General features: G+C 74.7%; 182 protein-coding genes and 1 pseudogene (1 of these 183 running past the window's edge). 106 read left to right on the top strand and 77 right to left on the bottom strand.

The genetic code is table 11. The features are described 5' to 3' along the window. The first annotated feature begins 103 nt into the window (after positions 1-103). Positions 104-418, top strand: coding sequence for a hypothetical protein (locus BM093_RS07775; protein WP_093339315.1), 315 nt, complete (start codon positions 104-106; stop codon positions 416-418). Positions 419-495: 77 nt separating this feature from the next. Here the strand turns inward: BM093_RS07775 and BM093_RS07770 are convergent, their stop codons facing one another. Then, on the bottom strand, positions 496-1,893 hold the full coding sequence (locus BM093_RS07770; protein WP_093339312.1) for an MFS transporter: 1,398 nt from the start codon (positions 1,891-1,893) through the stop codon (positions 496-498). After that, a complete protein-coding gene (locus BM093_RS07765) occupies positions 1,893-2,432 on the bottom strand; it encodes a VOC family protein (RefSeq protein ID WP_218162695.1) in 540 nt (179 codons plus the stop codon). Before BM093_RS07765 ends, BM093_RS07770 begins: the two co-directional genes overlap by 1 nt. Positions 2,433-2,537: 105 nt before the next feature. Between BM093_RS07765 and BM093_RS07760 the strand changes: the two genes are divergently transcribed. The 4 genes from BM093_RS07760 to BM093_RS07745 all read left to right on the top strand — a co-directional run bounded on the left by BM093_RS07760 (position 2,538) and on the right by BM093_RS07745 (position 6,561). Continuing rightward, the gene (locus BM093_RS07760) at positions 2,538-2,963 is read left to right on the top strand and encodes a Fur family transcriptional regulator (protein WP_093339309.1); all 426 of its coding nucleotides are present in this window, start codon (positions 2,538-2,540) and stop codon (positions 2,961-2,963) included. A 40-nt stretch (positions 2,964-3,003) separates the two neighbouring features. Further along, a complete protein-coding gene (locus BM093_RS07755) occupies positions 3,004-4,467 on the top strand; it encodes a catalase (RefSeq protein WP_093339306.1) in 1,464 nt (487 codons plus the stop codon). Between the two features lie 109 nt (positions 4,468-4,576). Beyond that, positions 4,577-4,963, top strand: coding sequence for an ankyrin repeat domain-containing protein (locus BM093_RS07750; RefSeq protein ID WP_177238320.1), 387 nt, complete (start codon positions 4,577-4,579; stop codon positions 4,961-4,963). A gap of 167 nt (positions 4,964-5,130) precedes the next feature. Beyond that, a complete protein-coding gene (locus BM093_RS07745) occupies positions 5,131-6,561 on the top strand; it encodes a SulP family inorganic anion transporter (protein ID WP_425439118.1) in 1,431 nt (476 codons plus the stop codon). Positions 6,562-6,855: 294 nt separating this feature from the next. Here BM093_RS07745 and BM093_RS35810 read toward each other — a convergent pair whose 3' ends face one another. Then, positions 6,856-7,542 carry a putative immunity protein gene (locus tag BM093_RS35810; protein WP_177238319.1) on the bottom strand — a complete coding sequence of 229 codons (687 nt, stop codon included), beginning with the start codon at positions 7,540-7,542 and terminating at the stop codon, positions 6,856-6,858. A gap of 209 nt (positions 7,543-7,751) precedes the next feature. Here BM093_RS35810 and BM093_RS07735 point away from each other — a divergent pair, with 209 nt between their 5' ends. Further along, positions 7,752-8,288 carry an Rv1352/Rv1906c domain-containing protein gene (locus BM093_RS07735; RefSeq protein WP_093339300.1) on the top strand — a complete coding sequence of 179 codons (537 nt, stop codon included), beginning with the start codon at positions 7,752-7,754 and terminating at the stop codon, positions 8,286-8,288. Positions 8,289-8,298: 10 nt separating this feature from the next. On the opposite strand, the gene BM093_RS07730 is transcribed toward BM093_RS07735, so the two are convergent. Together BM093_RS07730 and BM093_RS07725 are read right to left on the bottom strand one after the other, a co-directional pair. Then, entirely contained in the window at positions 8,299-9,012 is a 714-nt protein-coding gene (locus BM093_RS07730) for a formylglycine-generating enzyme family protein (RefSeq protein ID WP_218162694.1), read from the bottom strand. Positions 9,013-9,032: 20 nt separating this feature from the next. Further along, positions 9,033-10,319, bottom strand: a complete 1,287-nt coding sequence (locus tag BM093_RS07725; protein ID WP_093339297.1) for a multidrug effflux MFS transporter — start codon at positions 10,317-10,319, stop codon at positions 9,033-9,035. 46 nt (positions 10,320-10,365) lie between these two features. On the opposite strand from BM093_RS07725, the gene BM093_RS07720 reads away from it, so the two are divergent. Further along, entirely contained in the window at positions 10,366-10,887 is a 522-nt protein-coding gene (locus tag BM093_RS07720) for a MarR family winged helix-turn-helix transcriptional regulator (RefSeq protein ID WP_093339294.1), read from the top strand. A 54-nt stretch (positions 10,888-10,941) separates the two neighbouring features. Next, positions 10,942-11,484, top strand: coding sequence for an RDD family protein (locus BM093_RS07715; RefSeq protein ID WP_093339292.1), 543 nt, complete (start codon positions 10,942-10,944; stop codon positions 11,482-11,484). Between the two features lie 134 nt (positions 11,485-11,618). Here BM093_RS07715 and BM093_RS07710 read toward each other — a convergent pair whose 3' ends face one another. From BM093_RS07710 to BM093_RS07685, 6 genes are all read right to left on the bottom strand, one after another. Next, positions 11,619-12,698 carry a permease gene (locus BM093_RS07710; protein ID WP_093339289.1) on the bottom strand — a complete coding sequence of 360 codons (1,080 nt, stop codon included), beginning with the start codon at positions 12,696-12,698 and terminating at the stop codon, positions 11,619-11,621. Between the two features lie 30 nt (positions 12,699-12,728). Beyond that, on the bottom strand, positions 12,729-13,670 hold the full coding sequence (locus BM093_RS07705) for a quinone oxidoreductase family protein (RefSeq protein ID WP_093339287.1): 942 nt from the start codon (positions 13,668-13,670) through the stop codon (positions 12,729-12,731). Beyond that, entirely contained in the window at positions 13,667-14,533 is an 867-nt protein-coding gene (locus tag BM093_RS07700) for a dioxygenase family protein (RefSeq protein ID WP_093339284.1), read from the bottom strand. Before BM093_RS07700 ends, BM093_RS07705 begins: the two co-directional genes overlap by 4 nt. 14 nt (positions 14,534-14,547) lie before the next feature. Next, on the bottom strand, positions 14,548-15,339 hold the full coding sequence (locus BM093_RS07695; protein WP_093339280.1) for a citryl-CoA lyase: 792 nt from the start codon (positions 15,337-15,339) through the stop codon (positions 14,548-14,550). Further along, on the bottom strand, positions 15,332-16,501 hold the full coding sequence (locus BM093_RS07690) for a CaiB/BaiF CoA transferase family protein (RefSeq protein WP_093339277.1): 1,170 nt from the start codon (positions 16,499-16,501) through the stop codon (positions 15,332-15,334). Before BM093_RS07690 ends, BM093_RS07695 begins: the two co-directional genes overlap by 8 nt. 72 nt (positions 16,502-16,573) lie before the next feature. Next, positions 16,574-17,386: an IclR family transcriptional regulator domain-containing protein gene (locus BM093_RS07685; RefSeq protein WP_093339275.1), complete on the bottom strand. Its 813-nt coding sequence runs from the start codon at positions 17,384-17,386 to the stop codon at positions 16,574-16,576. Between the two features lie 215 nt (positions 17,387-17,601). Between BM093_RS07685 and BM093_RS07680 the strand changes: the two genes are divergently transcribed. Then, positions 17,602-19,029 carry an amidohydrolase family protein gene (locus BM093_RS07680; RefSeq protein WP_093339273.1) on the top strand — a complete coding sequence of 476 codons (1,428 nt, stop codon included), beginning with the start codon at positions 17,602-17,604 and terminating at the stop codon, positions 19,027-19,029. 172 nt (positions 19,030-19,201) lie between these two features. Then, positions 19,202-19,771: a dihydrofolate reductase family protein gene (locus BM093_RS07675; RefSeq protein ID WP_093339271.1), complete on the top strand. Its 570-nt coding sequence runs from the start codon at positions 19,202-19,204 to the stop codon at positions 19,769-19,771. Here the strand turns inward: BM093_RS07675 and BM093_RS07670 are convergent. The 3 genes from BM093_RS07670 to BM093_RS07660 are packed head-to-tail and all read right to left on the bottom strand — an operon-like array spanning position 19,756 to position 21,666. After that, positions 19,756-20,250, bottom strand: coding sequence for a hypothetical protein (locus BM093_RS07670; RefSeq protein ID WP_093339269.1), 495 nt, complete (start codon positions 20,248-20,250; stop codon positions 19,756-19,758). The genes BM093_RS07675 and BM093_RS07670 overlap by 16 nt on opposite strands. Before the next feature lie 25 nt (positions 20,251-20,275). Next, positions 20,276-21,034 (bottom strand): class I SAM-dependent DNA methyltransferase, encoded by a 759-nt coding sequence (locus BM093_RS07665; RefSeq protein WP_218162693.1) that lies wholly within the window; start codon positions 21,032-21,034, stop codon positions 20,276-20,278. Between the two features lie 20 nt (positions 21,035-21,054). Further along, positions 21,055-21,666: a TetR/AcrR family transcriptional regulator gene (locus tag BM093_RS07660; RefSeq protein WP_093339267.1), complete on the bottom strand. Its 612-nt coding sequence runs from the start codon at positions 21,664-21,666 to the stop codon at positions 21,055-21,057. An 86-nt stretch (positions 21,667-21,752) separates the two neighbouring features. Between BM093_RS07660 and BM093_RS07655 the strand changes: the two genes are divergently transcribed. Next, positions 21,753-21,962 (top strand): hypothetical protein, encoded by a 210-nt coding sequence (locus BM093_RS07655; protein ID WP_093339265.1) that lies wholly within the window; start codon positions 21,753-21,755, stop codon positions 21,960-21,962. A 21-nt stretch (positions 21,963-21,983) separates the two neighbouring features. On the opposite strand, the gene prcB is transcribed toward BM093_RS07655, so the two are convergent. Then, positions 21,984-22,775 carry a proteasome subunit beta gene (prcB, locus tag BM093_RS07650; RefSeq protein WP_093339262.1) on the bottom strand — a complete coding sequence of 264 codons (792 nt, stop codon included), beginning with the start codon at positions 22,773-22,775 and terminating at the stop codon, positions 21,984-21,986. Between the two features lie 96 nt (positions 22,776-22,871). Here prcB and BM093_RS07645 point away from each other — a divergent pair, with 96 nt between their 5' ends. Beyond that, a complete protein-coding gene (locus BM093_RS07645; protein ID WP_093339260.1) occupies positions 22,872-23,921 on the top strand; it encodes an NAD(P)H-dependent flavin oxidoreductase in 1,050 nt (349 codons plus the stop codon). A gap of 75 nt (positions 23,922-23,996) precedes the next feature. On the opposite strand, the gene BM093_RS07640 is transcribed toward BM093_RS07645, so the two are convergent. Beyond that, a complete protein-coding gene (locus BM093_RS07640; RefSeq protein ID WP_093339258.1) occupies positions 23,997-24,245 on the bottom strand; it encodes a DUF397 domain-containing protein in 249 nt (82 codons plus the stop codon). A 244-nt stretch (positions 24,246-24,489) separates the two neighbouring features. On the opposite strand from BM093_RS07640, the gene BM093_RS07635 reads away from it, so the two are divergent. Further along, positions 24,490-24,717 carry a hypothetical protein gene (locus BM093_RS07635; protein ID WP_143105291.1) on the top strand — a complete coding sequence of 76 codons (228 nt, stop codon included), beginning with the start codon at positions 24,490-24,492 and terminating at the stop codon, positions 24,715-24,717. Positions 24,718-24,761: 44 nt separating this feature from the next. Here the strand turns inward: BM093_RS07635 and BM093_RS07630 are convergent, their stop codons facing one another. Further along, positions 24,762-24,998 (bottom strand): hypothetical protein, encoded by a 237-nt coding sequence (locus BM093_RS07630; RefSeq protein ID WP_143105290.1) that lies wholly within the window; start codon positions 24,996-24,998, stop codon positions 24,762-24,764. A 178-nt stretch (positions 24,999-25,176) separates the two neighbouring features. On the opposite strand from BM093_RS07630, the gene BM093_RS07625 reads away from it, so the two are divergent. The 3 genes from BM093_RS07625 to BM093_RS07615 all read left to right on the top strand — a co-directional run bounded on the left by BM093_RS07625 (position 25,177) and on the right by BM093_RS07615 (position 27,098). Continuing rightward, entirely contained in the window at positions 25,177-25,503 is a 327-nt protein-coding gene (locus BM093_RS07625; RefSeq protein ID WP_093339250.1) for a hypothetical protein, read from the top strand. A gap of 157 nt (positions 25,504-25,660) precedes the next feature. Beyond that, complete coding sequence (locus BM093_RS07620) at positions 25,661-26,461, top strand: Bax inhibitor-1/YccA family protein (protein WP_093339247.1); 801 nt, start codon at positions 25,661-25,663, stop codon at positions 26,459-26,461. A gap of 178 nt (positions 26,462-26,639) precedes the next feature. After that, entirely contained in the window at positions 26,640-27,098 is a 459-nt protein-coding gene (locus tag BM093_RS07615; protein ID WP_093339244.1) for a hypothetical protein, read from the top strand. A gap of 40 nt (positions 27,099-27,138) precedes the next feature. Here the strand turns inward: BM093_RS07615 and BM093_RS07610 are convergent, their stop codons facing one another. Further along, positions 27,139-28,359, bottom strand: coding sequence for an acetyl-CoA C-acetyltransferase (locus BM093_RS07610; protein WP_093339242.1), 1,221 nt, complete (start codon positions 28,357-28,359; stop codon positions 27,139-27,141). Between the two features lie 107 nt (positions 28,360-28,466). Between BM093_RS07610 and BM093_RS07605 the strand changes: the two genes are divergently transcribed. From BM093_RS07605 to BM093_RS07595, 3 genes are all read left to right on the top strand, one after another. Continuing rightward, positions 28,467-28,928 (top strand): pyridoxamine 5'-phosphate oxidase family protein, encoded by a 462-nt coding sequence (locus BM093_RS07605; protein WP_093339239.1) that lies wholly within the window; start codon positions 28,467-28,469, stop codon positions 28,926-28,928. Between the two features lie 20 nt (positions 28,929-28,948). Further along, positions 28,949-30,316, top strand: a complete 1,368-nt coding sequence (locus tag BM093_RS07600) for a cystathionine beta-synthase (RefSeq protein WP_093339237.1) — start codon at positions 28,949-28,951, stop codon at positions 30,314-30,316. 77 nt (positions 30,317-30,393) lie between these two features. Further along, positions 30,394-31,539: a cystathionine gamma-synthase gene (locus BM093_RS07595; protein ID WP_093339450.1), complete on the top strand. Its 1,146-nt coding sequence runs from the start codon at positions 30,394-30,396 to the stop codon at positions 31,537-31,539. A gap of 96 nt (positions 31,540-31,635) precedes the next feature. Here BM093_RS07595 and BM093_RS07590 read toward each other — a convergent pair whose 3' ends face one another. Continuing rightward, positions 31,636-31,860 carry a hypothetical protein gene (locus BM093_RS07590; RefSeq protein WP_093339234.1) on the bottom strand — a complete coding sequence of 75 codons (225 nt, stop codon included), beginning with the start codon at positions 31,858-31,860 and terminating at the stop codon, positions 31,636-31,638. A 98-nt stretch (positions 31,861-31,958) separates the two neighbouring features. Here BM093_RS07590 and ilvA point away from each other — a divergent pair, with 98 nt between their 5' ends. After that, positions 31,959-33,197: a threonine ammonia-lyase gene (gene ilvA / locus BM093_RS07585; RefSeq protein ID WP_093339232.1), complete on the top strand. Its 1,239-nt coding sequence runs from the start codon at positions 31,959-31,961 to the stop codon at positions 33,195-33,197. Positions 33,198-33,296: 99 nt separating this feature from the next. Here the strand turns inward: ilvA and greA are convergent, their stop codons facing one another. After that, the gene (gene greA / locus BM093_RS07580; protein ID WP_177238324.1) at positions 33,297-33,785 is read right to left on the bottom strand and encodes a transcription elongation factor GreA; all 489 of its coding nucleotides are present in this window, start codon (positions 33,783-33,785) and stop codon (positions 33,297-33,299) included. Positions 33,786-34,270: 485 nt separating this feature from the next. Here greA and mca point away from each other — a divergent pair, with 485 nt between their 5' ends. The 4 genes from mca to BM093_RS07560 all read left to right on the top strand — a co-directional run bounded on the left by mca (position 34,271) and on the right by BM093_RS07560 (position 38,318). Beyond that, positions 34,271-35,209, top strand: a complete 939-nt coding sequence (gene mca, locus BM093_RS07575) for a mycothiol conjugate amidase Mca (protein WP_093339445.1) — start codon at positions 34,271-34,273, stop codon at positions 35,207-35,209. Between the two features lie 88 nt (positions 35,210-35,297). Continuing rightward, positions 35,298-35,654, top strand: a complete 357-nt coding sequence (locus BM093_RS07570; RefSeq protein WP_143105289.1) for a hypothetical protein — start codon at positions 35,298-35,300, stop codon at positions 35,652-35,654. Between the two features lie 24 nt (positions 35,655-35,678). Beyond that, positions 35,679-37,694 carry a thioredoxin domain-containing protein gene (locus BM093_RS07565; RefSeq protein WP_093339226.1) on the top strand — a complete coding sequence of 672 codons (2,016 nt, stop codon included), beginning with the start codon at positions 35,679-35,681 and terminating at the stop codon, positions 37,692-37,694. 45 nt (positions 37,695-37,739) lie between these two features. Next, positions 37,740-38,318 (top strand): hypothetical protein, encoded by a 579-nt coding sequence (locus BM093_RS07560; RefSeq protein WP_093339224.1) that lies wholly within the window; start codon positions 37,740-37,742, stop codon positions 38,316-38,318. Between the two features lie 33 nt (positions 38,319-38,351). On the opposite strand, the gene trhA is transcribed toward BM093_RS07560, so the two are convergent. After that, positions 38,352-38,978, bottom strand: a complete 627-nt coding sequence (gene trhA, locus BM093_RS07555; protein WP_093339442.1) for a PAQR family membrane homeostasis protein TrhA — start codon at positions 38,976-38,978, stop codon at positions 38,352-38,354. Positions 38,979-39,110: 132 nt separating this feature from the next. Between trhA and BM093_RS07550 the strand changes: the two genes are divergently transcribed. After that, positions 39,111-39,881: an isoprenyl transferase gene (locus BM093_RS07550; RefSeq protein ID WP_093339222.1), complete on the top strand. Its 771-nt coding sequence runs from the start codon at positions 39,111-39,113 to the stop codon at positions 39,879-39,881. A gap of 134 nt (positions 39,882-40,015) precedes the next feature. Here the strand turns inward: BM093_RS07550 and BM093_RS07545 are convergent, their stop codons facing one another. Together BM093_RS07545 and BM093_RS07540 are read right to left on the bottom strand one after the other, a co-directional pair. Then, on the bottom strand, positions 40,016-40,450 hold the full coding sequence (locus BM093_RS07545; RefSeq protein ID WP_093339219.1) for a hypothetical protein: 435 nt from the start codon (positions 40,448-40,450) through the stop codon (positions 40,016-40,018). A 1,378-nt stretch (positions 40,451-41,828) separates the two neighbouring features. Continuing rightward, positions 41,829-42,218, bottom strand: coding sequence for a hypothetical protein (locus tag BM093_RS07540; RefSeq protein ID WP_093339216.1), 390 nt, complete (start codon positions 42,216-42,218; stop codon positions 41,829-41,831). Positions 42,219-42,531: 313 nt separating this feature from the next. Between BM093_RS07540 and BM093_RS07535 the strand changes: the two genes are divergently transcribed. From BM093_RS07535 to BM093_RS07525, 3 genes are all read left to right on the top strand, one after another. Next, a complete protein-coding gene (locus BM093_RS07535; protein ID WP_093339214.1) occupies positions 42,532-43,791 on the top strand; it encodes a hypothetical protein in 1,260 nt (419 codons plus the stop codon). A 461-nt stretch (positions 43,792-44,252) separates the two neighbouring features. Beyond that, positions 44,253-45,551: an RNA 5'-3' helicase PhoH2 gene (phoH2, locus tag BM093_RS07530; RefSeq protein ID WP_093339437.1), complete on the top strand. Its 1,299-nt coding sequence runs from the start codon at positions 44,253-44,255 to the stop codon at positions 45,549-45,551. Positions 45,552-45,663: 112 nt separating this feature from the next. After that, positions 45,664-46,086, top strand: a complete 423-nt coding sequence (locus BM093_RS07525; RefSeq protein WP_177238318.1) for a nuclear transport factor 2 family protein — start codon at positions 45,664-45,666, stop codon at positions 46,084-46,086. A 12-nt stretch (positions 46,087-46,098) separates the two neighbouring features. Here BM093_RS07525 and BM093_RS07520 read toward each other — a convergent pair whose 3' ends face one another. The 5 genes from BM093_RS07520 to glpX all read right to left on the bottom strand — a co-directional run bounded on the left by BM093_RS07520 (position 46,099) and on the right by glpX (position 53,813). After that, a complete protein-coding gene (locus BM093_RS07520) occupies positions 46,099-47,553 on the bottom strand; it encodes a GuaB1 family IMP dehydrogenase-related protein (protein ID WP_093339209.1) in 1,455 nt (484 codons plus the stop codon). A 63-nt stretch (positions 47,554-47,616) separates the two neighbouring features. Continuing rightward, the gene (locus BM093_RS07515) at positions 47,617-49,149 is read right to left on the bottom strand and encodes an ATP-dependent DNA ligase (protein WP_093339431.1); all 1,533 of its coding nucleotides are present in this window, start codon (positions 49,147-49,149) and stop codon (positions 47,617-47,619) included. A gap of 98 nt (positions 49,150-49,247) precedes the next feature. Further along, complete coding sequence (locus tag BM093_RS37870; RefSeq protein WP_093339206.1) at positions 49,248-51,233, bottom strand: EAL domain-containing protein; 1,986 nt, start codon at positions 51,231-51,233, stop codon at positions 49,248-49,250. Between the two features lie 140 nt (positions 51,234-51,373). Beyond that, positions 51,374-52,780 carry a class II fumarate hydratase gene (locus BM093_RS07505; protein ID WP_093339203.1) on the bottom strand — a complete coding sequence of 469 codons (1,407 nt, stop codon included), beginning with the start codon at positions 52,778-52,780 and terminating at the stop codon, positions 51,374-51,376. Positions 52,781-52,826: 46 nt separating this feature from the next. Next, a complete protein-coding gene (gene glpX, locus BM093_RS07500; RefSeq protein ID WP_245773362.1) occupies positions 52,827-53,813 on the bottom strand; it encodes a class II fructose-bisphosphatase in 987 nt (328 codons plus the stop codon). A gap of 190 nt (positions 53,814-54,003) precedes the next feature. On the opposite strand from glpX, the gene BM093_RS07495 reads away from it, so the two are divergent. Further along, positions 54,004-54,819, top strand: coding sequence for a DUF4245 domain-containing protein (locus tag BM093_RS07495; protein ID WP_143105288.1), 816 nt, complete (start codon positions 54,004-54,006; stop codon positions 54,817-54,819). 154 nt (positions 54,820-54,973) lie between these two features. Here the strand turns inward: BM093_RS07495 and BM093_RS07490 are convergent, their stop codons facing one another. From BM093_RS07490 to BM093_RS07480, 3 genes and pseudogenes are all read right to left on the bottom strand, one after another. After that, positions 54,974-55,192, bottom strand: coding sequence for an exodeoxyribonuclease VII small subunit (locus BM093_RS07490; protein WP_093339194.1), 219 nt, complete (start codon positions 55,190-55,192; stop codon positions 54,974-54,976). A 299-nt stretch (positions 55,193-55,491) separates the two neighbouring features. Then, positions 55,492-56,652 (bottom strand): annotated as a pseudogene (xseA, locus tag BM093_RS07485) (exodeoxyribonuclease VII large subunit); the annotation flags it as partial. A gap of 149 nt (positions 56,653-56,801) precedes the next feature. Next, positions 56,802-57,407: a lipid droplet-associated protein gene (locus BM093_RS07480; protein ID WP_093339191.1), complete on the bottom strand. Its 606-nt coding sequence runs from the start codon at positions 57,405-57,407 to the stop codon at positions 56,802-56,804. Between the two features lie 102 nt (positions 57,408-57,509). Between BM093_RS07480 and BM093_RS07475 the strand changes: the two genes are divergently transcribed. After that, on the top strand, positions 57,510-58,475 hold the full coding sequence (locus BM093_RS07475; protein ID WP_093339189.1) for a 4-hydroxy-3-methylbut-2-enyl diphosphate reductase: 966 nt from the start codon (positions 57,510-57,512) through the stop codon (positions 58,473-58,475). Between the two features lie 92 nt (positions 58,476-58,567). Here the strand turns inward: BM093_RS07475 and BM093_RS07470 are convergent, their stop codons facing one another. The 3 genes from BM093_RS07470 to BM093_RS07460 form a co-directional block, all read right to left on the bottom strand. After that, positions 58,568-59,110, bottom strand: a complete 543-nt coding sequence (locus BM093_RS07470; RefSeq protein WP_093339186.1) for a L,D-transpeptidase — start codon at positions 59,108-59,110, stop codon at positions 58,568-58,570. Positions 59,111-59,326: 216 nt separating this feature from the next. Further along, complete coding sequence (locus tag BM093_RS07465) at positions 59,327-60,457, bottom strand: DUF6542 domain-containing protein (protein ID WP_093339183.1); 1,131 nt, start codon at positions 60,455-60,457, stop codon at positions 59,327-59,329. A gap of 4 nt (positions 60,458-60,461) precedes the next feature. Further along, positions 60,462-62,036 (bottom strand): DNA recombination protein RmuC, encoded by a 1,575-nt coding sequence (locus tag BM093_RS07460; protein ID WP_245773356.1) that lies wholly within the window; start codon positions 62,034-62,036, stop codon positions 60,462-60,464. A 239-nt stretch (positions 62,037-62,275) separates the two neighbouring features. Here BM093_RS07460 and BM093_RS07455 point away from each other — a divergent pair, with 239 nt between their 5' ends. Next, a complete protein-coding gene (locus BM093_RS07455; RefSeq protein ID WP_093339178.1) occupies positions 62,276-62,806 on the top strand; it encodes a hypothetical protein in 531 nt (176 codons plus the stop codon). Positions 62,807-62,813: 7 nt separating this feature from the next. Here the strand turns inward: BM093_RS07455 and BM093_RS07450 are convergent, their stop codons facing one another. From BM093_RS07450 to BM093_RS35805, 3 genes are all read right to left on the bottom strand, one after another. Beyond that, a complete protein-coding gene (locus BM093_RS07450) occupies positions 62,814-63,326 on the bottom strand; it encodes a methylated-DNA--[protein]-cysteine S-methyltransferase (RefSeq protein ID WP_093339174.1) in 513 nt (170 codons plus the stop codon). After that, positions 63,323-64,822, bottom strand: a complete 1,500-nt coding sequence (locus tag BM093_RS07445; RefSeq protein WP_093339172.1) for an AlkA N-terminal domain-containing protein — start codon at positions 64,820-64,822, stop codon at positions 63,323-63,325. Before BM093_RS07445 ends, BM093_RS07450 begins: the two co-directional genes overlap by 4 nt. Before the next feature lie 83 nt (positions 64,823-64,905). Next, positions 64,906-65,469 (bottom strand): hypothetical protein, encoded by a 564-nt coding sequence (locus BM093_RS35805; RefSeq protein WP_093339170.1) that lies wholly within the window; start codon positions 65,467-65,469, stop codon positions 64,906-64,908. A 259-nt stretch (positions 65,470-65,728) separates the two neighbouring features. On the opposite strand from BM093_RS35805, the gene ychF reads away from it, so the two are divergent. Together ychF and BM093_RS07430 are read left to right on the top strand one after the other, a co-directional pair. After that, positions 65,729-66,802, top strand: a complete 1,074-nt coding sequence (gene ychF, locus BM093_RS07435) for a redox-regulated ATPase YchF (RefSeq protein ID WP_093339426.1) — start codon at positions 65,729-65,731, stop codon at positions 66,800-66,802. Between the two features lie 40 nt (positions 66,803-66,842). After that, positions 66,843-67,073, top strand: coding sequence for a hypothetical protein (locus BM093_RS07430; RefSeq protein ID WP_093339167.1), 231 nt, complete (start codon positions 66,843-66,845; stop codon positions 67,071-67,073). Positions 67,074-67,174: 101 nt separating this feature from the next. On the opposite strand, the gene BM093_RS07425 is transcribed toward BM093_RS07430, so the two are convergent. Beyond that, the gene (locus BM093_RS07425) at positions 67,175-67,657 is read right to left on the bottom strand and encodes a DUF2000 domain-containing protein (RefSeq protein ID WP_093339164.1); all 483 of its coding nucleotides are present in this window, start codon (positions 67,655-67,657) and stop codon (positions 67,175-67,177) included. A gap of 70 nt (positions 67,658-67,727) precedes the next feature. Here BM093_RS07425 and BM093_RS07420 point away from each other — a divergent pair, with 70 nt between their 5' ends. Further along, complete coding sequence (locus tag BM093_RS07420) at positions 67,728-68,210, top strand: Lrp/AsnC family transcriptional regulator (protein ID WP_093339162.1); 483 nt, start codon at positions 67,728-67,730, stop codon at positions 68,208-68,210. A gap of 402 nt (positions 68,211-68,612) precedes the next feature. Here the strand turns inward: BM093_RS07420 and BM093_RS35800 are convergent, their stop codons facing one another. Beyond that, positions 68,613-68,759: a hypothetical protein gene (locus tag BM093_RS35800; RefSeq protein ID WP_177238316.1), complete on the bottom strand. Its 147-nt coding sequence runs from the start codon at positions 68,757-68,759 to the stop codon at positions 68,613-68,615. 403 nt (positions 68,760-69,162) lie between these two features. Here BM093_RS35800 and BM093_RS07415 point away from each other — a divergent pair, with 403 nt between their 5' ends. Continuing rightward, complete coding sequence (locus BM093_RS07415; protein WP_093339159.1) at positions 69,163-69,795, top strand: hypothetical protein; 633 nt, start codon at positions 69,163-69,165, stop codon at positions 69,793-69,795. 85 nt (positions 69,796-69,880) lie between these two features. Here the strand turns inward: BM093_RS07415 and BM093_RS07410 are convergent, their stop codons facing one another. Next, complete coding sequence (locus tag BM093_RS07410; protein ID WP_093339156.1) at positions 69,881-70,438, bottom strand: TetR/AcrR family transcriptional regulator; 558 nt, start codon at positions 70,436-70,438, stop codon at positions 69,881-69,883. A gap of 391 nt (positions 70,439-70,829) precedes the next feature. On the opposite strand from BM093_RS07410, the gene BM093_RS07405 reads away from it, so the two are divergent. Then, positions 70,830-71,291, top strand: a complete 462-nt coding sequence (locus tag BM093_RS07405; protein ID WP_218162691.1) for a GNAT family N-acetyltransferase — start codon at positions 70,830-70,832, stop codon at positions 71,289-71,291. 76 nt (positions 71,292-71,367) lie between these two features. Here BM093_RS07405 and mscL read toward each other — a convergent pair whose 3' ends face one another. Together mscL and BM093_RS07395 are read right to left on the bottom strand one after the other, a co-directional pair. After that, on the bottom strand, positions 71,368-71,790 hold the full coding sequence (gene mscL, locus BM093_RS07400) for a large conductance mechanosensitive channel protein MscL (RefSeq protein ID WP_093339152.1): 423 nt from the start codon (positions 71,788-71,790) through the stop codon (positions 71,368-71,370). A 129-nt stretch (positions 71,791-71,919) separates the two neighbouring features. Further along, positions 71,920-72,990 carry a 3-deoxy-7-phosphoheptulonate synthase gene (locus BM093_RS07395; protein WP_093339151.1) on the bottom strand — a complete coding sequence of 357 codons (1,071 nt, stop codon included), beginning with the start codon at positions 72,988-72,990 and terminating at the stop codon, positions 71,920-71,922. Positions 72,991-73,216: 226 nt separating this feature from the next. On the opposite strand from BM093_RS07395, the gene BM093_RS07390 reads away from it, so the two are divergent. Next, positions 73,217-74,029, top strand: coding sequence for a carbon-nitrogen hydrolase family protein (locus BM093_RS07390; RefSeq protein ID WP_093339148.1), 813 nt, complete (start codon positions 73,217-73,219; stop codon positions 74,027-74,029). A 15-nt stretch (positions 74,030-74,044) separates the two neighbouring features. Here BM093_RS07390 and BM093_RS07385 read toward each other — a convergent pair whose 3' ends face one another. The 3 genes from BM093_RS07385 to BM093_RS07375 all read right to left on the bottom strand — a co-directional run bounded on the left by BM093_RS07385 (position 74,045) and on the right by BM093_RS07375 (position 76,375). After that, a complete protein-coding gene (locus tag BM093_RS07385; protein WP_093339146.1) occupies positions 74,045-74,344 on the bottom strand; it encodes a 4a-hydroxytetrahydrobiopterin dehydratase in 300 nt (99 codons plus the stop codon). Between the two features lie 160 nt (positions 74,345-74,504). Next, positions 74,505-75,233 (bottom strand): ABC transporter permease, encoded by a 729-nt coding sequence (locus tag BM093_RS35795; protein WP_177238315.1) that lies wholly within the window; start codon positions 75,231-75,233, stop codon positions 74,505-74,507. Positions 75,234-75,343: 110 nt separating this feature from the next. Next, positions 75,344-76,375, bottom strand: coding sequence for an ABC transporter ATP-binding protein (locus tag BM093_RS07375; protein ID WP_177238314.1), 1,032 nt, complete (start codon positions 76,373-76,375; stop codon positions 75,344-75,346). A gap of 106 nt (positions 76,376-76,481) precedes the next feature. Here BM093_RS07375 and BM093_RS37865 point away from each other — a divergent pair, with 106 nt between their 5' ends. Then, positions 76,482-77,360: a (deoxy)nucleoside triphosphate pyrophosphohydrolase gene (locus BM093_RS37865; RefSeq protein WP_281248694.1), complete on the top strand. Its 879-nt coding sequence runs from the start codon at positions 76,482-76,484 to the stop codon at positions 77,358-77,360. A gap of 310 nt (positions 77,361-77,670) precedes the next feature. Further along, on the top strand, positions 77,671-78,936 hold the full coding sequence (locus BM093_RS07365; protein ID WP_143105287.1) for a type IV toxin-antitoxin system AbiEi family antitoxin domain-containing protein: 1,266 nt from the start codon (positions 77,671-77,673) through the stop codon (positions 78,934-78,936). Positions 78,937-79,125: 189 nt separating this feature from the next. Here BM093_RS07365 and BM093_RS35790 read toward each other — a convergent pair whose 3' ends face one another. Next, positions 79,126-79,275, bottom strand: coding sequence for a hypothetical protein (locus tag BM093_RS35790; protein WP_177238313.1), 150 nt, complete (start codon positions 79,273-79,275; stop codon positions 79,126-79,128). A 109-nt stretch (positions 79,276-79,384) separates the two neighbouring features. Here BM093_RS35790 and typA point away from each other — a divergent pair, with 109 nt between their 5' ends. The 11 genes from typA (at position 79,385) to BM093_RS07310 (ending at position 92,658) form a co-directional block, all read left to right on the top strand. Beyond that, on the top strand, positions 79,385-81,307 hold the full coding sequence (typA, locus tag BM093_RS07360; protein WP_093339414.1) for a translational GTPase TypA: 1,923 nt from the start codon (positions 79,385-79,387) through the stop codon (positions 81,305-81,307). 44 nt (positions 81,308-81,351) lie between these two features. Continuing rightward, positions 81,352-83,223 carry an ABC transporter family substrate-binding protein gene (locus BM093_RS07355; protein WP_093339140.1) on the top strand — a complete coding sequence of 624 codons (1,872 nt, stop codon included), beginning with the start codon at positions 81,352-81,354 and terminating at the stop codon, positions 83,221-83,223. A 323-nt stretch (positions 83,224-83,546) separates the two neighbouring features. Beyond that, positions 83,547-85,280: an ABC transporter family substrate-binding protein gene (locus BM093_RS07350; protein WP_093339138.1), complete on the top strand. Its 1,734-nt coding sequence runs from the start codon at positions 83,547-83,549 to the stop codon at positions 85,278-85,280. Between the two features lie 76 nt (positions 85,281-85,356). Next, on the top strand, positions 85,357-86,337 hold the full coding sequence (locus tag BM093_RS07345; protein ID WP_093339136.1) for an ABC transporter permease: 981 nt from the start codon (positions 85,357-85,359) through the stop codon (positions 86,335-86,337). Then, positions 86,330-87,253: an ABC transporter permease gene (locus tag BM093_RS07340; RefSeq protein WP_093339133.1), complete on the top strand. Its 924-nt coding sequence runs from the start codon at positions 86,330-86,332 to the stop codon at positions 87,251-87,253. The genes BM093_RS07345 and BM093_RS07340 overlap by 8 nt, the downstream gene beginning before the upstream one ends. Further along, on the top strand, positions 87,250-88,362 hold the full coding sequence (locus BM093_RS07335; RefSeq protein ID WP_093339130.1) for an ABC transporter ATP-binding protein: 1,113 nt from the start codon (positions 87,250-87,252) through the stop codon (positions 88,360-88,362). Before BM093_RS07340 ends, BM093_RS07335 begins: the two co-directional genes overlap by 4 nt. Further along, entirely contained in the window at positions 88,359-89,408 is a 1,050-nt protein-coding gene (locus BM093_RS07330) for an ABC transporter ATP-binding protein (protein WP_093339127.1), read from the top strand. The genes BM093_RS07335 and BM093_RS07330 overlap by 4 nt, the downstream gene beginning before the upstream one ends. Positions 89,409-89,431: 23 nt before the next feature. Next, entirely contained in the window at positions 89,432-90,559 is a 1,128-nt protein-coding gene (gene tsaD, locus BM093_RS07325; protein WP_093339124.1) for a tRNA (adenosine(37)-N6)-threonylcarbamoyltransferase complex transferase subunit TsaD, read from the top strand. Between the two features lie 9 nt (positions 90,560-90,568). After that, positions 90,569-91,474, top strand: a complete 906-nt coding sequence (gene mshB / locus BM093_RS07320) for an N-acetyl-1-D-myo-inositol-2-amino-2-deoxy-alpha-D-glucopyranoside deacetylase (RefSeq protein ID WP_093339121.1) — start codon at positions 90,569-90,571, stop codon at positions 91,472-91,474. Further along, complete coding sequence (locus BM093_RS07315) at positions 91,471-91,857, top strand: hypothetical protein (RefSeq protein WP_093339117.1); 387 nt, start codon at positions 91,471-91,473, stop codon at positions 91,855-91,857. The genes mshB and BM093_RS07315 overlap by 4 nt, the downstream gene beginning before the upstream one ends. After that, complete coding sequence (locus BM093_RS07310) at positions 91,858-92,658, top strand: hypothetical protein (RefSeq protein ID WP_177238312.1); 801 nt, start codon at positions 91,858-91,860, stop codon at positions 92,656-92,658. A gap of 18 nt (positions 92,659-92,676) precedes the next feature. On the opposite strand, the gene BM093_RS07305 is transcribed toward BM093_RS07310, so the two are convergent. Next, positions 92,677-93,762: a GNAT family N-acetyltransferase gene (locus BM093_RS07305; RefSeq protein WP_093339114.1), complete on the bottom strand. Its 1,086-nt coding sequence runs from the start codon at positions 93,760-93,762 to the stop codon at positions 92,677-92,679. Between the two features lie 127 nt (positions 93,763-93,889). On the opposite strand from BM093_RS07305, the gene fdxA reads away from it, so the two are divergent. The 3 genes from fdxA (at position 93,890) to BM093_RS07290 (ending at position 96,635) form a co-directional block, all read left to right on the top strand. Next, a complete protein-coding gene (gene fdxA / locus BM093_RS07300) occupies positions 93,890-94,216 on the top strand; it encodes a ferredoxin (RefSeq protein ID WP_085911644.1) in 327 nt (108 codons plus the stop codon). Then, positions 94,213-95,316 carry a succinyldiaminopimelate transaminase gene (dapC, locus tag BM093_RS07295; protein ID WP_093339111.1) on the top strand — a complete coding sequence of 368 codons (1,104 nt, stop codon included), beginning with the start codon at positions 94,213-94,215 and terminating at the stop codon, positions 95,314-95,316. The genes fdxA and dapC overlap by 4 nt, the downstream gene beginning before the upstream one ends. Positions 95,317-95,423: 107 nt before the next feature. Further along, a complete protein-coding gene (locus tag BM093_RS07290) occupies positions 95,424-96,635 on the top strand; it encodes an MFS transporter (protein ID WP_093339108.1) in 1,212 nt (403 codons plus the stop codon). Position 96,636: 1 nt separating this feature from the next. Here BM093_RS07290 and BM093_RS07285 read toward each other — a convergent pair whose 3' ends face one another. Genes BM093_RS07285 through BM093_RS07275 form a run of 3 tightly spaced genes read right to left on the bottom strand, consistent with a single transcriptional unit; the run spans position 96,637 to position 99,271 of the window. Beyond that, a complete protein-coding gene (locus BM093_RS07285) occupies positions 96,637-97,605 on the bottom strand; it encodes a CHAD domain-containing protein (protein ID WP_093339105.1) in 969 nt (322 codons plus the stop codon). Between the two features lie 8 nt (positions 97,606-97,613). After that, positions 97,614-98,552: a 2,3,4,5-tetrahydropyridine-2,6-dicarboxylate N-succinyltransferase gene (dapD, locus tag BM093_RS07280; protein ID WP_093339102.1), complete on the bottom strand. Its 939-nt coding sequence runs from the start codon at positions 98,550-98,552 to the stop codon at positions 97,614-97,616. An 11-nt stretch (positions 98,553-98,563) separates the two neighbouring features. Next, positions 98,564-99,271 carry a helix-turn-helix transcriptional regulator gene (locus BM093_RS07275; RefSeq protein ID WP_093339099.1) on the bottom strand — a complete coding sequence of 236 codons (708 nt, stop codon included), beginning with the start codon at positions 99,269-99,271 and terminating at the stop codon, positions 98,564-98,566. 512 nt (positions 99,272-99,783) lie between these two features. Here BM093_RS07275 and dapE point away from each other — a divergent pair. The 7 genes from dapE to BM093_RS07240 all read left to right on the top strand — a co-directional run bounded on the left by dapE (position 99,784) and on the right by BM093_RS07240 (position 104,329). Beyond that, positions 99,784-100,848, top strand: a complete 1,065-nt coding sequence (gene dapE, locus BM093_RS07270) for a succinyl-diaminopimelate desuccinylase (RefSeq protein ID WP_177238323.1) — start codon at positions 99,784-99,786, stop codon at positions 100,846-100,848. Positions 100,849-100,895: 47 nt separating this feature from the next. Further along, the gene (locus BM093_RS07265; RefSeq protein WP_093339096.1) at positions 100,896-101,666 is read left to right on the top strand and encodes an LOG family protein; all 771 of its coding nucleotides are present in this window, start codon (positions 100,896-100,898) and stop codon (positions 101,664-101,666) included. Next, positions 101,666-102,241: an LOG family protein gene (locus BM093_RS07260; RefSeq protein ID WP_093339093.1), complete on the top strand. Its 576-nt coding sequence runs from the start codon at positions 101,666-101,668 to the stop codon at positions 102,239-102,241. The genes BM093_RS07265 and BM093_RS07260 overlap by 1 nt, the downstream gene beginning before the upstream one ends. Before the next feature lie 155 nt (positions 102,242-102,396). Continuing rightward, entirely contained in the window at positions 102,397-102,759 is a 363-nt protein-coding gene (locus BM093_RS07255; protein ID WP_093339091.1) for a DivIVA domain-containing protein, read from the top strand. Further along, the gene (locus tag BM093_RS07250) at positions 102,734-103,339 is read left to right on the top strand and encodes an SRPBCC family protein (protein ID WP_425439113.1); all 606 of its coding nucleotides are present in this window, start codon (positions 102,734-102,736) and stop codon (positions 103,337-103,339) included. Before BM093_RS07255 ends, BM093_RS07250 begins: the two co-directional genes overlap by 26 nt. 14 nt (positions 103,340-103,353) lie before the next feature. Further along, the gene (locus tag BM093_RS07245) at positions 103,354-103,962 is read left to right on the top strand and encodes a DNA-3-methyladenine glycosylase I (RefSeq protein WP_281248693.1); all 609 of its coding nucleotides are present in this window, start codon (positions 103,354-103,356) and stop codon (positions 103,960-103,962) included. A gap of 199 nt (positions 103,963-104,161) precedes the next feature. Beyond that, entirely contained in the window at positions 104,162-104,329 is a 168-nt protein-coding gene (locus BM093_RS07240; RefSeq protein ID WP_093339088.1) for a DUF3117 domain-containing protein, read from the top strand. Between the two features lie 102 nt (positions 104,330-104,431). On the opposite strand, the gene glgA is transcribed toward BM093_RS07240, so the two are convergent. Beyond that, positions 104,432-105,595: a glycogen synthase gene (gene glgA, locus BM093_RS07235; RefSeq protein WP_093339086.1), complete on the bottom strand. Its 1,164-nt coding sequence runs from the start codon at positions 105,593-105,595 to the stop codon at positions 104,432-104,434. Between the two features lie 95 nt (positions 105,596-105,690). Here glgA and glgC point away from each other — a divergent pair, with 95 nt between their 5' ends. Further along, positions 105,691-106,926 (top strand): glucose-1-phosphate adenylyltransferase, encoded by a 1,236-nt coding sequence (glgC, locus tag BM093_RS07230; protein WP_093339084.1) that lies wholly within the window; start codon positions 105,691-105,693, stop codon positions 106,924-106,926. Positions 106,927-106,930: 4 nt separating this feature from the next. On the opposite strand, the gene BM093_RS07225 is transcribed toward glgC, so the two are convergent. Next, the gene (locus BM093_RS07225) at positions 106,931-107,575 is read right to left on the bottom strand and encodes an O-methyltransferase (protein WP_093339081.1); all 645 of its coding nucleotides are present in this window, start codon (positions 107,573-107,575) and stop codon (positions 106,931-106,933) included. A gap of 154 nt (positions 107,576-107,729) precedes the next feature. Here BM093_RS07225 and sigE point away from each other — a divergent pair, with 154 nt between their 5' ends. From sigE to tatB, 4 genes are all read left to right on the top strand, one after another. Continuing rightward, on the top strand, positions 107,730-108,368 hold the full coding sequence (gene sigE / locus BM093_RS07220) for an RNA polymerase sigma factor SigE (protein ID WP_093339078.1): 639 nt from the start codon (positions 107,730-107,732) through the stop codon (positions 108,366-108,368). Then, positions 108,365-109,024 (top strand): zf-HC2 domain-containing protein, encoded by a 660-nt coding sequence (locus tag BM093_RS07215; protein WP_093339076.1) that lies wholly within the window; start codon positions 108,365-108,367, stop codon positions 109,022-109,024. Before sigE ends, BM093_RS07215 begins: the two co-directional genes overlap by 4 nt. 75 nt (positions 109,025-109,099) lie before the next feature. Next, positions 109,100-110,734, top strand: coding sequence for a S1C family serine protease (locus tag BM093_RS07210; RefSeq protein WP_093339073.1), 1,635 nt, complete (start codon positions 109,100-109,102; stop codon positions 110,732-110,734). Positions 110,735-110,803: 69 nt separating this feature from the next. Continuing rightward, a complete protein-coding gene (gene tatB / locus BM093_RS07205; protein ID WP_093339392.1) occupies positions 110,804-111,307 on the top strand; it encodes a Sec-independent protein translocase protein TatB in 504 nt (167 codons plus the stop codon). A gap of 36 nt (positions 111,308-111,343) precedes the next feature. On the opposite strand, the gene BM093_RS07200 is transcribed toward tatB, so the two are convergent. Then, complete coding sequence (locus BM093_RS07200) at positions 111,344-112,771, bottom strand: amidase (RefSeq protein ID WP_093339071.1); 1,428 nt, start codon at positions 112,769-112,771, stop codon at positions 111,344-111,346. Beyond that, positions 112,768-113,754, bottom strand: coding sequence for a D-2-hydroxyacid dehydrogenase (locus BM093_RS07195; RefSeq protein WP_093339069.1), 987 nt, complete (start codon positions 113,752-113,754; stop codon positions 112,768-112,770). Before BM093_RS07195 ends, BM093_RS07200 begins: the two co-directional genes overlap by 4 nt. A 129-nt stretch (positions 113,755-113,883) precedes the next feature. Here BM093_RS07195 and BM093_RS07190 point away from each other — a divergent pair, with 129 nt between their 5' ends. The 5 genes from BM093_RS07190 to BM093_RS07170 all read left to right on the top strand — a co-directional run bounded on the left by BM093_RS07190 (position 113,884) and on the right by BM093_RS07170 (position 118,449). Beyond that, positions 113,884-114,384, top strand: coding sequence for a DUF3830 family protein (locus BM093_RS07190; protein ID WP_218162690.1), 501 nt, complete (start codon positions 113,884-113,886; stop codon positions 114,382-114,384). A gap of 47 nt (positions 114,385-114,431) precedes the next feature. Continuing rightward, positions 114,432-115,160 carry a maleate cis-trans isomerase family protein gene (locus tag BM093_RS07185; protein WP_093339066.1) on the top strand — a complete coding sequence of 243 codons (729 nt, stop codon included), beginning with the start codon at positions 114,432-114,434 and terminating at the stop codon, positions 115,158-115,160. 11 nt (positions 115,161-115,171) lie between these two features. Continuing rightward, the gene (locus BM093_RS07180) at positions 115,172-115,843 is read left to right on the top strand and encodes a GntR family transcriptional regulator (protein WP_218162697.1); all 672 of its coding nucleotides are present in this window, start codon (positions 115,172-115,174) and stop codon (positions 115,841-115,843) included. A 64-nt stretch (positions 115,844-115,907) separates the two neighbouring features. After that, a complete protein-coding gene (locus BM093_RS07175; RefSeq protein WP_093339063.1) occupies positions 115,908-116,837 on the top strand; it encodes an AEC family transporter in 930 nt (309 codons plus the stop codon). Positions 116,838-117,192: 355 nt separating this feature from the next. Continuing rightward, positions 117,193-118,449: an aspartate aminotransferase family protein gene (locus tag BM093_RS07170; protein WP_093339060.1), complete on the top strand. Its 1,257-nt coding sequence runs from the start codon at positions 117,193-117,195 to the stop codon at positions 118,447-118,449. 78 nt (positions 118,450-118,527) lie between these two features. On the opposite strand, the gene BM093_RS07165 is transcribed toward BM093_RS07170, so the two are convergent. After that, positions 118,528-119,676 (bottom strand): Mrp/NBP35 family ATP-binding protein, encoded by a 1,149-nt coding sequence (locus BM093_RS07165; protein WP_093339057.1) that lies wholly within the window; start codon positions 119,674-119,676, stop codon positions 118,528-118,530. A gap of 155 nt (positions 119,677-119,831) precedes the next feature. Between BM093_RS07165 and BM093_RS07160 the strand changes: the two genes are divergently transcribed. Next, positions 119,832-120,314 carry a MarR family winged helix-turn-helix transcriptional regulator gene (locus BM093_RS07160; RefSeq protein ID WP_093339054.1) on the top strand — a complete coding sequence of 161 codons (483 nt, stop codon included), beginning with the start codon at positions 119,832-119,834 and terminating at the stop codon, positions 120,312-120,314. Here the strand turns inward: BM093_RS07160 and BM093_RS07155 are convergent. Together BM093_RS07155 and BM093_RS07150 are read right to left on the bottom strand one after the other, a co-directional pair. Beyond that, entirely contained in the window at positions 120,304-120,852 is a 549-nt protein-coding gene (locus tag BM093_RS07155) for a DUF1003 domain-containing protein (protein WP_093339052.1), read from the bottom strand. The two genes, BM093_RS07160 and BM093_RS07155, sit on opposite strands and share 11 nt — an antisense overlap. Beyond that, entirely contained in the window at positions 120,845-122,143 is a 1,299-nt protein-coding gene (locus BM093_RS07150; RefSeq protein ID WP_093339049.1) for a magnesium transporter MgtE N-terminal domain-containing protein, read from the bottom strand. Before BM093_RS07150 ends, BM093_RS07155 begins: the two co-directional genes overlap by 8 nt. A gap of 73 nt (positions 122,144-122,216) precedes the next feature. Between BM093_RS07150 and BM093_RS07145 the strand changes: the two genes are divergently transcribed. From BM093_RS07145 to BM093_RS07125, 5 genes are all read left to right on the top strand, one after another. After that, positions 122,217-123,170, top strand: coding sequence for a PhzF family phenazine biosynthesis protein (locus tag BM093_RS07145; RefSeq protein WP_093339046.1), 954 nt, complete (start codon positions 122,217-122,219; stop codon positions 123,168-123,170). A 150-nt stretch (positions 123,171-123,320) separates the two neighbouring features. After that, positions 123,321-124,280, top strand: coding sequence for an HpcH/HpaI aldolase/citrate lyase family protein (locus BM093_RS07140; protein ID WP_093339042.1), 960 nt, complete (start codon positions 123,321-123,323; stop codon positions 124,278-124,280). Between the two features lie 54 nt (positions 124,281-124,334). Further along, positions 124,335-125,528, top strand: coding sequence for an acyl-CoA dehydrogenase family protein (locus tag BM093_RS07135; RefSeq protein ID WP_093339039.1), 1,194 nt, complete (start codon positions 124,335-124,337; stop codon positions 125,526-125,528). 246 nt (positions 125,529-125,774) lie between these two features. Further along, positions 125,775-126,296: a general stress protein gene (locus tag BM093_RS07130; protein WP_093339035.1), complete on the top strand. Its 522-nt coding sequence runs from the start codon at positions 125,775-125,777 to the stop codon at positions 126,294-126,296. Between the two features lie 56 nt (positions 126,297-126,352). Continuing rightward, a complete protein-coding gene (locus BM093_RS07125; protein WP_245773355.1) occupies positions 126,353-127,387 on the top strand; it encodes a methyltransferase domain-containing protein in 1,035 nt (344 codons plus the stop codon). 26 nt (positions 127,388-127,413) lie between these two features. On the opposite strand, the gene corA is transcribed toward BM093_RS07125, so the two are convergent. Further along, on the bottom strand, positions 127,414-128,523 hold the full coding sequence (corA, locus tag BM093_RS07120; RefSeq protein ID WP_093339032.1) for a magnesium/cobalt transporter CorA: 1,110 nt from the start codon (positions 128,521-128,523) through the stop codon (positions 127,414-127,416). Positions 128,524-128,969: 446 nt separating this feature from the next. Between corA and BM093_RS07115 the strand changes: the two genes are divergently transcribed. Then, positions 128,970-129,473, top strand: coding sequence for a MaoC family dehydratase (locus BM093_RS07115; protein ID WP_093339029.1), 504 nt, complete (start codon positions 128,970-128,972; stop codon positions 129,471-129,473). A gap of 166 nt (positions 129,474-129,639) precedes the next feature. Here the strand turns inward: BM093_RS07115 and BM093_RS07110 are convergent, their stop codons facing one another. Further along, positions 129,640-130,047, bottom strand: a complete 408-nt coding sequence (locus BM093_RS07110; RefSeq protein WP_093339026.1) for an NUDIX hydrolase — start codon at positions 130,045-130,047, stop codon at positions 129,640-129,642. A gap of 260 nt (positions 130,048-130,307) precedes the next feature. Between BM093_RS07110 and BM093_RS07105 the strand changes: the two genes are divergently transcribed. From BM093_RS07105 to BM093_RS07095, 3 genes are read left to right on the top strand one after another with little or no spacing between them, the layout of a single operon-like run. After that, positions 130,308-130,862, top strand: coding sequence for a PH domain-containing protein (locus BM093_RS07105; protein WP_093339023.1), 555 nt, complete (start codon positions 130,308-130,310; stop codon positions 130,860-130,862). Positions 130,863-130,905: 43 nt separating this feature from the next. Then, complete coding sequence (locus BM093_RS07100) at positions 130,906-131,799, top strand: PHP domain-containing protein (protein ID WP_093339021.1); 894 nt, start codon at positions 130,906-130,908, stop codon at positions 131,797-131,799. Between the two features lie 45 nt (positions 131,800-131,844). Next, positions 131,845-132,774 carry a RecB family exonuclease gene (locus tag BM093_RS07095; protein WP_093339018.1) on the top strand — a complete coding sequence of 310 codons (930 nt, stop codon included), beginning with the start codon at positions 131,845-131,847 and terminating at the stop codon, positions 132,772-132,774. Positions 132,775-133,298: 524 nt separating this feature from the next. On the opposite strand, the gene BM093_RS07090 is transcribed toward BM093_RS07095, so the two are convergent. Beyond that, a complete protein-coding gene (locus tag BM093_RS07090) occupies positions 133,299-133,505 on the bottom strand; it encodes a hypothetical protein (protein ID WP_143105286.1) in 207 nt (68 codons plus the stop codon). A gap of 102 nt (positions 133,506-133,607) precedes the next feature. On the opposite strand from BM093_RS07090, the gene BM093_RS07085 reads away from it, so the two are divergent. Further along, the gene (locus BM093_RS07085) at positions 133,608-133,868 is read left to right on the top strand and encodes a hypothetical protein (RefSeq protein WP_093339013.1); all 261 of its coding nucleotides are present in this window, start codon (positions 133,608-133,610) and stop codon (positions 133,866-133,868) included. Here the strand turns inward: BM093_RS07085 and BM093_RS07080 are convergent, their stop codons facing one another. From BM093_RS07080 to BM093_RS07065, 4 genes are all read right to left on the bottom strand, one after another. After that, positions 133,869-135,221: an FAD-dependent oxidoreductase gene (locus BM093_RS07080; protein WP_093339011.1), complete on the bottom strand. Its 1,353-nt coding sequence runs from the start codon at positions 135,219-135,221 to the stop codon at positions 133,869-133,871. An 83-nt stretch (positions 135,222-135,304) separates the two neighbouring features. Further along, positions 135,305-135,910 carry a PadR family transcriptional regulator gene (locus BM093_RS07075; protein WP_093339007.1) on the bottom strand — a complete coding sequence of 202 codons (606 nt, stop codon included), beginning with the start codon at positions 135,908-135,910 and terminating at the stop codon, positions 135,305-135,307. 80 nt (positions 135,911-135,990) lie between these two features. Beyond that, the gene (locus tag BM093_RS07070; RefSeq protein ID WP_177238311.1) at positions 135,991-137,256 is read right to left on the bottom strand and encodes an Rv3212 family protein; all 1,266 of its coding nucleotides are present in this window, start codon (positions 137,254-137,256) and stop codon (positions 135,991-135,993) included. 14 nt (positions 137,257-137,270) lie between these two features. Next, positions 137,271-139,067: a DEAD/DEAH box helicase gene (locus BM093_RS07065; protein WP_425439111.1), complete on the bottom strand. Its 1,797-nt coding sequence runs from the start codon at positions 139,065-139,067 to the stop codon at positions 137,271-137,273. 313 nt (positions 139,068-139,380) lie between these two features. Between BM093_RS07065 and BM093_RS07060 the strand changes: the two genes are divergently transcribed. Next, a complete protein-coding gene (locus BM093_RS07060; protein ID WP_093338997.1) occupies positions 139,381-140,037 on the top strand; it encodes a ferritin-like fold-containing protein in 657 nt (218 codons plus the stop codon). A gap of 62 nt (positions 140,038-140,099) precedes the next feature. Beyond that, the gene (locus BM093_RS07055) at positions 140,100-140,330 is read left to right on the top strand and encodes a DUF3107 domain-containing protein (RefSeq protein WP_093338994.1); all 231 of its coding nucleotides are present in this window, start codon (positions 140,100-140,102) and stop codon (positions 140,328-140,330) included. A gap of 83 nt (positions 140,331-140,413) precedes the next feature. Here BM093_RS07055 and BM093_RS07050 read toward each other — a convergent pair whose 3' ends face one another. Further along, on the bottom strand, positions 140,414-141,115 hold the full coding sequence (locus BM093_RS07050) for a TetR family transcriptional regulator (protein ID WP_093338992.1): 702 nt from the start codon (positions 141,113-141,115) through the stop codon (positions 140,414-140,416). A gap of 55 nt (positions 141,116-141,170) precedes the next feature. Between BM093_RS07050 and BM093_RS07045 the strand changes: the two genes are divergently transcribed. Further along, positions 141,171-142,109, top strand: a complete 939-nt coding sequence (locus BM093_RS07045) for an alpha/beta fold hydrolase (protein ID WP_245773353.1) — start codon at positions 141,171-141,173, stop codon at positions 142,107-142,109. A 58-nt stretch (positions 142,110-142,167) separates the two neighbouring features. On the opposite strand, the gene BM093_RS07040 is transcribed toward BM093_RS07045, so the two are convergent. The 3 genes from BM093_RS07040 to BM093_RS07030 form a co-directional block, all read right to left on the bottom strand. Next, positions 142,168-142,830: a TetR/AcrR family transcriptional regulator gene (locus tag BM093_RS07040; RefSeq protein WP_093338989.1), complete on the bottom strand. Its 663-nt coding sequence runs from the start codon at positions 142,828-142,830 to the stop codon at positions 142,168-142,170. Positions 142,831-142,943: 113 nt separating this feature from the next. Then, on the bottom strand, positions 142,944-145,193 hold the full coding sequence (locus tag BM093_RS37860; RefSeq protein WP_093338986.1) for an HAD family hydrolase: 2,250 nt from the start codon (positions 145,191-145,193) through the stop codon (positions 142,944-142,946). 4 nt (positions 145,194-145,197) lie between these two features. Beyond that, positions 145,198-146,115 carry a glycoside hydrolase family protein gene (locus BM093_RS07030; protein ID WP_093338983.1) on the bottom strand — a complete coding sequence of 306 codons (918 nt, stop codon included), beginning with the start codon at positions 146,113-146,115 and terminating at the stop codon, positions 145,198-145,200. 176 nt (positions 146,116-146,291) lie between these two features. On the opposite strand from BM093_RS07030, the gene BM093_RS07025 reads away from it, so the two are divergent. From BM093_RS07025 to BM093_RS07015, 3 genes are all read left to right on the top strand, one after another. After that, positions 146,292-147,302 (top strand): alpha/beta fold hydrolase, encoded by a 1,011-nt coding sequence (locus BM093_RS07025; RefSeq protein ID WP_093338980.1) that lies wholly within the window; start codon positions 146,292-146,294, stop codon positions 147,300-147,302. A 127-nt stretch (positions 147,303-147,429) separates the two neighbouring features. Then, entirely contained in the window at positions 147,430-148,602 is a 1,173-nt protein-coding gene (gene moeZ, locus BM093_RS07020) for an adenylyltransferase/sulfurtransferase MoeZ (RefSeq protein ID WP_093339370.1), read from the top strand. Between the two features lie 241 nt (positions 148,603-148,843). Then, complete coding sequence (locus BM093_RS07015; protein WP_093338977.1) at positions 148,844-152,512, top strand: hypothetical protein; 3,669 nt, start codon at positions 148,844-148,846, stop codon at positions 152,510-152,512. A 114-nt stretch (positions 152,513-152,626) separates the two neighbouring features. Here BM093_RS07015 and BM093_RS07010 read toward each other — a convergent pair whose 3' ends face one another. Further along, positions 152,627-153,439 (bottom strand): UPF0158 family protein, encoded by an 813-nt coding sequence (locus tag BM093_RS07010; protein WP_218162689.1) that lies wholly within the window; start codon positions 153,437-153,439, stop codon positions 152,627-152,629. Between the two features lie 145 nt (positions 153,440-153,584). Between BM093_RS07010 and BM093_RS07005 the strand changes: the two genes are divergently transcribed. The 10 genes from BM093_RS07005 to BM093_RS06960 all read left to right on the top strand — a co-directional run bounded on the left by BM093_RS07005 (position 153,585) and on the right by BM093_RS06960 (position 165,975). Beyond that, complete coding sequence (locus BM093_RS07005) at positions 153,585-154,412, top strand: TIGR02569 family protein (protein WP_093338974.1); 828 nt, start codon at positions 153,585-153,587, stop codon at positions 154,410-154,412. A gap of 204 nt (positions 154,413-154,616) precedes the next feature. Next, the gene (locus BM093_RS07000) at positions 154,617-156,017 is read left to right on the top strand and encodes a nitrate/nitrite transporter (RefSeq protein WP_093338970.1); all 1,401 of its coding nucleotides are present in this window, start codon (positions 154,617-154,619) and stop codon (positions 156,015-156,017) included. Between the two features lie 2 nt (positions 156,018-156,019). Further along, on the top strand, positions 156,020-158,119 hold the full coding sequence (locus BM093_RS06995) for a molybdopterin oxidoreductase family protein (protein WP_093339363.1): 2,100 nt from the start codon (positions 156,020-156,022) through the stop codon (positions 158,117-158,119). Positions 158,120-158,179: 60 nt separating this feature from the next. Beyond that, positions 158,180-158,578 (top strand): hypothetical protein, encoded by a 399-nt coding sequence (locus tag BM093_RS06990; RefSeq protein ID WP_093338967.1) that lies wholly within the window; start codon positions 158,180-158,182, stop codon positions 158,576-158,578. Between the two features lie 115 nt (positions 158,579-158,693). Further along, entirely contained in the window at positions 158,694-160,169 is a 1,476-nt protein-coding gene (locus tag BM093_RS06985) for an FAD-dependent oxidoreductase (RefSeq protein WP_093338964.1), read from the top strand. Continuing rightward, positions 160,166-162,739: a nitrite reductase large subunit NirB gene (nirB, locus tag BM093_RS06980; protein WP_093338961.1), complete on the top strand. Its 2,574-nt coding sequence runs from the start codon at positions 160,166-160,168 to the stop codon at positions 162,737-162,739. Before BM093_RS06985 ends, nirB begins: the two co-directional genes overlap by 4 nt. Further along, positions 162,736-163,116: a nitrite reductase small subunit NirD gene (gene nirD, locus BM093_RS06975; RefSeq protein WP_093338958.1), complete on the top strand. Its 381-nt coding sequence runs from the start codon at positions 162,736-162,738 to the stop codon at positions 163,114-163,116. The genes nirB and nirD overlap by 4 nt, the downstream gene beginning before the upstream one ends. A 77-nt stretch (positions 163,117-163,193) precedes the next feature. Further along, positions 163,194-164,405 carry a uroporphyrinogen-III synthase gene (locus BM093_RS06970; protein ID WP_093338955.1) on the top strand — a complete coding sequence of 404 codons (1,212 nt, stop codon included), beginning with the start codon at positions 163,194-163,196 and terminating at the stop codon, positions 164,403-164,405. After that, positions 164,402-165,112: a sirohydrochlorin chelatase gene (locus tag BM093_RS06965; protein WP_093338952.1), complete on the top strand. Its 711-nt coding sequence runs from the start codon at positions 164,402-164,404 to the stop codon at positions 165,110-165,112. The genes BM093_RS06970 and BM093_RS06965 overlap by 4 nt, the downstream gene beginning before the upstream one ends. Positions 165,113-165,195: 83 nt before the next feature. After that, positions 165,196-165,975, top strand: coding sequence for a putative protein N(5)-glutamine methyltransferase (locus tag BM093_RS06960; RefSeq protein WP_093338949.1), 780 nt, complete (start codon positions 165,196-165,198; stop codon positions 165,973-165,975). A gap of 213 nt (positions 165,976-166,188) precedes the next feature. On the opposite strand, the gene BM093_RS06955 is transcribed toward BM093_RS06960, so the two are convergent. After that, positions 166,189-166,470 carry an MGMT family protein gene (locus BM093_RS06955; RefSeq protein WP_093338945.1) on the bottom strand — a complete coding sequence of 94 codons (282 nt, stop codon included), beginning with the start codon at positions 166,468-166,470 and terminating at the stop codon, positions 166,189-166,191. 64 nt (positions 166,471-166,534) lie between these two features. On the opposite strand from BM093_RS06955, the gene BM093_RS37090 reads away from it, so the two are divergent. Beyond that, the gene (locus tag BM093_RS37090; RefSeq protein ID WP_245773352.1) at positions 166,535-170,260 is read left to right on the top strand and encodes an ATP-dependent helicase; all 3,726 of its coding nucleotides are present in this window, start codon (positions 166,535-166,537) and stop codon (positions 170,258-170,260) included. A gap of 27 nt (positions 170,261-170,287) precedes the next feature. Here BM093_RS37090 and BM093_RS06940 read toward each other — a convergent pair whose 3' ends face one another. Beyond that, positions 170,288-171,127: an LLM class F420-dependent oxidoreductase gene (locus BM093_RS06940; protein WP_093338942.1), complete on the bottom strand. Its 840-nt coding sequence runs from the start codon at positions 171,125-171,127 to the stop codon at positions 170,288-170,290. Positions 171,128-171,207: 80 nt separating this feature from the next. Between BM093_RS06940 and serS the strand changes: the two genes are divergently transcribed. From serS to BM093_RS06925, 3 genes are all read left to right on the top strand, one after another. After that, complete coding sequence (gene serS / locus BM093_RS06935) at positions 171,208-172,458, top strand: serine--tRNA ligase (protein WP_093338939.1); 1,251 nt, start codon at positions 171,208-171,210, stop codon at positions 172,456-172,458. Between the two features lie 132 nt (positions 172,459-172,590). Further along, on the top strand, positions 172,591-173,478 hold the full coding sequence (locus tag BM093_RS06930) for a glycoside hydrolase family 16 protein (RefSeq protein WP_093338936.1): 888 nt from the start codon (positions 172,591-172,593) through the stop codon (positions 173,476-173,478). 44 nt (positions 173,479-173,522) lie between these two features. Next, positions 173,523-176,918, top strand: coding sequence for an ATP-dependent helicase (locus BM093_RS06925; RefSeq protein WP_093338933.1), 3,396 nt, complete (start codon positions 173,523-173,525; stop codon positions 176,916-176,918). Between the two features lie 87 nt (positions 176,919-177,005). On the opposite strand, the gene BM093_RS06920 is transcribed toward BM093_RS06925, so the two are convergent. The 6 genes from BM093_RS06920 to BM093_RS06895 all read right to left on the bottom strand — a co-directional run bounded on the left by BM093_RS06920 (position 177,006) and on the right by BM093_RS06895 (position 183,126). Then, positions 177,006-178,649 (bottom strand): solute symporter family protein, encoded by a 1,644-nt coding sequence (locus BM093_RS06920; protein ID WP_245773351.1) that lies wholly within the window; start codon positions 178,647-178,649, stop codon positions 177,006-177,008. Next, entirely contained in the window at positions 178,646-178,999 is a 354-nt protein-coding gene (locus tag BM093_RS06915) for a DUF485 domain-containing protein (RefSeq protein ID WP_245773350.1), read from the bottom strand. Before BM093_RS06915 ends, BM093_RS06920 begins: the two co-directional genes overlap by 4 nt. A gap of 188 nt (positions 179,000-179,187) precedes the next feature. Next, a complete protein-coding gene (locus BM093_RS06910; RefSeq protein WP_093338927.1) occupies positions 179,188-180,855 on the bottom strand; it encodes a sodium/solute symporter in 1,668 nt (555 codons plus the stop codon). Continuing rightward, positions 180,852-181,235: a hypothetical protein gene (locus BM093_RS06905; protein ID WP_093338924.1), complete on the bottom strand. Its 384-nt coding sequence runs from the start codon at positions 181,233-181,235 to the stop codon at positions 180,852-180,854. Before BM093_RS06905 ends, BM093_RS06910 begins: the two co-directional genes overlap by 4 nt. Further along, entirely contained in the window at positions 181,232-182,074 is an 843-nt protein-coding gene (locus BM093_RS06900) for a LytR/AlgR family response regulator transcription factor (protein ID WP_093338921.1), read from the bottom strand. Before BM093_RS06900 ends, BM093_RS06905 begins: the two co-directional genes overlap by 4 nt. Then, positions 182,071-183,126 carry a sensor histidine kinase gene (locus BM093_RS06895; protein ID WP_425439119.1) on the bottom strand — a complete coding sequence of 352 codons (1,056 nt, stop codon included), beginning with the start codon at positions 183,124-183,126 and terminating at the stop codon, positions 182,071-182,073. Before BM093_RS06895 ends, BM093_RS06900 begins: the two co-directional genes overlap by 4 nt. 192 nt (positions 183,127-183,318) lie before the next feature. Here BM093_RS06895 and BM093_RS06890 point away from each other — a divergent pair, with 192 nt between their 5' ends. The 5 genes from BM093_RS06890 to BM093_RS37855 all read left to right on the top strand — a co-directional run. After that, the gene (locus BM093_RS06890; protein ID WP_245773358.1) at positions 183,319-184,317 is read left to right on the top strand and encodes a potassium channel family protein; all 999 of its coding nucleotides are present in this window, start codon (positions 183,319-183,321) and stop codon (positions 184,315-184,317) included. Positions 184,318-184,364: 47 nt separating this feature from the next. Continuing rightward, positions 184,365-185,072 (top strand): thiamine pyrophosphate-dependent enzyme, encoded by a 708-nt coding sequence (locus BM093_RS06885; protein WP_093339350.1) that lies wholly within the window; start codon positions 184,365-184,367, stop codon positions 185,070-185,072. Between the two features lie 89 nt (positions 185,073-185,161). After that, the gene (locus tag BM093_RS06880; RefSeq protein ID WP_093339346.1) at positions 185,162-186,079 is read left to right on the top strand and encodes a transketolase family protein; all 918 of its coding nucleotides are present in this window, start codon (positions 185,162-185,164) and stop codon (positions 186,077-186,079) included. Between the two features lie 11 nt (positions 186,080-186,090). Continuing rightward, positions 186,091-186,954 (top strand): exodeoxyribonuclease III, encoded by an 864-nt coding sequence (locus BM093_RS06875; RefSeq protein WP_093338912.1) that lies wholly within the window; start codon positions 186,091-186,093, stop codon positions 186,952-186,954. A gap of 105 nt (positions 186,955-187,059) precedes the next feature. Beyond that, positions 187,060-187,141 carry the start of a DUF4142 domain-containing protein gene (locus BM093_RS37855; RefSeq protein WP_093338910.1) on the top strand. Its footprint extends 959 nt past the window's final position, so only the first 82 of its 1,041 coding nucleotides appear in the window; it begins with the start codon at positions 187,060-187,062; its stop codon lies off the right edge, out of view.

Genomic DNA, 187,141 nt, shown 5'->3' with positions numbered 1-187,141 from the left:
GATCAAGGCCGGCGCCGGCGCGATGTGACGTCGAGGCCGCTCGAGGACGTGCGGCACCGCGGTGTCGTGCGGGGAATGCTCCCCGAACCGAAGGACGGATGCGATGAACAACCGGATGCGACGCTCGTTGGTCGCCGTCGGCGCCCTGGGTGCCGTGGCGTTCCCGCTGGCCGGGATGGCGGCCGCGGAGGAGGGTGACGGGCACGGCTACCCGAGTACGCAGAGCCCGACCCAGGCGGTGGACGCGGTCGGTGCCATCGGTGGCACGGCCGGGTACGGCGTGCTGGACGCGGCCGACAGCTACTCGCCGGGCAACCGGCCCGAGGGCGTGGCCGGGACCGAGGTCGAGTTCCCGCCGGTGACCCCGGGCTACGTCGAGGGCCCGGTGGGCGGTCTGCTCAACGGGCCCTTCGACTAGGAGGGACGTCCCGCGCGGCGGGGCCGGCATCCCGTGCGGGTGCCGGCCCCGCCGTCGTCGGGGGGCCGGCCCGGGCGTCACGGCCACCCGGGGCCATACTGCGCCTCCGTGAGCGCGCGTCGCGCGGTCACGAGGAACCCGAGCGTTCCCGCGGCGGCCGTCAGCACCAGGCACAGGCCGATCCGTGTGGCGTCGACCCCGGGGCCGAGCACGAGCGTGAGCAGGGCCAGGGCCACCGCGCCCGCGACGTACTGGCCGGTGGTCAGCAGGCCACCCGCGCTGCCGCGCAGCCCGGCGGGTACGCCCGTCGTGCCCAGCACGAACAGGGCGGTGAAGACGACTCCGTTGCCCAAGCCGGTGAGCACCAGCGCCGGCAGCATCACCGGGTACGGGGCGTCGACCACGGCCGAGAGCCCGAACAACCCGGCGGCGCACAGGGCGAACCCCGCGCAGGCCACGCGCGCCGGCGACCTGCCGTGCAGCAGCCGGCCGGCGAGCGGTCCGGCCACCGCGACGCTCACGGTGAGCGGGAGGAAGGCGACCCCGGCCGCGAACGCGGTGCGGCCGTGGACCTGCTGGAGCAGCAGCGTCAGCAGGTAGTACGTCGACCCCGCGCTCGCCATGTACAGCGCGGCGACAGCGGTGCCGAGCCGTACGTTCCGGCACCGGCGCAGGGCGCGGTCGACCAGGACCCGCTGTGCACGGGCCTCGTGGCACAGGAACACCGCCGGCAGGACGACGGCAGCCGCACAGACCAGGACCGTCGCCGCGCCCGGGCGTCCGGTCCCGGCGATCACGGTCAGGGCCGTGACGACGGCGAGCGCCGCGCCGGTCCCGAGCAGCGCCGCCGCGACGGGCACGGCCCGGTGGCAGGCCGGCGTGGCCGGTGCCCGCAGCCGGAACAGGGCCCCGGCCGCACAGGGCAGGAGCAGCGGGACCGTGACCGCGAAGGTCCACCGCCACGAGACGAGCGTGAGCAGGCCCCCGACGGCGGCGCCGACCGCGAGCCCGGTGGCGCCGGCCGCGCTCCACGCCGCGAACGCCCGGGCGCGGGCGGCCGGGTCCGGAACGGCGTGCTGGAGCAGGCCGAGCGCGGCCGGCTGCAGCAACGCGGCGGCCGCACCCTGCGCAGCGCGGGCGCCGAGCAGGGTCGCGCTGTCCGGGGCGACGGCGGCGAGCGCGCTCGCCGCGGCAAGGAGCAGCACCGCCCAGCGGAACATCCGGAGCGGCCCGAACCGCTCGGCGAGCCGGCCGGAGACGAGCAGCAGGCCGGCGAGGAACACGGCGTAGGCACTGGGGACCCACTGCAGCAGCACCGGGCCCAGGTGCAGGTCGCGGTCGATGGCGGGGAGCGCCACGTGGACGATCGAGAACTCGAGGGTGGTGGTGAACTGGGCGAGCGCCAGGATCGTCAGGGCCGGTGCTCGGCTGCTCGGTGGCGGGGACGGTGCCGGGTGGGCGTCCCCGCCGCGCATCAGGACGTCCCGCCGGAACCGTTCACCGGCGGTACGGTACCGCCCCGACGCGGTCCGTGCCCGGGATCGGCGCGGGCGCCCACGGGTGCGCGGGCACCGGGCCTCACCCCCGGCCGAAGTCGGGCAGCGTCAGCGTCCCGTCCGCGGCGAGCGCGAAGCCGGGGTTGTGGGCGATCTCCCAGGCGTGCCCGTCCGGATTCGGTGAACACGCCCGAGTAGAAGCCGATCACCGACGTGGCCGCCGGTCGGGTCACCGTGCCGCCGGCCCGTTCGGCGGTGCCGAGCAGCTCGTCGACCTCCCGATCGGAGCGGACGTTGTGGGCGAGCGCGATCCCGTCGAACCCGCCGGCCCGGGCATCGTCCAGCCCGCAGTCGGCGGCGAGCTTCCCCCGGTCCCAGAGCACGATCGCGAGCCCGCCTGCCTGGAAGAAGACGGTCTCCTCGACCTCCTGTCCCCGCCAGCCGAGAGCCCGGTAGAAGGCGCGGGACCGCGCCAGGTCGGTGACCCCCAGGGTGACGAGGCTGATGCGCTGCTCCACCGGCGGCACGCTACGGCCCGCTGCCGGGACCCGGAAGCCGGCACGGGCACCGACCTGCCGGGTCGTTGTTTTGACTCATTCCAGAAAAAGTGATTGGCTCGTCCCATGCCGACCGTTGATGCGGCCGCCCTGTTGAAGGGGGCGTCCCTGCGCGTGACCCGTCCGCGGGTCGCCGTGCTGACGACGGTCGCGGACAACCCCCACACGGACATCGGGGCGATCACGTCGGCCGTCCGTCGTGAGCTGGGTTCGGTGTCGACACAGGCGGTCTACGACGTCCTGCGGGCGCTCACCGACGCAGGGTTGGTCCGTCGTATCGAACCGGCCGGGTCACCGGCCCGGTTCGAGACCCGGGTGGGCGACAACCACCACCACCTGGTGTGCCGCCGCTGCGGGACCGTCGCCGACGTCAGCTGCGTCGTCGGCCGGGCCCCGTGCCTCGACATCGGACACCCCCATGGATTCGTGCTCGACGAGGCCGAGGTGACGTTCTGGGGCATCTGCCCCGACTGTCTCAGCTCTGCCGAGTGAGCTGCCACCACCACGAAAGCACCACCACGAGGAGCACGCGTTGCCCGAGAACAACCAGAATCCACTGACCACAGTGGCCGGTGCGCCGGTCCCCGACAACCAGAACTCGGTGACCGCCGGCCCGCGCGGCCCGATGCTGCTGCAGGACGTCTGGTTCCTGGAGAAGCTCGCGCACTTCGACCGTGAGGTCATCCCGGAGCGCCGGATGCACGCCAAGGGCTCGGGCGCCTTCGGCACCTTCACGGTGACCAACGACATCACCCGCTACACCAGCGCGAAGATCTTCTCCGAGGTCGGCAAGACCACCGAGATGTTCGCCCGGTTCTCGACCGTCGCCGGTGAGCGCGGCGCGGCCGACGCCGAGCGCGACATCCGCGGTTTCGCGGTGAAGTTCTACACCGACGAGGGCAACTGGGACCTGGTCGGCAACAACACCCCGGTGTTCTTCTTCCGCGACCCGCTAAAGTTCCCGGACCTCAACCACGCCGTGAAGCGCGACCCCCGCACCAACATGCGCGACGCGGAGAACAACTGGGACTTCTGGACCAACCTCCCCGAGGCGCTGCACCAGGTCACGATCGTGATGTCGGACCGCGGCATCCCGGCGTCCTACCGCCACATGCACGGATTCGGCTCGCACACCTACAGCTTCGTCAATGCCGCGGGCGAGCGGTTCTGGGTGAAGTTCCACCACCGCACCCAGCAGGGCATCAAGAACCTCACCGACGCCGAGGCCGAGGCCCTGGTCGGCAAGGACCGCGAGTCGAGCCAGCGCGACCTGTTCGAGTCGATCGAGAAGGGCGACTTCCCGAAGTGGAAGCTCTTCGTCCAGATCATGCCCGAGGCCGAGGCCGACAACTACCGGTTCCACCCGTTCGACCTCACCAAGGTGTGGTCCAAGAAGGACTACCCGCTGATCGAGGTCGGTGAGTGGGAGCTCAACCGCAACCCCGAGAACTACTTCGCCGATGTGGAGCAGGCCGCCTTCACCCCGGCGAACGTGGTTCCGGGCATCGGTTACTCCCCGGACAAGATGCTGCAGGGCCGGCTGTTCTCCTACGGTGACGCGCAGCGCTACCGCCTGGGCGTGAACCACCACCAGATCCCGGTGAACGCGCCGAAGAACCCGGTGAACTCCTACCACCGCGACGGCGCCATGCGCATCGACGGCAACCACGGCGGCGTCCCCGGCATCGAGCCGAACTCCTACGGCCGCTGGCAGGAGCAGCCCGCCTACCGCGAGCCGCGCCAGGCCGTGGGTGCCGTCGCCGACCGGTTCAACTTCCGCGAGGACGACGACAACTACTTCGAGCAGCCCGGCAACCTGTTCCGCAACATGTCCGCCGAGCAGCAGCAGGTGCTGTTCGCGAACACCGCGCGGGCCATCAACGGTGCCTCCGAGGCCACCGTCGAGCGCCACATCGCCAACTGCACCCAGGCCGACCCCGCCTACGGCGAGGGCGTCCGCAAGGCGATCGAGGCGCTGGCCGCCGGCAACCTCTGAGGTCCGCGGCCCGAAGCACCCACCGCTGCCCGGCACGGGTGGCGGCCACGTGACACCGTGGCCGCCACCCGTGCCGGGGGCGTCACCCCGTGACGAGGAAGACCTGTTCATGACCGACGGTGCACTGACCCCCGAGCAGACCGAACGGGTCGTCGCGATCGCCATGGACCTCGCCCGCGCGGGCGACACCGCGCAGCTGGCGGAGTTCGTCGACCACGGCCTGCCGGTCGACGTGGCCGACACCGACGCGAACACCCTGCTCATGCTGGCCGCCTACCACGGGCACGCCGACACGGTGCGTGCCCTGCTCGAGCGCGGTGCGGACCCGGACCTGCGCAACGTCCGCGACCAGGCACCGATCGCCGGAGCACTGTTCAAGGGGGCGGACGAGGTCGTCGCCGTGCTCCGCGCGGCGGGCGCGGACCTCGACGCGGGTACGCCCAGCGCCCGCGACGCCGCCACGATGTTCGGCCGGGCCCACCTGCTCGCCGGCTGACACCGGGACGGTTCCGCCGAACGGTTCCCCCTCGTAACGGTAGGGTTCGGGGCCCGATGCGTGGCCCCGCCGACGTGGCTGCCCCCGCTCCGCACCACGGAAAGTGGCGATGTCGCGTCCTGCCCTGCCCCCGGTTCCTGTCCGGGTTGTCCGTACCCGGGCCGCGGGTGCTGCGTACCGAGGTCCTCGCCGGGCTCGTCGTCGCGCTGGCGCTGATCCCCGAGGCGATCGCGTTCTCGATCATCGCCGGGGTCGACCCGCGGGTCGGGCTCTACGCGTCGTTCACGATGGCCGTCGTCATCGCGTTCTGCGGCGGCCGGCCCGCGATGATCTCCGCCGCGACCGGCGCGGTCGCCCTCGTCGTCGCACCGCTGGTCCGGGAACACGGCGTCGACCACCTCCTGGTGGCGGTGGTGCTGGGCGGGCTGCTCCAGGTGCTCCTGGCCGTGGCGGGCGTCGCCCGGCTCATGCGCTTCCTGCCGCGCAGCGTGATGGTCGGCTTCGTCAACGCGCTGGCGATCCTCATCTTCACCGCCCAGCTGCCGCACCTGTGGAACGTCCCCTGGCCGGTCTACGTGCTCACCGCGGTGGGGATCGGGGTGATGGTCGGCCTGCCCCGGTGGACGACGGTGGTCCCCGCGCCGCTGGTCGCGATCGTGCTGCTGACCGCCTTCACGGTCGCGGCCGCCGTGGCGGTGCCGACCGTCGGCGACCAGGGCGCGCTGCCGGACGCGCTACCGGTGTTCGGCGTCCCCGCCGTCCCGCCCACGCTCGAGACCCTGACCGTCGTCGCGCCGTACGCGATCGCGATCGCCCTCGTCGGCCTCATCGAGTCGCTGATGACCGCCAAGCTCGTCGACGACATCACCGACACCCACTCCGACAAGACCCGCGAGTCGTGGGGGCAGGGCGTCGCGAACATCGTCACCGGCTTCTTCGGCGGCATGGGCGGGTGCGCGATGATCGGCCAGACGATGATCAACGTCCGGTCGGGCGCCCGCACCCGGATCTCGACGTTCCTCGCCGGGCTGTTCCTGCTGATCCTCGTCGTCGTGCTGGGCGATCTCGTCGCGCTGATCCCGATGGCGGCGCTCGTCGCCGTCATGATCATGGTGTCTGTGGGGACGTTCGACTGGCACAGCGTCCGGCCGTCGGTGCTGCGCCGGATGCCGCGCAGCGAGACGGCGGTGATGCTCTCCACGGTCGCGGTCACCGTCGGGACGCACAACCTCGCCTACGGCGTCGGGGTCGGCGTGCTGGTGGCGATGGTGCTGTTCGCGCGGCGCGTGGCGCACCTGGTCGAGGTCACATCCGAGCTCGACCCGGACGGCACGACCCGGACCTACCGGGTGCGCGGGCAGCTGTTCTTCGCCAGCAGCAACGACCTGGTCTTCTCCTTCGACTACGCGGGCGACCCGGCGCGCGTGGTGATCGACCTGTCCGAGGCGCACGTCTGGGACGCCTCCACGGTCGCCGCCCTGGAGGCGATCACGACCAAGTACGCGGCGCGCGGCGTCGAGGCGAGCGTGACCGGGATGAACCGGGACAGTCACTCGCGCCACCGGCGTCTCGCCGGGTATGTGACCGGAGGGCACTGACCCGGACCTGTGACCGGCGGACACTGATCCGGCCCTGTGACCGGCGGGCACTGACCGGGCGCTGTGACCGGCGGGCACCGACCCGGCCCTGCGACCGGGGATCGGTGCCGGTACCCGCGCCGGCTCGACCGGATCCGCGAGCTCCTGGCGACGGTCGACGGCCTGCGGTCCGCCGGCGGGCACCCCGTCGTCGCTCACCCGGCGGACGATTCCAGTGGTGGGTCGCGGTGCTGTGCCGCGGTGCTGTGTCCCGGTGCCGACACCACGCGCCGGCGTGCGCGTGGATCCGGTGGCTCACGACGAGCGCAGGGCGGTGTCCAGCGCCGACATGAGCGCCGCGACGCGGCTGCGGCCGGACGGCGCAGGCGGGTAGCGGCGGAGCACGTCGACCAGCTCCGGTGTGGCCCGCAGCCGGGCCCGCTCGAGGTGCTCGTCGCCCACCCGTGGCGCGTCGCCGGCGGCCACCTCGGTCGCCCGGGCCGCGTGCGCGGCGGCCCGCAGGATGTGGCCGACCTGCGTGGCCTGCGCCAACGGGTGCAGGTACGCGGCGGCCGCCGCGTCCCCGGCGGCGTGTGCCGCGTGCGCAGCCGCGGTGACGGCGGCCGTGCCCCCGGTGCTCGCAGCCCCGGTGAGCGCAGCTCCGACGGCGTCGTCGCCGACCGGGCTCCCGGTGATCGCATCCCCGGTGCCGGTGTCGCCGGTGATCGGACTCCTGACCGCGTCCCGGGTGATCGCGTTGCCGGTGATCGGGCTCCGCGCCGCCCGGTGCGCGTCCAGCGCGGTGACGCGCTGGCGCCTCGACCGTTCCGCGCCGTCGACGACGGCCCACGCCGCCTCGACCGCGGCCCGGGGACGGCGGTCGGCCGGGTGCACCTGCTCGAACAGCCCCAGGACGTCCTCGGCGGCGGTGACCGCGTACCGGGCGACCAGGCGCAGCTCGTCCATGGTCAGCTCGATGTCGCCGGGTCCGATCCGTGCCATCCGCGGAGTCTGGCAGGGCGTCGTCACCTGCACCGCCGTCGTCGGCAGGCGGGAGCAACCTTGCGAACACCTGACGACTGCCGGCCGGACCTAACGAGGGGCCGGGGCGATCTCGACAGACCGGGCGACGCAGCCCCGCCCGAAAGGTCGCTCGTGAACCCGACGTGCCCGTCCCGTCCCCGCACCGGCGACCCGGTGGGGGACGCTGGATGAGCCGGGACCCGTACGAGCGCTACTACGCCGAACGCGGTGCCGAGGGCCGTCGGTCCGCCGGCTGGCCCTGGGTGCCGCTCGCGGGCGTCGTCGTCCTGGTCACCGGGTCGATCCTGCTCGCGTCCGGCGTCGACGGCGGGCCGCCGCCCCGGCCGGAGGCCGCCCCCCTGACACCGCCGGAGGCCGCCGCCCCCGTGGTACCGGCGGAGACGCCCGCGCGGACGCTGCCGACGGTCCAGGCGGTACCGACCCGCAGCACACCGGCCACCAGCGTGCAGCGGCCGCGGTCGACGGTGCGCACCGGCACCTACGCGGTCGGCACGGACATCGAACCCGGACGCTGGGCGACGCCCGGCCGCGCCGCGACCCGGGTCGCCCCCTGTTCCTGGGAGCGGTCCCGGGACGGTTCGGGGGTCGCGGCCTCCGCCCTCGCACACGGCCGGTTCCAGGGGCCGGCGTCGATCGGCCTGAACCCGGGTGAGTTCGTCGAGTTCGCCGGCGGGTGCACCTGGACCCGGGTGACCGGCTCCTGAGCCGGGCCGCTCACCCGGGCGCGACGGTCCGGGCGAGGCGCAACCCCACGTCGTCGATCCGCAGTGTCGGATGGCTGCGCCGGCGGACCGACGCGCGGCAGCTCCAGTGCTCGTCGAACCAGCCGCCCCCGCGCAGTACCCGGTACGTGCCGTAGACCTGCGGGTCGTAGAGGTCCCAGCACCACTCCCAGACGTTGCCGATCACGTCGTACAGGCCCCACGGGTTCGGGGCCTTCGTCCCGACCGCGTGCGGGCGCTCGCCGGAGTTCCCGCGGTACCAGGCGATCTCGTCCAGCGGGCCGTAGCGGGGCCCGCTCGTGCCCGCGCGGCAGGCGTACTCCCACTCGGCCTCGGTCGGGAGCCGGTACCCGTCGGCGGAGCGGTCCCACGTCACGGTGTCGGTGTCGGTATAGGAATCGGTATCGGTATCGGGGTCGGAGGTGCGGACGGTGTAGGCGGGCGTGAGGCCCTCCCGGAGGGACCGGGCGTTGCAGTGCTGGACCGCCTCCCACCAGGTGATCTCGGCGGCGGGCAGGTCGCGGGTGTCGGCGGTGACGTGGACTCCTACCTCGACCGGCGCCTGGGCCGTCCCCGCCCCGGCCGCCCGGTCGTGGCGGGTGACCGGGCGGTCGTCGATCAGGAACGCCGCGATCTCCTCGGTCCACGTCCGGCGGGTGCGCCGGTCGGACAACGTGACGTGGCCGGGCGGGAGCGGGAGGAGCACGGTGGACCTCGATCCGTCGGTCAGCCGGTCGCCTCGACCGGCTCGGTGGTGCCGTCGCCGGCCGCCGGGGCGGGCTGCGCCCGGGTGAGCACGGCGAACGCGAGCACGGCCAGGACGATCGAGACGACCATGGCCAGGGCCATCGGCACGGCCGTCTGCTCTCCCATGATCCCCACCAGCGGCGCGACGGCGGCGGCGAGCAGGAACTGCAGGAAGCCGAGGAACGCCGAACCGGTCCCGGCGTTGTGCCCGGTCTCGGCCAGCGCCAGGGTGGTGGCGTTGGCGAAGATGAAGCCCATCGAGCCCTGGAAGACCGCGAACAGCACGAGCGTGGGGACCAGCGGGACGCCGTTGACGACGGCCACCAGCAGGCCCGCGGCCACGACGACGCCGACCGTCAGCCCGATCATGATCATCCGCCGGTAGGCGACCCGCCCGGCGAGTGCCGCCGCCACGGCACTGGTCGCCGTGATGACCAGTGCGTTGAGGCCGAAGAGCAGCGAGTACTGCCCCGCGGAGAGTCCCATCACGCTCTGCATCACGAACGGGGACGCCGCGATGTAGGCGAACAGGGCGGCGAAGGAGAAGCAGAACGTGAGCAGGTAGCCGAGGTAGGTGCGGTTGGCGAGGGCCTCGCCGGCTCCGCGCAGTGTGGTCCGGATGCCGCCGCGGGTACGGGCCGAGGCCGGCAGGGACTCCGGGACGAAGGCCAGCACGCCGAGGAACATGACCAGCGCCAGCGCCGCGAGGACCCAGAACACCGCCCGCCAGCCGAGGGTCGCGATGATCGCGCCGCCGGACAGCGGCGCGACCACCGGCGCGATCACGCTGATGATCATCAGGACGCCGAGCAGCTTGGCGGCCGCCGGGCCGCGGGCGGTGTCCGAGACGACGGCACGGGCCAGCACGACACCGACCGCACCGCTGAGCCCCTGCACGAACCGGGCCACCGCCAGCAGCTCGGCGGTCGGGGCGAGGGCGCAGGCGATGCCCGCGAGCACGCAGATCAGCGAGCCGACGAGCAGCGGCCGCCGCCGGCCGGTGGTGTCGGAGAGCGGCCCGACGAACAGCTGCCCGAGTGCCAGCCCGAGCAGGCAGGCGGTGAGCGTCAGCTGGATCTGCGAGGCGCCGGCTCCGAGCTCGGTCGCCATCTGGGGAAAGGCCGGGAGGTACATGTCGATCGCCAGTGGCGCGACCGCGGTGAGCAGGGCGAGTACCGCGACCGTGAGTGCAGCGGCGGGTGCACTGGTGGGTGCACTGGCGGGCGGGGTGGGGGAGTCGGATGTCTGGGTCTCGCTGGACGGCACGATACATATGATGACATATGTATTTCCGCCGTGCTACAGATGTCGCATGGCAGCGGGCCACGGTGACGGATCGGACGGCCGGCGTGAGCTCGCGACCGTGCTGCGTGACCTCGCGTGGACGATCCACCGGCTGGTCCCCGAGGTGGCCGGTCTCGAGCCGCTGCCGACCACCGAGCTCGCCGTGGTCAAGCAGGTGCTGGCGGACCCGGGGGTGGCGGTCACCGAGCTGGCGCGACGCCTGGGGATGCGGCAGAGCAACGTCAGCGCCGCCGTGCGCGCGCTGGCCGGGCGGGGGTTGGTCGCGCGCGAGCGGTGCTCGCGGGACCGCCGGGTCACCCGGCTCGTGCCGACCGAGAAGTCCCTGGGCGCGCGCTCGGCGATCGACACCGTGTGGTCCGGCACGGTCGGTGCGGCGATGTCCCGGCTCGACCCCGGGCAGGTCGCGAGCATCGACGCCGCCTCGGACGCCCTGCGGGCCCTCGACGAGGCCCTGCGCGGGCACCCCCCGTCGTCGCCCCCGTCCGCCGGGCCGTCGCAGCAGGGGAGCACCGGACCCGAACCCGGCTGACCGCGACGCGCGCAGCGCCAGCCTCCCCACCGGCAGCCTCGGTAGGCTCGCGGGATGCACGAGCTGGCGGCGCCCCGGGGGAAGGCCTACCTCCGTGACTGCGTGCGGTACCTCGGGATCGCCGTCGCGACGGCGCCGCTGGGAGCCCTGGCGGGACGGGCGCGCGAGCGGGAACGGCTGCACGCGTTCGCGTCGGTGGTCAGCGTGGTGCCACCGCTGGTCGCCACGGTGCTCGCGGCGCGTGCGGAGGCCCGGTACGGGGCGACGCCGGGCAAGCGGAGCCACGGCCTGCAGGTCACCGCGGCCGGGGGCGGGTCCGCCGGCACGGGCCGGTGCCTGCTGCGCAACATCGCGAAGATCGCCGTCCCGTGGCAGCTCGGGCACATGGCGACCATCGCGGGGGTGTTCGGCGGCATCGAGCGGCGCGACCCGCTCGCCGTCGCGATCACCGTGGCCGCGTACGCGCTGCCCGCGGTGATGGTCACCTGCGTGGTCACCGGCTCCGGCCGCGCGATCCACGACCGCATCGCGGGCACCGCCGTGCGACCGGCCGGGCTGTCGGACCGCCGGGCGGGCGTGGCGCCGCCGGCCCGCTGACGGCGCCGCCGACACCGCCCGCCTGCCGCCGGCACCGCCTGCCGCCGGCACCGCTCGCCGTCGCCACCGACACAGATGCCGCCGCCGGCCGCCGCCGGCACTGACGCCGTCGCCGCTGACGACAGGTCCGGGTGTCACAGCAGCGCGAGCAGGGCGGCGCCGAGCAGCCCGCCGGCGACGGCGAGCACCCCGGTCGCGGCCGTGGCCCGCCACCCCAGCGCCCGGCCGACCATCACGATCCCGGGCAGGCTCACCACCGGCAGCGTGATCAGCAGGGCGCCCAGCGGGCCCGCCGCGACCCCGGCGAGGGCCAGCCCCTGCAGGATCGGGATCTCCCCGGCCGTCGGGATGATCACGAGCGTGCCGACGACGGCGGCGAGCAGTACGACCAGCAGCCCGGTCCCGGTCACGGCGCCGATCGGGAACAGCCACCCGCGGAACGCCCCGACCAGGAACACGATCACCAGGTACTCCGGGACGAGGACGACCGCCAGCCGGGCCAGGGCGCGGCCGAACCGTCCGGGTGCCCGGGCGAGCCAGTCCCGGTCGGGCGGCTCCGCGGACGGGGTGGGCATGAGCTCCGCCGGGGCCCGCCGCCCCTCGGTGAGCCGGGCGACCAGCGCGGCACCACCGACGACGACCAGCACGCCGACCCCCAGCCGGGTCACCGTCCACTCCCACGGCGCGACGATCAGCAGGAAGCCGAGCACGGCCGGGTTGAGGAGCGGGTTGCCCAGCCAGTAGGCGATCGCGGCGGCGGTGGAGACACCCGAGCGGCGCAGCGAGACCACCACCGGAGCGGTGCAGCAGGTGCACATCATCGACGGCGTGCCGGCCAGCCCGCCGGCGAACGCGCTCGCCACCCGGCCCCGGCGGTTGAGCAGCCGCAGCAACCAGCCGTGCGGCACCAGGGACTGCACGGCCGCACCGATCAGCAGCGCGGCGACCAGGGCCTTCCAGACGGCCTGGCCGTACTCGGCGACGAACGAGACACCGGCCTGCCAGGACGGCGGGTCGCCCGGGCGCACGCCCCCGACGGCGAGCACGTCGGAGCCGTCCCACGTGCTGCTCGCCAGCGCGTCCAGCGTCGTGCCGGTGTAGGGGAGCCATTTCGACCACAGCAGCACGGCGACGGCGACCAGCGCGGCCACGACCACGCCCGTCACGGCGGCCGCCCGGGTACCCGGCGTTCCGGGAGGCGAGGAGTCGGACACGGCCCGAGGCTAATTCCCCGTAGCCGGGTATCAGGGGATCAGGACGATCCGGCCCCCGGCGTCCCCGGCGGCCTGCCGCTGCCAGGCGGCGGCCGCGTCGTCCAGCGGCCGGCGTTCGTGCGGCAGCACGAGGGTCCCGTCGGCGACGGCGTCCGCGACGGCGGTCAGGGTCGTCGCCCGTTCGGCCCGGCCGAGCTCGGCGTTGGTGTAGCCGATGATCCGCAACGAGCGGCTGCGCAGCGTCCCGGAGTCGATCGGGCAGGTGTCCCCGGCGGAGCTGCCCAGGTGCACCATCCGCCCGCCCGGGCGCAGCGCGCGCAGTGCCGCGGCGGCCGGCTCCCCGAACAGCGGGTCGAGCACCAGGTCCGCGCCGGGGTCGCAGGCCGCCCGGACCCGGTCGGCGAACGTCGCGTCCAGCGCGAGCACCACGTCGGCCCCGGCGTCGGCGGCACGGGCCCGCCCGGCGGGGGAGCGGGCCCCGGCCACCACGCCGGCCCCGGCCGCCTTCGCGAACCGGACCGCGGACAGGCCCACGACGCCACCGGCCCCGAGCACGATCACCGTCTCCCCGGCGGTGAGCCCGCCGCGGGCGTGCAGGCAGGCGTGCGCGGCCACCGCGGAGAGCCCGGCCGCGGCGACGGCGACCGGGTCGGCCCCGCCGGGCAGCTCCACCAGGTCCTCCGGCGCCGCGGTCGCGACCGCCGCCATGCTCCCGTCGCCGGGACCCGTGCCCGCGGCCGTCGGGAACCAGACGGTGCGGCCATCGACGCGCCCGACCCCCTGCACCCCGGGCACGTACGGCGTCGCCGGCACCCCGAAGTACGACGTGCCGGACGCGCACAGCAGGTCCAGCGGCGTGATCGGTGCCGCCAGCACCGCGACGGCGACCTCGCCCGGTCCGGGCCGTGGCTCCGGGCCGTCCCGCACGGCGGGCGGGCGGCCGGGGGCCTCGACCAGCGCCCGCCGGATCACGCCGGCTGCAGGACGACGTCGTAGCAGGCCTCCAGCCACGGGGTGTCGCAGTGCCCGCCGTCCGGGGTCGGGCCGGGGTCGCGCTCCGCGAACTCGACGACCAGCTCCTGCTTGACCCCGTAGACGACGTCGCTGTCGAGGTACGCCGAGCCGGCCCGGAACAGGTGCGTGATCAGCGGGGCGAAGCCGGGCACGGCGAGCATGAGGTGGATGTGGGCCGGGCGCATGGGGCTGATGGCCGTCCGCCCGATCAGCGCGCCGACCGGGCCGTCCATCGGGATGGCGTAACCGAGCGGGGCGATCGTGCGCACGCAGTACGTGCCGTCGGCGCGGGAGGTGTACTTCGCCCGCAGCCGTGCCTCGTCCACGTCGAGCTGGGCCTCGTAGCTGCCGTCCGCATCGGACTGCCAGACGTCCAGCACCGCCCCGGCCACCGGGCCGCCGTCCAGCGAACGCACGGTGCCGTGCAGGTAGAGCGGGTCGCCGGGCAGCCCGGCGGACATGTCCTCGCCGAAGTCCTTCACCGGCGAGCCCTCGATGTAGAACGGGCCGAGCACGGTCGCCGGGGTCGCGGCCGGGTCGAGCCGGTGGTTCTGCGCGACGACGAGCATGGACAGCCCGAGCACGTCCGAGGCGAGGATGAACTCCTCGCGCTTGGCGTCGGAGATCTGCCCGGTCGCGGTGAGCCAGCCGATCGCGGCCATCCACTCCGCCTCGGTCAGCCGGGTCTCCCGGGCGAACGCGTGCAGGTGGCGGACGAGCGCGGTCATCAGCTCGGCGGTCCGCGGGTCGTGCGCGCTCGCCCAGCGCGCGGCGGCGACGTCGGTGATCGTGTCCTCGGTGACGGTCCTCGGGTGCGTCATCGCGAGCCTCTCCTTCACGGCCGGTACGGAGCGGGGTCGACGGAGCCGGTGTGCCGGTCCACCGACAGGAAGATCTCGTTCGCCACCGGGCTGCGCAGCTCCTCGGCGAGCTGCCCGATCAGGCCCGCGGTCCGGGCGAGCAGGGCGAACCCGCGCAGCAGCTCCAGCGGCAGGCCGAGGTCGGCCAGCGCCGCACCGCAGACCCCGGCGCCGTTGAGCGGCAGGCGCTTCCCGAGCACCTCGGGGTGCACCCGGCCGATCGCGGCGAACAGCTGCAGGTGCGGGCCGAGCAGCCCCTCCTCCCCGGCGATCGTGAACAGCCGCCGGGTGCGGGGGTCACCGTCCTTGTGGACGTGATGGCCCAGCCCGGGCACGAACCGCCCCGCCTCCCGCTGCGCCCGCACGATCCGCAGCGCGCAGGCGTCCCAGCCGGCGTCGTCGTGCGGCGGGGGGTCGGGCAGGTGCCGGTGCAGGAACCGGCCGCAGTCCTCGGTGACGCCGAGGAACCGCGACCCGCCGCCCAGCAGCCCGGCGGCCAGCACCCCCTGCACCGAGTCCGGGGCCGACAGGTGGGTGAGCCGGGCGACGATCGCGGTGGGAGTGAAACCGTGGTCGGCCAGTGCGGCCAGCACGGCCTCGAACACCCGGACCTCGCCGGGGGCCGGACGGCGCTGGGTGGCCAGCCAGAACGCCAGCTCGCCGAACCCGACCTCGCCCATCACCTCGTCCGCGAGGTCGTGGCCGAGCAGCGTGATCGTGTCCTTCGTGGACGCTCCGAGTGCGGTCGGGTACTCGCGTTCAGACATCGTCGGTCAACCACTTCCGCAGCTCGGTGCCGTGCTCGTCGAGCTGCGGCGGGGGGAGCCGGTAGACGGCCGGGGTGGCCGAGAACCGGATCGGGTGCCGGGTCGTCGGTACCGCCCGGGCGCCCGCGCCGACGGTGACGACGGGGTCGAGCCCGAACCGCTGCGCCGTGGCGAACCCACCGTCGACGGTCTGGATCGGGCCGGCGGGCACGCCCGCCTCGGTGAGCCGGTCGAACCAGTCGACGGCACGCCCGGTGGCCAGCCGCTCGGTCAGGATCGGCCGCAGCTGCTCCCGGTTCGCGGTGCGGTCGGCGTTGCGCGCGAACCGCGGGTCGTCGGCGATCCCGGGGATCCCGAGCACGGCGCACAGCCTGCGGAACTGGGCGTCGTTGCCGGCGGCGACGATCAGGTCGTCGTCGGCGGTGGGCAGCGGCTCGTAGGGGAACACGCTCGGGTGCGCGTTGCCCATCCGGTAGGGCACCGTGCCGGACGCGACCCAGGCCGAACTGTGGTTGACCAGCCCGGTCAGCGCCGAGGACAGCAGGTTGACCTCGACGTGCTGGCCGGTGCCGGTGCGGTCCCGGTGCCGCAACGCGGCCAGGATGCCGATCGCGGCGTGGTTGCCCGCCATCACGTCGAACACCGAGATCCCGGCCCGGAACGGCGGCCCGTCCGGGGCACCGGTGAGGCTCATCAGCCCCGAGACCGCCTGCACCATGAGGTCGTAGCCGGGCACGTGGGCACCGTCGCCGGAGCCGAACCCGGAGATCGAGGTGTAGACGACGCCCGGGTTCGCGGCGGAGACGGCGGCGTGGTCGAGCCCGAACCGGGCCATCCCGCCCGGCCGCAGGTTCTCGATCACCACGTCGGCGCGGCGGGCCAGCTCGTGTGCGGCGGCGCGGTCGTCCTCGTCGCGCAGGTCGAGCACGATCGAGCGCTTCCCGCGGTTGACCCCCAGGTAGTACGTCGACTCGCCGTCGCGCTCCGGGGGCGTCCAGCTGCGGGTGTCGTCACCGCCCGGCCCCTCGACCTTGACGACGTCGGCACCCATGTCGGCCAGCAGCATCGTCGCGTACGGCCCCGCCAGGACGCGGGAGAAGTCCGCCACGAGGATGCCGTCGAGCGGTCCGCCCCCGGGGTCCGGTGCGCCGGCCTCGACCATGGGTGCCTCCGTGCTGATCGTTCTACGGACACCTGTCCGCTGCGACGATCGTCGTCCCGCCGGCCCGGCCGGTCAAGCCGTGGGCGCGGACACCGTCACCTGCGGGACGGCGGCCAGCCGCGCGAAGTCGGCGCTGATCTCGCCCGCGGTCTGCAGCAGCAGCGGGAGGTGCTCCTCGCGCAGCTTCTCCACCGAGGTCTCGGCCGCGTGGCAGTTGACGTTGACCCCGGCGATCACGCGGCCCTCCCCGTCGCGCAGCGGCGCGGCGACCGAGCGGATGCCCGGGGCGAGCTGCTCGTCGGTGAGCGCCCAGCCGCGGGCCCGCACCTGGCGCAGCTCGCTGTCGCGCTCGGCGCGCCCGGGCTGCCAGCGGGCGGTGAGCCCGGAGCGGGTCGGCTCGGCGAGGACCCGGTCGAGCTCGTCGGCCGGCAGCGCCGCGAGCTGGACCTTCCCCAGTGACGTGGGCAGTGCCGGGAAGCGGGTGCCGATCTGCACGGCCAGCGTGACGATCTTCGGCACGGCGACCCGGGCCACGTAGACGATGTCGGACCCGTCGAGCTGGGCGATCGAGCAGGACTCGTTCGTGCGCTCCACCAGGCGTTCCAGGTGGGGCCGGGCGACCTCCCAGAGCCCGGTCGACCGGACGTAGGCGACACCCAGGTCGAGCACCCGGGGGGTGAGGGCGTAGCCGCGTTCGCAGGCGCGGACGTAGCCGAGCTCGGTCAGGGTGAGCAGCACGCGGCGGGCGGTCGGCCGGGCCAGCCCGGTCGCGGCCGCGACGTCGGCGAGGGTCATGTCGGGCCGCCCCGGGCGGAACGCGGTGATCACCTCCAGCCCGCGGGCGAGGGCCTCGATGAAGTCCGGCCCGGTTCCCTCTCGTGCCATGGCGTGCGCCCTCCTCCACTGCTGGGGCGCCCACGGTAACCGGTCCCGTCCGCTGTGCGGACAGCTGCGGTCACCCGCGGTCCGGGCCGGGACGGTCCGGCCGCGGTCGTCGTTGACAGGGCACCCGGCCTGCGCCAGAGTGACGATCCGCCGCGCCGGAGTCCGTACAGCGGACCGGTGTCCGAGGAATCACCGAGTCGCGAGGGAGCGTCCGGATGAGCGAGTCGACCGTCCTGCGCAACGGGACCGTCCTGACGGTGGACGCGGACCGCAGCGTCCTGCACGGCCACGACGTCCTCGTGACCGGCGACCGGATCGCCGCGATCGGGCCGCGGCTCGCCGTCCCCGAGGGCACCGAGGAGATCGACGCGGGCGGCGGCATCGTCATGCCCGGGATGATCGACACCCATCGGCACATGTGGCAGACCTCGCTGCGCGGCTACGGGGCCGATTGGACGCTCACCCAGTACTTCGTCTGGAACTACCTGGAGTGGGGACGGATCTTCCGGCCGCAGGACGTGTACGCCGGCAACCTGCTGGCCGCGCTGGAGGCCCTCGACGCGGGCGTCACCACCACCGTCGACTGGTCGCACGGGCTGCAGACCCCGCAGCACGCCGACGCCGCGGTCGACGCGCTGCAGGGGACCGCCGGACGGTTCGTGCTGGCCTACGGCAACATCCAGGACGCCCCGGGGAACTGGACCGCCGACCCCGGGTTCCGCGACTTCGTCGCCCGCCGGATCACCCCCGGCGACGACATGCTCGGCTTCCAGCTCGCCTTCGACGTCACCGGCGACCCGGCCTTCCCGGAGAAGGCCGCGTTCGAGGTGGCCCGTGAGCTGGGCGTGCCGGTGACCACCCACGCCGGGGTGTGGGGTGCGACCAACGACGACGGCATCCGGCTCATGCACGAGCACGGCTTCATGACCCCGCAGACCGTCTACGTGCACGCCGCCACCCTGTCCGCGGACTCCTACCAGCGGATCGCGGCCACCGGCGGGTCGGCGTCGGTGTCGACCGAGAGCGAGCAGAGCGCCGGGCAGGGGTACCCACCCACCTGGGCGCTGCGCGCCCACGGCATCCCGGTGTCGCTGTCGATGGACACCTCCGTGTGGTGGAGCGCCGACCTGTTCTCGGCGATGCGCACGACGCTCGGCGCCGACCGCTCCCGCGAGCACCTCGAGGCGCACGGGCGCGGTGACACGGTCACCCACTCCGCACTGCGGGCCGACCAGGTCGTCGAGTGGGCCACCCGCGGCGGGGCCCGGGCGCTGGGCCGCGAGGCCGAGCTGGGCAGCGTCGAGCCGGGCAAGAAGGCCGACCTCGTGCTGATCCGCAACGACCACTCGCCGGTGTCGTTCCCGGTGCACCACCCCTACGGGCACGTCGCCCTGCAGGCCCAGCGCGGCGACGTGCACACGGTGCTCGTCGACGGCCGGGTGGTGAAGCGCGACGGGCGACTGGTCGGTGTGGACCTCGCCGCCGCCCGCGCCGCCGTCGAGTCCACGGTGGAGTACCTGCGGTCCACGATGGGCGAGCAGGCGTGGCGGCAGGGGATGAACCCGGAGATCCCGGAGACGAAGATCCTCGACAACCCCTACACCTACACCGAGTACCGCTCCGCGAGCACGCACGGCGCATGAGCTGCCGCTGGCCGGACCCGCCGGACAGCGGGGACCGGGCGGACGCGTCGCCGTCACCCGGGCCGGAACCGCGGCGGCGCCTGTTCCGCTGCCGCGCGGCCCGGCCGCGGACCGGCCCGGCGGAACCGGCGGCCACCGATGAGTCCGGGCCCCGGCAGGAGTCGGCAGGGACATGGGACGCCTGCGCTACCCCGTGATCATGTCCGCGGACGGTTACCTCACCGACGCCGCGGGCCGCTACGACTGGGCCGTGCCCGACGACGAGGTCCTCGCGTTCGTCACCGAGCGCGAGCGCGACGCCGACACCCACCTGTACGGCCGGCGGATGTACGAGGAGATGCGGGTCTGGGAGGACGTCCACGCCGACCGGCCCGAGCTCGACCTCGAATTCGCCCGGACCTGGCGGGCGGCGACCAAGATCGTCTACTCGTCGACGCTGCCCGAGGTGACGACGTCACGGACCCGGCTGGAGCGCACATTCGACCCCGAGCGGGTCCGCGCGCTCGTCGACGGCGCGCCGAACGACGTGTCGATCTCCGGACCCACGCTCGCCGCGGACGCGCTCCGGCAGGGCCTCGTCGACGACCTCGAGCTCTACCTCGTGCCGGTGCTCGTCGGCGGCGGCCTGCGGGCATTGCCGGACGGTGTCCGGCTCGGCCTGGAGGCCGCCGAACAGCGCCGGTTCGGCAACGGCTTCGTGTTCCTGCACTACCGGCACCGGCGCGGTCAGGACGGCCGGTAGCGGTACCGCGCGAGCCACACACACCAGGCCACGAGCCCCACGACCAGCACGCCGACGGTGAGCCACACCGGACCGACCGGCAGCCGTACCGGTTGCTGCTGCACTGCGTGGACGGTCGCCAGCGGCACGACCGAGAGGAACGCCAGCACCACCCCGAACGTCCACGCCATGTCGTGGGCGAGCATCCGGCGCAGGCGTGGCACGTGCTCGGGCCGGGTCCAGTACTCCTTGTGCGGGATGTTGAGGACCCCGAGCGGGCCCCGGGCCGCCAGCAGGCAGGTCCCGGTCCCGACCACCGCCATGATCACGCCGAAGAGCGCGCCCAGGCCGAGAAACCGTGACCGGGTCCCGAACGACGTCGGGGTACCGCCGGCGTCGAAGTGCAGCGGGACGCCGTCCGGTGGCAGCTCGCCCGCCGCCCACAGCAGGGCTGCGGCGTAGCACAGCGCGCCGGCGAACAGCGGGAACCAGGATCGCACCCGGTGATCCTCCCAGCCGGGACCGTCAGGCGCGGTGGTAGACCGAGACGTGCAGCCGGCTGCCGGCGGTGAACGGCTCGCCCGACCAGCCGCCGTGGCGTTCGCGCAGCTCCAGCCCGGCGAGCCGGGCCATCAGGTCGAGCTCGCTCGGCCACACGTACCGCAGGGCCAGGGTGTCCCGGGTGGTGCCGTGCTCACCGATCCGCACGTGGCACTTGTCGACGCGCTGGGTGACCCGGTCGTAACGGCCGACGTCGAGGTGCACACCGGTCGCCGAGATCCCCCCGACATGGGCGTACTGGTCGACGCCGTCGCGCTGCTCGAGGCGGTACATCGGGTCCGGGCAGACGTTCTCGACGACGAACACCCCGTCGTCGGCGAGGTGGCGCGCGGCGTTCGCGACGCACCGGACCTGCTCGTCCTGGGTGATCAGGTTCATCAGCGAGTTGAACGCGATGAACACCAGCCGGTACCGGCCGGGCAGCGCGACCCGGGCCATGTCGCCACAGGTCACCTCGAGCGCACCACCGCCCGGACGCGCACGCAGCTGCTCGATCATCGCCTCGGACTGCTCGATGCCGTCGACCCGGAGGCCCTGCCCGGCGAGCGGGAGGGCGAGGCGACCGGTGCCGACCGCGAGCTCGAGCACCGGCCCGCCGGCTGCGAGCCCGGCGAGGCGGGCGACCGCGGCGTCCTCGTCGCCCCGGGGGGACTCGTCGTAGCGGGCGGCGACCTCCGGGCCGAAGCTGTCCAGCGGGTCGAAGTCCATCGGCGCGAAACTCATCGGGGTGATCGTGGTCCGGGTCACCGCCGGGGACCACCGATTTCCCCGGTGCCGGCGCCCCGGTCGACCGGGGCCAGCCGGTCCAGCACGGCGTGCAGCGTGCGCCGGGCACGGTCGACCGGCCTGCCGTGCAGGGCGACGTCGTTGCCGAGCCCCCCGGCGAGGGCCATCAGCGCGTAGCCGTCGGTCTCCGGGTCGGGCGAGCCCGCGTCGCCGACGACCGCGACCGCGAGGGCGAGGATCTCGTCGTCGCCGTCGGTCAGGATCGCGCGCGCCCGGTCGTCGACCTCGCGGGCGGCGAACGCGGCGTGGATCCGGATCGCGTCCCGGCTCTCCGGGTGCCCGCCGAGCAGCTCCTCGAGGATCGTCACCAGGGCATCCCGCTCAGAGCGGGCGGACGCGGCCGCCCGCTCCTCGATGCGCTGCTCCATCCGCCGGTGCGAGTGTTCCAGCGCGTGCAACAGCAATGCGTCCTTGCTCGCGAAGTAGTGCTGCACCCGGCCCATCGAGATGCCGGCCTGCGCGGCGACCGAGCGCAGGGACACCGCCTCGGTGCCGGCGCGGGCGACGAGGGCGAGCACCGCCTCGGCGATCTCGGAGCGGCGGGCGTCGTGGTCGACGGTGCGGGGCATGGGGCCCACGGTAGCAATGCGACTGCATTGACAACGCGGGCCGGTCGTTGCTTCAATGCAGTCGCATTGCAACGAAGGGGGAGATCATGAAGGCAGCACAGAACGCGGTCGGGTTCGCCGGGGTCGTACTCGGGCTGATCCCGCTGGTGCAGTACCTGATCACCGGCGGGGTCGGGCTCTGGAACCTCGTCCTGGGGGAGGGGACGCCGATGCGGTGGGTGTTCCCGCTGGGGGTGGTGGTCGTGGCCGGCGTGACGCTGGTGCTGCTCGACCGCCGCGAGCGGGCCACGACCTGAACGCGTGCCCGGGTGCCGGTCTCAGCCGCCCGGCCGCCGTGTCCGCGCCGCTGTCATCTCCTCGGTCGCGGCCCGGACGTCGGCCTCGGGGACCTCCGCGGTCCCGGCGGCCGTGACGGTGATCAGGTTGGGGAGCAGGGAGCGGGTCAGGTCGGGGCCCGCGGTGGCGGTGTCGTCGTCGGCGGCGTCCCACAGGGCGTTCACCGCGAGCGAGATCGCGGCGTCCCGGCCGGCGTCCGGGTCGTGCAGCTTCTTCAGCGAGGCCTCGGCGAACGGGGAACCGGAGCCGATGCTCGTGTAGCCGGACCGGTTGCGCGCGATGCTGCCCGACGGGTCGAACGTGACGATCCGGGAGGGCGACTCGTCGGCCGGGTCGTAGCCGACGTAGAGCGGCAGCGCCACGAAGCCCTGCATCGCCGCGCCCAGGTTCTCCCGGACGACCGCCGCCAGCCGGCGGATCTTGCCGTCCTGGCTGATCGGGGCGCCCTCGATCTTCTCGTACTGCTCCACCTCGGCGGCGAAGAGCTTCAGCATCAGCAGGGCGTGCCCGACCGAACCGGCGAACCCCGCGGCCGAGGTGCCGTCGATCGCCATGACCTTCACCAGGTCCCGCTGGGCGATCAGGTTGCCCGACGTGGCGCGCCGGTCCCCGGCGAGCAGCACCCCGTCGGCCCAGGTGAACGCCACGATCGTGGTGCCGTGCGGGGCGCGCAGGTCGGCCGCCACCCGCTGCGCGGGATCGCGCGGCAGGGCGGCGGGGAGCGCGTCCGGGGCGTGCGCGCGCAGCAGTTCCAGGAACGACGGGCCGGTCATGGCGGGGAGCGGGCTCCATTCGTGTCGGACGGTCCCGCGTGATCCTTCCCTCCCCGGGCGGTCCGGTCCAGCCCGGGGAGGTGGGAGACTCGGCACGTGGACGCGCGTGGCCGGGCCGGGAGTTTCTGCACGCGGTACGGGCTGCGGGTGCCCGTACTGGAGGCGCCGATGGCGGGCGCGTGCCCGCCGGAGCTCGCGGCCGCGGTCGCGGGGGCCGGGGGGATGGGCGCCTCGGGTGTGGTCAACGACACCCCGGAGAAGATCGAGCGGTGGGTCGGGCGCTACCGCGAGCTGGTCGGTGACGCGCCGCTGCAGCTCAACCTCTGGATCCCGGACCCGCCCGCGTCCGACGCGGTCGGGGCGCAGGCCGCCTTCCTCGACGGCCTCGGCGGGTCGGCGGCCGCCGCGCCCGGACCGGCGCCCGACTTCACCACCCAGTTCGAGGCGGTGCTGGCGGCCCGGCCCACCGCCGTCTCCACGATCATGGGTCTGCTCACCCCGGAGCAGGCCGCGGCGGCCCGGGACGCCGGCGTCGCCTGGTTCGCCACCGCGACCACCCTCGACGAGGCGCTGGCCGCCGAGCGGGCCGGGGCGGACGTCGTCGTCGCCCAGGCGATGGAGGCCGGTGGGCACCGCGGGTCCGTCGACCCGGACGCCGCCGAGGCCACCACGGTCGGGCTGTTCGCGCTGATCCCGTGGCTGGCCGACGCGCTGACGGTGCCGGTGGTCGCGGCCGGGGCGGTCGCGGACGGCCGGTCGCTGGCCGCCGCGCTGACCCTCGGTGCGGCCGGGGTGCAGGTCGGGACGGCCCTGCTGCGCACCCCCGAGGCGGGAGTGGACGCCGGCTGGGCGGCGGCCCTCGACGGCCTCGCCCCGGAGGACACCGTGATGACCCGGGCCTACACCGGCCGGCTCGCGCGTGGCATCGCGACCGAGTACGTGCGGGCCTGGGCGCGCCCGGACGCGCCGGCCCCGGCGCCCTACCCGCACCAGCGGCACCTGGTGGCCCGCTACCGGGCCGGGGAGCGCGGCACGCTGGACCGGGTCAACCACTGGGCCGGACAGGCCGCGGCGCGGGCCACCACCGAACCGGCCGGGGAGGTCGTCGCGCGGATGTGGCGCGAGGCCGAGGTGCTGCTGCCCTGACCCCGGGCCCGCCCGCCCGCCTGCCCGTCAGCCCGGCTGCCCACCGGCCGGCCAGTCCGCCCGGCCGGCGCCGGGTCAGTCGCTCGTCCGCCGCTCGACCATGTCGTCGAACTCGCCCTTCTTGGCGCCGTCGACGAACGCCGAGATCTCGGCCGGGGTGTAGACCAGCACCGGCCCCTCGGGATCGCGGGCGTTGCGGACCGCAACCTGGCCGTCGTCCAGCACGGCGAACTCCACGTTCTCCGCACCCGCCGTGGCGGCGGCGGACCGCCGCCACGTGACGGGACCGAGATCGGCGGCGCGGATGCCGTTCGAGTGGGACATGGATGACCTCCGAGGGCGTTCGAACAACTGCGGAGTGTGACGGGCCGGGCACGTTCCACGAACGAATGAGTGTGCGTCCGCACTTGCATCCGCATGCGGCTTCACCGACCATAAGAGTGAGCCACGGTAAAGGAGTGCGGGGAATGCGCCGGTCGACGCACGGACGCCACGCCAGGCGGTCGATGTCGTGACCGCCGAGCGGAGTAACGACGAGGCCGCCCCCGATGTCCTGACGGTGACATCGGTGATCGACAGCCGAGCACACAAGGTGATCGACTCGGAACTCTGCGCGCCGCACGCCGTGCGTTCCGGCCGCTACGAGGCACTGTGCGGTCATCTCGTCGCCCCGGCTCCGCTCATCGACGCCGACGGCGCCCCCTGCGCGCGCTGTGTCCAGCTCGACCCCACGCCCGTCGCCCCGCCCGCGCGCCGGCGCCGGCGCCGGGGGCTGCGCCGCCTCCTGCCGGTCTGAGCGTCGCCGCGCCGCAGTCCTGACCGTGTCCCCGGTCCCGAGGGTCAGCGCGCGAGCCGGTCGGCGTCGGGCTGTTCGCGCCGACGCAGCGGGCCCCGCGTGCGTCGTTCGAGGAAGCGCCGCCCCGCGTGGGAGAGCTTGCTCAGGGTGTTCGGGCCGCGCCTGCGCTCGATCGCCTCGCCCAGCCTGCCGAGCAGCCAGGCGAGGACCGGCGCCCCCACCGCCAGCAGCAGCCACACCCGCAGGTGCCGGGAGAACAACGCCCACATCGTTCGGCCCACCTTCGCTCGCTCGTCACCGGACTCCGGGACGGTAGCCGCCCACGCGCCCCGGCGCCCGTCCATCGGCGATCTCGACCGAGTGCCGGGGTCGTCACCGGAACCGTCCCGGATCGTTGATCACGGTAGGGGCGGATCCGGCGCCCCCGGCCGGACGCCCGGTCTTCGAGGAGGTACGCCCGTGTCCGCTCCGGGTACCGGCGGCGTGGTGCTGCTCGCCGTCGCACTGCTGCTGGTCGTCGCGGCCCTGGCCAGCCCGCCGGGCCGCCGCGCCGCGGCCGCCGCGCTCGGCTCCGTCGGACGCTGGCCCCGGTTGATCCGTTCCGAGCTGCGCGGTGACGCACCGCTCGATGCCGGCGAGCTCGATGCCGGCGAGCGCCGGGACGACACCCCGCCGGAGCCGGCACCGGACGCGGCGCCGGCCACCCGGCCGGACATCCCCGCCGTGCGCGACGAACCGCTGCCACCGACGCGGACGTTCCCGCAGCTGCAGCGCCCCGGGCACTGAGCCCGGCGGCGATCCTCGCGGAGGCGGTGTCGCGGAGCGCCCGGCACACGGTAAATTTCCTTTTACCGGCGGGAACCCCCGGCGCTCCCTCGACGTTGACATGGTGCGAGGGCTCGCCGCGGGCGGGTCCCGCACACGTTCGTCGAGGAGGATCCAGGTGCGCTCCACGAGCAACCCGGCGTTCCGCAACCTGCCCACCCAGCAGGGCGGTTACGCCACGTTCGACCGCTCGGGCGGCGGCATGATGGGCGGGGGTGCCGCCTACGCCGGCGCCCAGACGTCCCACGTCGACCCGAGCCAGGCCTCGCAGGAGGTCGGCCGCCCGATCACGATCGACGACATCGTGCAGAAGACCGCGATCAGCGCCGGTCTCGCGCTCGTCGCGGGCGCGCTGACGATGCTCTCGGGGCTGGCCGTGCTGGCCATCCCGGCGTTCCTCGTCGGGCTCGTCGTCTCGCTGATCGTCATCGTCAAGCAGAAGCCCAGCGCACCGCTGACGCTGACCTACTCGGGTGCGATGGGCGTCGCGCTCGGCGGCATCTCCACGATGTTCCCGGGTCTCGCGTTCCAGGCCGTGATCGGTACGGCCGGTGTGTTCTTCGGGATGCTGGTCGTCTACAAGACCGGCGCGGTCAAGGTCACGCCACGGTTCACCAAGTGGATCATGGGCGCGATGATCGGCGTCGTCGTGCTGATGCTGGCGAACCTCGTCGGCTCGTTCTTCGTCCCGGGTGGCCTCGGCCTGCGCGACGGCGGCACGATGGCCATCATCTTCAGCCTCGTCGTGATCGGCGTGGCGGCCTTCAGCCTGCTGATGGACTTCGACGCCGCCGACAACGCGGTGCGTGCCGGGGTGCCGGAGAAGTACTCCTGGTACATCGCCTTCGGCCTGATGACCACCCTGGTCTGGCTCTACATCGAGATCCTGCGCCTGCTCAGCTACTTCCAAGGCGACTGACGCCGGATCATCTCCCCGGCCCGCCACGGGCCGGGCCCCGGACGGACCGGACACGCCCCCTCCGGTCCACGCGCCGCGGACACCCACGGGTGTCCGCGGCGTCGTCGTGGCCGGGTCTCCACGCCGGGCCCCACGCCGAGCCTGACGCCGACGCGTCCGGCGCCGTAGGGTCTCCGGTGTGTCCGGGAACGACCCGGTCGCCACCGGGGTCACCGTCTTCCTGGTCGTCTCGCTCGCCCCGGTGGTACTGCTGTGGCTGGTGTTGCGGGTGCCGACGGTCGTGCGCCGGGTCGTCGACGCCGCCCGGGCGGACGGGCGCCGGCGGCGTCCGCCGCTGCCCGCCGGGCCGCCGCTGGAGCGTCTCCTCGCCGACCTGCGCCGGCTCGACCGGCAGCGCCGCGGGCCGCCGCCACCGACCCGGGTGCGCCGGGTCGCGCTGCTGGCCGCCTACGACGACGTGCTGCTCGCGACCTGCCGGGCCGTCGGGGTCGACGACCCGCCGTTGCGGCCGTGGGTCGACCGCGGCGGGACGGCCGGCGCCCTCGACCCCGGCCGGGACCTCGCCCGGCTGCGCACCGAGGCCGAGCTGGAGGCCACCGGGGTCCGGATCGACCCGCCCGGCCCCGCGGTCGTCTGAGCGGCACCGCGCCGGGCGTGCACCGGGGGCCGGGCGTGGCTCAGGAGAGCCGCTCGAGCACCATCGCCATGCCCTGCCCGCCGCCGACGCACATGGTCTCCAGGCCGTAGCGGCCGCCGGTGGTGCGCAGGCCGTTGATCAGCGTCGTGGTGATCCGGGCCCCGGTCATGCCGAACGGGTGCCCGAGCGCGATCGCACCGCCGTGCACGTTCAGCTTCGCCTCGTCGATGCCGAGGTCACGGGCGGAGGGCAGGACCTGAGCCGCGAACGCCTCGTTGATCTCGACCAGGTCGATGTCGTCGATCGTCAGACCGGCGCGGCCGAGCGCCTGCTCCGAGGCGGCGACCGGCCCGTACCCCATGATCTCCGGGGAGAGGCCGGTGACGCCGGTGGAGACGACGCGGGCCAGCGGGGTGATCCCCAGCTGCTCGGCCTTCGTGTCGGACATGACCACCAGAGCGGCGGCGCCGTCGTTCAACGGGCAGGCGTTGCCCGCGGTGATCCGCCCGTCCGGCCGGAACACCGGCTTCAGCTCGGAGATCTTCTCGTAGGTGGTGCCCGGCCGCGGGCCGTCGTCGGTGCGCACCACGGTGCCGTCCGGCAGCGTGACGGGGGTGATCTCGCGGTCGAAGAAGCCGTCCGCGATGGCCTTCTCGGCCCGGTTCTGCGACTGCACGGCGAACCGGTCCATGTCCTCGCGGGACACGTCCTTGTGGCGGGCCAGGTTCTCGGCCGTCTGCCCCATCGCGATGTAGGCGTCCGGCAGCAGGCCGCGCTCGCGCGGGTCGGTCCAGGTCTCCGCGCCCTGCTCGGCCGTCGCGGCCGTGCGGGCCTCCGCGTCGGCGAACAGCGGGTTGTGGGTGTCCGGCCACGAGTCCGAGGTGCCGTGGGCGAAGCGCGACACCGTCTCCACGCCCGCCGAGACGAAGACGTCGCCCTCGCCCGCCCGGATCGCGTGCAGCGCCATCCGGGTGGTCTGCAGCGACGACGAGCAGTAGCGGGTGATGGTCGCGCCCGGCAGCGAGTCGTACCCGAGTGCGACGGCGACGACGCGGGCCATGTTGTTGCCCTGCTCACCGCCGGGCAGCCCGCAGCCCAGCATCAGGTCATCGATCTCGGTGGGGTCGAGCGCGGGGACCTGGTCGAGCGCGGCCCGCACCATCTGGGCGGTCAGGTCGTCCGGGCGCATCCCGGCGAGGGCACCCTTGTTCGCGCGGCCGATCGGGGACCGGGCCGCGGCGACGATCACGGCTTCGGGCATCGTCGTCCTCCTGTCACGGGGTTGTCGGGGCGGACACTACCCAGCGGTAACCGCCGGGCCCGCCGGGACGTGACCGAACTGTCAGGGGTGCCGGGCATCCTGCGTCCATGACGTCCTGGGGACAGTTCCGCACCGCCGAGCCCGAGTTCGCCGCACTGGCCGAACGGATCCTGCAGCGCGGGGTCGCGCTGGTGATCGCGACCCTGCGCGCCGACGGCTCTCCACGGGTCTCCGGCATCGAGGTCGTGCTGGAGGGCTCCGGGGCCGGTACGGAGCTCGCGTTCGGCTCGATGCCGGGCGCGCGCAAGGGCGCCGACCTGCGCCGGGACCCGCGGTTCGCGCTGCACGCCGCGCCCGCCGACCAGTCCGGCGGGGACCTGGGCGACGGCGACCTGAAGGTGTCCGGCCGGGCGGTGTGGGGTGGGCCGCTCACCGGCCCGGTCACCGGTGACGCGTTTCGTGTCGATCTGTCCGAAGTGGTCTGGACCGGTCTGAACGAGGCGCGGAACCGGCTCGTGGTGCGGTGGTGGACCCCCGCGTCGGGACTGCGGTCGGTGGAGCGGGAGTGAGGGGGTGCGAGGATGCGCACATGCGCTACGTCGAGCACGTCGTCGACCTGGTCGGGAACACGCCCCTCGTCCGGCTGGGCACCGTGGCGGAGGGGATCACGCCGCCGGTCCTCGCCAAGGTCGAATACCTGAATCCGGGCGGCTCGGTCAAGGACCGGATCGCCCTCCGGATGGTCGAGGCGGCCGAGGCGTCCGGCGAGCTGAAGCCGGGGGGGACGATCGTCGAGCCGACCTCCGGCAACACCGGTGTCGGGCTCGCGATGGTCGCCCAGCGCAAGGGCTACCACTGCGTGTTCGTGTGCCCGGACAAGGTCGGCGAGGACAAGCGCAACGTGCTCAAGGCCTACGGCGCCGAGGTCGTCGTGTGCCCGACGGCGGTCGACCCCGAGCACCCGGACTCCTACTACAAGACCTCCGACCGGCTCGTCGAGGAGATCGAGGGCGCCTGGAAGCCCAACCAGTACGCCAACCCGGCCAACCCGGAGTCGCACTACCACTCGACCGGCCCGGAGATCTGGGAGCAGACCGGCGGGAAGATCACGCACTTCGTGGCGGGCATCGGTACCGGCGGCACCATCTCCGGCATCGGGCGCTACCTCAAGGAGGTCTCGGGCGGCGCCGTGAAGATCATCGGTGCCGACCCGGAGGGATCGGTGTACTCCGGCGGGACCGGGCGGCCGTACCTGGTCGAGGGCGTCGGCGAGGACTTCTGGCCGACCACCTACGACCGCGACATCTGTGACGAGATCGTCGCCGTCTCCGACGCCGACTCGTTCAACATGACCCGCCGGCTGGCCCGCGAGGAGGCGATGCTCGTCGGTGGCTCCTGCGGGATGGCCACGGTCGCCGCGCTGCGGGTCGCCGCGACGCTCCCGGAGGACGCGGTCGTCGTCGTTCTGCTGCCCGACGGTGGCCGCGGCTACCTCGGCAAGGTCTTCAACGACCACTGGATGGCCAGCTACGGCTTCCTGCCGCCCTCGGAGGGCGCCACCATCGGTGACGTCCTGCGCCGCAAGGACGGCTCGATCCCCGCGCTCGTGCACGCCCACCCGAACGAGACCGTCGCCGACGCGGCGCTCTACCTGCGGGAGTTCGGCGTCTCGCAGATGCCGGTGGTCAAGGCCGAGCCGCCGGTGATGGCCGCCGAGGTCGCCGGCGCGGTGGTCGAGCGCGACCTGCTGGACGCGCTGTTCACCGGCCGCGCCCAGCTCGCCGACCGGCTGGAGGACCACATGTCCGGTCCGCTGCCGACCCTCGGTGCCGGGGAATCGGTGCAGGACGCGATGACGGCCTTCGCCAAGGCCGACGCCGCCCTGGTCCTGGTCGACGGCAAGCCCGCCGGCGTCGTCACCCGGTCCGACGTGATCGCGTTCCTCGGGAACGGCTGAACGGCGTGGGCACCGGTACCGACGGGGCCACCGGCCGCGGGCGTGCCCGTGCCGGGAGCGGGGTAGTCTCGGCCCACATGCAGGGCTTCTCCACGCGCGCCATCCATGCCGGTCAGGAACCGGACCCGACGACCGGTGCGGTCACCACGTCGATCCACACCAGTTCCACCTACGCGCAGGACGGCGTCGGTGGCACCCGCGGCGGGTACGAGTACTCGCGCAGCGCCAACCCGACCCGGACCGCACTGCAGGAGTGCCTCGCCGCGCTCGAGGGCGGCCGGCACGCGGTCGCGTTCGGGTCGGGCATGGGTGCCACGGACACGCTGCTGCGGATCCTGTGCCGCCCCGGTGACCACATGGTGATCCCGCACGACGCCTACGGCGGCACGTTCCGGCTGGTCGACAAGGTGCTGTCCGGGTTCGGTGTCGAGTACACCCCGGTCGACCTGGCCGACCTCGACGCGCTGCGGGCGGCGCTGCGCCCGACCACGAAGGTCATCTGGTCGGAGACGCCGACCAACCCGCTGCTCGGTGTCGCCGACATCGCCGCGCTGGCCGGGATCGCGCACGAGGCGGGTGCACGGCTCGTCGTCGACAACACGTTCGCCTCGCCGTACCTGCAGACCCCGCTGGCGCTCGGGGCGGACGTCGTCGTGCACTCCACGACGAAGTACATCGGTGGGCACTCCGACGTCGTCGGCGGCGCCCTGGTGACCGACGACGACGAGCTCGCCGAGCGGGCCCTGTTCACCCAGAACTCGGTCGGTTCGGTGCCCGGCCCGTTCGACGCGTGGCTGACGCTGCGCGGGGTGAAGACCCTCGCGGTCCGGATGGAGCGGCACTGCGACAACACCGAGCGGATCGTGGAGCTGCTGGTCGCGCACCCGGCCGTGTCCGCGGTGCTCTACCCGGGGCTGCCCGGCCACCTCGGCCACGAGGTCGCCGCCAAGCAGATGCACCGCTTCGGCGGGATGGTGTCGTTCCTGGCCGCCGGCGGACGGGACGCGGCGCTGCGGATCTGTGCGGAGACGAAGCTCTTCACCCTCGCCGAGTCGCTCGGCGGGGTGGAGTCGCTGATCGAGCACCCGGGCCAGATGACGCACGCGTCCACCGCGGGGTCGATGCTGGAGGTGCCCGACAACCTGGTGCGCCTCTCGGTCGGCATCGAGGACGCCGACGACCTGATCGACGACCTGCGCACCGCGCTCGACAGCGTGCAGTGACGTCACCCGTGCGCTGACCCCGCTCGTGCGCTGATCCCGCTCGTGCACAGACCCCACCTCCGCCCCGCCGGCCGTCGCCGGTGGGGCGGAGGTGTCTCAGCTGCGGGACTGCTCCGGCGCCGGGGCCGGATCGGCGACGACGGGCGGCGGGACGACCAGGTCACCCGGGTCGACGCAGCCGCCGACCAGCGACCACGTCCCGTCGGGGCGCAGGTCGTAGCGGCCCGGGTCGTCGCACCCGGCGTCGCGCACGGTCGCCACCGCCAGCGCCGTCAGGCCGGCGGCCAGCAGCAGGGGCGCGGTGGTGCGCAGCCGGGTCATCTCGCCTGTCCTTCCTGCCCACCGGACGGGCAGCGACCAGGGGAGCACGTCCGGTGAGATACGGGTGAGGTTACCGGCGAAGGTGCGAGACTGCCCGGATGGCCGCCCCACCGGACGCTCCCGTCACTCCACCGGTGACCTCCGCCGACGTCGACGCCGCCCGTGAGCTGCTCCACGGGGTGATCCGGTCCACCCCGGTGGCCGGTGCCCGGACGCTCTCCGACCTCGTCGGGACACCGGTCCGGATCAAGTGCGAGAACCTCCAGCGCACCGGCTCGTTCAAGATCCGTGGCGCGTACACCCGGATCGCCCGCCTCGGTGCCGCCGAACGGGCGGGCGGGGTCGTCGCCGCGTCCGCGGGCAACCACGCGCAGGGCGTCGCGCTCGCCGCGCGGCTGCTCGGGGTGCGGGCCACCGTCTACATGCCGGAACGGGCCGCGCTGCCCAAGGTCGACGCCACCCGCGCCTACGGCGCCGAGGTCGTCCTGACCGGGCGGACGGTCGACGAGGCCGTCGCCGCGGCCACGGCCGCCGCCGACCGGTCGGGCGCGGTGCTCGTGCACCCGTTCGACCATCCCGACATCATCGCCGGTCAGGGCACGGTCGGGGCCGAGATCGTCGAGCAGGTCCCCGACCTCGGCACGGTGCTCGTCCCCACCGGCGGGGGCGGGCTGCTCGGCGGGATCGCCGCGGTGCTGCGTGCCCGGCGCCCGGGTGTCCAGATCGTCGGCGTGCAGGCCGCCGGTGCGGCCGCCTGGCCGCCGTCGCTGGCCGCGGGCCACCCGCTGCCGGTGGGCGGCATGCGGACGATGGCCGACGGCATCGCCGTGGGACGCCCGGGTGAGATCACCTACCCGCAGGTGGCAGGCCTGGTCGACGAGATCGTCACGGTCGGCGAGGACGCCCTGTCCGGGGCGCTGGTGCACTGCCTGGAACGGGCGAAGCTGGTCGTCGAACCGGCCGGTGTGGCCGCGGTCGCGGCGCTGCTGGAGCACCCCGGACGGTTCCCGGGCCCGGTCGTCGCCGTGCTGTCCGGGGGCAACGTCGACCCGCTCGTGCTGCTGCAGGTGATCCGGCACGGGCTGGTCGCGTCCTCGCGCTACCTGACCCTGCACGTGCAGATGCCGGACCGGCCCGGTGCGCTGGCCGAGCTGCTCGCCCGGGTCGGGACGCTCGGTGCGAACGTCACCGACGTGGCGCACTCGCGGATCAGCGGGGCGCTGCGGGTCGGGGAGGTCGACGTCGAGCTCAGCCTGGAGACCCGCGGTCCGGAGCACCGCGACACGATCGTCGCGGGACTGCGCGAGGCCGGGCACGCCGTCACCACGCCCGGCTGACCCGCCGGGCGCGGGGCGCGGCACCGACGTCGGCACCCGGCACACGAGGACGGGCCCGGCCGATGTCCGGCCGGGCCCGTCCTCGGGTCGTGGTCCGGGTCAGCCGGTGAAGGCCTCCACCTCGACGAGGCTGACCTTCATGCTGCCCCCGTCGGGCAGCTGGTACTCGCGGGTGTCGCCGGGCTTCGCGCCGAGCAGCGCCGCACCGAGCGGGGAGTTCGGCGAGATCACCTGCAGGTCGCCGTGGCTGCCCTCCTCGCGGGAGCCGAGCAGCACCTTCTCGGTGTCCTCGTCGTCCTCGTACGTGATCGTGAGAACCGTGCCCGGGGAAGCCTCGGTCACATCGGTCGGCGTGGTGCCGACCTGCGCGGTGCGCAGCAGCTCCTGCAGCTGGCGGATCCGGGCCTCCTGCTGGCCCTGCTCCTCGCGGGCCGCGTGGTAGCCGCCGTTCTCCTTGAGGTCGCCCTCCTCGCGGCGGGCGTTGATCTCGGCGGCGATGACGGGCCGGTTCGCGATCAACCCGTCCAGCTCCGTCTTCAGCCGGTCGTAGGCGTCCTGGGTCAACCAGGTGGCCTGGGTGTCCGTCACCGTCATCAACTCCTCCAGGAAAACAGGGCGTGGCGCCGCCGGTACGCCCTGCGCCGGCGGGCACACGGGGGTGGCGTTCTGCGACAACACGCCCCGAGTAAGGAAAAACACGACCCGCTGGCGGGCCGTGTGGAAGCCACCCTAGCACGGTGCGCGCCGTTCATCGCAGCCGTTCGGTGAACGGAGGAGTCGCGCAGATGGTTCCCCGAACCCCTGTTTCCCCAGGTGAGAGCGTGTGATCGCGGCCCGGCGATTTCTTTCCGATGTGAAGCGGACCGCTCGTCGCAGTACTTCCGGTACGGGCGTCCAGCTCCGGGAACAGGCGCGCAGCCCGCGGTGTTGCAGACCGCGGAACCACGCTCGGAGCAGATCTGTCGGACCCTCTGCCAGGATCGGTTCCGAGCACGACCTCGCCGTCCGTGCGGGCCGGAACCCCCCGGCACGCGCGGGACCCGAGCCCGGTGACCGTGGAGGAACCCGACCCGATGACCCACACCGAACCCGTTCTCGCCCAGGGAGAGCGCCCGCGGCTGCTGACGGTGCACGCGCACCCGGACGACGAGTCGTCGAAGGGCGCCGCCACGACGGCCCGGTACATCGACGAAGGCCACGAGGTCATGGTCGTGACCTGCACCGGCGGCGAGCGCGGCAGCATCCTCAACCCGGCGATGGACCGGCCGGACGTGCTGGAGAACCTGACCGACGTCCGGCGCGCGGAGATGGCGCGCGCGGCGGAGATCCTCGGCGTGCAGCACGTCTGGCTCGGGTTCGTCGACTCCGGGCTGCCCGAGGGCGACCCGAAGCCGCCGCTGCCGCAGGGCTGCTTCGCCCTCGGCGACGTCGACGTGCAGACCGCGCAGCTGGTCCGGGTCATCCGGGACTTCCGCCCGCACGTGATCGTGACCTACGACGAGAACGGCGGGTACCCGCACCCGGACCACATCCGCACGCACGTCATCTCGATGGCCGCGTGGGAGGCCGCGGGCGACCCGGCGCGCTTCCCGGAGTCCGGGCCGCCGTGGCAGCCGCTCAAGCTGTACTACGGCCACGGCTTCTCCAAGCTGCGGCTCGAGGCGTTCCACAACGCCTTCCTCGAGGCGGGGGAGGAGTCCCCGTACGCCGAGTGGCTGGCGAACTGGCAGAAGTCCGAGCGCCCCGACCCCGGCACCCGGGTGACCACGAAGGTGCCCTGCTCGGACTGGTTCGGCCGCCGGGACGACGCGTTGCGCGCACACGCCACCCAGATCGACCCGACCAGCCGCTTCTTCTTCACCCCGCTGGAGGTACAGGCGCGGGTGTGGCCGACCGAGGACTACGAGCTGGTGCACTCGCTGGTCGCGACGACGACCCCGGAGGACGACCTGTTCACCGGCATCCCGTTCGAGCCGGCGCTGCAGCCCGGGGAGCAGCGCCGGGCAGGCTGAGCCACGCGGGTAGCCTGGTGTCCGGGCCGCCCGGCGGTCCGCGGGACACGAGGGGCGAGTTCGGAGGCGTTCGACGGTGCTGGTCGACATGGTGACGGCGAGGGACGTCGCGACGGGCCTGCTCGTCCCCATGCAGGACCGGGAGCCGCCTCCGGGCCAGCTGCCCGAGTTCGGCAACGCCGCGCCGGTCGGCCTGGCGATCGTGCTGGTGCTGCTGCTCGCGACGATCTTCCTGATCCGCAACATGAGCAAGCGGATCACCCGGTTGCCGGAGTCGTTCGGCGCTCCGAGCACCGGATCGGACGGTGCCGGAACGCCCGCCGCGGACGACGCCTCGCAGGGTGACGCGCTGCAGGACCGGCAGAGCGGTGGGCCCGGATCGGAGGCGGGGGACGGGACCGGCCGGGCCGGGGCCGGCGACGGCCGGGAGTCCCGCAGCTCCTGACGCGGGTCTGCCAGGCTGGGCGCCATGCCCAACCGGCTCGCCACGGCGACCAGCCCCTACCTGCTCCAGCACGCCGAGAATCCCATCGACTGGTATCCGTGGTCGGCCGAGGCGTTCGCCGAGGCCCGCCGCCGGGACGTCCCGGTCCTGCTCTCGATCGGCTACGCGGCGTGCCACTGGTGCCACGTGATGGCGCACGAGTCGTTCTCCGACCCGGCCGTCGCCGCCGTCGTCAACCGGGGCTTCGTCGCGATCAAGGTGGACCGGGAGGAGCGGCCGGACGTCGACGCCGTCCACATGGCCGCCACGCAGGCCCTCACCGGCCAGGGCGGCTGGCCGATGACGTGCTTCCTCACCCCGGACGGCGAACCGTTCCACTGCGGCACCTACTTCCCGCCCGAGCCGCGGCACGGGCTCCCGTCGTTCCGGCAGCTGCTCGACGCCGTCGCGTCGGCCTGGGCGTCCGACGGTGACCGGGTCCGGATCGCGGCCGGGCAGATCGCCGAGCAGCTGGCCGAACAGGCCGGCGCGGACCCCGAGCCGGTCGCGGTCGGGGAGCAGACCCTCGACGACGTCGTGGAGGAGCTCGCCGCGCAGTACGACCGCCGCCACGGCGGGTTCGGCGACGCGCCCAAGTTCCCGCCGTCGATGGTGTGTGAGTTCCTGCTCCGCCATCACGAGCGGACCGGGTCGGAACCGGCGTGGCGGCTGGCCGCCGGCACCTGCGAGGCGATGGCCCGGGGCGGGATCCACGACCAGCTCGCCGGCGGGTTCGCCCGCTACTCGGTCGACGAGGGCTGGGTGGTGCCGCACTTCGAGAAGATGCTCCACGACAACGCGCTGCTGTTGCGGGTCTACGCCCACCTCGGCCGGCGCGGATCGCCGACGGGCGAGCGGATCGCCGCGTCCACCGCGGAGTTCCTGCTCCGCGACCTGCGTACCCCCGAGGGCGGCCTGGCCTCCGCACTCGACGCGGACACCGACGGGATCGAGGGCCTCACCTACGTCTGGACGCCGGCGCAGCTGCGGGAGGTCCTCGGTGCCGAGGACGGCGACCGCGCCGCCGCGCTGCTGCAGGTCACCGGCACGGGCACGGCCGAGGCCGGCGCCTCCACGCTGCAGCTCCCGCACGATCCCGACGATCCGGCCTGGTGGGAGCGGGTGCGGGCGGCACTGCTCGCCGCGCGTGACCGGCGCCCGCAGCCCGCGCGCGACGACAAGGTCGTGACGGAGTGGAACGCGCTCGCCGCCCTCGCGCTGGCCGAGGCCGGGGCCGGGGCGGGGCGTGCGGAGTGGGTACGCGCGGCCGGCGAGATCGTCGACCTGGTGCTGGACACCCACGTCGTCGACGGCCGGTTGCGCCGCTCGTCGCGGGACGGCGTGGCCGGTGCCGCCGAGGCCGTGCTGGCCGACCACGCCCTGCTCGTGACCGCGTTGCTCGTGCTGCACCAGGTCACCGGGGACCCGGACCGGTTGAGGGCGGCGCTGGAGCTGCTCGACAGCACCCTGGACCGGTTCGCCGCCCCGGGGCGGCCGGGCGCCTACACCGACACCGCCGCCGACGCCACCGACGCGGCGTTGCTGCCGCACCGGCCGCGGGAGCTGACCGACAACGCCTACCCGTGCGGGTCGTCGGCGCTGGCCGAGGCCCTGGTGACAGCGTCGGTGCTGGCTCCGCCGGAGCGCTCGGGGCACTACCGCGACGTCGCGGAGCAGGCGTTGCGGACCGTCGGCACCCTGGTCCCGCGGGTGCCGCGGTTCCTGGGCCACTGGCTGACCGTGGCCGAGGCCGCGGTCGCCGGCCCGCTGCAGATCGCGGTGGTGGGTGAGCCGGACGGTGGGCCGCTGACCGAGCGGGCGCGGTACGGCGCCCCGGGCGGGGCCGTCGTCGTCGCCGGGGAGCCGGACGCGGCCGGGGTCCCGCTGCTGGCCGGCCGCGGCACCGTCGGGGGCACACCGGCGGCCTACGTCTGCCGCGGGTACGTCTGCGAGGTGCCGGTGACCGGTCCCGACGACCTCGGCGAACTCCTCGCGCGGTGACCTGTAACTGTGTAATCCTGTAATCACGCTCACCACGGAGGTGTGATGATGACAGGACGAGGACGGGGCGGGCGGCAACAGGCCGACCTGCCTCCGGCGGACGACGCGGCCGCGTGGTTCTCCGGGCGGCTCCCGGACGGCTGGTTCACCGGGGCGCCGGAGGTCACCTGCGACCGGGACGAGATCGTCGTCGTGGGGGAGCTGCCGGCACTCGAGACGGCAGGCTCGGGCACCGACACCGGAAACGGACCCGACCGGGACGATGCCGCGGCGGCGGAGGCCGGCCGGATCGCCCGGTTCCGGGAGGACACCCGCGAGCAGCGGATCCGGATCGCCCGCCAGGCCGAGGCGCGCTACCAGCGCAAGGTGGCCTGGGGGGTACGCCTGGGCGGGACCCGGGAACTGTTCACGACGGCGTCGGTGCCGGTGATGACCCGGCTGCGCCAGCCCGAGCGGATCGTGCTGGACACCCTGGTCGACGCCGGTGTGGCGCGGTCACGCTCGGACGCGCTGAGCTGGTCGGTGCGCCTCGTCGGCCGGCACGCCGACGAGTGGCTGGGCGAGCTGCGGGAGGCGATGTCGCGGGTGGACGAGCTGCGGGCCCGGGGCCCGGCGAGCGATTAGCGGCCCGCTCCGCACGCTCCACTCACGCTCTGCTCAGCGGAGCAGGACGAGCCAGATCGCGACGTGGTGGCACGCCCACGCCAGCACCGTCGCGGCGTGGAAGATCTCGTGGTAGCCGAACGTCGCAGGCCACGGGTCCGGGCGGCGCAGCGCGTAGACGACCGCGCCGGCGGTGTAGAGCGCTCCGCCGACGAGCAGCAGGACGAGCGCGGCGACGCCACCGCCGTGGAGCAGGCCCGGCAGCACGAACACCGCGACCCACCCGAGCGCCACGTAGATCGGGACGCCGACCCAGGCCGGGGCGGTCGGCCAGGCGAGCTTGAGCGCCACCCCGGCCAGCGCCCCGCCCCAGACCACGGCGAGGACCCAGGTCGCGGTCCCGGCGGGCAGGGCCAGCGCCGACACCGGCGTGTAGGTGCCCGCGATGAACAGGAAGATCATCGAGTGGTCGAGCCGCTTCATCAGGCGGCGCCGGCGGGGGTCGGCCCAGGTGTGGCGGTGGTAGAGCGCGCTGATCCCGAACAGGCCGAACGTCGTCAGCGCGTAGACGGCGGCCGCGATGGCCGCGGCCCCGCCGACGAGGGCGCCGGCGACGCTGATCAGCGCAGCGCAGGCGAAGACGGACGCGACGAGGCTCCACAGATGCAGCCAACCGCGCATCCGGGGCTTGACCGGTGCGGGGAACGTGGTGCTCGGTGCGGACACGACCCGACGTTACGTCGCGACGCGGTACTCGTGCCCGTGGCCCGGACGAACGCCACACGTCATCGGGGTGGGCACTAGGCTCCGAGTGTGGCCGTCCGAGACCTGCTCTACACGGTGTACGAACGCAGGATCCTGCGCCAGATCGACGGGGCCGAGAGCCCCAAGCACGTGGCGCTGATCCTCGACGGCAACCGCCGCTGGGCACGCGAGGCCGGGCTCGAGGATCCGGCCGAGGGGCACCGGGCCGGCGCGGCGAAGATCGCCGAGATGCTGGGCTGGTGCTCCGAGGCCGGAGTCGAGGTCGTGACGGTGTTCCTGCTGTCCACCGACAACCTGGGTACCCGTTCCCCGGACGAGCTCACGGCCCTGCTGGAGATCATCGGTGGGGTGGTCGACGACCTGTCCGGCCCGGACACCCCGTGGCGGCTGCGCGTGGTCGGGGCGATGGAGCTGCTGCCCCGGTCGCTGGCCGAGCGGCTCGCGGCCGCGGTGGCACGGACCAGTGATCGCGGTGGGCTGCAGCTGAACGTCGCCGTCGGGTACGGCGGCCGGCAGGAGATCGCGGACGCGGTGCGGAAGCTGCTGCTGAGCCAGGCCGAGGCCGGCCGGTCCATCGAGGAGATCGCCGAGACCCTCGACGTCGACAGCATCGCGGAGCACCTGTACACGTCCGGTCAGCCCGACCCGGACCTCGTCATCCGGACGAGTGGGGAGCAGCGGTTGTCCGGCTTCCTGCTCTGGCAGTCGGCGCATTCGGAGTTCTGGTTCTGCGAGGCCTACTGGCCGGAGTTCCGCCGGGTCGATTTCCTCCGCGCGCTACGCGACTTCGCCGCCCGGCACCGCCGTTTCGGCGGCTGATCCGAATTCGACCGTAACCTCCGGCGCGCTCGCTCGTTATTGCGATTTCTCCGGGCGAGTGTGCAGTGCCGGAGAATGGCAACGGCCCCGGGGGCGAACCCCCGGGGCCGTCGCGTGCGTGAGACGCGGGCTGCTTACTTGGTGCCCTTGTCGCCGCCGTGGTGCTTGCCGCCGTCCTCGGTGTCGATGTCGGCGCTGTCGCCGTTCTCCGGGGCGTTGGTGCAGTTGACCCCGTTGTCCGAGTTGACGCCGGACTCGTTCTCGGCCTCGGACATCAGGCCGCCCAGGGCGCCCTGGACCAGGCTGTTGCCGTTGAACGCCGTCCCGCAGGTCTGCGGGGAGAAGTTCAGGTTGTTGTTCGAGAGGTTGACCAGGCCCGCGCTGTTCTTCTGCGCGGTGCCCTCCGAGTCCTCGACGGCCTGGCCCTTGTTGTAGCTGCCGGTGGTCTTGGACGGGTTGAAGCTCTCGTTCGCCTTGTAGGTGTCGCCCTCGCCGGCGAACGCCAGCGGGCTCATCGCGACGAGCGAAGCGGCGCCGGCCGCCGCGATGATTCCAGCCTTCTTCAGCACAGTCCGTCTCCTGTCGAGTCGGAGAACGCGCACCCGTATCCGTGCGCACTCTCGGTACTTGTCGACGCTCGAACCGGGGAGCCCGCATCGACTGGGCGTCAATCTAACGGACGCTTGTGGAGCGGACAATCTGACCCTACGTATTTTTCTGCGTGGATCCCCGATCCGTTCGTGTACCAGGGAATCTGTGGCGGCAGAGCGCGATCGCTCGGCGTGGCGTCCGGGCGTGTCTGGCAGGAGCTGAACGACCGACGGTCTCCAGGGCCGTTCGGTGCAGTCGGGCGAGCCTTGCGCCGGGGCCGCGCGCGGCTCATCGGCCGGGGCGAGGCCGGGCCGGTGCCGGCCGCAGGTGGTGGTTCCGGCCCGGCATCGGAGATGCGGGGCGGGAGCGTCGAGTCCGGCCGGGTCGGGGACGGGGCTCGGTGCGATGCCCGGTGCGCTCCGGTGGTGCTGCGTCCGGCGGTGCCCCGTTGGGCACCGCCGCGCCGGCGGTGCCGCTCCGGTGGTGCCGCGCCCGGCGGCGCCACGTCCGGTAGCGCCACGTTCGGCGGGCGGCGCCGTGCCCGGTAGTGCCCTGTCCGGCAGTGGCACGCCCGGCGGTGCCGCGTCCGGCAGCACCGCGTCCGGCAGTGCCACGTCCGGCGGTGCCGTGCGCGGTAGTGCCGGGTGGATCGGGTGCCCGGGGCGAGGTTGCCGCCGGGAGCCCTCGGCCGGGGCGGTCGCCGCGCCGTGGCCGTCGCCGTGGGGGGTCCCGGTCGCGCTCGGCCTGGGCCGGATGCCGCGACCGCGGACGGGCCCGGCCCGCTCCGGGCTGAGCCCGCGCAGGGGTGTGCCGGCGCTCGTGTGCTCGTGGTCATGCGCCCGTTGCCGCGGGGACCGGGGGCCGGACGACGTGCCCGTTCCTGCCCGGCTCCTTCGCGGGGCGACACGGGGAGGCGGGTACGGCCCGGTCTGCCGGTCGAGCCGAGCCGGTCGCTCGGCCTTCCTCTCGCTGGTTCCCCGCGTGGAGCTCGACGGCCCGGTCCGTGAAGTGGCGGTCGGAACAGGTGCTCGAGGGAGGCGCGCCCGGTGCGGGCGGTGCGCCGTCGCGGACCGTGCCCCGAGGACCGGGGCGGCGTCGTCACCGGATCGCGCCGGGCTCACGCGATCGAGGAGGTGGTAGCCGAGTCCGTCACGCAGGGCGACGAAAGTTCGGGCCGGGAACGGTCACTGCGCGAGGCGTGATCCCGGTTGGGTGAGGCGTGGAGACGACATGGCGTCGATGCTCACGCGCGGTACGAAGCGGAAAGTTCGGCAAGGCTTGTGCGGGAGCCCGGGTGCGCGCGCGAAAAAGCCCCGGGGCGAAACGCCCCGGGGCTTTTCGGTGATCCGATCGAGATCAGTCGTCGATCGAGTCGCCGGCGCCCGACTCCTGCGCGCAGTTGTCGGACTGGTCGGTGACGGAGTCGCCCGACTTGGCCTTGGCGTCGCCCAGCACGCCCAGGGCGCCGGTGAGGCCGTTGAGGGCCGAGGCGTCCTCGACCGGGACCTGCACACCCAGCACGTTGACCGGGATGTTGTTGTTGCAGGCCTGGATCGGCACGTTGACGTTGTTGCCGTTCAGGCCGGAGACCAGGCCCTTGGCGTCCTTGTCGATGACGTTCTCGGCGCCGTGGTGGTGCCCGCCCTTGCCGTGGTCGTCGCCCTTGTCGCCGGCGAAGGCGAGCGGGCTGACGGCGAGCAGGGACGCGGCCGAGGCCGCCACCACGATTCCAGCCTTCTTCAGCACAGTTCTTCTCCTGTTGAGTCTCAGAGGCCGCCCGAAGCCGGTCTCACGCCTGCCGGCACGTTGACAAGTGGGGGAGCCCGTACCGACTGCGCAACAATCTATCGCTCGCATTCCCCGGCCACAAATTCCGCAACACCATCGGGGGACCCTATTACTTTCCGTTCGGTTACTCCCCGGATCGGGGATTCTTCGGGTGGTGTCGCGGGCCGGATTCCGGTGATTTTCGTGACGGACGGTGACGTGAGGACTCCGAACGGACGCGCACCCCGTCGCCGTCGTCGTCGTTCGCCGTTCCGGCGCCTACGCTCCGGGAGTGCCCCTGGCCCGGTTGACACGCGCGACGACCGAGCTCGGGTTGCGTCTGGAGCGGCTCCGCCCCGGCCTGCTCGACGGGCCCGCCCCCGATCCGGACCTCGCGCGCCGGGTCGGCGACGAACCGCGTCCGGCTCCCGCGGACCTGCTCGCCGACGCCGGCCGGCTCCGCCGCGAGCTCGCCGCCGCCACCGAGCTGCCCCGGGACCGCGGTCGGCACCTGGACGCGGTGCTGTGCGCGCTCGAGTGCCAGGCGCGGCTGCTGGCCGGGGAGGAGCCCGGCTACCTCGACCAGGTCCGGTCGATGTTCGGGGTGGTGCCGCGCCGCGCCGACCCCGACGAGTACCGCGAGGCCCATCGCGGGCTCGACGATCTGCTGCCCGGCCGCGGACCGGTCCGGGCGCGGATGCGCGCCTACCGGGAGGTCGACGTCGTCGCCCCCGACCGGCTCGGCGCGGCCGTGGGTGCGGTGACCGCGGAGCTGCGGCGCCGGGTGCGCGACGAGCTGGGACTCCCGCCCGGTGAGCACGCGGCCGTCGTTCTGGTGGGGGAGCGGCCCTGGACGGCGTTCACCCGCTACGACGGGAACCTCCGCAGTCGGATCTCGATCAGCACCGCGGCCCGCGTGCGTGCGGGGGCGCTGTTGCCCCTGCTCGCCCACGAGGTCTACCCGGGGCACCACACGCAGTACTGCCGGGCCGAGGCCGCCGCGGTGCGCTGCCCGGAACCGGTGCTGCGGCTCGTCCACGGCCCGCAGGCGGTGATCGCCGAGGGCGCGGCGGAGGCGGCCGCGTCGGTCCTGCCCGGCCCCGGGTGGGGTGTGGTGGCGCAGCGGGTGCTGGCGGGGGCCGGCGTCCGGCTCGACGGTGAACTCGCCGAACGGGTCGAGGCGCAGCTGGAGCCGCTGGGCCGGGTCCGGCTGGACGCCGCGTTGCTGCGGCACGTCGACGGGGCCGGGCCGGACGAGGTCACCGCCCACCTGGCCCGCTGGCTGCTCGTGCCGCAGGAACGGGCGCGCCGGATGCTCGGGTTCCTGGACCATCCCCAGTGGCGGGCCTACCCGGTGACCTACGCCGAGGGGGCGCCGCTGGTCCGGGGCTGGCTGGCCCGCCACCCGGGCGGGCCGGTGGCCGGGTTGAGGGCGCTGCTGGACAGCCCGCTGCTCCCGGCGGATCTGGTCACGGACGGTGGCGGGGCGGCCGGCAACGGTTCCGGACCGGCAGCGTCCACGTTCCCGGCGTTGCCCCGTCCGTTGCACTGAGCTGCCGCCGGACGGGGCGCGGCCATTCGTGTCAGCCCAGCTCCCGGCGGCGTCGGACGGTAGCGAATGTGCGATGAACGGCGGGTGACGACTGTTCCATCGGGGGTGTCCACCGCCTGTCGGCGGAGAGTTGCTATTGACCGCACGAGGGTGACCACTAGTAGCGTCCAAGTCGACGGGTCGTATCCGATGCGACCTGTTCGGGAGGCCCTGAACGTGGTGTCGAACGCACCCGAGAGGGCCGGCACCCGGCCCTCGCGGGCGTGCCGGCCGGAGGACCGCCGTGGTTCTCCGACGCCGTCGCGTCCCGCATCAGGGCCGGCCGGCCCGACGCAGAGCAGGCGTGGTGCCGCGCCTGCGAGGGAGCACCCGTGACCGATCGTCGTCCCGCCCTCACCGACCAGCCCGCCGCCACGCAGGGCCCGGTCGGGGACGCACCGGCAGGTTCCACCCGTTGCTACGTGCTCGACACGTCCGTGCTGCTGTCCGACCCGTGGTCGTTGATCCGTTTCGACGAGCACCAGGTCGTCCTCCCGCTGGTCGTGATCTCCGAGTTGGAGGCCAAGCGGCACCACCCCGAGCTCGGATGGTTCGCGCGGACCGCACTGCGCCAGCTCGACGACATGCGGGTGAAGCACGGTCGGCTCGACGCGCCGATCCCGGTCGGGGAGAAGGGCGGAACCCTGCACGTCGAGCTCAACCACTCCGACCCCACGGTCCTGCCGGCCGGCTTCCGCACGGACTCGAACGACTCGCGGATTCTGGCGTGCGCCCTCAACCTGAAGGCCGAGCGGAGCGCAGGCGGAACCCCGGTGGCAGCCGGTGACGTCACGCTGGTCACCAAGGACATGCCGTTGCGGGTGAAGGCGGCGGCGGTCGGGCTCGACGCGGACGAGTACCACGGCCAGGACGTCCTGTCCTCCGGCTGGACCGGGATGGCGGATCTGGAGGTCGGTCCCGAGGACGTCGACACGCTGTTCCGCGACGGCGTGCTCGACAACGACGACGCGCGCGACCTGCCTCCCAACACCGGCGTGCGCCTGGTCGGGGCGTCGAGCGCGCTGGGCCGGGTCACCGCGGACAAGCGGGTCAAGCTGGTCCGCGGCGACCGGGAGGCGTTCGGGTTGCACGGCCGGTCGGCCGAGCAGCGGATCGCGCTCGACCTGCTGCTCGACAACGAGGTCGGGATCGTCTCCCTCGGCGGGCGCGCCGGTACCGGCAAGTCGGCGCTCGCGCTCTGCGCGGGGCTCGAGGCGGTCCTCGAGCGCCAGGCCCACCGCAAGATCGTCGTGTTCCGCCCGCTCTACGCCGTCGGCGGCCAGGACCTCGGGTACCTGCCGGGCAACGAGAGCGAGAAGATGCAGCCCTGGGCGCAGGCGGTCTTCGACACGCTCGGCGCACTCGTCAGCCAGGACGTCATCGACGAGGTCATCGCCCGCGGGATGCTCGAGGTGCTGCCGCTGACCCACATCCGCGGGCGGTCGCTGCACGACACCTTCGTGATCGTCGACGAGGCGCAGTCGCTGGAACGCAACGTGCTGCTGACCGTGCTGTCCCGGCTCGGCGCCGCGTCCCGCGTCGTGCTCACCCACGACGTCGCGCAGCGCGACAACCTGCGCGTCGGCCGGCACGACGGTGTCAACGCCGTCATCGAGAAGCTCAAGGGGCACCCGTTGTTCGCCCACGTCACGCTGACCCGCAGCGAGCGCTCGCCGATCGCCGCCCTGGTCACCGAGATGCTGGAGGGCCCGAACTCGTAACCGGATCGCGTCCGCGGCCCCCGCGCACCCGATGCGCGGGGGCCACGGCGTGTTCGCGATACACGGTCGTGAGGATGGTCCGGCCCGGCCGCCGCGAGGACCCTCGGCCGCCATGACGACCTCGGATACCCGGACCGACGCCTCGATCGCTCCGGAGACGATGCTGCGTGAGGGCTACGACGCGTTCGCCCGCGGCGACATCCCGTCCGTCCTCGCACTGCTGGCCGACGACGTGCGGTGGACCGAGCCGGCGGGCTCGGACTACGCCGGAACCTTCGTCGGGCCGCAGCAGGTCATGGAGAACGTGTTCGCCCGCGTCGGTGCGGAGTGGACGTCGTTCGCGGTCGTCCCGGAACGGTTCCTGCCGTGCGGCGACACCGTGGTGGTGATCGTCCGCTACGAGGTGACGCACGCCACGACCGGGCGCTCGGCCGTCGCGCGCGCCGTGCACGTCTGGGAGTTCGCCGACGGGCGAGTGAGCGCACTCGAGGCGCTGGCGGACACCCACCTGATGCGCGAGGCGGCCGGGGTCTGACCGGCCGGGGCCCTACAGCCCGTGCGGGGTGCCCTCGGTGAACCCGGCCGTGGTCTGCACCCCGATGACCGAGTGCTCGTGCAGCTCGTCCAGCGTGCGGGCGCCGGTGTAGGTGCAGGCCGAGCGGACGCCGGCGCAGATCTCGTCGAGCTGGTCCTCCACGCCCGGGCGCTCCGGGTCGAGCCGCTGCCGCGACGACGAGATGCCCTCCTCGAACAGGGTCTTGCGGGCCTGGTCGAACGCGTTGTCGCCGCGGGTCCGGGCGCTGACCGCGCGCTTGGAGGCCATGCCGAACGACTCCTTGTACGGGCGTCCGTGCTCGTCGCGCAGCAGGTCGCCGGGTGACTCGTAGGTCCCGGCGAGCCAGGAACCGATCATCACCGATGCGGCGCCCGCGGCCAGCGCCAGCGCGACGTCGCGGGGGTGCCGCACGCCGCCGTCCGCCCAGATCACCGCGCCGCGCTCGCGGGCCGCGGCGGCGCACTCGGCGACCGCGGAGAACTGCGGGCGCCCGACGCCGGTCATCATCCGGGTGGTGCACATGGCGCCCGGGCCGACGCCGACCTTGACGATGTCGGCGCCCGCGTCGACCAGGTCCGCGACGCCCTCGGCGGTGACGACGTTGCCGGCCGCGATCGGCACCCGGGCGCCCGACTCGGAGACGACCCGGCGCACCGCGCTCAACGCGTCGATCATCTTCTCCTGGTGGCCGTGCGCGGTGTCGACCACGAGGACGTCGACACCGGCGTTCAGCAGCGCCTTCGCCTTTACCGCGACGTCGCCGTTGATCCCGATCGCGGCCGCGGTGCGCAGCCGGCCCTCGGCGTCCAGCGCCGGTGCGTAGATCCCGGCCCGCAGGGCGCCCAGCGGGGTGAGCAGCCCGGCGAGCCGGCCGGCCTCGTCGAGGCCGAGGGCGACGGGCGAGCGGCCCGCCGTGGTACCGGCGAGCTGCTCGAACACCTCGCGTGGCGCGGTGTCGAGCGGCAGCGTCAGCGGGTCGGGGGTCAGGACCTCGGCCAGGCGGGTGAACCGGTCGACGCCGGAGCAGGCGGCCTCGTTGACCGTCCCGACCGGGCGACCGCCGTCGTCGACGACCACGACGGCGTCGTGGGCCCGCTTGGGCAGCAGGTTCAGGGCGTCGGCCACGGCGTCGCCCGGGGTGAGGACGAGCGGGGTGTCCCAGACGGGGTGGCGGGACTTGAGCCAGGACACGATCCCGGCGACGGCGTCGGTGGCGACGTCCTGGGGGAGCACGGTCAGCCCGCCGCGCCGGGCGAGCGTCTCGGCCATCCGCCGGCCCGCCACGGCGGTCATGTTGGCCGCCACCACGGGGACGGTGGCGCCGGTGTGGTCGGAGGTGCTGAGGTCGACGTCGAACCGGGACGCGACCGCCGACCGGCGCGGGACGAGGAAGACGTCGTCGTAGGTGAGGTCGTGATCCGGCGTTCGTTCGTCGAGGAAGCGCACGGTGTCGGAATGGTACGCGTGTGCCGGGGTCGCGCGCTGCCGTCGGGCCGGTCGTCCGCCTCCTCAGTCGGACAGCAGCGCCCGCACCGCGTCCAGCGAGTCGGCCTCCGCAGGGGTCTTGTCCGGCCGGTAGCGCACCACCCGGGCGAACCGCAGCGCGACACCACCCGGGTAGCGGACGCTGCGCTGGGCGCCGTCCAGGGCGATCTCCACGACCAGCTCGGGACGCAGGTACACCACACCCGGTTCCTCGGCCCGCGCGTAGTCCGGGAACGTGCCGGTCTGCCACGCCAGCAGCTCGTCGGTCATCCCCTTGAAGGTCTTGCCGACCATCACCGGTTCGCCGCCGTCGGGGTCGCGGGCACCGAGGTGGATGTTCGACAGCGACCCGGTGCGCCGGCCGTAGCCCCACTCCGCGCCGAGTACGACGAGGTCGAGGGTGTGCACCGGTTTGACCTTCTGCCAGGCCTTGCCGCGCCGGCCCGCCGCGTACCGGCTCGCCAGGTCCTTGACGACCACACCCTCGTGCCCGGCACCGAGCGCACCGTCGAGCACCGCGGCGGCCTCCTCGGCCGACGGCCGGCGCGCGCCGGGCATGCGGAGCGGGGCGTGCTCCTCGGCGGCCAGCAGACCGGCGAGCGCGTCGAGGCGCGTCTCCAGCGGCTCGTCGACCAGGTCGCGCCCGTCGAGGTGGAGCAGATCGAAGAAGAACGGGGAGAGGAAGACGGACTCGGCCGCCGTGTCCGCGGAACCGAACCGGCTCATCGTGTCCTGGAACGGGCGGGGGCGGCCGTCGTCGTCGAGCGCGAGGGTCTCGCCGTCGAGCACCACGGAGTCGCACGCCAGCCCGCGGACGTGCTCGACCAGCTCGGGGACGCTCGCGGTGATCTCGCGCAGCGTGCGGGTCCAGACCCGGATCGCGTCGCCGCCGCGGTGCACCTGGATCCGGGCGCCGTCGAGCTTGTGCTCCACGACCACGTCGTGCCCGAGTGCGCCGAGCGCGGCGTCGAGCGAGTCGCCGGGGGAGGCCAGCATGGGCCGGACCGGGCGGCCGACCTCGAGCCCGACCGCGGCGAGCGCCTCCTCCCCGCCCCCGAGTGCGGTCGCGGCGGTCTCCGGGAGGTGCCCGGACAGCATGAAGGCCCGCCGGACGGCGGTCTGGGCGGCTCCGGAGGCGGCCGCGACGGCGTCGACCATCAGGCCCTCGAGGGCGCCCTGGCGCAGCTCCCCGGTGAGCAGCCGGTGCAGGAACCGCTGCTCGTCGGCGGTGGCCGCACCGTAGAGCCGCTCGAGCAGGTCCCGGCGGCGCCGGGCGGAACCCTGCCCGCCGGTGCCGGCGAGCTCGTCCAGCAGCCCGTCCACCTGCTCGACCGTCCACGACGGACGGGCGGCCGCCGGCACGTCGACGGCGGCGAGGGTCCGCCAGCCGGTCCCGATCCGGCCCTGGCGCGGCACCCCGGACAGCCACGCCACCACGGGCACGACCTCACCGGGCGCGGCGGCACGCAGCAGGTCCGCGAGCGCGACGGTCTTCTCCTTCCGCGCCCGGGTCGCCCCGACCGCGGCCGAGGTGGTGACGACGTCGGTGAACAGCACGGGTTCATGAAAGCAGCGACCACCGACAGCCGCGCGCCGTCGGAGTGCCGGACGGGCCCGGACCCGGTGGGGACCGGGTGGCCGGGCCGCGTCCCGGGTCAGCGGCGGCGACCGCGCCGCGCCGAGGCCGGGGTGGCGGCCGGACCGGCGGCACGCGCCGGGCACGGCCTCGGCCCGGCCCCGGCGGGCCGGTGGGAGGGGCCCGGCCCGGACGGCCCCGGCGCCCGTGCCGCAGTCGGCCCCGGCAGCGCGGGGCCCGATGCTGCAGGGCCGGGTGCTGCGGGCGCCGGTGCAGCGGGGCCGGGTGCTGTGGTGGCCGGTGCTGCGGGGCCCGGTGTCGCGGGGCCTGGTGCCGTGGTCGCCGGTGCTGCGAGGCCCGGTGTCGCGGGGCCCGGTGCTGCGGGGCTCGGCGCTGTGAGGCTCGGTGCTGCGGGCGCCGGTGCACCCGATGCCGGCGGTCTCGGTGGCGGCGGCCCCGGGGCTGCGGGACGTGGCGTCGCCGGGCCCGGCCCGGCCGGCCGGATCGCCCGCCGCCACAGCTCGGCGACGGCGACCACCCCGCGGCAGGCGCCGTCGGCCGCGACGACGACCAGGTCGTCGTACCCCCGGGCGGGGTCGCCGGTCAGGCTGAGCTCGAGCGCCCGGCCGAGCGGGGTGCGCTCGTCGACCGTGCGCGGAGCGTCGGCCAGCGGGCGCGCGGGCTTGTCGGCCCAGAGCGCATGGCCGAACCGGCCGGCCATGGTGAGCAGGAAGCGGCTCCGGTCGAGGTAGCCGACGGGGCGGTGACCGGCGTCGACGAGCACCACCCCCGCCGCGTCCGGGTGTTCCTGCATCGTGTCGCGGGCGATGCCGCCGGTGGCGTCCTCGGGGAGTGTCACGGCCGGGGCCGCGAGGCTGCTGACCGGCGGGCCCGCCGCCGCCGGGTCGAGGACCGGGGCCGCAGCGGCAGCGCCGGTTCCGGGACCGCCGGTTCCGGGCCCGTCGGTGGTCGGTTCCGCGGAACCGTCCGGCGGTGCGGCCCCGGGGCCCGGCATCGCGCCGTGCCCGGCGACGGCGCCGCGTCCGGCGGGTCCGGTGGAACCGGTGGGTCCGGTCGCGCCGGCGGCGCGTTCCGCGGAACGCTCGGATCCCGTGGCGCCGGTGCGCGCCCGTGCGCCGTCTGAGGGTCCCGCAGCGCCCGCGGCCGGTTCCGCGGAACCGGCCCGCCCGGGAACGGCGGATGCGGACGCGTCCGCGGAACGGTCGGGCCCGGCCGTGCCGCCGGCTCCGGTAGTGCCGGCTCGTGCGTGTCCGGGGTTCCCGGGCGTTCCGGGAGCGCGTTCCGCGGAACCGGCGGCCCCGGCTGCCGAGGGGGCCGGGGGGTCCGGGGGCGGGCCGTCCGGCGTCCCGCGGAGCAGCCTCAGCAGCTCGGCCGGCGCCGTCGAGCTCGGCCAGGGGTCGGCCCGCGCCCCACCCAGCAACGGCCCCTGCGCGAGGACCACCCCGCACGCGTACAACCCGGCCAGGCGGCCCCGATCCCGGACGCCGGTCGCGGCGACCGGCGCCCCCACCACCCGGGCCACCTCCAGCACCGCCCGGACGACCGCACCGGTCCCGGCGTCCAGCACACCGTCGGCCAGCTCGGGCTCCAGCTTGACCACGTCCGGCCGGACGGCGGCGATCACCTCCGGGCCGAAGCCGCGCCCGGCGCCGTCGAGCCCGATCCGGAAACCCCAGCGCCGCAGCTCGGCCAGCGCCGGGAGCAGCTGCCCGGCCGGCGCGGCCGCCGCGATCGGCGGGCCGATCTCCAGCAGGGGGGCCAGCGCCGCGCCGGCGAGCATCGGACGCAGCCGGTCCCGCGCGTACAGCACGGTGTCCGCGGCGACGTCGACCTGCACCGGCGCGACCCCGCCGCCCGCCCGGGCCGCCGCGACCGCGGAGACCGCCGTGCCGGCGTCGAGCTCGGCGATCTGCCGGGCGTCCCAGCCCCGGTTCCGGGCCCGGGCGGCGGTGGTGTCGTGCTGCCGGCGCGGCACCACCTCGACACCGGAGAATCGGCCGCTGCGCAGGTCGTGCACCGGCTCGTAGGCGAAGCGCTCATCCATGCGACAGGTCCGTCCGAGTGGCGATGATCGACAATCGGACACACCGTGTCACGCCGATGTGGACCGTCCGGGGACCACGAGATGAACAGCGGATGGACTGACCCGGCGCGACGGACCGGTCGCCGTCGGCGACCGGGATGTCAGGAGCGCTTCTCCCCGCGGGTCATGGCGAGCACGTCCAGGGCCCGGTCGAGCTGCTCCTCGGTCAGCGTCCCGGCCGCCACGTGCCCGCGCTCGAGCACGACCTCGCGGATCGTGCGCCGCTCCGCCAGCGACTGCTTGGCGATCGAGGCCGCCTCCTCGTACCCGAGGTAGGCGTTGAGCGGGGTGACGATCGACGGCGAGGACTCGGCGTACTCCCGCGTGCGCTCCAGATCGGCCTCCATGCCGTCGACGACCTTGTCGGCGAGCAGCCGGGAGGCGTTGGCGAGCAGCCGCGCCGACTCGAGCACGTTGCGCGCCATCACCGGCATCATCACGTTGAGCTCCAGGTTGCCCTGGCTGCCGGAGAACCCGACGGTCGCGTCGTTGCCCATCACCTGCGCGCAGACCATCATCGTGGCCTCACAGATCACCGGGTTGACCTTGCCCGGCATGATCGAGCTGCCCGGCTGCAGGTCCGGCAGGTGGATCTCGGCGAGCCCGGTGCGCGGGCCCGAGGACAGCCAGCGCAGGTCGTTGGCGATCTTGTAGAGGCTGACCGCGACCGTGCGCAGCGCACCGGAGGCCTCGACCAGCCCGTCCCGCGAGCCCTGGGCCTCGATGTGGTCGCCCGCCTCGCTGAGCTGGTCGAGCCCGGTGGCCGCGCGCAGCTTCTCGACGACGGCGGCACCGAACCCGGCCGGCGCGTTCAGCCCGGTCCCGACGGCCGTCCCGCCGATCGGCAGGACGGCGAGGCGGGGCAGCGCGTCGCGGACCCGGTCGGCGCCGTAGCCGGCCTGGCTGGCCCACCCACCGGCCTCCTGCCCGAGCGTGATCGGGACGGCGTCCATCAGGTGCGTGCGGCCGGCCTTCACCACCTCGGACCACTCCTCGGCACGCCGGCGCAGCGCCGCCTCCAGGTGCTCCAGGGCGGGGACGACGTCGGTGGCGAGCGCCTCGGTCGCCGCCAGGTGGATCGTGGTCGGGAACACGTCGTTGGACGACTGCGAGGCGTTGACGTGGTCGTTCGGGTGCACATCGACCTGACCGGAGCCGCGGGTCGCGAGCGTGGCGATGACCTCGTTGGCGTTCATGTTCGACGACGTGCCCGAGCCGGTCTGGAACACGTCGACCGGGAACTGGTCGTCGTGGCGGCCCCCGGCGACCTCGTCGGCGGCGGCCGCGATGGCCGCGGCGCGCGCGTCGTCGAGCATGCCCAGCTCCCCGTTCACCCGCGCGGCGGCCGCCTTGACCAGGCCGAGTGCGCGGATCTGGGCGCGCTCCAGCGGGCGTCCGGAGATCGGGAAGTTCTCGACCGCCCGCTGGGTCTGGGCCCGCCACAGCGCGTCGGCGGGAACCCGGACCTCACCCATGGTGTCGTGCTCGATGCGGTAGTCCTCGCTCATGACACCGATCCTGCTCCTCCCGGGCCGTTCGCGCCCGTAACCGGGTTCAGGGCAGCGGCGGTGCCTCGCCCTCGCCGCGGTCGAAGTCGACCGTGGAGTACTCGCGCAGCTTGGTGAGCCGGTGGTAGCCGTCGATCAGCCGGACGGTGCCCGAGCGGGACCGCATCACGATCGACTGGGTGGTCGCGCCCCCGCCGCGGTAGTGCACGCCGCGCAGCAGCGGACCGTCGGTGATCCCGGTCGCGCAGAAGAAGACGTTGTCCCCGCGGACCAGCTCGGACGTCGTCAGGACCCGGTCCAGGTCGTGACCGGCGCCGACCGCCTTGGCGCGCTCCTCGTCGTCCTTCGGCCACAGCCGGCCCTGGATCTCACCGCCCATGCACTTGAGGGCGGCCGCGGTGATGATGCCCTCCGGGGTGCCGCCGATGCCGTAGAGCATGTCGACGCCCGACGTCGGACGGGCCGCGGCGATGGCACCGGCGACGTCGCCGTCGGAGATGAAGGAGATCCGCGCACCCGCCTCCCGGATCTCGGCCACGATCTGCTCGTGCCGCGGCCGGTCGAGCACGCAGACCGTCACGTCGGCGACGTCGATGTGCTTGGCCTGCGCGACCCGGCGGATGTTCTCGGCGACCGGCGCGGTGATGTCGATCGCGTCCGCCGCCTCGGGACCGACCGCGATCTTCTCCATGTAGAACACCGCGGACGGGTCGAACATCGCGTCCCGCTCGGCGACGGCGAGCACGGCCAGCGCGTTCGGCATGCCCTTGCTCATCAGCGTGGTGCCGTCGATCGGGTCCACGGCGACGTCGCAGAACGGCCCCTCGCCGTCCCCGACCTCCTCGCCGTTGAACAGCATCGGGGCCTCGTCCTTCTCCCCCTCGCCGATCACGACGACGCCGCGCATCGACACCGACGAGATCAGCTTGCGCATGGCGTCGACCGCCGCGCCGTCGCCGCCGTTCTTGTCGCCCCGGCCCACCCAGCGGCCGGCCGCCATCGCCGCGGCCTCGGTGACCCGGACCAGCTCCATCGCCAGGTTGCGGTCGGGGGTCTCGGGTCGGCGGGGGCGCGACGGGGTGGCGGGCTGGCTCACGGACGTCTCCTTCACGGCGGCGTGCTGATGCGACCCGGTCGGGGCCGACGGCCCCCGATACTCGCACGGGAGCCCGCGGGGGAGGAGCGATGAGCGACCGACGCCATGCCTGGGAGACCATGGAGGGGTGAGTGCGCGACCGGACCCGAGCACGTCCCCCTCCTCGTCCTCCTCCACGGAGGGCGCCGCTTCCGCCGACACTGCTGCCGACGACGCTGCTGCCGCCGACGGCGCTGCCGCGGCCGGCACTGCGGGCGGCACTGTGGGCGGCACTGTGGGCGGCGACGACGGCGGGTCGCCGGCCCCGGCGGCGCCCGCGCGTCCCCGCATCGGTCCGCGGGCCATGCGCAAGCCCGAACGCGGGGAGACCTCGATCCGGGACATGCTCGGCGCGCTGGTGATCCTGATCCCGATCGGGCTGGTGCTGTTCTCGGTCGGCACCTGCTCGTTCAGCCCTGCCGGGCCGGTCGAGAACGCGGAGTCGGGGCCGAGCGTGGACATCGGTGCCCGGCTGACCGAGTACGCCCTCGGGTCGGCGTTCCCGCTGCGGGTGCCGGACGTGCCGTTCCGCGCGAACTCGACCGACCGCGGCCCGGTCGAGGGCGGCGGCACCGCGGTGCGGGTCGGCTACGTGACCCCGGACGCCGACTACCTGAGCCTGGTCCAGACCGACGCCTCCGCCGAGGGGGTCCTCGTCACCGAGTCCGGCTCCTCGGACCGCGGCGACGGCCCGCCCCGGATGCAGGGGACCGTCGAGGCCGGGGGTCTGACCTGGGAGGTGTACCAGCGCGAGGGCGGTGAGCCGTTCCGGATCGCGACCCTGGGCGGTGAGCCCGAGGTCCGGTTCCTGGTGACCGGGTCGGCGTCCGAGGAGCAGTTCCGGACCCTGGCCGATTCCCTCGCGACCGCCCGGGTCCTGCCCGCCGGCGCGCCGACCGGCTGACCGGGGGCGGTCGGGGCGGGCGGTGGCCCGGCCGCCGTCCGAACTACGGCCGTTCGCAGCGCGGCCGTCCACAGTGCGGCCGTCCACAGTGCGGCCGTCAGCAGCCCGGTCGTCCGCGGACCCCGCCGTCGCCGGGGCAGCCGCCCCCGGTGGTTCAGCCGTCGGCCTCGGCCTCGGTCAGCTTCTCCTCGATCCGGGTGCGGGCGCCGGCGAGCTGGTCGTCGCACCGCCGCGCGAGCGCCTCGCCGCGTTCCCACAGCGCCACGGACTCGTCCAGACCCAGGCCGCCGACCTCGAGGGCGCGCACGACCTCCACGAGCTCGTCGCGGGCCTGCTCGTAGCCGAGGGTGTCGACGGCCGGTCGCTCGCTCATCCGGTCTCCTTCGCGGTGGTCGCGGCCCGGGCCGTCCGGCGGCGCCGGGTGGGCGGGCCGGCCGGCGCCGCCGGCTCGGCGGTGGTGGCTGTGTCGGCGGTGGTGGCTGTGTCGGCTGCGCTGGCCGTGTTGTCGGTGGTGCCGGCTGCGGAGGCCGTGCCGTCGGTGCCGGCTGCGGAGGCGGTGCTGGTGCTGTCGGTCCTGTCGGTGCCGGCTGTGCCGTCCGTGGCGGCGGTGCTGCCTGTGACGGCGGCCGGGGCAGCAGCCGTGGCGTCGGTGTGACCGGCCGGTGCGTCGGCGGGGCCGGTCGCCGTCGCCGCGACGGCGCCGTCGGCGACCCGGATCCGCAGTGTGGTCCCGGCGGGGGCCTCGGCGGCCGACCGCAGCAGGGGCGGGACGTCGTGACCGGTCCCGGTGCGCTGCACGATCGCGTAGCCGCGCGCCAGCGTCGCCGTCGGGCCCAGCGCGGACAGCCGCGCGGTCAGGTGCTCCAGCTCCGACGACGACCGGTCCAGCCGGCGCAGGACGGCCCGGTGTGCCGCGGTGCGGGCCTCGGCGACCTCGCGTTCCCGGGTCTCGACGATCCGCAGCGGGTCGGCCAGCGCCGGACGGTGCCGCAGGTCGGCCAGCCGCCGCTGCTCGCGGTCCACCCAGCCGTGCAGGGCCCGCCGGGCCCGGTCGCGCAGGCCGGCGACCCGCGCGGTCTCCTCGGCGAGGTCGGGCACCAGGCTGCGGCCGGCCTCGGTGGGCGTGGAGCAGCGGACGTCGGCGACGTGGTCGACCAGCGGGGTGTCCGGCTCGTGCCCGATCGCGGACACCACCGGTGTCCGGGAGGCGGCGACGGCCCGGCACAGCGTCTCGTCGGAGAACGGCAGCAGGTCCTCCACGCTGCCACCGCCGCGGGCCAGAACGATCACCTCGACGTCCGGGTCGCGGTCCAGTACCCGCAGCGCGCCGACGATCTGCTCCACCGCGAGGCCGCCCTGCACGGCGACGTTCTCGATCCGGAACCGCACCGCGGGCCAGCGCGCGGAGGCGTTGGTGACGACGTCGTGCTCGGCCGCCGATTCCCGCCCGGTGACCAGCCCGATGGTGTGCGGGAGCAGCGGGGGACGCCGCTTGAGCGCCGGATCGAACAGGCCCTCGGCGGCGAGCAGCCGGCGCAGGCGTTCGATCCGGGCGAGCAGCTCACCGAGCCCGACGGCGCGGATGCGGTCCACGCGCAGGCTCAGCGTTCCCCGGCCCAGGTAGAACGACGGCTTGCCGCGCACGATCACCCGGCTGCCCTCGGCGACGGCCTCGCCGGACTCACGCACCAGCGCGGACGGGGCGGTGAGCTGCAAGGAGACGTCCGCGGCCGGGTCGCGCAGGGTCAGGAAGGCGGTCGCGGAGCGGGCGTTGACCTGCGCGAGCTGCCCCTCGACCCACACCGCCCCGAGCCGGTCGATCCATTCGGCGATCTTGCGGGCGACCGTCCGGACGGGCCAGGGGCTCTCCTCGGTGTTGGCCCTGCCGCCACCGGAGCCGCCGGAGCCGGCGGAACCGCCCGGGCCGGCCGAGCCATCGGAGCCGCCCGACCCACCCGTGTCGCTTCCGCCGTTCGCGGGGCTCACGTCTCCTGGGAGAGCGTCGCGATCCGGTTCGTCAGCATCGTGACGTAAGCCGGCCGGTTCTCGTGCGCGGTCTCCCAGGCCAGCAGGTCGGACAGGTCGTCGACGCTCAGCGTGCGGAGCTTGCCGCGCAGCTGCGGGATCGTGAGCGTGGGGTACTCGGGGACGGCGTACGGCGCGCCCGCCTCGGCCTCCGGCCGGTTCGACGCCGTCGCGGGCCGCTCGGGCCGGTCGATCGGGATCCCGGTGCGGGCCGGGCGCAGCGCGGAGACGCTGCCGTTGCGCGGCTCGGCCCCGGGGGCGGCCGGTGCCTGCCGTGCGGCCGGTTCCGGATCGGGGAGCCGCAGGTCGGTCTCCTCGACCAGGTCGTCGTCGAAGGTCGCCCAGCTCGGGACGTCCTCGGCCGCCCGCAGCGTCCCCAGCGCGCGATCACCCTTGATCGCCAGCTCGGTGACCTTCTGCTGCACCCGCATCGACACCTGCAGGGCCTGGCTGACCGCGGTCACCGGCAGCTCGACGGCCTGCCGGGGCAGCTCGCGGGCCTGTTCGACGGCCGTCACGACGAGGCCGGCGGCGATGCGCACGGGGAACGGCAGCGGTGACATGCGCGCCATTGTCACCCGCCCGGCGGGTTCGTGTCGCGGGGGGCGCGGTCGAGCGTGTCACGTGCGGCTGCCCGGGCCGATCGTGGTCCGTAGGCTGGTGGCATGTCCGGTTCTGCCAAGCAGGTCCTGCTCGCCAAGCCCCGCGGCTACTGTGCGGGCGTCGACCGCGCCGTCGAGGCGGTGGAGCAGTCGCTCGACAAGTACGGCGCCCCGGTGTACGTCCGCAAGGAGATCGTGCACAACAAGCACGTCGTCGAGACCCTCGCCGAGCGCGGCGCGATCTTCGTCGAGGAGGCCTCCGAGGTCCCCGAGGGCGCGCACGTCGTGTTCTCCGCGCACGGGGTGTCGCCCATGGTGCGCGCGGAGGCGCAGGGCCGGGAGCTGAAGACGATCGACGCGACCTGCCCGCTCGTCACGAAGGTCCACCAGGAGGCGAAGCGGTTCGCCCGCGAGGACTACGACATCCTGCTCGTCGGCCACGCCGGGCACGAGGAGGTCGAGGGCACCTCCGGCGAGGCGCCCGACCACATCCAGCTCGTCGAGTCCGCCGCCGACGTCGACAAGGTCACCGTCCGCGACCCGGACAAGGTCGTGTGGCTGTCCCAGACGACGTTGTCGGTCGACGAGACGATGCAGACCGTGCGCGCGCTGCGCGAGCGGTTCCCGAAGCTGCAGGACCCGCCGTCGGACGACATCTGCTACGCCACCCAGAACCGCCAGGTCGCGGTGAAGACGATGGCCCCGCGCTGTGACCTGGTCCTGGTCGTCGGCTCTCGCAACTCGTCGAACTCGGTGCGGCTGGTCGAGGTCGCGCTCGGGGCCGGCGCCGGCGCGTCGTACCTGATCGACTACGCCAAGGAGATCGACGACGCCTGGCTCGACGGCGTGGACACGGTGGGCGTCACCAGCGGTGCCTCGGTGCCCGAGGTGCTGGTGCGCGGGGTCGTCGAGCATCTCGCCGAGCGCGGTTTCGGCTCGGTCGAGGAGGTCGACACCGCGGAGGAGACGCTGGTCTTCTCGCTGCCCCGCGAGCTGCGCCCGCCCCGGCCCGCCGCCGCCAAGGGCTGAGGCCGGGCAGCGTCAGGTCGCTCCGGAGACGGACGAAGGGCCCCGGATCGCCGACGCGATCCGGGGCCCTTCGTGTGGTGTGGGGGCGGGTGTCAGCCGCGGGCGGCGTGCACCGCCTGCGCCGAGACGACCTGGACCTGGTCGCCGATCTGCAGGTGGTTGAACCAGATCTTGGCGTTCTCCGCGGTCAGCCGGACGCAGCCGGCCGACGGGGTGTCGGTGCGGCCCTCGTGGAACGCGATGCCGCCGTCCTGGAAGAACACCGCCCACGGCATCGGGGCGGGCTCACCGTTGGTGGCGGTGTACTCACCGCTGTGGTGCAGCTCCTCCTTGCGGTACACGCGCAGCGAGTGACCCACCGGGGTCTCCTTGCCGGGACCGCCGATCGCGACCGGGACCGGGCCGTTGACGACCTTGCCGTCCTGGAACAGCCAGGACTGCTGGGAGTCGAGGTCCACACAGGCCCGCGCGGTGACGGTGCACGGCGTGCCCGGCACCAGCGGCTGGTCGCGGAACGCCTGCGCCGCGGGTGTCCCGGCCAGTGCCGTCCCGACACCGATCAGCGCCAGCGCGGCCGTCACGAGTGCGACGAGGACCGCGGGCCGGGGGAAGCGGGTGTTCCGGGTGGTGGACATCGTTCTCCAGGTCGTCCGGTGCGTCGGGGAGCGGCGGGGCCACACCTGCCCCGCTGTGTGTATGACGCCCGGGTGGGGCGTGGGGTTGCGTCGATTCTCCGTTGTGTTCGCCCGAACGGCGGCGCCGGGGTACATCCCGGCCGCTCACCTGCGGTAATGCTGATCGCGAGCCGAGTGCGAACTCGGTTGCGACCCGGAACGGCGAGTGCCGGTCGGTCAGCGGGTCCCCCGGCGTGTCCGGGCGGAGGACCCGCCGCGTGTCCCCGGTGCGGACCGTGCGCCGCTGCCGGACGCCGACCCCGAGCGACCGGTGCCGCCGCCGGATCCGCCGGAGCCCGCCGCTCCTCCCGAGCCGGCCGATCCGCCGGAGCGGGTCGCTCCGCCGGCCCGGCCCCGGCGGGCGCGGGGCTCGGCGCCGCCGTCCCCGGTCCGGCCTCCGCGGTCGCCGCCCCGTCCACCGCGGCCGTCGCGATCTCGGCCGTCGCGGTCGCCGCCCCGTCGCCCCTGGCCGTCGCGGTCGCTGCCCCGGCCGTCGCGATCGCTGCCCCGGCCGCCGCGTTCGCCGCCCCGGCCGTCGCCGGAGGTGCCGCGGCCGTCGCGGGAGGTGCCGCGGTCACCGGCCGCACCGTCACGGCCGCCGGCGCGGTTCGCGGAGCCCGGGCGCCGGCGGCCCGCGGTGTCGGACCCCGGCTGCGGACCGCTCGCCCGGGAGGGCCTGCCGCCGCCCGGCCGGGACGAGGACGGTGCCTCGGAGCCGGGGCGGCGACCGGCCGGTCCGGGCTCGGCCCGTCGCGGCCCGTCGGGGGCGTGCCCGCCCGGATCCCGCCCGAGCCGGCTCCGCAGCCGTCCGAGCGCGTCGTCGGGCCCGAGCCGCTGGCGCAGCAGCCGGTACACGGTGACCAGCAGGACGACCACCGTCGTCAGCGCCATCGCCGGGAACGCGTTGATCAGCGGTGCCCCGGCCATGAGCACGCTCTGGGCCGCGCCGCCGCCGGTCGGGGCGCCGATCAGCACCGCCATCGCCGGCACGACGACGGCGAGCAGCAGCGGTGGCTGCACCGCGGGCAGGAAGATGCTGCGGCGGCGCACCCAGCAGGCCGCGAGCACGCAGCCGAGCAGGTACCCGATCTCGAAGATCCGGCCGACCGTGCCGATCCGGAGCAGGTCGACGAACACGCCCAGTGCGGTCGTGCCCACGGCCAGCCCGATCGCGGCGACCGGCGGGATCCCGAGTACGGGACGCAGCAGCGACCGCTCCCGGACCGGCCAGCCACCCCGCCGGGGAGCAGGCGGCCGGGACGACGACCCGCCGGGCCGGCGGGCCGAGCTGGTGCGCGTCGAGGTCACCCGGTCAGCCTAACTCCCCCTTCCGGAGCGAACCGGGCCCCTCGTCCGGCGCCGGGCCGCCGTCGCCGCGCGGCCCGGCCCGGCCCGCGTCGGCCCACGGCGTGCGGACCCGCCCGTCCGGCCCGTCGGGTTCCGCGGCGCGCCCGAGGTCCTCCAGCGAGACCAGCGACTCCCCGGCCGAGGCGACCAGCTCGGGCGCCGAGACCCCCCGGGGGGTGCGGTCCACCGTGGCCGGGGTGTCGAGCTCGCCGTCGGCCACCTGGAGCTCGGTGAACCGGCGGGCGCTGACCAGCACCCGGGCCTCCAGTGAGGAGACCGTGCGGTTGTAGCTCTCCACCACCGAGTCGAGGCTGCGCCCGAGCCGCGCCACGTGGGTGCCCATCGTGGCGAGCCGGCCGTGCAGCTCCCGGCCCAGCTTGTGCACCTGCGCGGCGTTGCGGGCCAGCGCCTCCTGCTTCCAGCCGTAGGCGACCGTGCGCAGCAGCGCGACCAGCGTCGTCGGTGTCGCGAGCACGACGTGGCGACCGAACGCGTGCTCCAGCAGCCCGGGGTCCGAGCGCAGGGCCGCCTCCAGGAACGGGTCCCCGGGGACGAACAGCACCACGAACTCCGGCGTCGGCTCGAACGCCTCCCAGTACGCCTTGCCGGCCAGCTGGTCGACGTGGGCGCGCAGCTGCCGGGCGTGCGCGGTGAGCTTCTGCGCGTGCACCTCGGGATCGCCGGCCTCGACCGCCTCCAGGTAGGCCGCGAACGGCACCTTGGCGTCCACCACGACCTGCTTGCCCCCGGCGAGGTGCACGAGCATGTCCGGGCGGACGCCGCCGTCCTCCCCGTCGGCCGACACCTGCGTGGAGAAGTCGCAGTGCTCCACCATCCCGGCCATCTCGGCGACCCGCTGCAGCTGCATCTCGCCCCAGCGGCCCCGCACCTGCGGGGCGCGCAGCGCGTTGACCAGCGCCTTGGTCTCGGTGCCGAGCTTCTCCGAGCTCGCCGCCATCGCCCGCACCTGCTCGCGCAGCCCCGCGTAGGCGGACTCGCGCTCCTTCTCCACCGACCGCAGCTGCCCCTCGACCCGGCCGAGCGCGGCCGCGACCGGGTCGAGCATCTGCTCGACGGACTTCGCCCGGGCCGCCTCGTCGCCCTGGGCCCGCTCGGACAGCGCGGCGGTCGCCTCCTTGATCCGGCTCTCGGCCAGTGCCACGAACGCCTCGTTGTTGCGGGCCAGCGCATCCTGCGACAGGGCGGCGAACGAGTCCTTCATGCCGGCCTCGGCCTCGGTGCGGGCCTGGCGCTCGGCCTGCAGGGCGGCGTTCGCCCCGGCGGCGTCGGACTCGGCGCGCCGGGCCCGCGTCGTCGCCTCGTCGAGCGACTCGTGCATCTCCTCGATCCGCTCGAGCAGGCCGGTGCGCTCGGCGCGCAGGCCCGCCGACTCCGCCCGGGTGGTCGCGGCGGTGTTGGCCGCGGCCCGGGCCGCCTCCGCCGCCTCGGCACGGAACCGGGCGGCGGCGAGCACCCAGGTGACGGCCGCGGCGACGAGGGCGCCGAGCAGGGTCCCGACGAGCAGACTGATCGCATCCACGCCACGCAGCGTGCACCGCACCCCCGACAATCTCGGCGAACGCGCAGGTCGCGGGCGTGTCCGCGGCATCTGTGGACCGAACGGCGCAGTGGCCGACGGCCGAACGGGCGCTGAGGTTGCCTCGGCGAGGCGAACGACACGTCGGGCGAACGGTTGCGCGATGCACGCGTCTTCTCCGGTGTCAGCGCTCCGGGATCCGGAGCGGCACCGCATGGACCGAGGACCGAGAGAGGTATCCGATGACCACCCGACTCGCCCGCACCATCGCACGGACCGCCGCGACCACCGCCGCCGCCCTCGCCACCGCCGCGGCGGTGCTGGTGCCGGCCGGCGTCGCGAACGCCGACCCGGTCACCGACCCCGCTCCGAGCGCCTGCCGGCCGGCGAACCAGCGCGCCGTCGTCGAGCCCGCCCCGGCCAGTGCCGGGCACCGGCACTACGCGGTCGTGCTCACCGCCGCCCCCGGCACCGCGGACTGCACGCTGCAGGGGTCGCCGTCGAACCTGGTCTTCAGCCTGAACGGATCGCCCCGCGCGGTCGACAGCGTCCCCTACGGCGACCAGACCCGGCCGGTCGAGTTCGGCCCGGCGAACCCGGTCCGGTTTGACGTCCAGGTGCCGAACTCCGCCGGGCCCGCCCAGGCCAACCGGATCGACTTCACACCGCACGCCCCGGGCGGGGAGATCCCGGGCGCGTTCACCGCGTACGGCCCCCTCGGCGTCGACGCGGGCATCCAGGTCGGCCCGTTCACCGAGCACACCGCCGGCTGAACGGACCTCAGCCCAGCCGCAGGTCGGCCGACTCGTGGTCGAGCAGCCACCGCTTGACCGGCAGGCCCCAGCGGAAACCGCCGAGCGTGCCGTCGGTGCGCAGCACCCGGTGGCACGGCACGAACAGGGCCGCGGCGTTGTGCGCGCAGGCGCCGGCCGCGGCCCGGACGGCGGCCGGCCGGCCGGTCTTCACGGCGTAGCCGGTGTAGGTGACCGGGGCACCGGCCGGGACCGTCCGCAGCACGTCCCAGGCGTGCTCGCGGTACGGGCCCGACCGCTGCCGGACGCCGACGCCGTCGATCGCCGACAGGTCACCGTCGTGGTAGCGGTCGATCGCCTCCCCGACCGGCCCGAGCTCGCCCTCGACGACGTCGGTCGGGGCCAGCGAGGGGTGGATCAGCCCCAGCAGCTCGTCGACCGAGGCGGTCCAGCCGGACGCGAGGACGTAGCCGTCCGCGTCGACGACGGCGGTGAAGGGCCCGGCGGGGGTGTCCCTGGTGGCCCGGACGGCGGTGCTCATGCGTTCCTCCCGGAGACGGGTGCGGGGGCGGGCGTCGCGGCCCGCCAGAGATGGGTGGCGGCGTAGGACCGCCAGGGGGCCCAGGAGCGGGCGCGCGCCGCGAGCGCGGCGGCGTCCCCGGGCAGGCCGAGTGCGGCGGCCCCGCGGCGCACCGCGAGGTCGGACTCCAGCAGCTCGTCGGGATCGCCGAGCACCCGCATCGCGAGATACCCGGCGCTCCAGGGGCCGATCCCGGGCAGGTCGCGGAGCTCGGCACGCAGGGCCGCGGGGTCACGGCCGGGGTCGAGGACCAGCGCGCCGGTCGCGAGTGCGCCGCACAGCCCACGCAGTGACGCCGCGCGGCGGGCCGGGCCGGCGAGCTCCGCCCCGGACAGGGCCTCGGCCGTGGGGAACAGCAGATCGGGTGCCCCGCCGGTGTCCTCGTCGCGCAGCTCCGCGGGCAGCGCGGGGCCGTGCTCGGCGGCCAGCCGGGACGCGGCCGTCCGGGCCGCGGCGACCGAGACCTGCTGGCCGAGCACGGTCCGCACCGCGGTCTCCGCGGGGTCCGCGGTGCCGGCCAGCCGGATCCCCGGTGTCGCCGCGACCAGCGGCGCCAGTACCCGATCGGCGGCCAGGACGGTGTCGACGGCCTGCGGGTCGGCGTCGAGATCCAGCAGCCGGCGCAGCCGGGACACGGCGGGCCCGACGTCGCGCGGGTCGGTCGTCCGCAGCGTCGCCAGCACGGCCCCGGGGCGCGCGGTCAGGTCGAGCGCGACCGCGGCGGGCCCGTGCGGCAGCCGCAGCGTGCGCCGGTAGGTCCCGCCGTCGACCCGTTCCACCCGGTCGACGGCCCGGGCGGCCAGGTGCTCCAGCAGGCCGTGCGGGTCGAACGGCGCCCGGTACGGCAGCCGCAGCGTGATCGCCCCCGGTGCGGCGGGGGCCGCCCCGCGCCGGTGTCCCGCCTCCGCGCGCAACCGCGACGGCGGCACCCCGTAGACCGCGCGGACGGTGTCGTTGAACTGGCGGACGCTGCCGAACCCGGCCGCGAACGCGATGTCGGCGAGGCCGAGCGGGGTCGTCTCCACCAGCACGCGGGCGGTGTGCGCCCGTTGCGCGCGGGCCAGCGCGAGCGGCCCGGCACCGAGCTCGGCGGCGAGGATGCGGCCGAGCTGGCGCGGCGAGTAGCCCAGCCGCGAGGCGAGCCCGGAGACCCCCTCCCGCTCGACGACGCCGTCGGAGATCAGCCGCATCGCCCGCCCGGCCGCGTCCGCCCGCAGGTTCCACTCCGGGGAGCCGGGTACGGCGTCGGGCCGGCAGCGCCGGCAGGCCCGGTAGCCGGCCGACTGGGCGGCCGCCGCGGTGCGCAGGAACTCGACGTTGCGCGTCTTCGGCGGCGGCACCGGGCAGGACGGGCGGCAGTAGATGCCGGTGGTGCGCACGGCCGTGACGAACTGGCCGTCGAACCGCGCGTCCTTCGCGGTGACGGCGCGGTAGCAGGTGTCGTGGTCGAGCAGCACGGCACCGACTCTGCCACCGCGGCGCCCCGCGGACTCGCGGGAATCGGTCGTGGGTGTCGGCCCCGGAGTATCGGCAGCGGGGGTCAGCCCCGGCAGACCGCCCCGGAGATCCACCCCTGCTCGCAGGCGAACTCGATCTGCTCGTCCCGCTCCTCGGCGTTGTCCGGGGCACCGCGCGGCGGCATGCCGTCGTCCGGGTCCTCGCGGGGCGGGTCGGGGCGCTGGGCGCCACCGCCGGAGCCGCCGGAACCTCCTCCGGAACCGGAACCCCCGTCGGAACCACCGCCCCCGGTGCTCGGGGCCCGGCCGCCGCCGCCCGAGCCCTCACCGGAACCGGAGCTTCCCGAGCTCCCGGAGCCTCCCGAGCCGCCGGAGCCTCCCGAACCGCCGGAGCCGGTCGAGCCGCCCGAGCCGCTCGAACCGGTCGCCGGCGGGTCGGCCGCGGGAGCGGGCTCCGGCGGCGGTGCGGCGGGTGGTGGTGCGGGAGCGGGCGCGGCCGGTGGCGGGGCCGAGGTCACCGGCGCCGGTGGCGGCAGCGGGACGTCCTCCGTCCCGGTCGACGTCAGCGACACGGCGGACACGGTGCCGGCGGTGGCGAGCACGGCCACCCCGGCCGTCAGCACGGCGTGTATGCCCGGCAGGCGCATGAATCCCCCTCGGTCTCGGCGCCTCGGTTCTCACCCGTGCGGCCCGGCAGTGCGCCCGCGGGGTGATGCGACCCGGCCGTTCCGTCGAACGATTCGTCACGACCCGGTGCTCGGCGCAGTATGACGTACGCCGCTCGGCCTAACGACAGCGACGTTCCGTGATGACGCGGAGCAGGGGAGCGCCGGGGCGCACCGGCCGTGTGCGGTGCGGGCCACCGGCTCGAACCGGGCTGACCGGCGGCGACTACCCTGGCTGCCCGTGTCCCTCACCCTCGGCATCGTGGGCCTGCCCAACGTCGGCAAGTCGACCCTGTTCAACGCGCTGACCCGGAACGACGTCCTCGCGGCGAACTACCCGTTCGCGACGATCGAGCCGAACGTCGGGGTGGTGCCGCTGCCGGACGCGCGCCTGGGGAAGCTGGCCGAGATCTTCACCTCGGACAAGATCCTCCCGGCGACGGTGTCGTTCGTCGACATCGCCGGCATCGTCAAGGGGGCGTCCGAGGGCGCCGGGCTGGGCAACAAGTTCCTCGCCAACATCCGCGAGTCCGACGCGATCTGCCAGGTCGTGCGCGTGTTCGACGATCCGGACGTCGTGCACGTCGACGGCCGTATCGACGCCGCGAGCGACATCGAGACGATCGCGACCGAGCTGGTCCTGGCCGACCTGCAGACCCTGGAGCGGGCGATCCCGCGGCTGGAGAAGGAGGCCCGCACGCACAAGGACCGGCGCCCCGCGCTGGAGGCGGCGCAGCAGGCGCAGGCGGTGCTGAACGAGGGCCGGACGCTGTTCCAGGCCGGCCTCGACCCGGCCCCGCTGCGCGAACTGACGCTGCTCACCACGAAGCCGTTCCTGTACGTGTTCAACGCCGACGAGGCCGTCCTGTCCGACGACGCGCGCCGCAAGGAGCTGGCCGATCTGGTCGCCCCCGCGCAGGCGGTGTTCCTGGACGCGAAGGTCGAGGCCGAGCTGCTGGAGCTGGACGACGAGTCGGCCGCCGAGCTGCTGGCGTCCATCGGGCAGGACGAGCCCGGCCTGGCCCAGCTGGCCCGCGCCGGGTTCTCCACCCTCGGGCTGCAGACCTACCTCACCGCCGGGCCCAAGGAGGCCCGCGCCTGGACGATCCCGCAGGGCGCCACCGCCCCGCAGGCGGCCGGGGTGATCCACACGGACTTCGAGCGGGGCTTCATCAAGGCCGAGATCGTGTCGTTCGACGAGCTCGTCGCCGCCGGGTCGATGAACGCCGCGAAGTCCGCGGGGAAGGTGCGGATGGAGGGCAAGGACTACGTCATGCAGGACGGTGACGTGGTGGAGTTCCGCTTCAACGTCTAGCGAGCGCCTGCATCAGGCGTGATGCACGCATGATTCGCTCATGCGTACCACCGTTGACCTCCCGCCGGCCGTGCACCGCCAGGCCAAGGAGATCGCGGAGCGTCGTGGTCTGTCGCTCTCCGCTGTCGTCGCGGAGCTGGCGGCACGCGGTCTGATCCAGCTCGGTGAGCCGGCGGCCATCGGCACCGACGAGCGTTCCGGGTTTCCGGTCGTCAGCGTCGGGCGTCGGATCTCCTCGGAGGACGTTGCGTCAATGGTGGTCGAGGAGTGACGGCCTATCTCCTCGACGCGGACGTGCTGATCGTGCTCAGCGTCGCTGAGCACGAGCCTGGCCCGGCGCCGCACAGGAGGGGCACGCCGCATGAGTGGGCGTCAGCCGAGCATCGCCATCCCGTGCACCATCTTGGCGATCCGGTTACGGGGCCCCACCACGCTCACCGCCCGGTAGCGCAGCTCGTCGCCGGGGGTGGACTCGACCGCCTCGACGTAGGCGTCGTACACCCGGGTCTCCTGGGCGGCGGCAGGCATGTCGGCCACGAACACTCCGTCGGATGCCGCAGCCCGTCCGCGCAGCCGGGCCAGTTCGGACGCCGGCGCGGTCAACACGGTGCAGCCGGCCCAGGGCAGGCCCGGGTGAGCAGATCCGTCCGCGTCCTTCGCGTCGGAGCCGAGGAAGCCGGCCACGGCCGGTGAGGTCGCCGCTGCCACGCAGATGGCGGCATTGGTCGCATGACCGGGAGCGAGCGAGTCGTCGACGACGACGACCCACTTCAGTCGAGCCTTGCCGGTCGGCTGGTCCGTCTGGATCTCCTCCGGGGCGAATCCAGGGTTGCTGTCGTACGCAGAACGGGTCACGGTCGGCAAGGTATCCGAAACATCGCCACCATAGAGCAACACTCGTACTTCATACGGAAAGATCCGGATAATGGCCGACCTCGATGAACTTGATACGGCGATCCTGGCCGAACTGACCCACGACGCACGGCGGACCAACCGGGACGTCGCCGCCGCGGTCGGCGTAGCGCCGACCACGGCGCTGGACCGGACCCGGGCACTACGCGACCGGGGAGTCGTCCGCGGCGCCCACCTCGTCGTCGACCTCCCCGCCGTGGGACGCCCGGTGCAGGCACTCGTCGCCATCCGCATCCGGCCGCCGTCACGACCGCGCATCGAGGGCTTCCGGAACTGGGTCAGCCACCTGCCCGAGGTCCTCGCGGTGTTCGTCACCACCGGCGCCGAGGACTTCCTGGTGCACGTGGCGGTGGCCGACAACCAGCAGCTCTACGCGTTCGTCGTCGACCGGCTGACCGAACGCCCCGAGGTCGCGGACGTGCGCACCTCGGTGGTCTACGAACACCTGCAGCCGGGACCGTGCGGCGGGGAGCGACCGCCGCGCCCGACGACGTAGCGACGCCGGGAACCCGGGAACCACGCGGAGCGGCCGGCCGGCGATCGCCCTGGAGGGCACGGCACGCGTGCGCGCGTCCAGTGGTCGCCCACCTCGAGGCGACTGGGTGAGCCGCCGGAGCCGAGCGCACCGGCTCCGAGGGCGGGACCGTGCTGATCGACCCGGGCGGGGCGTTCGAGTTGCACGCCGGCGCCCTGGGCGGGGCCGATGCGTGCTGATCGAGCCGGGTGCGGTGTTCGAGTTGCGCGGTGCCGCCCTCGGTGGGGCTGGAGCGTGCTGATCGACCCGGGTGCGGTGCTCGAGATGCCCGCCGGCGCCCCGGGCGGGGCTGGAGCGTGCTGATCGATGTCGGGAGCGGCGGCCCGATGTCGCACTGTCGGCGTAATTTTCGGCCGGAGTGCGTTACTCCAGACGGGGCACGTCGTTGTCCAGGTTGACGAACGCACCGACGGCGATCGAGTTCGCGAGGGTCTCTCGCAGCCGCTCGGAGGCGTTCGCGATGCTGCCGTTCGCCGATCGATATACGCCGAGCGGTCGGGGGCCACTCATGGAGCGGCGCAGCACGAGCTGCTGCGCGCGCCTCGTCGTCGCACGTCGACGCTCAAGCGAGATGGTCGCGCATTCATCGGTGTTCCCGCTACCGCGCAGTAGGACGCTCCGGCGAAGTGGATGTTGCTCGACTGTGTCCTGCGTCTCTTCTCGGTGGAGTTGTGTAACGAAGTGCCACCGGGCATTTCTCTACGCAGAGTAGCTATCCGACACGTGCTGGATAGCACTGTGTGTAGTTGATCAACGGCGAGCGGTCGGTCGACGGTGGTCAAACCGGACAAACAAGGTCCCAACCGAGGGCCGCCGTCCTCTTCCGTGGTGCAGGGACGTACGTTTCGAGACACCAGGCCGTGACACAGCGTGAATATCCGACGGCCGGGCCACACAGAAGAAAAGGAGCGCCATGAACGCCCCCGAGACGACGAACCCCACCCGCCGTGCCGCGCGGCGGATCGCCACCGTCGGTGCGCTGACCGTGCCCCTGGCCCTCGGCTCCGCCGGCATGGCCTTCGCCGGAGACTACGGCGACGGCGGCCACGGCAAGGACCGCGACTGCAGCCCGTCCTCCGCCTCCCAGGAGGGCGGCCTGCTCGGTCTCGACGCCGCCGTCGACCCCGCCCTGAACATCGGGGGCGTGCTCAACGACGGTCCGGTCGAGCAGCAGACCACCAAGCTCGACAAGTCCAACTCGGGCATCGTGCAGTCCGGCTGCGGTGCCGGCGAGGCGGTCCAGGTCGACGACCTGGTCGGCCTGGGCCTCGACGTCAGCCCGTCCGCCAACATCGGCGGCATCGGCAACTCCGGCCCGGTCGAGCAGTCCACTGCCGACGTCGACGAGTCCAACAGCGGCATCCTGCAGTCGGGCTCGGACGGGCACGGCCCCGGTGGCGGCTACGCCGCCCAGAAGGGCGGCCTGATCGACGTCGACGCCGCGGTCAGCCCGTCGATCAACATCGGTGGCCTGCTCTCGAGCGGCTCGGTCTCGCAGTCGACCGCCGACGTCGACAAGTCCAACTCCGGGATCGTCCAGGGCTGAGTCGCCCTGACGGAAGGCACGTGCCGCCCGGGCCGCTGGACCCGGCCCGGGCGGCACGGCCGACCGGAACTCCTGCGCAGCGCGCTCAGAAGTCCCGGCGGACCAGCATCCGCCACGCCCACCCGGCCGCGACCTCCGGGGCGGGGAGCGGATCGCGTTCCAACCAGCTCGCCGCGACACCGAGCAGCGACCAGGTCAGCCCCGCGGCGAACACGTCGAGCGGGATGCCCGCGTCGGACTCCGCGAAGCCCATCTCCCGCGCGGTGTCGGCCACGAACTCCTGCATCCAGCGCCGCATCCCGGCCGCCGCCTCCGGGGCCGCCGCCCCGCCGAGCGCCTGCCGGTACAGCGTGGCGTGGTCGGCGACGTGGACGAACCACCGCAGCAGCGCCGCCGGCGGATCCGGGTCGAGATCGGTCGCCACCAGCTCGGACAGGTCGGCACCAGCAGCGAGGGCCTGCGCGCTCAGCGCGTCCGCGAGCAGGGCCTCCTTGTCGGTGTAGTGCTGGTAGAAACTGCTGCGGTTGACGCCGGCCCGCTCGGCCACGTCCGCGACGGCGATCGACTCCAGCGGGTACTCACGGGCGAGGGCGAGCAGCGCGTCCTGCAGCCGCCCACGCGTCCGTACGACCCGGGGATCCATGACGGCATCCTCGCAGGCGCCGCGGGCGGTCACGGTCACCGACCACCCCGTTCCGGATACACGGAGTCACCCGCAGTCGGGTGCCGGCGTCCAGATCAGCCCGCACGGGGCGGGTGCGCCCGGAGCTGGCGCGGCGTCATCGGTTGCGCCGACCCCGGTGAACGCGAGGAGGGCGACGGCGCCGACGAGAAGGATCCGAGGGCCTGCGGGACGGCGCAGCGGGCGGCGCCGGAGCGTGCTCATGCCGGTCCATCGGACGAGCCCGTTGCTCCGTTTCGCCGCACCCGACGGGGTCATCAGGATTGTCGAGGTGCCGGGCGCTGCTAGGTTTCACCCTCCGTCCGTTCCCGGGAGGCGCTCGTTGGCCGATTGCACGATCACCGTGCGGGAGGTGGGTCCCGACGACTGGCTGACCTGGCGCGCCCTGCGGCTCGCCGCGCTCGCGGAGGCCCCGGAGGCGTTCCACAGCCGGCTCGAGGACTGGCTGGGTACGGGGGAGCAGGAGTGGCGGGAGCGGCTCGCCGCGCCCGGCCGCTACCTGGTCGCGGACGTCGAGGGGAAGCCGTGCGGTCAGGTCGTCGCGATCCCCCCGGACCCGGACGGCACGGCCGATCTGATCGCGCTCTGGGTCGCCCCGTACGCCCGCGGCCGCGGTACCGCTGACGCCCTCGTGGACGCGGTGCTCGACTGCGCCGCCGGCTGGGGGGCGTCCCGCCTGGCGCTGCACGTCGTGGTGGGCAACGACCGCGCGGCGGCCTTCTACCGGCGCCTCGGGTTCGCCGACCTGGGCCCGATCGAGCGCCCGGACGGCATCACCGAGCACCGCATGGAGCGTGCGGTCCGCCGCGCGTGACGGAGGGCGTCGACGCCCGGGAGTGCCGACCCCGGGCGCGCCGGCCCCGGGCGCGCCGGACCCAGGGACACTGCACTCACTCCGGGGCGCCGCCCGCCGCGTGCCGGCCCGCGGCCTCGCTCTCGCGCCCCTCGCGCAGCAGGTCCCGGATCTCGGTGAGCAGCACGACCTCGTCCGATTCGGACGGACCGGACTCCTCGCCGCGCTGGCGCCGCTCCTGGATGGTCTTCAGCGGGAGCACCACCAGGAAGTACACGACGGCCGCGGTGATGACGAACGTGATCACGGCGTTCACGAAGCTCGCCCAGTCGAACGTCACGCCGTTCACCTGGAAGGACCCGGCCAGCTCCCCGCCGCCCGACACGAGCTGGATGAGCGGTTTGAGGAAGGCCTCGGTGAACGCCGTGACCACCGCGGTGAAGGCCGCGCCGACCACCACCGCGACCGCGAGGTCGATGACGTTCCCGCGCATCAGGAAGTCCTTGAAACCCTTGAGCATGTCGTTCCCCTCCGGATCGTCCCGGTCGGCGGCGCCGCCCGGCCGGGGACCGAGCCTGTCACCGTCCGCTGCGGACGGACAGACCCGGAACCGGCGAGGTGTGTGTGGAGGGGGCTCCGCGAGTCCCGCTCAGCGCCGGCCGGCGCGGACCGCCGCCGCGAGGGTGCCGAGCAGGTCGTCGGTGGTGTCCCACGACATGCACGCGTCGGTGACCGACCGGCCGCGGACCATGTCGGGGCCGAGGTCCTGGCGGCCCGCCTCGAGGAAGCTCTCCATCATCAGCCCGGTGACACCGCGCTCGCCGGCGGCGATCCGCTCCGCGAGCTCGCCCACCACGACGGCCTGGCGGACGTGGTCCTTGCCGCTGTTGCCGTGGCTGGCGTCGACGACCACCCGGTCCGGCAGGCCCGCTGCCCGCAGGGCGTCCGCGGTCGCCGCGACGTCGGCGGCGGCGTAGTTGGGGCGGGCGCCACCGCGCAGGATGACGTGGGTGTCGGCGTTGCCGGTGGTCGTGACCAGCCCGGCGAGCCCGTCCGCGTTGACGCCCATGAACACGTGCGACGCGGCCGCCGCCCGCATGCCGTCGATGGCGGCGCGGATGTCGCCGTCGGTGGCGTTCTTGATCCCGACCGGCATCGACATACCGCTCACGAGCTGGCGGTGGACCTGGCTCTCCGCGGTCCGGGCGCCGATCGAGCCCCAGGTCACGACGTCGGCGATGTACTGCGGGGTGATCGGGTCGAGGAACTCGCAGCCCACCGGCAGCCCCAGCGCCGAGATGTCGAGCAGCAGCTTGCGCGCGGTGCGCAGGCCCCGGTTGACGTCGAACGTGCCGTCCAGGCCGGGGTCGTTGATCAGACCCTTCCAGCCGACCGTGGTGCGCGGCTTCTCGAAGTAGGTGCGCATCACCACGCAGAGCTCACCGGAGAGCTGCTCGGCGCGGGCGGCCAGCCGGCGGGCGTAGTCGATCGCGGCGTCGGGGTCGTGCACCGAGCACGGGCCGACGACGACGAGCAGCCGGTCGTCGTTGCCGTCGAGCACGTCGGTGACGGCGGACCGGCCACGGGTGACCGTCCCGGCGACCTCGGGGGAGCAGGGCAGGTCGTGACGCAGCAGCGCGGGGGAGATCAGCGGGCTGATCCGCTCGATGCGCCGGTCGTCGAGCGGGGTGTCCAGCAGCGGAGCGGGGGTGGTACTCATCAGGGACGGTGGTCCTTTCCCGGCGGACCGCCCCGGATCACCACGCCCGAGCCGGTCCGTCATGCCGGCTCGAGGGGATGGAGGTCAGCGCGCTACGGCACCTGCCGACCCATCCCGGGCCGGCCGGCGAAACCAGTAGGAGGCGCGCTGCACGACCCGACCCTACCTCACGGCCGTCCGCGGAACGAGCGGTACGTCCACCGGGTGGACGTGGTACGACCGACACATGCGGATCGCCCTGGCCCAGATCTCGTCCACCCGGGACCCGGAGGAGAACCTCGCCGAGGTCGGCCTGCGGATCCGGGAGGCGGCCGGGGCCGGGGCCCGGCTGGTCGTGTTCCCCGAGGCCACGATGTGCTGTTTCGGTGTCGCGCTGGGCCCGGTCGCCGAGCCGGTGGACGGGCCGTGGGCGACCCGGGTGCGTGAGCTGGCCGCGGCGGCCGGGATCACCGTGGCCGCCGGGATGTTCACCCCCTCCGGCGACGGCCGGGTCCGCAACACGCTGCTCGTCATCGGCGCCGGGGTCGACACGCACTACGACAAGATCCACATGTACGACGCGTTCGGGTTCGCCGAGTCCGACACGGTCGCGCCCGGCACCGACCCGGTCACCGCCGAGGTCCCGGAGGCCGCGGGGCCCGGGACCGGTGCGACGACGGTCGGGCTGTCGACCTGCTACGACGTGCGCTTCCCCGGGCTCTACCAGCGCCTGGCCGATGCCGGGGCCGTCGTGCAGCTCGTCCCGGCGTCCTGGGGCGCCGGGCCGGGCAAGCGCGAGCAGTGGGAGCTGCTGGTGCGGGCCCGGGCGCTGGACACCGGGTCGTTCGTCGTCGCGTGCGACCAGGCCGACCCGACGACCGTCGGCCGGGAGCACGGCAAGGCGCCGACCGGCATCGGGTACAGCCTCGTCGCCGGCCCGCGCGGCGAGGTGGTGGACGCACTGGGCGCCGACCCGGGGCTGCTCGTCGTCGACGTCGACCCGGCAGCCGCCGAGCGGGTCCGGGAGCAGATCCCGGTGCTGCGCAACCGTCGCTTCTGAGCGCGGGCCCGGTCCTCAGCCGCCCGCCGTGGTGATCCGGTCGGAGATCTGGGCCGCGAGGTCGGTGTCCTTCGCGGTCAGGCCGCCCTCGGAGTGCGTGGACAGCCGGAACGTGAGCGTGTTGTAGCGGATGTCGATGTCGGGGTGGTGGTCGGCCGCCTCGGCGTCCTCGGCGACCCGGTCCACCACCGACACGGCCGCGACGAAGTCCGGCAGCTTCGCGGTCCTCACGATCGACGCGCCGTCCCGCTGCCAGCCGGGCAGCGTCTGCAGCGCGTCGGTGATCTCGGCGTCGGTCAGCAGGGAAGTGGCCATCGCCCCATCGTGGCGCACACCGGGCGGTCCGTCGCGCCGGAACACCCGCGTCGCCCGGCCGGTCCCGCCGGATCCCGGCAGAACCCCGCGTCAGCAGGCCCGCCGGGATCAGCAGGCCCGCCGGGATCAGCGGCCCGCCGGGGTCAGCAGCCCGCCGGGGTCAGGAGGCCCGCCGGGTCAGCGCGAACACCGCGAGCCCGGCTCCGGCGATCGTGAATCCGGCGGCCCGGGCCGTGGTCGCCCACGGCGCCGTCGTCGCGACCGGGACGGCCGTGACCGCGGCGAGCACCTCGTGCCAGTGCCCGGTCGGCAGCACCGGGGCGGCCGCACCCCAGACGACCGTGACGAACGGTGCGACGGTGAGGGCGGCCAGGCCCGCGGCCACGACGACGGCGGGCCGGCGGACGGCCGCGGACAGTGCCAGCAGCAGCATCCCGAGCCCGGCCAGCTGCGCCGCGACCCACCCGGCGAGCAGCACGGCGCGGCCGAGCGTCGATCCCGTGCCGTACGGGCCGGTGCCGAGGACCGGTGCACCGGCGAGCACCGCCGTTCCCACCACGACGACCGCGGCCAGCACCGCGGCGGCCAGCACGGCCGACGCCTTGAGCGCCACCAACCGGCCCGGCCCGACCGGGGACAGCCGCAACCCGTCCAGCGTGCCGCTGTGCCGCTCGGCGGCGAACCCGTCCGCCGCGACGAGCACGACCAGCATGCCGAGCGGCAGCGCGGCCGGCTCGGAGAGCGCCACCACGAGCACCCCGAGCGTGTGCGCGAGCTGCTCCGGGCCGCCGGCCAGGCCGGCGGTCGCCAGCACCGGGACCACCGCGGCCGTGAGCAGGACGACCGCCGTCCGCGGGCGCAGCAGGGCCAGCTCGAGCTCGGACCGCACCAGGCGGCCCGGTGGGGCCGCCGTCGGACGGGTGCCGGCGCGGGGACGTGGACGGGGCGGTCCCGGGGCGGGCGGACCGCCGGTGATCGGGAGCGCCCGGACCGGCGCGTTCATCGACGTGCCCCGGCCGTCGCCGCCCACGCCGGCGGTACCGCGTGCCGGTCGTCGTGGTGCACCGGTGGTGCGGAGCCGGCGGTGAGGCGGGCGAACACCTCGTCCAGCCGGGCCGCCGGGCGGGTGACCTCCTGCACCGCCACTCCCGCGTGGACCAGCAGCGCGACGACGTCCGGCGCGGCCGGGCCGGGCGCCACGTGCACCCGGGTCCGTGGGACCTCCTCGGCGTCGATCCCACGGGCCACCAGCACCCGGACCGCCCGGTCGCCGTCCGGTGTGGTCACGAGCAGCGGGCCCGGGCGGTCGCCGAGCAGCGCGGGCAGCGGCCCGCCGGCCACCAGCCGTCCGTGGTGCAGGACGGCGACGTGCGAGCAGGTCGCCTCGACCTCGGAGAGCAGGTGGGAGCTGACGACGACGGTGGCGCCCGCCGCGTTCATCTCCGCGACCAGCCGCCGCACGTCGCGGGTGCCGGCGGGGTCGAGGCCGTTCGTCGGTTCGTCGAGCACGACCAGCCGCCGCCGGGTCAGCAACGGCACGGCGAGCCCGAGCCGCTGGCGCATCCCGAGCGAGTACCCGCGGACCCGGCGGTCGGCGACGTCGGCGAGACCGACCCGGTGCAGCACGGCGTCCACGGCGGCCGGGATCCGGGCGCTGGACAGCAGCGGTTCGGCCGCCGCGTGGCGCAGCAGGTTCTGCCGCCCGGTGCGGTGCGCGTGCAGCGCCGGGCCCTCGATCAGTGCGCCCACGTGCGGGAGCACCTCCGCGGCGTGGCCGGGCAGCCGGCGTCCCAGGAGCTCCACCGCGCCCTCGGTCGGCGCCAGCAGCCCCACCAGCATCCGCAGCAGCGTGGTCTTCCCGGCGCCGTTCGGGCCCAGCAGGCCGAGCACCGATCCCATCGGGACGTCCAGGTCGACGCCGTCGACGACCCGGCGGGAGCCGAACCCGCGGCCCAGCCCGACGGCGCGGAGCGCGGGCGGCCGGTCCGGCCGGACGTCGGGTACCGGGTGGGTGGCGCGACTCTGCTGCACGGAGCCAGCGTGACCGGCCGGCCCCGCCGCCGGGGCGATTCCGGGAGATCCGCGGCGAGCAGGTGGCGGAGCCGGTACCCGGCCGCCTCCTGCGAGGATCACCGGCGTGCCGGTGCTGAGCCTCGAGGACCACGTGGACGGACCGCCGCGACTCGTCGCCGGCGTGCTCCGCGAGACCGGGCCGGCGGCCACCGCCCTCGCCCGCGCCGGCGCCCGGCTGGAGGTGCCGGCCCGGCTGCTGGTCGCCGGCGACGAGGTGCGGGTGGCCGCGGCGGGCGGGCTGCTCGGCGTCCGCACCCGGATCATCCGGGCAGGGACCGACGGCCTGTGCTCGGAGCGCGCCGCGGGTCCGCTGCGGACGCTGTCGCACGCGACCCGGGTGACGCTGGAGGGCGCCGGCAGCCGGGTCCGCGACGAGCTCGCCTGGACGGCACCCCTCGGTGCGCCGGGCCGGATCTCGGACCCGGTGCTGCGCCGGCGCGGACGCCGGCTGCTCGAGGCCCGCCGGGACGTCCTCGCGGAACGGGTGGCCGAGCTGCGGCAGGCCCCCGTCGTGGTCGGGGCGGCGATCGTGCGGGACGGACGGCTGCTGGTCGCGCAGCGGTCCTATCCGGCGGAGCTGGCCGGGCGGTGGGAACTGCCCGGTGGCGGTGTCGAACCCGGTGAGACCGAGGCCGCAGCGCTGGTCCGCGAGTGCGTGGAGGAACTGGGGGCGCGGATCGTCGTGGAGCCCCGGCCCGGCGCCGATCCCCGGATCGGCACCGACACCCGGAACGGCACCGACACCCGGATCGGCACCGATCTGCCGATCGGGCGCCGGGTCCTGCGGATCCACACCGCCCGCCTCGTGCCGGGTTCGCCGGAGCCGCAGGCCCGCGAGCACCGCTCGCTGCGCTGGGTGGGCGCCCACGAGGTCGCCGGGCTCGGCTGGCTGGATGCCGACCGGGCCGTCGTCGCGGAGCTGCGGGCGCTGCTGCGTCCCTGACGCGGTCACGCGTGCCGAACCGGAACCCCGCCGAAGAAATGTGGAACCGCCGCGGCGCGGACGTCGTCCAAGCCGCATGACACCCACAGCCGCCACCCCGCTCACCGACCCGGCTCCCGTGCCACCGCAGCCCGCGCCACCCCAGCCCGCGCCACCACAGTCCGTGCCACCGCAGTCCGCGCCACCACAGTCCGTGCCACCGCAGTCCGTGCGACCGCAGCCCGTGCCACCGCAGTCCGTGCGACCGCAGCCCGTGCCTCCGCAGTCCGTGCCCGTCCGGCCGGCCTGCTCTGCGTTGTCGGTGTCCGGGGTGGCCACGGCGCCCGGGGCGGCTACGGATCCGGCCGCGGCACCGGGCCCGGGTGTCGACGCGCCGGGACGGCGGTGCCGGTCGGTACCCGGTCCGGACCGCCGTCGCCGGCGCCGCCGCGGCGCGACGCCGCAGGGCCCGCTCGACGAGCTGGTCGCCGCGCAGGGTGGCCTGCTCACCCGGGCGCAGGCGCTGCGGCACGGCCTGTCACCGGACGCGGTCGACCGCCGCCTCGCCGCCCGCTACTGGGTACCGGTGCAGCCGCGCGTCTACCGGGACACCCGCCATCCGGTCACCGAGGAGCTCCGCGTCCGCGCCGTGGTGCTGTGGGCGGGGGAGGACGCCGTGCTGACCGGGGCCGCCGCCGCATGGTGGTGGGGCCTGCTCGATGCCGCACCCGCGACGGTCACCGTGACCGTGCCACGGCGGCGGGCACCGCGGCCCCGCGCCGGGATCCAGGTGCGCCGCCGCGGCCTCGATCCGGCCGACGTCGCCGGACACGCCGGGATCGCGGTGGCGGCCCCGGCGCTCGCCGTGCTCGAGGCCGCGCTGGAGCCGCACGTCGCGGGCGAGGCGCTGCTGATCCGCACGCTCGCCGGAGCCGGAGCCGGAGCCGGAGCCGGAGCCGGAGCCGGAGCCGGAGCGGGAGCGCGGGCCGGAGCGGGAGCCGGAGCGCGGGCCGGAGCTGCGGAGAGCGGCCCCGCGCACGTCCCGGACCTGGCTGCGCTCACCGCCGCCCGGGCCCGCAACGTGGGCGCGCACGGGTCGGCGGCGATCGGCCGGATGCTGGCGTCGGCGTCCCGGCAGGCCGGCGAGCACGCGCTGCAGCGGCTCCGCGCGCTGCTGGTGCGCCACGGTGTGCCGGGCTGGCGGTGCGAGCACGAGGTCGCCGGCGTGGTGCTGCGGCTGGCGTTCCCGGCGGCCCGGGTCGCGGTGGAGATCGCCGGCGCGGACCCCGCGCAGTGCTCCGGCCCGGGCCTCGGCTCCCGGACCGGGGCCGGGGCCGTGGCCGTGGCCGTGGACGAGAACGTGGCCGGGGTCGGGAACGTGGCCGGGGGCGGCAACACGGACGGCGAGGGCGCGGGCTGGCGGCGCGCGGTGCTGCGCCGGAACGGCTGGCGGGTGATCGTGCTCGACCCGGCGGACCCCTGGCAGCGACCCGGCGCCACGGTGGCGGCCGTGCACCCGGCACCGCCCGCGCGGAGCACGCCGACGAGGCGCTCCCGCGGCCCCGCGCGGGCGACGGTGACCGGGACGACGATGTGATCTCGACCATGCCCGGCGGCCCGTCCGGGCGGGTGCGACCGTGTCCGCCCGGCCCGCTCCGCGGCGGCACCGGACCGGGCACATTGATCATGTGACGTGCCGGGGAGCGGCCCGGCCGAACCACGGAGCGCGGTGACCGGTCACCGCGCGAGGAGAAATTCTTCCCTGCTCAGCAGGGCAGGAACGGGATCAGTAGACCCGGGCCACCTTCAGCGCGCGCTGGAACGCCTTGCCGCTCAGGTCGTCGGCGCCGGCCTTCCGCAGCCGCATCGCCACCACGGGACAGTTCTTGCAGCGCTTCGGCTTGGACCGGCAGCACTTCTTCTTGACCTTACCCATGATGAGGTCAGGCTAACCTGCACCACGCAGCAGGAACAGACCTTGCGGCCGATACCGTGGTGATGTGACCATCCCTCGTTCCGCCTCGGCACTCGGCACCGCGTCCCACATCGACAGCGACGCCGTCCCCGATGCCCGGCCCGGCACCCCGGGCCGTCCCGAGTTGCGCAACGTCGCGATCGTCGCCCACGTCGATCACGGCAAGACCACTCTCGTCGACGCCATGCTGCGCCAGTCCGGCGCCTTCGGTGAGCGCAACGAGCCCGTCGACCGGATCATGGACTCCGGCGACCTCGAGCGCGAGAAGGGCATCACGATCCTCGCCAAGCACACCGCGGTGGCGTGGCAGGGCTACACGATCAACGTCGTCGACACCCCCGGCCACGCCGACTTCGGCGGTGAGGTCGAGCGCGGCCTGTCCATGGTCGACGGGGTCGTGCTCCTCGTCGACGCCTCCGAGGGTCCGCTCCCGCAGACCCGGTTCGTACTGCGCAAGACCCTCGCCGCCGGTCTGCCGGTGATGCTGGTCGTCAACAAGACCGACCGCGGTGACGCCCGGATCTCCGAGGTCGTCGACGAGTCCCTCGAGCTGCTGCTCGAGCTGGCCGACGAGCTCGAGATCGACGAGTCGGCCACCGCCCACCTGCTCGACCTGCCCGTCGTCTACGCCTCCGGCCGCGCCGGCAAGGCCTCGCGGCTGCGTCCCGCCGACGGTGAGCTGCCCGACTCCGACGACCTGACCCCGCTGTTCGAGACGCTGCTCGACGTCGTCCCGCCGCCGGCCGACGACCCCGGCGCCCCGCTGCAGATGCACGTCACCAACCTCGACGCGTCGAGCTTCCTCGGCCGGATCGCGCTGTGCCGGATCCGCGGCGGTGTGCTGCGCCGCGGCCAGCAGGTCGCCTGGTGCCGGGAGGACGGGTCCACCCCGCGCGTCAAGATCACCGAGTTGATGATGACCGAGGCGCTGACCCGCGTCCCGGCCGACGAGGCCCACGCCGGTGACCTCGTCGCCGTCGCCGGGATCGCCGACGTGACCATCGGCGACACCCTCGCCGACCCGGACCACCCGGTCGCGCTCCCGCGGATCGACGTCGACGAGCCCGCCATCTCGATGACGATCGGCACCAACACCTCGCCGCTGGCCGGTCGCGACCCGGTGCCGGGCAAGAAGCTGACCGCCCGCCTGGTCAAGAACCGCCTCGACGCCGAGCTGATCGGCAACGTGTCGGTCCGGGTGCTGCCCACCGAGCGGCCCGACACCTGGGAGGTGCAGGGCCGCGGCGAACTCGCGCTCGCGGTGCTGGTCGAGACCATGCGGCGGGAGGGCTTCGAGCTCACCGTCGGCAAGCCGCAGGTGGTGACCAGGACGATCGACGGCAAGCTGCACGAGCCGTTCGAGCAGCTCTCGGTCGACGTGCCCGACGACAGCCTCGGTGCCGTCACCCAGCTCCTCGCCGGCCGCAAGGGCGAGATGGGCGACATGATCCACGGCGAGGGCCGGGTCCGGATGGAGTTCCGGATCCCGTCCCGTGGCCTGATCGGCTTCCGCACCGAGTTCATGACGGTCACCCGCGGGGCCGGCATCGCCAGCCACGTGTTCGACGGGTACGCCCCCTGGGTCGGTGAGATCCGCACCCGCAACAAGGGCTCGCTGATCGCCGACCGCTCCGGGCCGGTCACCGCGTACGCGGTGGACCAGCTCGCCGACCGGGGGACGCTGTTCGTCGGGCCGACCACGGTGGTCTACAGCGGCATGGTCGTCGGCGAGTACACCCGCGCCGAGGACCTCGAGGTCAACATCTGCCGGGAGAAGAAGCTGACCAACATCCGGTCGTCCACCGCGGACGAGCTGGTCAAGCTGACCCCGCCCACGGTGCTGTCGCTGGAGCAGTCGCTGGAGTTCTGCGCGCCCGACGAGTGCGTCGAGATCACCCCGCAGAACATCCGGATCCGCAAGGTCGAGCTGGACCCGAACGCGCGCGCCCGCGCCCGGTCGCGGGCCAAGGCGGCGGCGAACGCGGCCAAGTGAGACCGGGCGCGGGGCGGCGCGGGGGCGACGGCGATACTGCGGGAGTGACCGCACGTCGACCGTTCCGCGCGCTCCCCGCGCTGCTGCTGGCCGGTCTGCTGGCGTTGACCGCGTGCTCCGCGGACCCGCAGCCGGCGCCCCCGCCGGACCCGGCGCCACCGACCGAGGCGGCCACCACGCCGACCCGGGTGGTGGCCGGGGTCGACGACCTGGGCCCCGGCTTCAACCCGCACCTGCGCTCGGACCAGTCGACGGTCACGACGGCGATCGCGGCGATGGCGCTGCCGTCGGTGTTCCGGCCGGACGCCGAGGGCGTGCTGCAGCTGGACCGGACCGTCGCCACCGACGCGAAGGTCACCTCGCAGGAGCCGTTCACGGTCAGCTACGAGCTCGACGTCGAGGCCGGCTGGTCGACCGGGGCGCCGATCGCCGCCGAGGACTTCGTCTACCTCTGGCAGCAGATGCGCAGCCAGCCGAACACGATCGGCTCCGCCGGCTACCGGGAGATCACCGACGTGCGCTCCCGGGCCGCGGGGAAGGCCGTCGACGTCGTCTTCGACGAGCCTTACCCGCACTGGAAGGAGCTGTTCACCAACCTGCTGCCGGCGCACCTGCTCAAGGACGCGCCCGGTGGGTGGACCGCACCGTTCCGGGGTGGCGTCCCCGCCTCGGGCGGGCCGTTCCGGCTGATGCAGGTGGACCGGCTGCGGGGTGAGGTCCTGCTGGTGCGCAACGACCCGTACTGGGACACCCCGGCGGTGGTCGACGAGGTCATCCTGCGGCGCATCCCGCCGAACACGCTGCCGACGGCCCTCGAGAGCCAGGGCATCGACCTCGCCCTGCCGGACGCGCGGCCCGCGGTCACGCAGGCCCTCGACGTCCTCGCCGGCTCGCCGAAGCCCCCGACCGTGCAGAGCGGGCCGCGCCCGTCGGTGCAGCAGCTGAGCTTCCGCACCCAGGACGGCCCGCTCGCCGACCCCCGGGTGCGCGAGGGCGTCGCGGCGAGCCTGGACCGCGACGCGATCCGCGAACGCGTCAGCCCGGACTCCACCGCCGTCGACGCGTTCGGCCTCGCGCCGTCCGACGCGGGGTACGCGCCGACCGCCCCGGACGGCGCCCCCGGCCGCCCGGACCGGGCGGGCGCCGAGGCGGCACTGACCGAGGCCGGCTACGTCCGCGGCGCCGACGGGCGCTGGTCGCTCGGCGGGCGCCCGCTGAACGTGGTGATCGGCGCGGGTACCGAGCGCAGCGAGGACGTCGAGATCGCCCGCGTCGTCGCCGAACAGCTCACGGCCGCCGGGATCGGGGCGACGGTCGTCGCCCCGGCCACGCCGGACCTGCTGACCAGCGCCAGCGTCGCGCCCACCACGCCGACACCGACGTCGACCCCCGCTCCCGGTGCGGGAGCGGCGCCCGGTGGGGACGCGCCCCAGCCGACCCCGGAGCAGCCGACCCCGCAGGAGTCGACACCCACGACGTCCGCGACGCCGACGACGACCCCCGGTGACGGGGGGTCGGTGGCGGTCGACGTGCTCGTCGCACCCCGTTCGGCGTACGGGGCGATCGGGCCGCGGCTGGTCTCCGACTACGGCTGCCCGCCCGACGACGTCCCGGACGACCTGCCCGGCACGTCCTGCTTCCCGGCCCTGCAGCCGCTGCTCGACCAGCTGCTCACCGGCCCGGCGGACCCGGCGGTCGTCGCCGAGGCCGAGCGGGTGCTGTGGCGCCAGCTGCCGGCGCTGCCCCTCTACCAGAACCGCGGCCTGGTGATCAGCAACCCGCAGACCGACGCCTCGACGCGGGTGACCCCCGGCCCGATCGCGACCGGCCCGATGACCGGGGCGAAGACCTGGGGCGAGCCCGAGGGCTCGAGCGAGGCCGTGTCGACCAACGAGGCCGGCGAGCCCGAGAACTGACGCCATTCGGTGCGGCCGGGCTCCGGCCGCACCGGCCCGGCGCCGGGACGGCCGAGTGGTACGTGTGTACCAAACAGGTCTCGAAGTGCGGCGAAGACCTGCCGAGCCGACCCCTCCCGTTGTTAGCGTCCGGTTCGCCGCGATGGCGTTACGCCGTTCGGAGGTCACCCTTCGATCACGATCGGCGACGGGCGTCGCGGCAGGGGGAGGCGGTTCCTAGCGTGCCCCGAGGCGGGTTACCCGGCAGTACATCCGGGTGTCCGCCGTCCCGAACGGGTGCCACACCGGCGTGCACCCACTGACCCGAGAGGCGCGTCACGACGATGAGAATGAAGGCGGCGGCCGCGGTCGCGGTGGCGGGGGCCAGTGCCCTGCTGCTCAGCGCGTGCGGCGTGGGGGGCGGGGGCGGTGCCACCGCGAGCGGCAACTTCGCCGACTGCGCCGAGAACATCAACAACTGCAACTCGGTCCCGGAGGACCAGCTCCAGCAGGGCGGGACGATCACCTTCGCGATCGAGAAGAACATCCCGAACTGGAACGTCGTCTCGGCCGACGGCAACGTGTTCGAGACCGGGATGGCGACCCAGGCCTACCTGCCGGCCGCGTTCGACACGCAGCCGGATCTCACGCTGGCGCTGAACACCGACCTCATGGTGTCGGCCGACCTGGTGAACCCGACCACGATCGTCTACAAGATCAAGCCGGAGGCGGTCTGGAGCGACGGCACGCCGATCAGCGCCGACGACTTCGCCTACAGCTGGAAGATGCAGAGCCCGACCGAGTGCCCGGAGTGCGCGACCGCGGGCAACGGCGGCTGGGACGTGGTGCAGGACGTCGTCGGCTCCGACGGTGGCAAGACCGCGACGATGACGCTGAGCCACCCGTTCACCGACTGGCAGAACTACTTCAGCTCCGGGCAGCCGCTCTACCCGGCGCACATCGCCGCGCAGCACGGTGACCTGAACACCCCCGAGGGCATCGCGGCGTCGTTCGACTGGTTCGGGAAGAACCCGCCGACCTACTCCGGCGGGCCGTACGTCGTCGAGAACTGGCAGGACAACCAGGCGCTCACGCTCGCCCCGAACCCGCGCTGGTACGGCGCGACCAAGCCGAAGCTCGACCAGCTGATCATGCGGGTGATCACCGATGCCACCCAGGAGCCGATCGCGCTCCAGAACAACGAGGTGCAGGTGATCTACCCGCAGCCGCAGGTGGACATCGTCCAGCAGATCCAGCAGATCCCGAACGTCTCCCAGAACCAGCAGCTCGGGATCCAGTGGGAGCACTACGACTTCAACCTGCGCAACCCGTTCCTGCAGGACAAGGCGCTGCGCCAGGCGATGTACACCGCGGTGAACCGCGAGGACATCATCGCCAAGACGGTCGGCCAGTTCAATCCGGACGTGCAGCCGTTGAACAGCCTGATGTTCCTGCCCCAGATGGAGGGCTACACCGACAACGTCACCGCCACCGGGCTGGGGTCGGGCGACGTCGAGCGGGCCAAGCAGATCCTCACCGACGCCGGTTACACCGGGGTCGGGGAGAAGCTGGTGGCGCCGAGCGGCGAGGCCGTGCCGGACATGCGGATCCGCTACACCGTCGGCAACGCCATCCGGCAGAACGAGAGCGAGCTGTTCGCCGGCTACATGAAGCAGCTGGGGATCAACGTCGCGGTCGAGCCGACCGACGATCTCGGCACCACCCTGTCCGCCGGTGACTACGACATCATGGTCTTCGCCTGGGTGCAGTCGCCCGCACCGTTCGCGAACGCCCAGCAGACGTTCCTGTCGAGCTCGGGCAACAACTTCGGCCAGTACAAGAATCCGCGCACCGACGCGATGCTGAACGAGGCGGCCTCGTCGGCGGACAAGGCGGCGGCCACGGCCACCCTGAACGAGGCCGACCGCATCATCATGGAGGACGCCTACGTCCTGCCGCTCTACCAGAAGCCGACCCTGATCGCGGCCCAGGACACCGTGGCCAACGTCCGCGGCAACGCCAGCCTCGCCGGCCCGACCTACAACGCCGGCGAGTGGGCCCTGCGCGCCGGCAGCTGACCCCCGGCCACCCGGCGACCGGCCCGTCACGAGCGGGCCGGTCGCCGCTCCCACCACGTGTAGGAAAGACCTCCACATGCTTCTCTACGCAGTGCGCCGGATCGTGATCTCGATCCCGATCCTGCTGGTGTCGTCGTTCATCGTGTTCTGGCTGGGCACGCTGTCCGGCAACCCGTTGACCCCACTCCTGTTGCGCAACCCCCCGCCCCCGCAGTCGGTCCTCGACGCCGAGGCCGCCCGGCTGCACCTCGACGAGCCGCTGGTGCCGCGCTACCTGGCCTGGCTCGGCGGAGTGTTCCGGGGAGACTTCGGGCCCTCGGTCATCGCCACCCAGGACATCGGCGAGGAGCTCGCCACCCGGTTCTGGGTGACGATGCGGCTGATCATCGTTGCGATGATCGTCGCGCTGGTGCTGGCCGTGCTGGTCGGCGTCTACACGGCCGTGAAGCAGTACTCGAAGTCCGACTACGCGGCGACGTTCATCGGCTTCCTGTTCCTGGCGATGCCGTCGTTCTGGCTGGCCATCCTGCTCAAGCAGGGCGGCATCGACTTCAACACCATCGTCGGCGACCAGGTCATCTACACGATCGGGGCGTCGTCGATCCCGCCGCCGGACGGCTTGCTCGCGCGGGTCGCGGACGTCGCGGGGCACATGGTGCTGCCGACGATCGCGCTCGCGCTGATCTCCTACGCGGCATGGAGCCGGTTCACCCGGGCCTCGATGCTGGAGACGCTGAACTCCGACTACGTGCGGCTGGCCCGGGCCAAGGGCCTGCCCCGGCGGACGGTGATGTTCCGGCACGCGCTGCGCACCGCGCTGATCCCGCTGACCACCGTGACGGCCTTGGACATGGCGACCATCCTCGGTGGTGCCGTGATCACCGAGACGGTCTTCCAGTGGCGCGGGCTCGGCGACTTCCTGATCGAGTCGATCCGGCAGTTCGACACCTACGCCGTGACGTCCTGGCTGCTGATCTCGGCGACGATCGTGATCGTCCTCAACCTCGTCGCCGACCTGCTCTACGGCGTCCTCGACCCCAGGATCCGCTATGCCTGACGCCATCGACACGACGCACCCCCGGCCCGCGGCCCCCGCCGACCCGGACCGCGAGTTCACGGTCGAGGAACGCAGCCAGGCCCAGCTCGTGCTGCGCCGGTTCCTGCAGCACCGGGCGGCGATGGTCAGCCTCGTCGTGCTCGTCCTGCTGGTGCTGCTCGCCTACGTCGTGGGTCCGCTCTGGCGCTACGACGTCGGTCAGATCACCCCCGACAACTCCGCGCCACCGTCGCTCGCCCACCCGTTCGGCACCGACGCCGTCGGCAAGGACCAGTTCGCCCAGGTGCTCGGCGGCACCCGGACCTCGCTGCAGGTCTCGGTGATGGTCGCCCTGCTGGCGACGTTCGTCGGGACGCTGTGGGGCTCGATCGCCGGCTACTTCGGCGGCTGGGTCGACACGATCATGATGCGGATCGCCGACCTCGTGCTGACCCTGCCGCTGATCGCCGTGGCGGCCATGCTCGCGCACAACCTCGGCGGGACCTGGTACCTGATCGGGCTGGTCATCGCGGGGCTGTACTGGGCCTATGTCTCCCGGGTGGCCCGCGGGGTGGTGCTCTCGCTGCGGGAGAAGGAGTTCATCGAGGCCGCGCGGGCGCTGGGCGCGTCGAACACCCGGATCATCGTGCGGCACCTCGTACCGAACGCGCTGGGCTCGATCCTGGTCAACCTGACGATCCTGGTCGCGCTGGCGATCCTGCTCGAGACCGCGCTGTCGTATCTGGGCTTCGGCGTCCAGGTCCCGGACACCTCGCTCGGGCTGCTGGTCAACGAGGCACAGACGGCGCTGACGACCCGGCCGTGGTTGTTCTACTTCCCCGGACTGTTCATCATCATCATCGCGCTCACGATCAATTTCATCGGCGACGGCCTGCGTGACGCGTTCGACCCGCAGCAGACGAAGGTGCGCCAGTGACCGACCAGCAGACCGGCCCGGAGATCCTGCGCGTCTCCGGGCTGACCGTGACGTTCCCCAGCGGGGACGGCCCGGTCCGGGCCGTCCGGGGCGTGGACTACACCCTGCACCGGGGGGAGGTGCTCGGCATCGTCGGCGAGTCCGGCTCCGGGAAGTCGGTGACCTCGCTGGCGGTGATGGGCCTGCTCCCGCCCACGGCGCAGGTCGAGGGCACGATCCGGTTCGACGGCGTAGACCTGCTCGCCGCGAGCGAGGACGAGCTCACCAGGGTCCGCGGCGAGCGGATCGCGATGATCTTCCAGGACCCGATGACCTCGCTGAACCCGGTCTACACCGTCGGGTACCAGATCGCGGAGGCGGTGCTGGCCCACCGCGACGTGAGCAAGGCGGCGGCCCGGGAGCGGGCGATCGAGCTGCTGGGCACGGTGCGGATCCCCAACCCCGACCAGCGGGTCGACTCCTACCCGCACGAGCTCTCCGGCGGGATGCGCCAGCGGGTCGTCATCGCGATCGCGATGGCCAACGACCCGGACGTGATCATCGCCGACGAGCCGACGACGGCGCTGGACGTGACCGTGCAGGCACAGGTGATGGAAGCCCTGGCGGCGGCACAGCGGGCAACCGGTGCCGCGATGGTGCTGATCACCCACGACCTCGGCGTGATCGCGGGCCAGGCCGACCGGGTGATGGTCATGTACGCCGGCAAGCCGGTCGAGGTCGGCGGGGTCGAGGACATCTTCTACACCCCGCGGATGCCCTACACACTGGGCCTGCTCGGCAGCCTGCCGCGCCTCGACCGCCCGGCGGAGCGGCTCACGCCGATCCCCGGCTCACCGCCGTCGGTGGTGAACATGCCGCCGGGCTGTCCGTTCACGCCGCGCTGCCCGCTGTCGTCGGAGGTGTGCCGCGAGGTCGAGCCCGAGCTCGTCGGGGTCGAGGATGCGGCCGGCACGTCCGGGGACGGGCACCGGGCCGCGTGCCACCATTCGTCCCAGCTGGCCGGGGCCGCGGCCGGCGAGGTCTTCGACGCCGGCGGTGGTGAGGACCTCACCGGCCACGGTGCCGCGCCCGCCGATCCGACCGCGCTGACCGGGGAGGCCGGCCGATGAGCAGCACCACGGAGGCCACGACGCGGTCCACGAGCGCGCCCACCCTGCTCTCGGTGCGGCACCTGGTGAAAGAGTTCCCGATCCGCTCCGGTGGCCTGTTCCGGCGCCGGGCCGGTGCGGTGCAGGCCGTCAGCGACGTGTCGTTCGACATCGCCGAGGGCGAGACGCTCGGACTGGTCGGCGAGTCCGGCTGCGGGAAGTCGACGCTGGCCCGCGTCGCGCTGAACCTGATCCCGGCCACCGCCGGCGAGGTCCGGTTCGGCGACCGGGAGATCACGGCCCTGTCGCCCGGGCGGATGCGGTCGCTGCGCCGGGAGATGCAGCTGGTGTTCCAGGACCCGTACGCGTCGCTGGACCCCCGGATGCCGGTGAACGAGCTGATCGCCGAGCCACTGCGGATCCACGGCCTCTACGGCGCCGACGGCCGCGACCGGGTCCGCGAGCTCATGAGCACCGTCGGGCTCAAGCCCGAGCACGGGAACCGCTACGCCCACGAGTTCTCCGGCGGCCAGCGCCAGCGCATCGGCATCGCCCGCGCGCTCGCGCTGCACCCGAAGCTGATCGTGCTGGACGAGCCGGTGTCGGCGCTGGACGTCTCGATCCAGGCCGGCGTGCTCAACCTGCTGCAGGAGCTGCAGGCCGAGCGCGGGCTGTCGTACCTGTTCGTCTCGCACGACCTGTCGGTGGTGCGCCACATCGCCGACCGGATCGCGGTCATGTACCTCGGGAAGATCGTCGAGACCGGGCCGGCGTCGTCGCTGTTCAGCGCGCCGGGGCACCCGTACACGCACGCGCTGATCTCGGCGATCCCGCTGCCCGACCCGCGGCGCGAGCGGGCCCGGGAGCGGATCACCGTCATCGGTGACCTGCCCAACCCGGCCGATCCGCCGTCGGGCTGCCGGTTCCGCACCCGCTGCCCGAAGTTCGCCCACGAGCTCTCGGCCGACCAGCAGCAGACGTGCACCGACGAGGAGCCGGCGCTGACCGACCGGGGCACCGGACACCCGGTGGCCTGCCATTTCGCGCAGGCGCGCGCGCTGCTCTAGGCACCCGGTGGGACACTGGCGGCGTGTCGCTGGTGCTGGGGATCGAGACGTCGTGCGACGAGACCGGGGCCGGCCTGGTCCGGGACGGGGTGCTGCTCGGCGAGGGCCTGGCGTCCTCGGCCGACGAGCACGCCCGCTTCGGCGGCGTCGTCCCCGAGGTCGCGGCGCGGGCGCACGTGAGCGCCGTGGTGCCGATGGTCCGCGCCGCCGTCGACGCCGCGGGCGTGTCGCTGTCCGAGGTGGACGCCGTCGCGGTCACCGCGGGGCCGGGTCTCTCACCCGCCCTGCACGTCGGGGTCGCCGCGGCGAAGGCCTACGCGGCCGCGCTGGACGTGCCGCTCTACGGCGTGCACCACCTGGCCGGGCACGCGGCCGTCGACGTCCTGGAGCACGGACCGCTGCCGCCGCGCTGCGTCTGCCTGATCGTCTCCGGTGGGCACACCTCGCTGCTGTCGCTCGGCGACCTCGCCCACGACCCCGTCGAACACCTCGGTGACACCGTCGACGACGCGGCCGGGGAGGCGTTCGACAAGGTCGCCCGGCTGCTCGGGCTGCCCTACCCGGGCGGGCCGTCGGTGTCGCGGGCCGCGCTCGACGGGGACCCGGCCGCGGTCGCGTTCCCCCGGCCGATGACCGGGCCGCGCGACGCCGTGTTCGGGTTCTCCTTCTCCGGGCTGAAGACGGCCGTCGCCCGGCACGTCGAGGCCGCGCAGGACGCGGGCCGGGCGCTCCCGGTCGCGGACGTGGCCGCGTCGTTCCAGATGGCCGTCGTCGACGTGCTGGTGCGCAAGGCGCTGCGGGCCTGCGTCGAGCGCGGAGCGGACACGCTGCTCATGGTCGGCGGGGTCGCGGCGAACCGGGTGCTGCGCGCCGAGATGGAGCGGGCGTGCGCGGACGCGGGGATCACGCTGCGGGTGCCGGCGCCCCGGTTGTGCACCGACAACGGCGCCATGATCGCCGCGCTCGGGGACCTGCTGGTCCGGGGCGGTGTCGCCCCGGCCGGCCTGGCGACGACGGCGGTGCCGACCGTGGCGCTCAGCGGTGCCGGGGTCCCGGTGCCGCCGGCGTCCGGGGAGGCCGCGGAGTTCCCGCTGCCGGTGACGGTCGCCCCCGGGGCGGGCGTGCCGTCGGGCGGCGCCGGCGCCCCGTAGGCTTCATCGGTGTCTCGCGCCCACCCGTCTCCCGCCCACCGGCTGCTGCTCGTCCACGCGCACCCGGACGACGAGACCCTGACCACCGGCGGCACCATCGCCCGCTACACCGCCGACCCGGAGTGCGAGGTCACCGTCGTGACCTGCACCCTCGGCGAGGAGGGCGAGGTGATCCCGCCGGAGCTCGCCGAGCTCGCCCCCGACCGGGGTGACCAGCTGGGCGGGTACCGCACCCGCGAGCTGGACGCCGCGCTCGCCGCGCTCGGTGGTCCGCGGCACCGCTACCTCGGCGGTGCCGGTCGCTGGCGGGACACCGGGATGGTGCTCGCCGGGCACGGCACCCGGGCGGCGCTGCCGCCCCGGCTGCACCCGCGCGCGTTCGCGGCCCCGAAGGTGTTCGGCACCCAGCTCGCCCAGCTGCTCGACGTCGTCGACGAGGTCCGCCCGCAGGTGCTGGTGTCCTACGCCGCGGACGGGTCGTACGGGCACCCGGACCACGTCCGCGCGCACGAGCTGACCGCCGCCGCGGCGGCCGCGCGCCCGGACATCGTCGCGAAGCTGTACTTCACGGTGCGGTCCACGGCACTGCTGGAGGAGGGGCTGGCCGAGCTGCTCACGGCCTGCGACGGCGACCCGGAGCGCAGCGGTCTGCGCTGGCCGGAGCCCGACGAGCACCCCGGCCACGACGAGGCCGCCGTCACCACCCGGCTCGACGTGTCCGCCCACGACGAGGAGCGGATCGCCGCGATGCGGGCGCACGCCACCCAGATCGACGTCCGGACCGGGTCCGGGTGGGCGGCGTACGCGATGAGCAACGGGATCACCCAGCCGCTGCTCGGGACCGAGGAGTTCGTGCTCGCCGGGGCCGAGCCGACCGAGAAGCCCGAGACGGACCTGTTCGAGGGGTTGTCGTGAGCGATCCGACCCGGCTGCCGCTCGCCGCGCTGCTGACGCTGGTCTCGGTGCTGCTGGTGGCGTTCGAGCTGATGTTCCAGATGCTCTACATCGGTCCGGTGCCGGTGCCGATCGGCACGGTGCTCGTCGTCGTGTCGTTGCCGTGGCTCGTGCGCACCTCGGTCACCGAGATCTCGCCGACCGCGGCGGGGGCGGCCGCGCCGGTGGCCGTGTGGTTCGTCTCCGTGCTGGTGCTGGGCCTGTTCGGGCCGGGCGGCGACGTGCTGCTGCCGGGAACCTGGCAGTCCATGCTGCTGCTGGTCGCGGGGGCGGCGTCCGGGCTGGTGGCGTTCCGCCGGGCGGTCGAGAACCTCGCCGCGAGCCGGGCGCAGCAGGTGCGCTAGATGATCGGCAAGATCACCGACGAACAGCTGGTGACGGTCCTGCGACCGTTCGTGCGGGCGACCCGTCCGGTGCTGGACGGCTTGCGTGAGTCCGACCCGTTCGGGCTGCGGGCGCGCGTGACGCCCGGCGCGTCGGGGGAGCTGGACGCGGAGCCCGAGGAGCGCACGCTCGCCGGCAAGATCCTGGACGCGCTGGCGTCGGTGCAGGTCCCCGGGACGGCGGCGTGGGCCCGGATGGACGTCGACGCCCGCGCGCACTGGTGGGTGTATCGGCTCGGCCGGTTCACGACGCTGATCGCGGCCGTCCCCGGTCTCGGCGGCGCGCTGGCCCGGACCCTGCCGGTGTCCGACACGGTCGGCGCGGCCGGCGGGGGGCTGCTGCTGGTGGCCGTCGCCGGCGAGCACGGCGTCCGGGACGAGGACCGGCTGGTGGAGCTGCTCGCGGCGGTGCTGTTCCAGCGCGAGCTCAGCACGGCCGGGCGGGACCTGACCGCCGAGGAGGACGCCGCCGCAGACGCGCGCGCCGCGGAGCTCACCGGCGAGCTGGCCGGGCGCGGCACGCGGGCCACGCTGAAGCGGGTCGGTGGCGCGGTGTGGCGGCTGGGCCGGGCACTGTGGTCGGTGGAGGACGAGCTGGACAAGCGCCCCGGCGGGCGCTTCTACCACCAGTGGCTCGGGATGCTGCCGGTCGTCGGCGTCGTCGGGAAGTACCTGGGCGAGTGGTCCGGTCTCAAGCGCGCGGCCCGGCAGGCGCGGACCTGGCTGGAGCGCAAGGGACTCGCCGCCGCTCAGCGCCGCTGAGCGCTGCGCACGCTCGGCTCAGCCTCGCGTGCCGCCCGGCGCTCCGGGCACCAGGTAGTGGTACCGGTGGTGCTCGGTCCAGCCGGCCGCCGCGTAGAGCGCCCGGGCCGCCGTGTTGTCCGCGGTGACGTCGAGCAGGGCGTGCCGGGCCCCGGCGGCGCGCCCCCAGGACAGGACGGTCCCCATGAGCTCGCCGGCCAGCCCGCGTCGGCGGTGCTCGGGACGCACGTGCAGCCGCGAGACGTAGACGTGGTCCTCGACGACCGCGGCGCGGACCGCTGCGGCCGCCCCGCTCTCGGAGACGATCATGCCGAAGCCGACGCGGGGGAGGGGGTCCGCCGTCGCTTTGCTCTGCTCACCTCGGCGCACCACCCCGCTGACCTGCCTCTGCGCCGCTTTGCTCTGCATACCGGGGCGCACCTCGGCGCCGGTGGGGGTGGCCTGCGGACCGGGGGCGACCACGGCGCGGGCCGACGATCCGGGGGCCGGGACCTGCTCGTCGAAGACCGACCACCAGCCGTCGGGCGGACTGTCGGGCAGGTCCGTGACCGGCGCCCCGGCGGGGGCGACGTCGTCGAGCGAGGCGACGAGCACCAGGCACTCGCCGGGGTCGGCCACGCGCCACCCGGCCTCGAGGATCCGGTTCGACCCCGGCGAGCCCACCGGGGCCTGCACCAGCGGTGCGATGCCGTGCTCGTCGGCGAACTCCCGCACCTGATCGAGGGCGGCCTCGACCGGCATTCCCGGGTCACCGAGCGCCAGCGTCGAGTTGGCGCGCTTGGTGTACCCACCGGCGGCCCGGAGGAGCCAGCCACCGAGCTCGCGGCGCACCGGAGCCGGCCATGCGTCCGACCGCAGCCGCTCCAGCCGGGCGACCGCGGCTCGGGATGCCCGTCGGGCGGGCGCCGGCGGCACCTCCCGCACGGCCACGACGGTGTCGCGTTCCACCCGGACCTCCCCGGACCGGGTGCGGACGACCACCGCATCGGGGCTGTCCGCGGTGGTCAGCTCACCCACGGCATCGGTGAACCGCGGGCCCGGCGCGCCGTCCGGGGCGATCCGGAACCGGAGCGTCACCCGGCGTCCGAGCAGATCGTCCAGCATGGCACTGACCACCTCACTCCTGCCCCTGCCGGGGTCGCGGGTTAACCTGCGGGAGTCCCAGTTTGACCGGGCACCCCGCCACCACATGATCTACGGGTGCCCGCGGCCCGAGTGGAGGACCACCGAAGTGACCTACGTGATCGCCGAACCCTGCGTCGACCTGCTCGACAAGGCGTGTATCGAGGAATGCCCGGTGGACTGCATCTACGAGGGCGGACGGATGCTCTACATCCACCCCGACGAGTGCGTCGACTGCGGTGCGTGTGAGCCGGTCTGCCCCGTGGAGGCGATCTACTACGAGGACGACGTCCCTGAGCAGTGGGCCGCCTACACCAAGGCCAACGTCGACTTCTTCGACGAGCTCGGCTCGCCCGGCGGCGCCTCCAAGGTCGGCAAGGTCGACCGCGACGTCGAGCCCGCCAAGAGCCTGCCCCCGCAGGAACACGACGAGTGAGCCGACTGGACCTGCCCGACTTCCCGTGGGACTCGCTGGTTCCCGCGCGGGAGCGGGCGTCCGCGCACCCGGGCGGCCTCGTCGACCTGTCGGTCGGCACCCCGGTGGACCCGGTGCCCGAGCAGCTCCGGGAGGCGTTGTCCGGTCCGGCGGCACGGGAGCCCGGCTACCCGACGACCCACGGCCCGGCATCGCTGCGTGAGGCGATCGCGGCCTCGCTGCGCCGCCGGTTCGGTGTGCCCGACGTGGACCCGGCGGCGGTGCTGCCGACGATCGGTTCCAAGGAGCTGGTCGCCTGGTTGCCGACGCTGCTGGGGCTGGAGAGCGGCGACACCGTCGTCATCCCGGAGCTGGCCTATCCGACCTACGAGGTCGGCGCCCGGCTGGCGGGGGCCCGGTATCTGCGGTCCGACGGTCTGACGGCCGCCGGTCCGGCCCGGGTGAAGCTGATCTGGCTGAACTCGCCGTCCAACCCGACCGGTCGGGTCCTGCCCGTCGAGCACCTGCGGAAGGTGGTCTCCTGGGCCCGCGAGCGGGGCGCGGTCGTCGCCTCCGACGAGTGCTACCTCGGCCTGCCCGGTGAGGCCGACCCGGCGCCGCGCTCGGTGCTGCACCCCGACGTGTGCGACGGCGACCCCACCGGCCTGCTCGCCGTGCACTCGCTGTCGAAGGTCTCGAACCTGGCCGGTTACCGGGCCGGGTTCGTCACCGGTGACCCGGCGCTGGTCTCGGGGCTGCTGGAGGTGCGCAAGCACGCCGGGATGATCGTCCCGAGGCCGGTGCAGGCGGCGCTGGAGGCGGCCGTGACCGACGACACGCACGTCACGGAGCAGGCCGCCCGGTACGACGCCCGTCGCGCCCGGCTGCGTGCCGGGCTGGAGAAGGCGGGCCTGGAGATCGAGCACTCCGAGGCCGGTCTCTACCTGTGGGCCACCGCGGGTGAGCAGTGCAGGCAGACCGTGGACCGGCTCGCCGACCTCGGGATCCTGGTGGCGCCCGGCGAGTTCTACGGGCCCGCCGGTGCCCGGCACGTCCGGGTCGGGCTGACCGCGCCGGACGAGCGCATCGACGCCGCCGTCGACCGTCTCGGAGCCGGCTGAGCAACTCCGTACCCGGGGCCCGTCGGCGGGCGGCACGTCCGCGGCGGGCCCCGGTGTGCTCGCCACACCGTTTCGTCCGGCAACACCGCCGGTGGAGGAGCCGCCCGATGTCGTCACCGAGCACGTCGTCCACGCATCGGGCGGTCCGGCCGGGGCTGGTCCTGCTGGGCGTGCTGGCACTCGCGGTGAACCTGCGTGCCGGACTGGCCGGGTACCCGCCGCTGCTGGAGACGGCCCGGGCCGACCTCGGCATCGGGTCCGGTGCGGCCGGGCTGGTGCAGGCGGGGGCCGTGCTGATGATGTCCGCGGGGTCCTTCGGTGCGGCCTCCGTCGCGGCCCGCGTCGGGCGGGAACGCCTGCTCGGTGCCGCGGTCGCGACGATCGCCGTGGGGAGCCTGCTGCGCGCCGTCGTCGCGTTGCCCGCGCTGATCGCGGGGAGCGTGCTGGTCGGCCTGGGCATCGGTGTCGCGGGGGTGCTGGTGACCGGGGTCGTCAAGGAACACCTCGCCGAGCGGGCTGGCGCGGTCACCGGTGGCTACGTCGTCTCGATGATGGTCGGCGCGACGGTGGCCTCGGCGGCCGCGGTGCCGCTGGCGGTCGGGCTCGGCGGGTGGTCGCTGTCGCTCGCGGTGTGGGCGGTACCGGCGGTGCTGGCGGTGGCGGTGTGGATCCCGGTCGCGGCCCGGATCGGACGTGCCCGTCCGGCCGGGCCGGTCGCCGACGACCCGGCGTCCGCCCCGGAGGAGCTGCGCACCTGGCGCGACCCGTTCGCCCGCCGGATCGCGTGCTACCTCGCGGGCTCGTCGACGCTGTTCTACGGCTGGTTGACCTGGCTCGCGCCGTTCTACGAGTCACAGGGCTGGTCGGCGCAGGCCGGGGGGCTGCTGCTGGCGAGCTGGAGCATCGCGCAGATCCCGGCCGCCCTGCTGTTCCCGGCGGTCGCCGAACGACGGTGGAAGTGGCGGTTCTGGGCGTCGCTGACGGTGCTCAGCAGCCTCGCGGGAACCCTGGGGGCGCTGTTCCTGCCCGCGCCGGAGACGCCCTTGCCCTGGCTGTGGGCGGTGCTGATCGGCATCGGCGTCGGGGCGGGCTTCCCGCTGGGGCTCGCCGTGGTCGCGTGGCGGACTCCGACGCCCGCCCGCAGCGCCGCGGTCAGCGGGTTCGGGCTCGGCGTCGGGTACTGCGCGGCCGGGGTCGGGCCCCTGCTGATGGGGTTGCTGATCGACCTCGGCGGGTTCCCGCCCGCGATCGCCGTGCTGGTCGCGGGGGCCGTGCTGCAGGCGGGGGCGGTCTGGCGCATCGGAGACCGCCCCGAGTAGCTCAGAGTTTCCCGGCGCGTCCGGAGAGCTTCTCCCAGGCATCCCACCACTGGCCGCGCAACACCTCGGCCCGGGCCCGCTCGCGTTCGACGAGCCGGCCACCGACGAAGACCTCGTGGGCATCGGGAGCCGCCCCGAGCTCGTCGAGCAGGGCCCGGATGCGGTGCTCGGCGACGCACGCGTCCTGGTGGTCGCCGAGGACCTCCTGCAGCCCCGCGGCGGCCACCAGCATCTTCCGCACGCGCTTCGACTCCGTGGTCCGGGCCCCATCCGCGTCACGCATCGCCGGCTCGACGAGCTCGCCGGTGTAGCGCAGCCGCTTGGTCCGGATCCGCAGATCGTGCAGGGTCATGTCCGGGGGGTTCGGCCCGGCCCGGTGCACGGCCTTGGTGAGCTTGGCGGCCTCGGCCCGTACCAGCTCGATCAGTGCCGGCCGCGCGGCGCCGTCCGGTGCTTCGGGCAGCGGCGCCGACACCGCCTCGATCAGGGTGGACCGCAACGCGGCGTGCCGGTCCGAGTCGAGCTCGTCCAGCATCGCCGCGCGGGCCGCCACCCGGTCGGCCTCCAGCACCGCGACCAGACGCTCGCCGGCGGCCTGTTCCGGGGACGGCAGCGAGGCGACCTCGGCACGCAGGCGGTCGATCATCACGTCCAGGTCGCGGACCGGGCCCAGTGCACGGCCCAGCCGCCCCAGGTCCGACCGGAGACGGTCGGCCCAGGAACGGTCGAGCAGGGGCCGGGCCGACTTGAGCGCGGCACGCATCCGCCGCACCGCGACCCGCATCTGGTGCAGCTCCTCGATGTCGGTGCCGGACCGGACGCCGGGCTCGTGGCCCAGCATCGCGCGCAACCGCTTGTCGAGCAGCGCGCGGACGTGCTCCACGGCCGGCTCACCGGGACCGGCCCCGAACGGTGCGCCGAGGTCGGCGGCACCGCGCAGGTTCGAGGGCGGCTGCGGGGCCCCGTCCATGCTCACCCCTAGTTGGCGTGCAGCGCGGCGTTGAGCGCGATGCCCTCGCCGGTGCGGGGCAGGGCCTCGACGGCGCCGCTGAGGGAGTTGCGCCGCAGCAGCAGCCCGTCCTGACCGGACAGCGTGCGCGCCGCGACCGCGGTCCCGTCCGGCAGCGTCACCTTCGTACCCCCGGTGACGTAGAGGCCCGCCTCGACGACGCAGTCGTCACCGAGCGAGATGCCCAGGCCGGCGTTGGCACCGAGCAGGCACCGCCTGCCGATGGAGATGACCTCCTTGCCGCCCCCGGAGAGCGTGCCCATGACCGAGGCGGACCCGCCGAGGTCCGATCCGTCACCGACGACGACGCCGGCCGAGATCCGGCCCTCGACCATCGACGCGCCGAGCGTGCCGGCGTTGAAGTTGACGAAGCCCTCGTGCATGACCGTGGTGCCCTCGGCGAGGTGGGCGCCGAGCCGGACCCGGTCCGCATCGCCGATGCGAACCCCGGAGGGGACCACGTAGTCGACCATCCGTGGGAACTTGTCGACGTGCGTCACGGTCACCGGGCCATGGGCGCGCAGCCTCGCGCGGGTCAGCTCGAACCCGGGCACGGGGCACGGACCGTGGTTGGTCCAGACCACGTTGGCCAAGAGACCGAACTGGCCCTCGAGGTTCACCTGGTGCGGCTGGACGAGCCGGTGGCTGAGCAGGTGCAGGCGCAGGTACGCGTCGGCGGCGTCGACCGGGGCGTCGGCCAGCGAGGAGATCTCGGTCCGGACGACCTCGGTCCGCACCCCGCGGAGGTCGTCGGTCGTGCTCAGCGCGGCGAGCTCGTCGGCGGGGTCGACGACCTCGGTCCCGGCGAGCGCGGGCGCCGGGTACCAGACGTCGAGGACGGTGCCGTCGGTCGTGACCGTGGCCAGGCCGGTTCCGGAAGCGCCTTCGCGGCGGTACTCGGTACTCACGGGCGTCGAACCTACCGTCCCGGAGGCCTGTGCGACGCGGCCCGGTGGGTGCGCCGGGCCACGTCGTGGGCGGCCATCTCGTTCTCCGCGAGCCGGGCCGCGGCCTGGAGGTAGCGCTCGACCCGGTCCGCGGTGAACGGCGGTGGAACGGGCGGTGGGACCCTTCCGCACCTCTCGCAGCGGGCCTGCCGCTGGATCCACGCCTCGACGGTCGGTGGCGGGTACATCCACTGGTACTGCTTCACCCGGACCTCCCAGACGCTGCGCCGGCGCATCACGTCCCGCATCTCCCGGTCGCGGCGGAACGTCTCGGGGGGACGGGCCAGGCCGAACCGGTCACCCCACCACTCCCCGGGCAGCGGGTCGAGAATCGTGTCGAGGTGCGACGGGTAGCGACGGCCCGCGCCGTCGCGGAGATCGTCGCCGGGCGGGTCCTCCATCGGCGGCACCCGGCGGTTGTCGGCGTCGACCGCCACCAGACGCAGCCCGCCCACGGCGAGGATCGCGACGACGGTTTCCAGCGCCGGAGTCAGCGACCGGCTCTCGATCCGGCCGATCGTCGACCGGGAGAGCCCGGTGCGTTCCGCCAGCTCGCGCTGCGACAGATCGGCCCGCCGGCGCACCGCGCGGACGAGCCCGGAGACGTCCGGGACGACGACGTCGACACCCACGGCCGGTGGCTCCTCCGGTAGCCGATCGGGAAGGTCGTTGCTGCTCATGAGCCGATCCTGCGCCGGTTCCGACGCACCGGACCGCCGAATCCGGCGCCTGTGGACAACTCCGCGACATGGGGACGGATGCGGTCCGCGGAGCCCGCGATCGGCATTCGTATCCCGGCGCTGTCGGTGCTGTGCGCTCCCGGCGCGCAGGGATCGGGAGAGCCGTCGGCTGGTGCGGCTCGACGGGGCATCGGCAGGTGTGCCGGCGTCGCTCTGCTCTGCTCACCGATACGCGCCCCCCGCGCCGTCACAACCGTCGTCCACCTCGCGGGTCGGGGCATCGGGGCATCGGGGCGTGCCGGTGTCGACGGCGCCGGGTGTGGCCGCGGTGCGGGCGGAGCGGCAGGGTGCGTCACGGTAAGCAGAGCAGAGCGTGGCCGAACCCGACCCGTGGCCCGGCCGGGCCGGGCCGGGCCACGGAAGATGATCATGTGGCGCGGCTGTCGCAGGTGGGCGCCCGGATCGGGGGTGCCGGCGTGGCGGTGGGTACCGTCGCCCCGGTGACGAGGACGCTGCCCGCCCTGGACCTGACGGCGGACCCGGTGACCCTGACCGCGGCGCTGGTCGACGTCGCGAGCGTCTCCGGGCAGGAGAAGGAGCTCGCCGATGCGCTCGAGGCGGCGTTGCGGGCCCAGGCGCCACACCTCGAGGTGCTGCGCTCCGGCGACGCCGTCCTCGCGCGCACCAACCTGGGCCGTCCGCACCGCGTCCTGCTGGCCGGGCACCTCGACACGGTGCCGATCGCCGACAACGTGCCGGCGCGGCGGACCGGTGGAATCGTGCACGGCTGCGGCACGTCCGACATGAAGTCCGGCGACGCCGTGTTCGCCCACCTCGCGGCCACGCTGACCGAGCCGCGGCACGACGTCACGTTCGTGTTCTACGACTGCGAGGAGATCGAGGCCGAGCGCAACGGTCTCGGCCGGATCGAACGCGAGCACCGCGACTGGCTCGACGCCGACCTCGCGATCCTCGGCGAGCCCACCGACGGCGCACTCGAAGCCGGGTGCCAGGGAACACTGCGGGTCGAGCTCCGCACCGCCGGGCGGCGCGCGCACTCGGCGCGGTCCTGGCTGGGGGACAACGCGATCCACGCGGCCGGCGACATCCTGTCCCGGCTCGCCGACTACCGGGCCCGGGACGTCGAGATCGACGGCTGCGTCTATCGCGAGGGCCTGCAGGCGGTCCGGATCGCGGGTGGGGTCGCGGGCAACGTCGTGCCCGACGAGTGCGTGGTCACCGTGAACTTCCGCTTCGCCCCCGACCGCTCCGCCGAGCAGGCCGTCGAGCACGTCCGGGAGGTCTTCGACGGCGTCGAGCTCACCGTCACCGACCTCTCCCCGGGGGCACTGCCCGGGCTGTCCGCCCCGGCGGCGGCCGAGTTCGTCACGGCCAGCGGCGCGACCCCGCGCGCGAAGTACGGCTGGACCGACGTCTCCCGGTTCGCGGCGCTCGGGATCCCGGCGGTCAACTACGGCCCCGGGGACCCGAACCTCGCCCACACCCGCGAGGAACACGTCGCCGAGGACGCCGTCACCGCCTGCGCGGCGGTGCTGCGGCGCTACCTCGCGCCCTGAACCATCCGGCCGTCGGAGGCGACGGGGGCCGGAATACCGTGAGCCGCATGGCCGACCACGACGCCGACCCCCGGCGGCTCCCGGAGAAGCAGCGCGGTCCGGTGGTCCTGCGCCGCAGCCGCAGCATCGAGCCCACCACGACCGACCAGCGGCTGCTCGACTCGCGGGGGCCCGCGGACTGGGTCCACACCGATCCGTGGCGGGTCATGCGGATCCAGGCCGAGTTCGTCGAGGGCTTCGGCATGCTCGCCGAACTCCCGCGCGCGGCCACCGTGTTCGGGTCCGCCCGTACACCCGTGGACTCGCCCGAGTACGAGCTGGGACGCGAGCTGGGCGCCCGGCTGGCCGGAGCGGGCTTCGCCGTCATCACCGGTGGTGGCCCCGGCACGATGGAGGCGGCCAATCGGGGCGCGTCCGAGGCCGGTGGGCTGTCGGTCGGTCTGGGAATCGAGCTCCCGTTCGAGCAGGGCCTGAACCCGTGGGTCGATCTCGGGATCAACTTCCGGTACTTCTTCGCCCGCAAGACCATGTTCGTGAAGTACTCGCAGGCCTTCGTCTGCCTGCCCGGGGGCTTCGGCACGCTCGACGAGCTGTTCGAGGCGCTCGTGCTGGTGCAGACCAAGAAGGTCACCAAGTTCCCGGTGGTCCTGCTCGGCACCGACTACTGGGGCGGGCTCTACGACTGGATCGCCAAGACCGTGCTGCGGGAGGGCAAGGTCTCCGAACGCGACCTGGACCTGCTGCATCTCACCGACGACATCGACGACGCCGTCGACGTCGTCCACGAGGCGTATCACGCCTGGGAGGAGACGCACTGATGACCGGGCCCCGGCCGGGTTTCGCGGTCTGTGTCTACTGCGCCAGCTCCAACGGGGTGGAGCCGCACCACCTCGCGCTCGCCGAGGCGGTCGGCCGCGGGATCGCCGGTCGCGGCTGGACCCTCGTCTCCGGTGGTGGCCGGCGGTCGATGATGGGGGCGATCGCGGCCGGCGCGCGCACGGCCGGCGGACGCACGGTCGGGATCATCCCGCGGTCGATGGTCGAGCGGGAGTGGGCCGACCACGACAGCGACGAGCTCGTCGTCACCGAGAGCATGCGGGAACGCAAGCAGCAGATGGAGGACCGGGCGGACGCCTTCCTGGCGCTGCCCGGCGGCCTCGGCACCTGCGAGGAGCTGTTCGAGGTGTGGTCGGCGGCGGTGCTCGGCCTGCACGGCAAGCCGGTGGTCCTGCTCGACCCGGCAGGGCACTGGGACGGACTGCTCGACTGGGTCGCGGGCCTGACGCACCAGGGGTTCGCCTCCGCGGCCCCGATGGAACGCCTGCGCGTGGTGCGTGCCGAGACCGACCCGGTGGGTGCCGCGCTCGACGCCTGTGCCCGGCCGGTCGGATGACCGAGTGACCACCGGTCCGGCACCCGGCCCGTTGACACAGGTCGACCGCCCACCGCCGGCGGAGGCCCGGTCCGGTGCGGAGCCGCACCGGTGCGCTCCGGCGCACCTGCGCGTGGGGTGAGGCCCGCCGTCGCCGCTCGTGATGTGATGGCGGCATGGGGACCGCGGTGGTGTACGTGCTCGTCCTCGCCGTCGTGGCGGCGCTGGTCTTCGTGCTCGCGGCCGCGGTCTTCGGCCGCGGCGAGGAGCTCGCCCCGCTGGCCCCGGACGCGACACCGACGCGGCTGCCCGCGCGCGAGGTGTCCGGGTCGGACGTGCGTGAGCTGCGGTTCCAGCAGGTCCTGCGCGGTTACCGGATGGCCGAGGTCGACTGGGCCCTGGACCGCCTGGCCGGCGAGCTGGACCGGGTGCGGGCCGACCGGCACGAGCTGAGCGACCGGGTCGCCCGGCTGGAGGCCACGATCGCGCGGATGCGTGCCGAGGAGGGCTCGGGTGACGAGCAACGACGACCCCGGTGAGCGCCGGGGTGAGCAGAGCAGGGCGGTGCGCCCCGGTGAGCAGAGCAGGACGCGGGCGGAGCTCACCGTCCCGGTCGACGTGAACGTGCCTGCCGAGGCGCTCTGGGAAGTCGTCTCGGACCTGGAGGGACAGTCCGAGTGGATGCTCGGCACCCGGGTCGAGATCACCGGTGGCGACGGCCGCTCGGTCGGCACCGAGCTGCGCGCCGTCACCGGCCTCGGGCCGCTCGGCGTCGCCGACACGATGCGGGTCACCGAGTGGGTCGAGCCGCTGGCCGGGGCGCACGAGGCACACCGGGAGCCCAGGGAGCGCGAGGTGCGTCGGATCGTGGTCACCCACACCGGGACGGTGATCCGGGGCGACGGGGTGTTCGCCGTCGAGGACCTCGGTCCGGGACGGTCCCGGTTCCTGTGGAGCGAGCTGCTCGAGCTGCCGTTCGGCGCGCTCGGCCGGCTCGGCTGGCCGGTCGTCCGGCCGGTGTTCCGGGCGGGTGTCGCCCACTCGCTGCGGAGGATGGCCCGGCGCACCGAGGACCGTCACCGGGCGGTCGGCCGGTCGGAGGGTGGTGCGCCGAGGTGAGCAGAGCAAAGGAGGTGAGCAGGGCAGCTGTGGTGAGCAGAGCAGAGGCGCCCGAGGAGCGGGGCCGTTGCGACTGGGCCCTGTCCGCACCCGACTACGTCGCCTACCACGACGACGAGTGGGGTCACCCCGTGCACGGCACGGCCGCGTGGTTCGAGCGGATGACGCTGGAGGGTTTCCAGTCCGGGTTGTCCTGGATCGTCATCCTGCGCAAACGTCCCGCGTTCCGGGAGGTCTTCGCGGGCTTCGATCCCGAGCGGGTCGCCCGGTTCGGCGAGGACGATGTCGCCCGCCTGCTCACCGACGCCCGCATCGTCCGGAACCGGCAGAAGATCGAGGCCGCCGTCTCGAACGCCCGGGCGGTGCTCGAGCTGGCCGATGCCGGCACGGATCTGGGCGAGTTCCTGGCCTCCTACGCCCCGGACCCGGCCGCCCACCCGCGCCCGGCCCGGATCGAGGACGTCCCGCCGAGCACACCCGAGTCGGCCGCGCTGTCGAAGGCACTGAAGAAGCGCGGGTTCCGGTTCGTCGGACCGACCACGTGCTACGCGCTCATGCAGGCGACCGGTCTGGTCGACGACCACGTGGCGTACTGCTGGCGGGCGGCCGGGGGTGACGGCTGAGCACGGTCCCCGCCGGCTACGCCGGACGGTCGCGCCGTCGTTGCGCAGCGTCGATGCCGTCGTGACCGCAGCAGTGCCGTGATCGCCTCGGTTGCACCCCGCCACCGGTGATGAGGAACAATGGAGTTCCACGGTCGGCGCGTGCCCCGAGCGCGTCCCCGCGGAACGACTGTTGTGGATGTTGACGGAGGACGGACGAATGGCCGCGATGAAGCCCCGAACCGGCGACGGGCCCCTGGAAGTGACCAAGGAGGGCCGGGGCATCGTGATGCGCGTCCCGCTCGAAGGTGGCGGACGCCTGGTGGTCGAGATGACCCCCGACGAGGCCTCGGACCTGAGCGAGGCGCTGAAGGCGACCGTCGGCTGACATCCCCGTGACCGTGGCGCGACGGGGCCGGTCGGCCCCGTCGCGGTGTCCGGGACCGCCCGGCGGGGCGACGCGATCGGAGAACGAGCTCGGACGACGAGCTCAGAGGACGCGCTCGTAGACCTCGACCGTCCGGCGGGCCATCTCGGCCCAGGCGAACTCGGCGACCGCACGCTCCCGTCCCCGCTCGCCCATCCGCTTCGCCCGGTCCGGATCCGCGACCAGCGCGTTGACCCGCTCGGCGACGGCCTCCTCGAACGCTGCGGTGTCGGCCGGGTCGTAGTGCGCCAGCAGGCCGGTCCGGCCGTCCACGACGACCTCCGGGATCCCGCCGACGTCGGAGGCGACCACGGCCGTCCCGCACGCCATGGCCTCGAGGTTGACGATGCCGAGCGGCTCGTACACCGAGGGGCACACGAACACCGTGGCCGCCGACAGCAGCTGCCGTACCTCGGTGGTCTTCAGCATCCGCTGGATCCACACCACGCCGGTGCGCGACGCCGACAGCTCGGCCACCGCCTCCTCGGTCTCGGCGGCGAGCTGCGCGGTGTCCGGCGCGCCCGCGCAGAGCACCACCTGGGCGGCGGGGTCGAACCGGTGCGCCGCCGCCACCAGGTGCGCCAGGCCCTTCTGCCGGGTGATCCGCCCGACGAACACCACGATCGGCCGGTCCGGGTCCACCCCGTGCTCGACGAGGGTGTCGCGGGCCGGGTCGGGTGCGTAGAACTCGGTGTCGATCCCGTTGTGCACCACGTGCACACGCTCGGGGTCGATCGCCGGGTAGGCGGCCAGCACGTCGCGGCGCATCCCGTGGGACACGGCGATGACGGCGTCGGCGGCCTCGTAGGCGGTGCGCTCCACCCAGGACGACAGCCGGTACCCGCCGCCGAGCTGCTCGGCCTTCCAGGGGCGCAGCGGCTCCAGCGAGTGCGCGGTGACGACGTGCGGGTGCCCGTGCAGCAGGCCGCCGATGTGGCCGGCCATGTTGGCGTACCAGGTGTGCGAGTGCAGGACGTCACAGCGCTCGAGCTCGGCCGCCATCGACAGGTCCACCCCGAGCGTGGTCAGGGCCGCGTTGGCGCCGTCCGGCAGCGGCGGGGCGGTGTGCGCGCGAGCCCCGGACGGGGCGTCGATCCCCGGCTCGGCGAAGCAGTGCACGTCGACGTCGACCAGCTCCCGCAGGGCGGGGACCAGGTGTCCGACATGGACTCCGGCGCCGCCGTAGACGGCGGGCGGGTATTCACGGGTGAGGAGGCCGGCACGCACGGCGGGTGACGCTACTGCGTACGGCGACCGGCACGCGAGCGACCGGCGTCCTGAACGTGTGGCCCCATCACGGGGCGCCTACTAGTGTTCACGCCATGCGATCGCTCGCGCCCGGACGTCTGCCCGGAAGGGTTCTCGGCATCGTGCTGGCCGGGGGCGAGGGGAAGCGGCTGTGGCCGCTGACCGCCGATCGCGCGAAACCCGCCGTGCCGTTCGGGGGCAACTACCGGCTCATCGACTTCGTGCTGTCCAACCTGGTCAACGCGGGCATGGACCGCCTCTGCGTCCTGACCCAGTACAAGTCGCACTCGCTGGACCGGCACATCTCGACCACGTGGCGGCTCTCGTCGGTGCTGGACCAGTACATCACCACGGTCCCGGCGCAGCAGCGGCTCGGCCGCCGCTGGTACACCGGTTCCGCCGACGCGATCTACCAGAGCCTCAACCTGGTCCACGACGACGAGCCGGAGTACATCGCGGTCTTCGGCGCCGACCACGTCTACCGGATGGATCCGGCCCAGATGATCGCCCAGCACGCCGAGTCCGGCGCCGGGGTCACGGTCGCCGGGATCCGGGTGCCGCGGGCCGAGGCGAAGGCGTTCGGCTGCATCGCCTCCGACGAGTCCGGGCGGATCACCGAGTTCCTGGAGAAGCCGTCGGACCCGCCGCACGTACCCGACGACCCCGACGTGACGTTCGCCTCGATGGGCAACTACGTCTTCAGCACCGAGGCGCTGCTGGACGCGTTGCGGGCGGACGCCGCGAACGCCGACTCCGACCACGACATGGGCGGCGACATCATCCCGGCCCTGGTGGAACGCGGCGAGGCGCACGTCTACGACTTCGCCGACAACGTCGTCCCCGGCGCGACCGAGCGCGACGCCGGCTACTGGCGCGACGTCGGCACGATCGACGCCTACTACGACGCGCACACCGACCTCGTCTCGGTGCACCCGATCTTCAACCTCTACAACCACCGCTGGCCGATCCGCACGGCGACACCGGCACTGCCGCCGGCGAAGTTCGTCGAGGGCGGCATCGCGCAGGACTCGGTCGTCGGCGCCGGGACGATCATCTCCGGGGCCATCGTGCGCCGGTCGGTGATCAGCCCGAACGTGATGGTCCAGGGCGGGGCCGAGGTCTCGGACTCGGTGGTGCTGCCGGGGGCCCGGATCGGCCGGGGCGCGGTGGTCCGGCGGGCGATCCTGGACAAGAACGTCGTCGTCCCCGACGGCGCGCTGATCGGGGTCGACCTCAACCAGGACCGCAGCCGCTACACCGTGTCCAACGGCGGCGTCGTCGTGCTCGGGAAGGGCGCCACGGCGCAGTAGGGCATCACGCGGCCGGCTCGCGACGGACGGCGCACAACATGCCGTCCGCCACCGGCAGCAGCGCGGACAGCAGGCGGTCGTCGTCCCGGACGAGGCCGGCGGTCTCGCGCAGCGCGGCCGTCCCCGGCGCGTCACCACCGGCGTCCTCGGCGATCCGGCCGCCGTCCAGCACGCCCTCGAGCACCAGCACCCCGCCGGGGCGCAGCAGCCGGATCGCCTCCGCGAGGTAGCCCGGGTACTCGCCCGGGACGGCGTCGGCGACGACGAGGTCGTACCCGCCGTCGGTGAGCCGGGGCAGGACGTCCAGGGCCATCCCGTTGATCAGTCGCAGCCGGCCCGGCCCGTACCCGGCGTCGAGGAACGCGCGCCGCGCCGAACGCTGCAGCTCGGGGTCGACGTCGATGGTCGTGAGCACGCCGTCGGAGGCCATGCCGCGCAACAGGTACAGCCCGCTCACCCCGGCGCCGGTGCCGATCTCCACCACGGCCCGGGCGGAGATCGTCGCGGCCAGCACGGACAACGCCGCACCACCCGCCGGGGAGATCGGGTGCGCGCCCGCCGACGTGCCACGTGCCCGGACACCGCCGAGCGCGTCGTCCTCGGTGAGGTAACCGTCGGCGTACGCCGCCGCCCCCGCGGATGTGCTCATGGCGCAAGATTATCTACGGTCGGTACGGCGCGGATTTCACAGACTTCTCTCAGATCCGTTTCACACGCTCCTCATCGGGCGAGTGCACCCTGTAGAGCAACGACACGAGACGTCGCGGTCGTCCGACCGCGCCCCACGGAGGTGCCCTGCCCCGATGCCCGCTCCTCGAACAGACGACCGCGCCGCCGCCGGCACCCGTCCCGGCGAGGGTGCCGACTGGACCCCGCCCAGCTGGGACGAGGTCGTCCGGGAGCACGCCGATCGGGTCTACCGGCTCGCGTTCCGCCTGTCCGGCAACCAGCACGACGCCGAGGACCTCACCCAGGAGACCTTCATCCGGGTGTTCCGCTCGCTGGCCTCCTACAAGCCCGGCACCTTCGAGGGCTGGCTGCACCGCATCACCACGAACCTGTTCCTGGACATGGTCCGCCGCCGCGCCCGGCTGCGGATGGAGGGCCTGCCCGAGGACACCGAACGGCTCCCCGGCGGCGGCCCCGAGCCGGAGACCGTGTTCGCGATCAACCACCTGGACCCGCACCTGCAGGCCGCGCTGGACGAACTGCCGCCCGACTTCCGGGTCGCGGTCGTGCTGTGCGACGTCGAGGGCCTGTCGTACGAGGAGATCGGCGCGACGCTCGACGTGAAGCTGGGCACCGTGCGCAGCCGGATCCACCGTGGCCGGACCGCGCTGCGGGCGTCGCTCGAACGCCACCGGGCCGCCGACGCGGAGCCTGCGGGACCCGACGAGGCGGTGGCAACCGACCGCGGCCCGGTGGCAGAGTTGATGCCGTGACCGATCGACGGCGTTTCCAGGTCGTCCCGCCGGACTGGGGCGAAGCCCACCTGACGCTCGACGCGGTCGTCGCGTACGTCGACGACGAGCTGGCTCGCGGCCCGCACGACCGGGCCACCCGGCATCTCGAGCGGTGCGCGGACTGTGCGGCCGAGGTCGCCGAGCAGCGGCGGGCCCGCTCCGCGCTGCGCGCGGCCGACGCACCGACCCTGCCCCCGTCCCTGATGAGCGCGCTGCGCTCGATCCCGCAGGACACCGAGCTGCCGGCTCCGCCCGCGGGCTTGTCACTGACCCCGGACGGGGAGTTCGTCTCCGTCCTGCGCCCGGTCGAGTTCGACGCCGAGCAGCGCCGGTCCCGGCGTTCGCGGCGGGTCCGTCTCGGTACCGGGGCCGCCGTGTCCGGGATCGCGCTCGGCGCGCTCGCGTTCGGGCTGCCGGCCGCGACGTCGCAGGGTTCGGCCCCGGCCCCCGGCGGGCCGGGTCCCGGCGCGTCCACCGTCGCCCGGTTCGCGGCCACGCCCACCCCGGCGCCGCGCCCGCAGCGCTCGTCCTCGGCGATGCCCTCGCCCGGTGCCCCCGCGTCGCCGACCGGTGCCCCCGCACCGGGTGCCCCGGGCCCGGACGTGCGCAACGCCGGGCTGCCCTTCTCCGGCTGAGCCGGCTCCCGCCGATACAGGGACTTCACCGCCTTCCGGGCACGCTGGTGCGGTGCGGTGGGGAAGGGAGCGCCGATGACCGACACCCCGGACTCCCGGGACGGTCACGGCTCGATCGACGGTGCGAGCGCTCCGGACGACGGCTCGACCGGTGGCGCGGCCGGCGGCCCGGACTCCGGTCCGGTTCGCGGTCCGGGCGACGGCGGGTCCCCGACCCGGCTGCGCCCGCGCCCGCTCGAGCGCCCGGACACCGACCCCACCGAGCAGGCCGCGTTCGGCAGGCCCGACGGCGTCGACTCGTCGTTCGCGCCGCCGTCCACGCACACCCCCGGTGACCGGGCCCGTTCCGGGGTGGGCGCGGCACCACCGCCGACCGCGGCCGTCGCCCGCGCCTTCGGCCGCCCCGACGACGGGGGAGCGGGCCTGCAGCGCCCGCCCGGTCCGGACGGGACGGCCACCCCCGGCGAGCAGAGCAGGGAGCCGTTCTGGCCCGGCGGGTCCGCCGCGGACCCGTGGCGTGACCCCGGCACCCCCGTGGTCGCCGCGCCCCCGCACGGCGACGGCGAGCCGGAGCCGGCCCCGCAGGTCGCCGACGGCCCACGGCTCAGCGTCCGCGAGGTGCTCTTCGGCAAGCGGGTCCAGCCGCGTGCGCTCGCGATCCTGGGAGTGCTGGCGCTCGGGGCCGGTGCGCTCGGCGGCCTGGTCGGCCACTGGACGGCCGCCGGTGCGAGCGCCCTGACCAGCCCCGGCGCGGTGCTGGCGACCGCGGAGGAGGCCAAGGAACGCCCGCCCGGTTCGGTGCCGGAGGTGGCCGGCCGGGTCCTGCCCTCGGTCGTGTCGCTGGAGGTGACGGTCGGGAACCAGGCCGGGAACGGCTCCGGCGTCGTCATCGACCCGGAGGGCTACGTGCTCACGAACGACCACGTCGTCGCTCCGGCGACCGGGCCGGGGCAGGGCACCGTCGAGGCCGTGTTCTCCGACGGCTCGCGGGTCCCGGCCACGGTGGTCGGCGCGGACCCGATGACCGACCTCGCCGTGGTGAAGGTGCCGGTGGCGAACCCGACGGTCGCCGCGATCGGCCGCTCCGGCGCGCTGGCCGTGGGCGACTCGGTGATCGCGATCGGGTCGCCGTTCGGACTCGTCGGCACGGTCACCACCGGGATCGTCTCCGCGGTCGACCGCCCGGTGCGGCTGGACCCGGAGGGCAGCGCGGGCGACGCCGTGATCGACGCGGTGCAGACCGACGCCGCGATCAACCCCGGCAACTCCGGTGGCCCGCTGGTGGACGCGACCGGCGCCGTCGTCGGGATCAACACCGCGATCCGCAGCGCGGGGAGCGCCGAGGCCGGCGGCCAGGGTGGGTCGATCGGGCTCGGGTTCGCCATCCCGATCGACGACGCCCGGGCGATCGCCGAGGAGCTGATCCGGACCGGGCGGGTCGTGCACGCCGACCTGGGGGTGAACGCGCGCTCGGTGACCGACGGCGCGACCGACGGAGCCGAGGTGCAGAACGTCGTCGCGGGTGGACCGGCCGCGGCGGCCGGGATCGCCGAGGGGGACGTCGTCGTGCGGGTCGCGGGCCGTCCCATCGCGAGCGCCGACGAGCTCGTCGTCGCGGTCCGCGAGCACGAGCCGGGCGCGCCGATCCCGGTCGAGCTGGTCCGGCAGGGCCGGCCGCTGACGGTGACGGCGACCCTCGGGGAGCGCTAGCCGTACTGCCCACGGAGGTACCGACGTGGGTGACGAACGGCTCAGCGGGCGCGGCCGTACCCTGTGGGTGTGTTCGAGAACATCGGCATGTGGGAGATCCTGGTCCTGGTGGTCGCGGGTCTCTTCATCCTCGGCCCGGAACGGCTGCCCGAGGCCGCCCGCTGGCTGGGCAGCGCCGTCCGCCAGGTCAAGGAGTACGCGACCGGCGCCCAGAACCACCTGAAGAAGGAACTGGGCCCCGAGTTCGACCAGATCCAGCAGCCGTTGAACGACCTGCGGAGCCTGCGCTCGTTCAACCCGCGCCGGGCGATCACCCGCAGCCTGTTCGCCGACGACGAGCCGGTGAAGCCGAACGGGTTCGCCCCAGGGCCGAACGGGGCCTCGGCCGGAACCGCCGCGACCGCCGCGGGAGCGGCGGGTGCCGCACGCGCCGCGGCGAACACCTCGACCCCCCCGAACCCGTCGAACCCGAGTTCCGCGCCGGCGCCGAGCACACCGGCCCCCGCGCGACCGGCGCCGCAGCAGCCGCCGGCCCCGGGTGAGCGGCCCCCGGTGGACCCCGACGCCACCTGACGGCGCCGGGGTCCCGCCCGGTGCGCTCGCGGCCCGTCAGCCGAGCAGGGCCGGCCGGCGCAGGTGGTGGTCGGTGGCCTGCTGGTAGGCGTGCGCGGCGGCGAGCACGGTCGCGTCGGCGTGCCGCGGCCCGACCACCTGCAGCCCGACCGGCAGCCCGGCGGAGGTGAACCCGCACGGCACGGACGTGGCCGGCTGCTGGGTCATGTTGAACGGGTAGGTGAACGGCGTCCAGGACGTCCAGCGCGGGTTCGGCCAGCCCTCCGGGACCTCCCGGCCACCCTCGAACGCCGTGATCGGCAGCGTCGGGGTGAGCAACAGGTCGTACTCGTCGTGGAAGGCGCTCATCAGGGTGCCGAGCTCGTTGCGGACGGCCATCGCACCCAGGTAGTCGAGCGCGGACACCCCGGCCCCCTGCTCGGCGATCTCCACCAGCGCCGGGTCCATGCCCCGGCGCGCCTCGGCGTCGATCGGCTCGAGGGACTTCGCGGCCGCGGAGAACCACAGCGTGTGGAACGGCTCGATCGGGTCGGCGAACCCGGGGTCCGCGGTCTCGACGGTGGCCCCCAGGTCCCGGGAGAAGACCGCGACGGCCTCGGCGACCAGCGCGGCCACCTCCGGGTCGACGTCGACGAAGCCGAGGGTGGGGGAGAACGCGATCCGGAGCCCCTGCGCACCGCCGGCGAGCCGCTCGACCGCCGACTCGCGGGGCACGTCGAACACCCACGGGTCGCGGGTGTCCGGCTGCGCGACGACGTCGTGCAGCAGCGCCGCGTCGTCGACCGTGCGGGTCATCGGGCCCACGTGGGCGAGCGTGCCGAACGCCGAGCCCGGGTAGTGCGCGATGCGGCCGTAGGTGGGCTTGTGCGCGACCGTGCCGGTGAACGCGGCCGGGATGCGGACGGAGCCGCCCGCGTCGGTGCCCAGCGACAGCTGGCCCATGCCCAGCCCGACCGCCGCCGCGCTGCCGCCCGAGGAGCCGCCCGCGGTCAGCGTCGGGTCCCACGGGTTGGTGGTGACCCCGCCGACCGGGGAGTCGGTGACGCCCTTCCAGGCCAGCTCCGGCGTGGTGTTCTTGCCCAGCAGCACCGCGCCCGCGGCACGGACCCGGGCGACCGGGGGCCCGTCGACCTCGAACGGGCCCTCGGGCGGACCGCCGGCGCTCGTCGTCGTGCCCTTGCGGGTCGGCCAGCCGATCGTCAGCAGCATGTCCTTGATCGAGGTCGGGACGCCGTCCAGCGGCCCGACCGGTTCGCCGGCCTGCCAGCGGGCCTCGGACTCCTTGGCCCGGGCCAGTGCGAAGTCGGCGTCGACCAGGCAGTAGGCGTTGACGGCGCCGTCGTGTTCCTCGATCCGGTCCAGGGCGTCCCGGGTGGCCTGCACCGGGGAGATCTCCCCGCTGCGGTAACCGGCCAGCAGCTCGGTCGCGCTGAGGTCTGCCGTCGTCCCGACGTCCCTGCTCATGCCTGCCCTCCGGAGGAGCTCACGTATCCACGTTCCTTGTCCACGACATTGCGCAGCTCGCGGCCGTCCCGGTAACGGGTCAGGTTGTCCACGAACAGCTCCACGAGCATGTCCTTCCAGCCGACGACGTCGCCGGACATGTGCGGGGAGATCAGCACGTTCTCCATCGCCCACAGCGGCGAGTCGGCGGGCAGCGGTTCGACCTCGAAGACGTCGAGCGCGGCCCCGGCGATCCGGCCGCCGCGCAGCGCCTCGACGAGGTCGTCCTGCACGATCAGCGGGCCGCGGCCCACGTTGACCACCCGGGCCCGCTCGGGCAGCCGGGCGATCGTGCCGGCGTGCAGCATGCCGCGGGTCGCGTCGGTCAGCGGCGCGGCGAGCACCAGGTAGTCGGTGTCCGGCAGCAGGCCGGGGAGCTCGTCGAAGGCGTGCACCCCGTCCGCGGCGCGCCGCCCGACCAGTCGCACGGTCGTCCCGACGGCGTCGAGCAGGTGGGCGATGGCGTGCCCGATCGGACCACTGCCGACGACGGTGACGACCTTGCCGGCGACGGTCTCGGTCTCCCGGTGCTGCCAGGTGTGCTCGCGCTGCAGGGCCAGGGACCGTGCGGTGTCCTTGGCGAACGCGACGACGGCTCCGAGCACGAACTCGGCCATCGGGCGGTCGAAGACCCCGCGCGAGTTGGTCAGTGTCACCGGCGAGGCGAGCAGCTCGGGGAACGCGACCCGGTCGACGCCTGCGCTGGCCGTGTGCACCCAGCGCAGGTCGCCGGTCAGTTCGGCGCTCCAGACCTGCCGGACGGCGTCGGAGGTGAAGTCCCAGGTGAGCAGCACGTCACTGCCGGGCAGTGCCGCGGCGAGCTCGTCGGCGGTCGAGGCGAGGCGCAGACGTGTGCCGTCTGTCCGGGACTCGAGTCCGGGTGGGGTATCGCCGTCGTGCAGCACGGTGACGACGGAAGGGTCCTGACCAGCGGAAACCGGCAACGCGAGATCCTGTCGATGGAGAGGGCGGGCGGCGTTGACACGCTAGGAAGCGCACCTAGGATTGTCAACAATCCGCCTATCCGGCGGAGGTGTCCCGCGTACCCACGATCGACCCCCGGAGGGTTCCGAGTGTCCAAGCTGATCAGGATCGAGCTCGCGAAGCGCGGTGTGTCCTGCACCGCCGAACTGCTCGAGAAGCAGGCGCCGCGCACGACCGCGGCGGTCTGGGAGGCACTCGCGTCGGGCCCGCAGGGTGGCGACGCGCAGCACGCCAAGTACGCGCGCAACGAGGTCTACACGATCGTTCCCCGGTTCGGCCCGCGGATCGGCCAGGAGAACCCGACGGTCACCCCGATCCCGGGTGACGTCTGCTACTTCGACTTCCACGGCGGCATGCTCGACGCGTCGTTCAAGGACGACCAGGGCATCGACGCCGAGGCCGGCGGGATCGACCTGGCGATCTTCTACGGGCGCAACAACCTGCTGCTCAACGGCGACGTCGGCTGGGTCCCCGGCAACGTGTTCGCCACGATCGTCGAGGGGTTGGACGCGATGGCGACGGCGTGCCACGACGTCTGGCGCTCGGGCAGTGTGGGGGAGCGGCTCGTGTACTCCCGCCTGGACGGCTGAGCGGAGGCACTTGCGATCTCCGGTTGCTCTGTAGGATTGTCGACAACATGAGCACGGTTGGCATCCTGTACCCCGGCTACTCGGCCGAGGACGACTACCCGCGCGCCGAGAAGCTGCTGACCGATGGCAGCAGGCTTCCGCTGGTGCACACCGAGATGAAGGTGGACGCCCACCGCGAGGACGCGCTGCTCGACATCGGCGGCGACGATGTCCTCGCGGAGGGCGCCCGCCGGGTCGCCGCCGAGTCGGGTCCGCTCGACTCGATCATCTGGGCGTGCACGTCGGGCAGCTTCATCTTCGGTCCCGAGGGGGCGGCCCGGCAGGCGGCGACCCTGGAACGGGCCGCAGGGGTGCCGGCGTCGAGCACGTCGTTCGCTTTCGTGGACGCGTGCCGGCGCCTCGGTGTGTCGACCGTGGCGGTCGGCGCGACCTACCCGTCGGACGTCGCGGGCGCGTTCGTGCACTTCCTGACCCACCACGACATCTCGGTGCTGACCGTCTCCGCCCGCGACATCATCACCGCGGCCGAGGTGGGCACGCTGCCGCCGGAGACGGTGCTCGAGTTCGCCGAGGCGGTGTCGTCGGACGCGCCGCAGGCCGACGCGGTCCTGCTGCCGGACACCGCGCTGCACACCGTCGAGGCCCTCGACGCCCTCGACGCGCGGCTCGGGAAGCCGGTCCTGACCGCCAACCAGGTCAGCATCTGGCAGGGCCTGCGCCTGGCCGGGGCCGACATCGACCGCCCCGGACTGGGGACCTTGTTCCGGAAGGGGTGAACCCGGTGGGCCTGGACGTCTCGGAGCTGGAGCCGGTCAGCCGGCGCTCCACCGCGGAGATCGTCGCGGACCGGATCCGCACCGCGATCATGCGCGGGACCTTCGCGCCGGGCGCCCAGCTCGGCGAGGTGGATCTGTCCTCGCGGCTGGGTGTCAGCCGCGGGCCGCTGCGCGAGGCGATGCAGCGGCTGGTCGCGGAGGGGTTGCTGCGCAGCGAGCGGCATCGTGGGCTGTTCGTCCGCGAACTGGGCCCGGACGACGTCCGCGACGTCTACCTGGCCCGGACCGCGGTCGAGCGTGCGGCCGCACTGCAGGTGCTGGCCGGGGACCGGGGCACCGCCGTCGTGGCGCTGGAGATCCCGCTGGGGGCGATGGAGTCCGCGGCGGCGGCCGGTGACGCGGTCGCCCTCGCGGACGCCGACCACGACTTCCACGCCGCGCTGGTCGCCGCCTCCGGGAGCCCGCGCCTGCGCCGGATGACCGAGGGGCTGCTGGTGGAGACGCGGATGTGCCTGGCCGCGTTCCAGCAGACGGCGCCGCCGGCGGCCGAGCTCCTCGTCGAGCACCAGCGGCTGCGGGACGCGTTGCGCGACGGGCACACCGAGCTGCTGCTCGACCGGCTGGCGGCCCACATGGACGACGCCGTCCAGCGCATCCTGGCGGCGATGCCCGGCGCCGCCTGACCGGCGGGCGGCCCGCGCCCTCCGGCGTCCCACCGGATCGTTGTCATACGTAAGGTAATGGCACGTGACGGGCGTACTCGAGGGGTTCCTGGTCATCGGCGTCGTCGTCGGTGTCGGGTACCTCCTCGGGCGTGGTGGCGTGCTCGGCGAGCAGGGGTCGCGCGTGCTCGCCCGCGCGGCGTTCTTCGTCGCGACGCCCGCCCTGCTGTTCACGACGCTCTCCCGTGCCGACGTCGGCGCGGTCTTCTCCTCCGCGCTGCTGGTCACCGCGGTCACGAGCTCGCTCGCCTGCCTGCTCTTCGTGCCGTTCGCACGGCTGCGCCGCCGCCCGGCCGGCGAGGTGGTGGTCGGGTCCATGGCCTCGGGCTACGTCAACGCCGGCAACCTCGGCATCCCGATCTCGACCTACGTCCTCGGCGACCCGGCCGCGGTGGCGCCGGTGCTGTTGTTCCAGCTCGCGGTGCTGACGCCGCTGTTCACGACGCTGCTGGACGTGCTGCCCGGTGACGGCCGCGGGGAGAGCCCGGGCTGGGTGCGGGTGGTGTTCGCGCCGTTGCGCAACCCGATCGCGATCGCCACGGCGGCCGGCCTGGTGGTCTCGGGGACCGGACTGCAGCTCCCCGAGCCCGTCGTGGCTCCGGTGGAGCTGCTGGCCGACCTGGCGGTGCCGGCGATGCTGCTGGCCTTCGGCCTGTCGCTGCACGGCGCCCGGCGCCCCGGGACGGGCGAGACGGCCGGATCGGTGTGGACCGCGGTACTGATCAAGAACGTCCTGCACCCGCTGATCGCCTGGGCGTTCGCGGCCGGGGTGCTCGGGCTCGACGGCCCGGCGCTGCTGGCGGCCGTCGTCCTGGCCGCCCTGCCGACGGCGCAGAACGTCTTCGGCTACGCCGTGCGCTACGAGCGGGCCGTCACGCTGGCCCGCGACACCGCGCTGGCGACCACGGTCGTCGCCGTGCCGGTGCTGCTGGTCGTCGCGGCGTTGCTGGCCTGACCGCGTCCTGCGCGGCCTTCTGCCCTCGGCCGGGGAGCTCTCCCGGGCGGCCTCTGCTCTGCTCACCGGTACGCACCACCCCCGCTGAGCTGCGGCTCTGCATACCGCTACGCACCGGGCACCGGAGCGCGGTGACGGGAGGCCCGGCCTCCGGTGGCCGGCCGGGGAGGTCGGCGGCCCCGGTGCGTAGAGGTGAGCAGAGCAAAGCGACCCGAGTGGGCCCCTTGCCCGCACCCGCCCGCCCGTGCTTTCCTAGGATTGTCGACAACTCGACAACCCGCGCGGGAGCTCGAGGCTCGACATCCCGACCCGTTTCCGGACGCCGGACACCCGACGCATCAGGAGCTGCGAACCCATGGCACAGCTGTCCCCGCTGCTGAAGCAGGCCACCCCGGTCCAGGCCGCCCGCGGTGAGGGCGTCTATCTCTACGACACCGAGGACCGCCGCTTCCTGGACTTCACCGCCGGCATCGGCGTCACCTCGACCGGGCACTGCCACCCGGATGTCGTGCAGGCGGCGCAGGAGCAGGTCGGCACGCTGATCCACGGCCAGTACACGACCGTGATGCACCAGCCGCTGCTGAAGCTGGTCGAGGCGATGGGCGAGGTCCTGCCCGACGGGATCGACTCGGTGTTCTTCACCAACTCCGGTTCCGAGGCGGTCGAGGCGTCGGTCCGGCTCGCCCGGCAGGCCACGGGCCGCCAGATCGTCATGGCCTTCGACGGTGGCTTCCACGGCCGGACGATGGGGGCCGGGGCACTCACCACCTCGGGTGCCAAGATCCGCGCGGGGATCGGCCCGATGATGGGCGGCGTCGCGTTCGCCCCGTTCCCGTACGCCTACCGCCACGGCTGGACCGAGGAGCAGGCCGTCGCGTTCGCCCTCAACGAGCTCGACCGGCAGCTGGCCAGCACGGCTCCGGCCTCCGACGTCGCGGCGTTCATCGTGGAGCCGGTGCTCGGCGAGGGCGGCTACGTGCCCACCCCGGCCGCGTTCCTGCAGGGGCTGCGCGAGCGGGCCGACCGGCACGGGATCCTGCTGATCGCCGACGAGGTGCAGACCGGCTACGGCCGCACCGGCAAGTTCTGGGGCCACCAGCACGCCGAGGGCGTCGTCCCGGACATCATCGTCACGGCCAAGGGCCTCGCGTCCGGGTTCCCGCTGTCCGCGATCGCCGCGCCGAAGGCGATCATGGAGAAGGCCTGGCCCGGTTCCCAGGGCGGTACCTACGGTGGCAACGCCGTCGCCTGCGCCGCCGCGCTCGCCACGCTCGAGGTCGTGCAGGGGGAGAACCTGGTCGAGAACGCGCGGGTGCAGGGCGAGAAGCTCGTGGCCGGCGTGCGGGAGATCGCCCAGAACCGTCCGGCCATCGGCGACGTCCGCGGGCGCGGCCTGATGGTCGGCATCGAGTTCGTCGACGCCGAGGGCAAGCCCGACGGCGCCACCGCCGCGAAGGTGCACGCCGCCGCGGCCGCGCAGGGGCTGCTGCTGCTGACCTGCGGTGTCTACGGCAACGTCGTCCGCATGATCCCGCCGCTGGTCGTCACCGCCGAGCAGGTCGACGAGGGCCTCGCGCTCTGGGCGAAGACGCTCGACGAGGCACTCGGCTGAGAACCGTCCCGGGGGAACGAGAGAGGGCCCCGCACACCGGCTCGGTGTGCGGGGCCCTCTGTGTCCCGTGCGGTGGGCTCAGCGCCCGACGGGGGAGATGTTGAGGCTCATCCCCGCCAGGCCGCGCGAGCGCACCGTGAGCTGCTCGGCGATCCCGTCGAGGGCCTGCGCGGCCGCGGACTCCGGCGCGCCCAGCACGATCGGGACACCGGCGTCGCCGCCCTCGCGCAGCGCGACGTCGAGCGGCACCTGGCCGAGCAGCGGTACCGGGGCGCCGAGGATGCGGCTCAGCGAGTCCGCCACGGTCTGCCCGCCGCCGGAACCGAAGATCTCGTTGCGCGAACCGTCGGGCATCTCCATCCAGGACATGTTCTCCACGACGCCGGCCAGGCGCTGGCGGGTCTGGGTGGAGATCGCGCCCGCCCGCTCGGCGACCTCGGCGGCGGCCTGCTGCGGGGTGGTGACGACGAGCAGCTCGGCGTTCGGGACGAGCTGCGCGGTCGAGATCGCGACGTCGCCGGTGCCCGGGGGGAGGTCGAGCAGCAGCACGTCCAGGTCGCCCCAGAACACGTCGGCCAGGAACTGCTGCAGCGCGCGGTGCAGCATCGGGCCGCGCCACACGACGGGGGTGTTGCCGTCGGTGAACATCCCGATCGAGATGACCTTCACGCCGTGCGACTGCGGCGGCATGATCATGTTCTCGACCTTGGTCGGGCGGTCGTCGGCGCCGATCATGCGGGGCACCGAGTGGCCGTAGATGTCGGCGTCGACCACGCCCACCTTCAGCCCGCGGCGCGCCATCGCCGCGGCCAGGTTCACGGTGACCGAGGACTTGCCGACCCCGCCCTTGCCGGAGGCGACGCAGTAGACGCGGGTCATCGACCCGGGCTGCGCGAACGGGATCTCGGGCTCGTCGGCGTCACCCCGCAGCGACCGGCGCAGCTCGGTGCGCTGCTCGTCGCTCATCACGTCGAGCTCGACCTCGACCCGCTCGACGCCGGCGACCTTCGAGACCGCCTCGGTGACCCGCGAGGTGATGGTCTCGCGCATCGGGCAGCCGGCGACGGTCAGGTACACGCCGACCTCGGCCAGTCCCTCCGCGGACACGGCGACGCTCTTGACCATCCCCAACTCGGTGATCGGCTTGTGGATCTCCGGGTCCTCGACGGTGGCGAGGGCGGCGCGCACGGCCTCCTCGACGGTGCTTGTGCTGCCGGTGACGGACATGAGCGCAATGACCTCTTTCTCTCGCGACGCCTCCATGCTACGTGTGTGCTCCGGCGGCCCCACGTGTCTCCCGGCACCCCCGCGCTCGCGCAGCTCGCTCGCCCATGTCGGCCACCGTGCCACCGGGGTCGCGCGGGTCTGGGATCATTCCCCCGATGGACGACACGGTCGGCGCCCCGGGGCGCGAGCACCCGGGGCGGCACCGGATGATCCCGTCCCGTACGCAGCTCGACTCCTGGCGCAGCTTCCTGCGTGCCCACGCCGGCATCACCAAGGTGCTGGAGAGCGAGCTGGAGGTCGAGCAGGACCTTTCGCTGGCCGCCTACGACGTGCTCGTCCAGCTCTCCGAGGCCCCGGAACGCCGGCTGCGGATGACCGAGCTGGCCGAGGCCGTCCTGCTGTCCCGGTCCGGGGTGACCCGGCTGGTGGACCGGATGGAGAAGGTGGGTCTGGTCGCCCGGGCGAAGGTCGCCGCCGACGGGCGCGGGGTCACCGCCCGGCTGACCGACGCCGGCTACGAGCGGCTGCGGATCGCCGCGACCACGCACCTGCGCGGGGTCCGGCAGCACTTCGCGGACCGGCTCGACGCCGACGACCTCACCGACCTCGAGCGGATCACCCGCAAGCTCATCCCCTGAACCGTTCCTTCTTCCGGGGGCGCTTGCGGTCGGCCGGGTCCGTGGCGGGGCCGTCGCCCGCGGCGGCCCGCGCGACGGCGTCGTCGAGCCGGTCGGAGAGCCGGTCCAGCTCGGTGCGCAGGTAGTCCCGGCTGGCCGTCTCGCCGACCGCCAGCCGCAGCGCCGCCAGCTCCCGGGCGAGGAACTCGGTGTCGGCCTTGGTGCGTTCGGCCCGCCGCCGGTCCTCCTCCAGCGAGACCCGGTCCCGGTCGTCCTGCCGGTTCTGAGCCAGCAGGATCAGCGGCGCCGCGTACGCGGCCTGCGTGGAGAACGCCAGGTTGAGCAGGATGAACGGGTAGGGGTCCCACTGCCCCCACCACGCGACCAGGTTGAGCAGGATCCACACCGTCACGATCACGGTCTGGATGGCCAGGAACCGCCCGGTCCCGAGGAACCGCGCGATCCGCTCCGAGATCCGGGCGAACCCGTCCGGGTCGATCTCGACCCGGCGCCGCCCGACCCGGGGCTGGTCCAGCCGCCGTCCGCCGCCCTCAGGCACCCCGCACCCCCGACCCGCGCGCCTGCCCGTTCGCGCTGCCGCGCTGCACCTCGGCGGGCGCGAGGTCGCGGTCGCGCCAGCCCTGCGGCAGCAGGTGGTCCAGCACGTCGTCGACGGTGACCGCGCCCAGCAGGTGCGACCCGTCGTCCACCACCGGCCCGGCGACCAGGTTGTAGCTGGCGAACCAGCGGGTCACCTCGCCCAGCCCGGCCTCGGGGCCCAGCTGCGGCAGTTCGGTGTCGACCATGCCCGCGACCAGTTCGAACGGCGCGGCCCGCAGCAGCTGCTGGGTGTGCACGCAGCCCAGGTAACGCCCGGTCGGCGTGGCCGTCGGCGGGCGGACGACGAACACCATCGACGCCAGCGCCGGTGGCACCTCCGGGTTGCGCGCCCGGGCCAGCGCCTCGGCGACCGTCGCGTCCGGGGCCAGCGTGATCGGCTCCGGGGTCATCAGGCCGCCCGCGGTGTCCCACTCGTAGCGCAGCAGCCGGCGTACCGGCTCGGACTCCCCGGGCTCCATCAGCTCCAGCAGCCGGCCCGCCTCGTCGTCGGACAGCTCGCCGAGCAGGTCCGCGGCGTCGTCCGGGCTCATCGCCTCCAGCACGTCGGCGGCGCGGTCGTCGCCGAGGTAGCCCAGCAGCTCGCGCTGGTCGGACTCGGACAGCTCCTCGAACACGTCGGCGAGCCGCTCGTCGTCCAGCGCGTCGATCACCTGCCGCTGCCGCTGCTCGGGCAACCGGGACAGCGCCGCGGCCACGTCGGCCGGGCGCATCGTGTCGAACACCGCGAGCAGCCGGTCGGCGCCCTGTGTCGCCGCGACGTCCAACCCGGACACGCCCTCCCAGCCGTGCACCTCCACCCGCGGCCGCCGCGAGAGCCGGGCCCGGCGGAACCGCACGGCCACCCGGGTCACGGCCCAGTCGCGGGTGCGGGTGGGTTCGATCGCGGCGTCGACGACGACGCCGTCGGCGCCCGACTCCCGCACCGTCACCGCCGCGTTGAGCAGTTCGCCCAGCACCAGCGTCTCGTTGGGCCGCTGGTCGAACCCGCGCAGGTTGACCGAGCCGCTGGCCAGCGTCACCGCCGAGGGTGCGACGTCGGCGACCCGCAGCATCGGCACGAAGATGCTCCGCCGCGCGGAGAGATCCACGACCAGCCCGAGCACCTGCGGCGGCAGGGTGTCCACGCGCAGCGACACGACGGCGTCGCGCACCTTCCCGATCTGCTCGCCGTCCGGGCCCAGGACGGCCAGGCCGGCCATCCGTGCGACGAACACCCGTGCCGAGGCCATGGCGACCAGCCTATTCCGGCAGAGGAGGGCGGGCCGGACGGCGCGCGCGGACCGGTGATTAGGCTCCGCCGACGTGAGTGAGTCCAGCAGCGACCTCCGCGACACCCCCGCCGCCGACACCGAGCACGTCCCGGGGCCCGACCCGCTCCGGTTCGACATCGTCGACGTCTTCACCGACCGTGCCTACGCGGGCAACCCGCTGGCCGTCGTGCACGGGGCCGAGGCGCTGTCCACCGCCCGGATGCAGGCGATCGCGACCGAGTTCAACCTGTCCGAGACGACGTTCCCGCTGCCGCCGACCGGCGACGGCGACGAGAGCGCCGACTACCGGGTGCGGATCTTCACCCCGGCCCGGGAGCTGCCCTTCGCCGGGCACCCGAGCGTCGGGACCGCGTGGGTCCTGGCCCGGGACGGCGCGATCGGGCACGGCGACCGGATCCAGGAGTGCGGCGCCGGGCTGCTGCCGGTCCGGGTCGACGGCAGCGGCGCCCGGGTCGAGGGCGGCGAGCCGGTCGTCGGCCCCGAGCTGAACGCGGTCCGCCTCGCCGCGGCGCTGGGCCTGGACCCCGACGACGTCGACGGGGCCGCGGTGCCGGGGATCGCCGGGGCGGGCACCGACTTCGCGCTGCTGCTGGTGCGGGCCGACGCCCTCGCCCGCACCGTGCCCGACCCGGCCGCGCTGTCCGCGGCGACCGAGGGCCGGGTGGCCGGGGTGCTCGTGGCCGCGGTGGACGGCACCGCCGAGCGGGTGCGGGCCCGGATGTTCGGCACCGGGATCGGGGTCCCGGAGGACCCGGCGACCGGGTCGGCGGCCGTGGCGCTGGGGGTCTACCTGGCCGACCGCGGCCTGGTCCCCGACGACGGGGAGCACCCCTTCGTCGTCACCCAGGGCGTCGAGATGGGCCGCCCCGCCACGCTGTACGCGGGCGTGCGCACCGCGGGCGGACGGGCCGTCGCCACCTGGGTGGGTGGCACGGTCGTCGCCGTGGCCAGCGGTTCCCTCACCCCGCCGTCCGAACCCTGGTGACTCACGAGTAACCCCGGCTGACCTCCCGCGGGTGAGAAACCAATCACCTGGACGGGGCGATCGGCCGACGGTCGTGCCAGCATCACCCACAGCCCGGACGCCCGCCGCAGCCCATGGCGGGCGAGCACGAACTCGACGAGGAGCCCGCCTGTGAGCACCACCCTCCGCGCCCGCCGGTCCTGCCTGGCCGTGCCCGGATCGAGCCAGAAGTTCATCGACAAGGCGCGCACGCTGAACTCCGACCAGGTCTTCCTGGACCTGGAGGACGCCTGTGCCCCGCTGGCCAAGCCGGGTGCCCGCAAGACGATCGTCGAGGCGCTCAACGAGGGCGGCTGGGGCGAGAAGATCCGGGTGGTCCGGGTCAACGACTGGACCACCGAGTGGACCTACCGCGACGTCGTCGAGGTCGTCGAGGGCGCCGGCGCGAACCTCGACGCGATCATGCTGCCGAAGGTGCAGACGCCCGAGCAGGTCGTGGCGCTGGACCTGCTGATGACCCAGGTCGAGAAGACCATGGGCTACGAGGTCGGCACGATCGGCATCGAGGCGCAGATCGAGAACGCGCTGGGCCTGACGAACGTCAACGCGATCGCCACCGCGTCCCCGCGCGTCGAGACGATCATCTTCGGCCCGGCCGACTTCATGGCCTCGATCAACATGAAGTCGCTGGTCGTCGGCGAGCAGCCCCCCGGCTACGACGTGGGCGACGCCTACCACCACATCCTCATGTCGATCCTCATGGCGGCCCGCGCGCACGACAAGCAGGCCATCGACGGCCCGTTCCTGCAGATCAAGGACGTCGATGCGTTCCGCCGGGTGGCCGGCCGCTCGGCCGCGCTGGGCTTCGACGGCAAGTGGGTGCTGCACCCGGGCCAGATCGACGCCGCGAACGAGACGTTCTCGCCGGCGCAGAGCGACTACGACCACGCCGAGAACATCCTCGACGCCTACGAGTACTTCACCTCGGAGGCCGGTGGGAAGCGCGGTGCCGCGATGATCGGCGACGAGATGATCGACGAGGCCAGCCGCAAGATGGCGCTGGTGATCTCGGGCAAGGGCCGTGCCGCCGGCATGACCCGCACCGACCGCTGGACCCCGCCGGAGTCCTGAGCAGGGGCCTGCTCCCCGCCCGACGGCACTGACCACCGAAGCTCAGGAGGAACCATGGCCCGGCTCGCCCAGACCGCCGGTCTCACCGATATCCAGACCGAGATCCTCTCCACCGTCCGCTCCTTCGTGGACAAGGAGATCATCCCGCATGCCACGGCGCTGGAGCACGCCGACACCTACCCGCAGGACATCGTCGACGGGATGAAGGAGATGGGGCTGTTCGGCCTCATGATCCCGGAGGAGTACGGCGGGCTCGGCGAGTCGCTGCTCACCTACGCGCTGGTCGTGGAGGAGATCGCGCGCGGCTGGATGAGCGTCTCCGGCGTGATCAACACGCACTTCATCGTGGCCTACATGCTGCGCCAGCACGGCACGCAGGCGCAGAAGGAGCGCTACCTGCCGAAGATGGCCACCGGCGAGACCCGCGGCTCCTTCTCGATGTCCGAGCCCGACCTCGGCTCGGACGTCGCGGCCATCAAGACCAAGGCCGTGCAGGACGGTGAGGACTACGTCATCGACGGCGCCAAGATGTGGCTGACCAACGGTGGCACGTCGAACCTGACCGCGGTGCTGGTCAAGACCGACGAGGGCGCGGAGAAGGCCCACCAGAACCTCACGACGTTCCTGGTCGAGAAGCCCACCGGCTACGGCGAGGTCGCTCCCGGCCTCGTCATCCCCGGCAAGATCGACAAGATGGGCTACAAGGGCGTCGACACCACCGAGATGGTGTTCTCCGGTCACCGGGTGTCCGGCGACCAGATCCTCGGCGGGGAGCGCGGCAAGGGCTTCGGCCACATGATGGACGGCGTCGAGGTCGGCCGGGTCAACGTGGCCGCCCGGGCCTGCGGCATCGCGATCCGGGCCTTCGAGCTCGGCGTGGAGTACGCCCAGCAGCGCTCCACCTTCGGCAAGCCGATCGTGAACCACCAGGCGATCGCGTTCAAGATCGCCGAGATGGCGACCAAGGTCGAGGCCGCACACCTGATGATGGTGAACGCCGCGCGCCTGAAGGACCGCGGCGAGCGCAACGACGTCGAGGCAGGCATGGCCAAGATGCTCGCCTCGGAGTACTGCAAGGAGGTCACCGAGGAGGCGTTCCGGATCCACGGCGGCTACGGCTACTCCAAGGAGTACGAGATCGAGCGCCTCATGCGCGAGGCGCCGTTCCTGCTCATCGGCGAGGGCACCTCGGAGATCCAGAAGACGATCATCTCCAAGGGTCTGCTGCGCGACTACAAGCTGCGCTGACCCGGCGCGGACCACACGGCCCCCGTTCCCCGCACCCGGGGCACGGGGGCCGTGCCGTGTTTCGGGGGATGTTTCGGCAGGGGCGTCCTCCGGGGAGGCGGCGGACGTGACCTGCGGGACGCCGCTAGGCTCGCCGGGCACACCGGGCGGCCGTCGACCGTTGTTCCGGCAGCGGAGCGTCAGAACCGGGATCGCCAGAACCGGGAGCGTCAGAACCGGGATCGTCAGGAACACGAGGAGAGCGCCATGACCAACCCCTTCGGCGGCCAGGCACGCCCGGCACCGGGCCTGCCGCAGCTGCCCACTCCGCCGACCGGGTGGCCGGTGGGTTCCTACGCCACCTACGAGGAGGCGCAGCGCGCGGTCGACCACCTCGCCGACTCCGACTTCCCGGTGCGCGACGTGACCATCGTGGGCGTCGACCTGATGCTCGTCGAACGGGTCATCGGCCGCCTGACCTGGGGTCGCGTGCTGGCGTCCGGTGCGGCGTCGGGCGCCTGGCTCGGCCTGTTCGTCGGTCTGCTGCTGTCGCTGTTCTCCCCGGACGGCAGCTTCCTGCCGATCCTGGTCGGCCTGGGCTCCGGTGCGGTGTTCGGCATGGTCTTCGCCGCCGTCGGCTACGGCGCCAGCCGCGGCCGCCGCGACTTCCAGTCGGCCAGCCAGATGGTCGCCGGCCGCTACGACGTGCTGTGCGAACCGCGCAACGCCGAGCAGGCCCGGGAGATGCTGGCCAAGCTCGCGATGGGCAGCCCCGGCGGGGGCTGGTAGACCCGGGTGGGCGCGTCGGGTTCCGGGGAAGCGGTCCGCCGGGGCAGGATCGGGGCGTGAGCGGACAGGCCTGGGAGAGCGAGGAGATCCGCCCGTCCACGGTGCACCGCGCCTACGGGCGCGGCGCGAGCGGATTCGACGCGTACGTCGGCACCATCCCCGGCTACCGGACCCACCTGCGGGTCTCGGCGTCGCGGATGGGGCTGGGGGACGGCCCCGGACTGCGGCTGCTCGACATCGGCTGCGGCACCGGCGTCTCCACCGAGGCCCTGCTCACCACGGTGAAGGGCGCCGAGGTCGTGGCCGTCGACGCCTCCACCGAGATGCTCGCGGTGGCGCGCAAGAAGAACTGGTCCCCGCGGGTGACGTTCGTCCACTCCCGGCTCGAGACCCTCGCGGAGGCCGGGATCGAGGGCCCGTTCGACGGGATCCTCGCCTCGTACCTGGTCTCGAACCTGCCCGACGCCGAGCACGGGCTGCGCCTGCTGCTGTCGCTGCTGGCCCCTGGCGCCCCGCTGGCGGTGCACGACTACGCGGTCGGCGGCCCCCGTGGCCGGACCCGGTGGGCGACCGCGAACTGGAGCTACCTGCTGCCGATGGCGTCGATGCGCTGGGGCGTGTCCGACCTGGCCCGGTACCGGATGAAGCGGGTCGGCGGCGCGGGCGGACCCGAGCAGATGGTGCACCGGATGGAACGGGCCGGGTTCGAGGACGTCCGGGTGCAGACCGTCGGCGGGGTGCAGCAGCACCTCGTGCACACCTTCCTCGGCCGCAGGCCCGACGAGCCGGACCTCGTCGGGGAACGGTACGCCCGCTCGTCCGCCGTGCCCGCCGGCCGGTGGGAGGTGTCCCCGGACCCGGGACCCGGTCCGGACGACGCCGCGGCCGAGCCGGTGACCGAGGGCGGGCCGGGCGACCCGGGCTACGCCGACGAGATCCCCGACGAGGTCCGCGAGGACACCGGTGGCGCGGGCGACGCCGGCGCGGACGAGACCGGCGCGGACGAGGCCGAAAACCCTGCCGGCCCTGCCGACCCTGCCGACACCGAGGGCGAGCCGCCCACTCCGCCGTCGGGCAACCGGCAGGTCTGAGCCTGCCGAGCCGTCACAACCAGCCGTCACAGCCAGCCGTTGCGCCGGAAGTTGCGGTACAGCAGCCCGCAGATGGTCGCGATGACCAGCAGCACCATCGGGTAGCCGTAGTCCCAGTGCAGCTCGGGCATGATGTCGAAGTTCATGCCGTAGACCCCGGCGATCATCGTCGGCACCGAGATCAGGCCGGCGTAGGCGGTGATCTTCCGCATGTCGTTGTTCTGCCGCATGCTGATCTTCGCGAGTACCGCGTCGACCAGCGTGGTCAGCAGCTCGTTGAACCCGGCGACCTGCTCGGCGACCCCGCCCAGGTGGTCGTCGACGTCGCGGAAGTACGAGCGCACCTCGTGCGGCACCAGCGAGCTGTAGCCCTCCGACAGCTTGCGCATCGGCCCGACCAGCGGCATCACGCAGCGGCGCAGGTCGAGGATCTCGCGCTTCATGACGTAGATCTGCTCGGGGTTCATCGTCGAGCGCGGGGAGAAGACCTCGGCCTCGACGGCGTCCAGGTCGTCCTCGATCTGGCGGACCACCTCGATGTAGGTGTCGACGACGTGGTCGGCGATGCCGTGCAGCACCGCCGCCGGGCCCAGCCGCAGCTGCTCCGGGTCCTCCTCGAGCCGGCGCCGCACCTCACGCAGGCCGGTGTGGCGGCCGTGCCGGACGGTGACGACGAAGTCGCGCCCGACGAACGCCATGACCTCGCCGGTCTCGACGATCTCGTTCGCGGTCGTCGGGTCGGCGTGACCGACGTAGCGGACGGTCTTGAGCACCATGAACAGGGTGTCGTCGTAGCGCTCGAGCTTGGGCCGGTTGTGCGCGTGCACGGCGTCCTCGACGGCGAGCTCGTGCAGCCCGTAGGTCTCGGCGACACCGGAGATCTGCTCGTCGTCGGGCTCGTGCAGCCCGATCCAGGCGAAGCCGTCGCCGCGCTCGCGGACCTCGGCGATCGCCTCCTCGTGCGTCCAGCGCCCGGGCAGCCGCTCGCCGTCGACGTAGACCGCGCAGTCGACGACGTAGGCCGACAGCGGTACCCGCAGCCGGGCGGCGCTCCCGGTGCCGGCCGCGCGCTGGGCACGGCGGCGGGTGCGACCGGCGGAGCGGATCGAGGGGCGGAGCTGGGAGAGCGAGGGCATCACGGTGGACCTCCCGTGGGCGGCCGGGTGCAGCCGGGTGACGCGTGCTGCACCGAGGACGTGCGGCCGTCGGGGCGGCCGCCGGACTCGCGCCACGCCTCCCGCCGGGATCAGCCCGGGAACACGCCCCGGGCACGGAGCAGCGGGAGGCGGCACGTACTGCTCACCGGTGTCTGGGACTCGGACGACACCGCGCTCACCTCCCCTGCCCTCGGGTCCGTACGGCCTGCAGGCCGTGTGGTGTATCGGCTCGTGTCACGCCGGTGTTTCCGGAACGCGGTGTGCCGGAACGTCGGTGTGCCGGAACGTCGATGTGCCGGAACGTCGGTGTGCCGGAAATGTGAGATCCCCGACCGCGCACGTGTGAACCGGGCCGCCCTGCTCCGGGCGGGCCGCCCGTTAGATTACCCCCGCAACGGATCGAGAGCGTGATGGGAGCGTGAACGGTGCAGTTCGGGCGCTACTACGAGGAGTTCGAGGTCGGTGCGGTCTACAAGCACTGGCCCGGCAAGACGGTCACCGAGTACGACGACCACCTGTTCTGCCTCCTCACGATGAACCACCACCCGCTGCACATGGATGCGCACTACGCGGGTGAGACGACCGACTTCGGCAAGAACGTCGTCGTCGGCAACTACATCTACTCGCTGCTGCTCGGCATGTCCGTGCCGGACGTCTCCGGCAAGGCCATCGCCAACCTCGAGGTCGAGTCGCTCAAGCACACGAAGCCGACCTTCCACGGCGACACGATCTACGGCGAGACCGAGGTCCTGGACAAGACCGAGTCGAAGTCCAAGGACGACCGCGGGGTCGTGTACGTCGAGACCCGCGGCTACAAGCAGGACGGCACCGTCGTGTGCACGTTCCGGCGCAAGGTGATGGTGCCGAAGCGGTCCTACGGCGACACGCGCGGCGGCGAGCAGCCCGGCCGGCCCACGCCGCAGGTCTGAGCGGCCGCCGCCGGCCCCGACCGCCGCGCGCGGTGAGCGCGCCGGTGTGTCCCTCACACGCGAACCGCGCACCCCGGCGCGGCTCACTCGCTGCGCCGGGTGGGCGGTGCGGTGTACCCGCCGCCCGGGTGGCGCGGCACCCGTGGATCCGGCCCGGCGCGGGCGGTCAGCAGCGGGGCAGGCAGCCCCAGCCGTCGAGGGTCTCGGTGAGGCCCTCGACGACCGGCAGGTCCGCGTACGCGGCCCGGTCGACGAACCGGGCGTCGTCGGCGTCGTCCCCGGCCCGCGGCGCCGACGCCGAGCCGGGAGCGGTGTCGCACAGGTAGTCCGCGATCCGGTAGGGGCCGCGCCGCACGACGCCGACCAGCCGACCCGGCCGGACGGTCAGGCCGGTCTCCTCGGCCAGCTCGCGGACGACGGCGGCGTGCTCGTCCTCGCCGGGCTCGACCCGGCCGCCGGGGACCGACCAGAGCCCGCGACCCGGCTCGTTGGCCCTGCGCACCAGAAGCAAGCGGCCATCCGGGTCAAACACGATTGCACCCACGCAGGGGACGTGTCGGCTACTTTCGGTCATCCGGAATGACGGTACGCTGCCTGGGTGCCGGTACCCCGGGCCAGCCGGGCTGGGGTACCAATGACGAGGTAGTCCCAACGGGCCGGAACGGGTGACGGGTAACGTGCGCAAGATTCTCATCTTGGTCGCTGTGGCGCTGGGTATCTTCCTGGTCGTGACCGCGCCCACAGCGGCGGCGGGCTCGGTGCAGAACGTCGGCAACATCCTCTACGACGCGGCTCAGTCGGTCTCGACGTTCGTCACGTCGTTGATCTGATTCCGTGCTCGCGCCCCGGGAGATCGACGAGTACCTGCTCCCCACGGAGCGGCGGGTCATCCGCGTGCGCCAGCACTGGGCCGTGATGGCCAAGCACATGCTCCAGACGGCGCTGTTCATCCTCGTCGTCATGGGCGTCGAGCAGTTCATGGACGGCTCGGAGAACCCGGCCGTCGCCGTGCTGATCGACAACCTGGCCTTCTACCTGGTGGTGGTCGCGGTGCTGCGGTTCACCGCGCTGACCATCCTGTGGTGGATCGAGCGCATCGTGATCACCGACAAGCGCGTGATGATCGCCCAGGGGATCATCACGCACAACGTCGGCATGATGCCGCTGGGCAAGGTCACCGACCTGACGTTCCGCCGGACGCTGTCCGGTCGCCTGCTCGGCTACGGCACGATGGTCGTGGAGTCGGCCGGTCAGATCCAGGCGCTCAACGAGATCGACTACATGCCGCGCCCGGAGGAGATCTACGAGGCGCTCTCCGAGCTCGTGTTCGGGGAGAAGGGCAAGACCCGGGCCACCGGGATGCTGGCCAAACCCCGCTGGCGCCGCTGAGCCGGACGGCGCTGCGGGAGCACACGGCACTAGGGTCGGCGACGTGTCCCGGCCTGTGATCGACCTGCACGCCCACTCGACCGCCTCCGACGGCACCGACAGCCCGGCCGGGCTGGTCCGCGCGGCGGTCGCCGCCGGGCTCGACGTCGTCGCGATCACCGACCACGACACCACGCACGGCTGGGACGAGGCCGTCGCGGCCTGCCCGCCCGGGCTGGCGCTGGTGCGCGGTGCCGAGTTCTCCTGCCTGAGCCCGACCGGGCGCGACGGCGAGCCCCGCTGCTCGGTGCACCTGCTCGGCTACCTGTTCGACCCGCAGCACGAGGCGATCGTCGCCGAGCAGGAACGGCTGCGGGAGGAGCGGGTCCAGCGGCTGCACCGCATGATCGGCGCGATGGCCGCTGACGGGTACCCGGTCGATGCCGGGACCGTCTTCGCGCACCTGCCCGAGGGCGGCAGCGCGGGCCGCCCGCACCTGGCGCGTGCGCTGGTCGCCGCCGGGGTCGTCGCGTCGGTCGACGCCGCGTTCGCCGAGCTGCTGCACAACGACAGCCCGTACTACGTGCCGCGCGCCGACACCCCCGTCGAGGCGGCCGTCGAGATGATCGCCGCCGCCGGTGGGGTGTCGGTGTTCGCGCACCCGCTGGCCCGGGTCCGCGGCCGGGTGGTCGACCCGTCGGTGCTGGTCGACCTGGCCGGGCGCGGCCTCGACGGGATCGAGGTCGACCACCCGAACCACGTTCCGGAGGACCGAGAGCTGCTGCGTCGCCTCGCCGGCGAGCACGGGCTGCTCACCACCGGGTCGAGCGACTACCACGGCACGAACAAGACCACCCCGTTCGCCGAGGAGACCACCGATCCCGACGTCTACGCGGCGCTCACCGGCCGGGCCCGCGGCGTCCCGGTCGTCGAGGGCGGGCACCCGCCGACGGGGTGACGGGCGATCGACGGAGGGCGACCGGGGTCGCTGTACCGTGGGCGAATGGCCCGGACCCCTCCCGCCACCGGGTACCCGGACGGCCAGCTCGGCCTGGACCTGCTGGACCCGGACTTCGGCGCGACCGCGCTGCACCGGGTGACGCCCGCCCGCCTCGACACCTGGGACGCCTGCCCGCGGCGCTACCGGATGCTGCACGTCGACCGGCCGGCGCCGTCCCGGGGCGGGGCGTTCGCGCACACCACGCTCGGTGCCGTCGTGCACCTCGCGCTGCGTGCGCTGGCCGAGCTGCCCGCAGACCGGCGCACCCCGGCCGCGGCGGCCGCGCTGGTCGGGCGGCACTGGTCGGACGAGGGGTTCGCCGACGCCGCGCAGGCCGCCCGCTACCGCGAGCGCGCCCAGGACTGGCTGGCCGCGGCGGCCGAGGGCCCGGCCGGGCGGAACGAGGCGGTCGCGGTCGAACGCCGGCTGAGCGCACCCGTCGGGGAGCTGCTCGTCGAGGGCCGGGTCGACCGGCTCGACGACGGCGCCGGCCTGGGCGTTGGCGACGGCGGGGCCGGCAGCGACCGCGGGGCCGGCAGCGACGGCCTGACCGTCGTCGACTTCAAGACCGGCCGCCGGGTCCCGTCCGACACGGACGCCCGTGACTCGCGTCAGCTCGCGCTCTACGCCGTCGCCGCGGCGCACGTCTTCCGTCGCCCGTGCCGGCGGGTGGAGCTGCACCACGTCCCGAGCGGGACCGTCGCCGGCTGGGTGCACGACGACGACTCGCTGCGGGCGCACGTCGCGGCGGCGGAGCGGACCGCGGCCGCCGCGGCCGGGGCGAGCGCCGCGCTGTCGGCCGGTGGGGACCCGCAGGCGCTGTTCCCGGTGCGCACCGGTACGCAGTGCGGGACCTGCCCGGTGCGCAGGCACTGCCCGGAGGGCCGCGCGGCCGTGCCCGAGCCGCGCCCGTGGGACCTGCTGGCCCCGTGACCACCGGACCCGACCACCCCGACCCCCGCGGAGCGCCCGACCCGGACCCCCGCGCCCGCCCCGGCCCGGCCCGGCGCCCCGCCCGGGGCTCGCCGCTGCCGGGCGGGAACCCGCCCGAGCCGCCGACCACGCCGACCCGCAACGCCCCGCCGCGCCGCCCGCCGGGCGGGCCCGCCGGACGCGACGCGGTCCCGGGGCCGGAGGGCCGCGGCCCGGGTGGCGCCGTGCCCGGACGCCCCGCGCCGGACCACCGGACCGCCCGTGCCGCACCGGGCCCGGCCGCCGGGCCCGGTGACGCCCGGCGCAGTGTCGCGGGGCCGGGCGGTGCCGGTCCCGGTGGCGCTGCCCAGGGCCGTGCCGCCCGGGACAGTGTCGGCCGGGGTGCTCCTGGCCAGGGAGGCGCTGCTCAGGGGCGCTCCGCCGGGGACGGTCCTGCTCGGGGCGGCCCCGCGCAGGGAGACGCTGCTCAGGGTGGTGCCGCACAGGCCGGTGCCGGTCCCGGCGGCCGACCGGACGCGGCCGGATCACGGCGGGGGCTGTCCGGCGACGGGGACGCGCGCGCGGACCGGCACACCCGGCGCGAACGTCCCGTGGCCCGGCAGGGCGAGCATCCCGGGTCCCGGCGCGGTGACCGGCAGGGCGAGCAGCCTGGGTCCCGGCGCGGTGACCGGCAGGGCGACCACCCCGCCGCCCGGCTGGGTGACCATCCCGCCGCCCGGCGGAGCGACCATCCCGCCGCCCGCCCGCAGGCCGGGGGGCGCCGCGGGGGTCGCCGCGGCGCGCGGCCCGCCGGATCCCCGAACCCGGCGGCCCGACCCTCGGGTGCCGGCCGGGTGCTGCGCGGGCTGAGCGGCGTGCTGGCCGGTGGGGTCGTCGTACTCGCGCTCGGGCTCGTCGTCGTCGCGTGGTTCGCCGGCCGCAGCGGTGTGCCCGGCCCCGGGGCCGGGGACCTGACGGCACATCTCGCCGCGGCGGCCGCCGCCGTGGTCGGGCAGGTGATCGCCGACCGCCGCGGCGACCGCACCGGGACCCTCGCCGCCCTCGGCGTCGTCGGGATCGCCGCCCTCGTGGTCGGCCTGGGCTGGTTCCTCTAGTCAGGCGAGTTCCGAGTCGCGCACCCGCTGCATGCCGTGCGCCGCCCGCCTGCGCAGCGCGGGCACCCGGTTGACCAGCCGCATCCCGGTCCGCTGCGCGGCCGAACGGAACGCCCGGGTGACCGGGCCGCGCCGGGCGTCGTCGTCGTTCATGAACTCCAGCGACTCCCGGACCGCGGCCGCCGAGTAGCGCCGCATCAGCGCCTCGTACTCGCCGACGGCGGCGTACAGGCCCTGCTCCCCGTCGCGGACCCGGACGAGGCGTTCGCAGAGCTCGCGGGCGTCCCGCAGCGCGGTGTTCGCCCCGGCGCCACGCCCGGGGGTCATCGTGTGCGCGGCGTCGCCGAGCAGGGTGACCGGGCCGGGTTCCCACTCCGGCAGCGGGTCCGAGGTCCGGATGTCGATCAGGATCGCCGAGGCCGGGTCGGACCGGTCGAGCAAGGCGTGCCAGCGCGGGTCCCAGCCGTCGGTGAGCCGGTGCGCATGGGTGAGCAGAGCAGAGCCGTCGGCACGGGCCGGCAGCCCCGAGGCGAACAGGCTCCGCGAGGCGGTCACCCCCCAGGACACGAAGTCGGTCGTCGGATCCGCCGCCAGCCCGCGCCACCCCCGCAGCGCGGCGGCGTGCTCCGGAGCGATCCCCGGCCGGGGCACGCGGTCGTCGTCCCACCGCATCCGCATGACATGGGTGATGCCCAGGCCACCGCGCCGGTCGAACAGCAGCGCCATCCCCGGCGCGCCTCCGTCCGGCAGCAGGGTGGTCGTCCGCTCGTCCAGCGGCGCCTTGGCGCCGAGGGCGACCAGCCCGGTGGAGGTGTGCCCGGCGGTGGGCGCCCAGCGCCGGCGCACCGGGGAGCCCGCACCGTCCGCGCCGACCAGCAGGTCGCCGGTGACCGGGTCGCCCCCGTCGGCGAACACCGCGACGGTGCCGTCCGGCCGGATCTCGAAGCGGCCGACCGGTCGTCCCCAGTGCACGGCGTCCTCGATGCCGGTGAGCAGCACCTGGCGCAGCGTCGCCCGGCTGACGTTGTGCTCGTCGGCGCCGCCGCCGGGCAGCTCGGCCGCCCGGATCGCCAGCAGCTCCCGGTAGCGCTCGGTGGACATCAGGAACCGCTCGTAGGGTTCGCCGGTACTCGCCTCGAACACCGCGTACAGGTCGGGCGGCAGGCAGCTGCGCAGCGCGCGGGCACCGTTCGGGGAGATCCCGACCCGGTAGCCGCGCAGGCCTGCAGTCCGCGGTCCGTCGTCGCGTTCCAGCACGACGACGTCGATCCCGGCCTGGCGCAGGCCCTGCGCCAGGCAGAGGCCACCGGTACCGGCGCCGGCGACGATGACTCGGAGGGGGCGTGCGGGCATGACGGACCTCGTGCGGCAGGGGTGGTCGCGACCGGGGCGGACGGGCCGCGACGGCCGTGCGTGCAGGTGGTGCGCGGCGGCGGTCAGCCGCCGGTGCGGTTCAGCGTCTCGGCGAGACGCCGCAGCTCCTCGTGGCTCCAGGTCAGCCGCCCGGCGCGGACGTCGTCGACGAGCGCGGCGACCCAGGAGGTCTCGGCCTCGAGCACGGTGATCTGGTACTCCGCCTCGACGAGCACGATGCGGGGGAGGAGCTCGACGACCGCCCCGTGGCTCGCCCGGGTCGCCGCGAGCCGGCGGCGGAGCGCGTCCAACCGGGACTCCATCGCTCGTGCCGCGTCCTCCGGTGCGAGCTGGGCGATGTGGGCGAGTGCCACGACGAACTCGGGGAACTCCGGTCGCGGCGCGGCCAGCATCTCCCGGATCCAGTCGGCCGCGGTCTCGCGCCCGTCGTCGGTGACCGTGTACAGGGTGCGTTCCGGGCGGGCGGTCTCCCGCTCGGTCGTGTGCTCGGTGATGAGGCCGTCGCGCGCGAGACGGTCGATGGTCTTGTAGAGCTGTGACCGCTGCCCGACGTTGACGACGGCGTCCTTGCCCCGCTCGCGGATGAGCTGCTGCATCCGGTACGGATGCATGGGCTCCTCGCTGAGCAGGGACAGCACGGCGAGCGCGAGGCCGGACCGCTGGGTCATAGTGTCGACGATACTAGTGTCGAGGACACTAAGGCAACGCCGGCAACGACACGGGGAACGGCGACACCGGGACGGAGGTCCTATGGCGATGGCCGGCCCGGGCCGAGCACCACGATCTCCTCGCCGCGCAGCTCCACCAGGAGCCCACCCTGCGCCCGGACCTGGACCGGCCCGGTCCAGGTCCCGCGGTCGACGGGCACGGTGCGGCCGACGGCCCCGGTCCGCGGGTCGACGTCGGCGAGGCCGCCGGGCACCGGGACCAGCAGCCGGTCGCCGTAGCGGGTCCCGGGCCCGGACGTACCGGGCACCGACCAGCGCGGCTCCAGGGTGCTGCTGTCCAGGGCGACCGTCGCGCCCCCGGTCCACCAGTAGCGGGTGCCCTCGTCGGACGACGTCCGTGCCACGCCGTCGGCCGGGACGCTGATCTGCGCACCCGCCTCGACCGGGAACTCGCCGATCCTGCGGCCTGCGCGGTCGACGAGGGCGAGGCGCGGGACCCCCGGGAGCAGCACCGCGGAGCGCTCGGCGGACACCGCGATCAGCTGCGCGCCCTCGGTGCCGATCTCGGCCGACGAGTCGAAGGCGGGCTGGTCGCCGTCGGAACCACTGGGCCGGAGCACCGAGAGGCGTTCGGTGGCCTCGCCGGGGCAGCGCTCGAGCACGCCGGCCCGGTCCCGGGCGGCGGCGAAGGAGCTGAAGGTGCACCCGGTCCGTGGCTGGTCACCGGGCTCCTCGGGGGCGCGGACGGTGCCGTACTCGGCCGTGCGGACCAGGTCGGAGCGGAAGGTCTCGACGTAGTCCTCACCGGTGGCCAGCACCGGGTCCTGACCGATCAGCCGGGTGCCGGGGCGTGCGTCGAGGGTCCGGGTCGGTCCGCGCTCGCCGGTGTCCGGGCCGAGCGTGGTCAGCTCCGAGCAGTACTGGTCGTTGCGGTAGAGCGCCAGCACCCGGCCGTCGGCGACGCCGGTGGTGCACAACGGCAGGTCGCGGGTGTAGCTCCATCGCTCCGCGCCCGTGGTGGCGTCGCGGCCGGACACCCGGGAGCCCTCGGCGACGACGACGCCGGCCCCGGCGACCAGGGGGACGGGCGTGGCCGGGCTCGGGGCCCGCCACAGCGCGGTGAAACCGGCCGGTACGGCCTCCGCGGGCGGCGGTGGGGTGGGGTCGCCCGGCGCGGTGACGGACTCGGTGTTCGCCGCCGGGCTCTGCAGCCCGTACAGCAGCGCCGCGCCGCCGAGCAGCAGAACGAGCACCGCGGCGACCAGGCGGTCGCCGCGGTGTCGTCGTTCGGCCGGTACCCGCGGCCCGGCTCCTCGGCCGGGCCGCAGCTCCCGCGACCGCAGCACGCGGGGGGCGATCGTCAGCTGGCGGCGGCGTCGGCGTCGCCGGTGGACCCGTCGCCACCGCCCGAGCGGCGCCGCGAGCCACCCCGGCGCCGGCGGCGGCGCGGCTTGGCCGCCGCGTCACCCGCGCCGGAGCCGTCCCCGGGACCGCCGTCGGAGGAGGGGCCGTTCTGCGGGGCGGCACCGCCGTCGGCCGCGCTCGCGGCGGCGGACGTGCCGGCCCCGGCGTCGACCGCGACCCCGCCACGGGTCCGGGTGCGGGCCCGGCGGCGCGGACGACGGCTGTCCTCGGTGCGGGTGTCACCGCCGCCGCGGGCCGGGCGGCCGGCACGCGGCTTGCGCGAGCCCTGGTGGTCGCCCTCGGAGTCGATGTACTCGGCCTCCAGCCCGGCGCGGGTCCGCGCGGACAGCGGCAGCCGGCCGGAGGCGTCGGCCGGGATCTCCAGGTCGGCGTAGAGGTGGTCCGACGTCGAGTAGGTCTCGACCGGCTCGTCGATCCCCAGGTTCAGGTCGTCGGAGATCAGCTTCCAGCGCGGCATCTCGTCCCAGTCGACGAGCGTGACCGCGACGCCCTCGCGCCCGGCACGGCCGGTGCGGCCGATCCGGTGCACGTAGGTCTTCGCGTCCTCCGGGCACTGGTAGTTGATGACGTGCGTCACGCCGGTGACGTCGATGCCCCGGGCCGCGACGTCCGTCGCGACGAGCACGTCGACCTTCTCCGAACGGAACGCGCGCAGCGCCTGCTCGCGGGCGCCCTGGCCCAGGTCGCCGTGCACCGCAGCCGCGGCGAAACCGCGCTCGGCCAGGTCGTCGGCCACCCGCTGGACGGTCCGCTTGGTCCGGGCGAAGATCATCGTCAGGCCGCGGTCCTTGGCCTGCAGCACCCGGGTGACCAGCTCGACCTTGTCCATGGCGTGCGCCCGGTAGACGAGCTGGCGGGTCCGCTCGTGGATGGAGCCCTGGTCGGACTCCTCGGCACGGATGTGGGTCGGACGGGTCAGGAACGCGCGGGACAGCTGCACGATCGGGCCGGGCATGGTGGCCGAGAACAGCATCGTGTGCCGCTGCTCGGGCAGCATCCGCAGGATCCGCTCGACGTCGGGCAGGAAGCCCAGGTCGAGCATCTCGTCGGCCTCGTCGAGGACGAGCGCCTTGACCCGGCCGAGGACCAGGTGCCGCTGCTCGGCCAGGTCGAGCAGCCGGCCCGGGGTGCCCACGACGATGTCGACGCCCTTGCGCAGCGCCTCGAGCTGCGGCTCGTAGGCGCGCCCGCCGTAGATCGCCACGACGCGCACGCCGAGGTTCTTGCCCGCCGCGGCGATGTCCCGCGCGACCTGCACGCACAGCTCGCGGGTGGGGACGACGACCAGCGCCTGCGGCACGTCCTTGGAACGGTCGGCGGCCTCGCCCTCGGAGGTGGCGGCCGGCTGCTCGCCGGGCGGGGTGATCCGCTGCAGCAGCGGCACACCGAAGCCCAGGGTCTTGCCGGTGCCCGTGCGGGCCTGGCCGATGACGTCCTCGCCGTCGAGGGCCAGCGGCAGGGTCAGCTCCTGGATCGCGAACGTGCGGACGATGTCGTTCTCCGCGAGCGCGGAGACGATCTCGTCACGGACGCCGAGCTCGGCGAACGTCGGGGGGAGCTTGTCGCCCTCGGCGGGGGCGGGGGAGCCGGACGGGGCGTCCACGGGGGTGATGCCGGTGGCCTCGAAGCCCGGGTCGGCTTCGGGCGGGTTCTCGGGGGTGCTCTCGGAAACGGACAGGGTGATCGCCTCTCTCCGCGCACAGGAGCCGTGGCGTGGCTCGTCGACCGGCACCGGGTCCGTCGGGGGACCGGGCGGGAGAGCCGCCGAGGCGCTGCGCGCACCAGGTCGGGTGCGGGCTCCGGTGAGACGTGGTACGGCCGCTTCGAGGGCCGCCCGCCCCGTTACCCGGTTCCCGCGCGGTGGGCACGTCGGCCTCCACACGGCGACGCGCTGACCGCATGGTACCCGGCGAGACCCGATCGCACGATCCGCGCGACCGGGTGGTGCACGGTGAGATGGCTCGCGTCGGTGCTCGCCGGGCCACCGGGGCCGTCTGGATCGGCGCCGCCGGGGCGGCCCGGCCGGCCCGGTTAAGGTGACGCCCATGAGCACCGAAGCCGGCGGGCCGGCCCCGGCGACCGTCGAGCTGCTGGGCGTGCTCGCCTACGGCGAGCTCTCGGCGTTCGACCGGCTCGCCGAGGACGCCCGGGCCGCGCCGACCCTGGCCGGCCGGGCGCAGCTGTCCACGATGGCCGCCGCGGAGATCGGTCACTTCCGCCTCATCGAGGAGTACCTCGGCGGCTCCGGCGTCGCGATCGCCGACGCGATGGCACCGTTCGTGGCGCTCATCGACAGCTACCACGCCTCCACCGCCCCGCGGAGCTGGCTGGAGTCGCTGGTCAAGGCCTACCTCGGGGACGGCCTCGGTGCCGACTTCTACCGCGAGGTCGCGGGCTGGGTCGACCCCGGGACGGGGGAGCTCGTCCGCAGGGTGCTCGCCGACACCGGGCACTCGGCCTTCGCCGAGCGCGAGGTCCGGGCCGCCTGCGCGGCCAACCCGGCCCAGCGCGACCGCCTGGCCCTGTGGGGGCGACGGCTGCTGGGTGAGGCCGTCACGCACGCCCAGCGGGTCGTCGCCGAGCGCGACGAGCTGGCCGAGTTCATCGTGCTCGGCTCCGGCGAGAAGGGCGGCGTCGCCGGGCTGATCAAGACGGTGCAGTCGGCACACGGCAAACGGATGGGCAGGCTCGGGCTGTCCTGAGCCGATCTCGACTAACCTGGCGCCGGCAAGAAGCATGAGGTGATGGATCGGGAGGTCCACCGGTGAAGGTCAAGATCGGCATCGCGGAGACCCCGCGGGAGCTCGTGGTGTCCAGTGACAGCACGCCGGACGAGGTGGCCCAGCTGGTGAGCGGGGCGATGAAGTCCGACGACGGGCTGCTGAACCTCACCGACGACCAGGGCAACCGGTTCGTCGTGCCGGTCGCGCGGATCGCCTACGTGGAGATCGGCCCGGCCGAGGAGCGCAAGGTCGGGTTCGGCCTGGGCGGCTGACCGCGCAGGACGACGGCGCCGGGCCCGGCCCCCATCGCGGGGACGGGCCCGGCGCCGTTTGCGCCTCGGTCCGGAACCCGGCGCTACCGGGCCGGTGGGGTGCCGGCAGCGGTCCCGGCCGGCGGGTCCGGGACCGGGAACAGCCGCAGGACCTCGGCGTCGGCCCCCGGCGCGTCGAGCCCGGCGACCCCGGCGATCCCGCCCCAGATCAGCGCGGACAGGTAGCCGGTGAGCGACTCGCGGCTCATCGTGCGCCGGTCCAGCCACCACTCGCCCGCCGACTGCACCATCCCGATCAGTCCGCGCGCCCAGGCCTCGGCGCCGCCGGAGTCGCGTCCCTCGGCGCGCAGCCGCTCGCCGATCAGGGTGGCCAGCAGCGCGGCGATCCGCCCCTGGACGTCCTCGACGATCTCCGCACCGGGGGCCGGCTCGGCCGGGTTGGCCACGACGAAGCGGTAGAGCTGCGGCTCGTCCTCGATCCCGCCGAGGAACGCGTCGATCACGGCGGCGACGTGCTCGACCGGCTCGGCCTCGACGGCGAGGACTGGGTAGATCCGTTCCATGAGCATGTCCGCGGCCCGCTCGCCGACGGCGCGCTGCAGGTCCGCACGGTCGGTGAAGTGCCGGTAGAGCACCGGCTTCGTGATGCCGGCCGCGGCGGCGATCTGCGCGACCGACACGCCGGGCCCGTGCTCGCGGATCGCCTCGACGGCCGCCTCGACCATCTCGGTCCGGCGTTCCTCCCGGCGGCGCGAGCGCGCGTCCGGCTTGACATCCCTCTGCACCTGCGGCACGTTACCAGTGGTAACCGTTACCGACGGTAACGGCAAGGAGGATGCGGTGCCCGGAACAGAGCGTCGATCGGCGGAGCGGATCGTCACCCGGGACGGAACCGGGTTGCACGTGTGCGAGTCCGGTCCGCCGTCCGCGCCGGTGACGGTGCTGCTGGCGCACGGCTGGACGCTCGACGAGCGCTGCTGGGCCCCCGTCGCCGACGCGCTCGCCGTCGGCTCCGGGGGTGCCGCCGGGAGCCCGCCGGCGCGGGTGATCCGCTACGACCATCGCGCGCACGGCCGGTCCGACGACACCCCGGACGCGGACAAGACCCTCGACCGGCTCGCCGACGACATGGCCGAGGTGATCGAGCAGCTCGTCCCCTCCGGACCGCTGGTGATCGCCGGGCACTCGATGGGCGGCATGACGACGATGACGCTCGCGCAGCGCCATCCGGAGCTGGTGCGGTCCCGGGTGAGCGGGGTGGCGCTCGTCGCGACGGCCAGCGGCGGGCTCGGCGCCGCCGCCACGCTCGGCATGTCCGGGCTGCCCGCCACGATGTTCCTGACCGGCAAGGACCGGCTGACGACGAGCGCGCTGTGGACCGACCGGCGCTCGCTCACCGCCCGGCCCGCGCTGCTGCGGGCGGGTCTGCAGCCGCTGTTGCTGGGCCGGCACCCGGACCCGCTGGCGGTGCGCACGACGTGTGCGGCGATCGCCGGCTGCCGCCCGACGACGATCTCCGGATTCACCCCGACCCTGACCGAGCACGAGCGCGACGAGGCGCTCGCGACGTTCGACGGGCGCCCGGTCGAGATCATGGTCGGCTCCCGCGACCGGCTCACCCCGCCCCGCTTCGCCCGCCGGATCCGGGACCGGCTCCCGCGGGCAGGGCTCACGGTGTTCCCCGACGCGGGGCACATGCTCCCGGTCGAGCGCGTCGGCGGCGTCGCGGCCCGGATCGCCGCACTGGTGCGCCACGCCGTCGTCGCCCCCGCGGCCTGAACGCCGCCCGGGGCGCCGGCGACCCAGGGGACCGGCGCCGGACCGTCGTGCGGAGCGCTCAGGCCCCCTGCTCGGTGCTTCCCGTGCTCCCGGGATCCTCGGGGTTGTCGTTCAGCTTGGGGAACCCGGCGATGCCGCGCCAGGCCAGCGAGGCCATGAGGGCGACGGCCTCGTCGCGGGGCACCCGCTGCTCGGAGTCCAGCCAGTACTGGGCCCCCACCTGGCTGAGCCCCACGAGACCGACGGCGAGCAGGCGTGCCCGGTCGTGGTCCAGGCCGGCGTCGGTGGTCACCGCACCCGCGACCGCGTCGATGCAGCGGTCCAGCGCGCTCTCGACGAGGGCGGCGGCCTCGGCGTCGCCGCGCAGGTCCGACTCGAACACCAGGCGGTAGGCGCGGCCCTCGCCGGCCACGAAGTCGAAGTAGGCCGCGACGGCGGCCTGCACCCGTTCCTTGTTGTCCTGGGTGCGGTCGATGGCCCCGGAGACCCGCTCGACGAGCTCTTCCGCGTACGTCGTGAGCAGCGCCTGGTACAGCTCCAGCTTCCCGGGGAAGTGCTGGTAGAGCACCGGCTTGCTGACCCCGGCCCGCTCGGCGATGTCGTCCATCGCGGCGGCGTGATAGCCCTGGTCGGCGAAGACGTCGCGAGCGGCAAGCAACAGTTGCGCGCGCCGCGCCCCACGGGACAGTCGTGCGCCCCGCGGCGTGGCGGTTCCGGTCATCGGCCCCCTACCTTTCACCCGGTGTGGGGTCACCCTACCCGCAGGTAACCGGGAATTCGAACACTCCGTGAGCGGGGCGCCGCGCCGCCCGGCGAGCGGACTCCGGTGCCTGGCTACAGCCGCCGCGCACGCAGCGCGACGGCGGCCAGCACGGGCACCGCGGCGACCAGCGGGCCGGGTGCCCCGGCCACCGCGGCCACGGTCGCGAGCGCGGCGATGCCGAGCGCCCCGAGCACCCCCGTGCGGGCGTGCGCGCGGGCCCGGCGGGCCAGCACGAGGGCCACGGCCACCTCGGCGGGACCGCCCCGGACGACGATCCTCGCCGATCCGGTCGGGGCGACCGGAAGCGGGGCGACCGGATCGTCCGGGGTGCCCGGGTCCGCTGGGTTCATCGGGTCCGTCGGGTCCACCGAGTCCACCGGGTCGGCCGAGCCGTTCGTGGCCGTGGCCGTGGCCGGAGTCGAAGCCGGAGTCGAAGCCGGAGTCGAAGCCGAAGCCGAAGCCGAAGCCGGAGTCGAAGCCGGCGCCGTAGCTGGAGCCGGGGCCGTAGCCGGGGCCGCGCTCGGGACGGACCCGTGCGGGACGAGCCGGATCGCGAGATCCGCGCCGGTCAGCGCCGCGGCGTCGCTCCCCGGCTCGGCCGCGACCGCGACGGTCCGGCCCCGCACCCGCAACCCGGCGACGGCCGCGGCGCGGCCCGCGGCGTCCAGCCCCGGCCGCACGGCGTCCGGGTCGGCCGGGTCCAGGCCGGCGGCCGCGGCGAGCGCGCGGGCGGCACCGTCCTCGTCGGGGCTCAGGAACACCGGTTCGATCCCGGCGGCCCGCAGCGCCGCCACCCCGGCCGCGGCGTCCGGGTGCGGGGCACGGGTGAGCGCGAGGACGGCGCGGGCGGCCCCGTCCCAGGCGACGGCGACGACCGCGCGGCCGTGGGCCTCGGCACGTTCCCGGTCGGCTGCGATCCCCGCGGGCAGCCGGATGCCGTGCTCGAGCAGCCAGTCCGGGGAGCCGAGCAGCACGGCGTGCGCGACGATCGTGGCGCGGGTCCGGTCCGTCACGCCGACCGCGGTCCCCGCCGTCGCGGCGTCGCCGTCGGCCCGCCCGCCCGGCCGAGGCGCTGCCGCCACCAGCTCGGCCACCAGCCCCGACATGCCCAGCCCGGGCTGCTCGTCGGCCTCGGCGACCTCCGGGAGCTCGCCGGGTGCCACCTCGGCCAGCGCCCGGGCGAGCGGGGCGAGGTCGGAACCCGGCCGGGCCGCGGCCGCGACCGATCCGGCCAGCCGCAGCACCGTCGCCGGATCCTCACCGCGTGCGGGATGTACGGCGACCGGGCCCGGTGCGGTGCCGGTGAGCACGTCCGGTCCGGCGAGGGCGACGGTGTCCACCCGTTCCGCCGGGCGGGGCCCGCCGGTCGGGTCGGTCCAGCCGACCGGGTCGAACCGGGCGGGAACGCCGGCGGACGCGGGGACTGCCGGCCGGTGCCCGGCCCGGGGGACGGCCGGTCCGGCGGGCGCCGCGGGCGCGTACCGGCGTGCGACGGCGGGCTCGTGGCCGGCGCGTCCGCCGTCGGCGCGAGCCCCGGCGACCGGCCGTCCCCGGTGCGGGAACGGTCCCGGTCCGGCCGGGTGCCCGGTCCCGCCCGGCGCCGGGAGCGGGAGGCGCACGTCCGGGCCGCCCGCCCGGTCCGCGGCCCGCACGGCGGCCGGTACGGCGGCGAGCAGCGCGACCGGGCAGGCCGCGAGCAGCACGGCGATCCCGGCCGGGACCGCCGTCGTCCACCCGGCGCCGGCACCCACGTGGAACCCGGTCACGGCGAGGGCGGCCAGCGCGGCCGCCGGGACGATCCGGGCGCTCCACCGGTCGGCGGCGGAGCCCAGGGCGTCCTGCCCCGGGTTCCGCCGACCTCCCGGCCGGACCCACTCCCGGGTCGTGCCGGCCCCGCGGGGCTCGCGACCGGTGCGCTGCACGACGATCGCGACCACGGTCAGCACGGCCGCGGTGCCCGGCAGCAGCGCCGGCCCGCCGAGCAGCGTGAGGGGTCCGGGTGCGGCGTCCGGGCCGGGGACGGCGGCCGGGGCGAGCAGGGCCGGGACCGACCAGGCGAGGGCCGGGAGGGTCGCGAGGGAGACGCCGGCGTCGGCGGTCACCGCACCCGCGCGCAGCGCGTGAACCGCGCGCCGGTGGCCGTCCCACCCGGCCCCGGCGACGACCACCACGGCCGCCGCCACGCCCACCGCCCTCAGCACGGCCGCCGCTGTCGGGGGCAGACCGATCGGGAAGAGGAGGGGCACGACCGCGGCGAGGGCCGGCAGCAGCAGCGCCAGGCCGGCGGCGACCGCCGCCGGGACGAGCGGGGAACGGAGCACCGGCTCAGCTCCCCGCGGCGGTCGGCAGGGTGAACTCGCAGGAGCGCAGCTCGCCGCCGGAGCGGTAGTCCAGGAACAGCCGGTAGCTGCCGGCGGCGGGCACCGACGCGGTGAACGCGATGCCCGGGCCTGCCCGGTCCTGCGGCCCGGCCCCGGTGACCTCGGGCCGGACCGGGAAGCGGGCCAGGTCGCCCTGCCGCACGGCGGTCATCCGCCCGAACGCGCCGCCGTCGACGGGTTCGAGGTCGGTGACCGGGGCGCCGTCGCGGGCCGCGGTGACGAACAGCCGCGACCGGCCGCCCGGCAGCAGCGCACCGTCGACCCGGACCTGCTGGTCGCCGTGGCCGCAGCTGCCCGACCGGTTCTCCCGCGGGAACTGGAAGGCCCCGTAGGGGCCCGGGACGTGCACGTCGGCGCCCAGGTCGACGCGGGGCCCGCCGGTCGGGGTGAAACCGGCGTAGAGCCGCCAGACGCCCTCGCCGGGGAAGGTCATCGGGGCCCGCCAGATCCCGTCCGGGCCCCGGGTCGCGCGCAGCCGGGTGTAGCCGGCGACGTCGCGGCGGACGACGGCGACGTCCAGCTCCGGGCGCCCGTCCCCGGGGTCGTCGAAGCGGGTCACCGGCAGCCCGTCGGACCCGGTGACGGTGAACTCGACCTCGGTCGCCTCCCGCCACGGATAGACCAGCCGGGTGGGGGACAGCGTGTAGCCGGCGGTGGTGCTCAGGACCCCGCCCGGCTCCGCGTCCGCCACCGACGACGCCTGCCGGGCCGGCAGCGCCTGCTCCTCGCCGGCCGGTTCCCGGGCACCCGCGGTGAGGGCGCCGACCGCACCGCCCGCGGTCCAGGCGCCGGTGAACACGAGCACCGACGCGGCGCCGAACCCGGCCAGCCGGGCGCCGGCCGACCCCGCGATCCGCCTCATGCGTCCTCCCGTGCCGGTGTGCGGCGACCGTCCGTCCCGTCGGGTACAACGCGTGACCGGCGATCCCGTTGCGCTCCGTGGGCGTGTCGGGACGCACGGTGACCACGCGTGCCCGGGGCCGGGGTCGCGGATCACGGGGGTGGGCGTCGCCGTCGCCGACACGTCATCCTGGTGGGATGGTCGCCGGCACGTCGCTCCCCGTTCAGCCACCCGTCACCGGGCCGGTGCCGGCGCCGGACGCGCCCCTCGCCGACCCCGCGACGCTCGGCGAACTGCCGGTGGACCGGGCGCCGTGGCCGGGGCGCACGGTCACCGCGGGCGGGGTGTCGCTGCACGTGCGCGAGAGCCCGGGCGAGGGCGACACCGAGGCCGTCTACGTGCACGGCCTGGCCGGTTCGGCGACCAACTGGACCGACCTCGCGGGCCTGCTCGGCACGCGCGCACCCGGCCTGGCGGTCGACCTGCCCGGGTTCGGCCTGTCCGAGCCGACGGCGGCGCGCGACTTCACCCCGGACGGCATGACGGACGCGCTGCTGTGCTGGCTGGCCGGACGACGGGAGCAGTGTGCCCGCGACGGGCGCGGCGGCGGCCCGGTGCACCTGGTCGGCAACTCCCTCGGCGGGCTGATCAGCATGACGATCGCCGCCCGCCGTCCGGAGCTGGTCCGGTCGCTGACGCTGATCTCCCCGGCGATGCCGGACCTGCGCCCGGACCCGCGCCGGCTCTCCGACCCGCGGATGGCGCTGGCGATGGTGCCGCTGCTCGGGCGTGGCGCCCGCCGCGCACTGGCCGCGGAGCCGCTGCGCGACAAGGCCGAACGGATCGTGAAGGTGTGCTTCGCCGACCCGGCGCGCGGGTCCGAGCGCCGGCTCGAGGAGCTGGTCACCGAGCACGCGCACCGCGCGACGCTGCCGTGGGCCACCGAGGCGACCGACGCCGCGACCCGCGGGCTGCTCGCGCTGTGGGCCGGCCGCTCGGTGTGGCGGCGGGCGGCCCGGGTCCGGGTGCCGACGCTGGTGATCTGGGGCGGGGCGGACCGGGTCGTGACGCCGCGGCTGGCCCGCCGCACCGCGGCCGCGCTGCCCGGTTCGCGCCTGGTCGTGCTGCCCGGCACCGGGCACGTGGCCCAGATCGAACGTCCGCAGGAGGTCGGCCGGGCCGTCGCCGGGCTGTGGGACGAGGCCTGACGGACTGTGGGACGACGCCTGACGGGCTGTGGGACGTGGCCTGATCGGCGCCTCGGGGAAGATGGGGGACCGCGGGCGCGTTGACACGCCCGAGACCGCACGCAACGCACCCCGAGGAGTGGACGAGATGGCGCTACCGCCGCTGGTGGAGCCGGCTACCGAGCTCACCAAGGAGGAGGTCGAGCGGTACAGCCGCCACCTCATCATCCCCGACGTCGGGATGGACGGACAGAAGCGGCTGAAGAACGCCAAGATCCTGGTCGTCGGTGCCGGTGGGCTCGGCTCGCCGGCCCTGCTCTACCTGGCCGCGGCCGGGGTGGGCACGCTCGGCATCGTCGAGTTCGACGTCGTGGACGAGTCGAACCTGCAGCGCCAGGTGATCCACGGCCAGTCCGACGTGGACCGTCCGAAGGGCGAGTCGGCCCGCGACTCGATCCTCGAGGTCAACCCCTACGTCGAGGTCCGCCTGCACAACGAGCGGCTGACCAGCGAGAACGTGCTGGACGTGTTCCGGGACTACGACCTGATCCTGGACGGCACCGACAACTTCGCGACCCGCTACCTGGTGAACGACGCCGCGGTACTACTCGGCAAGCCCTACGTCTGGGGTTCGATCTTCCGGTTCGAGGGCCAGGCGTCGGTGTTCTGGGAGGACGCCCCGGACGGGCAGGGCCTCAACTACCGCGACCTCTACCCGGAGCCCCCGCCCCCCGGGATGGTCCCGTCCTGCGCCGAGGGCGGCGTGCTGGGCGTGCTGTGCGCCTCGATCGGCTCGATCATGGTCAACGAGGCGATCAAGCTGGTCACCGGCATCGGTGAGCCGCTGCTCGGCCGGCTGGTGATCTACGACGCGCTCGAGACCACCTGGCGGCAGGTGAAGATCCGCAAGGACCCCGAGACGCCCAAGATCACCGAGTTGATCGACTACGAGGCGTTCTGCGGCACCGTGACCCAGGAGGCCCAGGACGCGGCCGCGAACAGCACGATCACCGTCGGCGAGCTCAAGGAGATGATCGACGCCGGGAAGGACTTCCAGCTGATCGACGTCCGCGAGCCGCACGAGTACGAGATCGTCAGCATTCCGGGTGCGCGGCTGATCCCGAAGGACCGGATCCTGTCGGGGGAGGCGCTGTCCGAGATCGGCCAGGACACGCCGGTGGTGCTGCACTGCAAGTCCGGTGGGCGCTCCGCCGAGGCCCTCGCCGCGCTGCACCGGGCAGGCTTCTCCGACGCCGTGCACGTCGGTGGCGGCGTGCTGTCGTGGGTCAAGCAGATCGACCCGTCGCAGCCGACCTACTGATCCGGTAGGCGCCCCTCCCCGCTGAGCGGGGAACACCGGCCGCCGCCCCACGAGGGGCGGCGGCCGGTGTCGTTCCACCTCGGGGTCATCAACCGGTCACGCAGCGTTCGGTTGCGCCGCACGGGTGACTATCGCCCGTTCGTCCCCGGATTTCGCCCGCACGGCGAAACATGTGGACCGACCAGCGCGAGATGTCGGTGCACGCCGGGGATCGGCGGCCGAGCTGGGCGGGAGGTCTCCGGTGGACGAACCGGTGCGCGAGTGCGCTCTGGACGGATGCGAAGAACCGGTCGAATCGGAGCCGAACCGTCCACGGAGGATCTACTGCTCCGCTGCACACCGGAACGCGGCGCGCCAGGCCCGGCGGGCGGCCGCCCACCGGGCGGGGAACGCGGAGCTCGCGGAGAGCCTGCCGTGGCTGCGGGAGCCGGAGTCGGAGCCGGTCGGCGCGGCCCCGCGAGCGTCCGGCCCGGTCGCCCGTCCGACGCCGGTGGCCCGCCGGCCCGAGGCCCCGCCGCGGCTGCGGGCACCGCGGGGCCTGCTCCGGCATCGCCGCAGCCTGGCGCTGATCGGCGCCACCGCGGTGCTGGCCGGCGGGTACGCGCTGACCGTCGTGGCGCCGGGCAGCTTCGTCGGCCGGGGCGTGACACACGAGCGCACCGCGGACGACTGGGCCGGACAGGCCCGTGTCGCGCTGACGTCGCTGGAGGAGCAGCTCGGGACCCTGGAACGCACCGAGCAGACCTGGCAGGAGTCGCCGTACGGCGGCGCGGACCGGCCGGGCCCGGTGGTCCGACTCGGACAGCACCGGGACACACTCGTCCAGCAGCGCACGGCGCTGCGGTCCCAGCTGGACAGTTTCGCGTCCCGGCCGAAGGTCGCCGACCAGCTGGCGCTGGCCGAACAGGACCTCGCCGCGATGGAACAGATCGTGGCCGACCTGCCGCCACCGGCGCGGCGGACCACCGACCAGGTCGCGGCCGCCACGTCGCTGGAGGAGCAACGCGACCTGCGCGCCCGCAGGCGCGACGCCTGCGCCGACGAGCTGAAGGCGATCGACGACGGCATCGAGCGGGCCCGGACGGCGGAGCTGCCGGGCGATCCGGCCGGCACCGAGGAGGTCGCCGACGACGTGCTGGCCCTCGCCCGCGGTGAGCAACCGGCGCCCCCGGAACCGGACGGCCCGCGGCAACCCCCGCAGGTCCTCGCCGGTGGCCGGGAGACCGGGGGCGACCGCGAGCGCGACGACGTCGCCACCAGCGGACCGCCGGATCCGCGTGGCCCGGTCGACGAGACCCGGCCGGGTGTGGAGGGCCCCGAGGGTGCCTCCGCCCGCGGGCCGGGGAGTACGCCGGGTGCGGACACCACGGCCGCGGGGACACCGGGTTCTCCTGACGGACCGCCCGCCGCCGGAGAGTCGGCAGGCCCGGCGGCCCCGGGCGCCGCTGCGTCGGACCCGGCCCCGTCCGCCGCGCCGGGGTCGGCCCTGGGGGGCCCCGGTGGCCCGGCGTCGCCCCAGGTCACCCCCGACGGCCCGACCACGCCCGGCGGCCCGGCGACGAACCCGGGCGCGCCCGGTGGCGCGGCGTCCCTCCCCGGCCCGGCCACTCCCGGTGCCGCAGTGCGGTCCGCCGATCCGTCCGGCCCGGACGGTGTGTCACCCGGCGGTCCGACCGGACCCGGTGCCGCGGCGGTCGCGGCCGGCCCGGGGGAGGCTCTCGGGGGTGCGGTGTCCGACGCCGCGGACGGGGTGGCGTCGCTGACCGGTCGCCGGAAGCCCGGTACCGCGGCGGCCGGGCCGGCTACGGACCCGCCGGGGAGATCCGGTGCGGCGGCGACCCCTGCCGACGGTGGCGCGGGGGTGCGGGCGCGTCCCGCGTCGTCGACGGACGAGGGAGCGTCGCCCGGCCCGGCCGGTGCGGTCGGGCGGGTCGCCGACGGGGTCGGGGACACGGCGCAGGGTCTCGGCCGGGCGGTCGACGGTGTCGTCGGTGGCGGCTCCGCTTCCGGCGCCGATGGCGGTGACCGGCCGGGTGGCGACCGTGCGGACAGCGCTCGGGCGGGCGGCGACCGGTCGAACGGTGCTCGTGGGGGCCGTGGCACCGACGACCGTCAGGCCGACGGCGGCGCCCGTGTGGGCGGTGATCGTGCGGCCGGTGACCGTTCGCGCGGTGATCGCCCGGCCGGCGACGGGGCCCGCGGTGATCGTGCGGATGGCGATGGTGCCCGCGGTGATCGGGTGGACGGTGACGGTGCCCGTGGTGATCGTGCGGATGGCGATGGTGCCCGTGGCGATCGTGCAGGCGGTGAGCGTGCGGGCCGGGACGGCGGAGTCGCCGAGCGGGCCGGCTCCGGCAGCCGGGAGGCCGGGGAGCCCGGCGCCCGGGCGGGCGCTCGTTCCGGCGGGGCCGGGGTCGGTCAGGGTCTCGGCGAGGTCCTGGGCCGCACCGGCCCGGGACGATCCGGATCGGATGGTCCGGCGACCGGTCGTGGACGCTCGGCCACGGACGCTCCCGCCCCGCGCGTCCGTGGCGGCGAACGGGACGCCGGAGCAGCACGGTCCGGTGGGACCCCGCAGCTCGGGACCGACTCGTCGCCGCTGGAGGCACCGTCCCGTGCGAACGGCTCCCGCTCGGACTCCGGCGGCACAGGCGCCGGCGTTCCGGCCGCCGGCTCGCGCGGTCTGGTCAGCGCGATCGCCGGTCCGTACGTCGAGGCCGCGATGGGGCCAGACGCCGCCGCGCCGTTGCTCGCCGAGGCGGACCGGCAGGCCGCCGAGCAGATGGCACAACGCGGCGCCGCGGCCGCACGGACAGCGGGGAGCTCCGGAACGGACGGCTCGGGCGGATCCGGGACGAGTGCCTCGCCGCCGAGCGCGTCGGGTACCGACGGACCCCGCTCGAACCCGGCCGGCTCGCGGGAGGCCCGCTCCGACGGAGCCCGCTCGGACCGTGCCCGCTCGGACGGAGCCCGCTCGGACCGTGCCCGCTCGGACCGTGCCGGTGCAGAGGCGATGCCCAGGTCCGGAGACCGTCGTGCGGACACCCGCTCGCGGGGATCACGGAACACGGAGGACCGAGGATCCGCGACCTCCGGGTCGCGTGACACGGCATCGGGGAGCAGGTCGGAGTCGCGCGATGCGAGGACGTCGGCGCCGCGAACGTCACGGTCGGGCCCGGCGGAGCCGGCCACGCCGCGGTCGGGCGCGGTGAACCCGGCCGGTTCGCGCGGCGAGGCGTCGAGGTCGGAGACCTCGCGCTCGGACGCGGAGGCGTCCGGGAACTCCCGATCACGCAGCTCGGACGCACGGGAGAGGCGATCGGACGGGACAGCGGATTCCCGGTCCCGGGGGACGCGATCGGAGACCTCCGACTCGCGTGGTTCCCGCTCGGGAGGCAGAAGCGACTCCCGGCCTGCGCGCACACAGGACTCCGGCGCGGACGACGGGGCGGGGCGTGAGGCCGGGCGGTCCGACCGGGCCACTCGTGGCTCGGACACCCGCAGCACCGGCGGTCGCGGATCGAAGACGCGCGGCTCGGGCGACCGCAACTCGGCCGCCCGCGTCTCGAACACCCGCAACTCGGGCGATCGCGACTCGGCCGCCCGTGACTCGGCAGCCCGCGACTCGGGCGATCGCCGATCGGTGTCCCGCAACTCGGACACCCGCAAGGCGGACAAGCGCAGCGCGGGCGGTCGTGGCTCGGCCACCCGCGACTCGGGCGGTCGCGGGACGAACGCTCGAGGCCCGGACCGTCGGGCCTCGGACCGGAAAGGGCCGGACGGCGCGGACGCCCGCGACCGCGACTCCGTCAGCCGTGACTCCGTCAGCCGTGGCTCGGGCGGCCGCGACAGTGCTCGTGAGGACTCGCGCGGCGGGGAGACGGACGAGCGGGACGGCTCCCGCCGCTGACGCACCGCCCCGACCGGAGCGGCCCCGGCGGCGAGTCACCGGCGCCGCACAGGTTCGCGGTGAACCGCACGAGCCCGGTCCTGTGCGGCGGCGCCCGAACCTGTGCGGCGCCACTCAACCGGTGCGGCGGCCGGTGCGGCGGCCGGAGTGAGGGTCGGTGTGGCGGCACCGGCCGGGCGGCTGCGCGGACCTCGCCGCGGAACCGGATGGGTCAGTGCGGGCCCGTCCGGCGGGAGGCGCGACGTAGTAGCCCTCGCCGGCGAGCCAGGCCCGGGTGCGGCCACGCCGACGTTCCTCGGCGAAGGCGAACCAGCGTTCCAGCTCGCCGGACCACCCGCCCAGCACGTCCTTGAAGCGCCGGAACGCTCCGCGGCCCCGGATCGCGGTGGCCAGCCGGTCGGCGCGCTCGTCGTCGGCCACCGTCGCGATGAACGCCTGCATGTCGCGGTACCCGTCCCGCGACCCCTCGCAGTGCACCGGTAGCCACCACGGCGCCTCGCTCGCGTCCTCGTCCTCCTCGCCGATCTCGACCGCGTACTCGATCGCCGGGAGCGGCCAGACCTCGCCGGTGCGCAGGTCGACCCGGCCCCCACCGGACAGCGGATCGACCTCGAGGAGGGCGGCGAGCTCCTCGAGGTCGACCGGCAACGGCCGCAGCATCGGGGTCGGCCCCGTGCCGAGCCGGGCGTCGAGCTGCTCGGCCAGCTCGAGGTCGCCGTCCCACCCGCGGTCGCGGAGCCGGCCGGCCCACTGCCCGGCGGCCGTCGCGGCTCCCTCGGCGTGCCGGGTCAGGGCGACGACCAGTCCGTCGCCGCCCAGCTGCAGCCACTCCGCGAGCTCGGTCCGCTGCAGCAGGGCGACGATCGCCGCGGCATCACCGCGATAGACGGCGCCCCGCAGCTGCGCCGTCGGATCGTTGTCGTCCATCGACGACCAGTCTGCCCCGGACCGGTGAACGGGTCCGTGACCGGAGCGGCACCGCGACCGTCCTCACCCGATCGTGGCACCAGGTTGGCGCGATCCGGGCGTGGCGCGACAGGGGGCGCGCGGTGACGCAGGTACCGTCCCCGGCGTGACCGCTGCCCGCACGCTCGCCACCGCGCCGGCCGCGAGCGCCCTGCCCGAGCACGTGCGCGTCGCCTTCGGGGTCCGCGACACCGCCCCGCGTCCCGTCGTGTGGGCGGGACAGCGGGCCTGGCAGTGCGGCGACGTCCTGCTGCGACCGGTCTCGGACCACGTCGTCGCGGCCTGGTCGGCGACGGTCCTGGAGAACCTCGAGGTCGACGGCGTCCGGCTGGCCCGCCCGGTCCGCTCCAGCGACGGGCGCTGGGTCGTCGGCGGGTGGGCCGCCTCCCGCTACGTGCCCGGCGCGCCCGAACCCCGGCACGACGAGGTCGTGGCCGCGTCGCTGCGCCTGCACGCCGCGACCTCGACCGTGCTGCGACCCCGGCTGCTCGACGACCGCGACGACCTGCTGTCGCGCTCGGCCGCCGCCGCGTTCGGCGAACGCAAGCTGGACCTGCACCCCGAGACCGGTGGCCGCCTGTTCTCCGAGCTGGCCGCGCACCGGCGCACGATCCGGCTCACGCCGCAGGTGGTGCACGGTGAGCTGTTCGGCGCGATGCTGTTCGACCCGACCGGCCGCCCGGCCGTGCTGGACCTGGTGCCGTTCTGGCGGCCGGCCGAGTGGGCCGCCGCGGTCGTCGTCGTCGACGCCGTCGCCTGGGGCGGGGCCGACGAGGACCTGATCGAGCGCTGGTCCGAGCTGCAGGAGTGGCCGCAGTCGCTGCTGCGTGCGGTGCTGTACCGGCTCGCCCTGCACGCCCAGCACCCGGACGCGACGACCGACTCCCTGGTCGGCATCGAGCGGGTCGCCGGGTTGATCAGCCGCCGGCTGTAGTCGCGCGCGGGCCGCCCCGCGCAGCCGTTCTCGGCCCGACCCCACTGCCGACCTCACGGCCCGACCCCACTGCCGGACCTCACGGCCCCGCCCCGTCGGGTGGGAGCGAAGTGTTGCAGCGGTGTCACGCGGCGCCATCCCACCGAAACGGGCGCTCCCTAGCGTCGTCGACGACGTGACCGTCGGCGATCAGGAGAACGATCCGTGACCACCACCGCCGCCCACGGCCGCCGCCCCGGCGGTCGCCGGCTCGAGCACTGGGACCCCGAGGACGAGGAGTTCTGGGAGCGCACCGGTCGCCCGATCGCGCGCCGCAACCTCTGGCAGTCGATCTTCTCCGAGCACATCGGGTTCTCGGTGTGGACGCTGTGGTCGGTCCTGGTGCTGTTCATGGGACCCGAGTACGGGCTCGACGCGGCCCAGAAGTTCGTCCTCGTCGCGGTGCCGACGCTGGTCGGTGCGGTCCTGCGCCTGCCCTACACGGTTGCGGTGGCCCGCTTCGGCGGGCGGAACTGGACCACCTTCTCCGCGGCGCTGCTGATCGTCCCGCTGGTCCTGGCGATGATCGTCATGGAGCCGGGGGTCGGGTACCCGACACTGCTGCTCGTCGCCGCGGTCGCCGGTGTCGGCGGCGGGAACTTCGCCTCGTCGATGGCGAACATCAACGCGTTCTTCCCGGAGCGGAGCAAGGGCGCGGCGCTCGGGCTCAACGCCGGCGGCGGGAACCTCGGCGTCCCGGTCGTGCAGCTGCTGGGGCTGTTGGTGATCGGGCTCCTCGGTGCCGGGCAGCCGCGGGTGCTGATCGCGCTCTACCTCCCGCTGGTCGTCGTCTCCGCGGTGCTCGCCTGGTGGCGGATGGACACCATCGCCGACCCCTCGCGCTCCGCCGGCGCGCGCTCCGCCCGCTCGAACAGCACGGCGACGTTCACCGAGGTGTGCCGCGACCGGCAGACCTGGATCATGTCGGTCCTCTACATCGGCACGTTCGGCTCGTTCATCGGCTACTCGTTCGCCTTCGGCCTGGTGCTGCAGAGCCAGTTCGGCCGCACCCCGCTGCAGGCCGCGGCGGTGACCTTCATCGGCCCGCTGATCGGGTCGCTGGTCCGGCCGGTCGGCGGCTCCCTGGCCGACCGGTTCGGCGGGGCGGCGGTGACCCTGTGGAACTTCGCCGGCATGGCGGCCGCGACGGTGCTGATCATCGTCGCGTCCGGGACGCAGTCGCTCGCGGCGTTCACGTTCGGGTTCGTCCTGCTGTTCACGCTGTCCGGGATCGGCAACGGCTCGACGTACACGATGATCCCGGCGATCTTCAGCCGGCGGGCGCGGGCGGCGATCGCGGGCGGTGCAGACCGCGAGGACGCGCTCGCGGCCGCGCGCCGGCGCTCCGGAGCCGTGATCGGGATCGCCGGCGCGGTCGGCGCGCTCGGCGGGCTGTTCATCAACCTGGCGTTCCGCGAGTCGTTCGCCGCGGCCGGGTCCGGTGTCCCGGCGTTCTGGGCCTTCCTGGCCTTCTACCTGCTGTGCATCGGCCTGACCTGGGCGGTGTACCTGCGGCCGGGCCGGGCACCGGCCCCCGTCGGCGCGGCCCCGGCGCGGGCGTCCTGACCATGGACGAGGCCGCGGGCCGGACCGCCACCCACTGCCCGTACTGCGCGTTGCAGTGCGGGCAGTGGGTGAGCCCGTCCGGCGAGGTGGACGCCCGCGCCGTGTACGTCACGAAGGACGACCCGACCCGCGGGGGCGGGATGTGCCAGAAGGGCTGGACGTCCTCTGCTCTGCTCACCCATGCGCACCGCCTGACGTTTCCGCAGGTCAGGGACTCGCGAACGGGCGGGTTCCGGGAGACCGACTGGGCCGGCGCGCTCGGCACGGTCGCGGCCCGGCTGGCGGCACTGCGGGCCGAGCACGGGCCCGACGCGGTCGCCGTCCTCGGCGCCGGCGGGCTCACCAACGAGAAGGCCTACCTGCTCGGCAAGTTCGCGCGCGTCGCGCTGGGGACCTCGCAGATCGACTACAACGGCCGGTTCTGCATGTCCTCGGCGGCCGCGGCGGGCAACCGCGCGTTCGGGGTGGACCGCGGGCTGCCGTTCCCGGTGACCGACCTCGCCGACGCCGAGCTCGTCGTCCTCGCCGGGGCGAACGTCGCCGAGACGATGCCGCCGCTGATGGCCCACCTGAGCGCGGCACAGCTGGTCGTGGTCGACCCGCGGCGCACCCCGACCGCAGAACGCGCGATCGCCTCCGGCGGGCTGCACCTGGCGCCGCGGCCGGGCACCGACGCGGCGCTCGCGCTGGGGATGCTGCACGCCGCCGTCGTCGACGGGCACCTCGACCGGTCCTACCTGGACGAGCGCACGACGGGGTTCGACGACGTCTGGCGGATCGCCTCGCAGTGGTGGCCGGAACGGGCGGAGCGGGTCTGCGGCGTGGCCGCGTCGGACATGCGGACGGTCGTGCGCCGGCTCGCGGCGACCCGGCGGCGGTACGTGCTGACCGCCCGCGGCGCCGAGCAGCACGCGCACGGCGTCGACACCGTGACGGCCTGGATCAACCTGGCGCTGGCGCTCGGCCTGCCCGGACGGCCCGGGTCGGGGTTCGGGACGATCACCGGGCAGGGCAACGGGCAGGGCGGGCGTGAGCACGGGCAGAAGGCCGACCAGCTGCCCGGCTACCGGCACATCACCGATCCCGCCGCGCGGGAGCACGTCGCGTCCGTGTGGGGCGTCGACCCGTCCTCGCTGCCGGGCCCCGGGCGCAGCGCGGTCGAGCTGCTGGACTCCCTCGGCCGCCCCGGCGGGCCGCGGGCGCTGCTGGTGTTCGGGTCGAACGTGCTGGTCTCCGCCCCGGACGCCCGCGCCGTCGCCGACCGCCTGGCCGCGCTTGACCTGCTGGTGGTCGCAGACGTCCTGCCGGGGGAGACGGCGGCGCGGGCCGACGTGCTCCTGCCGGTCGCCCAGTGGGCCGAGGAGGACGGGACGACGACCAACCTCGAGGGCAGGGTGCTGCGGCGCCGGCGCGCTTTGGCCCCGCCGCCGGGCGTCCGCACCGATCTCGAGGTGATCTCCGGGCTGGCCGCGGCGCTGGACGCACCGGGTGCGTTCCCGGCGGACCCGCGGGCAGTGTTCGACGAGCTGCGCCGGGCGTCCTCGGGCGGGCCCGCCGACTACACGGGGATCTCCTACGCGCGGCTCGACGCCGGGGAGGTGCTGCACTGGCCGTGCCCGTCCGGCGGGCATCCCGGCACGCCGCGGCTGTTCGCCGAGCGGTTCGCCCACCCGGACGGCCGGGCCCGGCTGGTGCCGGTCGAGCACGCCGGGCCCGACGAGGACGTCGACACCGACTTCCCGCTGTGGGTCACCACCGGCCGGGTGCTGGTGCACTACCAGTCCGGCGCGCAGACCCGCCGGGTCGCCGCGCTGGCGGCGGCCGTGCCGGAGGTGTTCGTGGAGGTGCACCCGGAGACCGCCGCCCGCTACGGGCTGGCCGACGGGGACCTGGCCGACGTGACCTCCCGCCGGGGGACGACGACGGCGCGGGTCCGCTGTGTCCCCTCGCTGCGGCCGGACACGGTGTTCCTCCCGTTCCACTTCGGTGGGGCGGGCGCGGCGAACAACGTCACCAACCCGGCCCTGGACCCGGTGAGCCGGATGCCGGAGTTCAAGGTCGCCGCGGTGCGGCTGGAGCCGGCGCGGGCGGGCGCCCGGTAGCCGGGCGGGTTACGCGGAAAACCGGGAGCGGCCGACGCTTGTCAGGGTTACCCTGACAACATGACCGTGACCGTGGAGCAGATCCTCAGTACCGACATCACCGCCGACGCCCGGGCCGTCACCGCGGCCGCCGTCGCCGAACTGGACCGGCGCGCCGACGCGATCGCCGGCGTCCCGCCCGTGCCGGGGACCCCCGAGTGGGAGGCCGAGCAGGGCACCGACGCCCCGCTGCACCGGGAGACCGCGTGGCGGCTCGCGGCGTTCCGGATCGGCCTGGCCGCCGGGCTCGACCCGTTGCCGCACCTGGTCGGGCTCCGGCACACCGGGGTCAGCTGGGACACGATCGGGCGCGCCGCCGGGATCACCCGGCAGTCCGCGCACGAGCGGTGGGCGGCGCGGGTGTCCGCGGTGGTCGAGGGCCGGGACCGGGCGGGCCTGCAGCCGGGCGCCCGGTCCTGACCGTGACCCGGCACACCGGGCTCACGGGCCGGGTGTCCGCGGAATGAGCACCTCGTAACCCGCCCGCAATCGCGGGCAGTTCACCCGTAACAGCCCGTTCCTACCGTCGGTCGTCATGAGCAGGCGTGTGGTGGTGATCGGGCACGGCATGGTCGGGGCCCGGCTCACCGAGGAGATCCGGCGGCGCGACCCCGACGGCGAACGGGTCGCGCTGAGCGTGCTCGGCGCCGAGCCGCGCCCCGCCTACAACCGGGTCCTCCTCTCGACCGTGCTCGCCGGGGGACTCGGTGCGGGCATGGTCGCGCTCCCGGCGGTCCCCGGCGTCGACCTGCACGTCGGGGTCGCGGCCACCGGGATCGACCGGGTCGCTCGCGTCGTGCACGCCGACGACGGCACCACCCACCCCTACGACGAGCTGGTCCTGGCCACCGGTTGCCGCGCGTGGCTGCCGCCGGTCGAGGGGCTCGGCGGCGGCGAGGACGGGGTCGGTGACGGCGGCGCGCCGGCGCCCGGGGTGAGTGTGTTCCGCGACCTCGACGACTGCGACCGCATCCGCGCCGCGGCGGTGCCGGGCGCCCGGATCGCCGTCGTCGGGGGCGGGCTGCTCGGCGTCGAGGCGGCCCGCGGGCTGGCCGGGCGCGGCGTCGCGGTCACCCTCGTCCACCCGCGCACCCACCTGATGGAGCAGCGGCTCGACGCCGGGGCCGGTGCGGTCCTGGCGGCCGCGCTCGGCGCGGCCGGGGTCGACGTGCGGTGCGGGGTCACGGCGACGGCGTGGGACCCGGCGACCGGCCTGGACTGCGACGACGGCAGCCGCATCGCCGCCGACGGCGTGGTCGTCGCCGCCGGGGTCCGCGCGAACACGGCCCTCGCCGCGGAGGCCGGGCTCGCCGTCGACCGCGGCGTCCTGGTCGACGACCGGTTGGCCACCGCCGACGGCCGGGTGCACGCCGTCGGCGACTGCGCCCAGCACACCGGCGCCGCGCCCGGGCTCGTGCAGTCCGGCTGGGAGCAGGCCGCGGTGCTCGCCGACCTGCTCACCGGCGCGGACCCGGCCGCGCGCTACCGGGGCACCCGCCCGGTCACCCGGCTGAAGGCGGCCGGGATCGACCTCGCCGCCCTCGGGGAGATCGAGTCAGGGGACGAGCTGCTGCGCGTCTCCGACCCGCGGGGCGGCCGCTACGGGGTGCTCGCGCTGCGCGACGACCGGGTCACCGGCGCCGTCCTGATCGGACTGCCCGATGCCACGGCGACGATCACCGGGTTGTACGACTCGGGCGCCCCCGCGCCGGAGGACCGGCTGGCGCTGCTGCTCGGCCGGGCGGTCCCACCGGACGTGGCGCCGGCCGCCGAGCCCGCCCGGATGCCGGGCTCCACGGTCGTCTGCCGCTGCAACACCGTCACCAAGAACACGCTGGTCACCACGTGGCGCGCGGGTGCCCGCGACGTCGAGGCGCTGTGCCGCCGCACCCGGGCCGCCACCGGGTGCGGCGGCTGCCGGGACGCCGTCCGCGGGATCCGGGACTGGCTCGAGCGCGCCGACCCCGCCGGGGCGACCGGCGCCGACCCCGCACGGGAGGACGCGGCATGACGGAGCAGAGCGTGACGCAGCAGGGTGTGAACCACCTGGTCGTCGTCGGGAACGGGATGGTCGGGCACCGTCTGGTGTCCACCCTGCGTGCCCGTGACGGCGACGGGACCTGGCAGATCACCGTCCTCGGCGAGGAGTCCCGGCCGGCCTACGACCGGGTCGCCCTGTCGTCCTACGTGGACGGGGCGTCCGAACAGGACCTGCGGCTCGACGACGCCGGGCTGCAGGACGACCCGCTGGTCACCCACCACCTGGGCGACGCCGTCGTCGAGGTCGATCCCGGCGGCCGCCGGGTCACCACGGCGTCGGGGCGCACGCTCGGCTACGACGCGCTGGTGTTCGCGACCGGGTCGTACGCGTTCGTCCCGCCGGTCACCGGCCGCGAGCTCCCGGGTTGCTTCGTCTACCGCACCCTCGACGACCTCGACGCGATCACCGAGGCGGCTGCCGCCGCGGTCGCGACCACCGCGCCGGGCCGGCGTTCCGCGGTCGTCGTCGGGGGCGGGCTGCTCGGGCTGGAGGCGGCCCGGGCGCTGCGGCTGCTGGGGCTCTCCCCGCAGGTCGTGGAGGTCGCGCCGTGGCTGATGCCGGTGCAGGTCGACGCCCGCGGCGGGGCGCTGCTGCACCGGCTGGTGAGCGAGCAGGGCATCGCGGTGCGTACCGGCGTGTCCCTGACCGGGATCGTGCGGGACCGGGACCGGCTGGTCGCGACGCTGTCCGACGGCGTCGAGCTGGACGCCGACGTCGTCGTCTTCGCCGCCGGCATCCGCGCCGCCGACGGGCCGGCCCGCGCCTGCGGCCTGCCGGTGGGGCCGCGCGGCGGTGTGCTGGTCGACGACCGCTGCCGCACCGCCGACGAGCACGTGTGGGCGATCGGGGAGTGCGCCGCGCTGGAGGGCCGTACCTACGGCCTGGTCGCCCCCGGCTACGCGATGGCCGAGGTCGTCGCCGACCGGTTGCTCGGCGGGTCGGCGCGGATGCGGCCCGAGCAGCTGGACACCTCCACCCGGCTCAAGCTGCTCGGCGTCGACGTCGCCGGTTTCGGTGACGCGCACGCGGCCACCGAGGGCGCGCTGGAGGTCGTCGTCGACGACCCGGTCGCGGGTACCTACGCCAAGCTGGTCGTCGCGCCCCCGAGCAGCACCGGTGACGCGTCCACCCTGCTCGGCGGGGTGCTGGTCGGTGACGCGTCCCGGTACGGGGCCTTGCGCCCGCTGATGGGTGCGCCGCTCCCCGCGGACCCGGTCGCGCTCATCTCGACGGGCGGCGCCGAGCCGGACGCGTCCGCGCTGCCGGACTCCGCGCAGATCTGTTCCTGCAACGCCGTCACCAAGGGCGATCTGTGCGCCGCGATCGACGGCGGCGCGCACGACGTGCCCGCCCTCAAGGCCTGTACCCGGGCCGGCACGACCTGCGGGTCCTGCGTCCCGGCGCTGACCCGGATCCTCCAGCAGCAGGGCGTGGAGCTGTCGACGGCGCTCTGCGCGCACTTCGACCACTCCCGCGCCGAGCTGTTCGAGATCGTCGCGGGCGCCGGGATCACGTCGTTCTCCGCGCTGCTCTCCCGGTACGGCCGCGGCCGGGGGTGCGAGGTCTGCAAGCCCGTCGTCGCGTCGATCCTGGCGAGCCTGGGCACCGGACACGTCCTCGACGGCGAGCAGGCGTCGCTGCAGGACACCAACGACCACTTCCTGGCGAACCTGCAGCGCAACGGCACCTACTCGGTCGTCCCGCGGATCGCCGGCGGTGAGGTGACGCCGGCCGGCCTGATCGTCATCGGGGAGGTCGCCCGCGACTTCGGGCTGTACACGAAGATCACCGGCGGGCAGCGGATCGACCTGTTCGGTGCCCGGGTCGACGACCTGCCGGCGATCTGGCGGCGGCTGGTCGACGCCGGGTTCGAGTCCGGGCACGCCTACGGCAAGTCGCTGCGCACCGTGAAGTCCTGCGTGGGGTCGGCCTGGTGCCGTTACGGCGTGCAGGACTCGGTCGCGATGGCCGTCGAGCTGGAGCTGCGCTACCGGGGCCTGCGGAGCCCGCACAAGCTCAAGTCCGGGGTGTCGGGGTGCGCACGGGAGTGCGCGGAGGCCCGCTCCAAGGACTTCGGCGTGATCGCCACCGAGCAGGGGTGGAACCTCTACGTCGGCGGCAACGGCGGGTTCACCCCGCGCCACGCCGAGCTGCTGGTCTCCGACGTCGACTCCGCGACACTGATCCGCACGATCGACCGGTTCCTGATGTTCTACATCCGCACCGCCGACCGGCTGCAGCGCACCGCGCCGTGGATCGAGTCCCTCGACGGCGGGCTCGACCACCTGCGGTCGGTGATCGTCGACGACGCGCTGGGCATCTGCGCGGACCTCGACGCGGCCATGCAACGGCACGTCGGGTCCTACGCCGACGAGTGGGCCGGTGTGCTGGACGACCCGGAGAAGCTGTCCCGGTTCGTGTCCTTCGTCAACGCGCCGGACGCACCCGACCCGACGATCCGCTTCGTGCCGGAGCGGGGCCAGGCGATCCCCGCACCCGCGCCCGTCCTGCTCGGCGTCCCGGAGGTGTCCGCGCGATGACCACCCGACTCGACACACCCACCGCGGTCCCGGCCCGTGCCGGCGAGGCGGTCAGCTGCTGGCTGACCGTCTGCACCGTGGAGCGGCTGCTGCCCGGCCGCGGCGCCGCCGCGCTGGTCGGCGGGACGCAGGTGGCGCTGTTCCGGCTCGCCGACGGCGCGCTGCACGCCCTCGGCAACATCGACCCGTTCACCGGCGCCGGGGTCGTCTCCCGGGGCCTGGTCGGGGACCGGGACGGCGAGCCGACGGTCGCCTCGCCGCTGCACAAGCAGGTCTTCGCCCTGCGCGACGGGCGGTGCCTGGACGACCCGGATGTGCGGCTGCCCGCCTTCACCGTCCGGGCCGTCGGTGGCGACGTACAGGTCGGGCTACGGTGAGGGTGGACGGCACGCGACCGTCCGGGCGGTCCGTCGCCCGACGACCACCGGCGACCGCCCGGAGGAACGGAGGACCGGTGGCCCGATCCGCCGCACGGGACGCCACGCGCCCGACCGGCCCCGGCACCGAACCCGGGCACGGGCCCGACGCGCCGCCCGTCCCGCCGCTCGCCGGGTTCACCGTCGGGATCACCGCCGCCCGCCGGGCCGAGGAGCTCGCCACCATGCTCGAGCGCCGCGGGGCCGCGGTGCAGCACGGACCGGCCCTGCGGATCGTCGCCCTCGCCGACGACGAGGGGCTCGAACGGCGGACCCGCGAGCTCGTCGCCGCGCCCCCCGACATCACGGTCGCCACCACCGGGATCGGCTACCGGGGCTGGATCGAGGCCGCCGACGGCTGGGGCCTCGGTGAAGTGCTGCTCGCCGCGCTGGGACGTTCGGAGATGCTGGCCCGGGGCCCGAAGGCGCGGGGCGCGATCCGGGCGTCCGGGCTGGTCGACGCCTGGTCGCCGGAGTCCGAGTCCACCGCCGAGGTGCTGGAGCACCTGCTCGAACGCGGGGTGCGGGGTCTGCGGATCGCCGTGCAGCTGCACGGGGAGCCGCTGCCCGACGTCGTCGAGGCCCTGGAGCTGGCCGGCGCCGAGGTCGTCACGGTGCCGGTCTACCGGTGGGCGCCGCCGCTCGACCTCGGCCCGCTCGACCGGCTGATCGACGCCACGCTCGCCGGCGGGATCGACGTCCTGTCGTTCACCAGCGCGCCGGCCGCGGCCGGCATCCTCGCCCGCGCCGACGAGCGCGGCCTGCGCACGGACCTCCTGGCGGCCCTGCGCGGCCCGGTGCCCGCGCTGTGCGTGGGCCCGGTGACCGCGGCGCCGCTCGAGGCCCTCGACGTCCCCACGGTGCAGCCGCAGCGTTCCCGGCTGGGCGCGATGGTGCGGACCTGCGAGTCGGCCGTACCGGCCCGGGCCCGCAGGCTCCCGGTCGCCGGACACCTGCTGGAGCTGCGCGGGCACGCCGTCGTCGTCGACGGGCGGCTGTGCCCGCTGCCGCCGACGCCGATGGCGCTGCTGCGGGTGCTGGCCCGCCGCCCCGGGCGGGTGGTGTCCCGCGCGGAGCTGCTCGCCGCCCAGGGTGGTGCCGGCGACGAGCACGCGGTGGAGAACGCGGTGGCGCGGCTGCGGGCCGCGCTCGGTGCCCCCGGACTGGTGCAGACCGTGGTGCGCCGCGGCTACCGGCTCGCGCTGGAACCCGGGGGCTGCGCGGACACCACCCCGGGGGCCGACCGGTGACCGGGCCGCCGCTGCTGCTGGCGGCGCACGGGTCGCGTTCGGCCGCCGCCGACGCCGTGATCCGGTCGCTGGCCTCCGCCGTCGCCGCCCGGGGGCCCCGGGTGGAGGTGTGCTACGTCGACGTCCGCGGCCCGACCGTCGCCGACGCCGTCGCCGCCCTGCGGGTGGGTGGGGACGACGGCGCCGTCGTCGTCCCCGCGTTCCTCGCCGCGGGTTACCACGTGCGCACCGACCTGCCGGCCCAGCTCGCCGCGGCCGGTGCCGACCCCCGCCGGGTCCGCACGACACCGTCGCTCGGGCCCGACCCGCTGCTGGCCTCGGCCGCGCTCGACCGGCTGCACGCCGCCGGCTACCGGGCCGGGGACGCGGTCGTCCTGGCGGCCGCCGGATCCTCCGACCCGTCCGCCCGGGCCCAGGTCCGGCAGGCGGCCGCGATGCTGTCGGCGCTGGTCGAGCGGCGGGTCCGGGTCGGGTACGCCGCGACCGGGACCCCCAGCGTGCCCGCGCTGGTCGAGCGGCTGCGTGCCGCCGGGGCCGGCCGGGTGGCGGTGGCGTCGTGGCTGCTCGCGCCCGGCGTGTTCCAGGACCGGCTGGCCGGCTCCGGCGCGGACGTCGTCGCCGACCCGCTGGGCACGCACGACGACATCGTGCGGGCGCTGCTGGCCCGCTACGCGACCGGTCTCGCCGAGATCGCCGACGCGGCGTGACACCGGAGTCACGGTGCCGCCGCATCCGGCCTCCCGCCCGCCCGCCGTGACCACGCCCGCGCACGGGCCGCGATCATGACCCGATGAGTGCGCTGCGCAACGACCTGGTGGGCCGGCTGCGGGCGGCCGGGTGCGTGTTCGCCGAGGAGGAGGCCCGGCTGCTCGGCGAGGCGGCGGCCGACGCACCCGGCGATGCCGTGCTGGACGACCTCGTGCGGCGCCGGGTCGCGGGGGAGCCCCTGGAGCACCTGCTCGGCTGGGTCGCGTTCGACGGCCATCGGGTGCGGGTCGCGACCGGGGTGTTCGTGCCGCGGCGGCGCTCCGAGGCGCTGGTGCACGCAGCGGTCGCCGGGCTGCGTCCCGGTGCGGTCGTCGTCGACCTCTGCTGCGGGTGCGGGGCGCTCGGCCTCGCGGTCGCCCGCCGGGTGCCGGTGGAGCTGCACGCCGCCGACGTCGACCCGGTCGCGACCGCCTGCGCCGCGACCAACCTCGCCGGGACCGGGACCGTGCACACCGGCGACCTGTTCGAGGCGTTGCCGCCGTCGCTGCGGGGCCGGGTCGAGGTGCTCCTCGCGAACACCCCCTACGTGCCGGCTTCCGCGATCGCGGACATGCCGCCCGAGGCCCGCGACCACGAGCCACGGACGGCGCTCGACGGCGGCGGCGACGGGCTCGACCCCGCCCGCCGCGTCGCCGCCGGAGCACCGGCCTGGCTCGCGCCCGGCGGGACGGTGCTGATCGAGACGAGCGAGGTCCAGGCGCCGGTGCTCGCCGACGTGTTCGCCCGCCACGGCCTCGACCCCGCGACCGGCAGCGACGACGACCGCGCCGCCACCTGGGTCACCGGACGGCTACCGCGCTGACGCTGCGACCTGCGCGAACCGGGCTCGTGCGCCGGGCCGGGCGGGGTGCTCCGGGCGCGGCTCTGCTCTGCTCACCTCTACGCACCGGGCGCCGCGGGCGGGGTGGCGTCCGGGTGGTGGCCGGCCCTGGTGCGTAGAGGTGAGCAGAGCAGAGCGGGGTGGGAAGAGCCTGGTCAGGACCCGGCCGGGCCGCTCCGGACGCCGTGGTGTGGATCAGCGGCGGCGGTGTTCCCTGGGCAGCCGCCCGTCCACCATGAGCACGCCCTCGGCGCGCAGCCGCGCGGCCTGTTCGGTGGCGAGGTGTGGCGCGGCGCGGCCGTCGGAGCGCAGCACGCGGTGCCACGGCAGGTCGGCGCCGTCCTCGGCCAGGATCCGGCCGACCAGCCGGGCCGAGCGCAGCCCGGCCAGCTCGGCGACCTCGCCGTAGCTGAGGGTCTGTCCGGGCGGGATCGACGCGACGACCTCCCGCACCCGTTCCACCGTCTCCTCGTCCACGACCGGATCCTCTCCCCGGACGGCCCGGCGCGTCACTGTCGGGGGTACGTGGTCGAATCGGTGCATGCCGCGATCCACCGCCGAACAGGCGTCCCCGCGCCTGGTACGGGCGGAGCCACCCGTCGTCCTCCCCCGGGAGTGGAGCGGTGCGGCGGCGCGGGTCCTCGAGCACGACCGGGGGCCGCTGCGGGTGCTGGGCGGGCCCGGCACGGGGAAGACCTCCCTGCTGCTCGACGCGGTGGTCCGGCGGGTCCGGGCCGGCGCCGCGCCCGGCTCGGTGTTGCTGCTGGTCGGCAGCCGCCGGGCCGCCGAGGAGCTGCGTGGCCGGCTCACCACGCTGCTCACCGCGGGCGGCGGCGACCTCGCTGGTGACTTCGGCGCCCGCACCACCCGCGAGCTGCTGGTCCGGACCGTGCACTCCTACGCGTTCGGGGTGCTGCGGCTGCACGCCGCGCGGCACGAGGATCCGCCACCCCGGCTGCTGGCGTCGGCCGAGCAGGACGTCGTGGTCCGCGAGCTGCTCGCCGGGGAGATCGAGAACTGGAACGGCAGCGTCCCCGGATCGGCCTGGCCGGAGCGCCTCGACCCGGCGCTCGGCCTGCCCGGTTTCGCCGCGGAGCTGCGCGAGCTGCTGCTGCGTGCGGCCGAGCGCGGCCTCGGCCCGGAGGAGCTCTTCGAGCTGGGCGAGCGGTACGACCGTGCGGAGTGGATGGCCGCGGCCCGGTTCTTCCGGACCTACGAGGAGGTCACGCTGCTCCGCGGGGCCGCCGGCCGGGGGGCGCCGCAGGCGACCGCGCCCGCACTCGACTCGGCCGAGCTCGTCGCCGCGGCGCTGGACGCCCTCGCCGCGGACACCGGTCTGCGCGACCAGGAGCGGCAACGCGTCCGGCACCTGCTGGTCGACGACGCGCAGGATCTCGACCCGCAGCAGATGGAGCTGGTCGCGACGCTCGCGGCCGAGGCGGAGTCCACGCTGCTCGCGGGTGATCCGGACCAGGCGGTGCTGACCTTCCGCGGCGCGGACCCGCAGGGACTGAACGCGATCGACGCCCCGACCGAGCTGCTGACGGTCGATCACCGGCAGTCCTCCGGCGTGCGCCGGGCCGGTCTGCGGCTGGCCGAGAAGCTGCCCGGTGCCGGCCGGACCCGGACCCGTCGCGCGCCCGGTGACGACGGACCCGGTGACGACGGACCCGGCGATGGCGCGCCTGGTGGCGGTGTGCCTGGCGACAGCGCGCCTGGTGGCGGAGTGTCCGAGGACGGTGCGCCCGGCGACAACGTGGACGGGCCGGGAGCCGACGGTCCGGACGGTCCGGACGACGCGGCCACGAGCGGCACCGCGGGCACGGGCGACGGCTCGGCGCCGGCCCGGATGCCCGGTCTGTCGGACGCGGCTCCCGAACCGGCCGCACCGAACGGATCCGGCACACCGATCGGGTCCGGCACACCGCCCGCCCCGGCGAGCCCCGGGGCCGGCGAGGCCGTGCAGGTACGGGTGTTCGGCTCTCCGTCCGCGGAGGCCGGCTGGATCGCCGACCGGCTCCGGCGCGCGCACCTGGTCGACGGCGTCCCGTGGTCGGAGATGGCGGTGCTGTCCCGCTCGGCCCGGCGCACCCTGCCCGCGCTGCGGCGCGCGTTGGCCGCGGCCGGGGTCCCGATCGCCGCTCCACCGGACGAGGTCCCGCTGCCCCACCAACCCGCGGTGGCCCCGCTGCTGCTGGTGCTGCGGGCGGCGTGGCGGCCGTCGTCGATCGACGCGGACCTCGCCGGGTCACTGCTCACCTCCCCGCTGGGCGGTGGCGACCCGATGCGGATGCGCCGGCTGCGCCGCGGCCTGCTGCGCCTGCACGCCGCCGCGGGCAACGACGTCCGCACCTTCGACGACGAGGATCCCGGGCCCGGTGAGCAGGACCCGGCCGCCGCGAGCAGCGACCCGCTGCTGGTCGAGCTGATGCGGGAGGCGGTCGAGGGCCGGCCCGACCCGCTGGCGATGCTGTCCCCGGCCGAGGGCGCCCCGATGCGCGACATCAGCCGGCTCCTCGACTCCGCGGCCCGCTCGATCGCCGCCGGTGACTCCGTGGAGGAGACGCTCTGGCGGGTGTGGCGCCGGACCGGACTGGCCCGGCGGTGGAGCGAGGCGAGCGCGCGCGGTGGCCCCGGCGGGGCGGCCGCAGACCGGGACCTCGACGCGGTGCTCGCCCTGTTCGACGCGGCCGCCCGCTACACCGACCGGCTGCCCGGCGCCGACGTCGGCGGGTTCCTCGAGTACCTCGCCGACCAGCAGCTGCCCGGCGAGACGCTCGCCCCGCAGGCGCCGCGGGGCGGAGCGGTCGAGCTCCTCACCGCGCACGGCGCCCGCGGTCGTGAGTGGACGGTCGTCGCGGTGCCCGGCGTGCAGGAGGGGAGCTGGCCGGACCTGCGGCTGCGGGGCAGCCTGCTCGGTCACGAGCAGCTCGTCGACCTCGTCGCCGGCATCGCCGAGCCCGACGCCGTGCTGTCGTCGGTGGTCTCGCGCACGGCGCCGCTGCTCGCCGAGGAGCGTCGGCTGTTCTACGTCGCCTGCACCCGGGCACGGTCGACGCTGCTGGTCAGCGCGGTGCAGGGGGAGGACGAGCAGCCCTCGCGCTTCCTCGACGAGCTGGACCCGCGCCCGGCCGACGCCGCCGAGGCCCGCCCGGTGCACCGCCCGGAACGGTCGCTGGTGATGGCCGAGCTCGTGGGCGAGCTGCGCCGCGCGGTCACCGCGCCCGATCACGGCGACCCGGCCCGGGCGGCCCGGCGCCGGCGGGCGGCGACCCAGCTGGCCCGGCTGGCCGCCGACGGGGTGCCCGGCGCGCACCCCGACGACTGGTACGGCCTGGCCGAGCTCTCCGACCACGCCCCGCTGCGGGCCGACGGGGAGCTGGTCCCGATCTCACCGTCCGATGTCGAGACGATCGCCGGCTGCCCGCTGCGCTGGGTGCTGTCGCGGCACGGCGGCGACGAGACCGGTGCACTCTCGGCGGTCACCGGGTCGCTGGTGCACGCGCTGGTGCAGGCCCGCGCCGCCGGCGCCGACCCGGCGGAGCTGGAGGAGGCACTGCGCTCGGCCTGGAAGCGCCTCGACACCGGTGCGCCGTGGTTCGGCCGCCGGGAGCTGTCCCGGGTCCGGGAGATGCTGGCCGCGTTCGACGACTGGGTGCGCCGCAGCCGTGCGGAGGGGCTCGACCTCGTCGCCGTCGAACAGCCGGTGCAGCTCGACCTGGACGGCGACCCGCCGCCGGAACCGCCCGGCGTCGAGGGGGAGCCACCGCCGGAGATCGAACCCCTGGTCCCCGACGACGCCGGCGGGGCCGGTGGCGGCGCCGCCCGCGCCGCCCGCCGGGTGCGGCTGCGCGGCCGGGTGGACCGCCTCGAACGCGACGACCAGGGGCGGCCGGTGGTCGTCGACGTCAAGACGGGCAAGACGGCGACCTCGGCCCGGGCCACCGCCGAGCACCACCAGCTCGCCGTCTACCAGCTGGCCGCGTCGCTGGGCGCGTTCGACGACCTGGTCGGGGCCGGGATCGAGCCGGGCGGGGCGCGGCTGCTGTTCCTGGCCGACCGGAAGGCGAGCGGGGAGGCCAAGGAGCCACGGCAGACGCCGCTGCGACCGGAGGAGATGGGGCACTGGCGCGACGTGCTGATGCGCTGCGCCGAGGACTCCGCCGGTGCGGTGTTCGTGGCCCGTGCCGGGCCGGACTGCGACCGCTGCCCGGTGCGGACCAGCTGTCCGGCCGTGGAGACCGGGCGGACCGTCGTCGACGGGTGAGCCCGGCCCCCGGGCACGGGCCGCGGGTCAGGCGATCCCGAGCGCCTGCGCGAGCCGCCGCAAATCGTCCTCCGGATCCTTCATCCCGGCCGTGATCACCTGCGCGCAGACGTGGTCCGCACCGGCGGCCAGGTGCTCGTCGAGCCGGGCCGCGACCTGCTCCGGGGTGCCGTGCGCGACCAGCGCGTCGATCAGGGCGTCGCTGCCGCCGTCGGCGATGTCGGCGTCGGTCCAGCCCAGCCGCTTCAGGTTGGTGGTGTAGTTCCGCAGGCCCAGGTAGGGCGTCTGCACGCGTGGCCGGGAGAGCGCCCGGGCCGCCTCCGGATCCGTGTCGAGGACGACCTTGTGCTCGGGGGCGACGAGCTTGCCCGGGCCGAGGCGTTCCCGGGCGATGCGGGTGTGTTCGGGGGTGGTCAGGTAGGGGTGCGCGCCGGCCGACCGCTCCCGGGACAGGTCGAGCACCTTCGGCCCGAGCGCGGCGAGCGCGCGCCCGTCGACCGGGACACCGGCGTCGTCGAGCCGGTCCAGGTACTCGACGACGGTCGCGTACGGGCGGGTGTAGTCGCTCGTCGCCTCCGGGTGCCCTACCCCGACCCCCAGCAGGAACCGGTCCGGGTGCCGCCCGGCGACCCGGTGGTACGACGGCGCGACCTCGTCCGCCGGGGCCGACCACATGTTGACGATGCCGGTCGCGACCACCAGCGACGACGTCGCGTCCAGCAGCGACTCGGCCAGCTCCAGGTCCGCGGGCGGCGACCCGCCGATCCACACGGCGCCGAACCCGAGCGCCTCGATGTGCGCCGCCAGTTCGGGCGTGAGGCCCGTCGCGTGCCGCCAGATCCCGTACCGGCCGGGTGAAGGACTCATGTCCTAGGTCTACCACCGCACGGACGCGATCATTCCCGGCTCTACGATGGGCCACCCCGACACGAGAGGCTGGACGTGCAGTGATCGACCTCAAGGCGGCCCGGCAGGACCCGGACCGGTTCCGCACGGCGTTGTCCCGTCGCGGCGCGTCCGCGGACTTCGACGCGCTGCTGGAGGTCGACGTCCGCTGGCGGGAGCTGACCGACCGCGTCGGTGGCCTGCGTGCCGCGCAGAAGCAGCGCCCCAAGGGCAAGCCGACGCCCGAGCAGGTGGAGCAGTTCAAGAAGGAGAAGGAGGAGCTGCGCGCCGCGGAGGAGGAGCTCGCCGCCGCCGAGGCCGAGCGTGCCGAGCTGCTCGGCCGCATCCCGAACCTGCCCGACCCGACCGCGGCCGACGGCATGGCGGAGGAGGACGCGGTCACCGTCCGCACCTGGGGCGAGCCGCCGGCGTTCGACTTCGAGCCGCGTGACCACCTGGACCTGGCGTCGTCCACCGGGCGGGTGGACATGGTGCGCGGTGCGCGACTGTCGGGTTCCCGGTTCGCCTACCGGTTCGGTGACGTCGCCATGCTCGAGATGGCGTTGTTCCGCTTCGTGATGGACAAGCTGGTCGGCGAGGGCTTCGTCCCGGTGCTCGGCCCGGTCCTGGCGAACGAGAAGGCGATGTACGGCACCGGCTTCCTGCCGACCGAGGAATCGAACCTCTACCAGCTCGAGCGCGACGACCTGTACCTCACGGGCACGTCCGAGGTCGCGCTGGCCGGCATCCACATGGACGAGATCGTGGACCTCGAGGCCCTGCCGGCCCGCTACGTGGCGTTCTCGACGAACTTCCGCCGCGAGGCCGGTGCCGCGGGCAAGGACACCAAGGGCATGTTCCGGGTGCACCAGTTCGACAAGGTCGAGATGTACGTCTACTGCCTGCCGGAGCACTCCGCCGACGTCCACGAGCAGCTCCTCGCGCACGAGGAGTCGATCGTGCAGGAGCTCGGCCTGCCGTACCGCGTGCAGAACATCGCCGTCGGCGACCTCGGCAACCCGGCCGCGAAGAAGTACGACATCGAGGCCTGGTTCCCGGTGCAGCAGCGCTACCGCGAGATCACCTCCTGCTCGAACACCACCGACTACCAGGCGCGACGGCTCAACATCCGGTTCCGCCGCGAGGCGAACGCGCCGACCGCGAACGTCCACACGCTCAACGGCACCGGGGCCACGGCGCGCGCGATGCTCGCGATCATGGAGAACTTCCAGGACGCCGACGGGACGGTCGCGGTGCCCGCGGCGCTGCAGCGCCACGGGGCCCCGGCGACCGTCGGCGCGCCGCCCGCCTGATCGCCGCCTGCCTGATCGTCGCCCGCCCGGCTGCCGCCCGCCCGACCGCCGACCGGGTGGCCTGCCACACGCAGTGACCGGCGCGACCCCCGTCCGGGCAACCCGCACGGTGCCCCGGGCGTCTGTGCTCTCGTGGACGGATGGGGAGCACCGGCGCCGCGGCCGCACGGCCGGGGCCGGGAGGTCGCGTCGGCCGGGCCCGGCCGGCGGGTCGCCCACGGTGCCGGTGTGCTCGCGCTGGTGCTGGTCGCGCTCACCGGGCTGGTCTGGACCGTCGCGGTCCCGCCGGACGGCGCGGCCCGGGGCGCGGGCGCGACGTCGGCGCTGGACAACCAGCTCCCGCCCCCGCCGCCCCCACCCCCGCCGCAGCAGTGGCGCCACGTCGGTGGCGACGAGTTCGAGGCCGGCCGCATCGACCGCTCGACCTGGACGGTCTACAACTCACCCGGCGGGTTCGGCCACGGCCTGCGGCGCCCGTCCGCCGTCGAGGTGGGCGACGGTCTCCTCACCGTCACCGCGCGCCCGCGGGCCGCGGGTGGCGGCGTCTCCGGCGGCATCGCGATGCACTCCGGCCGGCTCCACGGCCGCTGGGAGTTCCGGGCGCGCACCGACCCCGGGACCGGGTACAGCCCGGCGATCCTGCTGTGGCCGGACTCCGAGCGGTTCCCCGAGGACGGGGAGCTGGACATGATGGAGATCCCCTACGGCGACCGCGGCGCGGCGACGGCGTTCGTGCACCACGGCGCCGAGAACCACATCCTGTCCACCGAGACGCCCGGCGACTTCACGCAGTGGCACACCTTCGCGCTGGAGTGGCTGCCCGACCGGATCACCTGGTACGTCGACGGTGCGAAGCGCTGGGAGGTCACCGACCCCGCGGCGATCCCCACGACGCCGATGCACCTGTGCATCCAGCTCGACCAGGGCCCCGCCGAGAAGTGGATCCCCGGGCCGGACGCGACCACCCCGGACGAGGTACGCCTGCAGGTCGACTGGGCACGGGTGTACGCGCCCGCCTGATCCCGTCGGCGGGCGGTGTCGGGGGTGCCGGGTAGAACAGGGGCATGGACCCCACCCCGGTCGAGCTCGCCACCGCGCTCGGCCTGCACCCGCCGACCGCGGAGCAGGCCGCGGTGATCGCCGCGCCGCCCGGTCCGGCGCTGGTCGTCGCGGGTGCCGGGGCGGGCAAGACCGAGACGATGGCGGCCCGCGTGGTCTGGCTCGTCGCGACCGGACGGGTGCTGCCCGAGCAGGTCCTCGGGCTCACCTTCACCCGCAAGGCCGCCCAGCAGCTCGGCACCCGTGTCCGGTCCCGGCTGCGCCGGCTCGCCGGCTCGCGCCTGCTCGACGATCTCGACCCGACCGGGTCCCGCAGGGCCGCGCTCCTCGCGGGGGAGCCGACCGTCTCCACCTACCACGCCTACGCCGGCCGGCTGGTCGGCGAGCACGCCCTGCGGCTGCCGGCGGAACCGGCGAACCGGCTGCTCAGCCCGACCGCCACCTGGCAGCTCGCGCACCGGGTCGTCTCCACCTGGGCCGCCGACCTGGAGATCGACCGGGTGCCGGCGACCGTCACCGGCTACCTGCTCGCGCTGGCCGGGGAGCTGGGCGAGCACCTGGTCGAACCGGCCGACGTCGAGCGGCTCACGGCCCGGATGCTGCCGGTGCTCGAGCACGCCCCGCCCGGCAAGCGGCAGCGCGCGGAGCCGTCCGCCGGGTACAAGGCACGCATGGCCGGGCAGCGGATGCGCCTGGAACTGCTGCCGCTGGTGGCGGAGTTCGCCCGCCGCAAGCAGGCCGAGCAGGCCATGGACTTCTCCGACCAGATGGCGCTGGCCGCCCGGATCGCCGAGGCCGACCCGGAGGTCGGGCGGATCGAGCGCGGCCAGTACCGGGCGGTGCTGCTCGACGAGTACCAGGACACCGGGCACGCCCAGCGGGTGCTGTTGCGTGCCCTCTACGGCGTCCCGCCGGGGCTCGCGCCGGAACCCGAACCGGGGCCCGGCCCGAAGCAGCACCGCTCGGTCACCGCCGTCGGCGACCCCTGCCAGTCGATCTACGGCTGGCGCGGGGCGAGCGCGGGGAACCTGGCCCGGTTCCGCACCGACTTCCCGGCCCGGCGCGGCGACCCGGCACCGGTGCACGGCCTGCTCACCAGCTTCCGCAACCCGGCGGAGGTGCTGGTGCTGGCGAACCGGGTGTCCGAGCCGCTTCGTACCGCCCCCGGGTCGGTCCGGGTCGGCGAGCTGCGCCCGCTGGACGGCGCGGGGCCCGGCGACGTGCGTGCCGCGCTGCTGCCCGACGTGGCGGCCGAGGTGGACTGGGTCGCCGACGGGATCGCCACCCGCTGGCACGCCGGCGCCGCGGACGGGGGAGACCCGCCGACGGCCGCGGTACTGGTCCGCCGCCGCTCGGACATGGACGCGCTCGCCGCCGCGTTGCGCGACCGGAGGGTGCCGGTCGAGGTGGTCGGGCTCGGCGGGCTGCTGTCCACGCCCGAGGTCCGGGACCTGGTCTCCGCGCTGCGGGTCGTGGCGGACCCGCTGGCCGGCCCCGCGGCGGTCCGGCTGCTGACCGGCCCGCGCTGGCGGCTCGGCATCGCCGACCTGGCGGCGCTGTGGCAGCGGGCCCGCGAGCTGATCCCCGGGCGCCCGGCCCGGCCCGGCCCGCTGTCGGCGGCCGAGCTCGCCCTCGGCGCGCTGCCCGGTGAGCAGGCCGAGCAGGCCGGGCTGGTCGACGCCCTCGACGACCCGGGCGAGCCGGACCGCTACTCGCCCGCCGGGTTCGACCGGATTCGGCGGATCGGGCGCGAGCTGTCCCAGCTGCGCGGCCGGGCCGCGGCACCACTGACCGACCTGGTCGCCGACGTCGAGCGGACACTGTTGCTCGACGTCGAGACCACCTCCCGCCCGGGCCCGACCGGGCGGGCCCACCTGGACGCGTTCGCCGACGTCGTCGCCGAGTTCGCGAGCGGCGCGGACGTGCCCTCGCTGACCGGGCTGCTGGACTACCTCGACACCGCCGAGCAGGCCGAGGAGGGGCTCACCCCCGGTGAGGTCGAGGTCGCCCCGGACCGGGTGCAGATCCTCACCGTGCACGCGGCGAAGGGCCTGGAGTGGGAGGTCGTCGCCGTCCCGCACCTGGTCGCGCAGGTCTTCCCGGGCCGCAAGATGTCCGGGAGCTGGCTGAAGGACCCCTCGGAGCTGCCGGTCCCGCTGCGCGGGGACGCCGACGACCTGCCGGGCCTGGACCTGCCGCCTCCCGGCGCGGACCGCAAGCAGGTCGAGGCGGCGCTCGACGCCCACGACGACGCGCTCGACGAGCGCCGCCTCGCCGAGGAGCGCCGGCTGTTCTACGTCGCGCTCACCCGCGCCGAGCGCACCCTGCTGGTGTCCGGGCACCGCTGGCCGGCGACCGGGGAACGGCCGAAGGAGCCGTCGCTGTTCCTCACCGAGCTGGCCGAGATCCTGGAGGGGCCGGGCGGTTCCGAGGTGGGCGAGCTGGAGGTCTGGGCGCCGCCGCCGGAGGCCGACACCGGCAACCCGGCGCTCGGTGTCGAACGCACCGCGCAGTGGCCGCCGGACCCGCTCGGTGACCGCTCCGACGACGTCCGCGCCGGCGCCGACCTGGTGCGCGCGGCGCTGCGGGCGCAGCAGCCGAAGCGCCCCCGGCGGTCCCGCTCGGCCGCGGACCAGCTCGCGCTGGAGCTCCCGGACCCCGGGCCCGGCCCGGCCGGCCCCGACCCGGCGGTCGCCGACGCCGAGGGCGACCCGGAGGGGTGGGCCGCCGACGTGGACGTGCTGCTGGCCGAGCGGGCCGCGGCGGCCGACCGCCCGACCGTCGCGCTGCCCGGGCGGCTGTCGGTGAGCCGGCTCGTGGAGCTGGCCGACGACCCGGACGCGCTGGCCGTGCGGCTGCGCCGCCCGGTGCCGCTGCCGCCGAACCCGCACACCCGCCGGGGCACCGCGTTCCACGCCTGGCTCGAGCAGCGGTTCGGTGCGGAGCACCTGCTGGACATCGACGAGCTGCCCGGTGCCGCCGACGAGTCGGTGACCGCGGAGTCCGAGTCCGGTGCCGCCGCCGAGCTGGCCGAGCTGCAGGCCGCGTTCGAGGCCTCGGAGTGGGCCGACCGCCGGCCGGTCGACGTCGAGGTGTCGTTCGAGACCGTGCTGGCCGGGGTCGCGGTGCGCGGCCGGATGGACGCGGTGTTCGCCGACCCGGACGGGGGCTGGACGGTCGTCGACTGGAAGACCGGCAGCCCACCCGGGCCCGACCGGGAGCACGCCGTGGGCGTGCAGCTGGCCGCCTACCGGCTGGCGTGGGCGGCCCTGCAGGGCGTGCCGCCGGATCGGGTGCGGGCGGCGTTCCACTACGTCCGCGACGGCGTCACGCTGCGGCCCGCGGACCTGCTCGACGCGGCGGGGCTGCGGGCGCTCGTCGCCGGCGTCCCGGCGGCCTGACACCGGCCCGGCCCGCGACGGCCGCGAGCCCGCGCCCCGGGCTGTCCGGGACGCGGGCTCGCGGGAGTGCGCCGGTGCGGGCGGTGGCTAGTGCGCCTCCGCCTTCGCGATGTGGGCACCGGTCAGCGACCGGACCTCCATCTCGGCGAACTTGCTCTCGTCGTGCCGCTTCTGCCCGACCCAGGTGCCGATCGCACCCAGCAGGAACGACGCCGGGATGGACACCAGGCCCGGGTTGGACAGCGGGAACAGCATGAAGTCGGAGTTCGGGAAGATCGACGGCGTCGCCGCCTCCGGCCCCTTCCCGGACACCACAGGCGAGAAGATGATCAGCAGCAGCGTGATCGCCAGACCGCCGTAGATCGAGAACAACGCCCCGGTCGTGTTGAACCGCCGCCAGAACAGCGAGTAGAGGATCGTCGGCAGGTTCGCCGACGCCGCCACCGCGAACGCCAGCGCCACGAGGAACGCGACGTTCTGGTTGCGGGCCAGGATGCCGCCCAGGATCGCCACGATGCCGATCACGATCGCGGTCCGCCGGGCGACCCGGACCTGGGTGGCCTCGGTGTCCTTGACGTCCCCGTGCTTGATCACGTTGATGTAGACGTCGTGCGCGAACGAGGCCGACGCGGTGATCGTCAGGCCGGCGACGACCGCGAGGATCGTCGCGAACGCGACCGCCGCGATGATGCCCAGCAGGATCGGGCCGCCGAGCTCGAACGCCAGCAGCGGCGCCGCCGAGTTCACCTTGCCCGGCGCCCGGCTGATCGTGTCCGCACCCACCAGGGCGCCGGCCGCGTAGCCGATGACCAGGGTGAACAGGTAGAACAGGCCGATCAGCCAGATCGCCCACTCGACGGAGCGGCGCGCCTCCTTGGCCGTGGGCACGGTGTAGAAGCGCATCAGCACGTGCGGCAGGCCCGCGGTGCCGAGCACCAGCGCGATGCCCAGCGAGATGAAGTCGATCTTCGAGGTGGTCGACGCCCCGTACTGCAGGCCCGGCGAGAGCAGGGCCGCGCCGTCCTCCGGGTTCGCGTTCACCGCGGCGCCCAGCAGGCCGGAGAAGTTGAACCCGAAGATCGCCAGCGCCCAGATCGTCATGATCAGGACACCGGTGATGAGCAGCACCGCCTTGATCATCTGGACCCAGGTGGTGCCGCGCATGCCGCCGACGAGCACGTAGATGATCATCACGGCGCCGACGACGGCGATGACGACGCCCTCGGCGAACGCACCGGACACGCCGAGCAGTAGCGAGACCAGCGCGCCGGCACCGGCCATCTGGGCCAGCAGGTAGAAGAACGACACGGCCAGCGTCGAGGTGGCCGCGGCCGCCCGGACCGGACGCTGCCGCATCCGGAACGCGAGCACGTCGCCCATGGTGAACCGGCCGGTGTTGCGCATCAGCTCGGCGACCAGCAGCAGCGCCACCAGCCAGGCGACCAGGAAGCCGATCGAGTAGAGGAACCCGTCGTAGCCGTTGACGGCGATCGCACCGGCGATGCCCAGGAACGACGCGGCCGAGAGGTAGTCACCGGCGATCGCGAAGCCGTTCTGGGTGCCGGAGAAGCCGCCGCCGGCGGTGTAGAAGTCGGCCGCGGTCTTCTTGGCGTGCCGGCTGTTGACGTAGAAGACGATCCCCAGCGTGCCGATCACGAAGATCAGGAAGATCGAGATGTTCAGGATCGGGCTGCTGCCCGCGGTGGCCTGAGCCAGGACGGTCGTGCTCACTTCGCCCCCTCGATCTCGTCACGGATCTTCGACGACAGCGGGTCGAGCTTGCGGTCGGCGAAGCGGACGTAGGCCACGGTGATCGCGAAGGTCGACACGAACTGCAGCAGGCCGAGGATCAGCCCGACGTTGATGTTGCCCAGCACCGGCGTCGCCATGAACTCGGGGGCGAAGCTGGCCAGCAGCACGTACAGCAGGTACCAGACGAGGAACCCGGCGGTGACCGGGAAGACGAAACCACGGAGCCGCTTGCGCAGCTCCTGGAAATCGGGGCCGGCCTGTACGGCCGCCCAGTCGGGAGCGCCCGGCGGCGGGGCGCCACCGTGCTCGTCGGACTCGGTCGTACTCACGTATGCCTCCTTGCATGAATCCGCGCGCGACCACGGACTGCGCATCAGGAAATGCCCTGGCGGCCGTGCGCGGAACCCCACACGCGTGCCCTGTTTCTCCCGTGATGCGAGCGGCGGACGATCGGACGATCGGCCGCGTCAGAACTCGACCAACGGTGTTGACAACGGTCTGTCGAATATGTAGGCGATCACTCGCGATCGGCCAGATGGAGCCGGAGCATCGTATCTTCCGCCCATGACGGAACGTGGTCGCCCAGTGACACTGCGATCATCATCAGGAACGCGAGCGGGACCGACCACAGGGCCGGCTGGGTGAGCAACATGCCCGCCGTTCCGCCCAGCGGGAGCGCGGTGCCCAGCCCCATCGCCCCCACCGAGCAGGTGAGTCCGGTGACCATTCCGGCGTATGCGCCGCGCGCCGTCAAGCCCCGCCACCACAGTCCGAGCACCAGCAGCGGGCAGAACGTCGACGCGGCGACGGTGAACGCCGAGGTCACGGCGGCGCTGACGTCGACCCGGACCATCAGCAACGCCGCCGGGACGACGGCGGCCGAGACCGCCAGCGCGGTGAGGCGCAGCCGGCGCAGGCCGCTGGGCATGAGGTCGTGCGCGAGGGCCCCGGACAGGGCGAGCAGCAGGCCGAGCGAGGTGGCGAGGAACGCGGCGAACGCCCCGGCGGTGAGCAGGGCGGTGAGCACCGCCGCGGTCGAGCCGTCGGTGATCCGCGCGGGCAGCGTGACGATCGCGGTGTCGGTGGTCTGGGACAGGTGCAGCTCCGGGGTGAGCACCGTCCCGAGCAGCCCATAGACGACCGTGAACAGGTAGAACGAGCCGAGCAGGGCGACGGTGATCGCGGCCGTCCGGCGGGCCCCGCGGCCGTCCGGGCTGGTGTGGAACCGGACGATGACGTGCGGCAGGCCCATCGTCCCGAGCGCCGTCGCGACCAGCACCGACCAGGTGGCGATCAGCGGCGCGGCCTCGCCGGTGCCGAGCAGCGGCAGCGCCCACTGGTCCCCGCCGGGCACGGGCAGCGAGGCCCGGTCCCCGCCCAGCTCGGGCACGGCGGCGCCCTCCGGGAACAGCCAGACCTGGTCGCCCCGGGCGTGGTGCGGGCCCGGTGCGAGCTCGACCGGCACCCCGTCGACGGCGACGACGGTCGGCTCGGTCACGACGAGGTCGGTGTCCAGCCGGAAGTCGACCGGGGTCTGCTGGGTGAAGTGGGTGAACTCGGGCGGTGCGGCCATGTCGGCCCGCAGCGACGGCCCGGCGAGCAGCAGCAGCCAGATGGCCGGCCCGGCGAAGAGCAGCAGCTTCAGCGCGAACTGGAACGCCTGCACGTAGGTGGCGGCGCGCATCCCGCCGAGTGCCAGCGTGATGCCCACGGCCAGCCCGCTCACCACCACGCCCACCCAGTAGTCCACCCCGGACACGAGCGTGAGCAGCTGGCCGGCCGCGACGATCTGCGGCACCAGGTACAGCACCCCGATCACCACCACGACGACCGCGCAGAACCGGCGCAGCGACCGCGAGCCCAGCCGGGCCTCGGCGAACCCGGGCACGGTCAACGCCCCGCTGCGCCGCATCGGCGCGGCGACCAGCGTGAGCATCAGCAGGTAACCGGCGGTGAACCCGACCGGGTACCACAGCGCGCCGGTGCCCTCTTTGATCACCAGACCGGCGACGCCGAGGAACGACGCCGCGGACAGGTACTCGCCGGAGACCGCCGCCGCGTTGAGCATCGGCGAGGTCCGCCGCGACGCCACGAGGAAGTCCGACGTGGTCCGCATCGCGGCCACCCCACGGGCCCCGATCAGCACCGTGATCAGGAGCAGCGCGACGACGACGGCGCCGGTCACGGAGCGGGGGCCGGGTCCTCGCCCGGCCGGTCGTCCGGCCGCTCGGCCCGTTCCGCCCGGCGCAGGTGCCACCACGCCAGCAGGGCCAGCAGCGGATAGGGCAGCCAGGCCACCAGCATCCAGCCCAGCGGCAGCCAGCCCAGCCGCCACGCGGCGAGCCCCGGCACACCGTGCAGCAGCACCGGCAGGCCCAGCAGCAGCAGGGCCCCGCAGGCCAGGGTGATCGCGGCCCGGCGCAGCTGGGCGTGGCGGACCCGGCGGGCGTGGGCCGCGCGGTCGCGCTCGAGCACCGTCTCGGGCACCGGGCGCGCCGGGACCGGGCGGGACCGCACACCGGTCTCCGGCGGCGCGGTCACGGCGACCCGGCGCGGGCGGTTCACCGCCGGCCCCGCTCCCCGCCGGTCTCGAGGTCGCCCGAGGTCGCCGCGGCCATCAGCTGCTCGCGCAGGTCGCGGGCGTGCCGGCGGCTGACCGGGACGTCCCCGGCGTCGGTGTGGGCGAGCAGTCCGCCCCCGGCGTCGCTGCGCAGCTCCCGCACGGCGGGCAGGTGGAGCAGGAAGCTGCGGTGCACCCGGACGAACCGGTGGGCGTCCCAGTGCTCCTCCAGCCGGGAGAGCGGGATCCGGACCAGGTGCGATCCCGCCGGGGTGTGCAGCCGGACGTAGTCGCCGTGCGCCTCGACGAACCGGACGTCCTCGCGGCGGACGTAACGGGTGCGCCCGGCCAGCTCGACCGGCAGCACCGCCAGCTCGTCGACCCGCGGCGCCGGCGGCGCGGGGTCCTCGGCCGGTGCGGGGGAGGGGGCGCTCGCGGACCGGCCGGCGCGGGCCCGGTGCACCCGGCCCAGCGCATCGGCGAGCCGGTCGGCGCCGACCGGCTTGAGCAGGTAGTCGACCGCGCCGAGGCCGTAGGCGGCGACGGCGTGCTCCTCGAACGCCGTCACGAACACGATCTCCGGTGGGGCCGCCATCGCCGCGAGCACGCCGCCGAGCTCGAGGCCGTCCATCCCGGGCATCGTGATGTCGAGGAACACCGCATCGAACCCGCCGGTGGGGATCGTGCGCAGTGCCTCGACGGCGTCGCCGGCGCGGGCGACCTCACCGACGTCGGGTGCGTCGGCCAGCAGTGCGCAGATCTCGTCGAGTGCCGGTGCGACGTCGTCGACGGCCAGGACCCGCAGCGCGTCGGCGCCCCGGGCGGCGGGGTTCGCGGCGTTCACTGGGCGACCACCCCCGGCTGGAACCGCGGGATCCGCAGCACGATCCGGGTGCCCGCGTCCGGCGCGGTCTCGATCACCAGACCGTGCTCCGGGCCGTACACCGCCCGCAGCCGCCGGTCGACGTTGACCAGGGCCAGCCCGGCCCCCTCGGCGGTACCGGCGAGCACCGCGCGGGCGTGTTCGGGGCTCATGCCCGGCCCGTCGTCCTCGACGGCGATCACGCAGACATCGCCCTCCGCCTCGCCACTGACCTGCACCAGCCCTCCGTCCGGGTCCTTCTCGACGCCGTGCTGCACCGCGTTCTCCACCAACGGCTGCAGTGCCAGTACCGGTACGGGTACCGGCAGCACCTCGGGTGCCACCCGAACCTGTACCCGCAGCCGCTCGCCGAGTACCGCGCGGGCCAGCGTCAGGTAGGCCTCGACCGACCGGAACTCCTCGGCGAGCGGGGTGTAGTCCCCGCGCGCGGCCAGGGAGTGCCGGATGAACTCGGCGAAGGTCTCGACCAGGTCCCGGGCCCGTGCCGGGTCCGAGCGCACGAACGAGGCGATCGTGGTGAGCGCGTTGTAGACGAAGTGCGGCGAGATCTGGGTGCGCAGCTCACGCAGCCGGGCGGCCTCGGCCTCGGCGGCGCCCGCCTCCAGCCGCGCCCGTTCCAGCGCGTCGGCGGTGAACCCGGCGATCCGGCGGGCCGCGGCGGGGGAGACGTCACCGGCCAGTACCAGGACCGCGCCGTCGTCGCCGGGCTCGTCGTCGAGCGGCAGGGCGAGCAGGTCCCCCTCGGACAGCCGTCGCCCGTGGGCGCGCCGGCCGAGCGCCACGCCGTCGTCGCGGTCGGGGCCCCACCACGTCTCGCGACCGCCGGGCAGCAGCAGCCCCACCGCGTCGGCACCGCACAGCCCGGCCAGCCGCCGCAGGGCGTCGACCGCGGCGGGCGAGCCGGCCGGCTCGCGCAGCCCCGCGGCGACGGCGACCCCGGCGTCGAGGATCTCGGCCGGATCGGCGGGGGTGTGCCCGGCCGCCCGGAAGCGGTCGGTGAACCGGGGCCGCAGTGACGAGCGGGACTGGGACGTCCGGGATGGGGAGGGGCGCGAGCCGGGCGCACGGCCACCACGATCGGAGTCACCGTCGGCCCGCACCCACCCAGGATAGGGCCCCCGGCCCGCGGCGGCGTTAGCCTGCCGCATGTGATCGGCTCCTCCCGGCTCGGCGCGTTCGATCCCCAGGTCGAGGGCGCGCTGCGGATGCCGGATTCGCGGTCGGGTCCCGTCCGCTCGCTGCTGACCCGGCTGATGATCGCGTTGTTCGCACTCGGGGCGACGACGATGATCGTCTACGTCGGTCGCGACGGGTACCTGGACAACAACGGCGCGGGCGAGATCTCGCTGATGGACGCGCTGTACTACGCCACGGTGTCGCTGTCGACGACCGGCTACGGCGACATCGTCCCGGTGGGCGCGACGGCCCGGGCCGTCAACATCGCCGTGATCACCCCGCTGCGGGTGCTGTTCCTGATCGTCCTCGTCGGGACGACCGTCGAGCTGCTCACCGAGCGCTCGCGGCAGTCGTTCCGGATCCAGCGCTGGAGGTCGCGCGTGCGCGAGCACACCGTCGTCGTCGGCTACGGCACGAAGGGCCGGGCCGCGGTGGAGACACTGCTGGGCGACGGTGTCGAACCGGAGAAGATCGTGGTGGTCGACACCGACCGGGCCCGGCTCGACGTCGCCTCCGGGCTCGGCCTGGTCACCGTGTCCGGGAACGCGACCCGGTCGGCGGTGCTGCGGATCGCCGGCGTGCAGCTGGCGACGACGCTGGTCGTGGCGCTGGACCGCGACGACACCGCGGTGATGGTCACCCTGACCGCGCGCGAGCTGTCCCGGTCGATCTCGATCGTCGCCGCGGTCCGCGAGGCGGAGAACGTGCACCTGCTCCGCCAGTCCGGGGCCAGCTCGGTGATCATCTCGGACGAGACGGCGGGCCGGCTGCTCGGCGTCGCGACCCGGTCCCCGGCCGTGGTCGAGGTGGTGGAGGACCTGCTCACCCCGGACGCCGGGTTCGCCATCTCGCAGCGGCAGGTCGAGCCGGCCGAGGTTGGCGGCTCGCCGCGGCACCTGCCCGACATCGTGCTCGGCGTGGTCCGCGGGGACCGGCTCTACCGCGTCGACTCGCCCGCGGTGGACGCCATCGAGCGTGGTGACCAGCTGCTCTACGTGCGGAAGGCCACTCCTCCGGAGGACGACTGAGCCACGTCCTTGACCTGAACTGAACTTCAGGTCGCACGGTGGTCGGCATGAGCATTCCGACAGCGACCACCACCGACACCGGCTACGCCGGGCTCGCCGGGTTGATGACCCGGATGACCGGCGACGAGAAGCACGCACCCGCGGCGACGTCCACGCTGGACGTGCTGTGGGTGCTGTACGACCGCATCCTGCGGGTGCGCCCGGACCGGCCCGACGACCCGGACCGGGACCGGTTCCTGGTCTCCAAGGGGCACGGCCCGATGGCGCTCTACGCCGTCCTGGCCGCCGCCGGGTTCCTCGACCCGTCCGAGCTCGACGGGTTCGCGGAGTTCGGCTCGCGGCTGGGCCACCACCCCGATCGCACGCTCGTGCCCGGCGTGGAGATCTCCTCCGGCTCGCTCGGGCACGGCCTGGGGCTCGCCGTCGGCACCGCGCTCGGGCTGCGGGCGGGCGGCCGGGGCGCGCGCACGATCGTCCTGGTCGGCGACGCCGAGCTGGACGAGGGATCCAACGCCGAGGCCGTCCAGTACGCGGGCCGGGCCGGCCTGGACGGGCTCACCGCCGTCGTGATCGACAACGGCTCGGCCACCCACGGCTGGCCGGGCGGGATCGCCGCCCGGTTCGCCGTCGAGGGCTGGGCCACCGTCGACGCCGACGGCCGCGACCACGAGGAGCTGTACCGGGCCCTCACCGCCCCGCACGACGGCCGCCCGCTCGTCGTCGTCGCCCACGTCGAGCCGAAGGGGAGTCACTGATGGCCCCGCAACTGTGCCGGATCCCACAGTCCTCGCCGATCGTGCAGCCCTCGCCGATCGTGCAGTCCTCGCATCCACCGGAGTCCCCGATGCCCGCCTCTGCTCTGCTTACCGTGACGCACCACGTGCCTGACCAGCGCGAACGCTTCTACCGGCTGCTGCCGGACCTGCTCGCCGCCGACCCGCGAGCGGTCGTGCTGCTCGCCGACATCGGGGCCGGCTACGTCGACATCCCGGCCGCCGTCGCCGACCGGGTGATCAATCTCGGCATCCGCGAGCAGCTGCTCGTCTCCACGGCGGGCGGGCTCGCGCTCGCCGGGATGCGCCCGATCGTGCACACGTTCGCGCCGTTCCTCGTCGAGCGGCCCTACGAGCAGCTCAAGCTCGACCTCGGTCACCAGGACGCCGGTGCGGTGCTGGTCTCCTCGGGAGGCTCCTACGACATGGCGAGCGCCGGCGAGACGCACTTCGGTTCCCGCGACGTCGCCCTGCTCGACACCCTGGACGGCTGGACCGTGCACGTCCCCGGGCACGCCGACGAGGCGCAGGCGCAGCTGCGCGCCGCGCTGCCGGGCGACGACCGCGTCTACGTCCGGCTCGCCGGTGCGTCCAACGCCCGGCCGTACGGCGCCGGGCCGGGGGCGACGGTGCTGCGGCGCGGCAGCCGGGGCACCGTCGTGGCCGTGGGCCCGATGGCCGACCGCACCCTGGACGCGGTCGACGGCCTCGACGTCACCGTGCTGTACCTGCCGACCGTGCGCCCGTTCGACGGTGCCGCGCTGCGGGCGACGCTGTCCGAGCCCGACGTCGTGCTCGTCGAGCCCTACCTCGCCGCCACCTCGGTCCCGCAGGTCTCCGCGGCCCTGTCCGGGGTGCGGCACCGCGTGCTCGGGCTCGGGGTCGGGCGCGCGGAGCTGCGCCGTTACGGCGGCCCCGCCGAGCACGACGCCGCGCACGGCCTCGACGTCACCGGGATCCGGCGTTCGGTCGCGGAGTTCCTCTCGTAGGGTCGGACGCCGTGCGCCTGGCCACCTGGAACGTGAACTCGGCGAAGTCCCGGCTGCCCCGCCTGCTGCCCTGGCTGGACCAACGGGCACCGGACGTCGTCTGCCTGCAGGAGACCAAGCTCTCCGACGACGACTTCGCCGCCACCCTCGGCACGGCCCTCGCCGAGCGCGGCTACGCCGTCGCGCACCACGGCCAGGGCCGGTGGAACGGGGTCGCGCTGCTGTCGCGGGTGGGGCTCGACGACGTCGTGCGCGGGCTGCCCGGCGAGCCCGTCTTCACCGACGGCGGGCTGACCGAGCCGGACGCCCGCGCGATCACCGCGACCTGCGGCGGGCTGCGGGTGACCTCGGTGTACGTGCCGAACGGCCGCGAGCCCGCCGACCCGCACTACCCGTTCAAGCTGCGCTGGCTGGCGGCGCTGCGGGACATGGTCGCCGCGGGCGACCCGGCGACGGCGGTGGTGGCCGGGGACATGAACATCGCCCCGACCGACGACGACGTCTGGAACCGGCCCGCGTTCGAGGGCTCCACCCACGTCACCCCGGACGAGCGGGCGGCGCTCACCGCGCTCGGTGCCACGGGCCTGCGGGACGTGATGCGCGAGCGCTGGCCGGACGAGCGGGTCTTCACCTACTGGGACTACCGCGCCGGGCGCTTCCACCAGGACCAGGGCATGCGGATCGACCTCGTACTCGCCGGGGACGTGCCCGCGGACCGGCGTGCGGCGGTGTGGGTGGACCGCGCGGCGCGGAAGGGGAAGTCCCCGAGCGATCACGCGCCGGTGCTGCTGGACCTCGACGACGCCCCGGACGGGGACGCCGGGCCGGTCGTCCCACCGCCGTCCTCCCCGGCGCCGCTGGTCCGAAAGGCATAGCCGCTCACCGCACTCGGACCCACGAGTCGTGTGGTTCGGGTTGCAGGCCCGTCGTTCACCCTGATAGCCCACACCCCTGTGGACGGCTACTCCCGGGGGAGGACCATGAACAGCAACAGCATCGGCCGCACGGTCGGGGCGTCCGTGGCTGCACTCGCGCTCGTCGGGCTGACCGCCTGCGGTGGCG

This window comes from Pseudonocardia ammonioxydans, from assembly GCF_900115005.1.
GTDB lineage: Bacteria > Actinomycetota > Actinomycetes > Mycobacteriales > Pseudonocardiaceae > Pseudonocardia > Pseudonocardia ammonioxydans.
This window is presented reverse-complemented; position numbering and strand designations above follow the sequence as displayed.

Excerpts from the sequence above, each read along its gene's own strand:
- BM093_RS07680 (WP_093339273.1), top strand. The coding sequence starts at position 17,602 with ATGAGCGAGTCGACCGTCCTGCGCAACGGGACCGTCCTGACGGTGGAC.
- prcB (WP_093339262.1), bottom strand. The coding sequence starts at position 22,775 with ATGACCGGCCCGTCGTTCCTGGAACTGCTGCGCGCGCACGCCCCGGAC.
- BM093_RS07240 (WP_093339088.1), top strand. The coding sequence starts at position 104,162 with ATGGCCGCGATGAAGCCCCGAACCGGCGACGGGCCCCTGGAAGTGACC.
- BM093_RS06890 (WP_245773358.1), top strand. The coding sequence starts at position 183,319 with ATGCCGGATTCGCGGTCGGGTCCCGTCCGCTCGCTGCTGACCCGGCTG.
- BM093_RS07505 (WP_093339203.1), bottom strand. The coding sequence starts at position 52,780 with ATGAGCGAGGACTACCGCATCGAGCACGACACCATGGGTGAGGTCCGG.
- BM093_RS07700 (WP_093339284.1), bottom strand. The coding sequence starts at position 14,533 with ATGACGCACCCGAGGACCGTCACCGAGGACACGATCACCGACGTCGCC.
- BM093_RS37870 (WP_093339206.1), bottom strand. The coding sequence starts at position 51,233 with ATGGATGAGCGCTTCGCCTACGAGCCGGTGCACGACCTGCGCAGCGGC.
- BM093_RS07095 (WP_093339018.1), top strand. The coding sequence starts at position 131,845 with ATGGCCCGGACCCCTCCCGCCACCGGGTACCCGGACGGCCAGCTCGGC.
- BM093_RS07475 (WP_093339189.1), top strand. The coding sequence starts at position 57,510 with ATGTCCGGTTCTGCCAAGCAGGTCCTGCTCGCCAAGCCCCGCGGCTAC.
- BM093_RS07685 (WP_093339275.1), bottom strand. The coding sequence starts at position 17,386 with ATGGCACGAGAGGGAACCGGGCCGGACTTCATCGAGGCCCTCGCCCGC.
- BM093_RS07410 (WP_093339156.1), bottom strand. The coding sequence starts at position 70,438 with ATGGATCCCCGGGTCGTACGGACGCGTGGGCGGCTGCAGGACGCGCTG.
- BM093_RS07290 (WP_093339108.1), top strand. The coding sequence starts at position 95,424 with ATGTCGTCACCGAGCACGTCGTCCACGCATCGGGCGGTCCGGCCGGGG.
- BM093_RS07080 (WP_093339011.1), bottom strand. The coding sequence starts at position 135,221 with ATGCCCGCACGCCCCCTCCGAGTCATCGTCGCCGGCGCCGGTACCGGT.
- BM093_RS07480 (WP_093339191.1), bottom strand. The coding sequence starts at position 57,407 with ATGTCACCGCTGCCGTTCCCCGTGCGCATCGCCGCCGGCCTCGTCGTG.
- BM093_RS07430 (WP_093339167.1), top strand. The coding sequence starts at position 66,843 with ATGCGTACCACCGTTGACCTCCCGCCGGCCGTGCACCGCCAGGCCAAG.
- BM093_RS07600 (WP_093339237.1), top strand. The coding sequence starts at position 28,949 with ATGCGCTACGTCGAGCACGTCGTCGACCTGGTCGGGAACACGCCCCTC.
- glgC (WP_093339084.1), top strand. The coding sequence starts at position 105,691 with ATGCGATCGCTCGCGCCCGGACGTCTGCCCGGAAGGGTTCTCGGCATC.
- BM093_RS07455 (WP_093339178.1), top strand. The coding sequence starts at position 62,276 with ATGACCACCCGACTCGCCCGCACCATCGCACGGACCGCCGCGACCACC.
- BM093_RS07720 (WP_093339294.1), top strand. The coding sequence starts at position 10,366 with ATGGCAGCGGGCCACGGTGACGGATCGGACGGCCGGCGTGAGCTCGCG.
- BM093_RS07605 (WP_093339239.1), top strand. The coding sequence starts at position 28,467 with ATGACGTCCTGGGGACAGTTCCGCACCGCCGAGCCCGAGTTCGCCGCA.
- BM093_RS07395 (WP_093339151.1), bottom strand. The coding sequence starts at position 72,990 with ATGAGTACCACCCCCGCTCCGCTGCTGGACACCCCGCTCGACGACCGG.
- moeZ (WP_093339370.1), top strand. The coding sequence starts at position 147,430 with ATGGCGCTACCGCCGCTGGTGGAGCCGGCTACCGAGCTCACCAAGGAG.
- BM093_RS07150 (WP_093339049.1), bottom strand. The coding sequence starts at position 122,143 with ATGGCCTCGGCACGGGTGTTCGTCGCACGGATGGCCGGCCTGGCCGTC.
- BM093_RS07345 (WP_093339136.1), top strand. The coding sequence starts at position 85,357 with ATGCTTCTCTACGCAGTGCGCCGGATCGTGATCTCGATCCCGATCCTG.
- BM093_RS07225 (WP_093339081.1), bottom strand. The coding sequence starts at position 107,575 with ATGAGCACATCCGCGGGGGCGGCGGCGTACGCCGACGGTTACCTCACC.
- BM093_RS07525 (WP_177238318.1), top strand. The coding sequence starts at position 45,664 with ATGACGACCTCGGATACCCGGACCGACGCCTCGATCGCTCCGGAGACG.
- BM093_RS07265 (WP_093339096.1), top strand. The coding sequence starts at position 100,896 with ATGGCCGACCACGACGCCGACCCCCGGCGGCTCCCGGAGAAGCAGCGC.
- BM093_RS07565 (WP_093339226.1), top strand. The coding sequence starts at position 35,679 with ATGCCCAACCGGCTCGCCACGGCGACCAGCCCCTACCTGCTCCAGCAC.
- BM093_RS07750 (WP_177238320.1), top strand. The coding sequence starts at position 4,577 with ATGACCGACGGTGCACTGACCCCCGAGCAGACCGAACGGGTCGTCGCG.
- BM093_RS07665 (WP_218162693.1), bottom strand. The coding sequence starts at position 21,034 with ATGAGTTTCGCGCCGATGGACTTCGACCCGCTGGACAGCTTCGGCCCG.
- BM093_RS07135 (WP_093339039.1), top strand. The coding sequence starts at position 124,335 with ATGGCCCGGCTCGCCCAGACCGCCGGTCTCACCGATATCCAGACCGAG.
- BM093_RS07770 (WP_093339312.1), bottom strand. The coding sequence starts at position 1,893 with ATGCGCGGCGGGGACGCCCACCCGGCACCGTCCCCGCCACCGAGCAGC.
- glpX (WP_245773362.1), bottom strand. The coding sequence starts at position 53,813 with ATGGAGCTGGTCCGGGTCACCGAGGCCGCGGCGATGGCGGCCGGCCGC.
- BM093_RS35805 (WP_093339170.1), bottom strand. The coding sequence starts at position 65,469 with ATGCGCCTGCCGGGCATACACGCCGTGCTGACGGCCGGGGTGGCCGTG.
- BM093_RS07570 (WP_143105289.1), top strand. The coding sequence starts at position 35,298 with ATGGTGACGGCGAGGGACGTCGCGACGGGCCTGCTCGTCCCCATGCAG.
- BM093_RS07415 (WP_093339159.1), top strand. The coding sequence starts at position 69,163 with ATGAACGCCCCCGAGACGACGAACCCCACCCGCCGTGCCGCGCGGCGG.
- BM093_RS07025 (WP_093338980.1), top strand. The coding sequence starts at position 146,292 with ATGGTCGCCGGCACGTCGCTCCCCGTTCAGCCACCCGTCACCGGGCCG.
- BM093_RS07760 (WP_093339309.1), top strand. The coding sequence starts at position 2,538 with ATGCCGACCGTTGATGCGGCCGCCCTGTTGAAGGGGGCGTCCCTGCGC.
- BM093_RS07655 (WP_093339265.1), top strand. The coding sequence starts at position 21,753 with ATGAAGGCAGCACAGAACGCGGTCGGGTTCGCCGGGGTCGTACTCGGG.
- BM093_RS07260 (WP_093339093.1), top strand. The coding sequence starts at position 101,666 with ATGACCGGGCCCCGGCCGGGTTTCGCGGTCTGTGTCTACTGCGCCAGC.
- BM093_RS06990 (WP_093338967.1), top strand. The coding sequence starts at position 158,180 with ATGACCGTGACCGTGGAGCAGATCCTCAGTACCGACATCACCGCCGAC.
- BM093_RS07130 (WP_093339035.1), top strand. The coding sequence starts at position 125,775 with ATGACCAACCCCTTCGGCGGCCAGGCACGCCCGGCACCGGGCCTGCCG.
- BM093_RS07060 (WP_093338997.1), top strand. The coding sequence starts at position 139,381 with ATGAGCACCGAAGCCGGCGGGCCGGCCCCGGCGACCGTCGAGCTGCTG.
- nirB (WP_093338961.1), top strand. The coding sequence starts at position 160,166 with ATGACGGAGCAGAGCGTGACGCAGCAGGGTGTGAACCACCTGGTCGTC.
- BM093_RS07090 (WP_143105286.1), bottom strand. The coding sequence starts at position 133,505 with ATGGTCGCTCCGCCGGGCGGCGGGATGGTCACCCAGCCGGGCGGCGGG.
- trhA (WP_093339442.1), bottom strand. The coding sequence starts at position 38,978 with ATGCGCGGTTGGCTGCATCTGTGGAGCCTCGTCGCGTCCGTCTTCGCC.
- BM093_RS07255 (WP_093339091.1), top strand. The coding sequence starts at position 102,397 with ATGGGGACCGCGGTGGTGTACGTGCTCGTCCTCGCCGTCGTGGCGGCG.
- BM093_RS07010 (WP_218162689.1), bottom strand. The coding sequence starts at position 153,439 with ATGGACGACAACGATCCGACGGCGCAGCTGCGGGGCGCCGTCTATCGC.
- BM093_RS07695 (WP_093339280.1), bottom strand. The coding sequence starts at position 15,339 with ATGTCTGAACGCGAGTACCCGACCGCACTCGGAGCGTCCACGAAGGAC.
- sigE (WP_093339078.1), top strand. The coding sequence starts at position 107,730 with ATGCCCGCTCCTCGAACAGACGACCGCGCCGCCGCCGGCACCCGTCCC.
- BM093_RS06960 (WP_093338949.1), top strand. The coding sequence starts at position 165,196 with ATGAGTGCGCTGCGCAACGACCTGGTGGGCCGGCTGCGGGCGGCCGGG.
- BM093_RS07200 (WP_093339071.1), bottom strand. The coding sequence starts at position 112,771 with ATGAGCAGGGACGTCGGGACGACGGCAGACCTCAGCGCGACCGAGCTG.
- BM093_RS07185 (WP_093339066.1), top strand. The coding sequence starts at position 114,432 with ATGAGCACGGTTGGCATCCTGTACCCCGGCTACTCGGCCGAGGACGAC.
- BM093_RS07390 (WP_093339148.1), top strand. The coding sequence starts at position 73,217 with ATGCGGATCGCCCTGGCCCAGATCTCGTCCACCCGGGACCCGGAGGAG.
- BM093_RS06925 (WP_093338933.1), top strand. The coding sequence starts at position 173,523 with ATGGACCCCACCCCGGTCGAGCTCGCCACCGCGCTCGGCCTGCACCCG.
- BM093_RS07715 (WP_093339292.1), top strand. The coding sequence starts at position 10,942 with ATGCACGAGCTGGCGGCGCCCCGGGGGAAGGCCTACCTCCGTGACTGC.
- BM093_RS35800 (WP_177238316.1), bottom strand. The coding sequence starts at position 68,759 with ATGAGTGGCCCCCGACCGCTCGGCGTATATCGATCGGCGAACGGCAGC.
- BM093_RS07385 (WP_093339146.1), bottom strand. The coding sequence starts at position 74,344 with ATGGCCACTTCCCTGCTGACCGACGCCGAGATCACCGACGCGCTGCAG.
- corA (WP_093339032.1), bottom strand. The coding sequence starts at position 128,523 with ATGCCCTCGCTCTCCCAGCTCCGCCCCTCGATCCGCTCCGCCGGTCGC.
- BM093_RS07640 (WP_093339258.1), bottom strand. The coding sequence starts at position 24,245 with ATGTCCCACTCGAACGGCATCCGCGCCGCCGATCTCGGTCCCGTCACG.
- BM093_RS07610 (WP_093339242.1), bottom strand. The coding sequence starts at position 28,359 with ATGCCCGAAGCCGTGATCGTCGCCGCGGCCCGGTCCCCGATCGGCCGC.
- ilvA (WP_093339232.1), top strand. The coding sequence starts at position 31,959 with ATGGCCGCCCCACCGGACGCTCCCGTCACTCCACCGGTGACCTCCGCC.
- BM093_RS06940 (WP_093338942.1), bottom strand. The coding sequence starts at position 171,127 with ATGAGTCCTTCACCCGGCCGGTACGGGATCTGGCGGCACGCGACGGGC.
- BM093_RS07690 (WP_093339277.1), bottom strand. The coding sequence starts at position 16,501 with ATGGTCGAGGCCGGCGCACCGGACCCCGGGGGCGGACCGCTCGACGGC.
- BM093_RS07170 (WP_093339060.1), top strand. The coding sequence starts at position 117,193 with ATGGCACAGCTGTCCCCGCTGCTGAAGCAGGCCACCCCGGTCCAGGCC.
- BM093_RS07040 (WP_093338989.1), bottom strand. The coding sequence starts at position 142,830 with ATGACCGGAACCGCCACGCCGCGGGGCGCACGACTGTCCCGTGGGGCG.
- BM093_RS06985 (WP_093338964.1), top strand. The coding sequence starts at position 158,694 with ATGAGCAGGCGTGTGGTGGTGATCGGGCACGGCATGGTCGGGGCCCGG.
- BM093_RS06995 (WP_093339363.1), top strand. The coding sequence starts at position 156,020 with ATGGACGAGGCCGCGGGCCGGACCGCCACCCACTGCCCGTACTGCGCG.
- BM093_RS07490 (WP_093339194.1), bottom strand. The coding sequence starts at position 55,192 with ATGAGCGAGCGACCGGCCGTCGACACCCTCGGCTACGAGCAGGCCCGC.
- BM093_RS07560 (WP_093339224.1), top strand. The coding sequence starts at position 37,740 with ATGATGACAGGACGAGGACGGGGCGGGCGGCAACAGGCCGACCTGCCT.
- BM093_RS07470 (WP_093339186.1), bottom strand. The coding sequence starts at position 59,110 with ATGTCCACCACCCGGAACACCCGCTTCCCCCGGCCCGCGGTCCTCGTC.
- BM093_RS07030 (WP_093338983.1), bottom strand. The coding sequence starts at position 146,115 with ATGAGGCGGATCGCGGGGTCGGCCGGCGCCCGGCTGGCCGGGTTCGGC.
- BM093_RS07735 (WP_093339300.1), top strand. The coding sequence starts at position 7,752 with ATGAGCCGGGACCCGTACGAGCGCTACTACGCCGAACGCGGTGCCGAG.
- BM093_RS07330 (WP_093339127.1), top strand. The coding sequence starts at position 88,359 with ATGAGCAGCACCACGGAGGCCACGACGCGGTCCACGAGCGCGCCCACC.
- BM093_RS06885 (WP_093339350.1), top strand. The coding sequence starts at position 184,365 with ATGAGCATTCCGACAGCGACCACCACCGACACCGGCTACGCCGGGCTC.
- BM093_RS07350 (WP_093339138.1), top strand. The coding sequence starts at position 83,547 with ATGAGAATGAAGGCGGCGGCCGCGGTCGCGGTGGCGGGGGCCAGTGCC.
- BM093_RS35790 (WP_177238313.1), bottom strand. The coding sequence starts at position 79,275 with ATGGGTAAGGTCAAGAAGAAGTGCTGCCGGTCCAAGCCGAAGCGCTGC.
- BM093_RS37090 (WP_245773352.1), top strand. The coding sequence starts at position 166,535 with ATGCCGCGATCCACCGCCGAACAGGCGTCCCCGCGCCTGGTACGGGCG.
- BM093_RS07420 (WP_093339162.1), top strand. The coding sequence starts at position 67,728 with ATGGCCGACCTCGATGAACTTGATACGGCGATCCTGGCCGAACTGACC.
- BM093_RS07775 (WP_093339315.1), top strand. The coding sequence starts at position 104 with ATGAACAACCGGATGCGACGCTCGTTGGTCGCCGTCGGCGCCCTGGGT.
- BM093_RS07595 (WP_093339450.1), top strand. The coding sequence starts at position 30,394 with ATGCAGGGCTTCTCCACGCGCGCCATCCATGCCGGTCAGGAACCGGAC.
- BM093_RS07675 (WP_093339271.1), top strand. The coding sequence starts at position 19,202 with ATGGGACGCCTGCGCTACCCCGTGATCATGTCCGCGGACGGTTACCTC.
- BM093_RS07305 (WP_093339114.1), bottom strand. The coding sequence starts at position 93,762 with ATGCTGGACGATCTGCTCGGACGCCGGGTGACGCTCCGGTTCCGGATC.
- BM093_RS35810 (WP_177238319.1), bottom strand. The coding sequence starts at position 7,542 with ATGGCACGGATCGGACCCGGCGACATCGAGCTGACCATGGACGAGCTG.
- BM093_RS06880 (WP_093339346.1), top strand. The coding sequence starts at position 185,162 with ATGCCCGCCTCTGCTCTGCTTACCGTGACGCACCACGTGCCTGACCAG.
- BM093_RS07660 (WP_093339267.1), bottom strand. The coding sequence starts at position 21,666 with ATGCCCCGCACCGTCGACCACGACGCCCGCCGCTCCGAGATCGCCGAG.
- BM093_RS07110 (WP_093339026.1), bottom strand. The coding sequence starts at position 130,047 with ATGACCGAAAGTAGCCGACACGTCCCCTGCGTGGGTGCAATCGTGTTT.
- BM093_RS07160 (WP_093339054.1), top strand. The coding sequence starts at position 119,832 with ATGGACGACACGGTCGGCGCCCCGGGGCGCGAGCACCCGGGGCGGCAC.
- nirD (WP_093338958.1), top strand. The coding sequence starts at position 162,736 with ATGACCACCCGACTCGACACACCCACCGCGGTCCCGGCCCGTGCCGGC.
- BM093_RS07340 (WP_093339133.1), top strand. The coding sequence starts at position 86,330 with ATGCCTGACGCCATCGACACGACGCACCCCCGGCCCGCGGCCCCCGCC.
- BM093_RS07210 (WP_093339073.1), top strand. The coding sequence starts at position 109,100 with ATGACCGACACCCCGGACTCCCGGGACGGTCACGGCTCGATCGACGGT.
- BM093_RS07275 (WP_093339099.1), bottom strand. The coding sequence starts at position 99,271 with ATGAGCAGCAACGACCTTCCCGATCGGCTACCGGAGGAGCCACCGGCC.
- mscL (WP_093339152.1), bottom strand. The coding sequence starts at position 71,790 with ATGCTCAAGGGTTTCAAGGACTTCCTGATGCGCGGGAACGTCATCGAC.
- BM093_RS07165 (WP_093339057.1), bottom strand. The coding sequence starts at position 119,676 with ATGTCCGTCACCGGCAGCACAAGCACCGTCGAGGAGGCCGTGCGCGCC.
- BM093_RS07590 (WP_093339234.1), bottom strand. The coding sequence starts at position 31,860 with ATGACCCGGCTGCGCACCACCGCGCCCCTGCTGCTGGCCGCCGGCCTG.
- mca (WP_093339445.1), top strand. The coding sequence starts at position 34,271 with ATGACCCACACCGAACCCGTTCTCGCCCAGGGAGAGCGCCCGCGGCTG.
- BM093_RS07075 (WP_093339007.1), bottom strand. The coding sequence starts at position 135,910 with ATGACCCAGCGGTCCGGCCTCGCGCTCGCCGTGCTGTCCCTGCTCAGC.
- BM093_RS07285 (WP_093339105.1), bottom strand. The coding sequence starts at position 97,605 with ATGGACGGGGCCCCGCAGCCGCCCTCGAACCTGCGCGGTGCCGCCGAC.
- BM093_RS07450 (WP_093339174.1), bottom strand. The coding sequence starts at position 63,326 with ATGAGCACCGCCGTCCGGGCCACCAGGGACACCCCCGCCGGGCCCTTC.
- BM093_RS07310 (WP_177238312.1), top strand. The coding sequence starts at position 91,858 with ATGATCGGCAAGATCACCGACGAACAGCTGGTGACGGTCCTGCGACCG.